Genomic DNA, 229,715 nt, shown 5'->3' on the forward strand with positions numbered 1-229,715 from the left:
CGACGATCCTGCGCGCGCGGTGCGGATGGCGCCGGCGTGCGACCGCGACGCCGCCCGACGATGCCGTCGCCGTGCGGGCGCGGGCGCCGGATGGTGTGGATGATGTGGTCGACGCGGACGATGCGGCGGTCGGCGGCGGCACGCGCCGTTCGGATGTCGTGCGCCGACCGGACGTGCGCGGCGGGATTGAGGCGGGATGCGTGGAGGAGGGGCGCGATGATCCGGTGGAGGCCGTGCGGGCGTGCGGCGCGAAGCTCGGGGGAGCCGCCGGCACCGCATCCGGTGTCATGTCTGATGTCGTGCGCGGCGTCGCGCCGTCCGCGTCGCGTCTGCGGCGCGGCGAGGGCGCGAAGCTCGGCGGTGTCGTCGGATCATCGGTGTTGCTCATCGTTCCTCCACGGGGCGTCTTGCGCCCTCATCGTGCCGCGGCCCGTGGCCGGCGGCGTCCGTCGGTCATTCGTGTTTCGCGGGCACCGAGCAGATCGTCGTGTTGAGGTACTGGTAGGCGATGCCGATGTACTGGTTGGTCTCGGGGTCGCGGATCGATCCGTTCTCGGGGTCGACGACGCCGTTCGTGTTCGGGTCGATGAGCGTGCCGTCCTCCTGTTTGATCAGGCCGGTCTTCGGATCGACGGTCGGTGAGGGCTGCGCCGACGGCGTATCGGCGGGCGTCTCGTCGCCCGTGCCGTAGCCCGTCTCGGTGGGTTCTGGCGTGGCCGTCGCGTTGCCGTTCGCGGAGCCGTCCTTGTTGTTGTCGTTCTTGCCGTCGTCCTTGGCAGCGTCGTCGTTGGTGTCGTCGCCGTACAACGGACGGTCGTCGCGCAGCCGGTCCCAGACCTCGGAGGCGTTGTCGGCCCATACGACGCGGTTGGGGTCAAAGGGGGCGGGCATGACGGGCACAGTCTGCGCGTACACGTGTGAGACGTCGAGGTGGCGCAGGCTGAACGCGAGCGCGACGAGCGCGTTCGTGTCGGCCATGCCTGAGCTGATGTTGAGCGAGCGGATCGCGGCGAGTGCGAGCTGGTAGAGTTCGCTCGTCTGCGTGAACATGTTCTTCGATATAGCCTCGGCGATCACCGATTTGATCAGGTACTGCTGGCGCGTCGTGCGCATGATGTCGCTGCCGTCGGTGCCGGTGCCGTGGCGCATGCGCGCGTAGTTCGTCGCTTGGCGTCCGTCGAGGTGGTGCATGCCCTTCCTGAGGTCCATGTCGGTGTTCGCGTCGACGGTGTCGACCGGGATGCACACGTCGACGCCGCCGATCGCGTCGATCATGTCGGCCAGACCCTTGAAGTCGACGACGATGAAGTTCGTGATGTGCATGCCGGTGAGCGCGTTGACGGCCGTCACCGTGCAGCTCGCCGCCGTCGACAGGTCGCCGCCCTCGCGCCAGGCGGTGGAGAACACCGAGTTGAACATGACGCCGTACTGGGCGGGGATGTCCTTGCCGTCGCTCGTGCGGCAGTTGGGCACGTCGACGATCGAGTCGCGCGGGATCGAGACGATGTTGATGAAGTTGCGGTCGGCGCTGATGTCGACGACCATCGTCGTGTCGGCGTTGTGCAGGCCGTCCTCGCCGTCGTGCAGGCCGCCGGACAGGTCGGCGTTGCCGTCGTCGCGCGTGTCCTGGCCGATGAGGACGAACTTGATCGGCCGTCCCTCGTTGGGGTCGAGCTTCTCCTCGTCGACGAAGACGGTCTTGACGGCGCCCTCCTGGACGGCCTGGTTGAGGTTGAGCCATGTGGAGGCCACGGCCGTGGACGCGAACACGAGCGCGGCGACGACGACGCAGGCGACGGCGACGAGCGCGCGGTGGCGGATGCGCCATGCCACGGCGCTGTGCCGCGGCCTCGCCTTGCGGGAGCTGCCCAGATACGCTTCACGTGTCTTCTTCGCGGTATGAGAGGCCAACGGTCCACCTTTCGTGCGTCGTTCCCCGTCGCGGGGTCCCCATGCGCGTGCGCGGCCCCATGCCGCCGACGTGCAATCATATGCGATTATAGGGCATGACGGTGAGAAAGCCGTGCGTGCCGCCCCTCAAGGCGCTCCAGGGGGCGGCCAAGGGCGGATATACCCTTCTGCGTACACTGGGACGCATGACACTCTCGGGCAACAGTGAGATCCAGCGCATCATCGGCGCCGCCCTTGCATCGCGGCCGTATTCGCACAGCCAGCGGGCCGAGGCGAACGTGACGGCCGTCATCACCGTCGAGGACGACCTGCGCTATCTGCCCCGCACGTTGCGCGCCGTGCTCGCCCAGAGCGTGCTGCCGTCCACGATCGTCGTCGCCGACTGCTCGGGGCGCACCGTGCAGTCCGTGCAGACGAGCTTCGAGATCATCCCCACGAAGGAGGACGTGCTCGAGACGATGCCCGAGCCGCAGCGCATCTCGATCCAGATCGTGCGCGTCGCCCAGGCCCGCTCCTTCGCCGACGCCGTCACCAAGGTGCTGCGCAACGCGCAGGTGGACACGTCGACGAAGACGCTGTGGCTGCTGCACGACGAATCCCGCCCCGCCGACGACCACTGCCTCGAACGGCTCCTCGACGCATGGGCGAACTCGCCGACGGCCGCGTTGCTGGGGGCCAAGCAGCTCGACTGGGAGGGTCGCGCGCTGCACGGCGTCGGCTGCTACGCGGCGCGCGGACGCGTCGTCTCCCTCGTCGTCGACGGCGAACCCGACCAGGAGCAGTACGACGGACGGCGCGACGTCTTCTCCGTCTCGCTCGCCGGCGCCCTCGTGCCCGTCAACACGCTCGCCGCCGTGCACGGCGCCAACCCGTGGTTCGGTACCTTCGACGAATCCGAGGATCTCTGCCGACGCCTGTGCCTGTCCGGGCGCCGCGTCGTCGTCGTGCCCGAGGCGCGCATCGCGCACCGGCGCGCACGCTACGACGGCGTGCGTTCGCGCGACGGCGGCGCGATCGAACCCGACGCCGCCGTCGACTCGTCGATGACGCAGCTCGTCGGCGCCCAGAAATACGCGATGACCGACATGGCCGCCCCCTGGTGGCCGCTGGCGTGGATCCTGGGACTGTTCACCGCACTCGGCGACGCCGTCGCACTGCTGTTCCGCAAACGCCCCTACCGGGCGATGTGCCGCCTCGTCATGCCATGGGCCGCGCTCGCCGCCGTCCCCGGCGCGCTCGCCGCACGCCACCGCATCGCCGCCGCAAGCCACGTGCCGCGCGCCACGCTCGCGCCGCTGATCGCCGACCGCCGTCAGATCCGCCAATGGAAGGCGCGCTCGCGGGCCTTCGACGAACAGCGCGGCAACGTCATCCTCGACCCGCTCGCCGTCGTCCACCTGCGCCGCCGACGCATCCGCCGCTGGGCGTGGGCGCTCGCCGCCGCCGCGCTCGCCTTCGCCGCGACCGCCGCCATGTACTGGCCGATCCTGCGCCACGCGTTCTCCGGAGAATCGATCCTCTCGAACCAGCTGCTGCCCACCGATGCCGGATGGCGCCAGCTCGCCGCCGCGGCCACGACCCCCTGGGTCTACGGCATCGGCACCGGCATCCCCGCGCCGCCCTCGCCATGGCTGCTCGTGCTCATGGCCGCGTCCGTGTTCACCGCCGGCCACGTCGCCGCCGCGCTCGCCCTCATCTTCTTCCTGTCCGCCCCTGCAAGCGTCCTGTCGTTCTGGGCGCTCGCCGGCGTCGTCACCCGCTCCAACCCGATCCGTGTCGCCTCCGCGCTGTGCTGGTACGGCCTGTCGCTCGCCTTCGGCCTGTACTCGACGGCGAACCTGCCGATGCTCACCGTCATGACATTCCTGCCGGCCGCGCTCGCGCTGTCGTTCAAAGCCGTCGGCATGTACCGCACTGAGGATCCCGTCAACCCGCGCTCATCCGTGCAGGCCGCCGCGGCCGCCGCGCTGCTGTTCATCCCGGCCGTCGCCGCCGAACCGCAGCTGCTGCTCGCGCTCATCGTCATCTTCGTCGCGTTCCTCGTCTTCGTGCGCCGCCACCGGCTCATGCTGCTGCTCATCCCGCTGCCGGCCGCGTTCGCGCTCGCGCCGACGCTCGTCAACGCGGTGCGCTACGCCGGCGACGGCATGTGGCGCCAGCTGTTCGGCGACGTCATGATCCCGGGCGCCCCCGTCAACGGCGCGCCGGAGGCGATCGGACTGACGACGATGGTATGGCGCGCCTTCGGCCTCGAACAGGCGCCGACATGGTCGGCGGCGCTCGCCGGCGACGACCTGACGCGCACCGTGCTCGTGCTGTGCTGCATCGTATGCGCCGTCATCGCGCTGCTCACGCTGCTGCGCCCCGGTATGCTGCGCCCATGCCGCATCCTGTGGACGGTGACGCTGTGCGGCCTCATGCTCGCCGTCACCTCCGCCGTCGTCGTCATCGCCGCCACGCCGGACGGCGCCGCCGCCGGATCGGTGCTGCCGGGCGTCGCGCTCGCCGCATGCGGCATGCTTGCCTGCGTGGCGATGGCGGCCGGCCCCGGCGTCACGCCCTTCCACCGTCTCGTCACCGACCGCACGCGCCGATTCGGCGCGACGACGATCGTGCAGGGCGCCGTCACCGTGTTCCTGACGGCGATGACGGCCGTATGCCTGCTGTTCGGCGTTCAGACGGCCGAAGCCGGCGGCGTCGCCATCACCGGCGACGGCCTGCCGATGGTCGCCCAGGACTATCTGGCGCAGGATCCCGACCGGCGCGTGCTCGCGCTCGCGGCCACGAACGCCGACACCGTCGCCTACACGGCGATGCGCACCGGCCGCGGCGACCTGATCGACAGCTCCGCCGCGTGGCGCGTCAGCCGCGCCTTCGACCACGAGGGACACACCGACGACGAGCAGCTCGCCCACATCGCCGCCAGCCTGCTCGCCAACAGCGACAACGACGCGATACGCCAGCTGTCCGACCTCGGCTTCGGCGGCATCTACGTCGTCACCGACGAGGGACGTGACCTGAGCGTGCGCGCCGGCGAACAGCTCCAGGCGAACGTGACCGCTTCGCAAGGCACGCAGGAGGTCGTCGCCAACGCGCAGGGCACGTACTACCGGCTCACGCTCGATGCCACCGCGTCCCAGCGCATCGACACGACGGACCAGCGGCGCATGGAGACGAGCCCGTGGCGCACGGCATGGCTATGGTGCCTCGCCGTGCTCGTCGCGGTCTACATCATCGTCGCGATACCGCGCAGCCGCGGCGTCAGCAAGGAGGAACAGCAATGAGCGATGAACCGAACCGTCTCGACGACTTCGCGCACAGGACGCGCACCGTCGTGACGACGGCCGTGACGGGCGTCGCCGTCATCGCGCTGTTCGCCGCATTGACGATCGTGCCGCCGTGTTCCGGCGCGCACGACGCGCCCGCCGTCGCAGACGCGACGATCTCCGAACAGGCGAGCGCCAAGCAGACGCTGCGCTACTGCCCGGCCGCGATGACGATCGCCGATTCGGCCTCCTACGGCGACGAGGAGTTCCACACATCGACCGGCGACCTCGCCTCGGCGCGCCGCTACGCGGCCTTCGGCTCGGTCTTCCACGCCCAGGCCGATGCGCTCGGCGCCTCCGGATCCGCCGACGGCCTCGTCCTTGAAGGCGCGAACGGCGACGAGGACGCCGACGTCTTCATCGCCGGTCAGGACAAGGACGCCGACGCCACGCTCCTCGACACGCGGCTGCTGTCCGCCGCCGACGGCACCGGATCGACCGGGTCGGTCGCCTCATGGGCGACGACCGGCGACATCCCCGGCATCGCCGCCGCCTCCTGCGTGTCGCCCGCCCTGACCCAACGCTTCCTCGTACCGAGCACAACGACCGGCAACACGCAGCAGCTCGTCGTCGCCAACCCGTCCGACAAGCCCACGAGCGTCGACATCGCGATATGGGGGACGAAACACGGCAAGATCACGCCGGCCACGTCGTCCGTCCTCACCGTCGGCGCGAACGCGAGCGCCGACATGCTGCTCAACGCCGCCGCCCCCGACGAGCAGGGCCTGTACGTGAGCGTGACGAGCCACGACGCGCCGATCGCCGCCGTCGTGCGCTCCGTCGCGATCGACGGCCTGACGCCGCACGGCAACGACTACGTGACGCCGCTGCCCGACGCCTCCACGACGCAGACAATCATGCTGCCCGACGGCGACGCGGCCACGACGCTGAGCGCATACGCGGACAAGGACACCGCGGTCACGCTGTCATGGATGAGCGACCACGGCCTGATCGACATCGGCCGTCTCGACGCGCGCGGCGGCAAGGTCACGCTCAAGGAACTCAAGGACCGGCCCAAGGACGCCCACGCGATCCTCGCACAAAGCGACGCCGCCTGCGCCATCGCCGCCCAAAGCACCGTCGAAGGCGCCGACGGCAGACGCGACTACACCGTCATCGACGCGCACACCGCCTACGCGCAGTCCGCGCTCACGCTGCCCGACGGCGCCGCCGCGACGCTCACGGTCGCCAATGCCGGCGCCGAGGGCGCGACAATCACCTTCGCCGGCTACGACGAGCACGGCGAGGAAACCGGCACCAAGACAGTCAAAGTGGACGCCGACTCGTCGACGACGCTGAACAGCGCCGACCTCGGCAAACGCGTCGCCGCGATCCGCGTCGCCGACGCCGACCTGACGATCGTGTGGGGCGCGTTCGTGACGAACACGACGCTGCGCGACGCGAAGACCGCCGCGCTCGCCTACGTGCCGGCGACGAGCCTCGACGTGCCGCGGCACCTCGTGCACGCCTTCAACGATCCGGACATCGTACGCTGAGCGGCGTCCGTCACAGGCCGAAATCGGGGTCGATCTCGTCGGGGCGGCGCCCATAGAGCTCGGCGATCGACTCGACGATCTCGTCGCGGATCGCCAACTGCAGATCAGTGCGGTTCACCGCATGCGTCTGGATCGGCAGCCGGTAGAGCACAATGCGCGCCGGCGCGCCATGCTCGGCCGGGAACGCCTGCGAGAACAGCCGCGGCTCGCGCTCCCACGGCGCGGGCGACGACGGCGGCACATCCTCCACGGCGAACTGCAACGGCCGCACAAGCTCTGGCCACGCGGCCGACAGACGACGGATCTGCGCGACGACGAGATCGTCGAACAGCCCCGAACGCGTCCGATACCGCGGCAGACGCGTGCCGAACATCGGCGTGCGCATCCCACGGCCATGACGATTGCGATACACTTTGGCATTCCAAGGAAGCTGGGTCATGGCCTCCACTGTAGCCGACCACGCCCGCACCCACATCACGCAGGCACGGTAGGATACAAGGATGTCCAGGAACAAGACGGGGAAGTGGTGAACGATGAACGAACCCAACATCGCCCAAAGCAGCGAAGTGGACGTCGACGCGCTGTGCGCACGCATGCGCGTCGCCGCCTTCGACCTCGACGGCACGCTCGCGCGATCGAAGAAACCCATGCATGCCGACATCGCCGAGGCACTGAGCGAACTGACGACGCTCATCCCCGTCGCCATCGTCTCCGGCGGCGTCATGCCGCTCATCGAAAGCCAGGTCACCGACATGCTCACCGCCGACGCCGACCGCGCCAACCTGCACCTCATGCCCACGACCGGCACACGCTACTACCACTGGGACGGCGCCGCATGGGCCAAGATCTACGAACGCGACCTGTCACAGGCCGACCGCGAAGCCGCCATCGCCTCCCTCGAACGCCACGCACGCGAACAAGGCATCTGGACCGACGACACCTGGGGTCCGATCATCGAGGACCGCGGCAGCCAGATCACCTACTCCGCGCTCGGCCAGCAGGCGCCCGTCGACGCCAAGGAACGCTGGGACCCCGACAACGCCAAGAAGAACCGGCTCGCCGAAGCCGTCCAGCACGACCTGCCCAACCTCAAGGTGCGCTCCGGCGGCTCCACAAGCGTCGACATCTCCGCACGCGACATCGACAAAGCCTACGCCGTACGCGAACTCGCCCGCGCCACCGGCGTCGACGTCGCCTCGATCGCCTTCATCGGCGACCGCATGGACCCCGACGGCAACGACTACCCGGCCGCCGCAGCCGGCACGATCGCCATCCGCGTCACAGGCCCCGAAGACACCCTCCGGCTCATCAACGCCATCAACACGCGCCTGCGCCACTGACAGACGACGCACGCACGACAGGACCACCACGACGACCGCGAGGGAACCGAGATGACCGCGACGGAAGCGATGACGAACGCGCTCGCGGCGGCATGGCGCCAATTGCGCGACGTCCTGCTGCCACGCGCCTGCGCCGGCTGCGCATGCCCCGACGCCGTCCTGTGCACCGAATGTGCGCAGGCCCTGCGCCGACCCGTCGCCTTCACGCTGCCGCGCAGCGCGGCCGGCCACGGCATCGCCTGCGGCACCTACCGCGGCCCCGTCCGTCACGCCATCCTCTCATGGAAGGACCACGGCGACGCCGAGGCCGACGGCCCGTTCGCCGACGCCCTCGCCGACCTCTTCGACACGGCGGGCGCACCGATCATCGCCGCACTCGATCCCATGCCAACCGGCATCGGCATCGTGCCCGCACCCTCGTCGTCGCGCTCCACACGCCGTCGCGGCCGCCGTCATCTGGACCCGCTCGCCGACGCCCTCGCCGCGCACTGCCGTAGCCGCGGACTATCCGACACGCAGGTCCTCCCGATGCTGCGGGTGCACGCCGTGCACGGCAAATCGGTGCAGACCCACGGCGCGCGCGACCGCATGCGCCGCATCCACGGCCGCATCATCGTCGACGACGCTATATGGCCAGCTTCGACGATGCCGCTCGTCCTGCTCGACGACATCGTCACGACCGGTGCGACGATCGGCGCATGCGCGGACGCGCTCGTCGACGCCGGCCACGACGTGCTCACCGCCTTCGCGCTCGCCTACACGCCGCCGAAAGACAAAGGCGACGCCGATGACGGCGCGGGCGACGGCTGCCGATGAGATGCGCGGGCTGACGGATAGGGATAGGGGAATACGGCATACGCAGATGGTGCGGCGCCCCGACGGGGCGCCGCACCATCTGCGTATGGCCGTCACGTGGTTGTGGAGGAGTGGGTTTCACTGGCCGTCGTAGGCGGTCTCGGAGTCCCTTCCCGCCGCCTGCTCCTGAAGCGTTTGCGGATCGGGCGGCGTGACCGGCAGCGTGATCTCGAAGTCGACGCCGCGCGGGTCGTCGACGACCTGGACGGTGCCACCGTGCAGTTTCGCCGCCCATCGCGCGATTGACAGGCCGAGCCCGGTGCCGCCGGATTCGGTGCCGGGGCCGGACGTGCCCTTGACGAAGCGGCGGAAGATGTCGTTGCGCACTTCCTTGGGGATGTCCGAGCCGAAGTTGACGACGTTGATGATCACCGTGTCACCGTGTTCGCCGGCATGCGCCTCGACGAGCACGGCCGTGTCGTCGCGCGAATGCTTGAGCGCGTTCGCGATGATGTTCGTCAGCAGTTGTCGCAGGCGTGCCTCGTCGCCTTCGACGACGAGGTCGTCGGGGACGCGCTGCTCGATCGTGTGCCCGTGGCCGGCGTCGGCGTATTCGAGCGGACCGACGGTTTCGTCGATGAGTTCGGCGACGTTGAGCCGTTCGATCTCAAGGCTCGAGGCGCCCGCCTCGACGCGCGACATGTCGAGCAGGAAGGAGATGAGGTCGGACAGCCGGTGCGTCTGGCTCAGGATGTTCTCCATGTTCACCGGCGTGGGTTCGACGACGCCGTCGGCCATGTTCTCGACCATCGCCTGGAGCGCCGAGACCGGCGTGCGCAGCTCATGGCTCACGTTCGCGATCATGTCGCGGCGCATCTGGTCGGCGTGTTCGAGTTCGTCGGCCATCGTGTCGAACGATTCGGCGAGCTGGCCGATCTCGTCGTTCGAGTCCTTGTTGAGGTGGATGCGCACCGAATAGTCGCCCTGCGCCATCGCCTCGGCGGCGTCGCGCATCTGCCCGAGCGGCCGAGTCAGGCCGCGGGACGTGAAGTAGGTGAACGCGAGCGTGACGACGATCGTCACCGGCATCGACAGCCATCCGTTGATGCCGATGATCGACAGGAGCCACGCGATGACGAACGCGAGGATCGTCGCGACGACGATGAGGAGACTCAGTTCGGCGCGCAGTGATGAGAACATGCCGATGGGGCGCTGTCCCTCGGCATGCTCCCGTCCCGGCGCACCGGGACGGGAGCATTGCTTCGCCATCACTGTTCTGGCGGCTCGAAGGCGTAGCCGACGCCGTGCACGGTGCGGATCGTCGCGGCGCCGAGCTTGTGACGCAGCGCCTTGACGTGCGAGTCGACGGTGCGCGTGCCGGAGGCGTCCACCCAGTCCCAGACCTCCTCGAGCAGCTGCTCGCGCGTGAGCACCGACTTCGGTTTGCGCGCGAGCGTCGTCAGCAGGTCGAACTCGGTCGGCGTCAGGTGCACGGTCTCGCCGTCGAGCGTCACGCGGCGCGTCGCCGGGTCGATGACGAGCGAACCGAAGTCGAGGATCTTCTCATGCTCCGACTTGCTTGCGATGACCTTCGCGCGTTCGACGCGGCGCAGCAGCGCTTTGACGCGGGCGACGAGCTCGCGCATCGAGAACGGCTTGGTCATGTAGTCGTCGGCGCCGGCTCCGAGCCCGATGATGACATCGGACTCGTCGTCGCGCGCCGTGAGCATGAGCACCGGCACGGGGCGCTGCGCGACGATGTGCTTCGTCGCCTCGACGCCGTCCATGCCCGGGAGCATGACGTCCATGACGATCAGATCGGGGCGGAGCTGGGCGGCTGCTTTCACGGCGCTGATGCCGTCCGAGGCGATGCGGGCCTTCCAGCCGTCGGCGGTGAGACGTTGCGCGATGGCTGTGGCGAGCGTCGGCTCGTCCTCCACGACGAGGATCGTGTAGGAGTTCGGCATCTGTACGTGTGCGACCATAATCACCAGTCCTTGGTTGCTTCGGGTCAGTCGTTGTCCGGGACGAGGAACACGGCGCCGAGTGCCGGCACTGTGATGCGCGTCGACCATTCACGCGAATGGTACGCGCCGGCGTTCGCCTCGATGTCCGTGTTGTGGATGTCCGAGCCGCCGTACTTCTTGTCGTCGGTCGTCAGGACCTCCTTCCAGCGGCCGCCGAGCGGCAGCGCGACCTGATAGTCGGCCCATGCGGTGCCCGAGAAGTTGACGACGACGACCATGCGTTCGCCGTGGGCGCCGATGCGTTCGAAGCTCAGCGTGTTGTGGTCGGCGTCGTCGCTTGTCAGCCACTGGAAGCCGTCGGGCGTGAAGTCCTGGCTCCACAGCGCCGGCGATTCCTTGTACAGCTTGTTGAGGTCGGCGACGAGCGCCTGCACGCCGCGGTGGTCCGGCCAGTTGAGGCAGTCCCAGTCGAGCTGGCTGTTGTAGTCCCATTCGCCGTACTGCGCGAGCTCGTTGCCCATGAAGGTCAGGTTCTTGCCCGGATGTGCCCACTGGTAGGCGAACAGCGAACGGACGCCGGCGTAGCGCTGCCAGTCGTCGCCCGGCATCTTGCCGAACAGCGAGCCCTTGCCGTAGACGACCTCGTCGTGGCTGATCGGCAGCACGTAGTGCTCCGAATACGCGTAGACCATCGAGAACGTGATCTCGTTGTGGTGCCACTTGCGGTTGATCGGCTGCTCATGCAGATACTCGAGCGTGTCGTGCATCCAGCCCATGTTCCACTTGAGGCCGTAGCCCAGGCCTCCCTGGTCGGTCGGCGCGGTGACGCCCGGATACGCGGTCGACTCCTCGGCGATCATCATGATGCCCGGGTTGTTCTTGTACGCGGTGGCGTTCGCCTCCTTGATGAAGTCGATTGCCTCGAGGTTCTCGCGGCCGCCGAACTTGTTCGGATGCCACTGGCCGGGCTCGCGGCTGTAGTCGAGGTAGAGCATCGAGGAGACGGCGTCGACGCGCAGGCCGTCCATATGGTATTCGTCGAGCCAGAAGCACGCGTCGGCGACGAGGAAGTTGCGCACCTCGCGACGGCCGAAGTTGAAGATGTAGGTGCCCCAGTCGGGATGCTCGCCGCGCGTCGGATCGGGATCCTCGTACAGCGGCGTGCCGTCGAAGCGGCCCAGCGCGAACGCGTCCTTCGGGAAATGCGCGGGGACCCAGTCCATGATGACGCCGATGCCTGCCTCATGCAGACGCTCGACGAGGTACTTGAAGTCGTCCGGGCCGCCCAGGCGCGAATCCACGCCGTAGTAGCCGGTGACCTGATAGCCCCACGAGCCCGCGAACGGGTACTCCTCGAGCGGCATGAACTCCACATGCGTGAACCCAAGCTTCTGGACGTAGGGGACGAGCTTGTCGGCGAGCTCGCGGTAGTCGTGCACGTCCTTGCGCCAGCTGTTGGCGTGCACCTCGTAGATGCTGACCGGGCCCTGATGCGGATCGGACTCGGCGCGGCGCTTCATCCAGTCGCCGTCCCGCCATTCGTGCGTGGACTCGACGACGATCGAACCGGTGCGCGGTGGCACCTCGTGCGAGCGCTCCATCGGGTCGGCCTTCATCTCCCAGTTGTTGTAGGCGTTGAGGATGTGGAACTTGTAGATCTCGCCGGCCTCGACGCCCGGGACGAAGAGCTCCCAGACGCCCGAGGAGCCGAGCTCGCGCATCGCGTGGCACGTGCCGTCCCAGGCGTTGAAGTCGCCGACGACCTGCACGGCGTGCGCGTTCGGCGCCCAGACGGTGAACGACGTGCCGACGACGCGCTCGCCCTTCGTGCCGTCGTTGCCGCCGAGCGGGTCGTCGTAGCGGCGCACGTGGGCGCCCATGACCTCCCACAGGCGTTCGTGGCGGCCCTCGCCGAACAGGTAGAGGTCCATGTCGCCGATCGTCGGCAGATAGCGGTAGGGGTCGTTCTCGACGACGGTCGTGCCGTCGGCGCGCACGGTGCGGATGCGGTAGTCGGGCACGCCGTAGCCGTCCTTCGTCCTGACGGCCGGCACGAGCGTGACGAAGACGCCATTGTGCTCCGGCTTCATCGGGTATTCGCCGTCGGCGGTGACGATCGTGACGGACTGCACGCCCGGGCGCAGCACGCGGATCGTGCAGGTGTCGGGGAACTCGGCGGGGCCCTGATGGGCTCCAAGGATCTCGTGGGGGTTGTAGAACGCGCCCTTGCTGACCTCGTCCAGTTGATCGTCATTGACGGGGACGATGGCTTTCTCGTTGAATGTGAAGTTTGTCATGTATCCGAGAATACGCATGTTTTCCCGACGGCACGAGCGGATTCACGGTTTTCGCCATCTTTTTTTCCAATCTTCCACCAAGTCCACGCAAAATGGCATGATTGTTGGCGTTTCTGATTTTTCTCACGGAGGATTCATGGGCTACAAGGTCGGCGATATGGTCGTGTACCCGCGCCACGGCGCGGCGAAGATCGAGGCCATTACCGAACGGACTGTTAAAGGCGTGACACGTGAGTATCTCAAGCTTTCGGTGCTTTCCTCCGATGACCTTGAGATCTTCGTGCCCGTCGACAACGTGAAGAAGGTCGGCGTGCGCGACATCGTGGACGGCGACGAGGTGGCGAAGGTGTTCGAGATCCTGCGCACCCCGATCATCGAGAAGGAGATGAACTGGTCGCGCCGGTACAAGCTCAACGTCGAGAAGATATCGACCGGCGATGTCAACAAGATCGCCGAGGTTGTGCGCGACCTGGCGCAGCGTGACGTCGACGAGCACGGCCTGTCCGCCGGCGAGAAGCGCATGCTGACGAAGGCCCGCAGCATCCTGACCTCGGAGATCGCATTGTCGGAGAAGATCGAGGAGGAGGAGGCGCAGCGCCTGCTCGACGTCAACCTCGGCTACAGCGAGCCGCAGCCCGGCGACGACGGCCACCACACGCAGGCCCCCGACGAGCCGGCGTCCGAGACGCTCGCGCGCCTCGAGGCCGAGAACAAGAAGACGAAGAAGAAGTGAGCGCCGCACCGCGCACCGGACTGGGCTTCGACGCGCACCGCTTCGTCGCCGACGGCGTCGACCGTCCGCTGTTCCTTGCGACGCTGCGCTGGGATGGCGCCGGCGTCGACGGCGACTCGGACGGCGACGTGGCGGTGCATGCGCTCATCGACGCGCTGCTCGCCGCGTCCGGACTGGGCGACATCGGCACGTTGTTCGGCGTGGGCCCCGCATCGCGGGGAGCCGGCATGGCCGGCGCCGCGATGCTCGCTGAGACGGTGCGGCACCTGCGCGACAACGACGCCCTCCCTGGCAGCGCATCCATCGCTGTCATCGGCAACCGGCCGAAGATCGGACCGCGCCGTCATGAGGCCGAGCAGGCGATGTCGGCGATCTGCGGATGCCCGGTTGCGCTGACGGCGACGACGACGGACGGCATGGGATTCACCGGCAGGGGCGAGGGCATCGCCGCGATCGCGACGGCGCTCGTGCAGGTCGACGACGCGCACTGAGCGGGGCGCAATCTTGGACGTCCGCGCGCATTGGCGCAACACTCATAACGAACATCACGAAGAAGCGGCCCGTTCCTCCATGCGTGACATGGAGGAACGGGCCGCTTCTTCGTTTGTTTGTGTCCGTGGACTGACGATGCGCGCCGGGATGGGACACGCTCAGCCGTGGCGGCGCAGCGCCTCGACGCCCTTCGCGACACCCCAGAACAGCGTCGACAGCGTCACGATGACGAAGCTCGGGGGAGCGGGGAACATCGCCGCAAGCACGAGGCCGCCCCAGATCGAGACGAGGCACAGCAGCGTCGAGACGACGATCGCGCGCAGCGGCGTCGTCGTCACGGTCGTGGCGGTCGCCGCCGGGGTGACGACGAGCGCGAAGATCAGCAGCGTGCCGACGGCCGGTACGGCGATCGTGATGACGCCGGCGAGGATTGCCATGAACAGCGCGTTCATGGCGACGATCGGCACGCCTTTGGCCTGGGCGACCTGCTCGTCGAGCGAGCTGAACAGCAGCGGACGGTAGACGATCGCCATCGCGACGAGCAGCACGGCGTCGAAGATCGCGAAGCCGACGATCTGGTCGCTGGTGATCGTCAGGATCGAACCGAAGAGGATCGATTGCAGTTGCTGGGACGCCGAACTCGACATGCGCGCGAAGAACAGGCCCAGACCGGTGGCGAAGGCGAGGACGGTGCCGGTGGCGATCTCGCGTTCCGAGGCGCGTTTGCCGAGCGCGGCGATGACGAGCGCGCCGGCGAGCGCGAAGCCGCCGAGACCGACGGCGACCGGCAGGCCGAGCAGCACGGCGCCGGTCGCGCCCGGCAGGCCGATGTGCGCGATCGCGTGCGCGGCGAAGGTCGAATGCCGCGCGATCGTGAAATAGCCGACGACGCCGGCGGCCAGCGCGATGCACAGGCCGGCGAGGAAGGCGTTGACCATGAACGGCGCCGTCAGCGTCGTCATCCATGCGGGGTCGAAGGTGAAGGTCGTCATCGCGTCGCTCCTTGCTGCGTCGGGTCCGTCTGCGCGCGCCCATGGTGGTGGAAGCGCGCCACCTCGGCGGCATCATGCATGTCGCAGCCGCCGGGTTCGGACAGGTTCGGCGTGACGAACATGTCGCCCTGCGGCGTCGTCACGACCTGCACTTTCGTGCCGTACAGATGGGTGAGCAGCCGCGAGTCGAGCACGTCGTTGAGCCGCGCGTAGTGCGGGTGGCCGTCGAGCAGATAGACGGCGCCGGTGAGGATCGGCAGTAGCATGTTGAGGTCGTGGGCGACGATTTGGATCGACATGCCGAGCTCGGTGTTGAGACGGGAGAGGATACGCACCGTCGTGCGCTGGCTCGCCAGATCGAGGTTGGCGAGCGGCTCGTCAAGCATGAGCAGCTCGGGATCGCTCACGAGCGCCTGCGCGATCGCGACGCGCTGGCGCAGGCCTCCCGACAGCTCCGACAGGCGCAGACGCGCCTTGTCGGCGATGCCGATGAACTCCATTGCCTCGCGCGCCTTCGCACGCTGGCGGCGCGTCACCGGATGGAAACCGAAGCGCGTGCCGGTCAGCCCCAGCAGCACCGATTGCTCGGCGGTGAGACTCGAATCGATGTCGTTCGTGTAGCTCTGCGGCACGTAGCCGATGCGCGCGTTGCGTTCGCCCGGCGCCGCACCGAGCACCTTCATCGTGCCGTGGGACAGCGGTATCAGGCCGAGCTCGGCCTTCATCAGCGTCGTCTTGCCGGCGCCGTTGGTGCCGACGATCGCCGTGACGGTGCCGCGCGGGATCGTGAAGGTGCCATGGCTCCAGATTGTGACGCCGCCGCGTTTGACGGCGATGTCACGACATTCGACGCTCGGACCCTCCTTTTCCGTCTCGTCGGGGTGTTGCATTATGGCTCCTTTCCGCTGATGTGACGCGTTGGGACGCGAACAGTATCGCAATCGCTATTGACAATGATTCTCAATAACGATTGCCCGGGCGCCGCATGCCGCCGCTCGCGGACGACATGTCGACGTTCGTGAGCGACGCGCCCGCGGCACTCAGTCGTCCCCTTCGTTGACGGCGCGGTCCTGCTCGGTGTTGCCGCCGTTCGCGGCGTCCCCTGACTCGTCGACAGGGCAGTCCTTCTCGCCGTCCCTGCACGTGGTCATGTCCTGCTCGACGGTGTCGAAGAGCGCTTCGATCCAGCCGGTGAGGTCGGCGTAGTCGGGAGGCATCTGCTCGGTGACGTCGAGCACCGGCGTCTTTGCCTTGCGCGCGACGTCGACGAAGCCCTGCGTGGTCTCGTTCTCCTCCTGCGGGTTGTTGACGAGCAACCGCACGCCGTCGTCGCCGAGCAGCCGCTGGAAGTCGCGCACATCGGCCGCGGACGGCTCCGCCTCGGATGCCATCGCGCGCGCGTAGCCGGCCGGCGTCCTGTCCTCGAAGCCCATGTCGTTCATCAGATAGTAGGCGACCGATTCGGTCGCCGCGTAGGTGAGGTCGTCGTGCTCCTTGCCGAAAGCCTCGATGCGCTTCTCGAGCGTGTCCTCCTTCTTCTTCCACGCCGCGAGATTGGCGTCGAAGGACTTCGCGTCCTTCGCGCGCAGCCTCGCGAAGGTATCCTTGAGCGCGTCCGCCATCGCGTAGCGCGCGTCGCGCGAGAACCACAGATGGGGGTTGTCGCCGTCCATCGCGCCCACGATGTCGGCGGCGGACACGAGCGTCGTCTGCGCCGGCAGGTTCTTGCTCGCCCATGAGTCGTAGCCAGCGCCGTTGACGATGACGACGTCCGCGTCGTGCAGCGTCTTCATGTCCTTGGCGGTGGGCTCGAAGTCATGGGCGTCCGTCGTCGTCGACGACAGGATCGACGTGACCTTCGCGTCGTCGCCGCCGATCTGCGCGGCGAGCGAGCCCCACTGGTTGAGCGAGGAGACGACCGTGAGCGGCCCCGCGGAGGCCGTCTCGGATGCGGAAGGGGAGGCGTCGTCGGCGCCGATGCGCTCGCATCCGGCGAGCGTGGCCGCGAGCGCGAGCGCGACGAGGGACGCGACGGCCGACCGCAGACGATGTGACGAGGTGCGTATGCCCATGAGCAGTGGTTTCCTTTGCGTAAGACTGGCGTCGCGTCACGTGTGGGCTGCTTCCGGCGGCGCGTTGGCGCGCCGGTATCGTACGATACGGCAAGGCACATCGTTCCACGGCAACGAAGGGGGTTTCCTCATGGCAATGATACTCGACGGCAAGGCGGTCGCCGCTCAGGTGAAGGAGGATTTGGCACAGCGCGTACGCGCGCTGCGCGAGCGCGGCGTCGTGCCGGGCTTGGGGACCGTCCTCGTCGGCGACGACCCCGGCTCGCTCAGATACGTCGCCGGCAAGCACCGCGACTGCCAGGAGGTCGGCATCGCGTCGATCCGCCGCGAGCTGCCCGCCGACGCGAGCCAGCGGGAGCTGCTCGACGTCGTCGCCGAGCTCAACGCCGACCCGGCATGCACCGGCTACATCGTGCAGCTGCCGCTTCCCGCGGGCATCGACCAGAACGCCGTCATCGACGCGATCGATCCGGCCAAGGACGCCGATGGCATGCATCCGTACAACCTCGGCGAGCTCGTCCTGCACACGCGAGGCGCATTGACGACGCCGCTGCCGTGCACGCCGAGCGGCGTGCTCGCGCTGCTGGAGCACTACGGCATCGACCTTGACGGCCGTCAGGTGTGCGTACTCGGACGCGGCATCACGATTGGCAGGACGATCGGCCTCATGCTCACGCGCGCCGACGTGAACGCGACGGTCACGCTATGCCACACCGGCACGAAGGACGTCGCCGCGCACATCCGCGAGGCCGACGTCGTCATCGCCGCCGTCGGGCGCGCCGGATTCGTGCGTCCCGAGGACGTCAAGCCCGGCGCCGTGCTCGTCGACGTCGGCGTCTCAAGGCTGCCCGACGCCGACGGCCGCATGCGCGTACACGGCGACGTGGACCACGGCTGCTATGGGGTCGCCGGCGCGTACACTCCCAATCCGGGCGGCGTGGGGCCGATGACGCGCGCGATGCTGCTGCGCAACGTCGTCGAGATGGCCGAACGCGCCGCCGGCGTCGGCACGCCGGCCGCGGAATAACGGGACGCGGGCGGCTGTTGGGGAAGACGGCAAGGCACGACACGCCCGAAATGCTGCGTGCGGTTTTGGGCATGGCTCGCGATAGTCTTGACTAATGGCCGCACGCGCGCGTGATGCGCGCGCCGCAGCAGATAACTGAAGAACGATACTATCCATCCACTATTTTGTAAGAACCACATTAATGGCAGAAAACAATAAGGAAGTCGAAAAGGTCGCCATCAACGATATCGGCACCGTCGATGACTTCATCAAGGCAGTCGATTCCACCATCAAGAACTTCGACGATGGTGATCTGGTTGAGGGCACGGTCGTCAAGGTCGACCACGATGAGGTCCTCCTGGACATCGGCTACAAGACCGAGGGTGTGATCCCCTCCCGTGAGCTTTCCATCAAGAAGGACGTCGATCCGGATGAGGTCGTCAAGGTCGGCGACATCATCGAGGCCCTTGTCGTCACCAAGGAGGACAAGGAAGGACGTCTGATCCTGTCGAAGAAGCGTGCGCAGTACGAGCGTGCGTGGGGCGACATCGAGAAGATCAAGGAAGAGGACGGCGTCGTCGAGGGCACCGTCATCGAAGCCGTCAAGGGCGGCCTCATCGTGGACATCGGTCTGCGTGGCTTCCTGCCGGCGTCGCTCGTCGAGATGCGCCGCGTGCGCGACCTCTCGCCGTACATCGGCCAGAAGATCAAGGCGAAGATCCTCGAGCTCGACAAGAATCGCAACAACGTGGTCCTGTCGCGTCGCCAGTACCTCGAGGAGACCCAGTCCGAAGTGCGCGAGACCTTCCTCTCGCAGCTCAAGAAGGGTCAGATCCGCGAAGGCGTCGTCTCGTCGATCGTCAACTTTGGCGCGTTCGTCGACCTTGGCGGCGTCGACGGCCTCATCCACGTCTCCGAGCTCTCCTGGAAGCACATCGACCACCCGTCCGAGGTCGTCAAGGTCGGCGACAAGGTCACCGTCGAGGTGCTCGACGTCGATCTCGACCGCGAACGTATCTCGCTGTCGCTCAAGGCGACGCAGGAGGATCCGTGGCAGCGCTTCGCCCGCACCCACGTGCCGGGTCAGATCGTGCGCGGCAAGGTCACGAAGATCGTCCAGTTCGGCGTCTTCATCTCCGTCGAGGACGGCATCGAGGGCCTCGTGCACATCTCGGAGCTCGCGAACCGTCACGTCGAGAACCCGGAGACCGTCGTCAAGCCGGGCGAAGAGGTCTTCGTCAAGGTCATCGACGTCGATCTCGACCGTCGTCGCATCTCGCTGTCGCTCAAGCAGGCCAACGACTCCGTCGACCCGGCCTCCGAGGACTTCGATCCGGCGCTCTACGGCATGCCGGCCGAGTACGACGAGGAAGGCAACTACAAGTATCCGGAAGGCTTCGACCCGAACACCAACGAATGGATCGCCGGATACGAGAAGCAGCGCGAGGAATGGGAATCCCAGTACGCCGCCGCCCACGATCTGTGGGAGCAGCACAAGGAGTTCGTCGCCAAGGAACTCGAGAACGCCGAGGCTTCGGCCGCCGAGGACGGCCAGAACGCCCCGAAGGAAGAGAAGGTCGAAGAGATTTCGAACTACTCCTCCGATTCCGAGTCCAACGGCACCCTCGCCGATTCCGATCAGCTCGCCGCCCTGCGTGAGCAGCTGCTGAACGAGAAGAAGTGAGCCGCTGAGCCCTAGGGCTTTCGACTGAGGGGGCGTCGTGCGCATGTGAGCGCGCGACGCCCCTCTTGTTTTTTCCGTCGACGGCGTCCGGCGCCGTGTCGGTTGACACGCCGATGCGGGCGCGCCTACGATGTGGACGTCAATGACCGGACGAGGAAGGACACGCATATGCAGGGGGAGAGCGGACGACGCTTCGTGCGCGTCGGGCTGACCGGCGGCATCGCCGCCGGCAAGAGCACCGTCGCGGCGCGCATGGCCGCCGACGGTGCCGACGTCATCGACTACGACTTCCTCGCGCATATCCTGCAGGAGCCGTGCTCGCCGATCATCGCGCCGCTCGCCGAGGCCTTCGGCGCCGACGTCGTCGACGCCGAAGGCGGCATCGACAGGAAGGTGCTGGCGGAACGCGTGTTCGGCGCCGGAGCCGACGAGCATGCACTCGAGACGCTCAACGGCATCATGCATCCGAACGTCTACGATCTGGCGCGCAACCGCGAGCGCAGCATCCTCGCACGGGGAGGGAGGCATGTCATCGTCCACGACGTGCCGCTGCTCGGCGAGGTCATGGATACGATTCCCTTCACGTTCGACTCGGTCGTCTGCGTCGTCGCGCCGGCCGACGAACGCGTCCGCCGTCTCGTCGCGACGCGCGGCATGACGCCGGAGCAGGCGCGTGTGCGCGTCAGCGGGCAGGGGGACGATGCGTCGCGGCTGCGCTACGCGGACGTCGTCATCGACGCGTCGCAGCCGATAGAACAGATGTTCGAATGTGTTGATAGGCTTGTCGCGGCATGGTTCGCCGACGGACAGCGGGAGTGAGGAACGTCATGGGATTCAGCATCGAACGCACGAACAAGCCGTTCGTCGTCAAATCGCCGTACAAGCCGTCCGGCGACCAGCCGCAGGCGATCGACGAGCTCGCCACGCGCATCGAGAACGGCGAGAACGACGTCGTGCTCATGGGTGCGACCGGCACCGGCAAGACGGCGACGACGGCGTGGCTCATCGAGCGTCTGCAGCGCCCGACGCTCATCATCGAGCCGAACAAGACGCTCGCCGCGCAGCTGTGCGCCGAGTTCCGCGAGCTGATGCCGGACAACGCCGTGAGCTACTTCGTCTCGTACTACGACTACTACCAGCCCGAGGCCTACATCCCGCAGACCGACACCTACATCGAGAAGGACTCGAACATCAACGACGACGTCGAGCGGCTGCGCCACGCGGCGACGGCGAACCTGCTCACGCGCCGCGACTGCGTCGTCATCGCGACCGTCTCGTGCATCTACGGACTGGGCACGCCGGAGGAGTACGCCGGGCGCATGCTGTTCCTCAAGCGCGGCCAGCAGATCGACCGCGACCGGCTGCTGCGGCTGTTCGTGGACATGCAGTACAAGCGCAACGACATCGCGTTCACGCGCGGCACCTTCCGCGTGCGCGGCGACACCGTCGAGATCATCCCGGTCTATGAGGAGCTCGCCGTGCGCATCGAGTTCTTCGGCGATGAGATCGACCGCATCTCGATGCTGCATCCGCTCACCGGCGACGTCATCGGCGAACAGGACGAGGTGCACATCTTCCCGGCCTCGCATTACGTCGCCGGCCCCGAACGCATGGAGAAGGCGATCGGATCGATCCAGCGCGAGCTCGACGAACGCGTCGCCGAGCTGCGCAAACAGGGCAAGGAGCTCGAGGCGCAGCGCCTGTCGATGCGCACGACCTACGATCTGGAGATGCTTTCGCAGGTGGGCGTGTGCTCCGGCGTCGAAAACTACTCGCGTCACTTCGACGGTCGCGCGCCGGGCACGCCGCCGCATACGCTGCTCGATTTCTTCCCCGACGACTTCCTGCTCGTCATCGACGAGTCGCATGTGACGGTGCCGCAGATCGGCGCGATGTACGAGGGCGACGCGAGCCGCAAGCGCACGCTCGTTGAACACGGCTTCCGCCTGCCGTCGGCGATGGACAACCGTCCGCTCAAATGGCCCGAGTTCCTCGAACGCGTCGGGCAGACCGTCTATCTGTCGGCGACGCCCGGCGACTACGAGCTCGGCCTGTCCGACGGCGTCGTCGAACAGATCATCCGCCCGACCGGACTGGTCGACCCGAAGGTCGAGGTGCGTCCCGTCGACGGCCAGATAGACGATCTGCTCGCCGAGATCAAGGACAGGGTCGCCAGAAACGAGCGCGCGCTCGTCACGACGCTGACGAAGAAGATGGCCGAGGACCTCACTGACTATCTGCTCGAACGCGGCATCAAGGTCGAGTATCTGCATTCGGACGTCGACACGCTGCGGCGCGTCGAGCTGCTGCGTGAGCTGCGCGAAGGCAAGATCGACGTCATCGTCGGCATCAACCTGCTGCGCGAGGGCCTCGACCTGCCCGAGGTCTCGCTTGTCGCGATCCTCGACGCGGACAAGGAAGGCTTCCTTCGGTCCTATCGCTCGCTCATCCAGACGATCGGCCGCGCGGCGCGCAACGTCTCAGGCACCGTCATCATGTACGCGGACGACATGACGGCGGCGATGGAACGGGCGATCGGGGAGACCGAGCGTCGCCGCGAGATCCAGATCGCCTACAACAAGGAGCACGGCATCGACCCCAAGCCGCTCATCAAGAAGATCAGCGACGTCAACGACATGCTCGCCAAGGAGGACGTGGACACGCAGACGCTGCTCGAAGGTGGCTACCGCAACGCGGGCAAGGCCGGAAACACGCATCTGGGCGTCCCCACGCTCGATCCCAAGGAAGCCGACAGGCGCCACGAGGAGATCCTCAAGGCGGGACTGCCGGCGCAGGACCTCGCCGACCTGATCCGCCAGCTGTCCGACCAGATGCACACGGCGGCCGAGCAGCTGCAGTTCGAACTCGCCGCGCGCCTGCGTGACGAGATCCGCGACCTGAAGAAGGAGCTGCGCGCGATGACCGAAGCCAAGCGCTGAGCCGATCGGCGGCCTGCGTGCGTCGCCGACGCGGATGGCTCGCGTCGGCGACGCTCCGTAAGCTGGGAGGCTATGGCAGAAACACCCGTCTCCTTCATGGTCGGCACGTACGTCGTGCTCGCCGTCTTCTTCATCGTCGATCTGTTCGTCCTCGGACGCCGCCCGCATGTGCCCTCGACGAAGGAATGCGTGCAGCACATCGCGTTCTTCGTCGCAATGGCGCTCGTCTTCGGCGGCCTCATCTGGTGGGTCGCCGGATCGAAGCCGGCGATCGAGTTCTATTCGGGCTGGCTCACCGAATACTCGCTGAGCATCGACAACCTCTTCGTGTTCGTCATCATCATGTCGAACTTCGCAGTGCCCAAGAAGCTGCAGAAGTTCGTGCTGTCCGTCGGCATCACGATAGCGCTCGTGCTGCGCGGCGTGTTCATCCTCGTCGGCGCCGCGCTCGTGCAGCGCTTCACTTGGGTGTTCTTCATCTTCGGCGCGTTCCTCATCTACACGGCCGTCAAGGTCGCCCGCGGCGAGGACGACGACGAGGAGTTCCACGAGAACGCGCTCATCCGTCTGCTGCGCAGAGTCAGCCACATCACCAACGAGTACGACGGCGAACGGCTGCGCGTCACGAAGGGCGGCGTGCGGTACTGGACGCCGATGCTGTTCGTGTTCCTGACAATCGGCACGACCGACGTCATGTTCGCCTTCGATTCGATTCCGGCGATCTTCGGCCTGACGAAGGACCCGTTCATCGTCTTCACGTCGAACGTCTTCGCGCTGCTGGGCCTGCAGCAGCTGTACTTCCTGCTCGGCGCGCTGCTCGACAGGCTCGTCTACCTGCCGGTCGGCCTGTCGGTCGTCCTCGGTTTCATCGGCGTCAAGCTCATCCTCGAGGCGCTGCACGGCAACACGCTGCCGTTCATCAACCATGGCCGGCCGCTGACGATGGTGCCCGAGGTGCCGACGTGGATGTCGCTCGCCGTCATCGTGCTCGCGATCGGCCTGTCGGCGCTGTTCAGCGTGCTTAAGATGCGCAGCCTCGAGCAGAAGGCGCGGTGAGGTGTTATCGCTCACAAGAAAAATCGTCCCGAAGCGCAACACGCGGCGGCGGGTGTTGTAAGCTTGAACCGGCGTTCGGGTTTCGTCCCGAAAAGTAATCACAAAGAATAGGTAGGCACCATGCGCAAAGCAAAGATCGTAGATACCATCGGTCCGGCCACTGAATCCCTTGAGAACCTCACCGCGCTCGTCGAGGCGGGAATGGACGTCGCACGTCTCAACCGTTCGCACGGCACCCCGGAGGACCACCTGCGCGTCTACAACAACGTGCGCCAGGCCTCGAAGACGACCGGCCGTAACGTCGCGGTCCTCGTCGACCTGCAGGGTCCGAAGATCCGCTGCGGCTGGTTCAAGAAGAACGCCGACGGCGAGGACAAGGTCCTGCTCAAGGAGGGCCAGGAGTTCATCATCACGACCGATGATGTCGAGGGCGACGAGCACATCACGTCCACGACCTTCAAGGGTCTGCCGGGCGACTGCCATCCCGGCGATCCGATCCTCATCGACGACGGCAAGGTCCGTCTCGAGGTGACCAAGGTCGAGGGCAACAACGTCTACACGAAGGTCGTCGTGGCCGGCCCGGTCTCGAGCCACAAGGGCATCAACCTTCCGGGCGTCGCCGTCTCGCTGCCGGCGCTCACCGAGAAGGACGAGAACGACCTGCGTTGGGCGATCCGCACCGGCGCCGACATCATCGCGATGTCCTTCGTCCGCTTCGCCACCGACATCGACCGCGCTCATGAGATCATGGACGAGGAGGGCCGCCGCATCCCGATCGTCGCGAAGATCGAGAAGCCGCAGGCGGTCGAGAACCTCGAGGACATCGTCAAGGTCTTCGATGGCATCATGGTTGCCCGTGGCGACATGGCCGTCGAGATGCCGTTCGAAGAGGTGCCGCTTGTCACGAAGCGCTGCATCGAGCTGTCCCGCCAGTACGCGAAGCCGGTCATCGTCGCCACCGAGGTCCTCGGTTCGATGGTGCATTCCCCGGTTCCGTCGCGCGCCGAGGCCTCCGACTGCGCGAACGCCGTCCTCGACGGCGCGGACGCGACGATGACCTCGAACGAGACGGCCGTCGGCGAGTATCCGACCGAGACCGTCAAGACGATGGCCCGCATCTCCGGCTATGCGACCGAGCATGGCTTCGACCGCATCCCGAAGCTCAAGGATCTCGACATGTCGAGCACCGGCGCCGTCTCCTCGGCCGCCGTCGACCTCGCCGAGAAGCTCAACGCGAAGGCGATCGTCGCCTACACGCAGACCGGTTCGACCGTCCATCGTGTCTCGCGCGAACGTCCGGCCACGCCGATCTACGGTCTGACGACGAATGAGCACACCTACCATTGGCTCGCGCTCAGCTGGGGCACCGAGGGCATCCTGCTCGACGAGGACTATCACGACATGTCCCGCAAGGATCTGATGACCTTCACTGACAAGGCGCTGCGCGCCGCCGGCAAGGTCTCCAACGGCGACAAGATCGTCGTCCTCAGCTCCGCTCAGGGCGATCATCAGCCGGGCCGCACCGACTCGATCTACGTGCACACCGTCGGTGCCTGCGACTGATCCCCTCTCCGGCGATGGGTGTATGTGCGCTCGACGCTTGTGAAGGCCGTTCCCGTTGCGACTGCTGTCGCGGCGGGAACGGCCTTCGCCGTATCCGCGTGTCGCATCGCGTGATTTTATGGTATAGTTGAATTTTGTCGCGCCGCGACGCCCCCGTATCCCAATTGGTAGAGGAGACAGCCTCAAAATCTGTATAGTGTGGGTTCGAGTCCCACCGGGGGCACCAAGCGAATGAAGCCGGTGATCGTTGGAACATCAACGATCACCGGCTTCACGCATGTGTGGCGTCCGCATGTTTGGACACGTTGTGGACGCTTCCTTCGGGAAAACGATGCCGGTTTCCCCGATGGTTGCGCAAGGATCACGACCTGCCGGAATTGACTGTCAAGCATCTCAAGCATCTGCTGGACGGCTCCGGCGAGAAAGCACGAGAGGATAGGATTGGTGCATTGCGAACGTTAACCGTGGATGGATTCGCCACGATTATTGCATTCGGCAAAAAAAGAAGTGCATCGCCAGCATCTATCCATGGAATGAGGATTATCATGCCCAGAGGGACGACACCTGATGACCTGTTGCTGGGGAAGTTCGTGAAGATCCTTGAGGACCACAAACGATACAGGGAGGCCGAACTATTGGACGCCACGGCTATCGCCGGTGGGTTCGCCGCTGGATTCGACTTCGCGATGCAGGCTTGCAAAACGTCTGGCATAGTGCCACCCACGCATTTGGTGCATGAGATGATGAGCTCGCCATGGTTTGAAAAGGGGTCGTACGCCGATGATATTTGCCAAGAACTCTTGAAGAAAGACGGATCCACCATTGCGTCGTGACATGGATCCGATTCAGCACATACTCATCATGGTGGGGGATTCGCCCGCACCGTTGAACGCGACGGTGTTCATGGACGAGACGCATCCGTTCGAGACGGCCGCCTACCATATCAATCTGATCAGGCAGGCCAATCTTACGGACACCTTCATTGCACGGATGAGTGGAAAGTCCATCGCCCGCGCCGAGATCGGCCGTTGGCATGGAAGGCAACGAGTTCCTCGACGCGATCCGCTCCGATACCATCTGGACTCGTGTCAAACAACGCGTCAGTGCCATCTGGAGCATATGCGTTTCATCGACTACGACAATACGTTGAAAAGAATAGCGGAAGCGGTTTCCGAGAGCCAATAACGGGTTCAGGGAAACCGTTGAAACTATTCCACTGCAATCCGCCTTCGCAGACGCAAATGCCGTCGCACGCTTCAAGCACATCAGCTGCGTCACCGAGCCGAACGCGGAATCAGCAGGAGCATCCGACGGCGATGAGCAGTACGAGGGCGAGAGCCACGCTCACACGAGTACACGGTCCGACCGATCATGGAGAGTCGTCGCCAAACGCTGCCTGCAGCATTGCCACGACAGCATCGATACAGCTCAGTTGGCATGCTTGCAGGGACGTCCCCCGCCGGCGCTGCGTCCGGGACGTGCGGCGTTCCATGCGTCAATCGTCTCCGGTTTCCATTCGCGCGTGCGTCCGATCATCACGTCCGGTTCCGGCAGTTTCAGGTTAAGCAGGCCGCCGCTGGTGATGCCGAACCGCTCGGCGACCTGTTTGACACCCAGATAATGCTCAGTCATGTTTCGTGCCTCCTACCAGTGAGCATGCCGCTGCGATGATCGTGCAGCCGAACACGATCAGCGACGATCATGCCACCCACGCGCTCGCGGCGGTGCCATGGCCGAACAGCGCACCCATTACGGAATCAAGCCTCGGTGAGAGGGGCAACGAAGGGGGCGATGACACGTCAGGGTCTCGGCGAGTGGGTACTCTTCCTTCGGCCTTCCGTAGTAGACGCACCATAGCATCCAACGCTGTAGCTCTTTACCGGTGACGTTGATGGAATCGTCCTCTATATTGAAGAAACCGACACCTTGGGACCTGAAATACGCTGTCGACAGGTCACCGACTGAAATATCCTTGGATTCCCTGCAGAATGCTTCGAAATCAGCGCATTTCATCATCCTGCCACCTCCTCCACTGGACATTGTAATCGGCTGTGGGAAGCGATGATTGCCATGTCCGATTGATTATGGACAGACGTCGTCAAGAGCCGTCGGCCGCATGTCGTCGACGCCGCCGTCTGTTGATTCCGATGTGATGTGGAGGGAACGCGTAGGGGGGATACTCTACTTTGCCGCGGCGTCGTCGATTCCAAAATCGTTTTTCGCGCTCGCGGCGATGCCGAGGGCGAACGCCACGCCCACTACCGATCCGTACCCCCATGATGTCTCCCATGTGCGCAGCTGCTCCGGCAGAGGGTTTTCCGGATACTTGGACTATTCGGAAACCCGTGTCTTGCCTGCTTTCTTAGGAATCTTCTTAGGAATAGGGCAGGAATGCTGTATTGACGGTAACGAAGAAGGGCCGCCGGAAAACGATTCGAGGATACTTGACGGTTCGGCACCCGACCCCGGTCGCGACACCAGTCGGCTGGCGTAGGGGAGAGGCGCCGACTCAGGTCTGCGTGCATGGACGGGGCGGCGCTCGCGATGTGGGGAGCTTCGCGGATATAATCAGCGGCGGCGTCAACGGCACCGCACAGGCCGACGTTGCTGATCGTGCGCGGACGGTTCCTCTGTGCGGGAAGTCGCCGACGGCTGCCGTATACAATGGAAGAAGTGTGTTTTCGTACCCGAAAGGAGCATCCATCATGGGCAAGGAGACGTATCGTCGTTTTGATCCGTGGCGTGCGGCGCCGGTAGTTGAGGAGTCGCGCAAGACCGTGTTGGGCGGCCATTACTTCACCGTGGACCAGGTGTCCTATGATTCGCGCGACATCGGCCATTTCGACCGCTACATCCTGCACAAGAACAACGGCGACTCGGTCGGCGTCATCGGCCTGACCGACGACGGCCTGATCCCGCTCATCGAACAGTACCGCGTCGCCGTGCACCGTTGGACATTGGAGATTCCGGCGGGGCACGCGATCAAGCAGGGGGAGCGGCCCACGGACGTCGCGCAGCGCAAGCTCATCGAAGAGGTCGGCTACACGGCGGCGCACCTGACGCAGTTCTGCCGCTTCATCAACACGCCGAGCTACTCGACGCAGTACACGGCGCTGTTCTTCGCATCCGGCCTGACGCCCGCGTCCCCCGAACAGGCACCCGAGGACCTGCGCTCGTCGGTGCGGTACTTCACGCCCGAGGAGGCATACAAGATGGTGCTCAACGGCACGATTCTCGACGCGAAGTCGATCATCGCGATCCAGCGTGTCTACGAGTCGCCGAACCACATGGTCCAGAGCTGACCGGATTTGCCGCGCAGGCGTGCCGTCCTGGACGCGCGATGACCTGCGCTATACTGCATAAGGACAAATGCGCCGTTGGGGCGCCGAGCGAAAGAGACATGGGACGGATGACTGTACAGGACATGGACAAGGAACACGAAGCAGAGGTCCTCACCGAGGAGGAGCTGGACACGCTCGCCGCCGACGGCGATGCGGCAAGCAAGGCCGAACAGGCGCAGGACAAGAAGACGGAAGGCCGCAAGCCGACCGTCGTCGTCGCCGAGGACGAATCGGTCAACCGCATGGACCTCGTCGCGATGCTTGAGGACAACGGCTACGACGTCGTCGGCCAAGCGGCCAACGGCGAAGAGGCGATCGCCCTGACCCGCGAGTTCAAACCCGACGTGGTGTGCATGGATGTCAAGATGCCGCACATGGACGGCATCACGGCTGCGGGCGTCATCTGCGACGAGAACATCGCGCCGGTCGTCATGCTCACCGCCTTCTCGCAGATCGACCTCGTCAAGCAGGCGATCGGCGCGGGTGCAATGGCCTACGTGACCAAGCCGTACGAGGAGTCGAAGTTGCTGCCAGCGCTCGCCGTCGCGATGGGCCGCTTCGCCGAGATCAACGAGCTGCTCGACAGCGTCGAACGCAGCGAGAACGAGCTCAAAGACACGCAGGAGAAGCTCAAGGACACCGAGGAGCAGCTCAAGAAGGCACAGGATACGCTCGAGGAGCGCAAGCTCGTCGACCGGGCCAAGGGTCTGCTCATGGACAAGGCGAACTTCACCGAACAGGGCGCGTTCCGCTGGATTCAGAAGACGTCGATGGACCAGCGCATCCCGAAGAAGCGTCTCGCCCAGGCCATCATCGAAAAGTACGGCGAGGACGATCAGGACAACGACTGAAGCCACGCCACACGCAGGTCGCGGGTGCGCGATCCCGCAGAGGGATCGTACACCCGCGACGTCGTTTCAGGACGACCCGCACCGTTCCACATCCATCCACCCCACATGATCGGACCCTTATGGAATCCTCAGCAACCCCCTCGCGTCCCACACTGCTCGTCGTCGATGGACATTCGCTCGCCTTCCGCGCGTTCTACGCGCTTCCCGTCGACAACTTCAGCACGAAGGACGGCCAGGCCACGAACGCCGTCTACGGCTTCCTCACGATGCTCAGCCAAGTCGTCGAAACCGAGCATCCCGACCGCATCGGCATCGCCTTCGACGTCAAGGGAGGCACCTTCCGCAACGAACTGCTCACCCAATACAAGGGCACGCGCGAAGCGGCGCCCGAAGAACTCCTCAGCCAGCTGCCGCTCATCCAGCAGGCGCTGACCGCGCTTGGCATACGCTGGATCGAAAAACCAGGATACGAAGGCGACGACGTCATCGCCACACTCGCGACAATGGGCGAGCACGACGGCTGCCGCGTCCTCGTCCTGTCCGGCGACCGCGACTCCTTCCAGCTCATCGATGACGATGTGACCGTGCTCTACCCGGGCTACCATTTCAAGGACCTCAAGCACATGGATCCGGCCGCCGTCGAAGCCAAATACCACGTCACGCCGAACCAATACCCCGACCTCGCCGCCCTGCGCGGCGAAACCTCCGACAACATCCCCGGCGTGCCCGGCGTCGGCGACGGCTTCGCGGCGAAATGGATCAACCAGTACGGCGGCCTCGACGCCATCATTGAACACGCCGACGAAATCGGCGGCAAGAAAGGCGAGGCGCTGCGCGAGAACCTCGACCAGGTCCGTCTCAACCGCCGCGTCAATGCCCTCGTGCGCGACCTCGACCTCGGTGTGACGATCGACGACCTCGGCTACGGCCGCGCTGACGCCGACCTCACCGAACGACTCTTTGGGGAGCTGCAGTTCGGTGAACGCACACGCACGAAACTGCTCACGACCTTCAACACCGCGACGGACGCCGCACGGATGCAGCCGTCGGCAATCCCCGCGATCGTCGAACCGCTCGTCGACACGCTCACCGACACCGCGTCGCTGACGATGTGGATCGAGCAGTACTGTCCGCCGGCCGACGCGACCACCGACCAACCCGACTACACCCTCGACGTCACCGCCGAATACGACCGGCAAAGCGACCGATGCGCTGACGCTGTGAGCCGCTCATGGACGCTGTACATCGACGGCGACGCCAAACCCGGCCATGCCGCCGCGCGCGTGGCTGCCATCATGGCCGGCGCCCACGCCGTCGCCTTCGACCCGCACGACCCGCGCTACCACGACACGCTGCGCGCACTGCTCGACACGCACGCGGGCAGCCTGAGCGTCCACGGCTTCAAAGAGCATCTGCACATGCTCGCCGCCGTCGACCTGAGCTGCCCCAACGTGCTGTTTGACACCAACCTCGCCGGCTATCTCATCGATCCCGACTTCCAAGGCGGCACCCTCGAGGAATGCGCGGCCCACTTCCTCGACGTCCACCTCGACGAGCGCGACGACAAGCCCCGTCAAGGCACCCTCGGATTCGAAGACGACACCGACGCCGATGACACCGATGACGCGCAGCGCTGCATCGACCATGCCGTCGTCGTCGCCTCCCTCGCACGCAGGCTGGCACCCGAACTCGAACGACGCGAGCAGTACCCGCTGCTGCGCGACATCGAACTGCCGACATCGCGTGTGCTGTTCCATATGGAGCGCACCGGCGCAAGCGTCGACCGCGCGCGCTTCGACGAGCTGCACACGCAGTTCGCCGACGAATCCGCGCAGATGGAGGCTGTCGCCGAACGTGCCGCCGGACGCAGCATCAACCTGCAGAGCCCCAAGCAGCTCGGCGTCGTCCTGTTCGACGAGATGGGGCTGACGCCGACGAAGAAGACGAAGAAGGGTTCGTACACGACGAACGCCGCCGCGCTGCAGACGCTGTACACGGCGAGCGAGGAGGGCTCGAAGGCGAACGAGTTCCTCGGCGCGCTGCTGCGGCACCGCGAGACGAACAAGCTCAAGCAGATCGTGGAGACGCTCATCGACGCGATCGACCCGAAGGACGGCCGCATCCACACGACCTTCACGCAGACGGTCACTGCGACCGGAAGACTGAGCTCGGTCGACCCGAACCTGCAGAACATCCCGAACCGCAACGCCGACGGCCGTGAGATCCGCTCCGGCTTCGTGCCGGGCGACGGCTTCGTCGACCTGCTCAGCGCTGACTATTCGCAGGTCGAGCTGCGCATCATGGCCGACCTGTCCGGCGATGAGGCGCTCATCGAGGCCTTCAGGTCGGGCGCCGATTTCCACCGCTACGTCGCCAGCCTCGTCTTCGGCATCCCTGTCGACAAGGTCACGCCGGATGAACGCGGCCGCGTCAAGGCGATGAGCTACGGCCTGGCCTACGGACTGAGCACCTACGGCCTGTCCAAGCAGCTCGGCATCTCGACCGGCGAGGCGACGAAGCTGCGCGACCAGTACTTCGAGACCTTCGGCAAGGTACACGACTACCTCGAGTCGCTCGTGGCCGACGCACGGCGCACCGGCTACACCGAGACGATCTTCGGGCGCCGCCGTTACTTCCCGGACCTCAATTCGCCGAACCGGCAGCGCCGCGACGCCGCCGAGCGCGGGGCGCTCAACGCGCCGATCCAGGGTTCTGCCGCCGACATCATGAAGATCGCGATGATCCGTGCCGACCGTGCGCTGCGCGACGCGAAGCTCGCCAGCCGCATCGTCCTGCAGATCCACGACGAACTCGTCGTCGAGCTCGCCGCCGGCGAGGCCGACGAGGTCACGCCGCTCATCAAGGATGCGATGGAGCACGCCGTCGACCTCGCCGTCCCGCTCGACGTCTCCACCGGCGTCGGCACCGACTGGCAGCGCGCCGCCCACTGAGCGCCATCCCTTAATCAGGCTCCTCCGCGGTGTGGAGGAGCCTGATTAAGCTTCAAAATAAGCAGTAACTTACGGAAAGGAAGCTTCATGGCTAACCTCAAGCAGACCATCGATGTGCTCGAGACGCTGTATCCACTGCGATACGCGGAAGCATGGGACCATCCGGGACTCATCGTCGGCGATCTCACCGACCCGGCCGATTCAATCGTGTTCGCAGCCGATCCGACGATGGACGTCGTACATGACGCGGTCGAATCGGGCGCGCAGCTGCTCGTCTGCCATCATCCGCTGTTCTTCCGCGCCGTGCATGAGGTCTCCGGGCGCACGTTCCGCGGCGAGATCGTCTCGCGGCTCTACCGGGGACACTGCGCGCTGTGGGTCGGCCATACGAACGCCGACGCCGCCTGGCGTGGCGTCGGCATGGCCGCGGCCGACGCGTTCGGCCTCATCGACCAGACGCCGATGGTGCCTATCGACGACGCGAGCACGCCGCACGCCGTCGGCCTCGGCAGGGTGGGTCGGCTTCCCGAGCCGATGACGCTGCGCGCCTTCGCCGAGCGCGTCGCCGATGCGCTGCCGGCCACCCGCTACGGCATCCAGGTCGCCGGCGACCTCGACGCGCCGGTGCGCACCGTGGGCGTGCTGCCCGGATCGGGCGATTCGATGTTCAACGAGGTGAACGCGCTCGGCGTCGACGTCTACGTCACGAGCGACCTGCGTCACCATCCGGCGACCGACGAATTGCAGGAAAGTCTGTACGAGGCGGCGATGCGCCGCGACGGCGTGCTGCTCGGACACGGCGATGGCCATATGCGTCCCGCGCTCATCAACACGCCGCACAGCGCCATCGAATCGCTGTGGTTCTCCTATGCGCTCGAGGACGTGCCGAACGCCGTCGAACTCGCCACGGGCTCGCGTCCGCAGGTGCGCTGGAACCGTGCGAACACCGATCCGTGGGACCTGTCGCTGGGCGCGAATTTCACGATGGGGGACGCCGATGGCCGCTAAACAGGGACGCAATGCCGCATATCGGGACAACGGACGGGTCGTGCGGCTCGATGCATTGTTCGACGCCACGTCCGACGGCATCGACATGGACGTGCCGGCGCGCGTCGTGGACAGCGAGACGAAATACCGCGGCGCGATCTTCGCCGTCGAGGACCGCACGGTGGCGTTGACGCGCAACGATGGCAGCGAGACGCTCATCCATCGGCAGGTCGTCGTGCACGCGCCCTGCGTCGTCATGCTCGTGCACGACGTGCGCACGGACCGCTATCTCGTCGAACGCGAATACCGCGCCGGGTCGAACATCACGACGATCGGGCTGCCGGCGGGACTCATCGACGTCGGCGAAGATCCGCGGCATGCGATGCTGCGCGAACTGCGCGAGGAGACCGGCGTCGTCGCCGAAGACGTCGATATCGACGACGCGGGCTCCTACTACTCGTCGGAAGGCATGACCGACGAACTCGCGCACATCGCCGTACTGCACCTGCGCGAATGGAGTCAGGGGGAGTGCCGATTCGACACCGACGAGCACGTCGAATCGGCATGGGTCGACTGGCGGACGCTGCTGACGCTGCCGATCACCGCGTCGAACTCGATCATTGCGATCCAGCACGAGCGGATCCGCCGCCTGAGCGCGTGACCTGTGTCGAGGACGCCATATGCGCGGCCTCGACACTATCCAGTGAACGAAACTCATGAGGATGCTGCGCGGATGTGCCATACTGAAAACATGCAGACAAGACCTGGATCCATGTACCCGCTCGGCGCAAGCTACGATGGGGCGGGAGTCAATTTCGCACTGTTCTCACGCATGGCACAGAAGGTGGAACTGTGTCTGTTCGACGAGCAGGACAACGAGACCCGCGTCGAACTGACCGAACAGAACTCGTTCGTATGGCATATCTACATCCCCGGCATCCAGCCCGGACAGCGCTACGGATACCGCGTGTACGGACCGTACAACCCGCATAACGGCGAATGGTGCAACCCGAACAAGCTGCTGCTCGACCCCTACGCGAAGGCGATCGAAGGCAACATCGACGGCGACGAGAGCCTCTACTCCTACTGGTTCAACGACGCCGACAACCCGGACGACATGAACGACCTCGACTCGTCGGGGCATACGATGAAATCGGTCGTCATCAACCCGTTCTTCGACTGGGACAACGACCAACATCCGAACATTCCGTATTCGGATTCGGTCATCTACGAGGCGCATGTGCGCGGCATGACGAACCTCAACAAGAACGTGCCCCCGGAGATCCGCGGCACCTACGCCGGACTCGCGCACCCCTCCGTCATCGACTACCTCAAGAAGCTCGGCATCACGGCGATCGAGCTGATGCCGATCCACCAGTTCATCAACGACCCGTTCCTGCAGGAGAAGGGGCTGGGCAACTACTGGGGATACAACACGATCGGCTTCTTCGCCCCGCACAACGCGTATTCGAGCCAAGGGCAGCGCGGCGAGCAGGTCAACGAGTTCCGTTCGATGGTCAAGGCGTTCCACGCCGCCGGCATCGAGGTCATCCTCGACGTCGTCTACAACCACACGGCCGAAGGCAACGACAAGGGACCGACGCTGAGCTTCAAGGGCATCGACAACCTGTCCTACTACCGTCTCGTCGACAACGACAAGCTGCACTATTTCGACACGACCGGCACCGGCAACTCGCTGCTCATGCGCTCCCCGCACACGCTGCAGCTGATCACCGACTCGCTGCGCTACTGGGTGCAGGAGATGCACGTCGACGGCTTCCGCTTCGACCTCGCGGCCACGCTCGCGCGGCAGTTCCAGGAGGTCGACAAGCTGTCGGCGTTCTTCGACATCGTCGAACAGGATCCGGTCATCTCCCGAGTCAAGCTCATCGCCGAGCCGTGGGATCTGGGTTCCGGCGGCTATCAGGTCGGCGGCTTCCCGCCGAACTGGTCGGAGTGGAACGGCCGCTACCGCGACTGCGTGCGCGATTTCTGGCGGTCCCAGCCGGCGACGCTGCCCGAGTTCGCCAGCCGCATCATGGGCAGCTCCGACCTCTACCAGCACAACGGTCGCAAGCCGGTGGCGTCGATCAACTTCGTGACGGCGCACGACGGCTTCACAATGAACGATCTTGTCAGCTACAACAACAAGCACAACGAGGCGAACGGCGAGGACAACCGCGACGGCGAAAACAACAACCGCTCGTGGAACTGCGGCGTCGAAGGACCCACGACAATCCGCGACATCAACGAGCTGCGGCACCGCCAGATGCGCAACATGTTCTCGACGCTGCTGTTCAGCCAGGGCATCCCGATGATCTGCGGCGGCGACGAGGTCTGCCGCACGCAGCTGGGCAACAACAACGGCTACTGCCAGGATAATGAGATCTCGTGGACGCATTGGAACCTCAAGGACTACCAGCGCGATATGCTCGGATTCGTCTCGAAGCTCATCCATCTGCGCCTCGAGCATCCGGTGCTGCATCGCCGCCGCTTCTTCACCGGCCGTGAGGCGGACATGCCGGCCGATGCGCTGCCGCAGGTCGAATGGTTCGACCACAACGGCGCGATCATGGATCTCGAGGCGTGGCAGAACGCGCACGCGTTGTCCATCATGGTGTTCCTCAACGGCGGCGACATCCCCGAGACCGACTGGTACGGCAACAAGATCGTCGACAACGATTTCATCCTCATCTTCAACGCGCACTACGAGCCGATCATGTTCACGCTGCCGGATGAACGCTACGGCCGCAAATGGAAGCTCGTCGTCGACACGCACAACCCGGACGGCCCGGAGCTCAACTACGAGGCCGGGTTCGCGATCACCGCGCAGTCGCGCAGCTTCCTGCTGCTCATGAGCGACGACAAGGCGGACGGCGACCTGCTCTTCGACTGAGGCAGCCGCCTGCGACGGGTGTACCTGCGCTCGTGCGGCCATGTATTTCCGCCGCTATGGGAACGCCCCCGACATCCATTTGATGTCGGGGGCGTTCCCATAGCGGGACGCGCGATGCACGGACTAGTTCCGGGCGAGCTGCGAGGCGACCTGCCGACGATGCTGGTCAGTGTCGGCCTGCGCGGCGAGCACGGGCGAATTGGTGTCCGTCAGGACGGTGTTGAAGCCGGCGCTCTCCTCGTCGCTGATCAGATCGTCGAGCTTGGCGGTGTTGACGACCTCGTGCGCAATGAGCTGCTGCTGGATGCGATCCGCCTCAATCGCGGCGATCTGCCGGGAGAAGCCGATGAACCAGCCGAGGAACAACATCGCCGCGAGCGCTTCGACGTTCGTGAGCGTGTTCTCGCCCTGCAGCCAGGAGATGCCGGCGATGACGCAGACGAGGATCGCGATGTCGGAGATGACGAAGAACGCGCGACTCAGCTGCGGCGCGAGCCAGGGGAGTGTAATGAGCAGCGCGAACATGACGCAAGGCATGCCGCGGGCGAACACGTTGTGCAGGATCGGGTGGGGCGTGTAGCGGAAGGTGCCGATGCCGATGAACGCGATGCCGGAGAGCGTCAGCAGGATTGACAGCAGCGTGATGCGCACCTTGAATCGGGGGATGTGGTAGGAGACCTGCGGCGTGCGGATGCCGACCGAGCCGTTGGGGCGCACGACCTGGTAGGTGGCGATGAGTTCGGAGATCGCGAAGTAGGTGATGATGATGATCGACAGGCCGCCGAAGACGAGTGTGATGTTGAACATGCTCGCCGCGAAGGTCGTGCGGTCGCCGAGCTCGGAGAAGTTGTTGCGGAACCAGTGGGGGTCGTTCGTCGTCGAGCAGGCGGTGCCGACGCCGGCGATGACGAAGAACGGCAGCAGCGACGCGAGCGTCTTCGCGTTCATCAGCTCGGCCTGCACGAAGGTGAGGTAGCCGCAGACCCCGGCGAAGGTCGCGGTGAGCGCCGGCAGGTACATTTCGAAGATGACCTTGCCCATCATCGAGTTGAGTACCCAGAACAGCGTGTAGCTGGTCAGGAACAGCGTGACCGCGTAGACGAAGGACAGTGCGAAGATTTCGAAGGAGCGGCGCAGGTGGATCGCCCACATGACGTGTTCGTTGAGCATCCGGATGCGGTGTGTGTAGCCGATGACGAACGAGACGACGCCGCAGGCTCCGACGAGTGTGGCCGCGGCCATGAATCGACGTTGGGACAGCTGCCAGATGGCGGGTGCCCAGCGCAGATAGGCCATGATGGCGAGGCCTCCAACCACCGCGCAGCAGAAGAACGAGATTAAGCCGGCTGATTCGGCCCTCTGATGACGTTTCATGGTTTCCCTTTCCGGTACGACACTCCACATTGTAACGAGGTGGCCGCAAGGCATGGTATTATTTCATCTTGTGCCTGAAGACGGTTGTCTTTGAAGATGGCGGTCTGCGGTCTTCATGGATGGGTGTTCGGGCGCGACGGGCTGTGGCGCAGTTTGGTAGCGCGTCTGCTTTGGGAGCAGAATGTCGCAGGTTCAAATCCTGTCAGCCCGACCGAGACATTCGAGGCCATCCCTTGTGGATGGCCTCATTACAATGGTTCCAAGGGGTGGCGGCCGTTCCGGCCGCCGTGGAGGCTGCCGTGAGTATGAACACCGTCGACCGTCGCGCACTCGAACAGCTCGACGACGAGCCGCTCGATGAGCAGATCTCTTACTACCGCAAGCCGTTCATGGTGCTGTGGGCGGCGGTGCAGGAATCGTCGGCGGAACTCGTCGAGGACTACGGCATGTCGCCCGAGCTCGCGCAGCTGTGGGTGGCGGAGCGGCTGCGACAGGTGGGCGATTCGCTCGTCGACCGTCTCGCCGAACGCGCGGCGGCCCGCGGCGTGAGCAAATCGAACGTGTCGCGCGCGGCGGGGGCGAGCCCGACGAACGCGCTGCGCCGCTTCCCGCGGCTGCGCGACCTCGACGAGGGGCGCACGCCAGGGCGCACGCTCATCGACGACGTGCTCGACTCGCTCGACTGATTGGCGGCCGCGCGACCGTCCATGGCACCGTCCGAAGCGACGATTTTTGTTGTATATGCGACGGCCATCCACATCAATTGGTCGATTTCTGCCGCGACACGCCGTGTTCAGGGCCGTCCGTACACATACCTCCGTCACGGTGGACAGGCAAGCCCGCGGCGTTCGATAGTGGAACGACGACATGTTCCGCAAGTCGAAGGAGGAGTCATATGGGACATCACGATGAGCAGCTGCGTGCACGCCGCGCACGTCGTAGAAGGCGTTTCGAGGCGATGCGCGGCCGCCGCCGGCTCAACGCGCTCGTGGCGACGTCGACGCTGATCGTCGCCGCCGCCACGACGATCGGCGTCGGCATGCACACGACCGATTGCGCCTATGCCGACGGCGGCTGCACGCCGGCGATGGTGCTGCCGGTCAAGGGAGGGGTCATCATGTCGCCGTTCGACGAGCCGGCGCAGGTGTGGCTCGCCGGGCACCGCGGCGTCGACATAGCGGCCGCCGAAGGCGCGACGCTCGTCGCCCCCGCCGACGGCACCATCAGCTTCGCGGGAAAGGTGGGAGGAAAATCGGTCGTCAGCATCGTCCACGGCGCATGGACGCTCACCTTCGAACCGGCGGTCACGACGCTCGCCGTCGGAGCGAAGGTGAGCCGCGGCCGCCCCCTCGGCACAATGTCTGGGTCGAGTGACCACTGCGACGGCACCTGCGTGCACTGGGGCATCCGCATGGCGGCCAGGAAGTACGTCGACCCGGAACGCTGGCTGCGCCCGCAGCGCATCGTGCTCGTCGAATGATGCGCCGTTGATTCCCTGCGGCCGGCCTTCTACAGGTCGGCGTCAGCGAGCGAGATGTATCCGGGGTCGATGAGCGTCGTCTTAAGGTTGCCGGCGCTCACCGCGATGAGCGGCAGCCCCATCGTCGGCACGCCGTCGACGGTGTTGAAATGATCCAACGCCGCTTTGTCGTCGTTGCGGTTGAGCGCCCGGCAGATGGCGGCGATGCCCGAGGCGTTGCCGTTGCGGTCGGCCAGACCGGTCATCCACTGCTTGCCGTCGACGATGTTCGGGATGTTGCTCACATACGAGCCGTATCCGGTGACGATCGGCCAGCGGTTGGATGTCACCGGCGGCGTCTCGCGGTCTGCCGATCCGTCGTCCTTCGCCTCGCCGGCGGAGGACTTGGGCGCCTGCGTCGGCTCCGGCACCTTTCCGCGCTGCACGTCGCGCCGTCCGGCGATGTTGCCCAGGACGTCGCCGATCGTGATCGACGGGTTGATGTCGGCGGCTGTGCCGACGTAGCCCATGGCCGTCAGTCCCTTGATGACGCCGTCGGCGACGAAGTCGTTCATCGAGACGACGCCGTCGATCGGCGTGAAGGCGCCTTTCGCGTTCGTATGCAGGCGCGCCTTGATCTCGGCGACGACATCGTCGGTCTTGCGCGCCTGGAAGGCCACGTCATGCCAGTCGTCCTCGGTCGACGCGGCAGAGAGCCTTAGCGACGGGCTGACGACGACGCCGGAGCGGAAGTAGGTGCCGAGCACGCTCCACGCGCCCTTGAACGCGTCGCGCGCGAAACGCTGCTCATCGCTCGGATGCGAGGCCTCGCCGTCGAAGGGCAGCATGATCTCGATGCGTTTGGGGTTGTCCCTGCTCGTCTTGTCGAGTTCGAGCTTGTTGACGAGCTGCTGCGCCTGCATGCGGCCGATCTGCTCGGCGTCGCAGATCGACACGAAGGCGTCCGGCGTGAAGCCGGGGATGCGCGTCGACAGGACGACGACGTGCCCGCCCGCCGCCTTCACCCGGTTGAGCGCCGCGACGGTGCGCGCGAGCGCCTCGTCGACTTTTGCGTCTTTCTCGTCCTTCGCGTCGTCGCCGTCCTTCGACGATTCGAGCATCTGCGTCGCGTAGTCGCCGTAGTACTTCGTCGATTCGGCGGTGCGTACCGCCGGCGCGACGACGAGTGTGCGTTCCCCGTCGCCGTGTTCGATGTGTTCGCGCACGTAGGTCTCAATGCTGCGGCTCTGCTTGTCGAGGTCGGCGTCGGCGTGCGTCGTGATGTCGTCGTCGTCGAATCCCCGTTCGATGAGCGCGTCCGATGTGGCGCCGACGAGGCGGTTCCATGTGTTGAGCGGCACGTTCTGCGAGATCGTGAAGCTGTCGGTGGGCACGAACATCGCCACTTGTCCGTTCGTCATGGACGGCGACGCGGCCGGGGACGCACCGTCCGTCGACGAGGACGAACAGGCCGCCATGGGGATCGTCATGCCGCAGCACAGCGCCATCGCCATGCAGCGTCGCAGAAGTGGAAGGCCCGTATGGGACATGCCGTACCGCTTTCTTATGGGGGATGGGACGGGAACGATTGTACCCGAGGAAGTCGGCAAAACGGCGCAGGGCCCCGTTCCGGTCCGGGAACGGGGCCCTGCGGGGGTGCGGTGAGACCGTCAGGCGCGCAGCGCCTTGTTCAGGTTCTCGTCGAGCGCATCCATGAAGCCCTCCGTGTCGAGCCACGGATGGTCGGGGCCGATGAGCATCGCGAGGTCCTTTGTCATCTGGCCGCCTTCGACGGTCGAGATGATCGTCTGCTCGAGCTTCTCGGCAAAATCGGCGACCTCGGGCGTGCCGTCGAGCTTTGCGCGGTGCTTGAGGCCGCCGGTCCACGCGTAGATCGACGCGATCGGATTCGTCGACGTCTTCTCGCCCTTCTGCCAGCGACGGTAGTGGCGGGTGACGGTGCCGTGCGCGGCCTCGGCCTCGACGGTCTGGCCGTCGGGGGTCATCAGCACCGAGGTCATCAGGCCGAGCGAGCCGAAGCCCTGCGCGACGGTGTCGGACTGCACGTCGCCATCGTAGTTCTTGCAGGCCCACACGTAGCCGCCGTGCCACTTGAGCGAGCTGGCGACCATGTCGTCGATGAGGCGGTGCTCGTAGGTGAGGCCCTCCTGCTCGTAGCGCGTCTTGTATTCGGTCTCGAACACCTCGGCGAAGATGTCCTTGAACTCGCCGTCGTAGGCCTTGAGGATCGTGTTCTTCGTTGACAGGTAGACCGGATAGCCGCGCAGCAGGCCGTAGTTGAAGCAGGCGCGGGCGAAACCGCGGATCGAGTCGTCGAGGTTGTACTGCACCTGCGCGACGCCGGAACCCGGATAGTCGAAGACGAGATGCTCAATCGGCTCCGAGCCGTCCTGCGGCGTGAACGTCACCGTCAGGCTGCCGGGGCCCGGGACCTTGAAATCGGTCGCCTTGTATTGGTCGCCGAAGGCGTGGCGCGCGACGACGATCGGCTTCGTCCAGCCCGGTACGAGGCGCGGGATGTTCGAGATGACGATCGGCTCACGGAAGATCGTGCCGCCGAGGATGTTGCGGATCGTGCCGTTCGGCGACTTCCACATCTTCTTGAGGCCGAACTCCTCGACGCGGGCCTCGTCAGGTGTGATCGTCGCGCACTTGACGCCGACGTGCTCGCGCTTGATCGTCTCGGCGGCGTCGACGGTCACCTGGTCGTCGGTCGCGTCGCGGTTCTGGATGCTCAGGTCGTAGTAGTCGAGGTTGATATCGAGGTAGGGCAGGATGAGACGGTCCTTGATGTCCTTCCAGATGACGCGCGTCATCTCGTCGCCGTCGAGTTCGACGACCGTGCCTTCGACCTTGATTTTCGCCATGGGGGATTCCTCCAATGAGTGATCGGAACGTTTCCATAGACATGCATAGCGCATGACTGTTTCGTCCACGGACGATTGTCCAAAAACCGCGTCACGTCCGTGTCACAGCTGCGCATTAGCCTAGGAGCCATGTCTCAGGAAATTGAAATCGGCCTCGGCAAGAAGGGCCGCATCGCCTATGGCCTCGACGACATCGCGATCGTCCCGTCCCGCCGCACACGCGATCCGCAGGACGTCTCCACCGTCTGGCAGGTCGACGCCTACCAGTTCGACATCCCGGTCATCGGCGCGCCGATGGATTCGGTGACGAGCCCGAAGACGGCGATCGAGCTCGGCAGGCTCGGCACCGTCGGCGTCCTCGACCTCGAAGGCCTGTGGACGCGCTACGACGACCCCGAACCGATCCTCGAGCGCGTCGCCGCGCTCGGCCCGCAGGAGGCCACCGCCTATCTGCAGCAGGCCTACGCCGAACCGATCAAGCCGGAGCTCATCGTCTCCAGGCTGCATGAGATCCGCGATGCCGGCGTGACCGTCGCCGGCGCGCTGTCCCCGCAGCGCACGCAGCAGTACTATTCGACAGTGCTCGAGGCGGGCGTCGACCTCTTCGTCATCCGCGGAACCGCCGTCTCTGCGGAGCATGTCTCGACCGACCATGAGCCGCTCAACCTCAAGAAGTTCATCTACGACCTCGATGTGCCGGTCATCGTCGGCGGCGCCGCGAACTACACGGCGGCGCTGCACCTGATGCGCGCCGGCGCGGCGGGCGTCCTCGTCGGCTTCGGCGGCGGCGCCGTCTCCGCGGTGCGCAAGACGATCGGCGTGCACGTGCCGCTCGCCACGGCGATCTCCGACGTGGCCGAGGCGCGCCGCGATTACATGGACGAGTCCGGCGGCCGCTACGTGCAGGTCATCGCCGACGGCGGCATGGGCGACTCCGGCAGCTTCGTGACGGCTCTCGCGATGGGCGCCGACGCATGCATGCTCGGTGCACCTCTCGCCCGCGCGAAGGAGGCGCCGGGGCACGGCAAGCATTGGGGGTCCGAGGCGCGCCATGCGACGCTGCCGCGCGGCTTCCGCTCCGACGTCGGCACCGTCGGCACGCTCGAGGAGATCCTCTACGGGCCGAGCCACATGGCCGACGGCAAGACGAACTTCATCGGCGCGCTGCGCCGCGCGATGGCGTCGACCGGCTACGTCGACCTCAAGAACTTCCAGCGTTGCGACGTCGTCGTGACGCCGACCGGACGCTAAGCGGCGTCACGACGACGACAAGCGATGCGGCCCGTGGGGGCTCGCGGCAGCTGCCGTGTCCTCCCGCGGGCCGCATCGTCGTCTCCGGGCGGCGTGCGCGCAAAGGGGTCGTTATCTGTTGGTGTATAAGCTTGTTTTGCGTGGTTTGAATATGTTATACTTAGTTTCATGTTGGTGAAGGAATGGGCGGCCCGTGAGGGATTGCATCCGCAGACGGTGTGGAAGTGGTGCCGTGAGGGCACGATGCCCGTGCCTGTGGAGCATACGCCGACCGGCATGTGGCTCATCCATGACCCCAAATACGAGGCCCGACAGGCGCAAGCCCCTGCCGGCGGCCGCACGGTGTGCTATGCGCGCGTGTCCGGTCCGGACCAGAAGAACGACCTGCGACGTCAGGCGGACAGGCTCAAGGCATTCGCGCTCAACATGGGCGTCGAACGGCCCGAGGTCGTCGCGGAAGTGGGGTCAGGCATGAACGACAAGCGGCGCAAGCTCAACCGTTTGCTGGCCGACCCAGGTGTGGGCATGATTATCGTGGAGCACCGTGATCGCCTTGCCCGTATGAACGCGGGATTGATCGAAAGCGCGTTGAAGGCACAGGGGCGCAGGCTCATCGTCGTGGACGACAAGGAGCTGGACGATGATCTGGTGCGGGACATGACCGAGGTGCTCACGTCGTTGTGCGCGCGCCTGTACGGCAGGCGCGCCGCCGGGGACAAGGCGAGGGCCGCGTTGAAGGCGGCGGAAGATGCTTGAGGCGGTGAAGGTGGTGCTCGATCCCACGCCACGGCAGGAACGCTTGCTGGAGGGTCATGCAGGCGCGGCGCGCTTCGCCTATAATCTCATGCTTTCACATGTGCGGTCACAGTTGGCGCGCGGCGGGAAGGCGGATTGGTCGATGTACGCGATGCGGCGTTGGTGGAACGAGTGGAAGAACGAGATCGCGCCGTGGTGGGCCGAATACAGCAAGGAGGCGTACAACAGCGCGTTCGAATCATTGGCGGCCGCGTTGAAGAACCATTTCGACTCGAAGACCGGCGGGCGCAAGGGAAAGCGCATGGGCTGGCCGAGGTTCAGAAGCAGGCGTCGCACCACGCCACGGTTCGTGTACACGACCGGCTCGTTCGGCCTTGTCGAGGGCGATCCGAAACGGTTGAAACTGCCCCGCGTCGGCCGCGTGCACTGCATGGAGGACATCGGCCGACGGGTCGGGGACGCGAAAGTGGTGCGCATGAGCGTGTCCAAACGGGCGGGACGCTGGTATGCGTCCCTGACCGTCGAACGCGACGCCCCGACCGCACCCGCTGCCCCTAGGGGTGGCGGTGTCGGCGTGGACTTGGGTGTCAGGGCCCTCGCCACGCTCTCCGACGGCACGGTGGTGCCGAATCCTCGTCATATGAGCGGGAGCCTTCTCCGACTCGCTCATGCGCAACGCGTCCTGAGCCGACGCAGGGAGGGGTCGAACCGTTGGCGGAAGGTCAGGACCCGCGTGCAACGCATCCACGCGCGCATCGCCGACCAACGACGAGACGGGCTGCACAAGCTCACCGATATGCTCACACGCACCTACAGGGACATCAGCATAGAAGACTTGAACGTGGAGGGCATGGTCAGCAACCACAGGCTCGCGCGAGCCGTGTCAGACTGCGGGTTCGCCGAACTGCGCCGCCAACTCGCGTACAAAAGCGCGCGCACCGGCGCGGCCATCCATGTCATCGACCGTTGGTATCCATCAAGCAAGACGTGCTCGAACTGCGGAACAGTGAAAGCCAAGCTGTCCCTAAGCGAACGCGTCTACCATTGCGACAAGTGCGGGCTTGACATGGACCGCGACCTGAACGCGGCCATCAACATCATGGTCGCCGGGAGTGCCCCGGAGACCCTAAACGCACGCGGAGGGGACGTAAGACGCGACCGGCGCAAGCCGGCCGCGCGGACCCCGGCGAAACGTGAACCAAGCAGCGGCGCGAGCCGCGTGAGACTTGGAGCTGGCCTCGGCAACGAGACCATGCAAACTACCACAAACTAGTTTGCAACGGCGTGCAGCGGAGGCGAACGCGCGCGGCGAACGCGAACGGCATGGCATCGGCAGGGCGTCAGTTCGTCGGGTGCTGTCATATGCATCTAACGATTACGCACATGGCATAATGTGCACGTGTCGCAAACGTCGTATAGCGTGCGATTCACCCATCGCGTCCCACTATTTGGATTGGTCAAATATGTGTCGAATGTCGTATTTCTTGATCTTCGTGTCTGCCACGATGTGCAAACGTATTCATGAACGACGTCCCAAAAACAGTGGCGGGACACCATGTTAAGGGCTTCATAAAATCGCGGCTCCGCGTTATCCACAATGAATCCGCGCATATGTGGATAAGTGGAAAGTTATCCACAAATGGACATTCAATCGTGCAACCGTTGGCATTTTGTCGCGAAATACGCTAGATTCGTGTTCGACGGGACGACCCGCCGGACCTCTGGCCCGCCCGGGAAGGCGGTCGTCCGTCAACGCATAAAGGAAGTTGTAAATCGGGAATATGGTTCCACGCCTGCGCGGCCACGGCCGTGGATGCGCGGGGGATTCCCCGGGCGGGAGAAGCGGAAGGGGTCAGGCAATGAGTGCCAACGAAGACTACCGGGACGACGAGTTCGACGAAGCCGACAACGCGGAGGTCCTCGACCTCGGGTTGGCGGCGTTCTACGAGGAGATGGACGAACGCAGCTGCAGGGAGTTCGACGAGGCAGTTGAACGCGACCGCCGGCGCGCGGAACGTGCGCGCATCGAGGATCTGCGGGCCGTCGGCCGCATGCAGCGCGACGCGAGGCGCCGGCCGCTGCCGTCCTACGACGGCGACATCCCGCTGGCGGTGCGCGACGAATCCCTGCACTACCACGTGCAGCTATGCTTCGAGCACGAGTACACCGACGCCTACATCCGCAATCTGGTGATGCAGGTCTGCCGCACCGCCTGCGCCGCGATCGAGGTCATGCGCGCACGCCAGAGCGGCAGTTCGCTCGCGAAGTACGTCAAGCCCGAATGCATCAGGCGCATCGAGACGATGCGCTCGGTCCTCGCCGGCAATCCCAACCTGCTGCCCGCGCCCGCGCTCAAGATGCGCTACGCGCCGGTCATGCCTCATCTCGTGCACGCGATGATGCTCAACGAGGAAACACTGGAGATCTCGCTGCACATCTCGCTCGGCGCGACGCCCCACTGCGGCAACATGAGGCTCGTGCGCCAGGGTGCGCGTTGGGTGTGCGACATGATCGACCTCGGCTGAGGCCGCATATGCTCGGCCGTGCGTTATAGTGGGAGGCATGCTCAGGGAATACGGACTCGACAATATCTACGTGACCACGCAGAAGGACACGGTGTACGCACTGCTGTCGGACCGTGCGATCGCCGATCCGGACGACATCATCGCCCAGTGGAAGGACGAGAGGACCCGCCAGTGGAACGACGTGATGGCTGGGGAGATGCTCGCCCAGGTGCGCAGCGTCGCCAAGGGCCTGATGGCCCTTGGCGCCAAGCAAGGCACGATGGTCGTGCTGTATTCGGCCACGTGCTACGAATGGGGCGTCCTCGACTTCGCGTGCGCGGCGATCGGCGCGGTGTCGGTGCCGATCTACGAGACCGATTCGCTCAAGCAGGCGGCGTCGATCATCGAGGAGGTGGAGCCGCTCATCGCCTTCGGCGGCGACGAGGAGCATACGCATACGCTCGACTACATCGCGGCCGACCATCCGGGGCTCAAGCACGTCTTCAACCTGAAGAACGGAGCCCTGGACGCGCTCATCAACTACGGTGAGGCGCTCGACGACGACGCGCTCGACGAAGCGATCGGCCGCGTGCGCGCCGACGACCTGCTGACGATCGTCTTCACGTCGGGCTCGACCGGTAGGCCGAAGGGTGCCATGCTGTCCCACCGCAACTTCACGCACATCGTCAAGAACGGCTACGAGATCCTTCCTGAGATGCTCTACGAGCCGAACCGTCTGCTGCTGTTTCTGCCGCTGGCGCACTGCTTCGCGCGCTACATCCAGTACACGGCCATCGGCGGCCACGGCGTCGTCGGCTACGTGCCCGGCGCCAAGCACCTGCTCGCCGACCTGCGCGGCTTCAGGCCGACCTACCTGCTCGGCGTCCCGCGCGTCTTCGAGAAGGTGTACAACGCCGCGTCGCAGAAGGCGGGTACCGGCATGCGTGGCCGCATCTTCGCGAACGCCTTCAAGCATTTCGTCGCATGGTCGAAGATGGAGGTCGAGCATAAGCGGCCGTCGGCCATCATGCGCATGAAGCACTCCTTCTACATGGGCACCGTCGCCTCGTCGTTCCGTTCGGCACTCGGACCCAACCTGCGCTATCTGGCATGCGGCGGCGCGCCGATCAACACCGACCTCGTGCATTTCTTCAACGGCATGGACGACATCACCTTTATCCAGGGCTACGGCATGACGGAGACGGCCGCGCCGATGGTCGTCAACTGGCAGAAGGCGAACCGTCCGGGCTCGGTCGGCAGGCCCGGCCCGGGCATGGCGATCCGCACCGCCGAGGACGGCGAGATCGAGGTCAAGGGACCGAACGTGTTCCTCGGCTACTACCGCAACCCCGAGATGACCGACGAGGTCCTCGAGCCGAGCGGCTGGCTGCACACCGGCGACCTCGGCACGATCGACGACGAGGGCTTCCTGTACATCACCGGCCGCAAGAAGGACATCATCATCACGGCCGGCGGAAAGAACGTCTCCCCGGCGCCGATGGAGGGCACGATCTGCGAATGCTCGATCGTGGCGCACGCCGTCGTCGTCGGCGACAACCGTCCGTTCGTCGGCGCCCTCGTGACGCTCGACCCGGAGATGACGCCGTCGTGGCTCGCCGAGCAGGGGCTCGACCCGGACATGCCGATGGGGGACGTCGCCAACAGCGACGCCGTCCATTCCTTCATCCAGCAGTACGTGGACCGGGCGAACGCCGACGTCTCGCGTGCCGAATCGGTGCGCAAGTTCATCGTGCTGCCGCACGATTTCAGCCTCGAGGAGGGCACGATGACCGCGAGCATGAAGGTCGTGCGCCCCAAGGTGCTCGCGCAGTACGACGAGGTGATCGAAGGGGAGTTGTACGCCCCGGTGGCGCCCGTGGTGCGCGCGAACGTCGGTATGCAGATCCTCGAGAGCACGACCGAGACGGTCAAGAAGGCCGGGGAAAGCGTGCGCGCCGCCTCCGAGAACGTGACGCCGCGCGTGCGTCAGGCGATCGGCAACGTCCATGAACGGTTCGGCGAATGGCGCGACGAGCACACCGACGCCGCGCAGGACGCCGACGCCGCGAAGGACGATGCTGCCGCGAAGGACGACGCGTCCGCCTCGCGCTGACCGAAACAAGGCGTCGCCGGACGTGATGAATCATCAATCAGGAACCAACAAAGCAACGAAAGAGGAGCATACCAGTGGCAATCCGTGAAATACGAGTCGTCCCCGACCCGGTCCTGCGCACACCGTGCGATCCGATCACCGAGATCACGCCGGCGGTGCGTCGCCTCGTCGAGGATCTGCTCGACACCGTCGACGACCCGGGCCGTGCGGGCCTGTCCGCCAATCAGATCGGCGTGGGGCTGCGCGCCTTCTCCTACAACATCGACGGCACCGTCGGCTACGTGCTTAACCCGGTGCTCGAGGAGACGCGCGGCGAGCAGTACGGCGACGAGGGCTGTCTGTCGCTGCCGAGCCTGTGGTACAAGACGCGCCGCGCCGACTACGCGCGCGTGCGCGGCATCAATCTCGACGGCAACGAGGTCGTCCTTGAGGGCGACGGCATCATGGGACGCATGCTCCAGCACGAGACCGACCATCTCGACGGCCACGTCTACATCGATCGGCTCGAGAAGGACGAGCGTCGCGCCGCGATGCGCCGCATGCGCAGCATGAACTCCTGACCGTCCGAGCCACGGACGGATGCGCCCCTCGCGGAACCATTGATTCTGGGAGGGGCGCATGGTATATTCGTCAACGGTGTGCCAATCGGCGTACCGTGCTGTCGCACGCATGGGTCGCCACCAGACATTTCCTATTGCGGGCGCACCACGACAACGCGTCATGTGGGCGACGGCTTGTGTCGGTCGGTCGGACCCTTCGGGGCGAGATTGCACGCAATGCCGCATGGCCAGGCAATAACCGACAAGAAAGGTAGCGATACCATGGCTCAGATCACGATGAGCGAGATGCTCAAGGCCGGTCTCCAGTTCGGACACCAGACCCGCCGTTGGAACCCGAAGATGAAGCAGTACATCCTCACGGAGCGCAACGGCATCTACATCATCAACCTGTTCAAGACGCTCGACCTGATCGACGTCGCCTACGACTTCATCAAGACGACCGTCGCGCATAACGGCACGGTGCTGTTCGTCGGCACGAAGAAGCAGGCTCAGGAGGCCATCAAGACCCAGGCCACCCGCGTGAACATGCCGTACGTCTCCGAGCGTTGGCTCGGCGGCATGCTGACCAACTTCCAGACCGTCTCCAAGCGCGTCACCCGTCTCAAGGAACTCGAGGAGATGGACTTCTCCGACGTGCACGGCTCCGGCCTGACGAAGAAGGAGCTCCTGCTCCTCGAGCGCGAGAAGGACAAGCTGGAGAAGCAGCTCGGCGGCATCCGCAACATGAACCGCACGCCTTCCGCGATGTTCGTCGTGGACGTCAACAAGGAGGCCCTCGCGGTCGAGGAAGCCCACAAGCTCGGCATCCCGGTCGTCGCGATCGTCGACACCAACGCCGATCCGGAGACCGTCGAGTACCCGATCCCGGCGAACGACGACGCGATCCGCGGCATCGAGCTGCTGACGACGCTCTTCGCTGACGCCGTCGCCGAAGGCCTGCTCGAGCGTTCCGGAAAGAGCGCACAGAGCGAAGGCACCTCCACCGAGCAGCCGATGGCCGCCTGGGAGAAGGAACTGCTCGAGAACACCGACCGTGAGAACGCAGTCGTCACCGAGAGCGCCGTGCTCAAGGACGACGAGGCCGAAGGCGCCTCCTCCGAGGCCGCCCGTTCGGACGCCCACTTCGAGGCGTCGCAGGCCGAGCAGGACACCGAGTCCAAGTGATCCCAAGCGTTCGGCGGCGCATCACGCAGCCGAACGCTTGCCTCCATATACTTTTCCGTTTCAACCAAGGAGACATCAATGGCAGCAATCACCGCAGCATTGATCAAGCAGGTCCGCGAGGAGACCGGCGCCGGCATGATGGACGTCAAGAAGGCGCTCACCGAGGCCGAAGGCGACGTCGCACGCGCGAAGGAAATCATCCGCGCCAAGGGCATCCAGGCCGCCGGCAAGCGTGAAGGCCGCAAGGCCCAGGAAGGCACGATCGCGTCGACCGTCGTCGATTCCGCGAACGGCCAGACCGGCTACGCCGTCGAGCTCAACTCGGAGACCGACTTCGTCGCGAAGACCCCGAAGTTCGTCGACTTCTCGAACACTGTCCTCGCCGACGCCGTCAAGGCCGACGCGAACAGCATCGACGACGTCCTCAACGCGCCGTCCGCCGACGGCGACGTGAAGACCGACATCGAGGAGGCCGCCGCCCTGTTCGGCGAGCACGTCAAGGTCGGCCAGTTCGCGAAGATCACCGGCCCGCGCGTTGAGATCTACGCCCATAAGAAGTCCGCCGAGATGCCGCCGAGCATCGTCGCGATGATTGCGACCGACGAGGCCGGCGCCGCCGTGGCCCATGAGGCCGCGCTGCAGATCTCCGCGATGGGCGCCCGCTGGCTCACCCGCGAGGACGTCCCGGAGGACGTCGTCGAGAGCGAACGCCGCGTCGCCACCGAGAAGTCGCTCGCCGAAGGCAAGCCGGAGAAGATTGTCCCGAAGATCGTCGAAGGCCGCCTCAACGCGTTCTTCAAGGAGAACGTGCTGCTCGAGCAGGCCTACGTCAAGGATCCGTCGAAGACGATCGGTGATCTGTTCAAGGAGGTCGGCGGTCAGGCCCTCGCCTTCGCCCGCCTCGAGGTCGGCAAGGGCCCGGAGGCCGACGTCGACTGACACAATCAGGGTTCCGGCGCATGCGTATGATCGCGCCGGAACCGCCGCACCGGCGATTTGCCGATGCGGCGGATGGGGCCGCACGCCATGACGGCGTGCGGCCCCATCCGCGTTTCCGGCCTGCGCCGCCGGGTGGTGTCAAACGCCACCGATACTCTAAAAGACGGTATTTTGCGATCCATCGACGAGGAAGGCATGATATGGCAGAGGAAACGACGCAAACCGAACCGCGCAGGGTGTTGCTCAAGCTCTCGGGGGAGGCCTTCGGCGGCGGCAGCGTCGGCATCGACACCGGTGTCGTGCGGCGCATCGCCTCCGAGATCGTGCCGGCCGTCGAAGCCGGCGTGCAGGTGGCGATCGTCACCGGTGGGGGCAACTTCTTCCGCGGCGCCGAACTGCAGCAGGCGGGCATCGATCGTTCCCGCGGTGACTATATGGGTATGCTCGGCACCGTCATGAACTGCCTCGCGCTGCAGGACTTCCTCGAGCAGGAAGGTCAGGCGACGCGCGTGCAGACGGCGATCACGATGGGGCAGGTCGCCGAGCCGTACATCCCGCTCAAGGCGATCCGCCACCTCGAGAAAGGCCGCGTCGTCATCTTCGGCGCCGGCGCCGGCATGCCATACTTCTCGACCGACACTGTCTCGATCCAGCGTTCGCTCGAGATTCACTGCGATGAGGTGCTCATGGGTAAGAACGGCGTCGACGGCGTCTACACCTCCGACCCGCGCAAGGACCCGGACGCAAAGCGCTTCGCGCGCCTGAGCTACAAGCGCGCGCTCGTCGACAACCTCGCGGTTATGGACGCCTCGGCGATGGCGATGGCGCGTGACAACGACCAGCACATCCGCGTGTTCGGGCTCGAGGCGCCCGGCGACGTCACCCGCGCGTTGCTCGGCGAGTCGATTGGTACGCTGGTGTCCAACGGGGAGTCGCAGCTGGCATGAACGCCGTGTGACGCCCACGACGCCGACAACAGGTTTCATCAAAGGAGAACAAACATGGCAAATCTTGTGGATCAGGCCAAGGCGCAGATGGCGAAGTCCGTCGAATCGACGAAGGAGAACTTCTCCGGCATCCGCACCGGCCGCGCCAACCCGGCGCTGCTCAACGGCATCGTCGTCGAATACTACGGCGCGCCGACGCCGCTCAAGTCGGTTGCCACGATCGGCGTGCCGGAGCCGCGCACGCTGTCCGTGACGCCCTTCGACCCGTCGCAGGCGAACGCCGTCGAGAAGGCGCTGCGCGACTCCGACCTCGGCGCGAGCCCGCGCCGCAACGGCGCGCAGATCCTGCTGACGATGCCGGAGCTCACTGAGGACCGCCGCAAGGAATACGTCAAGCTCGCCAAGACGAAGGCCGAGGACGGCAAGGTCGCCGTGCGCAACATCCGTCGCAAGACGAAGGAAGCGATCGACAAGGCCGTCAAGGACGGCGAGATGGGCGAGGACGAGGGCGATCGTCTGCTCAAGGATCTCGACAAGGTCACCAAGCAGATCACCGATGAACTCGACGCCCTGCTCGAAGGCAAGCAGAAGGAGATCATGGAGGTCTGATCCTCCCTGAGACGATGCGCCTGCGCGCGACCGCCACGGCTTCAAGCGACCCCCGGCGCGCAGGCGCATCCTTGTTGTGCACCGGGCGGATCCCGCCGGTGCACGTCGTCGCGCATGTTCCCGAAGGAGGGCCATGATGCCGCATATGCAGCAATCCCGTGAGGCCGAAGAGAAGCTTCAGCAGATCAACAAGAGGACCGGCAGGAACATGCCGCAGGCCGTCGCCACGGCCGTTGTTCTCATCGTGATCATCCTCGCGTGCCTGTTCATCAGTCCGATGCTGTTCGCGCTCCTCGTCGTCGTCTTCATGCTCCCCGCGCTGTGGGAGCTGCGCGTGGACTTCGCGACGCGCGGCCTGCGCATCCCTGTGCTCACGCTCTGGATCTGCTCGACGGCGACGCTGCTCTCCGTCTACTTCTGCGACCGCCATGTCGTGGCGATGGCCGTCGGCGTGCTGGCGTCGCTGCTCGTCGTCGCCGTCACGGCGAGCCTGCAGATCACGCTCAACGGGCGCACATCGAAGGTCGTCGCCGGCAAGGCAACGACCGCGACGCCTGCACAGGCGCAGCCGCGCGCCGACGAGCCGCACAGCCGCCTGACGCAGGTGGCCGTCTCGATGTTCACCGTGCTCTACATTCCGCTGCTCGCTTCGTGCATCATCATGCCGCTCACCTTCAACGGGCATCCGGTCGCCCATGCGATCCTCATCGTGTTCATGCCGGCGCTGAGCGACACCGGCGGTCTGTTCGCCGGCGCGTGGTTCGGCCGGCACAAGCTGTGTCCGACGATCTCGCCAAAGAAATCGGTCGAAGGTCTGCTCGGCTCGATCCTGTTCGCGATGGCCGGCTGTTTCGCCGTCTTCGCGTGCACCTACGAGGCGCCGATGTGGGCGTCGCGCTGGTGGGTGCCGATCGTCGCCGGCGTCATGATCGGCGTCGTCGGCACTTTCGGCGACCTGTGCGCGTCGCTGATCAAACGTGATCTGGGCATCAAGGACATGGGTCACCTGCTCAAGGGGCACGGCGGCATCCTCGACCGCGTCGACTCCATCCTGCTGTGCGCGCCGTTCATCTGCGTGCTGCTGTGGATGACCGGTCTGTGACGTCTGAGCGCCGCGCACCGTCCGAACCATCACGATTCCCCGAGGAAAGCCGATTCCATCATGAACTCCAACGACACCTTCCGCCCCGCCGCGCATCCGCATGACGACGCGGACAGCGGCATCACGCCCGGCGGCACCACCGGGGCGTTCCGCGACGTGCTCGCGAAGGACCACGCTCGACGGGGCAAGCCGCCGCTGCATTTCGCCGACATGACCGTCGACGAACGCGAGGAACGCGCGAAGGAGCTCGGCATGCCGAGGTTCCGCGTCAAGCAGCTCGCCAACCACTACTACGGCCGTTTCGACGCCGACGCCGCCGATTTCACCGATCTGCCGGCGGCGCTGCGCGAACCGGTTCAGGAGGCGTTCTTCCCGACACTGATCGACGAGGTGACACGTCAGGTGGCCGACGACGGGCAGACAATCAAGACGCTGTGGAACCTGTTCGACGGCTCGAAGATCGAATCGGTGCTCATGCGGTATCCCAACCGCACGACGCTGTGCATCTCGTCGCAGGTCGGCTGCGGCATGGGCTGCCCGTTCTGTGCGACCGGCCAGCTGGGGCTGACGCGCAACATGTCCACCGGCGAGATCCTCGAACAGGTGCGCATCGCCGCCGGCATGATGGCGCGCGGCGAGGTCGCGGGAGGTCCGGGGCGTCTGAGCAACGTCGTGTTCATGGGCATGGGCGAGCCGATGGGCAACTATCGCGCCATCGTCTCCGCGGTGCGTCAGATCGGCGCGATGCCGCCCGACGGCTTCGGCATCTCGACGCGCAACATCACGGTCTCGACCGTCGGCGTCGTCCCCGGCATCCGCCGCCTCGCGCAGGAGGGGCTGCCGGTGCGCCTCGCCGTGTCGCTGCACGCGCCGAACGACGATCTGCGCGACGAGCTCGTGCCGATGAACAGGCGCTTCAACGTCGATCAGGTCCTCGACGCCGCGCATGACTACTATCTGGCGAGCAAGCGGCGCGTGAGCATCGAATACGCGCTGATGCGCGGCATCAACGACCAGGAGGTGCACGCGCGCCAGCTCGCGAACAAGCTCAACCACTACGGCGACAACTGGGCGCATGTCAACCCGATCCCGCTCAACCCGATCGAGGGGTCGAAATGGACGGCGTCGAAACCCGAGGACGAGGCGAGGTTCCTTGAGATCCTGCATGACGCCGGCATCACCGCGACGCTGCGCGACACGCGCGGCCAAGACATCGACGGCGCCTGCGGACAGCTCGCCGCCAAGACGATCGACATGACGATGCCGCAGCGTTCCTGAGCGCCCGCAGGCCGCGAAGGCCCGCCCATCCACGAACGGATGGGCGGGCCTTCATCGTGTCGGCGGCCGAAATCGGCCCTGCGCAATCGCCGGAACTTGCGCCGAAGAGGGACGCTAAGTAATGTAACAACTGTTACGTAACACCTGTTACATTATGTTCCGCGCGTTGAAGTACGCGCGGGGAGGGAGGCCGCGATGCCGCGCGCACAGCAATACACACGCGAGCAGATTGTCGAATCCGCCTTCGCAATCGTGCGTGAGGACGGGGAGGATGCGCTGTCCGCGCGTTCGCTTGCCGCACGCCTCGGTTGCTCGGTGCGTCCGATCTTCAGCCGCTTCGCCGGCATGGAAGAGGTGCAGCACGCCGTCTGGCGGCGAGCGAACGAGACGTACAACGCCTTCGTCACCGACGCGATGGAGCGCGGCGCCGACCGTCCGTATCTGTCGAGCGGCCTCGCCTACGTCGACTTCGCCAGACGCGAGCCGCAGCTGTTCGCGATGCTGTTCATGCGTCCGCGTACCGACGAGGAGATGAGGCAGGCCGAACGTGACGTCGAGCCGATCGTGGCGATCGTCGCCCGCCAGCTCGGCGTCACCGAGGCACGGGCCCTCGAATTCCACACGCAGCTGTGGGTGTATGTGCACGGCCTCGCCACGATGATCGCCACACGCTACCTCGACTGGGATGCCGACTTTGTCGAACGCTCCACGTCGCAGGTCTACCGGGCGCTCAAGGCGGACCTCGAATCCGGAAAGGAAGCATGAGATGGATGCGATACGCACCGTCGATCTGACGAAACGGTACGGCGACCTCGTCGCCGTCGACCATGAGAACATCACCGTCGCCGAGGGGAGTCTCTTCGCGCTGCTCGGCGTCAACGGCGCCGGCAAGACGACGACGATCTCGATGCTCACCGGGCTGACGCGCCCGACGAGCGGCGACGCCTACCTGCTCGGCAAGTCGATCCTCAAGGACGGCGCATGGATCCGCGAGCGCATCAACGTCGCGCCGCAGGAGACGGCCGTCGCGCAGAACCTTACGGTCCAGGAGAACCTCGAGCTCATCGCCGGCATCTACGGGCAGCCGCATGCGAAGGCCGTCGCGAGCGCGCGCCACGTCATCGACGTGTTCTCGCTCGCCGACGTAGCCTCGCGGCGCGCGTCGGCGCTGTCGGGAGGCATGCGCCGACGTCTGAGCATCGCGATGGGGCTCATCACGTCGCCGAAGATCCTGTTCCTCGACGAGCCGACGGTCGGTCTCGACGTGTTCGCGCGCCGGGAGCTGTGGAAGGTCATCGCGTCGCTCAAGGGCAGCACGACGATGCTGCTGACGACGCATTACCTCGAGGAGGTCGAGACGCTTGCGGACATGGTCGCGATCATGGTCGCCGGCAGTGTCGTCGCAACCGGCACCGTCGAGCAGCTCAAGGAGAAGACGGGCGCGTCCACGTTGGAGGACGCGTTCGTCGCGTTGGCGGGAGGTGCACGATGAGCGCGCGCAGGGTGTGGCTGTTCTCAGTGCGTACGGTCAAGGGGGTGCTGCGCGATTCGGTGAACCTGTTCTTCGGCATGGCCTTCCCGGCGCTGCTGCTGTGGGCGTTGTCGGTCATCTACCGTCAGGTCGGTCAGATGCCCGGCGCGCGTGCCATGTCGATCGGCGATCTGACGGCGTCGATCGCGGCCTATGCGCCGGTGTTCCTGTCGTTGTTCTCGGGGATGCTGCTGGCGAAGGACCGTACGTCGAGCTTTCTGGCGAGGTTGTTCGTCTCGTCGATGACGTCGGCGGATTTCATGTTCGGCTATACGGTGCCGATGCTCGTCGTCTCGCTTGCGCAGTCGCTTGTCACGTTCCTGTGCGCGGGCCTGTTCGGCTGGCATGTCTCTTCGCGTCTGCTGCTGGGCGTCGTGGTCGTGCTGCCGGTCGCGCTCATGTATACGGCGATTGGGCTGCTGTGCGGCTGTGTGATGAGCGATCGCGCGGTCGGCGGCGTGTGCGGGGCGATGCTCACGACGCTGGCCTTCATCCTGTCGGGAGTCACCGTGCCGTTGGCGATCATGGGGGAGACGTTCCGCCGTATCGTGCAGGCGTTGCCGTTCTATCATGCGACGCAGGCGGTCGTCGCGGCGCTCGACGGCGCCGACGGTCAGATCTGGCCGCATCTGTGGATCGTGTGCCTGTATGCGCTCGTGTGCATGGCGGCGGCCGTCGCCGTCTTCGCGTGGCGCAGGCGGGAGCGCTGAAGGCGGCGGAGATGCCCTGTCGGCGGCGTGGTCACAGGGGTCGATGTGAAGATTCGTTGAAGGCGTCTTACAGTGAGACCGTCGACGGCGCCTTCAACGTGCACCCCGCTACAATGCCCATGGACATAATCGGGGTGCGCGGCCGGGCCGCATGCCCCGTGCAGGCATGACGAGAAACGAGCATCGTATGGGTGGAGCGCACGCGAGAAGGTCGCCGGCGGCGGGCGGCCGCGCGCGTCGGCGACGGGGGAGGAAGGCCGGAGCCGGCATGGCGGCGCTCGGCGGCGGCGCGACGCTCGTGCTCGCGCTGGGCTTCCTCGGCGGATGGCAGGCGAAGGCGATGAGTGCGCCTCCCGTACTGCAGGCCGCGCCCGCGGCGACAATCGATGTGCGCGGCGCGGACGGCGACGGGGAGGTCGAGGAGGCCTCGACTCAGACGAGCGCGACGACGAAGCGGCCGACGATCGAATCGGTTACGGCGGTGCACGCGACGGACGACGCGCAGGGCCGCGCGACGGTGCTGCTCACCGTCGAATGGGAGAACACGACGGCGTACACGACAGGGCTGGTGCCGACCTTCACTGTCTCGCAGCACGGCATCGTGCTCGAACAGGCCGCCTACGGCGAAGAGAGGCCGGCTGGTTTCGAGGACGCGTCACGCTTCCGCAAGGTGCTTCCCGGCACGAAAACATCGATCCAGCTCGCCTATGTGCTCCTCGACGCGGCGGCGCCGGTGCTGCTGCAGGTGACGGACGGCACACCGAACACCTTCGGCAGCGAGATCGCGCTCGAGATGCGCTGACGCACGCCATGCCGGCGCGCGCCGTTCAGCGCCGGTCGCGGCGTTCGGCGATCGCGTTCGTGACGATCGACGCGATTGCGCACAGCAGGCCGCCGATGACCCACGACATCCAGAACATGCCTTTGGGGCCGCCGTCGAAGAAGAACAGCATCGAAAGGCCCACAATCGTCGCGACGATCATGATCGTGCCGCAGATTGCGCCGTTGACGCCCTCGACCGTGTCCATGCTGCGGCTGCGCTCCTCGCGGATCGCCGCCTTGTTGTACTCCTCGACGTTCACGCGCGCGTAGTTCATGCCACCGTACGTGCATGCGGCCACGCCGCCGGCGACGATCATCATGAACAGCGCGACCGGCCATCCCTCGTCCATGTGCATGACGCCGTCGGCGTAGACCATGAAGCCGCAGGCGATGAGGATCAGGCCGACGCCGAAGATGAGGCTGACCGCGAGCGTGTGCGCCGCCTGACGGCGGTCCTCGCCGGTGTAGAAGTCCTCGACGAAGGGGTGGCGGCGCATGAACTCGGCGTGGCCCAGACCCGCGGGCACGAAGAACGCGAGCGCGACGAGCACGCCGATCGAGATGCACAGGAACACGAGGAATTCGCCGATCGAGGCCGACACCGGCACGCTGTTGTCGCCGTCGAACAGCAGACCGACGCCGACGCCGAAGATGACGGCGAAGACGCCGGCGCAGATCTTGCGGTCGAAGGAACGCATGTGCTCGTCATAGCCGGTGATGTCCTGCGGCAGCGCGGACGGCTCGGCGAGCATCGTCGCGCCGGCGCCGACGGGCGCTTTTGGGCGTTCGTCCCCGGTGTCGTCGGCCGCTGCGGTCTCGGCGCGTCCGTCGCGCACGTCGCCGATGACGAGATCGTCGAGCGTCACGCCGAACAGGTCGCACATCATCAGCAGCTTGTCCATCTCCGGATAGGCCTTGTCGCCCTCCCATTTGCTGATCGCCTGTCTCGAGACGCCGAGCAGCATCGCGAGCTGCTCCTGCGTCATGTTGCGTTGGGCGCGCAGGTACTGCAGATTGTCCCTGAAGGTCATGTCCGTGTCCTTTCCTGACCGTGGCCGTATCGACGCTACCGTCGTCGGCTCCATGGCACCAACTATGCCCGGTATGCGAAAGCCGCGCTACCACCTTTCGGTTGCATCGGCGGATGCAACCGTCGACTTCCGCGGCAACCTGCGGTTGCATCCGCGCGGTTCCAACGATTTCGCGTCCCGGAACGGCTCGGGGATGCAGGCCCGGCCGTTTCGGCATGCGGTCGCGTGGGCGGCGCGTGCGGCGCGTTGTAACAGGGAATCGGTACGCTGGTGGCGTTCCGTGTTGAGTCAGCAACGATTCGAAAGAGGTGCGACCATGCCGTTGGCGGTCCGTGTTATCCCATGTCTCGACGTCGACGCCGGACGCGTCGTCAAAGGCGTCCACTTCGAGAACCTGCGCGATGCGGGCGACCCGGTCGAGCTCGCCGCCGAATACTACCGTCAGGGCGCCGACGAGCTGACCTTCCTTGATGTGACCGCGTCGAGCTCGCATCGCCAGACGATGATCGACGTCGTCACGCGCACCGCCGAGCAGATTTTCATCCCGCTGACCGTCGGCGGCGGCGTACGCACGCCCGAGGACGTTGATTCGCTGCTGCGCTGCGGTGCCGACAAGGTGGGCGTGAACACGGCTGCGATCAACGATCCGACGCTGATCTCCCGCGTCGCCGAACGATTCGGCAACCAGGTGCTCGTCCTGTCCGTCGACGCGCGCCGCGAGCGCGGCGAACGGCATACGCGTTCGGGATTCGAGGTCACGACGATGGGCGGACGCAAATCGACCGGCATCGACGCGCTGTGGTGGGCGAAGCGCGCCGAGGAGCTCGGCGCCGGCGAGATCCTGCTCAATTCGATGGATGCCGACGGCACGCAGCAGGGCTTTGACCTTGAGATGATCCGTGCGATGCGCGAGGTCGTCTCGATCCCCATCATCGCCTCGGGCGGCGCGGGCAAGGCCTCCGACTTCCCGCCGGCGGTCGCGGCCGGCGCCGACGCCGTGCTCGCCGCGTCGATCTTCCATTACGGCAAGGTCACGATCGGCGAGGTCAAGGACGCACTGCGCGCCGCCGGCTACACGGTGCGCTGAGCGTGCGCGGCATGCGCGCGTATGATGATGTGGTCTGTTGTTCGCGAACGATGATATGGGAGCATGATGGGCAGCGAAGCTGAGAAGACCTACGACAATTTCGTGATGCTCGACCCGCGCATCAAAGCGCGGCTCAAGTACGACGACAAGGGGCTCGTGTGCGCCGTCGTCCAGCAGTACGACACCCGTGAGGTGCTCATGGTCGGCTACATGGACGACGAGGCGCTGCGCCGCACGCTGACAGGCGGCCGTGTGACGTTCTGGTCGAGGTCCCGCCAGGAGTATTGGCGCAAGGGGGACACCTCCGGCCATGTGCAGTACGTGAAGTCGGTGAGCCTCGACTGCGACGGCGACGCGCTGCTCGTCGAAGTCGACCAGGTCGGCGCGGCGTGCCACACCGGCAAGCGCAGCTGCTTCGACGAGGGCGGTCCGCTGCCGGCCGTCGTCGGCATGCGCCCCGAAGGACAGGAGGAGCAGGCATGAGCGTCAACAGCGTGTCCGATCTGGGCTGGGGGGAGACCTGGCCGAGCCGTGAGCGCTTCCATGCACTGGCGGCCGAAGGTTACCGTATCATCCCGATCGTGCGCAGGATCCTCGCGGATTCGCTGACACCGGTCGGCCTGTACGAGCGTCTCGCCGGACGACGTTCCGGCACCTTCATCCTCGAATCGGCCGAGACGAGCGGCACATGGAGCCGCTACAGCTTCATCGGCGTCGATTCGATGGCACAGCTGCGTTCGAACGGCGGGCGCGCCGACTGGCTCGGCACGGTGCCTGCGGGCGTGCCGCGCGACGGCGACGTCATCGACGTGGCGCGCGCGACGCTCGACGTGCTGCATGCGCCGCGGATCGACGGTCTGCCGAACCTAACGGGCGGCCTCGTCGGCAACGTCGGCTGGGACGTGATCCGCCATTGGGAGCCGATGCTGCCGGCGAACGCGCCCGATGAGACCGGGCAGAGCGAACTGACGCTCGCGCTGGCCACCGACATCGCCGTCGTCGACCACAAGAACGGCTCGGTGTGGCTCATCGCGAACGCCGTGAACGTCGACGACCGCCCCACGCGCGCCGACGCCGCCTACGACGAGGCGGTCGCCCGCGTGGAGCTCATGCAGGTGCGGGCGGCCACGCCGACGCAGGACGAGTTCCGCGTCGACGTGCTCGATCCCTCGATTCCGCAGCCCGAACTGCGGTTCCGGACGAGGAAAGAGGACTTCCTCGCGATGGTGGAGCGTTCGCGACGCCACATCATCGACGGCGACGTGTTCCAGGTCGTCGGCTCGCAGCGTCTCGACATCGACTCGCCGGCCGACCCCTTCGACGTCTACCGTGTGCTGCGCACGCTCAACCCGAGCCCCTACATGTACTTCATGACGCTCACCGACGCGCAGGGCCGCGACTTCAACGTCATCGGCTCGTCGCCGGAGACGCTCATCAAGGTCGATGACGGCCTGGCGATGAGCTTCCCGATCGCCGGGTCGCGTCCGCGCGGCGCGACGCCGGAGGAGGACGAGCGGCTGCACGACGAGCTGCTCGCCGATCCCAAGGAGCGCAGCGAGCACATTATGCTCGTCGATCTGGCGCGCAACGACCTGAGCCGCGTGTGCGAACCCGAATCGGTCGAGGTCGTCTCGCTGATGGACGTGCTGCGCTACAGCCACATCATGCACATCTGCTCGACGGTCACCGGACGGGTACGCCCCGACATGACCGTCATGGACGTGTTCACGTCGGCGTTCCCGGCCGGAACGCTCTCCGGAGCGCCCAAGCCGAAGGCGATCGAACTGATCGACCGGATGGAACCGGCCGACCGCGGCATCTACGGCGGCACCGTCGGCTATTTCGACTTCTCCGGCAACATGGACATGGCAATCGCGATCCGCACCGCCTTCATCCGCGACCATCAGGCCTCGGTGCAGGCAGGCGCGGGGCTCGTGCTCGACTCGGTGCCTGAGACCGAATGGATGGAGACGCGCAACAAGGCGGGCGCGAGCGTCGAGGCGATCAAGATCGCCGCGCAGCTGCGCCGCGTGTGACCGAAGGTCGCGCGGGAGATCTTCGATGTCCCGCGGATCAATAGCTCGTCAGGCGAGAGGCCCCGCCGTCCGTAACGCTACGGACGGCGGGGCCTCTCGCCTGACGAGCTGATCGCGGACGCGCTCACTCGCCGAGGATGGCGTGCACGTGCTCGCGCAGCGCGGGTACGACGGTCTCGTCAAACCAGGGATGCTCGGTGCGCCAGATGTCGGTGCGGCCGGAGGGATGCACGATCGGGAAGTACTTCGGCAGATATTCGCGGAAGTTCTTCACCGTGTCCTCGAGGCGCGCCTTCGACCATTGGTCGAGGTAGTACTTCACGGCATAGGAGCCGGCGAGGATCGTCAGCTTCACATCCGGCAGCAGCTTCATGATCTCCGGGTGGAACGTCGGTGCTACCCATTCGCGCGGCGCCTCCATGCCCTTGTCGCCGTACGCATCGCCCAGATAGTAGAAGTCCATCGGCACGAGCGCGAACTTGCCCGAATCGTAGAACGTGGCCTTGTCCACGCCGAGCCATTCGCGCAGTGTGTCGCCGCTGCGGTCGTCCCAGCACAGGCCGCGGGTCTGCGCGTCCAGGCTCGGCGACTGGCCGACAATCGTGATGAGTGCGGTGGACGGCGCCGAGAAGATCGGCTTCTCTCCGCGTTCGGTGAACTGCGCGTCGCGCGGGTCGTCCTCGATTTGCTTGGTGATCGATGCTATCGTTTCCATGACTCTCCTTATGTTCGCCCTACCCACCGGCATAGCACGTCCGCCGCGCCGCCGTCGGCGAATGCGACGCGCTTGCGCCGATAGCGTCATATGTCCCCTCTCCGTTCACACGCCGTTGGCGGTGCGCCAGTCGGCGAGCGCGGCATGCATGCGCATCCAGCGCCGCTCATCGGCGAACGACGCGTCGATCGAATTCCCGGCGAGCGCGGCGAGGCCGTCGAGTGACATGCCCGCGTCGGCGAGCGCCGCATAGTTGGCGGCGACGTAGCCGCCGAAGTAGGCGGGGTCGTCGGAGTTGATCGTGCACACGATGCCGTCGCGCACCATCTGCGGCACCGGATGCTTGCGCATGTCGTGCACCACCTGCAGCCGCAGATTTGACAGCGGGCAGCAAGTGAGCGGTATCCGGTCGCGCACGACGCGCGCCTGCAGCTCGGGGTCGTCGAGGATGTGGATGCCGTGGTCGATGCGTTCGGCGTGCAGCAGGTCGAGCGCTTGGCGGATGTAGTCGGCGGGACCCTCCTCGCCGGCATGCGCGACGGCATGCCAGCCGAAGGAGCGTGCGCGGGCGAACTGGTCGACGAACATGGACGGCGGATACCCCGCCTCCGCGGAGTCCAGACCGATGCCGAGGATCTCGCCGCGGCGCGGCTCGGCCATGTCGAGGATGCGGTCCGCCGACTCCACGCTCATGTCGCGCACGAGGCTCAGCATGAGGCCGCCGGTGACGCCGTAGCGTTTCCGGCCTGCGCGTAGGCCCTCCAGCAGGCCGTCGAGCACTGTGTCGTAGGGCACGCCGTTCGAGAACACGTGCACCTGCGGATCGAAGAAGATCTCGGCGTGCATGACGCCGTCGCGCGCCGCGCGGGCAAGATAGGCGAGCATGAGGTCGTGGAAGTCGTCGGCGGTCCGCAGCGTCTTCGTCAGCGCATAGTAGAGGTCGAGGAAGGATTGGAGGTTCTCGAAGCGGTACTGCGCGCGCAGCTCGTCGATCGTCCTCCACGGCAGCGCCACGTCGTTGCGTCGGGCGAGCTTGAACGCGAGTTCGGGTTCGAGCGTGCCCTCAATGTGCAGATGGAGCTCCGCCTTCGGCATCGTCGCGAGCGCGGCGTGCATGTTGTCTGTGTCGGTCATCGTTGTCCTTTCCTGTGTGTTCCGTGTGCCGGCGCGGGACGGCGCCGGATATGCGAAGGGCGGGCGTGATCGTGCGCGATCACGCCCGCCCTTCATGGACGGATCGGAAAACCCGAATCAGTCGTCGAGGTCGAGCTGGCGGCCGAAGCGGTCGTTGAGTTCAACCTGATCCTCGGTGGCCTTCGCCTCTTCGGCGGCCGCCTTGCCTTCGGCCTTGTCCTTCTTGTCGTCGGCCCTGTCGGTGACCTTCTCGAGCTTGGCCTGCGGATCGTCGGCGGCCTTGACGATCTTCTCGTCCTCCTTGGCGATCACCTTGGCGGCATGCTCCTCGGCGCGCTCGGCGCGCTTCTCGTCGCGGTTCGCCTCATGCTCCTCGTGGCGCTCCTCCATGTGATCCTTGAATTCCTCGAAGTGTTCCTTGATATCTGCCATAATCGGCTCCTTTCGCCATACGGTACGGGCTACGTCCCATTAGACCACCGTCGGTGGTGGCTCCGGATGCTTTTCCACTCTCAAGTGAAACTTTTCCGGCGCGGATGATGTCGTGTTAGGCGTGTCGTGCGGCCGCGACCACCATTCAGACGCCGACATGCGTTCGTCATCCGCCATCCGTTAGAGTGTCCCCTGACGGGAAGGACCCGTCTTCGCCATCGCATCCCCAAGGAGGAGCATGTCGGTTTTGGATGAACTGGTAGCGGGCGCGCTCGAGGATCAGCGCGACCGTGCACGTGTCACGTCGCTGGACGAGCTCAAGGCCATGGCGGCCTCGGCTCCGGCCCCGATGGACGCGAAGCGATGGCTTAGGCGCGGCGACGGCGTACCGGTGATCGCCGAGATCAAGCGCGCATCCCCGTCCAAGGGCTCATTGGCGGATATCGACGACCCGGCCTCGCTCGCCCGCGAATACGAGCGCGGCGGCGCATCCGCGATCTCGGTGCTCACCGAAGGACGCCGCTTCCTCGGATCGCTCGACGATCTGGACGCCGTGCGCGCCACGGTCGACATCCCGGTGCTGTGCAAGGACTTCATCGCGACCGACTACCAGATCTGGGAGGCGCGTGCGCACGGGGCGGACATCGTCCTGCTCATCGTCGCCGCGCTCGACGACGACACGCTCGGCCGTCTGCTCGCCCTGACCCATGAGCTCGGCATGACGGCGCTCGTCGAGACGCACACGCGCGAGGAGATCGAACGGGCGGTCACGGCCGGAGCGCGCGTCATCGGCATCAACGCGCGCAACCTCAAGGATCTGCGCGTCGATGTCGGCAGGTACGCGCAGCTCGCCGACGGCCTGCCCGACGACGTCATCAAGGTGGCGGAATCGGGAGTCTTCGGTGAAACGGAGGCCGAGGACTACGCGCGCGCCGGCGCCGACGCCGTGCTCGTCGGCGAAGGCGTGGCCACGGCCGACGACCATGAACTCGCAGTAGCACGTCTAGTGAAAGCAGGAACCAAGGTGAAGGCCTCGGAAGCACAGCCGCTCAGCACCCATCACGGCCCGTATTATGGCCAGTTCGGCGGACGGTACGTCCCCGAGGCGCTCGTCACCGCGCTCGACGAGCTCGAACGGGTCTACGAGGACGCCAAGCGCGACCCGGAGTTCCACAAGGAGCTCGCTCGCCTTAACAAGCAGTACGTGGGACGTCCCTCGCCGCTCACCGAGGCGCCGCGCTTCGCCGAACGGCTGCGCGAACGCACCGGCCTCGACGCGCGCGTCTTCCTCAAGCGCGAGGACCTCAACCACACCGGCGCACACAAGATCAACAACGCGATCGGCCAGGCGCTGCTCGTCAAGCGCATGGGCAAGACGCGCGTCATCGCCGAGACCGGTGCCGGCCAGCACGGCGTCGCGACGGCCACGGTGTGCGCGATGCTCGGCCTCAAATGCCGCATCTACATGGGGCAGATCGACGCGCGCCGCCAGGCGCTCAACGTCGCGCGCATGCGCATGCTCGGCGCCGAGGTCGTCGAAGTGACGCTGGGCGACCGCATCCTCAAGGACGCGATCAACGAGGCGCTGCGCGACTGGGTGACCAACGTCAAGGACACGCACTACCTGCTCGGCACCGTCGCCGGACCGCACCCGTTCCCCGAGATGGTGCGCGACTTCCAGAAGGTCATCGGCGAGGAGGCGAAGGAGCAGCTGCGCGACTGGTACGGCATCGACCATCCGGACGCGGTCTGCGCATGTGTCGGCGGCGGCTCGAACGCGATCGGCATCATGAACGCCTTCCTCGACGACCCGCGCGTCAACCTCTACGGCTACGAAGCGGGCGGCGACGGCCCTGAATCGGGACGCCACGCGATCCGCTTCGCGCCGGGCACCGGTGAACTCGGCATGTTCCAGGGCGCGAAGAGCTACCTGCTCGAGAACGACGAAGGACAGACGCTCGACACCTATTCGATCTCGGCGGGCCTCGACTACGCGTCCGTCGGCCCCGAGCACGCATGGCTCAAGGAGATCGGCCGCGTCAACTATTCGTGGGCGACCGACGGCGAGGCGATGAGCGCGTTCAAGGACCTGTGCGAGACCGAGGGCATCATCCCGGCGATCGAGTCCTCGCACGCCGTCGCCGGCGCCTACAAGGCGGCCGCCGACCTCAAGGCGAAGGGCTACGAGCATCCCGTCATGATCATCAACATCTCCGGCCGCGGCGACAAGGACATGAACACCGCGGGCAAATGGTTCGGCTATCTGACCGACGAACAGAGCAAGGCACTGGAAGCGAATGGAGCACAGGGTAACAATGCGTAAGACGATCGAAATCATCGAGAACGGCGACGGCTTCGTCGCCGACGTGACCGCGACGGCGACCACCCCGTCGGGACAGCCCCTCGGCATCTCGCACCGACCGAGCCCATGCCGCAGGCTGTTCGACGAGTACAAGGTGCAGAACATGCCGGCGTTCATCGGCTACCTGCCCTTCGGATTCCCGGACCCGGACCTGTCTCTCGAGGCGTTCCGCACGATGGTGGACAACGGCGTCGACATCGTCGAGATCGGCCTGCCGTACTCCGACCCGGTCATGGACGGCCCGGTCATTCAGGCGGCGAGCCAGATCGCGCTGCGCAACGGCGAGCGCATCGCCGACGTGTTCAAAGCCGTCGAGACGGTCGCGAACGCCGGCGGCGTGCCGCTCATCATGAGCTACTGGAACCTCATCTTCCACTACGGCGTCGAACGCTTCGCGACCGACTTCGCGAACGCCGGCGGCGCGGGCCTGATCACCCCAGACCTGATCCCCGACGAGGCGGGGGAGTGGATCGAGGCCTCCGACCGTCACGGGCTCGACCGCATCTTCCTCGTCTCGCCGGATTCGACCGACGAACGCCTGCGCGTTGTCGCCGAGAACGCGCGCGGATTCGTCTACGCTGCCGCCCGCATGGGCGTGACCGGTGAACGCGCGACGCTCAACGACTCCTCGCGCGAACTCGTCGAACGCACGCGTGCCGCCGGCGCCGAGAACGTCTGCGTCGGCATCGGCGTTTCGACGCCCGCGCAGGGCGCTTCCGTCGGCCAGTACGCGGACGGCGTCATCGTCGGCTCGGCGCTCGTGCACACGCTGCTCGACGAGCACGGCGACGTGCGCGACCCCGTCCAGGGACTCGGCGCGCTGGCGAACACGACGGCCGCACTGGCCGACGCGATCCACGGCTGCCGTCGCTGAACCGCCGGGCGACACCCACACGGCGCGCATCCTTCCGGGCATGACGGCCCGAAGGATGCGCGCCGTCGCCGTATCGGCGGCGGACGCACCTGTTGCTACCATCGGGACCATGAACCTTGCCTACATCCCCTCGCCGACGGTCTCCCAATTCCACATCGGCTCGCTGACGATCCACATCTACGCGCTGACGATGCTGCTCGGCATCGTCGCCGCCGTGTGGATCACGAGCGTGCGATGGAAACGCTACGGCGGCACCTTCGACCAAATCCTCGACACGGCGCTCGTGGCGGTGCCGTGCGGCATCGTCGGCGCACGCCTCTACCACGTCGTCACGACGCCGGAACGCTTCTTCGGGCCGAACGGCGACTGGGTGGAGATCTTCCGCATCTGGAACGGCGGTCTCGGCATCTGGGGCGCGATCGTGCTCGGCGCGCTCGGCGCATGGGCCTGGGTGCGCCATAAGCATTATCCGATGGCGCTGCTCGCCGACGCGATCGCGCCCGCGCTGCTCGTCGCCCAGGCCATCGGACGCCTCGGCAACTGGTTCAACCAGGAGCTCTACGGCAAGCCGACGACGATGCCGTGGGGCCTCAAGCTCAACACCGCCGGCTCCGCGATCGGCAACGCCGAGCAGTGCTACGACGGCGCGACCTGCCCGACCGGCACGCTGTTCCATCCGACCTTCCTGTACGAGATGATCTGGAACCTCATCGGCGCGGCGCTCATCATCTGGATCGGCCGCAAGACTGTGCACACGCTCAAGGCCGGATCGCTGTTCGCGCTCTACGTCATCTGGTACACGGCTGGACGCACCTGGATCGAGATGCTGCGCATCGACTTCTCCCACGAATTCCTCGGCCTGCGCGTCAACGTCTGGGTCTCGATCATCGTCTTCATCCTCGGCATCGTCGCCTTCGCCGTCATCCAACGCGTGGGCAAGCCCACGCCGCTGCTCGCCGAGAAGCTGCGCACCGTCACCGAAATCGAGGAACGCGCGCACGCCGACCACGACGCCGCGTCCGCGCACGGCGGCCGCGGCGCGCACGGCACGACGAATGGCGCGACCAACGACGCGAGAGACGACTCAGCCGACGACACCAAGGACGACGGCGGCCGCGACGACTGAGCCGCGGGGCCCGCAGACGGCCGCCGTTCGTCGCTTGCCTTATTTAGAATGGCAGACATGGATATCAAAATCGCACCCAGCATCCTTTCCGCGGACTTCTGCAATCTCGAGCGCGACCTCGATCGCATCGCGAATGCCGACCTCGTCCACGTCGACGTCATGGACCACCACTTCGTCCCGAACCTCACGATCGGCGAACCCGTCGTCAAGCGCATCTGCGAGGTCACGAAGCTGCCGGTCGACGTCCATCTGATGATCGACGACCCGGATCGTTGGGCTCCGGGCTACGCCGAGCGCGGTGCGCATTCCGTCACCTTCCACATGGGCGCGACCCACGCCCCGGTGCGTCTGGCGCGCCAGCTGCACGACATGGGCTGCGAGGCGTGGTTCGCCGTGCGCCCGGCCGAGCCGGTCGAGCCGATCTTCGACATCCTCGAGGAGTTCGACACGATCCTCATCATGACCGTCGAACCCGGATTCGGCGGCCAGAAGTTCCTCGCCAATCAGATGGGCAAGGTGCGCCGTCTGCGCGACGAGATCACGCGCCGCGGTCTGGCGACGAACATCCAGGTCGACGGCGGCGTCGGCGTCAAGACCGCGCCGATCGTCGCCGAAGCCGGAGCGAACATCCTCGTCGCCGGCTCCGCCGTCTACGGCGCCGACGATCCGGCGAAGGCTATCGACGAGATCCGCGACGCCGCACGCGCCGCCTACCGCGACTGACCGCGTCCACCCACATGCCAATCCGGCAATCCCCGGCCGCGACCGTCCATCGGCGCGGCCGAATCCACGACCATGACCATATGCGCGCCCATCGGGGGGCGCGCCAAAGTGAACTGACAGGAACCACCACATGAAGACGTTCGAATCGCTGTTCGAAGAACTGAACGCGAAGGCCGCCGCGAAGACGCCGGGCTCGCTGACCGTGCAGGAGCTCGAGAAGGGCACGCATTTCATCGGCAAGAAGATTGTCGAGGAGGCCGGCGAGACCTGGATCGCCGCCGAATACGAGGGCGCCGAGCGCACCGCCGAGGAGATGAGCCAGCTCATCTACCATCTGCAGGTCATGATGATCGACCGCGGACTGACGCTCGACGACATCTACAAGAACCTGTGACCGGCACCGCGCACGCAGCCGACGGCCCGTGCGCACGACTATCTTTGGAGGAGCCCATGCTACGCATCGCCGTCCCGAACAAGGGAATGCTGTCCGAACCCGCCTGGAACATGCTCGAGGAGGCCGGATACCGTCTGCGGAGCAATCCACGCCAACTCGTCGTCGAGGACCCGGACAACGACGTGGAACTGTTCTATCTTCGTCCGCTCGACATCGCCGTCTACGTCGGTCGCGGCACGATCGACGTCGGCATCACCGGCCACGACCTGCTGCTCAACTCGGGCACCGACGCGCAGGAGGTCATGGACCTCGGCTTCGGCGCGTCCACGTTCCGCTTCGCGGCCCCTCAGGATTCGGAGATCCGCGAGCTGGCCGACATCGACGGCAAGCGCGTCGCGACGTCCTTCGACAAGCTCGTGCACGACTATCTGACCGAGCACGGCATCCAGGCCGAGACGATCCACCTCGACGGCGCCGTCGAATCGTCGGTGCAGCTCGGCGTGGCCGACCTCATCGCCGACGTCGTGTCCACCGGCACGACGCTGCGCAACGCGGGACTGCGCATCTTCGGCGACCCGATCGTGCACTCGGAGGCCGTGCTCATCCGCTCGCCGCGCCTCGAACCGGACGATGCGCGCCTCGAACGCCTCGAACGGCGCCTGCAGGGCGTGCTGACGGCCAAGCGCTACGTGCTGATGGACTTCGACATCCCGGTCGACCGCATCTCGGCCGCCGTCGACATCACCCCCGGATTCGAAAGCCCGACGATCTCGCCGCTGCACGACAAGCAGTGGTCGGCCGTACGCGTCATGGTCCCCAAGGCGAAGGTCAACCGGCTCATGGACGAACTGTACGCGGTGGGCGCGCGCGGCATCATCGTCACGGCAATTCAAGCCACCCGCATGTGACGGTGGGTGCCCATGGCCGCTGAAGGAAAATACAGTCCCGAACCGCGCGACGTGATCCTGACGATCCCGAACCTGATCAGCGCGCTGCGCATCATCTCGATTCCAGTGATCGCCTGGCTCATCGCGAGACACGACATGGTGTGGGCGCTCGTCGTCCTCGCCGTGTCGTCGGCCTCGGACGGACTGGACGGCCTCATCGCGAGGAACTTCAACCAGGTGAGCAAGCTCGGACAGATCCTCGACCCGATCGCCGACCGGCTGCTCATCATCTGCAGCATCCTGGCGCTGGCGGTCTGCGGCGTCGTGCCATGGTGGATGCTCGTGCTCGTCGCGCTGCGCGACATCGTGATGGGCATCCTCACGCTCGTCCTCGCCCAACATGACTACGGCCCGTTGCCGGTGCACTTCGTCGGCAAGACCGGCACCGCCGTGCTGCTCATCTCGATCATCGGGCTGATGGTGGCCGACATCCGCCGCTCGTTCATTCCGCTCGACATCCTGCATTACGGCGCGATCGCATGCGCGATATGGGGCATCGGCCTCTACTGGCTCGCCGGCGTGATTTACCTGCGTCAGGGCGTCACACTCATCCGGGCCGACCGGCTCGCCCGTCGCCGCGCCACCGGCAGGTAGGTGCCCGTTGGCCGATCAATCCTCGATGCCGCCAGTCCAGCCAATCGCACCCGGCCATGAGCCGGTGCGCCGCCGCGCCGTATTCTCGCGCGGCTGGGCGGCGATCGAATCCCATCATGCGGCGTCGCCGGACGAACTGCGCGACCGGCCGCGTCACCGGCGCGGCGGCGACGATTCGCTCCGGCTCATCGACGACCTCATCAACCGTCCGATGGATTCGCTGTACAGCGACTCACGGCTCGTCACGAAACCCGATTCCAAGGTCGTCTACTGGGGCACGCGCATCGTCGTGTTCCTCATCTGCATCATCGTTGGCTTCTTCGGCAGCCAATTCGTCCGCCTGCTCAACACCGATCCAAGGAAACAGGTGCGCGAATCGCTCGCGAATCAGCTTGTGACGAACAACGCGCACGTCGATGCGCTCGACAAGGACATCGCGAACCTGCGCAGGCAGGTGGAGGAACAGTCGAAGTCGGCGACGAAATCGCCGATCGAACAGGTCGTCGAGGAGAACGAGGCGGCCGCCGGCGCCACGCCGGTCGAAGGCGAGGGCATCGTCATGACGATCGCCGACCCGGTCGCCGCGGCCTCGGACTCGTCGAAGGGCGCGCTGCCGCGCGACGGCGCAAGCGACCGGCTGCGCGTCGTCACCGACGCCGACCTGCAGCTGCTCGTCTGCCTGCTGTGGCGCGCCGGCGCCGAGGCAATCGCCATCAACGGCAACCGTCTCGGCGTCGAGACATCGATCCGCACGGCCGGCAATTCGATCCTCGTCGGCACGACGCCGATCGAAAGCCCGTACCGCATCCAGGCGGTGGGGGACCGCAACGCGCTGGCCGACGCGATGGGCGAGAAGACGCTGCCGACGCTGTACAGTGATTTCCATAAGGCCGGCATGTATCCGCAGATCGACAAGGCGGGCAAGATGCGGCTCGAGGCCGCGAGCGTCGGCAAACTGACCTATGCGAGGAGGAGCTGAAGATGGCAGCCGTGCTTGGACTCATCATCGGAGTGGTCGTGGGACTGTTCGTCCGTCCGGACATCCCGGTGTTCTTGCAACCGTACCTGCCGATCATGGTCATCGCCGCGCTCGACGCGCTGCTCGGCGCCGCGCGCGCCTACTTCGAACGCAGTTTCTCGGACCGCGTGTTCGTCATCTCCTTCTTCGCGAACGTCATCACGGCGACGCTGCTCGTGCTGCTGGGCAACCAGCTCGGCGTTGGCTCGCAGCTGACGACCGCCGTCATCGTCGTCCTCGGCATCCGCATCTTCTCGAACGTCTCGGCGATCCGCCGCTACATCTTCCAGGGGTGATCGATGAGCGACGAACAGACGAAACAGAACGTGCCCGACGACGGGAACGACATGCGTCATGACATCAATCACGACGTCGACATCGATGTCGATCACGACGGCGAACGTGGCGCACGGACGGAGACGGCGGGGGAGTGCGAGCCGCTGACGGCGGAACATCCGCGCGTGGCGTCCAGCGACGACGGGCAGCCGGACCTGCTCAAGCGCATCATCTCGCAGCACAGCCGCGACAAGGACAACGACCGCACAAAGACGGGCGCGTTCCCGGTCGTGCGCAAACGCAAGCCGAAGGCATTGTCGTCGAACGCCAGGTCGCTCAAGGCGCGCTTCGGCACCGGACTGCTCATCGCCGTGCTGTGCGCGCTGCTCGCCTACGCCTACGTCATCCAGATCAATAACAAAGACACGGCCTACGAGACGCTCACCGAAGCCGAGCTGACGCGACTGATCAGCGAGACGAGCACGCAGGTGGAACGCCTCGAACAGCGCAAAAGCGAACTGACGAACCAGCTGAAATCGCTCGAGGAGGCAGCAGACAAGGAGGAGCAGGCGCAGCGCATCGCGCAGGAGAATGAGGAGACGAGCGGCATCCTGTCGGGAAGACTGCCTGCGCAGGGCAAAGGCGTCGTCATCCGCATCTCGAGGCCGCAGAAGGCGCCGATCGACGCGGCGACGATGTTCAACCTCATCGAGGAGCTGCGCAATGGCGGCGCCGAGGTCATCCAGATCGACAACGTGCGCGTCGTCACATCCACCTATGTCAGTGAGACGAGCAGCGGACTCGTGTGCGACGGGCAGGCGCTGGCGACGCCGTACGTGATCAAGGCGATCGGTAATCCGGGCAACCTCGCGAACGCCGTGAACATTGCGGGTGGCGTAGGTTCGCGGCTCACCGTCAAATATGGTGCTAATGTGACGGTAGAGACATCCGACGACGTCAGGATCACCGCGACGCAGCCGGTCATGAAATACAAGTACGCAACGATTGTAGAATAGGCAGTTATGACAGAACCGATTCCAGGTGCGGGCGAGACCACGATCATCGGTCTCCCGGCCATCCAGATCCCCATCACGACCTCCGGCGACCGTCCGCTCACGCAGGAGGACCTCGAGACGATCACGCGGCTTTCCGACAACACCGCGCTGCTCATCGCGACGCGCGGCGCGCTGTCGGGGTCACGCTATCTGCTCGATGAGGACGAGGTGACGGTGGGCCGCGACCCGCGCGCCGACATCCTGCTCGACGATTCGACGGTCTCCCGCTCGCATGCCGTGTTCCGCCGCGTCGACGGCAAGTACGAGGTCGTGGACGCCGGCAGCCTCAATGGCACCTACGTCAACCGTCAGCGCGTCGATCGCGCCGTCCTCAAGAACGGCGACGAGATCATGATCGGCAAGTTCCGCCTCGTCTACTTCACGAATTCGGCGATCCGCCAGCACTGACGGACGGCCGTAGCGATCCATGACCCGGCAACGAGGCCGCGGCACGTCCGCGGGACAGGGCAATGCGCCGCGCTACGTGGATGTGCCGCTCATCGACGTGGACGACACGATGGTGCAGGGGGAGCTGTTCCCCGACGAGGGATTCGACGTCACGATCCGCGGCTACCGCGGCACCGTCGCGTCGGATGTGGCCGGCATCACCTATCGTCAGCTTGATTATTGGGCGCGCAAACGCATCGTCGTCCCATCGATCACGCCGTCGAATGGTTCGGGCACGAGAAGGCTGTACTCATTCGACGACGTCGTCGTCCTCGCCGTCTCGAAGAAGCTGCTCGACATCGGCGTGAATCTGCAGAACGCGACGGCGGCGATCGAGTTCCTCATCGCGCAGCCGCCCGAACGGCTGCGGCACCTGACGATTCTGTGTGACGGACAGCACGTCGAGGAATGCTCGGATGGCGAGCAGATCGCGCAGGCGCTCGAGGACGGCGACGCCGTGTTCTGCGTGTCAGTGGGCGCGTTGTGGACGAGGGTTGAGGCGGCGCTCGAGCACGCCGACTACACGGATGTGACCGGCACTGTACAGCGGCGCAACACACGGCCGATCGACGACCTCGCCGCGCAGTCGATGCGCGAACGGCTCGAACGGCGCCGCGTCGAACGCGCGCGCTTCGTCGAACGGTACGCGAATCAGACGATCGAGGACGCGCTGCGTCGCAGGCAGGACGTCGAGGACGGCGAAACGAACATGATGAAGGACGACGAAAGGGGAGCGGCATGAACGCGGTGCCGGCCATCATATGGATCATCGGCGTGGTCAGCGCATTGGCTGTGTGCGCGATCACGATTGCACGCAGCCATTACCACGACGGCGAGAATCTCAAGGTGCGGCCGGTCAGCTGGGCCGTCATCGGTGCGCATTTCGTCACGCTCGTCCTCGTCGCGCTGCCGTATCCGATCTATCTGCAGCACAAGGACACGATCGGCGCCCATGCGCGTGCGCTGTACGAGAAGCTCGGATGGCCGTCGGCTATCATCGCGATCAGCGTCATCATGCTCGAACTGTTCCTGATGTACATGCAGGCGCGTCGCGCGATGCTCGCGCAGGAGGCACGCAACACCGCCGAACAGCAGGTGGAGACTGCGACAAGGCAAGAAGACGCTGTACAGAAGTACAGGACGACACAGAAGGACGACACAGTAACGAAAGACGCAGCCGAGGACGACGACTGGCCTAGCACGCTCGTATGACGCCCGAGGACGGCGGCTAAGGATTCGCCACACCATCTAATCTGACATAACGTACATTATCGGATATATATGGACGGTCCCTTACCGTGGTATGTGCGTGTATCTGCACACTGATTCCGCCGGTCGTCGCGGTCGCCGTTGTTTCGTCATCGTCGACTCTTGCGTCATGCGTTCATATATGCGCGTGCGTGCGGTGTCGACGTGCGCATGTGCGCCGCACGCCGAATGTCGCATGATGTCATCGTCATGCATTGTTCACGTTTCAATCATCGATGCGCCTGTATTATTTCGCGTATGTGCATTGCTCGACTGTTCTGTATGTAATAATCGTTTTCTTTGCGTAATAAACGATGTGCCGTCGTCTTTGTTTGGATAACCATGCAAAGACGACGGCACATTATGCTTCAAACAACGATGTCAGGCGTTGAAATACTCCTCAACAGCGGCGCTCAGTTCGCCGACGGTGTCGATGACGCGGTAGGCGCCGTGCTCGACGAGTTCGCCGGGCTCTGCATAGCCCCAGCCGCAGCCGAGGCAGTCGATGCCGCATTCCTTCGCGCCGTCCACGTCGGTCCACCGGTCCCCGACCATCAGCGCACGGTCGCCGGCCGCCGGATCATAGCCCATGTTCTCGAAGGCGTAGCGGATGACCTGATCCTTGTCGGTGCGCGAATTGTCCATGCTCGCGCCGTAGATGGCATCGACGAGATCGGTCAGATGGAAATGCTCGCAGATCGGCACGGCCTGATATTCCGGCTTCGCCGTCGCAATCGCAAGGAAATAGCCTTGTTCGCGCAACGCCTTGAGTTGCTCGGGAATGCCCGGATAGACGGTGTTGTAGAGCCGGCCGGGCACCTTGTGCCCCGGCTCATTTGGATCGTCGAAGACCGCCTCGTCGCCGTAATAGCGCCGGTAGACGCTCACGGCCTCGTCGAGCTTGTCAGACGGGATGCCGTACTTGGACATCGATTCGAAGATCGCCGGACCGATGAAGCGCTGCAGCTGCGCCGGCGTCGGCTCGGGCACGCCGACGGCCTGATAGGCCAGTTTCACGCAGGAAAGGATGCCCGGATCGGATTTCGTCAGCGTGCCGTCCAGGTCGAGCAGCACGGCCCGCAGCGGATGATGGATGTTCGTCATCGTGGTCTCCCTGTTCACCTTCGGTCGTCGCGTCCGACCGTCGTCACTCGTAGTCCGGAATCCAGCCTTCGCGGTGCATCTCGAGACGCTTCTCGAGCAGCGCCTTGAGCTCGTCCTCGCTACGGCGTTCGAGCAGCATGTCCCAGTGGGTGCGCGTCGGCTTCGTGATCTCGTCGGCTTCGCCGTCCTTGTCGTCCTCGCGGTGCGCGGTCGCGCCGCAGCGGCACTCCCACTCATTCGGGAAATCGGCGCCCTCCGCGAACGGCAGGATCGTACGATGGCCGCGCGGGCAGACGTACGCCACCTCGGTGCGGGCGGCGAAATCGACGTTCGTGTCCGATTCCAACGATTTCGCGCCGATGCTCATGCCACGCAGACTGCGTTCAGCCATGTATGTTCCTCCCAGAAGACGGTTAGTGGTTCCACGCTACAAAACAGCGCGGACGTGGGTTTTATTCCATCAGTCGACGCCCGAGTAGGCGACGATGCCGCGGTTGACGGCGTCGTAGGCCTCGTGCGCGCGTGCCGCGAGCTCGACATGCTCGGTGCCCATGTACGGTTCGGCGACGGCGATCTGCTGGAGCACGTCGGCGAGGCGCTTCGCGTTGCGCACGAAGTCGCCGGCGGTCAGCTCCGTATGCTCGAGCACCTCGGAGAGGCTGTCGCCGCGCGCCCAGTCGTAGACGACGTCGACGATGCCGAAGTCGAGCGGCTGCAGGTAGTTCGTGACGCCGAGGTCCTCGCACAGCATGAGCACCTGGTCGTCGAGCTCGGCAAGTTCGCGTGCGCGCTGCGCGACGATGCCGTGCGGGCCGCCCGGATAGCGGCGGGGCTCTCCCCCTTCGCCGCGGCGCGCCTCATAGAGGATCGACGAGATGAGCGCGGCGAGCTGCGCGGCGTCGAGGCCGTCGAGCGTGCCCGACGTGATCGCCTGGGCGAGCACGAGGTCGCGTTCCGAATACAGGCGGCGCAGCAGCTGGCCATGTTCGGTCAGCCGGTAATCGCGCACGCCGTTCTCGTCGGCGGCTTCCAGATAGCCGAGCTTCTCGAGGATCGTGCAGATGCGGTCGAACTGACGCGCCACCGAGCCGGTGCGCGAATCGTATCGGTCGCGCAGGCGTGTGAGTTCGCGCGTCTCGCGGATCCAGCGGTTGCCCCACTTCATGTGCTGCGCGAAATCGGGGCATGCCTTGCACGGATGATCGTGCTCGCGTTCCTTGAGCTCGGCGATTCGTGCGTCGAGACGGCGGAAGGCGCGTGATTTCTCGGCGTTGTCGCGGAAGATCTCGTGCTTGAGGCGGCGGCGTTCGTTTTTCTGCAGGTCGCTCAGCCGCATGCGGATGCGCAGCAGTTCGGTGAAGTCGCCGTGCTCGCAGGCCATCGCCTCCTCATAGCCGGCGATTGCCTTCTCGAGCGTCTCGATGCGCGCTTCGATCTGCCATGCGGACGCGTTCGCCTCCCACTGCGCGAAGGAATGGTCGAGCGTGTCGCGCGCCGTCTCGTAGTCGCTGCTGTTGAGCAGGTTGACGGCCATGTTGAACGTGGGCTTGAAGCTCGAATGCAGCGGATAGACGCGCTTGCTCGACAGCGCCACCGCCGTCTCGGGCTTGAAGCCGCGGTGGTCGACGACGATCGCATTGCCGATCGTGTCGATGCCGCGGCGGCCGGCGCGGCCGGTGAGCTGCGTGTACTCCCCCGGCGTCAGGCCGACGATGCCGGTGCCGTCGTACTTCTCGAGCTTCTCGATGATGACGCTGCGCGCCGGCATGTTGATGCCCAGCGCGAGCGTCTCCGTCGCGAACACGACCTTGATCAGGCCCTCCTCGAAGAGCCGCTCGACGATCTGCTTGAACAGCGCGATCATGCCCGCGTGGTGCGCGGCGAAGCCCTCCTCGAGCGCATGGCGGAACTGCGCGAACCGCAGCGTCTTGAGATCGTCGTGCGTGAGCTGCCCTTCGATCATCTCGTCGACGATGACGTCGATGCGGCGCGCCTCCTCGTCGGTCGTCAGGCGCAGGCCGGCGTCGAGGCACTGCTCGACGGCCTCGTCGCAGCCGTTGCGCGAGAAGATGAAGTAGATCGCCGGCAGCATGCGCAGGAAGTCGAGCTCGTCGACGACGGCCCAGCGGCGCGGATGGTAGCGTTCGACGTGTGCACGTCCGCCGCGGCCATCCGGACGTCCGTGACGTCCGCCGCCGCGACGCCTGTCGTGGGCATCGGCGCCCTTGCGCCGCAGCTCGCGGCGGTCGAACTCGTCGAGCTTCGCCGTCAGCCGCGCGTTCGGCTTCGTCGTCGCCTTGCCGTCGTCGTCGCGCCGGTACAGGTCGAGCAGCTCCGGCTCGGTGCGCGGGTCGCGCTGCACGAGGACGTACTGGTCGAGCGGCACCGGACGGTGTTCGGAGATGACGAGCTTCGTCTCGCCGCGCACCGAGGCAATCCAGTCGGCGAAGTCCTCGACGTTCGAGACCGTCGCCGACAGGCCGACGATGCGCACCGAGGAGGGCAGGTGGATGATGACCTCCTCCCAGACGGGTCCGCGGAAGCGGTCGGCGAGGTAGTGCACCTCGTCGAGCACGACGTAGCGCAGCGCCTCGAGCGTCGTCGAATGCTCGTAGAGCATGTTGCGCAGCACCTCGGTCGTCATGACGACGATGTCCGCCTCCGAGTTGATCGAGGTGTCGCCGGTGAGCAGACCCACCTTGTCGGGGCCGTAGAGCGCGACGAGGTCATGGTACTTCTGGTTGCTCAGCGCCTTGATCGGCGTCGTGTAGAAGGCCTTCGCGTTCTGCTCCTGAGCGAGGTAGACGGCGAAGTCGGCGACGACGGTCTTGCCTGCGCCGGTCGGTGCCGCGACGAGCACGTTCGACCCCTCCTCGAGCGCCTCGTTCGCCTCCGTCTGGAACCCGTCGAGCTCGAAGGGCAGCGAATCGGCGAAGCGCTGCGCGACCGAACGGCGCCGGCGGCGCGTCTCGGTGAAGCGCGCGTAGCGTTCGGACGGGCTCAGCTCCCGCGTATCGGCGTCCTCGTCGGGACGATGATCGCAGTGCCTGTGATGTCGTGTCATGGAAACCTTCATCCGTTGATGTCGATGGCCGCGGGCGCCCTCGCGTCGGGACGCCCGCGGCCGGGTGTGTGTCGACGCGCCGCGTCGGCAGCCGGAGCCGTCCCGCGCGGCGCGGAATGTTCAGTCGTTGAATTGCGCCCAGCGTTGCCAGATGGCGGCATGGCGTTCGCGCCGGCGTTCCTTGCGTTCGATGACGCCGACATGAGCGTCCGTGTAACGGTCGGCGGCAACGGCGAGCGGCTCGGTGAAGATCACGCGTCGCGGCGCGCTCCCCTCGTCCTGCGGCGCGTTGATCTCCTCGATGCGCGCATTGACGTCGGCCGCGACGGCGCCGATGACCTTCGACGCGCGCACGGCGTGCACCGCCGCGTAGACGACGCCGACGACGAGCATCGCGAGCATGAAGAGCGCGAGGATGAGCCAGATCCACCAGGGCATCGTGATCCTTTCCTACTGTTCCCGTTCGGTCTCGATGACCTGGTCGGAAAGACTGAGTTCGCGTTCGGCGCGGGCGATCATCATCGTGCGTAACGTCTCCGGGGCGACGGCGACGATGTGCCGGGCGTGGGCGATGCAGAAGGCGACGAACCACGAGTCCGACTGCACGAACAGATGCACCTTCTCGCCTTCGCCGCACGGCTCGACGTCCGCGTCGGCGAGCGTCTTGATGAAGTCGAGATGCGGCTGATCGGTGATGAACACGGCCGGCGTGGCCGTGTCGATAATCCACTTGCGCAGGTCGGAGACGGAGACCTTCGGGATGTCGAGCGGCTTCGTCGGGGTGACGATGCTCGCGTCCTCGATGCGCGCGACGCGCAGCACCTGCCAGATGCGCGGCTCGCCGGTCTCCTTGTTGAGCGTCATGTCCTTGCGCACGAGCGGCTTGAGGTCGTCCGGCGCGTAGTGCTCGACGTCCGTCCACATCGCCGCGTAGTAGACGCCCTCGTCGACGTAGATCTTCGACGGGGCGACGAGGCGGCGCATGACGCGGCCCGAGCCGTCGCGGTACTCCATGTTGAGCAGCGCGTGGTCCTTGATCGCGCGCTTGACGGCGTCGAAGCAGCGCGGCTCGAGCTCGTAGCCGGTCAGGCTCAGCCACGGCGTCTCGCCCGGCGCGACGTACTTGACAAGGCGCTCATAGAGGTCGCGCGCCTGCTCGCGCTGGTCCTCGGGCAGCAGCTGCGCATGGGCGAGGTAGTTGACCGAGGCGGTGAGCATGCTCATGTACTGCGGCGAGATGCCCGCGAGGCGTTCGAGGCCGAGGGAGTTCGTCGCCGAGACGATGCCCTCGGAGTCGAGCAGCGACCAGTCGATGTCGAAGAACTGGCTGCCGGCCATCTCGCCGTCGTCGGAGACCGTCGTCAGCGTGTTGATGTCCTTGTGGATTGTGTTGACGTACTTCTTCATCTCGTCGTCGTTCTTCGGCTTGCCGATGAAGCGTTCGGCGAGTTCGGGCAGCGAGTACTCCTCCCCCAGATGCGCGGACAGGAACAGCATCAGGCGTAGGCGGCGGTCGACCTCGCTGCCGGTCTGGAACGCGTTCTTCTTGTGCGCCTTCGTGCTCTGCGGCTCCTCGTCCTCGTCGGGTTCGCCCGATTCGATTGAATGGGCGAGCACCTTCGCGGTCATCGGATTGGCGGAGTCGTCGGCGAGCTGGAACTGCGTGGCCGCGTTGAGGCGGCGGTGGTAGGCCGCGACAGCCTCGGGCGGGCTGACGACCGACGAATTGGGGTGTTCGAGAACGAACATGGCCAGATCATCCGAATCGGTGTAGGCGACGTTGATGTGCTCGCCGTCGACGGCGACGGTCGCGGCGAAGCGGCGCGAATCGACTTCCTTGACGAGGTTCTCCGGGATGTGCTGGGTGCCCAGGCCCGGCGCGATCGAATCGAGGCCGAGTCCCGGGATCGGCGTCTGCGGCACGCGCGGAGCGGTGCGCGAGGCGTGCGCAGGCTGCGTATGGGCCGGCATCGAGGACATCGACATCGAACGCGCCAGATAGTTCGCTGCCGCGAGTACCGGCAGGTCTTCGGGGCGGAAGCGTAGGCGGATGCGAGGCTCGTCGCCGAGCTGCAGACGGTAGGACGCGAAGTCCTGGCCTTCGGACTTCGAGGAGTATTCGGGTTGCCGCGACTCGATCGCGATGCCCATCGCGGCGAGCTTGGCCCGGTCGCGCTGGAACTGCTTGGCGAACGCCGCCTTCGCCGCCTGGTCGGCCAGTTCGCCGTACGAATCGGCGTAGGCCTTCACACGTTGTGCGATCTGCCGCGATGTCAGCCATTGCGGGAAGGCGGATGACAATACTGCCAGAACATCGAGCTCGTGTTTGCCCCACTTGTCGGAGAAGCGGCGCCTACCGTTACTACCCTCAGCCATTAGTCCTCACGTATCGTTAAAGTTTTTCGTAGGTGTGGGCATCGGGGATGCCATACACCCTCTCCTATGATATAGGCTTTTTCGGCCGGGATGGCCGATTTCTCGAAAAAACTCCGATTTTCTTGGTCTGCGAACAAACGCCGGTCACAGCCACTCGTCCGGCTCGACGCCCTGCGGGCCGACGAATTCGCCGTTCGGCACGTAGCTGGGCCGCCCCGAATCTGTGAGCCTCGCATCGCCGAACAGGCTGACGTTGCGCCCGAAGGTCCAGTCGCCCTCGACGCGGAATGACGCGGCGGCGGCGATCGACGGCACGCCGTAGGGGAAGCGTTCCTCGAAGTCCTGGATGTTCTTGTAGTAGCGCTTGTCGAGCTCGACGTTCGGGAAATGGTAGTCGCCATCCTCCATCTCGTAGGAGTCGGTCAGGTGGAAGCGGTCGGAACGCATGATGAACAGGTCGTCGGTCGTCTTGACCGGCAGGAAGCGCATGCGGTCCACCTGCACGCAGATGGCGCCGTTGAACAGGTTCACGGCGGCGCCCATCGCCGTCTCGAGCTGGACGACCTTCGTCGACGCGGGATCGGTGGGGTCGACGGTCTTGTAGTTGCGGATGACCGGCAGCGGCAGCACGCCGCCGTGCTCTTCGAGCATCCGGCGCAGCGCGTCGATGCGCACCCAGATGTTGTTCGTGTTGAAGAACGGGTGCTTGTGGATGTCCATCGCGGCGCCGCGGTCGCGCGGGTCCACCTGCGTCATCTCGCGCAGCATGAGGCGTCCGGTCACGCGATCGCGCACGATGTGACCGCCCTTGCGGTCGGCCTCGGTGCGCCGCGCCACCTCGATCATGATCGGCGCGCCGGTGTTCTCGAAATGCTGCGCAAGCGTGCGCGACGGGCGTGCGCCGAGGTTGTCCGAATTGGAGATGAACAGGTATTTGAAGCCGCGCTCCTCGAGGATGGCGAGCAACCCGGACTCGTAGAGCGTCGAATACAGGTCGCCGTGCCCCGGCGGGCACCATTCGAGGTCGGGGTTCGCCGGCCACTGTACCGGCTCTCCTGTCGACAGGTCGATCTTCGGCTCGACGTGCTGGACGATCTCAACCGGCACGCCCGCCTGCGTGAAGTGGTGGTTCTTCGCGATCGCGTCCATCGTGTCCTTCGACGTGCGGAACGAGTTCATGAAGGTCAGCGGCAGTTCGACGCCCAGACGCGTGCGCGCCGTGTCGACCTGGCCGAGGATGATGTCGAGGAAGCGCATCGGGCGCGCCTTGTGGCGGCGCACCGGCAGCAGCGACTTCGCGTAGTCGAGGCCCATCGACGTGCCGAGGCCGCCGTTGAGCTTGAGGAACGCCGTCTTGGCGAAGGCGTCGACGGCTTTGTCGTGGTTGATCGTCTCGTAGACGTCGTGGAAGTTCGGGATGTCGGTGATCGGCTCGACGTCGGCCTCGTGGATGTAGCTCGTGTCCTCCTCGTTCGCCCAGACGTCGTAGAGGTGTTCGAACTGGGCTATCGCGGTGTCGCTCATGCCCTGTGAACGCATCTTGTGCGCGGAGCGCTCGAAAACGTCGACCATGGTGATGACCAATCCCTTTCTCCGGTTGCGCGCACGGTCGATGCCGGTGCACCCGTGCGCAATGCCGTGTCTCAGTGTAGCGACCTAACCTTCAATCTGTCTAATTGAGCCTTGTGCATCCCACATTATCTTCGCCGCGTTACGGTTTGCGTCATGGTTTCCTCGATGATAATACGATGATTGACGCCCTGGTGGAACGGATGCGGTCATATGGACCTGCGGGACGATTTGGCGTTGTCGGCACGGTTGTGCTACATTGACTCTTCGGTGCAGGACGCACCGTTCGGACCATAGCGCAGTTTGGTAGCGCACTTGACTGGGGGTCAAGGGGTCGCGGGTTCAAATCCCGCTGGTCCGACCATCGGTCCCCGGAACGGCGAACGTTCCGGGGATTTTCGTATTTCCAGCAGACGCGCGGATCCGCATATGCGTCGGGGCCGGTTTTGCCGGCCCCGACGCGTCGCGTCACTTGCGGCGCTTCTTCTCACGGATGTTGACGGAGATCTGGATCGGCGATCCCTCGAATCCGAACTCCTCACGCAACTGGCGTTCGAGGAAGCGGCGGTAGCCGTGCTCGAGGAAGCCAGTGGCGAAGATGACGAAGCGCGGCGGCCGGCTCGAGGCCTGCGTCGCGAACAGGATGCGCGGCTGCTTGCCTCCGCGCAGCGGATGCGGATGCGCGGCCTGCACCTTGCCGAGGAAGGCGTTGAGCTTGCCGGTCGGGATGCGCTTGTCCCAGGACTCGAGCGCCTGCGTCATCGCACGCGACAGGCGGTTCGTGTGCCAGCCGGTCTTCGCCGAGAGATTGACACGCTGCGCCCACGTCACGCGGTCGAACTCGGTCTTCCACAGACGCTCCATGCGTTGGCGGTCGAACTCGTCCATGAGGTCCCACTTGTTGAACACGAGCACGACGGCGCGGCCCGCGTCCACGGCGGAGCTCATGACCTTGAGGTCCTGGTCCGAGATCGGCACTGAAGCGTCGAAGAGCACGAGCGCGAGCTCGGCGCGTTCGATCGCGGCCTGCGTGCGCAGCGACGAATAGTATTCGGCGCCGGAGAGCTTGTGCTGCCTGCGTTTGATGCCGGCCGTGTCGATGAACAGGTAGTCCTCGCCGTCGATCGTGACGATCTCATCGACCGGGTCGCGCGTCGTACCGGCCAAATCGTTGACGACCGAACGTTCCTCGTGCGCGAGCTGGTTGAGCAGCGACGACTTGCCGACGTTCGGCTTGCCGACGAGCGCGACGCGGCGCAGATGGGACGGCGTGAGGAACCCGGAGGTGTGTTCGGCGTTGCGCAGCGCATCGAGGGCCGCGTCGAGCAGGTCGCCCACTCCCCTGCCGTGCATCGCCGAGATCGGGTACGGCTCGCCCAGTCCGAGCTTCCAGAATTCGGCGGCCATGTACTCGCCGGCCTGGTCGTCGACCTTGTTCACGGCGACGACGACCGGTTTGCCCGCCGAGCGCAGCATCCTCACGATGCGTTCGTCGGTCTGCGTCAGGCCCGTCTGGCCGTCGACGACGAAGACGACGGCGTCGGCAAGCTCGACGGCGATCTGCGCCTGCGAAGCGATCGCGGAATCGATGCCCTCGACGTCCGCCTCCCAGCCGCCGGTGTCGACGAGCTTGAAGTCCACGCCTGCCCATTCGGCGTCGTAACTGACACGGTCGCGTGTGACGCCGGGCGTGTCCTCGACGACGGCGGCGCGGCGGCCGAGGATGCGGTTGACGAGCGTCGACTTGCCGACGTTCGGCCGCCCGATGACCGCGAGCACTCCGACCTCCTTGCGCCTGGCTGTCTGTTCGCCGGACGTGAACGCGGAGCCGTCGATGAGTGCCTCGTCGCCCTCGTCGAGCTCGTAGCCCTCGAGGTTGCGCGCGTACTCGGCGTACTCCTGCTCCTCGATGGCGTCGTCGACGAGCCCGACAAGCAGGTCGAGCGTCTGCTCGAAGTTGAGGTCGGAGTTGTCGATCGTCGTGACGCCGTCCTCGGCGACGGTGAAGTTCGTCACCTTGGAGTCGGCGGCGTCGCGCGCGGCGACGTTCTCTGCGCCGGCGTCGCCGTCGGCGGCCTGATGCGCGCGGCGCGCCTGGCGCACGGCCTCGCGGGCCGTGAGCAGCACGCGCACCTCGGCGTGCGGCGCGACGACGTCGGTGATGTCGCGACCTTCCGCGACGATGCCCTGGCCGTGCGAGAAGCCGTTCTCGACGCCTTCGGCGGCGATGTACGCACGCTGGGCGGCGACGAGGATGTGGCGCACCGGGATGATCGACGAGACGCGCGAGACGTGCGCGCTGATCTCGCTCGAACGGATCTGCTCGCTGATGTTGCGCCCGTCGCAGAACACGCGCGCGTCATTCGGCGTGTCGGGGTCGACGCTGATGTCGAAGTGGCCTTCGGTGAACAGCGCGGCGACCGTCTCGGTGACTTCGCGTTCGTCGATGTCGTCGGCGTCGAGGTCGATGCCCTGCTCGAGTGCCCACCATGTGGCGGCGCGGTACATCGCGCCGGTGTCGAGATAGGCGAAGCCGTAGTACTTCGCAAGCGCTTTGGACGTCGAGGACTTGCCGACGCCGGCCGGCCCGTCGATAGCGACGGTGATCACAGGCCCACCTCCTTGGAGAGCGAACGGACCTCGGTGGCCGACAGCACGCGGTAGGAACCGGGCTTGAGGTCACCGAGCTTGATCGGGCCGATTTGCGTGCGCACGAGGCGCTTGACCGGGAAGCCGATCGCGCCGAAGATGCGGCGCACGATGCGGTTCTTGCCCGAATGGAGCGTGACCTTGACGATCGTCTGGTCACGGCTCTGGTCGATGATCGAGCAGTGGTCGAGCTTGATCCAGCCGTCGTCGAGCTGCACGCCGGTGCGCACGAGGCGGCGGCAGACGTTGCCGCTCATGCGTCCCTCGAGCGTGGCGATGTAGGTCTTCTCGACTTCGTACTTCGGATGCATGACGTGCTGGGACAGTTCGCCGTCGTTCGTCATCAGGATGAGGCCCTCGGAATCGTAGTCGAGGCGTCCCATGTGGAAGATGCGCTCGTACTTGTCGCCGACGATGTCGCGCAGCGTGTAGCGGCCCTTCGGGTCCTCCATCGCGCTGAGCACCTTCTTCGGTTTGTTGAGCGCGAGCGTGACGTGCCTCGGGTTGAGGCGGATGCGCGAGCCGTCCACGCGCACCTGCTGCGTCTTGGGGTCGACCCTCGTGCCGAGTTCGGTGACGAGTTCGCCGTCCACCTCGACGCGGCCGTCGACGATCATCTCTTCGCACTTGCGCCGCGAACCGAATCCGGCCTGCGCGAGCAGCTTCTGCAAACGTATTCCGTCGTGTTCTTCGGTGTGTGATTTCCTTGCTTGACTATATGCGTGTGGCATCGTTCTCCCAACGTGGCCGTTCGTATTGATGGCGTCGTCCTGCGCGCGCGAAGGCGACGGCAGGACCACTGTCTAGTATTGTACAGCGTGGCCGCCGAACAGCGACGGCCCAGCCATGGTCTTCACCATGGCTTCAAGTACCGCAAAGGAATATATCTATGACTGCTGTTGATAACGATTCCACGGTCGATGTCCGCGAGGACATGGCCGTGCAGAACGACGGACACAGCATTTGGGCCCGCCTCGGCGCCGAATTCGTCGGCAGCCTGCTCATCTGCTTCGCGATCTACATGGTGAGCTCGTTCGGCGTGGTGAACTTCGGACTCAACCTCGCGTTCCTTGTCGTGGCGACCGGCGTCGTCTACGGCGCGATGACGTCGATCTTCGCGCGCGTCTCCGGAGCGCAGTTCAATCCGGCCGTCACCGTCGCGGCGATGCTCACGTCGAAGACTCGCGTGCGCGACGGCGTGTTCTACATCATCGCGCAGGTGCTCGGCGGCCTCGTCGCCGGCGCGCTCTTCGTCTTCCTCATCCCCAGTTCGGACACGGTCAGCAAGTCGCAGTGGACGATGATGGCGATCAACGGCTACGACGTGAACAGCCTGACCTATGCAAGCCTGAGCCAGTACGGGCTGACCTATGGCGTCTCGATGGCGATCGTCGTCGAGCTGCTCGCCTCGATCATCGTCGTGGCCGCCGCGATGACGACGCTTAAGCGCAGCGGGCGCGCGACGCGTTCCGCCGCCGTCACGATGGGCGTCGCCTACGCGGCCGCGGCCGCGATGGCCGCCCCGATCACCGGCGCGTCGATCAACCCGATGCGCGCCACCGGCGTCGCCGTCTTCGCGCAGCACGAGGAAGGCTCTCACACCGTCAACCCGCTCTCGCAGCTGTGGGTGTTCTGGGTGACGGCGATCCTCGCGGCCGCCATCGTCGCGCTCGTCATGATCGTCGCGCAGCTTGCGCATTCGCGTGCCGCCAACGGTGACGAGATGGACGTCGACGTGGCCGAGGCCGCGATGGCGCAGGGCGACGAGTCCGATCACGCCGAGCAGGACGCCGACATCGCCGCGCCCGACGTCGACGTCCTGGAGGAACAGTCCGAGTCCGCCGAGCTGGATGAGCCCCAGACGCCGGTGGACGACGCCGGGTCAGTGGATGAAGCGGATGGCGAAGTACAGCAGCGCTAGCACGACGCCGAAGCCGATGCCGCACGCGGCGTCGAAGGCGACCGATCTGACCTTCCAGGGACTGCGTTCCCGATAAATCAGCCGCACCGCACCGGAGCCGATGGAAGTCACGGACACGATGGCCGTGGCGACCATCGGCTCTCCCATTGCCGCAAGTGCCGTGGCAACGACGACGAGCCCGGCGACGCACCATTCGAACCACGGCCTGCCCTCGTCATGCTCGGAGACATGGGGATGCTGCGCGTTCATCTGGACTCCTTGAAGATCTTGGGAATGTGATGGTTGATTTCGCTGCTGCGATGAATTCGACGATTCGTCGTTGAAGACACCGCCCATCCTACTACCGAATCCAACTACTACCCACTATACGGCGGGGCCGCGCCTCGGGAAATCCCCGAGGCGCGGCCCCGCCGTGCGATGTCAGCTGACGATCAGTGGAAGAAGTGGCGCGTGCCCGTGACGTACATCGTCACGTTCGCGCTGCGCGCCGCCTCGAACACCTCCTCGTCGCGGATCGAGCCGCCGGGCTGCACGATCGCCTTGACGCCGGCGTCGATGAGGATCTGCGCGCCGTCAGCGAAGGGGAAGAACGCGTCGGAGGCCGCGACGGCGCCCTTCGTGCGGTTGCGGCCGTCGTCGAGCGTATTCGCGCGTTCGACGGCGAGGTTTGCCGAATCGACGCGGTTGACCTGACCCATGCCGATGCCGACCGTCGCCATGTCGTCGGCGATGAGGATCGCGTTCGATTTGACGCAGCGCACGGCGCGCCATGCGAACTCGAGGTCCTTGAGCGTCGCGGCGTCGGCCGGCTCGCCCGCGACGAGCTTCCAGGCGTCCGGCGTGTCTCCCGGAGCGTCGATGAGATCGGTGGACTGCATGAGCAGGCCGCCGTCGATCTGACGGAACTGGCGCTTCGACTTCGGCGGTTCCGCGACCTTGAGGATGCGCAGGTTCTTCTTCTTCGCCTGCAGCAGCGCCAGCGCCTCCGGCTCATAGTCGGGCGCGACGATGACCTCGGTGAAGATCGGGCGCACGCCTTCGGCCATCTCGAGTGTGACCGTCGCATTCGTCGCGATGACGCCGCCGTAGGCGCTCATCGGGTCGCAGCTGTGCGCCTTCCTGTGCGCCTCGGCTACGGTCGCGCCGACGGCCAGGCCGCAGGGGTTGTTGTGCTTGACGACGGCGACGGCGATCTGCGGGGCGAAGTCCCATACGGCGCGCCACGCCGCATCGGCGTCCACATAGTTGTTGTAGCTCATCGGCTTGCCGCCGAGCTGCTCGGCGTCGGCGAATCCGCGCGTGTTGAGCGGGTCGACGTAGAGTGCGGCGTCCTGATGCGGGTTCTCGCCGTAGCGCAGCACATGCGCGCGGTTCCAGGTGCGCGTGAAGGTCTGCGGGAACTTGGCGAGCTTGGCCTGCTCGACCGGGTCGGCGTCGTGGGCCGCGTCTTCGATTGACGCGGGCTTGGGCCAATGGGCCGCCGTCCATTCGCCGATTGTGGCGTCGTAGGCGGCCGTGTGCGCGAAGGCCTTGCCGGCGAGCCAGCGACGCTCCTCGAGCGAGAAGCCGGTACCGTCCTCGATGCGTGCGGCGACGAGCGCGTAGTCGGCCGGATCGGTGACGATCGCGACGGTCGCGCTGTTCTTCGCCGCGCCGCGCACCATCGAGGGGCCGCCGATGTCGATCTTCTCGATGACGTCGGCCTCCCCGGCACCCGAACGCACGGTGTCCGCGAAGGGATAGAGATTGACGATGACCAGATCGAAGGGCTCGATGCCGAACTCCTCAAGCTGGCGAGCGTGGTCCTCGTTCGTCATATCAGCGAGGATGCCGGCGTGGATGTGCGGGTCGAGGGTCTTGACGCGGCCGTCGAGGCATTCCGGGAAACCGGTGACCTGGGACACCTCCGTGACGTCCACGCCGAGTTCAGCGAGCCTGCTCGCGGTGGAACCGGTGGACACCACCTGCGTGCCGGCGTCGATGAACGCCTTGGCGAGGACCTCGATGCCGTCCTTATGGAAGACCGATACCAATGCTCGTCGTAGCGGTCGGTTCGTTGTCGTCACCTTGCTTCTCCTTTGGTTGGTGGTTTGGGTCCGCCACACGCGCGCCGGACCTCTTCTTCTCTGTGGGGTCGTCCCCGTCAGTCTCCTGCTGCGAGGAGACGCTGCGCGCCTTGCGCGGGGCTTCGGAGCCGGACTCCGTGGCGCCCCGGCGCGCGATGAGCGCGCGGACGGCGAGGACGATGGCGGTCAGGAGCAGCATCGTGCCCCAGGCCAGGAACAGACCCAACGCGCACGGTCGCGCCGTGGCGTTGGTGGCATGGCGGACGTCGACGCCGACGGACGCGAGGTGCTTCGTGCCGAGCGCGCCGTCGGACAGCGCGTACAGCAGCGTGCACAGCAGCGAGACAACGACGGACGTGATGCAGAACGCGCCCACCGGATAGGCGTAGGCGAACAGCAGGTCGCGCCGGTCGTCGGCGTCCGCCTGTAGGGGGCGCAGGCCGAAGCCGCGTTTGGCGACGAGCACGAGCAGGCCGAGTACGACGCCGACGACGAGCGGGATGAGCGTCACGCACAGACGGATCGTCGGGTCGGCGACCGGCTGCGGGAACAGGCGGAAGATCGGCAGGGCAGGCAGATGCGCCGCCGATCCTTCGGTGAGCGTGTAGGTCGCGAGGTCACCGATCGAGAATCCGGCGCCGAACAGCCATGAGACGGCCCAAAGCATGAGGTTGGGCAGCCATGCGGCCGCCATGACGCACATGAGGATGCGCGAGCCGGTCTGCACATGCATCGCCTCGAATGCGGCGCCGACGGCATGGTGGTTGAGCACAATCCAGGCAATGACGGTGCCCAATCCGCACAGCAGCACGATGGCGACGATGAGCACGCCGAGCCTCACGCCGACGGCGATGACGTGGCGAATCGGCGCGGACAGATGCGCGCGCAGATAACCGCGCAGCGGCTCGAGATGGCTGCGGTCGTGGACGAAGGCCCATGCGAAGCCGGCGGTGAAGACGAGCGCGCCCTTGCACAGCACGAGGAAGGTCGAATCGTTGAGCGCGACAGACAGGTTGTTCTCGAGCAGCCGGTCGAGCACGAGCCATGTGACCAGCCCGGCGACGTAGCCGCGCGGGTCGGTGCCCATCCGGCGGAAGACGGTGCGTACGAGCGCGACGAGCAGGAAGGTGAGCAGCAGCGGGACGATCGTGACAACGATCGAGGATGTGTGGAAGCCGACGCCCTGGGAGAGCAATACGACGGCCTGCGTCAGCGGCACCGTGAACGACGACATCGTGTCGCCGCCCTCCTCCATCGCGGCGACGAGGAGGACGAGCGCCATCAGGAAGCCGAGCGGCACGGCGTAGACGAGCATCGCCACGCAGGACGCGGCGACGCCTCGCAACCAGGGAATCAGCTTCGTCCTGTTCATCCGAGCGCTGCCAGCGCCTCACGCATGTACTGCGCGGCCTGGGACGGGGTCCTGCCCACGCGGATGCCGACAGCCTCGAGGGCCTCCTGCTTGTCCTGTGCGGTGCCCTTGCCGCCGGAGACGATGGCGCCGGCGTGGCCCATCTGCTTGCCTTCGGGGGCGGTGAAGCCCGCGATGTAGGCGACAACGGGCTTCGTCATGTGCTCGCTCGCCCAGTTCGCGGCGTCCTGTTCGGCGCTGCCTCCGATTTCGCCGATCATCATGACGGCCTTCGTGTCCGGATCGGCCTCGAAGGCCTCGAGCGCTTCCTGCAGCGTCGTGCCGACAATTGGGTCGCCGCCGGCGCCGAGGCATGCGGTGAAGCCGATGTCGGACAGCTCGCCCATGAGCTGGTAGGTGAGCGTGCCCGACTTCGAGACGAGGCCGAGCGGGCCGCGGGCGACGATGCCGTCGGGGATGATGCCGAGGTTGACGCCGTGTGTCTCCTCGCTCGACGGCAGCGTCATCAGGCCCGGGCAGTTCGGGCCCACGATGCGCACGCCGCGCTGCAGCGCAAGTTCGACGAAGTAGGCGCTGTCGGCGACCGGGATGCCCTCGGTGATGACGACGACGACCTCGATGCCGGCCTCGACCGCTTCGACGACGGCGTCCTTCGCGAACCTCGGCGGCACGAAGACGACGCTCGCCTTCGCCCCGGTCGCGGCCTTCGCCTCGGCGCAGTCGGCGAAGACGGGGATATCGACGTCGGCGCCGGTGGCGTTCTCGAAGATGATCGACGTGCCGGCCTTGCGTGGGTTGACGCCGCCGACGATGTTCGTGCCCGCCTTGAGCATGCGCGCGGTGTGCGTCATGCCCTGATGGCCGGTCATGCCCTGAACGATGACGGGGGCGTCATCCTCGATGAAGACGGTCATTTGGTCTCCTCCTTCGCCTGCGCGGCGAGACGGGCCGCTTCGGACGCGGCCGTCTCCATCGTGGCCGCCACATGGATGTTCGCGATGTCCGCGTCGTCGAGGATCGTCAGGCCTTCGGCGGCCGCGTTGCCGTCGAAGCGCACGACCATCGGCTTCGTGACGTTGAGCCGTTCGACGGCCTCGATGATGCCGAGTGCCACCTGCTCGCAGGAGGTGATGCCGCCGTACACGTTGACGAGCACCGATTCGACCTGTGGATCGGACAGCACAATCTCGAGGCTCTGGCACATCGTCTCGGCCGAGGCGCCGCCGCCGATGTCGAGGAAGTTGGCCGGCTGGACGTCGGTCCCCTGCTCCTGACCCGCGAAAGACACGGCGTCAAGCGAGCTCATGACGAGGCCCGCGCCGTTGCCGATGACGCCGACCTGGCCGTCGAGATGCACGTAGTGCAGGCCGTGCTCGGCTGCCTTGCGCTCGTAGGGGTCCGTCGTGGCGGAGTCGGCGAAGCGCTCCCAGCCGTCGTGGCGGAACGCCGCGTTGCCGTCGAGCGAGATCTTCGCGTCGAGCGCGCACAGGCGCTTCGTGGACTCGTCGTCCGGGTCTCCGACCTTGGCGAGCGGGTTGATCTCGACGAGCGTCGCGTCGTTGTCGTGGAAGCACTTCCACATCTTGAGCAGGATGTCGGCGGCCTGATCGACGTCGGCGTGGTAGAAGCCGATGCTTTCCGCCATCGCCGTCGCGGCGCGCCGGTCGAAGTCCTCGAGCGCGCTGATGTGCAGGCGCTTGACCGATTCGGGATGCTCCTTGGCGATCTGCTCGACCTCGGTGCCGCCGTTGGCGGTCGCGAGCACATCGAAGTCACGCGAGGAACGGTCCACGGAGATTGACACATAGTATTCGTGCAGGATGGATTCGGCTTCGGCGATGAGCACGCCGCGCACCTTGTGCCCGTGGATCGTCATCGGCAGGATCTGCTCGGCGGCACGCACGGCCTCGTCGCGGTCGTGCGCGATCTTGACGCCGCCGGCCTGGCCGCGGTGGCCGATCTTGACCTGTGCCTTGACGACGACCGGGTATCCGATCGTCTCGGCCGCCTGCGGGACGTCCTCGACGCGCCGGACGAAGATCGCGCGCGGGGTGTCGATGCCTTGTTCGTCAAGCAGCTGACGTGCTTGGTATTCGTATAGATCCATGGATTCCTCTTGAGATGGGCGGTGGCGTCGGACGATGCTCAGGCGGGCATCGTCAGCAGGGAGCTCGCTGGGTAGTCGCCGAGCGTCTTGACGCCGTTGAGGCCCGAAAGCTCCATGATAAAACTAAATCCGGCGACGACGCCGCCGCACGAGATGACCAAATCGCGGGCAGCGGAGGCGGAGCCGCCGGTGGCGATCAGGTCGTCGACGATGAGAATGCGCTCGCCTTCGCGGATCGCGTTGCGTTCAATCTCGATCGAGGCGTCGCCGTATTCGAGCGCGTAGCTTTCGCGGACCGTGGGCGGCGGCAGCTTGCCGGCCTTGCGCACAGCGATGAAACCCTTGCCGAGGCGTTCGGCGAGCGTGGGCCCGAAGAGGAAGCCGCGTGCCTCGAGTCCTGCGACGGCGTCGAATTCGTCGTTCGCGATCGACAGGTTCGAGACGAGCGCGTCCATCAGGATGGACAGGCCGCGCGCGTCGGCGAAGACCGGCATGATGTCGCGGAACAGGATCCCCTCCTTGGGGAATCCGGGGATTGCGCGCATCAGTGAGATGAGGTAGTCGGCATCCGCCTTGTCCATCGAGGTGGGATCGGTGAGCGTGATGTCCGTGGAAGTCATGGTCGGCAGTTCTCCCCTGTGTCGGTCCTGTATCGGTGGTCGTTCGTCAGTCGGCGTCGTACGGCGACTTCGTGCTCTTCGTCGTCTCCTCGACGTCGATTTCATCGCCGTCGGCATCCGTCGAGTGCTCGCTCACCTGCGTCGTGATTTCCTTGGGACTGTCGGCGTCGTTCTCGTCGTCCTTGACGAGCGGGTTGCCGTTCTCGTCCACGTCGTCGTCGGAGACGTAGGCCGGGCGGATGTACTCGCGGCTGATGGCCTTCGAGGAGAAGCGCAGGATGCTGCCTTCGGAGTCGATGACGATCTCGTCGTACTCTTCGTCGACCTCGACGACTTTACCGATGACGCCGCCGATCGTGATCACCTCGGTGCCGGCGTCCAGGTTCTTCCAGAAGCTCTGGCGCTCCGCCTGCTGCTTCTTCGCCTTCCGCGTCTGGAACACCATCATCAGAATCATGGCGACGAGAAGAACGATGAGGAAGATGTAATCCATGCTCATGACAGGGCTCCTTGGGAAACGAGACGACCGTGGGGATCGATTGGAAACGGTGTGTACGGAAGGCTCAGTCTAGAATAGCTTGCTGACATCGACGGCCGAGCCCTCCGGCGGCTCGAGGCCCAGATGCTCCCAGGCTCGGGCCGTGGCGACGCGTCCCTTCGGCGTGCGCATCATGAACCCCTCGCGCACGAGGTACGGCTCGCACACCGTCTCGACGGTCTCCGCCTCCTCGCCGACCATCGCCGCGAGGTTGTTGAGTCCGACCGGTCCGCCGTTGAAGTTGCGGATGATCGCATTGAGCACGGCGATGTCGAGGCGGTCGAGGCCCTCGGTGTCGATCTGGTAGAGCGCCAGTGCCTCCTTGACGTCGTCGGGTTCGACGATCGGCAGGTCGTGCACAATCGCCCAGTCGCGCACGCGGCGCAGCAGGCGGTTGGCGATGCGCGGCGTGCCGCGCGAACGGCGCGCGAGCTGATGCGCAGCGCCTTCGTCGAGTTCGAGGCCGAGCACCTTCGCCGAACGTTCGATGAGCTTCTCGAGCTCCTCGGTCGGATAGAAGTCGAGATGCGCGGTGAAACCGAAGCGCGCACGCAGCGGCGACGGCAACATGCCCTCGCGCGTCGTCGCGCCGATGACGGTGAAGCGCGGCAGCGTCAACGGGATCGACGAGGCACCCGGACCCTTGCCGACCATGACGTCGACGCGGAAGTCCTCCATCGCGATGTACAGCAGCTCCTCGGCGGCGCGCGGCAGACGGTGGATCTCGTCGATGAACAGCACCTCGCCCGCGTCGAGCGAGCTGAGGATGGACGCGAGGTCGCCGGCATGCTGGATCGCCGGGCCCGACGTGACGCGGATCGGCACGCCGAGCTCGTTCGCGACGATCATCGCCAGCGTTGTCTTGCCCAGTCCCGGAGGGCCTGCGAGCAGGATGTGGTCCGGCGGCACGTCGCGTTTGCGCGCCGCATCGAGGAACAGCTGCAGCTGCGCCTTGAGCCGCGGCTGTCCGATGAAGCCTTCGAGGATGTGCGGACGCAGCTCCTCGTCGCTCACCGGCTCGTTGCCGACGGCGTTCGCGGAGACCATGCGCAGCGACTCCTCGTTCGCGTTGCTGTTGTCCGCGCTGAAGACGTCGAAATCGTCGTTCGCCATGCGTCTCACCTTCCCCTGTCCATCGATGTCAGCGCGAGCCGCAGCACGTCGGCGACGGCCTCGTCGGACAATGGCGTGGCGATGGCGTTGTCCTCGATGACGGCGTCGACGGCCTGCTGCGCCTCCTGCTGCTTCCAACCGAGGGACATGAGCCCCTCGACGACGCGGTCGACGCCGGCGTCCTGCGGCATGAGTCGCTCGGTGCCGCGCTCCCCCTGCGCCGGCGCGGCGGACAGGTCGATCGATCCCTTGAGTTCGAGGATGATCTTCTGCGCGCCCTTGCGGCCGAGTCCCGGAGCCTTCGCAAGGGCGGCCGCGTCCTCGTCGCGGATCGCCTGGACGAGCTGGTCGCTCGGCAGCGTCGACAGCAGCGACAGCGCGACCTTCGGACCGATGCCGCTGACCTTCTGCAGCTGCAGGAACATGCGCCGCTCGGCCGCGGTGAGGAAACCGAAGAGCGTGATCGCGTCCTGCGCCACGCTCATCGCCGTCTGGACGCTCGCCGTCGAGCCGACGTGCAGCGCGCCCAGATCGGCGCTCGGCATCCGCACCTCGAATCCCACGCCGTGGACGTCGATGAGCGCCGTCGTCGCATCGATCTGAACGACGACGCCGTTGAGCAGGCCGATCATGCGTTTGGCCCCTTTCGTTGATGTTCGAACAGATGTTCGGTAGTCTACATGCCTCTGCGGACGCCGCCGCGGCGCGAGGCGTGCTGCGCGGCCTGCGCCCACTGGCGCTGCGCCTTCGTCAGATGCTGCTCGCGTTCGCCGCCTTCGAGCGCCCCCGCCGGGCGCAGCGCATGGCAGATCGCGATCGCGAGGGCGTCGGCGGCATCGGCCGGCGTCGGCGGCGCATTGAGGTTGAGCAGACGGGCGACCATGCGTTCCATCTGGACCTTCTGCGCCTTGCCGTTGCCGGTGATCGCGAGCTTCGACTCGGTCGGCGTGTGCAGTGCGACCGGGATGCCGCGCTGGGCCGCCGCGAGCATCGCGACACCGGCGGCCTGCGCGGTGCCGAGCACGGTGTTGCGGTTCTCCTGCGCGAACACGCGTTCGATCGAAACAGTGTCCGGGATGAACTCGTCGAGCTTGGCGGCGATGCCGTTGTAGATCGTCAGCAGTCGCAGGTCCTGTGACATGTGCGGGTCGGAACGCACGACGTCGACGTGGATAAACGAAAGCCGGCGGGGTGCGCCGGCTTCGATCACGCCGACTCCGCACCGTGTCAGTCCGGGGTCGACTCCAAGGATGATCAACGGGGATTACTCCTCGTCGAGCTGTGCCATGACCTCGTCCGAGGCGGTCCAGTTGCTGTAGATGTTCTGCACGTCGTCGAGGTCATCGAGGTTGTCGATGAGACGGGCGACCTTGCGGGCGTCGTCGAGCGAAAGCTCGACCTCGTTCTTCGGCATCATGACGAGGTCGGCGGAATCGTAGTCGATGCCGGCGTCCTGCAGCGCCTGACGCACGGCGATCAGGTCGGACGGGTCGGTGACGACGGTGTAGGTCTCGCCGTCGTCGGTGACGTCCTCGGCACCCGCCTCGGCCGCCTTCTCGAACAGGTCGTCGAAGTCGACGCCCTCGGACGGGACGACGATCGCGCCCTTGCGCTCGAAGTTGAAGCTCACCGAGCCGGTCGTCGCGAGCGAGCCGCCGCCCTTGCCGAGTGTCGAACGCACCTCGGCGGCCGCGCGGTTGCGGTTGTCGGTGAGGCATTCGATGATCAGGCCCACGCCCGCCGGCGCGTAGCCCTCGTAGACGATGTCCTCGTAGTTGGCGCCGCCGGCTTCCTCGCCGGAGCCGCGCTTGACGGCGCGCTTGATGTTGTCGGCGGGCATCGAGGCCTTCTTGGCCTTGTAGATGGCGTCATAGAGCGCCGGGTTGCCGTCGGGATCGCCACCGCCCTGGCGGGCGGCGATTTCGATGTTCTTGATGAGCTTGGCGAACAGCTTGCCGCGCTTGGCGTCGATGGCGGCCTTCTTGTGCTTGGTGGTGGCCCACTTGGAATGCCCTGACATAATGCTCCTAGACAGGTGATGGATATTACGAAACGTGTTGATTCTAATGCGCTTCTAAGACAAGGCGCCGGGCTGTGCGGACAGGGCGCGACGGTAGACGGCGAGCACTTCGTCGACGATGGTCTCCCAATCGAAGTCCCCCGAGCGCCTCAGTCCGGCCTTCCCCAGACGCGTGCGCAGGGACGGGTCGGCGAGCAGCTCGCATATGCGCTCGGCGCAATCCGCGGCGTCGCGGTTGGCGAACAGCGCCGCGTCGCGCCCCTGCTCGGTCACATCGACGAAGGCCGGCAGGTCGGAGGCCACGATCGGACAGCCCGCCGCCATCGCCTCGGCGAGGACGATGCCGAAGCTCTCGCCGCCGGTCTGCGGCGCCACATAGACGTCCAAAGACTTGTAGAAGCGCGCCTTGGCGTCGTCGTCCACGCGACCAAGGAACTCGAAGCGTTCGAGCAGCGCCGCTCCCCCGTCTCGTTCGGCGATCGCCTTCGCGGCCTCGTCGCCGCCGTCGCCGACGACGAGGAAACGCGCACCCGGATGGCGTTCGAGCACCCGCGAGGCCGCCTCGACGAAGATCGGGAAGCCCTTGCGCTCCTCCTCGAGCCTGCCAAGGAAGCCAATCGTCGGATGCTTCGGCGTGCCCCGCCAGCGTTCGTCGGGATGCGCACGCAGATAGGAGGCGCGGTTGATACCGTTGGGGATGACGTGACGGCTGATCGAGGCGGGCAGATAATGGTCGGCGGTGCGCTGCGCGGACGGCGAGACGAAGATCGCCTCGCTCAGCGGCTCCAGATACGAATGCAGATACCGCTGGAACAGGTGCAGCGCCCGCGGATACGGCTCGATGCTCGCATGGAACGTGGCCACCATCGGGGGCGCGCCGCGCATGACGAGCGGCTTGTGGCTCACCGACGGCGCCTCCGGCTCGTGCAGATGCACGATGTCGAACTGCCCCTGGCGCACCCAGCGCCTCGTCTGCAGCCCGGCGGCGAGGAAATAGCTCAGATGCGCCCACGACCCGTTGTAGGGGATCGCGAACGACGAGCCGTTCGTCTGCACCCACAACGGCATGTCCTTCGTGCGCCGTCCGGGCGCGAAGACCGACACGTGATGCCCGCGGCGCATAAGCGCCTCGGAGAAATCACGGATGTGGTTCTGCACGCCGCCCGGCGTCTCGAACGAATACGGGCAGACGATGCCCACGCGCAACGGACGGCCGTCCGGGCGCACGCCGATGGATGCTGGTTCCTGCGAAGACATACAGAGCATTGTCGCCGACCGAATGGACTTCGCCTCCTCAGCCGTCGGCGCGCGCCTTCGCCAGCAGCGACTCGGGTACGTCCCTGAGCCGCGACAAATCGAGATCCTCGAGGAAGATCGGCTGCAGCATGTGCCAGTCCTCGGGATGCGCGGCGATGCCACGCGCCCAGACGTCGACCCACGCCTGACTGATCGCATGGATCGCCTTCTCACGCTCGAGACCGCGGTACATGTCGATGTCCACAGGCCCACTGACCTCGCACACATAGCCGTACGGGGTGCTCGCGGCGCGGCGGCGCGCGCCGGAAAGCCGCTCGCGGTACGTGTTGGCGACGTACAGCGGCAGCCCCGTGTCGTAGGCGAGCGTCGCCGGCCCCCTCGCGACGCGGATCGTCGAGCCGAAGGCCTCGACGAACTCGCCATGCCGGCTCAGATCGCGGTCGGCGAGCAGCGGCACGAGGACATGCGGCTTCCCGAGCGCCTCCTCGAGCCGCTCGGTCAGATGCGGCGTGCCGGTCAGCAGGATGCGCATGCCGAGGCGCTCGCGGATCGAGACGAAGGCGTCGAGCATCTCCTGATCGGCGAGCCGCTCGGCCACGGTCGTTACCGGCGCCACGTCGAACTGCGCCCAGAAGCCGTCGTAGTCCCAGTTGCCCTGATGGCCCATCGCGATCGGCGCAGAAGAGTTCGCGCCATCCGGCGACGTGAACGCGATGAGCGAATCAAGGCCGTCGCCGGCGCCGCGGATGCGCGCCAACAGGCGCTCGCGGTCGGATGCGCCGACGGTGAGCGCCTCGCTGAAGTAGGTGAAATAGGAGCGCATGCCTTGACGCGAGATGCGTCGCAGCGTCCGGCGTCCGACAGGCGCGGCGGGTGCGTTGCCATCAACGGTGGCGGCGGCGTCGCGGGCCGACCATGTCAGCACATGCCGCAGATTGCGTTCGAGCTGGCGCACGGAGCCGACGCGCAGCAGCCAGGCGATGTCGGCGGCGGCGAGGAACGCCCCGCGCACGACGCGTTCGGGCAGCACGCGCGGATGGTTCGCAACCCATGCCATCACATTGGTCATGTCGGGTCCTCAGCCCTTGTTCGCATCGTCGAGCGTGGCCTCGATCGAGATGCGCGCCTCGTGGATGCGCTGGCCGACGGTGATGGTGCCGAGCAGCGCGAGCACGCACATCGTCGCCATGAGCCACGCGTCCTGATGCGTCAGTCCGCTGATCGCCATACCGACGAGGATGATCGTCAGCCTGTCGGAACGCGTCGCGATGCCGCCCTTCGCCTCGGCGCCCACCGATTCGGCGCGTGCACGGATGTACGAGGTGACGAAGGACGTCATGATCGCGTAGATCGCGGCGCCCATGCCGACGAGCGCGACTACGTCGTAACGGCTTTCGACGAGCAGCGCCGTGCAGTTACGCATGAAGAAGTAGATGATGACGCCGAGCAGCACCGCCCAGTCGGCGACGCGGTCGAGCGTCGAGTCGAGGAACGCGCCGAAATGCGTGCCGCCGTTCGTCAGCTTCGCGACGGAGCCGTCGAGCGAATCGAAGATGACGAGCAGCGTCATCGCGAGGGCGCCCCAGAACAGCCAGCCGGTGATGCCGGTGGCGATGCCCACGATCGTCGTGCCGATGGCGCCGATGACGGTGACGGCGTTGGCGGTCAGGCCGATTTTCACCATGCCCTTCGCGACGGGGTTGATGAGGCGCTTGAACCATGGTCGAAGCTTTTCCAGCATGATGTGTTGTTCCCGGTGTGCTCTGCGGCTCCCCGTTGGAGCCTTCCGTATTGAAGCATAGAAAAGGACGCCGATAACCGGGGTTCTGGGACCGGCGATCGGCGCATGGACGAAGGAAGGCCGGGGCATGCCGATCGGTCATGCCCCGGCCTTCGCTGAGAGGCTTATTCGGCGTCGGCGTCCGAGACGCTGAATTCCACGTCCTCGACCGGCTGACCGGTCGCCTTGCGGAAGTCGTCGGCGCTGTTGACCTGAACGCGCTTGGCGATGACCTCGAGAATCCACGCCTTGGCCTGGTCAACCGGCACGCCGTTGAGCTGGCTGCCGTCACGGAAGCGGAAGCTCACCGCGTCGTTGTTCATATCCTCCTCGCCGGCGATGATGATGAACGGCACCTTCGACTTCGAGGCGTTGCGGATCTTCTTGCCGAAGCGATCGTCGGACAGGTCGGTCTCGACGCGCACCATGTCCTCCTCGAGGGAGTCCATGAACCGCTGCAGATGCGGCGCGAACTCGTCGGCGACCGGCACGCCCAGGGCCTGCACCGGCGCGATCCACACCGGGAAAGCGCCCGCGTAATGCTCGAGCAGGATCGCGAAGAAGCGTTCGATCGAGCCGAAGAGCGCGCGGTGGATCATCACCGGCCGCTGGTGCGTGCCGTCCGGCGCGATGTATTCGAGCTGGAAGCGCTCCGGCAGGTTGAAGTCGAGCTGGATCGTCGAGACCTGCCAGGTGCGGCCGATCGCGTCGCGTGCCTGCACCGAGATCTTCGGGCCGTAGAACGCGGCGCCGCCCGGATCGGCGACGAGCTCGAGTCCCGATTCCTCGGCGACTTCGGCGAGTGTGTTCGTCGCCTCCTCCCAGATCTCGTCCGAGCCGACGAACTTGTGCTCGTCCTTCGTGGACAGTTCGAGGTAGAAGTCGTTGAGGCCGTAGTCCTTGAGCAGGTCAAGGACGAAGGTCAGCAGGCTCTTGAGCTCGTCGCGCATCTGCTCGCGCGTGCAGTAGATGTGCGAATCGTCCTGCGTCAGGCCGCGCACGCGCGTCAGGCCGTGCACGACGCCGGACTTCTCGTAGCGGTAGACGGTGCCGAACTCGAAGAGGCGCAACGGCAGTTCGCGGTAGGAACGCTGACGCGACTTGAAGATGAGGTTGTGCATCGGGCAGTTCATCGGCTTGAGGTAGTAGTCGAAGCCCTGCTTGACGATGTTGCCGTCCTCGTCCTTCTCCTCGTCGAGGTGCATCGGCGGGTACATGCCGTCCTTGTACCACTGCAGATGGCCGGAGGTCTCGTACAGGCCGCCCTTGGTGATGTGCGGTGTCTGCACGAAGCTGTAGTGGTGCTTGCGGTGCATCTCGCGCGAGTAGTCCTCCATCGCGTTGATGACGGCGGCGCCCTTCGGGTGGAAGACGGCCAGCCCCGGTCCGATCTCCTCCGGGAAGCTGAACAGGTCCATCTCCTGGCCGAGCTTGCGGTGGTCGCGCTTGGCGGCCTCCTCCATGCGCGTCTGGTAGGCCTTGAGCTCATCCTTCGTCGGGAACGCTACGCCGTAGATGCGCTGCAGCATCGGGTTCGCTTCGGATCCCTTCCAGTAGGCGGCGGCCGCGCGCTCGAGCTTGAACGCCTTGATGAAGCGCGTGTTCGGCAGGTGCGGTCCGCGGCACAGGTCGGTCCACACGACGTTGCCGTCACGGTCGATGTTGTCGTACATGCTCAGCTCTTTGTCGCTGATCTCGACGGCCGCCTCGGTGTCGAGCGCGTCCTCCTTGTCCTTGATGAGCTCGAGCTTGTACGGCTGGTCGGCCTCCTCCTTCATCGCCTCCTGCTCGGTGACGACGCGGCGGGAGAAGCGCTGCGCGGACTTGATGATGCGCTGCATGTGCTTTTCGATCGTTTTGAGGTCGTCGGGCGTGAACGGTTCGGCCACGTCGAAGTCGTAGTAGAAGCCGTTTTCGATGACCGGGCCGATGCCGAGCTTGGCGTCCGGGCGGATCTCCTGCACCGCCTGCGCCATGACATGCGTCGCCGAATGACGCATGATCGCGACGCCGTCCTCGGAGTCGAGGGTGATCGATTCGACGACGTCGCCGGCCTTGAGCGGCGTGTAGAGGTCGCGCGGTTCGCCGTTGAGGCGCACGGCGATGATGTTCTTGTCGTCGGCGAACAGCTCGACGCCCGTCTGGCTCGCATCCACCTCCTTCGCTTCGCCGTTGACCGTGATGGAGATGGTGTTCTGTGCCATGGTTCGTCCTTGTCTATCTGGGTCCGCGGTACAAGGTGCAGACCTGGACTGTTGATTACAGGTACATAACCTAGGGTTCAGCGCAGACAAAGACGCCCACGTCCGGCCGCCGTGGACGCAGGTATGGACGCGGACGTCTCGTCATGCGTTTTTCAGCGGTAGGTGCCGAGCGAACGCGCGATTGAGGCGTCGGCGACGTGCGCTCCCGCCAGCAGCATGCGGATGTCGCGCGCGCTGGCCGCGCAGCGCGGGCCGATGACGACGCGGCGCAACGTGCGACGCAGGTCGAGCCCGAGGTCGAGCGTCGGCACAAGACGGTCGCCGCGTGCCAGCATCAGGAAGCGTGCATGCGTGACGGCGTCCGGGAAGCGGCGCGGCAGCGCGGCCGCCAACGCGGCCTGCAGTCCCTCGAAGCCGTCGACGTTCGCGTTGGGTCCCCACACGGCGAGCCGCCATTCGCGCTCCTCGTGGAAGAAGCGTTTCTTGCAGAACGCGGTGGAGGCGACGAATTCGAGCGTCGCGTCGAGCAGTCGTGCGCGGATGCGCGCGTCGTCACACTCCCCCGTGATGCGCAGATCGTGCACGTCTTGCGCGATGCGCGATGCGAGGACGTCGAAATACGCGGCGGCGCGGTCGTGTCCGTAGACGATCGGCCGGTACATCGTCATCATGTGCGTCTCGAGCAGACGGTCGCCGCCGTCGCGAACCGTGAACGAGGGGTTCACCTGAGCGAAATCGGACAAGTCGAATCCGAGTGCCACGCCGCGCCCGTCGTCGCCGTAGGCGCGCCACTGGCTGAGCAGATCGGCTTCCTCGGACAGGCACGCTGCGTAGCACAGCCGGTTCGGCGGCAGCATGTGGTCGCTGAGCGCCTCGCGCAGCAATGCACGGTAGTCAGGGCGCAGCAACGCGTCCCAATCGTCGACGAAATGCAGGCCGTCGCCGGATCCGGAGACGAGGCCGGCACGTCGAAGTCCGTCCGTGGCCGCCGCATACCCGTAGGTGATCTCCGCCGAATCGTTGGATTTCGTGACGTCGCACAGCCGCAGCGACCCGTTCTGCACGATCGCGCACGCCGTATCCAGCGAGCAGTAGTGGTAGGTCAGCGGCATCGTCGTCTCCTTCCGTCGTCCTGTCTGCCATCGTATCGTCGTCGTAGCGGCGACGCACCGCCTGTCCTATGCGTCGGCGCCGCACACCTCGTCGAGGAACCACCGCTCATGGCTGACGACGATGAGCGCGCCCCGGTAGCCGTGCAGGAAGCGCGCCAATGCCTGCTTGGAGTGCAGGTCGAGATGGTTCGTCGGCTCGTCGAGCACGATGAGCTGCGGCGCGCCCAGCAGTCCGATGCACAGCGCGAGTTTCTGCGCCTGTCCGGGGCTCGGGTCTTGTCCGCGCATCAGCCGGTCGGGGTCGTCGTTGAGCTGCACGAGCATCGACAGCACGCGCGCCTTGTCGGAGGCGTCGAGCCCATGCAGCCGTGCAAGCAGCCGCGCATGGGCGTCGGTGTCGGGGATTTGGCTGATGGATAACGTCGGCAGCGTATCGTCGACCGACCTGAGCAGCGCCTGCACGAGCGTCGACTTGCCGGTGCCGTTGGCGCCGTCAATGCCGATGTGGTCGCGCGGGCCGACGCTTACGGACGGCACACGGATGCCGCGGTCGCCCGCATTCGTACTATTCGCGGCTACCGTCCGTACATGCCAGCGTCCGCCGTCGGCGATCAGTTCGGACACGGCGATGCCGCCGTCGGCCGCCGTCGCGTCGCCAAAGCGCAGGATGCCGGATTCCACATGCGCGACCTGCCGCCGTGCCGACGGTGCGATGTCGACGAGGATGTCGCCGTCGTAGCGTTTCGCATCCGTTTCAATCGCGTCGGCCTCGCGTCGCGCCGCCTCGAGCCGGCTGCCGAGCGCGCGGTAGGCGGCGGCACTCGCCTTGTCCGCCTGCTTCTCGTTCCATTTGTGCGTGTTGCGCGCGTCGTGGTCGAGCCTGTCGATCAGATGGCCGCTGTGCTTGCGCGCGGCCGCCGCGTCCATCATCGCGCGCCGCGCGTCGCGGGCGCCTTCGAGTGTGCGTTGTTTGCGTTGCGCCGCCTTGAGCTCGTCCTCGGATTCGGTGCGGCGCAGCGCATAGGTGCGCCGCGCCTTCGTGTAGCCGCCGGCGTAGCGTTCGATGACGGTGCGGTTGCGCCCGTCCTTGTGGCGCCGGACGAACATCAGGCATTGCGCGCAGGTCGCGTCGATGAGTTCGACGTCGTGCGAGACGAGCACGCCGATGCCCCGGTAGGCGCGCATCGCCGCGGCGATGGCGTCGCGGGTGTCCGCATCCACATGGTTCGTCGGCTCGTCGAGCACGAGCAGATCCGGCGCGCCGTGCAGTGCGCACGCCACCTGCAGGCGTTTGCGTTCGCCGCCGGAGAGCGTCGCGAAGCGGTAGGGCCAGTCGTCGCCGATGCCGAGCGCGTCGCGTAGCGCGATCGCCTCGGGCGACCAGTCGTCGCGCAGCTCGTCGAGTCCGTCGGGTTCGCTGACGCATTCCTGCGCGCAGTAGGCGGCGACGAACGTGGACGGCGACGGGCTGACCGAGCCGTGCGTCGGCGTCAGTTCGCCGATGATGACGCGTGCGAGCGTCGTCTTGCCGCAGCCGTTGTCGCCGAGCAGTGCCGTCCAGCCTTGCGGCATCGTCGCGTCGATGCCGTCAAACAGCGGCTCGGACGCGCCTTCATAGATATAGGAGAGGTCATGCAGATTGAGTGTCGTGGCCATGTCGGGTTCCTTTGCCGATATGGCGTGCCATCAAAACGAACAAGCAGACAGTGAATGAGACCGCGGTACGCCTGCACGGATCCGGACGGGCGCAGAAAAGAACACGGCGGCACGCGGGACGTGACCGGCCGACTGATTCATTCACCGCACTCAGATCCGCAAGTGTCCGTTGACCTCCCAATGGAACGCTCCCCTGGCATATCGGGGAAGCGTGATATTGATTCGACGAGAGCGGACAACGGGACTCGAACCCGCGGTCTCGACCTTGGCAAGGTCGCGCTTTACCAACTAAGCTATGTCCGCATATGCACGGCGCGACATGCGTCGCGCAGGCACAAGCTGATACTTTACCGGATATCGCCGCCGATGCCAAACCGGCGTGTCACATATATGCATGCGCGCGTTCAGCCATCACCGAACGCGCGTTTCTATACTGGAACGAAACCAAGAGAAAGGAACACGCATATATGCCGATGATCGAAATGTCCCGAAGCGACGACGTGGCCGTGATCAGGAACCTGAGCGTCGAGACGTTCACGCAGACCTTCGCCGCGCTCAACACGCAGGAGGACATGGACAAGTACATCGCGGACAGCCTCTCCCCCGACGAGATCCGCCGGGAGATCGCCGATCCGGATTCGGCGTTCTTCGTCGCCACCGTGGACGGCGTGCCGGCAGGCTACATGAAGGTCAACGTCGGCGATGCGCAGACCGAGAAGATGCCGGACGATGCCATGGAGGTCCAGCGCCTGTACATCCTCAAGGTATTCAAACGCCACGGGCTGGGTGCCGGCCTCATGCGCGCCGCCTTCGACATGGCGCGCGCGCAGGGCAAGACGAGGATATGGCTCGGCGTATGGGAGCACAACGACCCGGCGATCGCGTTCTACAAGCGTTTCGGCTTCACGCAGATCGGCTCCCACGACTTCGTGCTCGGTGACGACAGGCAGACCGACCTGCTGATGGAAGCGGCCGTGCCGGCGCAAGAGTGACGGGGCTGACGGAGCAGGGAGGGTGATCGCCGCCCCTGCCCGCTTTCCCATCGGTGCCGGCCGGAGTCGGTCAGTTGCCCTCCTCCTGCGCGATGCGCCGCAGACGCTCGTCGACGTCATGCTCGGCGCGCTCGCATGCTTCGACGTACGGCTCCTGGCCCTGGATCAGACCCAGGTTCCGCGTGCGCCTGAGAAAACGGAAGCCGTCCTCCCCCAGATCCTCGATGTAGCCTTCCGTCTGCAGATAGGGGTAGGTCAGCGGATCATCCTGGATGCAGCGCGGAGGATTGATACGCCGCCGTTCGTCGGCGATGTTCCAGAACAGCGTGTGGTACTTCTTGTCGGGAAGGTCGCACAGTTCCTCCAGCGGCACGCCGAGCGTAGCGGCCATCTGCGCCTCGATGGCGTCCCATTCGCGTTCATGGCTGAACTTGGCGCGCGCCACATAGTATTCGAGCGGGTCGGGCACCCAGGGAAGCTCGGTGACGTGGGCGTCGAGCGCGTAGGCCTCCATGTCGCTCATCCACCTCCAGCCGTCGTCCCAGCAGGTGAATTCGATGGTGTAGCCGACGTAGGGCTCCTTGTTGTACGCCGCGAAGTCGGTGACCTCCCTGTTGCTGAGCGGACGCACCGACTCGATCTGATCGGTGAGCCAGAACGGGGCGGCGATCACATATTCCGGTGAATCCCACCATTCCTCGGGTTCGTCGACCGGGTTCGCCTCAAGGCTGTACGCTCCCCTGCCGCGGTGCTCTTCCAGCCACTGCGCGGCGTATTCGTTGGGGATGAATCCGCCGTACGGGTCGAAGCCGCCGAAGCCCTTGGTGACGAGCTGGTTGACGAATCGCGCTTCCTGCTGCGCGGCCTCGTTGTCCGGATCGGCCGGATAGTCGCCTTTCGGCCGGTATCCCCGCAGCGCCTCGACGAGCAGGCCGTATTCGAGGATGTCGAGCGCTTCGTCGGCGATCGTGCCCTTGTTCGTGATGGTGTCCATGATGTGGTTGTTCATGACATGTCCTTTCCTGAGTTCGTTCCCGGATTGCGTTTGCCCCCGATCGTTTCCGATGCGGAGTCGTCGTTTCGCTGACGTTGCTTGAAACCGGACAAAACTCCGATCGTCATGCGTTGCCCGGTTTGAGGTCCTGCGCGAAGAGGCTAATGATTCCGGCGGGGATGTTCGCGGGGTCGGCCAGATCCAACGCGCCGATGCGTTCAAGCAGCGCTTCCGGCGGCATCGCCGGCACCCCTCCCGGCCACGTTACGTCCTGCAGGCGTGGTGTGCCCGATTTGCCCGTCGGAACCATGCAGACAAGCCAATCGCTCATGATGCCGTATCGTTCGAGAAGAGGCCGCCAATGCCGGCATTGCGTGATCATGTTCGTGCTCATGCGGACATCCGCACGACCGTCCGACCCGGATACGAACGCGTGTTCGCTGATGCTGATGCGCGCGAGCGTATCGTCCGCGATGTTCACATATGCGGTGTCCGAGCCGCCTTTGTAGTTCTTCGCATCGACGAACCATGCGTATGGCTGCCCGTTGCGTCCGACGCCGACGATGACGGCGTCGATGTCCGCGTCGGTGCGGTTGCCATGTGTGTCTTTCCCGTACAACGACCAGAAGGATACGACGTTCAGACCGCTGCTTGCGATGATCTTGGCGAGCATCTGTTCCCCGAATAGTCCGGAATGTATGTGTATGTCGCCGAAGTCGGAGGATTTGAGACCCACGCCGGGATTGCCGAACAGACGATGTTCGTTGCGCGCTTTCGACAACTGATAGTGCCTTGCCTGCTCATACAGCGGATCAGGCAGGCCTTCCCCATCTGAAGCGACCATGCGGTACCCGCGGAATTCGGGTTCGCCCGGGATCGCCGGGACGATTTGGAATCGCTGGACGGCGCGGCTGAACATGACGGATGGCATATGGTCGTGGATGTACTGCTCCTGCGCGATGCGCTGCGCGCGGATTTGCGGTTGCAGCCGCAACGCCCTGAGGAAGGGGAAGAACCGGACAATGGCCGTGATCGCGGCGATGAGGACAAGCACGTTGAGGCAGACGATTGGTGTGGCCGAGTAGGAACCTCCCGCGCCGAACAGTATCAGCAGCAATGCGATGCCGACGCCATAGGCCCCGGCGGCGCATGCATTGTGCGCGCGATGCTCCTTGCTGACGATAGACCCGAGCAGCGCACATACGCCGCCGACGATGAGGCATGTCAGCAATCCTCCCGCGCTGAACACCATTGCGAAGAAATGGCCTATGTATGCCATGATGAGCTCCTGTCTTTGCTTTCCCGTTTCTTTCGCACCCGGTCGGATGCGTCGCCTGTACGAACCGGATAAAACGCTTGCATTATCGGTCGGGAACTGCGAATGGGCGGATGGACGCGCCCGATATGCGTCGGCCCATCTTCGTCGGTGTTTTGTCCGGTTCCCAGAAATGAAGGCCGCGACGCATACGGCGTTGCGACTTGTGATTATGAACGAAGAAACGTAGAAAGGGCCTATCATGTCGACATTGTTCAATGTTCTCGGCAGCATCTATTTCCTTGCGGGACTCATCGTCGGTCTCGTCAAGATCCGCGCCGCCATCCGCGCATTGCGTCGTTCCCCTCTGCGCGCCGTGCGTGATGGGGCGCTCAGAATCACGTGGTTCATCATCGGGTTCCTCGTCCTTGCCGCCCTCGGGAGCAAGTCGGCGCACGGAAGAGGCCAGACGATCAATATGATATGGATTTTCGCAACAATCGCGGCGTTGATCTATGCCGTCAGCGCCGTGGTGCGCATCCGGCGCGAACACCGCACGCAGGACAGGCAGACCGAGCAAAGGATGCGGGAGCGTCCTGTGCCGGAAGGCATCGTATATGCGAACGCGCCCCGTCCTTCGACTGAGTCCGCCGATGCGCCGGCGCCCGTACAAGCCCTGACACGGCCCTCCGCTGGCGTTGAGGCCGCGCGTGATATGCGGCGATAAGGCGAGCAGGCTCGTGATTGCGGTAGTCGGCATGTTGGTCGACGTGCCGACTACCGCAATCGATACAAGCAAATTCATCGCACGGCTTCACATCGCCCAGATGACGCCAGGACGCAGATGCATGTCGACCACCCGACCGAAATCGCTTCACGGCTAAACGAACAGCGGAAGGTCCGGCCAACTAGTGCGCATGCGTATGATCCGGTGCGGGCTCGGGTGTTGCAGGTTCCCGAGCCCACGCCGGTCATCGGGCACGCTTCATGGTCGGCATGGTCTCCAGACGATGATGTGCCATCGAATACCGCCTTTGCCAGTCTGCTGCGCGGACAAGGTCATCGTCCCCTCTTCGGTCCGCCTGCTGGTCGGGACACGGCCGGCGGTCTCAAGAAGACGTTGCTCATCGAATGTGCATGGCGTATCATATTCCGTCCCGCCATCGGCATGCGCCCGGAACACAAGCCGCGCATCGTTGCCGTCCTCCGCCATGCGCACCAAGGCCGTGTAGCCTCCTTCGGGCAGGAAATCAGCGAATCTTCTCGTCACCGCCTGCCGTGACACCCTGCATACCCGATGCACGCCGCGGCTCTGATCCGATTTGAAGAAATCCGCGACGTTCTTCGCGCTGAAATCGCGCAGCGCCCTGCAATGCCTGCGCATGTAGGCATCCGGAAGCAGCGAGAGCGAAGCGAACCTGTTGCAGGCGCCCTCCTCGAAGCGTTTGTTGTAGTTCGTCGAACTGATCGACATCAGCGTCTCGGCGAGATCGTCGTCGGTCTGCTGAAGATAATGGCCCAGCTCATGCAGTATCGTGAAGTATCTGCGCATCGGATACCGGACCCGATCGTTGCTGATCCGTTTGCGCTCCTCGCGACGCTCCTTCTTGCCGTATTGGACCTGGATCCTATGGACATGGCGCCTGTCAAAGGCGGGGCTGAACAATCCGAGCAGGTCATTGAGCGACGAATGGTCCTCGCCGTCGTTCTCATAGAACACGTAGGCGTCATCACGCAGCCGGCTGTCGACGAGCGCATCGACGAAGCGGATACGGACGTCATCATGCCAATGCTTGGCAAGCATATCCGGATTCGTGACGCAGTCCTGTTCGAATTCGGGATGCAGCGTGCGGGCGAGCTCAACCATACGCCTAGCTTGCGCATCCACTGCGCGATGGAATGCGGAGTTGGAATCCGTCATCGCATCACTGTCCACGCTGTCCACGTTGGCCGTTCTGCCCACTCTTCATGGATTCGACGGCCTTGAGCAGCGCGCCGTTGACGGCGGCATCGTCATGGCCCGACGTGCGGGCGGCGAGGTCAAACGCGGCCTTGCGGGCGAGCTCCAGACGAACGTCATCGCCATCGATATCCATATCGTCGAGCACCTGACGCCAGCGCGGCTGTTCGGCCGCGATCAGATACGCATCGGGAATGGCCTCCTGCGCCTGCGGCGGCTCGGCCGCGAATCCGGCCTGCCCCATTTTCTTGGCCTGCGTTTTCGTCAGCGGCATGCCATGGTTCATGATCGCGTTGCGCTGGGTGGCACTCAGGCCGAGCACCGTCTTCAACGCCTCCGCATACGCCCTGCGTTCCTCCGAGATGCCGAAGACGATGGCCTCCTCCTGATGCAGCGGCGGCAGATGTCTGCCGATGTTCCACCACTGCTGGAAGACGCGCGCCCGTGCCGAGACGAGCGCATACGCCGCAAGGAAGTCCTCCGAGTCCTGTGCCCTGTGCACGTGGGGGTCCAGATCGGGGTCGTCGCCTGCCACGGCCTGTGCGATACGCGCGTCGAAATCGCCCAGTGGTACATCCAATACGCGGATCGGGATAGGAATCGCCAGGGCGGGCCATGCGATCATCGGCAATCCGATGGGCGTCCTGCCGACGACGAGCCCGTCCGCCGTCTGCTCACCGGGGTCATTGGACATCGGAATGACGTGTACGATGCGCGGATCGCGCTCGTCGACGTCGACGATCATCAGGAACTCCGTGTCGTCGTGGTCCTCGGCGATCCACAATTGGTTCGCGTGCGGCCCCTCGTCGAGCGCCCGACGCCGGTATGCGGGATCGGTCACGTCGAGCATCCGCTGAGGTATGCGTACCGGTGCGTTCTTCTCCATCACCTATCCTCCTTCGTCGATCCGCGCAGTTCGGCGTCGTGCAGCTCGGATTCGAGCCGTTCCTCAATCTCGTCCCTGCTCGTCGTCCGCATGCGCAGGCAGCGTGCGGTGAGCGCGAGCTCCATCAGCGTACGCGTAGGAGTCGAGTGCAGATCCAGCTGTTTCAGTTGCTCGCCGGTAAGCTCCTCGCGGATGATTGCAATCAACGCGCGCCTGCGTTGCGCAGCCTGCTTGCCGTCGCGACGCTCGTAGAAGTCCAATGAGTCGGCGGGATCGGCGATGGTGGAAACGTCTGTGGCGATATATCGTCCGTATGTGCTCATTTCGGCGTCGGGACGCATCGTGCCATCCTCAAGCTCCAATGATTCCATGTGCATGTCGACCTGATGGTCGGGCGCCAGATAAGGATGGTCGATGAGCATCACCTCGACGATCTCGGAAAGCGTCATCGACCCCTCGGCTGCGGTGAGCACGGCCAGAAGCCACTCATCCAGCTGCGACATCCTCCCTTTCGCTCCATTTCTCCCGATTGTATACTTGGGGCCCCGTTGATGATAGAGCCTGCCGGTATCGGGATCGTATTCGAGGGCAAGCGCGGCGCGTTTCCTGTCCACTTCCTTCACCGCTTCCTCGGACGGCCACACCACCTTGACCTTGGCTCCGGCTTCGGCCAACTCGCCCTTCGTCTTCGTCGTCCGTGCGATGGAAGCGCCCGCTACGTGCCACGCGTTCACGGCCTCCTTGCGCCCCGAAGCGTCGCATGCGGCCATGACGTTCTCGAAAACCGGTTCTCCGGATTCCACGGACCTGCACCGCTGCAACCTAGCCTCGATGCGTGCGCGCAGCCGGCCGAAATCGGTGTTCTGGGCGAATTCCTTGCCGAAGAACTCACGAATCGGCTTATGTGAGCGGATACGGAACTGCCGGTCGCTGTGGGAGCTGAGATAAAGCTTGATGAACGCGGGCCGCAATCCGACCGCCTTGCGTTTGCCGTCGCAGACCATATGCATCGTGCAGAACTCGTTCGCCCAGAATTCCCCCTCCTGCCCGTCGGCGCTCCGGTCGGCACCGTCAGGCCATGTATAGAGGGCGCGCAGATCCGGGTAGAGCGCGATCTTGCCGCTGCACGTCCGTCCCAGAACGCCGATGGGTTCTGGGGCCGGGCCCCTTCAGCTCGCGAATCTCCTCGCCGATCCGGTAACTGCCGTCATCGGGCGCCTCGGGCGCTTCGAACCATTCCGCGCGCCATCCTCGCGGATGCTGCGCGGGATCCCATATCGCTTTCTTCTGTTGAGGCGACATCGCTCCCCCTTCGCTCTCCTCCTGCGGCATATACGATTCTAGCGGGTCGACGCCGGAGAGGACAACCTTCTTCGTCACCAATCGGACATATCTCCATTCCGTCGCCGGCCACGGCGGCCGCACCCTCGTTCCCTCGTTCCATCGTTGTGTCGTTTTGTCCGGTTGGTAGCCGTGTACGGCATGACGGTCATAGAAAAGGAAAGGATCGGTGAATCATGAACGATGCATACGACGACCCCGACGATCACGACGAAGGTTTCATCTGGGTTGGGGACACAAGCCGGCCTGATGCGATCGAACAGGTGCAGCGCTCATTCGACGAGCAGCTGCACCATGCGTCCGAGGAGTTCCGCATCACCGGCTTCAAGGATTTCGCGACGCTTGCATGCAACCGCTATGGCTGGCCTTGCGCATTCGTGCTCCTGTGCCGGGATTGGCAGGGCTCATACATGCGCAGGCAACAAGGCACCATCCGGGAGATCGCGTTCAACATGGCCGCGCTTCGCGCCCTGACTCCGATCAACTCGGTCAGCACGGGTGATTTCGTGGTGCGTTTTCTCGATGAGGGCGGTCTGGATGAGCATCGCATACTGACGAACGTCCAACGGACCTCCATGCTGCATCGCCATGGACTGCTCACCTGCGAACACGACAAGCGGGAGCACGACGCGCTCGCCCTGAACTGCGTGCGAACCGGACTCACATTGGCATTGCCAAACGAAAGCGTGGTGGTCTGGAAAACCGATGATGACGGATCGACCATCGACATCGGCATCCATGACGCGGTGTCGCTGCGTATGCAGATGAACGCCTACCCGCAACTGTTCGATAAGGACTCAATCCTTTCGGATGATGACGTGGAGCGTGATATCGCCGATTGTCTCAATGTCCTCAACCTGATTCGCGACACACCCCTCAATCCTCTGGAAGTGCCTCAAGAGCAGTTGATATTCGCGCCGCCGCAAGCGCTCAACAAGCAATACCACCCGATACATTAACAACACTTCAAGCAAGGAACGATCATGGCAGTATTACAGCTGACCCGCAGCGACACATGTACGTCCGTCGCCGCATCCGACGATTCATGCGCGGGCAATGACGGGGATTTCATCGACGTCATCGCTTCGATATTCGACGATGACGACGGATCCGGCGACGAATCATGCAATTACCTCTACGGGATGTGCGAGAACACCGCCAAGTTCTCCCTCACCGCCAACGACGCTGACGGCACGACGTACACCCGGCGCTACTGTCCCAAACATTTCCTCCTGCAGTTGCACTTCATCATCGACGCGACGACGAGCGACAACTGGTTTCGTCAATTCGAGACGGAGGCGGAGCGAAACTCGGCGTTCCTCACCTACTACACCAATGCACAACGCATCCGCGATTAGAAGCCGATTCGTGTCGATTCGGTCCGGATTCGTCCGCCAGGGTTCGAACGATGCCCCGGACGATATACTTGGTGCGGAAAACGATACGCCCGAGGACAACCGACGAAAGGACGTGCAGATGACCACACGATCAACGAAGGCAGCGGCGCTCGCCGCGGCGGCGCTCATGGCTCCCGCGCTCGCCGGATGCGGTTCGTCCTCCTCATGGGACGCCAAGCAGGCTGACGCCGTCTGGAACGAGCACGTCGCCGATGCGGGCACGGCGTTGACGGCCGACGAGTTCGAGACGACGACGTGGCGCGCCTCCAACGGCGACATGGTCATGTTCCATGACACGTCCGAGGCGTGGCCGCATATGCCGATGCCGACGACGCGCGGCAAGGACGACCATCATACGACGCTCATCCCCGAAAGCGTCAAAGATCAGAGCGAGCTGCTGCAGTTCGAGTTCCTGCAGTACGCCGACGTCAAACTCGACGGCGCCTACTACGCCGTCTCCACGTCCTTCCCCGCGGACCCGGCGGACCTGTCCGGACAATGGAACGAGGGCAAGGACGGAGACCTCTTCGTGCTCGCCGTCAACGAGGACGCCCACGAAGGCTACCGCGTACGCGCCACGGCAAACGGCCTCGACGCGCAGTGCATGACCGACGGCGTCAAGGACGCCGGCTGCTATCAGGTGCTGTTCGCAGGTCTTTCCGACGACGCGAAGGCGAATGGTGGCGTGCTCACGCTCGAATATGTGGACATGGGCACCGGCGACGCCGACACGTCGACGTCGCAGGAATAGACGCCGCGTGCATCTATATGTATAGACGTGCAGGAGCATCGCGGATCGGGCGGCCGCCTACAGCTGCGCCGCGCGCAGCGCATGCCGCGACACGATGACGGACACGGCGAGCACCGCCGCGACCAGCGCGGTGCCGATGCCGTACAGCGTCCATGACGGCATGGAGACGATGGCCGCGAGCAATCCGTCGGTGCCGATGTCAAGCGACACGGCGAGCACGACGAGCGTGAAGACGACCGCGAGGATGCACACGCGGGCGATCTGCGCGCGGTCGCGGAAGATGATGTTCACCGGGATCTCAATCGAAACAGTCAGCACGGTGAGCAGCGTCGCACATGCGACAACCATCGCCGACTGTGCGACGGACTGCCGATGGATTACGGCGCTGAGCGCCTGCAGCACGAACGCGAGCAGACAGGACGGGACGATCGAGACGAGGTACTTCTCCGCCACGTACTGCTCTCTGCTGAACGGCATCGAGAACAACATGCGCCGTATCGGGGCGCTCAAATCGTTGCGAATCATGTTCCCGCACACCGTGGCGAGCAGCATCGGCATCAGCAGCACGCCCGTGACGTACATGTCCGAGACGGTGTAGAACACGCACAGCGCCAACGCCACGAGCAGGAACGCCCGGTTCTTGCCCATCGCAATCACATCCCTTGCCAGCAGTCCTCTCATGAGCGGCTCCTTTCCCTGATCGTCTCGTCGGTCTCCTGATCCATCGGCGCGTGTTCCGACTCCCCGGCCATCGTCATGACGGTGATGAGCCCGTCGATGTCGCCTCGCGCGATCTGGACGCCGGGCATGTTCTCCTCGTAGTAGCGGCGTTCGTCGGTGAGCGCATGGACAGCGCCGTGCATGCGCGCGCTTGCGAGGATGTGCGAGCGGTCCATCGTCGCCGCCTGCCCGTCGGTGAGGATGAGCGTCGCGTAGTCGTCACGCAGACGGTCGATCGTCTCGTGCAGGCAGATATGTCCGCGGTCGATGAGGTAGAAGTCGTCGCACAGTGATTCGATGTCCTTCGCGTTGTGCGAGCTGACGAGGATCGCGCGTCCCGGCGTCTCCATGTATGCGCGCAGCAGGTCGAGCAGCTCGCCGCGCGCGACGACGTCGAGTCCGGCCGTCGGCTCGTCGAGGATGAGGACCTCGGGGCGATGCGACATCGCGATGATCGTTCTGAACTTCGCGGCCATGCCGGTGGAGAAGTCGCCCATCGTCTTGTTCGTCGGCAGCCCGAAACGTTCGAGCAGCACTCGGCACAGTGTCGCGTCGAAGTCGGGATAGAAGGCCGCTTGCTGTTTGATGACGTCCTCGCCGGTGAACACGGCGTCGAAGGACGCCTCGGCGAGCACGGCGCCGACGCGTCGCTTGACGGCGTTCGGCAGTCTTGTGACGTCGGCGCCGAGGAGCGTGCCCGATCCGCCGTCCGGCGCGACAAGCCCGAGGATGATCCGGAACGCCGTCGTCTTACCCGATCCGTTGACGCCCACAAGCGCGGTGATGGCGTCCTTCGGCACCCGCATCGTCACATCGAGCGTGAAATCGCCGTAGCGTTTGCGTACATTGTCGAGCGCGATCGCGTCGTCGTTCATCGCCCTTCCCCTTTCGTATCTGCAGTCTCGTCGTCCGTCTCTTCGAGCAGCATCGTGACGAGTTCCATGATTTCCCCGTCGGACAGCCGCAGCCTGCGCGCTTTGGCTATCGCCTGCGCGAATTCCTCCTCCACCTGACGGTTGAGCTCCTCGGCCACGATGTTCGGCGAGACCTCGGCGACGAAGGTGCCCTTGCCCTGCACGGTGACGACGAGACCCTCCTGTTCGAGCACGTCGTACGCCTTCTTCGCGGTAAGCGCCGAGATAGCGCATTGCCGCGCGAGGGCGCGCACCGAGGGCAGCGCGTCGCCTGCCTTGAGGTCGCCTGTTTTGATGAGCGCGCGGATGCGGTCCACGATCTGCTCGTAGATCGGCGTCATCGAGGCGGCGTTGATGACGATGTCCATCATGTCTTCGTCCTCCCGTCGTCATCGGTCGTGGCGTATGCCATAACCAAGTGTATAACACCATATAACAGTACAATACACTATATGTCGGTCTGGCGTCGGATGCCATAGCGGCGTGTCGCCATGCGGAACCTCATGCAAGGCGGCGTACGGCGGCATGCCCATGCCGGGTGCGCTACTGCACGACGCCGCTTCGCGCGCCGCGCAGATACCAGATTGGCCCATGCACACGGCATGGGTCAATCTGAAAGATCCCGGATGCCCAACGGGACGGCGACGATGTCCTGCACCCACTGATAAACACAATCGGCATCTATGTTCGTTCTGATGCTTCATTCTGAACATAGATGCCGTCAATGTTCAGAATTGCCCCTCATTCTGGACATTGGGCCTGTTGGTGTTCGGGTTGATGGCAGCAAAAACCCAACGGCTTCCGTACCGCACGGGATCAGCAAGACTCGTGCAGTGTTTCCAACAAAGGCAATAAACTATTTGCAAAATTCGGTAGCGCGCTCCTGCTGAGCATATTCGCATAATCTACAGGAGTTTGCGGATATAAACGGTTGCTCAGCAGTGCCGCATAACATGCCCGGCTGACCCTTCCGGGATCCAGATCGAGCGCATCCTGCAAGAAGTCATCAGGATGCTTCAGTTCAACACCGACAGCTTGAACCGACTGCAACGGGAAATCCTTGAGATTGAAGGTCACCAATGTTTCCGCAGGTGAATAGGCGGTTGCAGCCAACACATGTCGGTCTTTAGCGTCACAGGTCATATCTTCAATCAAAGAGTCATAACCGGTCACCGTCGCATCGGGGAAGGCAGAGCACATGGCATCTATGCGCTTCTTGGCTCTCCCCTCCCCGATACGCAGAGCGAGATTTCGCTCCAGCTCTTCCAGTACACCACTGGACCAATATGGCACGAACAATAGTTCCTCGGCCAACCGTAGAATCACATCGTTCACTATTTCGCCATATAAGGTGCAGGTGTCGAAAAAGACGGGAAATCCCATGCTTCGCCGTCTCCTCTCAATGTCGGATCAACGGATTGTCAAGGGTGAGCGATGGGTCTTCATCAGCGGCCAGCTCATCGAACATGGCGATATGCTCTTGATGCCTCTGCGCCGCATACTTCTGCAGATCATCCAGCATGACACGACGATGACGGCCAACCTTGGTGAAAGGAATATGGTCATCTTCAAGCAACTTCACCAACGTGGGACGAGAGACACCCAATAGATCGGCAGCCTCCTGAGTTGTGAGCTGGGTGTCATACTCGACCATATAAACGGCCTTTCCTCCCGACAGCAGCTCAGCGACACGCAACAAAATCCGTGCAAGTTCGGGCGTCAGGGGACGGTCTTCCTCGCCGGGGATCTTGAGCAGCGGGACAGGAAAATCAGGATGGGCGGCGATATCCTCAAAATCACGATTCGTAGAATCACCCAATGAACGCGATTGGGAAAGAGCCTCGCCGACATCGCGTGTCCTGCGCCGCGCCTCGGGTTCGGTCGGAGGCATGTAAGCCACACCACCTTGCGACATACTACGTTTGGCCATTATTGAACTCCTTCCCGTGACGCTGCAGCGAATGCATCTACTTGAGCTTCTAACATCTAGCCCTATCAGTCTAGCAGGATATTCGCAATATTCGAAAAACGCCGGCGTGGCCATCTCATAACCAACACAACAGCCGATTCTTCCCTTCTGCCGTACCCCACGCTGAGGCAGGGCAATTTCTTGAAAGATGGCGAGTATCAGCTTTAGCGCGCATCGGAATCATGCAACTTTCGCTGCCGCTACTTGGCCATACGAGAGAGAACACCCCCTCAGGCAGATACGGCGGAAGACACTCACGTCGTTCCGGACGTGCGCAGTCCGAGTTGCCGCTGTTACCCGAACCGTTACCGACGAAGATCCGCCGGAACATCGAAAATCCGTGGTTGCCGATCACGATCACCTTCGCGTTGTTGCCGCCCGTACCGTGCTCTGTGGCCGACCGTTTCAGTCGTTCGTGTACGCCCCCGTTCTCCTCCGGTCGGACGGTTCTGTCATGATCGTCGCCGCCGCACGGGCCTTCATCTGCTTTTGTAGGTTCCGCTGCGCCGTCCGCATCGACTCCTCGCGAAGTTCCTCCAACCGGGGTGAATTGTCCAGTCCGGGAATTGTCATCATTCTCATCATATGTTTCATTCAAGCGGTTCGACAGGCAGCGTTGTGATCGGATCTGCTTTCCGTCTGCAACAAGTCTCCGTGTCTGCCGCTGTGCGAGGTTGCGCGTGCGGGAACACCATGAGGGGACGGATTAGCGTTCATATGTATCAGTTGTGCTAGTGCATAGTGAGCCGCATCCGTGTCCGCCGCTGATGGGTCCGCCGCCGGTATTGGGCTTGGACGGCTGTGCCGGAGCGGCCGGCTGTGCGGGTTGTGCGGGCGCCGTATACGTCTGCTGCGGGGCGTACGTCTGCTGGGGCGCCGTGTAGGTCGGCGTGTACGACTGCTGCGGAACGACGTACTGCTGCTGCGTCTGCGCCTGCGCCGCCGCCTGCGCTTCGGCTTCCTTGCGTGCCTTCTCCTCGGCCGCCTTCCTGTCCGCATCGGTCTTGGCTTTGACGGACGCGTCCACCTTGCCCATGAGCGTCTTGAGCTGTTTGGCCTGTTCGTTCATCGCCTCCGTGTCCTTGCCGTCCTTGGTTTTGGCGGCTTTGTCGATCAGGGTTTTGAGTTCCTTGCGGGTCTTGTCGTCCTTGACCTTGCCGTCCGTCGCCTTGTGCTTCTCCTGCGCGGCAGTGAGCTGCTTGGACAGGGCGTCCTTGGCGTCCTTCAACGTCTTGGCGTCATGCGACTCGTTGACCGCGTTCACGGCCTTCGACAGGTCGGCGGTGTGCGCCTCATACCATGCGGCGTTCTTGTCGATGCGCGCCGTCGCCTCGCGCAGCGCGTCCACACCCTCAACGTTGCATGCGGCCAGATCGGGGGCCTCCTCCTTGTAGGTTTTGGCGAGCGTGGTGACGACTGCGGCGTCCTCGACCTGCTTGTCGGTGATCTTCACGGCCTCGGCCGCATCCTTGTCGTGCAGCGTATCGTACTTGTTGCGCGCCACCCGCAATGTTTCGCTCGACTGGGCGCACGCCTCCTTCACCTCCGCCAACTGCACGGACGCGGAATGCTGGTAGATGGCGACCGCACCGCCCGTAGCCAGGGCGGCGACCAGCAGCGCCGAGACTCCGATGATGATCCGCCTTCTCTTCTTCGGATCGGTGGTGGTTTTCGTGTCGTCGTTCATGATACTTCCCCTCAGCCGTTGGTGTTCATTGTCTCACGGCTCATGCCTTCCGGCATGGCGCGTGTCCGATCGGCCGTGTCGGCGGCCCACATGTGGCAGGTGAGCGCGTCTTTTTTTCAGTTCCGTCGTCTCCGGCATGTGCAGGCGGCGCAGGTCGAAGCCATGCTCGCAGATCACATGCCATTCCTCACCGCGACACGCCGAAACACAGGGAGGCGCGTCCAACCCGGAACGATCCCGGGTGCCTTGGTACCCGAAATCACGTATCCGGTTTCCGAAACCACGCACGCACCACCTCTGGACGCACACCCGGGCGACACGCCTGACACGTCGACCCATCCCAACGGACACGCCGAAACAGAAAAGCCTCCGACATGCCGTCGGAGGCTCATATGAGTGGGTGATGTAGGAATCGAACCTACGACCCCTTCCGTGTGAAGGAAGTGCGCTAGCCGCTGCGCCAATCACCCGCTGTTCAGTTATGGCCGATTGTTCGGCTCGTGGGCGATACAAGATTCGAACTTGTGACCCCTTCCGTGTCAGGGAAGTGCGCTACCACTGCGCCAACCGCCCGGTCGGCCTGAATGATCGCTCATCCATGCGAGGTGGGTACGAGAGTCGAACTCGTCTATACGGCTTTGCAGGCCGCTGCCTAACCGCTTGGCTAACCCACCGACAAGGTCGTCAGACTCATCGGACCTTAGAGCGGACAACGGGACTCGAACCCGCGGTCTCGACCTTGGCAAGGTCGCGCTTTACCAACTAAGCTATGTCCGCGTGTGTTTCCGGCGGCGTTTGCGCTGCCTGAGCACGATTGACTACCTTAAACGACGCCGTCGTGATTCGCAACATCACGGCGTGTCGCCTGCCATGAAGCCCTTTTCGGCGGTGCGGGACGATCCTCGCGGATCACAGTGCGGGACGCCGGCCGCATCCGCCGCCGTCGCGGACCTACAATGTGCCTCCAACGCTCGGGTACGCCGTGCGCCGAAGTGTCAGCCCGAGGCTAATTTTCACGATTCCCAAACAAACCGAGGTCTAAAGTAAAAATCATGTACGGACAGAGACCCAGAGTGAAATACATCATGGTCGCGGCATTCGACGGTTGGAACGATGTCGGTCAGAGCGCGACGAACGTCGTGCGCCATCTGGTCTCCAAATTCCACGCACTCGAAGTCGGCCACATCAGCCGCGACGGCTACTACGACTATCAGACGGCCCGCCCGATACAATGCGTCATCCAGGGCACGCGCTGCATCCTGTGGCCGCAGACCGCGTTCTACGACATCACAATCGACGATTCGCTGCACATCCTCGCCCAGCTCGGCCCCGAACCGAACTACCACTGGATGGAATACTGCAAGGAAAGCCTGCACTTCGCGCAGCAGTACGACGTGCACAGCATCATCACGCTCGGATCGATGCTCGCCGAATGCCCGCATACGCGTCCGCTGCCGATGGACGTGAGTGTCGACGGCGAGCAGACCGATCCGGACAACGAATACAACGGCCCGATCGGCATCCCCCATCTGCTCGACGCGCTCGCAATCGAGGAAGGCTACGAGACGACGGCCATCTGGGTGTCGCTGCCGCAGTACCTCGGCTCCGACTCGTGTCCGCAGGCCACGCTGCAGCTGCTCGACGAGCTCTCGAAGGTCATCGGCTTCAAGCTCGACGCGAAGGACCTCGAGAACAAGGCCGCGCAGTGGCGTTCGCACTGCGACATCGTGGTGCGCAACAACGCCGATCTCGCGCAGTACGTCGACCAGCTCGAGCATGACGCCGACATGCGCCAGCATGCGAAGGACATCACGACGGCCGGCGCGCCCGCCGTCGAGCAACTCGTGCATGAGGCCGAGGCCTATCTGCGCGACCAACAGCTGTAGCCATCGCAGACGTCTCCGATACGGACGGTGACGAATTCACCTGATGTTCATCGACGCCTTCTGACGGCGGTTGATTCGACATCGATATGCTTCGGCCCCGCGCAGGGATCCCTGCGCGGGGCCGAAGCATATCGCGACTCAGTGTCGCCGTCAGGCGTTGCCGCCGAGCGGCGCGCCCTCGAGCGGCTGCAGCACACCGGTGAGCAGCAGGATGGCGACGACGACGGCGAGCACGATGCGGTAAATCGCGAACGCCTTGTAGGAGAACGTCGACACGAACTTGAGGAAGCCGATGATGACGATGTAGCCGACGACGAAGGCGACGATGGTCGCCGCGATCGTCGCACCCCAGCCCGGGAACATCGGATCGGCGGCCGCTCCCCCGTTGATCGCCTTGGCGGCCTCGAGGATGCCGGCGCCGAACACGGCCGGGATCGCCATCAGGAACGCGCAGCGCACCGCGGCCTCGCGCGTGTAGCCCATCGCACGGCCGAACGTGATTGTGCCGCCCGAACGCGAAACGCCCGGGATGAGCGCGAGCATCTGTCCGATGCCGTAGAGGATCGAATCCTTCGTCGTCATGTCGTCGATCGTCTTGACCTGCGGGGCGCGGTCGTCGACGATCCACAGGATGATGCCGAAGATCAGCAGCATCGCGGCCGTGATCCACAGGTTGCGCAGCGTGCTTTCGATCGCGTCCTGGAACAGCAGGCCGGCGACGACGATCGGAATCGTCGCGATGATGATGTACCAGCCGAGACGCGCGTCCTTGTTGCCCGCGCCCATGCGATGCCGCCAGTCGGAGCCGTGCTTGCCGGCGAGGCACAGGCACCAGTTCTTGAGGATGTTCCAGATGTCATGGCGGAAATACAGCAGCACGGCGAGCTCGGTGCCGATCTGGATGATCGCCGTGAACGCGGCACCCGGATCCTGCCCGAGCATGAGGTCGCCGATGATGCGAATGTGCGCGCTCGACGAGACCGGAAGGTATTCGGTCAGCGCCTGCACGAGTCCCAGGAATATTGCTTGGAAGAAGTTCATGGACCCTCGTTGAGATAGATGGATGAGTGGATTGACTTCGTGTTCACTGTACCGCTACCCGTCCCGACGCCTACACGCACGATACCGCGCAGGCCCTAGGATGGGCACCGGGGACGCGGGGCACCCATCGCCCGCCCCGACAACGCGCAACGGCGAACAGCGAAAGGAGCCGACGATGGCTTTGGAATACAGGAAGAGCAGGGCGCACGCACCGAAGGGCTTCTTCGAATGCGAAGGCAGAGGACTCGAATGGCTCGGCGAGGCGACGGCGCAGGGAGGTCCACGCGTCGTCAAGGTGTACGGCTGGGGCGACGACCACCTCGACATCGAACGCGTGGACGCCTGCCCCTCCACACCGCAGGCCGCCTACCGCTTCGGCGCGGCCCTCGCCCACATGCACGACGCCGGCGCCCCCTACTTCGGATCCGCCCCCGACGGCTACGACGGCACCTGCTACTTCGGACCGCTGCAGGATCCGGTGCCGATGGACACCGGCACATGGACCGACCCGGCCACCTACCTCGCCGAAGGGCGTCTGCGCCCGATGGTGCAGCTCGGCATCGAACGCGGCACGCTGCGCGAGACGGACATGGACCTGACGAACGAGGTCATCGACGCGCTGCCCGAACTGCTCGGCCGCGCCGCCTCCGACCGGCCCGCACGCGTGCACGGCGACCTGTGGAGCGGCAACGTCATGTGGACCGCCGACCGAGGCGACGTCGAAGCCGTCCTCATCGACCCGGCCGCGCACGGCGGACACCGCGAGGAGGACCTCGCGATGCTCCACCTGTTCGGCATGTCCTACCTGAGCGAGATCACCGCCGGCTACCAGTCCGTACACCCGCTCAAAGCCGGATACGAGGAACGCACGACGCTCTGGCAGCTCTACCCGATCGCCGGCCACTGCGTATTCTTCGGCGGAGGCTATGTGAGCGAATACCGCCAGATGTGCCGTTCGCTGCTCAGCTGAACGCGTCCTTGATCTTGCTGAAGAACCCCTTCTTCTGGGCGGCGACCGGCTTCGAACCGTGCGCGTCGACGGAACGGTCGTCGTCCTTGCGCAACTGGCCGAACTCGTCGATGAGCTTGCGCTCGCGGTCGTTGAGCTTCGTCGGGATCTGCACCTCGATGTGGGCAACGAGGTCGCCGCGCTCGCCGTCGCCGCCCAGATGCGTGACGCCGAGCCCCTTGAGCTCGATCTGCTGCCCCGGCTGGCATCCGGCGGGGATCTCGAGCGGCTGTTCGCCGTCGAAGGTGTCGAGCGTGGTCTGGTGTCCAAGCACGGCCCACGTCATCGGCACGCTGATCCAGCAGTGCAGGTCGTCGCCGTCGCGCGTGTACTGGCGGTCGCGGCGCACGCGGAAGTCGATGTAGAGGTCGCCCGCGGGACCACCGCATTCGCCGACCTCGCCCTGGCCGTCCATACGCACGCGCATGCCGTCGTCGACGCCCGCCGGCACCGGCACTTCGACCGTGCGGCGCGTGGGGACGCGTCCGTGGCCGTGGCAGACCGTGCACGGATGCTCGATGATCGTGCCGTGGCCTTCGCAGCGTTCGCACGGCGCCGAGGTCATCATCTGGCCGAGCAGCGTGCGCACGACCTTCTGGACGTGGCCGGTGCCGTGGCACTGCGGACAGGTGACCGGCGGCTTGCGGTCCTCGGAGCCAGTGCCCTCGCAATGCTCGCAGACGCCCATTGTGCGGTATTCGAGCTGCTGCGTGCCGCCGAACACGGCGGTCTTGAGCGTAACCGTCAGCGATTCGATCGTGTTGCGGCCCGGCTGCGTGCGCGGGATCGGCCCTTCGCCGCCTGCGCCGAAGGCGCCGGTGAAGAACTGGCTGAAGATGTCGCCCATGTCGAAGGGGCCCGACGCGCCGTAGCCACCGGCGTTCGGGTCGTTCGGGTCGACGCCCGCGTCGTACATGCGCCGCTTGTCCGGGTCGGAGAGCACCTCGTAGGCGCTGTTGACCTCCTTGAACTTGTCCTCGTATTCGGCGCCGGCGATGTCCGGATGGTATTTGCGGCTCATCTTGCGGTACGCCCGCTTGATCTCCTCTTCGGTAGCCGTGCGTTCCACGCCAAGCGTTTCGTAGTAGTCAGCCAATGCCGGGGTTCCTTTTCTTCCGATGGTTCAACTGGTTCAACAGGTTCAACGTGTCTGCCGTCAGGTCCGTGGGTCACGAGGCCATGCTGGTCTCGGTCGTGCCGGTGCGCCCCAGGAACGTCGTCAGGTACCGCGCCACGGCGCGCACCGACGCCATCGTGACGGCGTAGTTCATATGGGTGGGTCCGATCGATCCGACGAAGGCGATCGGCGCGACCGCCGCGCCTTCCTCGTCCTTTTCGGCGTCCATGTCATCCGTGTCTTCCCCGTCCGCCTCGCTCGCACCGTAGCCGCTCGTGACGACGGCCGCGTGGATGAGTCCGGGCGTGTTCGTCTCGGAGCCGATGGCCACACCGACGCCGCGCGCGTCCGTCGTCTCGCTGAGTGCGGTCATCAGATGCATGAGCACGGCGCGCTCCTCGAGCGCATCGAACAGCGGAGCGAGGTCCTGCGCGGTCGCATGCTGGTGCGCGAGCGTCGAGACGCCGGACATGAACAGCTCGTGCGTGCGCTCCTCGTCGGCCATCGATTCGAAGGCGTGCGCGACGAGCCCGGGCAGTGCGCGCACGTCGTCCATGTCATCGCCGAGACGCAGCGCGCGGATGCGTGAGGCGGCCGTGCGCAGCGTCAGCGCGCTGCAGCGTTCGTTGACGACGACGGCGAGCCGCTGCAGATGTTCGCGCGACGGCAGCTCCTGCACCGACAGCACGTGCTGTGCGACACGGCCGGTGTCGGTGACGACGACGGCCAGGATCGACACGGCTGAGACCGGCACAAGCTCGAGGTGCCACAGACGTGACTTGCCCAGCGACGGCGATGCGACGACGGCCACCTGGCCGGTGAGTTCGGACAGCAGGTGCGCGGCGCGCTGCAGCGTGTCCTGCAGGTTCACCGAATCGTCCAGGAAGGTGCGCATGGCGCGTCGCTGCGACTCGCTCAGCGGCACGACGGTGGCGAGCGTGTCCACGAAATAGCGGTAGCCGCGCTCAGTGGGCACGCGGCCAGCCGAGGTGTGCGGCTGCACGAGGTATCCCTCCTCCTCGAGCGCGGCCATGTCCTTGCGGATCGTGGCCGAGCTCACCTGAAGATGGTGGCGTGCGATGAGCGCGGCGGAGCCCACCGGCTCCTGCGTGCGGATGTAGTCCTCGACGACAGCGTGCAGCACCTGCATGCGACGTGTCTGGGTCATGGTCGCTCAAGCCTCCTGAACTGTTCGAAGCGGACGGGCGCGCGTGACGACGCGCGCGACCGATCGGGATCCATTGTATGAGCACTCTTGGTCATCGAGTGCTAGTTTGCCGCTGCCGGCGAACGCCCCGCGGGCCCCGCGTGGTCGCCCCGGGACCGCCCCGTAGGCGACCGCGCACGAACGAACACGCCAAACTCCGCCGTTTAAGTCGGTTACGGCGGCTACTATGTAAGGGCAATGTGAAGGACGTGCGAAGAACGGCACAATGCCGGCCCCCCGTGCGTCCGAAGTATTGGAAGGAAAGTAGATCACCTATGACCGATAACATCTGGTCTGAACTGGACGAGCGCGCCATCAAGATGGCGAAGGCCCTCTCCGCCGATGCGGTGCAGAAGGCGGGTCACGGCCATCCCGGCTCCCCGATTTCGCTGGCCCCGATTGCCTACACGCTCTATCAGCGTTTCATCAAGCAGGACCCGAACGACCCGAACTGGGCCGGTCGCGACCGCTTCATCCTCTCGGGCGGCCACGCGTCGCTCACCCAGTACGTTCAGCTGTACTTCTCCGGCTACGGCCTGACGCTGGATGACCTCAAGTACTTCCGCGGCGGCGCGGACACGCGCACTCCGGGCCATCCCGAGTACGGCCTGACCCCGGGCATCGAGATGACGACCGGCCCGCTCGGCCAGGGCGTCGCATCCGCCGTCGGCTTCGCATACGGCCAGCGCTACGAGCGCGGCCTGCTCGACCCGGACGCCCCGGAGGGCACCTCGCCGTTCGACCACAAGGTGTGGGTCATCTGCGGCGAAGGCGACATCGAGGAAGGCGTCTCCGGCGAGGCCTCCTCGCTCGCGGGCAACGAGAAGCTCGGCAACCTCTTCGTGATCTTCGACGCGAACCACATCCAGATCGAGGGCGAGACGAAGATCGCGCTCGACGAGGACGTCATCGGCCGTTACAAGGCCTATGGCTGGTACACCGACGAGATCAGCTTCATCCAGCCCGACGGCTCCTACAAGGAGGACATCGAAGGCCTGACCAAGGTCCTCGAGAAGGCCGAGCAGGTCACCGACCGCCCGCACTTCATCAAGGTCGACACGCTCATCGCATGGCCGACCCCGGGCAAGACGAACGATCCGTCGTCGCACGGCTCCGCCCTCGGCGACGAGGCCGTCGCCGGCCTCAAGAAGGCACTGGGCCTCGACCCGGAGAAGACCTTCGAGGTCGATGAGGAGGCGCTTGCCCACGCCCGCAAGGTCGCCGAGCGCGGCCTCGAGGCGCACAAGGAATGGGACGAGGCCTTCGATAAGTGGGCCGCCGCCAACCCGGATAAGGCAGCGCTGTATGAGCGCATCAAGAACGGCGAACTGCCGGCCGAGTTCGACAAGGCCATCGACGATCTCGAGGCCGGCTTCGAGGCCGGTTCCAAGGTTGCCACCCGCAAGGCCTCCGGCGCCGTGATCAACGCGATCGCACCGATCATGCCGGAACTGTGGGGCGGCTCCGCCGATCTGGGCGGCTCCAACAACACGAACATCAAGGGTGCCGCTTCCTTCGCTCCGGCCGAGGACGCCACGACCCAGTGGCCGAACTGCTCGCCGTACGGCCGCCAGCTGCACTTCGGCGTGCGTGAGTTCGCGATGGGCTGCATTACCAACGGCATCCTGCTCGGCTCGGACACCCGTCCGTTCTCCGGCACCTTCTTCCAGTTCGCCGACTACATGCGCGCCGCGGTCCGCCTGTCCGCGCTCATGGAGATCCCGAACCTGTACATCTGGAGCCATGACTCCGTCGCCCTCGGCGAGGATGGCCCGACCCACCAGCCGATCGAGCACCTGAGCTCCTTCCGCGACATCCCGCAGCTCGAGGTCGTCCGTCCGGCCGACGAGTGGGAGACCGCCGAGGCCTACCGCTACTTCTTCGAGAAGAAGAACACGCTGCCGACCGCGATGGTCCTGACCCGTCAGGGTGTCCCGACGCTCGTCGAGACCGCCGAGAAGGCCAAGGAAGGCGTGCGCAAGGGCGCCTACGTGCTCTACGGCGAGGAAGGCCAGCCGGACGTTATCATCATGGCTTCCGGTTCCGAGGTCCAGTGGGCGCTCGAGGGCGCCAAGCAGCTGGCCGCCGAAGGCATCAAGGCCCGCGTCATCTCGATGGTTTCGATGGAATGGTTCGAGGAGCAGGACGACGAGTACAAGGAGGAGATCCTCCCGAAGAGCGTCAAGGCCCGTGTCTCCGTCGAGGCCGGCTCCGCGATGTCCTGGTATAAGTACCTGGGCAGCTACGGCAAGGCCATCGCCATCGACCAGTTCGGCCTGCAGGGTGACGGTGCCCAGAACATGATCGATCTGGGCATCACAGCCGAGCACGTCGTCGAGGCCGCGAAGGCTTCGATCGAAGAGGCTCGCTGATTCATCCATGAGGGGATGTCGCACGGCATCCCCTCCCCTTGCGCCTATACTGCAATAGGCGGAAAAATTTTTCCCCAACAACAAACAGGAGAAGCAACATGACTGCATCCACTCAGGCAATTTCCGATGCCGGCGTTTCGATCTGGCTGGACGATCTGTCCCGCACCCGCATCGAGTCGGGCAACCTCGAAGAGCTCATCAAGAACGACAACGTGGTCGGCGTCACGACCAACCCGTCGATCTTCCAGAAGGCCCTGAGCCAGGTCGGACCGTACGACGCCCAGCTCAAGGAGCTCGGCAAGGTCGACGTCGAGACCGCGATCCGCGAGCTCACCACCACCGACGTGCGCAACGCCTGCGACATCTTCAAGCCGGTCGCCGAGGCCTCCGACTACGTCAACGGCCGCGTCTCGATCGAGGTCGACCCGCGTCTGGCGCATGAGACCGCCGAGACCGAGAAGCAGGCTGAGGAGCTGTGGGCCAAGGTCGATCGTCCGAACGCGATGATCAAGATCCCGGCGACCCTCGAGGGCCTTCCGGCGATTACCGCCACGCTCGCCAAGGGCATCTCCGTCAACGTCACGCTGATCTTCTCGCTCGAGCGCTACGAGCAGGTCATCGACGCCTTCATCGAGGGCATGGTCCAGGCCGACGCGAACGGCAAGGACCTCTCCAAGATGGCTTCGGTCGCTTCCTTCTTCGTCTCCCGCGTGGACACCGCGGTCGACAAGCGTCTTGAGGAGATCGGCTCGCTCGAGGCCAAGGGCCTGATGGGCAAGGCCGCTGTGGCCAACGCCCGCCTCGCCTATGAGCTCTTCGAGAACAAGTTCGCCGAGGATCCGCGCTGGGCTGCCCTCGAAGCCAAGGGCGCTAAGAAGCAGCGTCCGCTGTGGGCCTCCACCGGCACCAAGAACCCGGCTTACTCCGACGTCAAGTACGTCGACGAGCTCGTCGCCAAGGACGTCGTCAACACGATGCCGGAGAAGACGCTGCTCGCGGTCGCCGATCACGGTCAGGCCACGCTGGGCATCATCCCGGGCAACTACGACGAAGCCCACGACATCATGAACGACCTCGCTGAAGTCGGCATCAACTTCAAGGATGTCACCGACAAGCTCGAGGCCGACGGTGTCGCCGCCTTCATCAAGTCCTGGGATTCGGTCCTCACCGACGTCCAGGCGGGCATCGACCGCGTCAACGGCTGAGCTCCGTCCCTCGGACATGATCCGTTGCTGACCTGAAGGTCAACACATCGGGCCCCGGCATTTGCCGGGGCCCTTTTCGTATCCGTATGCGTGTCGTATCCGCATGCATGTGATTGTCGTCTGCGACGACGTCGTCGCGTCTGGACGGCACGAACGATCGTGCGCGCGGTTCAGCTGGTGCGGATGCCGATGCTGCGCGCGAACACCGCGGCGAGGTCGGCGATCTGTTCGAGCGTCATCGTCGTGCCTGCGAGCGAATCGACGCCGCGGATCTCGCGCAGCCGCGCGCCGCGCAGATCGACATCGGCGCATGCGGCGTGCTGCAGCGAGAGAATGTCCACGCGCGTATCGACGAACGCGATACGGGAAAGCCGGGCGTCGTTGCCGTCGAACTCCCCTATCGCGCAGTCGCGGAACACGAGATCGCGGCACACGGCGCTGCGGCAGTTGAGATAGTCGATGCGGCATCCGCGTATCTCGACGCCGACGATTCGCGTCGCATGCGCCTGCACGGCGCCGAACGCGCAATCCTCGACGAGGCTCGCCTCGATGCCGGCCGCGTGGACGTCGCAGGACGCGGTACGGCAGTCGCGCGCCACCGTGTGTCTGACATGGGCGCGCGTGGCGACCAACTCGCCGACGGCCAATCGTTCGAAGGCGCAGTCGAGCATGGCGGTAGCGGTCAGGTCGACGGCGTCGACGCGCTGATCGGCGACGCGCACACCGTCCAGATCCTCCTCGGGACGTATGACGGCGATGCGGGCGTCAGTGTACACGGCATCGTCATTGGGAAGACGCGGCAGACGTGGCGGCGTCGTGGCATGGATGTTCGGCATAGGACCAGCATAGGGCGATCCGTCGCTCACATGTCGCGCAGCGATGCGAGGAACGTCTCGATCCGCGAGCACGCCTCCTTGATCTGCTCCATGCCCGTCGCATAGGAGATGCGCACGAATCCCTCGCCGGAGTCGCCGAACGCGGTTCCGGGGACGACGGCGACCCGCTGCTCCTCGAGCAGCCGCACGCAGAACTCGTCGGAGCTCAGCCCCGACGACGTGATGTTCGCGAAGACGTAGAACGTGCCCTTCGGCACATTCGTCGTCAGGCCCATGCGGTTGAGCCGCGCGCAGATGAGGTTGCGTCGCGCCTCGTACTGCCGGCGCATCGCAACGATGTCCGGCACGCCGTGCTCGAGCGCCTCGATTGCCGCGTACTGCGCGGCCGTCGGCGCCGACATGATGACGAACTGGTGCACCTTCGTCAGCTGCGCACTCAGCTCGGGGCTGCTCAGCAGGTAGCCGAGACGCCAGCCGGTCATCGCGAAAGCCTTCGAGAAGCCGTTGATCACGAGCACCTGATCGCGGATCTCACCGAAGTTCGCCGGTGAACAGAATTCCCCGTCGAACACCAGCTCGGAGTAAATCTCGTCGGAGATGACGTAGATGCCCGAATCCCTGATGATCGGCACGATGCGCGCATAGTCGTCGCGGCTCATGACGCCGCCGGTGGGATTCGACGGGAAGTTGAGGATGATCGCCTTCGTCCGCTCACTGATCGCCGCCTCGAGATCCTCGGGCAGCAGCTTGAAGTCGTGCTCCTGCGTCAGTTCGATACGCACCGGCACGCCGCCGGCCATCACGATCGCCGGTTCGTAGGCCACGTAGTTCGGGTCGAGCACGATGACCTCGTCGCCCGGGTTGATCAGCGTGCGGCAGCACAGGTCGACGGCCTCAGAACCGCCGACTGTCACGAGGATCTGCGATTCGGGGTCGTAGCCGATGCCGTAACGGCTGCGGTAGTAGTCGGCGATGCGCCGCCGCAGCGCGATGAGTCCCCGGTTCGCCGTGTAGTGGGTGTGGCCGTCCTCGAAGGATTCGACGGCCTTCGCGCTGATATGCCAGGGCGTGTCGAAGTCCGGCTCGCCCACGCCGAGCGAAATGACGCCCTTCATCGCGTTCGCCAGATCGAAGTACTTGCGGATGCCGCTGGGCTTGAGCGCCTCGACGACGGCATTGATCGGCTTCATCAGTAGCTCACCACCAATCGTCCCTCGTCACCCGTCGCGCGGGCGGCGCCGGTGAGCACGCCTGACTGCTTGTACTGCTTGAGCACGAACAGCGTCTTCGTGCCGCGCACGTGCTCCATGACGGCGATGCGGTCGGCGACGAAGCGGCACACCTCGAACATCGTCCTGCCCTGCACGAGGCAGATGAAGTCGTTGTCCCCGGTGATCAGATACAGCGAATCGATCTCGGGGTACTTCGCGAGCAGCGCAGCCGTGTGGTCGTAGCCTTCGTCCTTCATCGGGCTGACGTCCACCTCGATGAACGCCATGATGCGTTCGTCGCGCAACACCTTGTTGTAGTTGATCACCGTGTGGTAGCCGCAGATGATCCGCTCGTCCTCCATGCGCCGCACACTCGAGGCGACGCGTTCCTCGTCCTCGCCGAGGATGTCCGCCAGGTCGCGCGCGTCGAGCCGCGCGTCGTTCTCGAGCAGTTCGAGAATCGACAGATCGTTCGCGTCGACGTCCGCGTCCTGCGCGCGGCCGTCCCTATCCATGTCGCCCATGTGGCGCCCTCCTTCCGTGTGTCTGTCCGCTGCGTGCGTCGTAATCATTGGCGATAGTAGGAGAAGAATCGCGTCATCTTGTCGACGGCGCCCTTGAGCACCTCGACGCGCGGAAGATAGACGACGCGGAAGTGGTCGGGGTCCTTCCAGTTGAAGCCGGTGCCCTGCACGATGAGCAGCTTCTCGTCGTGCAGCAGGTCGAGTGCGAACTGCTCGTCGTTGTGGACGTTGAATTTCCTCACGTCGATCTTCGGGAAGATGTAGAACGCGGCCTTCGGTTTGACGGCGGTGATGCCGTCGATCGAGTTGAGCGCGTTGTAGATGTATTCGCGCTGTTCGTAGATGCGGCCGCCGGGCACGATGTAGTCGTTGACGCTCTGATGGCCTCCGAGCGCGGTCTGTACGATCGACTGCGCCGGCACGTTCGAGCAGATGCGCATGTTCGTGAGCATGTCGAGGCCCTCGATGTAGTCCTTCGCGATCGCCTTGTTGCCTGACAGGATCATCCAGCCGATGCGGTAGCCGGCGATCATATGCGACTTCGACAGGCCGCTGTAGGTGACGCAGAACAGATCCGGCGCGAGCGAGGCGATCGACGTGTGCTCGAGGCCGTCCATGACGAGCCGGTCGTAGATCTCGTCGGAGAAGATCATCAGCTGGTGCTCGCGCGCCAGTTCGACGATCTGCTCGAGCACCTCCTTCGGGTAGAGCGCGCCGGTCGGGTTGTTCGGGTTGATGATGACGATCGCCTTCGTGCGGTCGGTGATCTTGGAGCGCATGTCGTCGATGTCCGGATACCATTCCGACTGCTCGTCGCACACGTAGTGCACCGGCTTGCCACCGGCCAGCGTGACGCACGCCGTCCACAGCGGATAGTCGGGCATCGGCAGCAGCACCTCATCGCCGTTGTCGAGCAGCGCGCTCATGCTCAGGTTGATCAGTTCGCTGACACCGTTGCCGGTGTAGATGTCTTCGACGCCGACGTTCGGCAAGTTCTTGAGCTGGGCGTACTGCATGATCGCCTTGCGTGCCGAGAACAGGCCCTTGGATGCCGAATAGCCTTCGGTGTCGGTGAGCTGCTGCGCCATGTCGTAAACGACCTCGTCGGGCGTGCGGAAGCCGAAGGGCGCCGGGTTGCCGATGTTGAGCTTCATGACATGCATGCCGGCGGCCTCCATGCGCGCGGCCTCGTCGACGACCGGTCCGCGCACGTCGTAGAGGACGTTGTCGAGCTTGTGCGACTTCGTGAAGGTGCGCCTGCCGCGCGTCTTGGGTTCCTCGGACGTCACGCTCGACGGCACGTCGGTGAACGAGGGATCCTGTACATCGTCGTCGAATTGCGGTTCCATGCTGTGCTCCTGTCCGGGTTGTGCTGCGATGTGCTGGTTGTTCAAAGTTGATGATGAGAAGTGTTCACCGTTGTTATGTTCAATGGAGGCATGATGTTCAACGTGAGCAGCCTGTTCAATCTTTGTATATTCAATATTGCTTGACTGTTCAATGATTTCCGATTGTTCAACGTTGGACCGTTGTTCAACGCTGTCATAAGATTGAACATCTGTGCCGTGTTCAACGTCGTCAACATGTTCAATGTTGATGTTCCGTTCGACGTACTCACTATGTTCAACTGGGTGCGTGTGCTCAACGGAATCGTCATGTTCAACGGCATCGTGATGTGCGACGTTATCATGCGCGCCGCTCCCCTCGATCACATCGTCGAAGGTCGCCGGATGCGCGTCGAAGGCGACGGCCTCGCCTGCGAGCCAACGCGCGTCGACACCGAGCACGGCCGCGAGGAATCGTTCGATCTCAGGGCGCGGACGCGTCTTGCCGTTGACGTACTGGCTGACGTGGCTGCGGCCGAGCTTGACGCCGTGCTCCTCGGCGGCCTTCACGAAATCGCTCTGCCGTATGTTGCGCAGTTCCATCGCCTGATTGAGACGATGGGCGAAGCGATCCTCCATCTGAAGCTCCTTCCAACGGGTGTTCAACGCAAAACTGAGCGACAGTCTAGCACACGTTGAACATGACACGCTGAACATTGAACAAAATATGGACATCGTTGAACGCAGCCAACCGGGCATATCTGCGCATGCCTTTTCAGACATGTGTTCAACATTGTCATATTGATGTTCAACGCTACCGATTATTTGTTCAATGTCTGTGTTCAGGTGTTCAACTACAGCAGATTCTGTTCAATCCACTGTGCGACGCCGTCGTCGTTGTTCGACGCACATACGTCGTCGCTGATGGCGAGGACCTGCGGGTTCGCGTTCGCGACGGCGACGCCGGTGCCGGACTGCTGCATCATCGCGATGTCGACGATGTCGTCACCGAAGGACACAGCCGACGTCGGGTCGATCCCCCAGCGTTCATACAGCGTGCGCATCGCCTGCTCTTTGTTCGCGTCCGGTGCCATCAGCATCCACAGCCTCCCCTCCGAGATGTGCACGTCAAAGTCGTCCGGGACAAGCGTGGCGAGCAGTTCGGTCTGGTCGGCACGCGGGAAGATGATGATCTTGTCGGCAACGCCTTCGGGCACATCACGGAAATCGGTGTAGGTCCACGTCTGCGTCGTCCAGTACTGCGTCACGTCGAAGTTCGTGTAGCGCACGTCGTCCATGACGATGCCGATCTGCAGATCTGGCATGACGCTCAGGATCGCACGGCACACCTCGCATGCGCGGCGCGACGGGAACCCGACCTTGAGGATGCCGTCCGCCGCAACGGGGCGTCGCCCGGTGAGCGAGTCCATGTCGGAATGGGCGGGGTCGAAGTCGATGAGCGCGCCGTTGAGATAGATGCACGCGTCGGCGTGCAGACGCTGGACAATGCCGAGGCCGGTGCTCACCGGGCGCGCCGTGGCGACGGCGAACGGGACACCGGCGGCGTGCAGACGGTCGACGGCGCGCTGCGTGCGCGCGCTGAAGTCGCGGTCCTCGAAACGCAGCGCGTCGTGCAGCAACGTGCCGTCGAGATCGACGATGACGGATGGTGTGTCGGGCATGGTCTCCCCTCCCCTATCAGGTTGTCGTGGCAATGGTCGGATACGCGGTGGTCGGATACAAAGAATCCCATGGCCGTCATGGCCATGGGATCGAAGCTGATGAGCGTCGTCCGGATGCTCAGGCTGCGGGGACGAACTTCGCGATGAGTCCGAGCGCGACGATGATCGCGACCCAGATGAGCGCGATGATGACCGTCCAGCGATTCAGGTTCTTCTCCGCGACGCCCGAGGAACCGGCGTTCTGCGTCAGGCCGCCGCCGAACATGTCGGACAGGCCGCCACCCTTGCCCTTGTGCATAAGGATGAGCAGGGTGAGCAGCAGGCTGAGCACGACGAGCACAATCTGCAGAATCAGCTTGACAACTGCGATACCGGACACTGGTGAACCTCCAAAACTATCAATTGCTGGTACCACCTTAGCGCAAGGCCGAGAACAAAACGATGCATAATCTCAAAGACCTTGTGAAGATGTGGTCTGCAGCGTGAGCATGCAGATCCTCGTCAGCTCGTCGACGTGCAGAGCGGCGCCGCCGATGAGGAATCCGTCCACGTCGGGTTCGCTGATGAGTTCGACGGCGTTCTTCGACGTGACCGATCCCCCGTACAGCACGCGCACCGTCTGTGCGACGTGGTCGTTGAAGGTGCGCGCCAGATGCGCGCGGAACGCCTCGGCTGCGTCCTGCGCGGACTGCGGCGTGGCGACCATGCCGGTGCCGATCGCCCACACCGGCTCGTAGGCGATGATGAGCCGTTCGGCCTCCTCGTCGGACAGGTCGCGCGTCACGTCGTGCACCTGGCCGACGGCGAAGTCGAGCTCGATGCCCTTGCGACGCTCCTCGAGGCTTTCGCCGACGCACAGGATCGGCTGCATGCCGGCGGCGAGGACGGCGCGCACCTGGTCGACGATGTTCGCGTCGTCCTCGGGATGGTATTTGCGGCGTTCGGAATGCCCGACGATGACGTAGCTGCAGCCGAGCCGGGCGAGCATGTCCGCGGAGACGTCGCCGGTGAAGGCGCCCTGGGATGTGACGGAGACGGTCTGCGCCCCGTAGCGGATCCTGAGGTTGTCGGCGTCGACGAGCACCTGGACGCTGCGCAGCGCCGTGAAGGCCGGGAACAGCGCCACCTCGCATTTCGAGAAGTCGAAACGGCGGGATTTGAGGTTTCTCGCGAATTGCTGGACGAAGGCGGTCGCCTCAAGATGATCGAAGTTCATCTTCCAGTTACCGGCCACCATCGGAATGCGTGCTGATGCCATATGGATTCCCTAGGACTTGGGTCTGCGGATGGAACGCGCGGCGCGCACCGCCGTGTACCGGACGGTGCGCGCCTTGGTGTATCGGGTCGCTCGCGGCGGAATGTGTCAGTCGAGGACCTTGAGGCCCGGGAGCTCCTTGCCCTCGAGGAATTCGAGAGAGGCGCCGCCGCCGGTCGAGATGTGCGAGAAGCCGTCCTCCGGGAAGCCGAGGTTGCGCACCGCGGCCGCGGAGTCGCCGCCGCCGACGATCGTGAACGCGCCGTTAGCCGTCGCGTCGACGAGCGCCTGGGCGACCGCGCGGGTGCCGTTGGCGAACTGCGGGATCTCGAACACGCCCATCGGGCCGTTCCACACGACCGTCTTGGAATCGACGATCTTGTCATGGAAGAGCTTGCAGGACTCCGGGCCGATGTCGAGGCCCATCATGTCGGACGGGATCTGGTCGGCCGGGACGACCTCCGGGTCGATCGGGGTGTCGCCCGCCGGGAAGCCCTTGTTGACGACGATGTCGATCGGAAGGACGAGCTCGACGCCGTTCTTCTCGGCCGTCTCGATGTAGCCCTTGACCTTCTCGATCTGATCCTCCTCGAGCAGCGAGGTGCCGACCTCGTAGCCCTTGGCCTTGAGGAACGTGAACACCATGCCGCCGCCGATGACGAGACGATCGGCCTTGTCGAGGAGGTTCTCAATGACGCCGAGCTTGTCGGAGACCTTCGAACCACCGAGCACGACGGTGAATGGACGCTCCGGGTCCTCGGTCGCCTTGGACAGCGCCTTGACCTCCTTCTCCACGAGCAGGCCAGCGGCGGCCGGCAGATCGGCCGCGACGTCGTAGTTGGAGCCCTGCGCGCGGTGCACGACGCCGAAGCCGTCGGAGACGAAGACGTCGCCGAGGGCGGCGATCTTCTTCGCGTACGCGGAACGCTCGGCCTCGTCCTTGCTCGTCTCCTCCGGGTTGAAGCGGACGTTCTCGAGCAGCACGACGTCGCCGTCCTTCATCGCGGCGACCTTCTCCTGCGCGTCCGGGCCGTAGGTGTCCTTCGCGAGGACGACCGGCACGCCGAGCAGCTCGCTCAGGCGCGCGGCGACCGGCGCGAGGGAGAGCTCCGGGACGACCTTGCCCTTCGGGCGGCCCAGATGAGCCATGAGGATGACCTTCGCGCCGTCCTTGCGCAGCTGCTCGATCGTGGGCAGCGCGGCCTTGATGCGACCGTCGTCGGTGATGGTCGTGCCATCGAGCGGCACATTGAAATCAGCGCGGACGAGGACGCGCTTGCCCTTGAGATCTCCAAGATCCTTGAGTGTCTTCATATGGATTTTCCTTTCTCGCCGCCGGGGTTGACGGGGAACGGCTGCATGATCCGCCAGTTACGCATCATACAGCCAAAAACGAACAGGCGATGCCTTCGCCGAGAGCGTCGCCGCGCCTGTCCACAGATCTGCGGGGCCCTGCCGGCCCCGGGGACCGAGGCCTCAGGCCTCGGCGTCGTTCTCCTGGGACGCCTTGGCGACCTTGTCCGCAAGCTGCAGCAGGCGACGGATGCGTCCGGCAACCGCGTCCTTCGTGATCGGCGGCTCGGCGAGGCGTCCGAGCTCCTCGAGGCTCGCGTCGTCGTGGTCGAGGCGCAGCTGGCCGGCGGCGCGCAGGTTCTCCGGCACGTCGTCACCGAGGATCTCGAAGGCGCGGCGCACCTTCTCGCACGCCTCGGCCGCGGCCTTCGCGCTGCGGCGCATGTTCGCGTCGTCGAAGTTGGCCAGACGGTTCGCCTTGCCTCGGGCCTCGCCGTCGGAGCGCTTGCCTGTCCATTCGCGCGCCGAGCGCGGCGCGCCCATCAGGTTGAGCATGCGTTCGATCGCGTCGGGGTCCTTGAGCGTGACGCGGCGCGAGCTGCGCAGCTGGCGCGGCTTGGCGCTGATGCCGAGGCGGCGTGCGGCGCTCGTGAGCGCCAGCGCGGTCTCATCGGTCGGGCAGATGATCTCGAGATAGCTGGCCTTGCCCGGATCGGACAGGCCGCCGTGCGCGAGGAACGCGCCGCGCCAGATCGCCTTGATCTGCGCGATGTTGCCGGCCGTGAGCTCCTGCGGCAGGCCTGCGACGGCCTGATGCTTGCGCCGGTCGAGCAGGCCGGTCTGCAGTGCGAGGGCGACGCCGCCGCGTTCGACGATGACCATGTAGCGCCGCACCGGGCCGGTCGGCGTCTGGCGTTCGACGGCCGTCAGCATTGCGTCGTGGCCGTAGAGGTTCTTAATCGCCCGCTGGAGCCACTGGGCCGCGTCGAGCGAGTCGAACTGCGCCTGAACGATGATGTTTCGATCGCTTTTGCGAAGGCCGCCTCCGAAACGGAGCATCGAGGTCACCTGCGCCTTCTGCGCGAGGACCATCTCCCCGTCGATTTCGGACAGCTCACGTTTGACTTCATCGAGAAGAGCCAAAGGATCCTCCTGTTGTGTTTATCGTGATCGATACGGCGTGTCGCAAGTGACCACCGAGATTCCGTGATACCGAAGGTCTTGGACAACGACGAATGTGGAATCGCATTTGACAAACCGTTGGAATTGTGCTTGTTTCTCCGCGTGTCGCGCGGGCGCCGCAACGGGTCAGGACTGGTGGCGGTCGAGCTCGCGCGCGGACACGCTCACGTTGAGCCCGTGCGCGCGCAGACGCTCCGCCAGCGCCTCGCTCATCGCGACGGAGCGGTGCTGGCCTCCGGTGCAGCCGATAGCGATCGTCACGTAGTGCTTGTCCTCCTGCGCGTAGCCCTCCACGGCGATCTCGATCGCCTTCTCGTACGCGTCGAGGAAATCGGTCGCCCCCTTGCTGCGCAGCACGTAGTCGCTCACCGGCTCGTCGCGGCCGTTGAGTCCGCGCAGCTCGGGCACCCAGTACGGGTTCGGCAGGAAACGCACGTCGGCCACGAAGTCGGCGTCGATCGGGATGCCGTATTTGAAGCCGAAGCTGAAGATATGCACCGAGACGGTCGTCGGCCCCGAGCCCATGAGCGCGTTGTACAGCTTCGTCGACAGCTGGTGGATGCTCAGATGGGAGGTGTCGATGACGATGTCCGCGCGCTCCTCGAGGTTCTCGAGCATCTCACGCTCCTCGCGGATGCCGTCGATGAGCCGGCCGTTGCGCTGCAGCGGATGCGGGCGGCGCACCGCCTCGAAGCGCTTGATGAGCACCTCGTCGTCGGCGTCGAGGAACAGGATGCGCGTCTTGACGCCGAGGTCGTCGAGATGACTGAGCATCGCGGACAGGTCGGTGAAGTAGTCGCGGGAACGCACGTCGATGACGGCGGCGAGCTTGTGCACGCCGCTTTTGGACGCGGTCATCATGTCGACCATCGGCACCATGAGCTGCGGCGGCATGTTGTCGACGACATACCAGCCCATGTCCTCGATGCTGTGCGCGGCGTGCGACCTGCCCGCCCCGGACATGCCGGTGATGAGCATGACCTCGAATCCCTCGGCGGGGCCTGCGATGTGCCCCTGCTGTCCGTCCCCGTGCGTCGCCGTCTCGTTGCCTTGACTCACAGTGCCTCCTCCAATGCCTCTCTCATGGCCTTCTCGAGCGTGTCATGCACCGGCTGCGCACCGACGGCGTCGAAGTCCCCGTCCGCGGCGAGTCCGGTCATGAGCAGCACCTGGGCCACCGCTTGATACAGTAGCATCTCCTCGCCGCCGAGCGCGACGCCGCCCAGACGTCCCCACATGCGCATCAGTTCGGTGGGCCGCGGATCGTAAACCACGTCGAGCAGCATCCCATGCACGCTTTCGCCGGCCTCGGACAGGCGGTTCGCGACGGTGTCCGCGCCGTGCGCGGGGATCGTGTTGACGACGAGGTCGGCGCCGGCGAGCAGCCGCGGCAGCCGTGCGTCGTCGAGCGCGACCGTCGTCACGTCGATGCCGTGGCGTGCGCCGATCTCGGCGAGGGCGGCGTTGCGTTCCGGATGGCGCGCGGCGACGGTCACGCCGGCCACGTCGCCCATCATCGCACACGCCGCGAGGGCGGACGTGGCCGTATTGCCGTTGCCGAGGACGACCGCCGAGCGGTTCGCCGACGGCGTGACGCCTTCCTTGTTGGCCGCATGCGCGAAGGCGCGGGCGATGCCGTAGACGTCGGTGTTGTACAGGCGCGTCGAGCCGCCGGCGAAGACCGCCGTGTTCGCGACGCCGAGTTCGCGCGCCCACAGGTTCGACGGCGTGCCGTAGGGCTGGATCGTGCGTTTGAGCGGCATCGTCAGGCTCAGCCCGGCCCAGCCGGCGTCGAGCGAGCCGAGGAAACCGGCGAGCCCCTCCTCGTCCATCTCGATGCGCCCGTAGCTCCAGCCGTCCAGTCCGAGCGCGCGGTAGGCCGCCTCGTGGAGCACCGGCGAGAGCGAATGGGCGATGGGCTTGCCGAGGACGGCGCACCGCCGTGGTCCGTTGTTCATGCAACCTCCTGACATGGTCGCCGGCATGGCTCCGGCTTGGTCTGCCACCAGCGTACCGCACGACCGGCGCGATGCACGACCGTGATGAGGTACCGTCGGGCGGCGCTCATGCATCGTCCGACGCGCCGTCGTCGCCGACGCCGGGCTCGGCATTGGCATGCAGCGCCTGCCAGATGCGCTGTGCCTTCGCGGAGCCGATGCCTTTGACCTCCTCGAGCGCTTCGACGCTCGCCTCGCGCATCGCGCGCACTGATCCGAAATGCGCGAGCAGCCGCTTCTGGAACGCCGGTCCCACGCCGGGGATGCCGTCGAGCGCCGAACGCAGCGCGCCCTTGCGGCGCGAACGTCGATGGTAGTCGATCGCGAAACGGTGCGATTCGTCGCGCACGCGCTGCAGCAGGTACATGCCCTCCGAGGCGCGCCGCAGGATGATCGGATAGTCGTCGTCGGGCACCCACACCTCCTCGAGGCGTTTCGCAAGTCCGCACACGGCCACGTCGTCGACGCCGCAGTCGGCGAGGGCCTGCGCGGCGGCCATGACCTGCGGCCTGCCGCCGTCGACGACGACGAGGTTCGGCTTGTAGGCGAAGCGGCGCCGGTCGGTGTTCTGCTGCACGATCAGCTCCGCGCCCGCATTGTCTGCCTCGACCGCGTCATCCGCGACGCCCGTGTCATCCGTCGCATGCGCCACGCCGTCGCGCATCGCACGGGCCGCGCGGCGCTCGTCGTCGATGCTGTCGCCGCTGTCGCCGCTGTCGCCGGCGATGTTGCCGTGCCGGAAGCGGCGCGTGAGCGTCTCGCGCAGCGCCGAGAGGTCGTCGAGCGCGCCGGAGCCGTCCTCGCCGCGGATCGCGAAGCGCCGGTATTCGGACTTCTTCGCGACGCCGTCCTCGAACACGACCATCGACGCGACCTGATAGGAGCCGCCGACCGTGTTCGAGATGTCGTAGCATTCGATGCGCAGCGGCGCCTGGTCGAGCCCGAGCGCCTCGGCGACCTCGTTCATCGCCTCGGTGCGCGCGCCGATGTCGCTGATGCGGCTCATCTTGCTGCGCTGGAGCGCCTGCTGCGCGTTCTGGTCCGCGCGTTCGAGCAGCTGGCGTTTCGCGCCGCGCTGCGGCACGTCGATCGAGACGGCTCCCCCGCGCAGCCGCGACAGCCACGTCTCGAGCTCCTCGCGGCGCGACGGTTCGACCGGCACGAGGATCTGCCTGGGCACGGGCGCGATCGGCGCGAGCAGGTCGGCGCGTCCGGTCTGTTCGAGCCGTTCGTTGCGTTCGCGCGTCGCCTGCGCGCGCGCCGTCGGATCGGTCGCGCGGAAACGCTGCGAGGCGGCGACGGCGTTGCGCTCCTCGTTGACGACGACCTTCGCGCCCTGCCCGCTTTCGCCTGTGCCGTCGCCGACGAGGTCGGCGTAGACGCGCACGAGCAGGTCGGCGATGATCTCGTCGTCCCCGACGTCCTCGCAACGTTCGACGCTCCAGTTGCGTTCGCCGCGAATCGTGCCGGTGCGCACGAAGAAGGCGTGCACCGACGCCTCGAGCTCGTCGGTGGCGAAACCGAAGACGTCGGCGTCCACGTCCTGGTCGAGGACGACGGAGTTCTGCTCGACGACGCTCGACAGCATGTGGATGTCGTCGCGCAGCCGCGCGGCGCGTTCGAAGTCGAGCTCGGCGCTCGCCTCCTTCATCTGCGCGGTGAGCTGGGCGATGTACGAGCGTCCGATGCGTCCGGTGAGCACGCCGACGAGCTGCTCGCACATGCGCCGGTGCTCCTGCGGCGCGATCCTGCCGACGCATGGCGCCGAGCATTTGCCGATCGACGCGAGCAGGCAGGGCCGTCCGGTCAGCTGCGCCTTGCGGAACACGGACGGCGTGCAGGTGCGCACCGGGAACGCGCGCAGCAGCCGATCGAGGCTCTTGCGCAGGTCCCACACCTTCGCGTAGGGGCCGAAGTAGCGGGTGTCGCGGCGCTTGCGGCTGCGCGTGATCCACACGCGCGGGTATTCCTCCCCGGCCGAGATCGCCAGATATGGGTAGGTCTTGTCGTCGCGGAACACGACGTTGAAGCGCGGGTCGAACTCCTTGATCCACGTGTATTCGAGCGTGAGCGCCTCGATCTCGGTGCCGACGACGGTCCATTCGAGCGAGCGTGCCGTGAGCACCATCGTCTGCGTGCGCGGGTGGAGCTGCGCCAGCGGCTGGAAATAGTTGGTCAGCCGGTTGCGCAGGTTCTTCGCCTTGCCCACGTAGATGACGCGCCCCTCGCCGTCGCGCCATTTGTAGACGCCCGGCTGCGCGGGGATGTCCGAGGTCTTCGGGCGGAACAGGTCACGGCTGTCGCCGAGCAGCGGCGCGCCGTTCGCGTTGACGCCCGGGCCCGCAGCCGCCGCGGCCGCCGCGTCCGTTGCGCCGGACGCGGCCAGGTCGCGCGCGATCGCATGCCAGGTGCCCGGCGCATGCCGTTCGAATACGCTCATCTCCCCTGCCTTTCCACGATGACGTTCACGGGATGACCTTCACGATGACCTTCGATTAGCGTCCATGCTTTCGGTGGACGTCCATGATGACGCCGCTGCTCGGCTAGCTGACGCCGGCAAACGGCGTCAGCTAGCCGAGCAGCGGTTCGAGGAACTTGCCGGTCCACGATTCGTCGCACTCGACGATGTGCTCCGGTGTGCCCTCGGCGACGATCGTGCCGCCGCCTTCGCCGCCCTCGGGGCCGAGGTCGATGATCCAGTCGCTCGACTTGACGACGTCGAGGTTGTGTTCGATGACGATGACGGTGTTGCCCTTGTCGACGAGCCCCTGCAGCACAACGAGGAGCTTGTTGACGTCCTCGAAGTGCAGGCCGGTCGTCGGCTCGTCGAGGATGTAGACGGTCTTGCCAGTGCTCCGGCGCTGCAGCTCGGTGGCGAGCTTGACGCGCTGCGACTCGCCGCCCGACAGCGTCGTGGCGGGCTGGCCGAGGCGGATGTAGCCCAGTCCGACCTGCACGAGCGTGTCAAGGTAGCGCGAGATCGCCGGGTAGGCCTTGAAGAACTCGGCGGCCTCGCTGATCGGCATGTCGAGCACGTCGGCGACCGACTTGCCGTTGTACTTGACCTCGAGCGTCTCGCGGTTGTAGCGCTTGCCGTGGCATTCCTCGCAGTCGACGTAGACGTCCGGCAGGAAGTTCATCTCGATCTTGAGCGTGCCGTCGCCGTGGCACGCCTCGCAGCGGCCGCCCTTGACGTTGAACGAGAAGCGTCCCGGTCCGTAGCCGCGCACCTGTGCCTCGGGCGTCTTCGCGAACAGCGCGCGGATCTTGTCCCACACGCCGGTGTAGGTGGCCGGGTTGGAGCGCGGCGTGCGCCCGATCGGGTTCTGGTCGACGTGGATGACCTTGTCGCACTGGTCGACGCCTTCGACGCGCGTGTGCTTGCCGGGCACGATCCTCGCGCCGTTGAGCCGGTCGGCGAGCACCGGATACAGGATCTGGTTGACGAGCGTCGACTTGCCCGATCCGGACACGCCGGTCACACAGGTCATGACGCCGAGCGGGAAGTCGACGGTGATGTCCTTGAGGTTGTTCTCGCGGGCGTCGACGACGCGCAGCCTGCGCGACTTCTTCGGCTTGCGCCGCTTGGCGGGCACCTCGATCCTGCGCCGCCCGGCGATATAGTCGCCGGTGATCGAGCGCTTCGCGTCGACGAGATGGTCGGCGGGTCCCGAGTAGACGACCTCGCCGCCGTGTTCGCCGGCGCCCGGGCCGATGTCGACGAGCCAGTCGGCCGAACGGATCGTGTCCTCGTCGTGTTCGACGACGATGAGCGTGTTGCCCAGGTCGCGCAGATGGTGCAGCGTGTCGATCAGGCGGGCGTTGTCACGCTGGTGCAGGCCGATCGACGGCTCGTCGAGCACGTACATGACGCCGACGAGGCCCGAGCCGATCTGCGTGGCGAGGCGGATGCGCTGCGCCTCGCCGCCCGACAGCGTCTTCGCGGCGCGCGAGAGCGTCAGGTAGTTGAGGCCGACGTCATTGAGGAAGCCGAGGCGCGCGCGGATCTCCTTGACGACCTCGCCGGCGATGTGCGCAGCGGGGCCCGTCAGGTCGAGCTCGTTGATCCATGCGAGGCTGCGTTCGGCCGGCATGTCGCACACGTCGGCGATCGAGCGGCCGTCGACGGTCACGGCGAGGACCTCGGGCTTGAGGCGCTTGCCGTGGCAGGCGGCGCACGGCACCTCGCGCATGTACGACTCGTAGTACTGTTTGCGCTGCTCGGAGTCGGTCTCCTCGTGGCGGCGCATCAGCGAACGCACGACGCCTTCGAAGCCGGTCGAGTATTCGCGCATGCGCCCCCAGCGGTTGCGGTACGAGACGGTGACCTTGAAGTCTTTGCCGTACATGATCGCCTGGCGCGTCTCCTCGGGCAGGTCCTTCCACGGCGTGTCCAGGTCGAAGCCGAGTTCGGAGCCGAGACCTTCGAGCACATGGCGATAGTAGTCGCCGGTGGACTTCGTCATCATCCACGGCTCGATCGCGCCCTCGTTGAGCGTCTTGTCCGGGTCGGGCACGACGAGTTCGGGGTCGATCGCGAGGCTGAAGCCCAGGCCCGTGCATTCGGGGCAGGCGCCGTAGGGCGCGTTGAAGGAGAAGGTGCGCGGCTCGATCTCGTCGAGTTCGAGCGTGTGGCCGTTGGGGCAGGCCATGTGCTCGGAGAAGGGGACGCGCCGGTCGGAGGCGTCGGCGTCGCGGTCGACGAAGTCGGCGACCATGATCCCCTTCGCCAGGCGCAGCGCCGTCTCGACGGAGTCGGTGAGGCGCTGGCGGATGCCGTCGCGCACGACGAGACGGTCGACGACGACCTCGATCGTGTGCTTCTTCTGCTTGGCTAGGCTGATCTCATCGGACAGCTGGCGCATCTGCCCGTCGACGAGCGCGCGGGCGTAGCCGTCGCCGCGCAGCAGTTCGAGCAGGTCCTCGAACTCGCCCTTGCGGCCGCGCACGACCGGCGCGAGGATCTGGAAGCGCGTGCCCTCGGGGTTGGCGAGCAGACGGTCGACCATCTGCTGCGGCGTCTGCGCGCTCACCTCGGCCCCGCACACCGGGCAGTGCGGGACGCCGGTGCGCGCGAAGAGCAGACGCAGGTAGTCGTAGATCTCGGTGATCGTGCCGACCGTCGAACGCGGGTTGCGGTTCGTCGTCTTCTGGTCGATCGAGACGGCCGGGCTCAGGCCCTCGATGAAGTCGACGTCGGGCTTGTCCATCTGGCCGAGGAACTGGCGCGCGTAGGCGGACAGCGATTCGACGTAGCGGCGCTGTCCCTCGGCAAACAGCGTGTCGAAGGCCATCGACGACTTGCCCGATCCGGACAGGCCGGTGAAGACGACCATGCGGTTGCGCGGGAATTCGAGGTCCGCATTCTTGAGGTTGTGCTCACGCGCGCCCTGGATGACGATCTTGAGGTCGTTCGGCAGATGGCCGATGTCCGCGATGAGCGAACCGTGCTCCTCGCGCAGCGGCGCCTTCGCCAACTCGCGGCTCAGGAAGGTGTCGCTCGACATGACGCGTTCGAGGACCGCGCGCGACGCGTGTGCTTCATGTTCTGCTGCCAATGGATACCGCCTTTCGATTCCGTGTGGCCGTCCGTGCGCCCCGTCCCGCGGACGCGCGGGCAACATGGGCGGCACAGGCAACACAAGGATAGCGCATCGCGGCGGAAAAATCGAACACCTGTTCGAAATCTCCGCATCGGGGTCCGACGGCGCGCCGCACGCGGCGCATATTCGCCCGCACGGCGAAAATCGGCGCCGCGACGCACGGCGGCGCACTCACTTCGCCTACGCTGGTAGTCATCGATCATCGATCATCCAGGCATCCGCGCAGGCGGCCGCGCGCCACCGCGCCGACCGCGGCGCGATGCGCAGGGAACGAAACGTAAGGAGAGCGAACATGGCAGACAACGGCAATACGCACGACGGCGCGCCGCACGCGGTGGACAAGGCCGCACCTCCGCGCAAGGCGGGGCGCGGCAAGGACGCGCAGGCCGGCACGAGGGCGCGCGAACGCGACGTCGAAATGATCGTCGCATGGGCCTCCTTCGCCGCGCTCATTGTCGTCATGGCGCTCGCGCAGGGCGGCGTCCTTGTGCACGTGGACATGAACGACGCTCGCCAGCGCGTGCACTCGTGGTTCTCGGCGCCGCGCTACGTGCAGCTCATCTGGATCCCCGTCTACCTGCTGCTCGCCGTGTGGCTCGTGCGTGTCGGCAACGGACGCCGGCACGCAAAACGGCTCGGCCGCGCGCGCTTCACGATGCTCGGCGCGCTGTTCACGGCCGCCTGCCTCGTCGGCGTCGGCTGGGTGTTCGCGTGGGCCTTCAAGAACTACCCCGCCTCGGTCACGCTCATCGTCGTGCAGACGGCGCTCGTATGGGTGCTGTGGTTCCTCTCCCGGCGCGACGACGCGAGCGTGTGGGGATGGGCGCCGTTCTCGCTGTGGGGGTCGTGGCTCGTCGTCGAGACGCTCGTCGACATTGCGCGCGCCGTCACCTACTACGTCTCGAAGGACGGCGCGATGAGCGGCACGGCCCAGTCCGTCGCCACGATCGTGCTCGCGCTCGCGCTGCTCGCCGCCGCTTGCCTCGCGCGCTTCCGCTTCGACGACTGGGTCTTCGGCCTCGTTTCGCTGTGGTCGGTCGTCGGCATCGCGATCCATCTGATGGACGTCTCGAAGTTTACGGCCGTCGTCATCATCGCGCTCGCCGCCGTGACGGCCGTGTTCATGTACGTGCCGTGGAAGCGCGTCTCCGGCAGGCTCGGCACGATCGAGCCGCGCAGGCAGGAGCCGACGAAGGCGCAGCGCGAGGCGATGCGTTCGCTGGACGCGCCGCACGTCGAGGACCTGCGCGCCGACGACGATGCCGACACCGTGGACGCGCATGCCGACGATGCCGCACACACCGCCGCGAACAAGGACGACGGACGGTGAGCGCGAAGGGCGCCGACGGCCGCTGGACGCGCGTCGAACACGGCTTCCCGCCGCTGTTCGACGCGCGTTCGCGCATCCTCTTCCTCGGCACGATGGCCAGTCCGAAGTCGCGTGAGGCCGGGTTCTTCTACATGCATCCGCGCAACCGTTTCTGGCCGATCATGGACGCGTTGTTCGCCGACCCGTCCGATCCGTCGGACAGGGTGGGCACGAGCGTGGAGTCGCGCCGCGCGTTCGCGCTCAGGCACCGTTTCGCGCTGTGGGACACCGTCGAATCGTGCGAGATCCTCGGGGCGTCCGACGCGTCAATCCGCGACGTCGTGCCGAGCGACCTGACACCGATCGTGCGCGGATCGCAGATCCGGCACATCTACCCGTGCGGTGCGAAGGCCGCGGGCCTGTACGAACGCTACTGCCGGCCGATGCTGCTCGCCGACGGCATCGACCTGCCGGCCACGGCACTGCCGAGCACGTCGCCGGCCTACGCGGCGAAGACGCTCGACGACCTGATCGCCGTCTACCGCGAACGCGTGGACATGTCCGACTTCGACTAAACGCCGGACCGGACGGCGCGCGGCGCGTTCATGGCCGCGTTTATGATGGTGCGCGCGGTTCATGATGGTGCGCGCGGTTCATGATGGTGCGCGCGGTTCATGTGCATGCGGCGCGCCGACGGACATCGGACGAACAATCAGACGAACACGAACATCTAGGGACTTCTACGGTCGGGAGACGGTGAATCAATGGCAATCGAAGTACAGGGACTGGAGATTCAGATCGGCGCGCGCACGCTGCTGCATCCGACGAGCTTCCACGTCGCCAAGGGCGACAAAATCGGCCTCGTGGGACGCAACGGCGCCGGCAAGACGACGCTGACGCGCACGATCACCGGCGAACTGCTGCCAACGGCCGGCACCGTGCGCGTGTCCGGCAAGCTCGGCTATCTGCCGCAGGACACGCACGCCGACGACCCGGAGCAGTCGGCGCTCGACCGCATGATGAGCGCGCGCGACATCGCGACGATCATCCGGCGCATCCGCAAGGCCGAGAAGGAGATGACCGACCCGGACCCGGACGTGATGACGAAGGCGATGAACCGCTACGACAAGGCGATGCAGGACTTCGAGAAGGCCGGCGGCTACGCAGCGCAATCCGAGGCGCAGGCGATGGCGGCGAGTCTGGGGCTGCCGCAGGACGTCATGGAACGTCCTCTCGGCACGCTCTCGGGCGGCCAGCGCCGCCGCATCGAGCTGGCGCGCATCCTGTTCTCCGACGCGGACACGCTCATCCTCGACGAGCCGACGAACCATCTGGACGCCGATTCGATCGAATGGCTGCGCGGCTTCCTCAAGAAGTACGAGGGCGGCTTCCTCGTCATCTCCCACTCGGTCGAACTGCTCGACGAGGTCGTCAACAAGGTGTGGCATCTCGACGCACAGCTCGCGCAGATCGACATGTATTCGCTCGGATACAAGGCGTACCTGCACCAACGCGCCGTCGACGAGGAACGCCGCCGCCGCGAACGCGAGGTCGCCGAGAAGAAGGCGGAGCGGCTCATGCAGCAGGGCATCCGCCTGCACGCCAAGGCGACGAAGGCCGTGGCCGCGCAGAACATGATGCGCCGCGCCGAACGCCTGCTCAGCGAGACGAGCGGCGAGCAGAAGAAGGAGAAGGTCGCCGACATCCGCTTCCCCGATCCGGCGCCGTGCGGACGCACGCCGATCATGGCGAAGGACATCTCGAAGTCCTTCGGCGACAACATCGTGTTCGCCGGCGTCGACCTCGCGATCGACAAGGGCTCGCGCGTCGTCATCCTCGGCTACAACGGCGCCGGCAAGACGACGACGCTGCGTCTGCTTGCCCATCTCGACGAGCCGGACACCGGCGTCGTCGAATACGGCCACGGCGCGAAGATTGGCTATTTCGCCCAGGAGCACGACACGCTCGAACTGGACATGACGGTCCTCGAAAACCTGCAGCATGTGGCCCCGGAGCTCACCGACACGCAGGCGCGTTCGATTCTCGGCTCGTTCCTGTTCTCCGGCGACGACGCGTTCAAGCCGGCGCGCGTGCTCTCCGGCGGCGAGAAGACGAGGCTCGCGCTCGCCACGCTCGTCACGTCGCGCGCGAACGTGCTGCTGCTCGACGAGCCGACGAACAACCTCGACCCCGCCTCGCGCGCCGAGATCCTCAAGGCGATCTCCAAGTACGAGGGCGCGATCGTGCTCGTCACCCACGACGAGGGCGCCGTCGAGGCGCTGCGTCCCGAACGCGTGCTGCTCATGCCCGACGGCGACGAGGACCTGTGGAACGACTCCTACCTCGAGCTCGTCGCCGAGGAGTGACGCTGCGCTCCGCGCCTCTCTCCTCGCAGAGCCCAACCAATTCCCTCGCATAATCACATAATCAAAGGGCCGCGCCTTGTGGAACATCCGGGATCGGGATTCCCGATCCGTGTTCCGCAAGACGCGGCCCTTTGTGTCGTGTCGGTTGTTGCAGTCAGTCGATGTCGACCGGCTCGTCAGGCGTGCCGGCCTGCGAGGCGCGCATGATGTCCGGTTCGACGTAGATCTCCCAGTTGTACCACGGCATCGACTCGCGCACCGACCGTTCGATCTTGTTGACGGTGTCCACGTCGTAGTCGCGGTCGAGTTTGGAGGTCTGCACCTTGAGGCACAGCAGGATGTTGTCCTCGGACATGTGCACGGACTGCATGTTGATGAGATCCTCGACGCCTTCGGTGCCTTCGACGGCCTTGATGATGCGTTCCTGCGTCAGCGGGCTGACCGATTCGCCGATGAGCAGCGAGCCCGCCTTGTAGGCGAGCAGCAGCGAGCCGACGATGAGGACGACGCCGACGCACATGCCGCCGAGCGCGTCATAGAGCTCGTCGCCGGTGGCGATCGCCAGGCCAATGCCGAGGAACGCGAAGGCGAGGCCGATGAGCGCGAGCGTGTCCTCCATGATGACCGAGGCAAGGTCAGCGGATTTCGTCACGCGCCAGAATCTGTAGATGCCCATGTGCGGCATGCCGGTATGTCGCATGCGTTCGTTCGATTCCTTGATCGACTGGTGCAGGCCGTAGCCTTCGAGACATGCGGAGATGATGACGACGACGAGCGCGACGACGAGTTCGCCGCGGTTGGCGGCGCGGATGGCGGGGTCCTCGAGCACGGCGCCGACCTTCTTGAGCGCCTCGCTCGTCGAGAAGAAGCCACCCACGAAGAACAGCAGCGTGGCGACGACGAAGGACGCGAGGTATTTGACGCGGTACCAGCCGAAGGGGTGTTGCGCGTTCTTGCGCCGTCTTCTGGCGACGCGGTCGCCGGCCATCAGCACGATCTCGTTCGAACAGTCGGCGATCGAATGCACCGATTCCGACAGCATCGACGACGAGCGTGTGAAGAGGAACGCGCCGAGCTTGGCGATGGCGACGCCGATGTTCGCGGCGAGGGCGGCCTTGACGGCCGCGCCCTCGTGCTTGCGTTCCTGCTGCGCGCTGACGCCCACGCCCGTCGCCGGCGTGGCGGTGTGCTTATCGGCGTCGTCCTTCACGGCGATGTCCTTCTCCTCGTTGTCCTTCATGTCCTCGTCCTTTTCTCGTTCTCGTCGTTGCTGACGTCGTCGTTGGCGTTGGCGTGCGTCACGCCTCGCCGTTGCCCGCGGTCATGTCTGCGTAGAGGCCGGTCTCGCGTTCGCCGAGCGCGGCGCGGATGCAGGCGATCGCGTTGAGCGCGCGCGGGTAGCCGATGTACGGCAGGCACTGCGAGACGACGGCGATGAGGAAATGCTCGTCGTTGCCCAGCCGCAGGTTGGCCTGGATGTGCGCGCGTTCCTGCGCCTCGCAGCCTCCCTGGCCGATGAGCAGGCAGAACGTGACCATTTCGCGTTGCGCCAACGTCAGGCCGCCGCGCGTGTAGTAGCCGCCGAAGCAGTCCTTGGTGAGCCATGCGTTGATGTGACGCGTGTCCTCGGGTCCTTTGCGCGGGAAGTCCTTCATCATGTCCCCGAACAGCCGCATCTCGATTTGCTCGCCTGCGTCCATGCGTCCGTCGGCGGCGACGGTGTTCTGCGCGGGCAGCGGCATCGCGACGTTCTCGGCGTTGAGGAAGTCGTTGACCTTCCTCAGGTAGGGCAGCGCATGGGCGAATCCGGCGTAGGGCGTCGCCTGGTAGATGACCTCCTTGAGCTGCAGAGACGTGACGCCGGTGCGATAGGCGACCGGCAGCATCATCTCGAAGGCGTCCATGCCCTGCGCGCCGATGATCGCGGCGATGACCGCGAGGCACCGGTCGGCCTCCCCCAGTTTCGGGTCGTTCGCCTCGCGCTCGTGCACAACCTCGTCGTAGGCGAATCGGGAGAACATCTCGATGTACTCCGGGTCGGTCTGGGCCAGGGTACGGTCGTCGTTCCAGAAATGGTTCATTTTCTTGTGCAGTTCCTCGAACACTGCATGCCTCCTGTCCGGCTGTCGGGGCGGATCCCGCCTCCATGGCCGCGCGACGTGCGGGCGCATGGACGAAACGGGCTTACGACGTCCGTATAATACGACAGACCATCGCATCATGCCCATGTCGAAACGCGCATGTCATGCGGTTTTCGCCATGGGCATGATGATGGTACATGGCGGGGCCGTCGGGCCCCGCGTCGGTTCACTTGGTCTGCAGCTTGTTGCTCGTCGCGTCGAAGTCGCTCACCGGCGTCGCCACAATTGTCGGGTCGTCGTAGGTGGCCATGTAGTAGGTCTTCGTCTTCGCCGAATAGCCGCTCGTGAACATCGTCTTCTCGAACTGGCCGTCGGCCATCGCGCTCATGCCTTCGATCATCGCGGCGCTCGACAGCGTCTTGAACAGGCGCGTGACGTTGTCCTTCTCGCCCTGCTTGTCCGGATAGTGCGCGTTCGCGTAGGCGATGCGCACGAAGCGGGACATCGAGTTCGGGTCGCCCGGCAGGCCATGTGCGCTCAGTCCCGCGCCCCACGGCTTGAGTTCGGCGCCTGCCCACTTGACGGGCTTGACCATCGTCGGCGTGCAGTTGATGTAGTTGATGAGGTTGGCGCGGTGCACCGGGAACTCTGGCTGGTTCGTCATGACGTCGATGTCGTTGTCATAGACGTGCATGCCGCTGGCGGTGTATTCGACGACGATGCTGCGCGTCGCGTCGCCGATGATCCAGTGCAGCATCGCGACCGGGTACTGGTCGTTGATCTGCTTGGCGACGATCGTCACGTTCTTGAGCGCCTCGGCGACCTCGTCGACGCTCGTGAAGCTGCGCGCCACCCACAGCGGGAACTCGTAGGCGGCGACGTTCGTCGTGAAGTTGACGCTGTCCTCGGCGTACTGCGCGTAGCCGGGGAAGTTGAGTCCGGCGACGGCCAGGCCGGCGTCGTTCGCGCAGTCGAAGTAGAGCGGCGTGTCGTCGACGACGATGCCGACGCCGATGACGGCGTGGTTGCGGTCCTCGGCGTTGAACGCCGGCTGGTAGGCGTAGTCGGCCGGCGTGTACACGATCTTCTCGCCGTAGCCGCACTCCCAATCGAGGTTGCGGCCGAAGTAGAGGTTGCCTTCGGCGTCGACGAAGCGAACTGCACTGCACATGATGATGTTCCTTTCCATATCGCGGTCGGTCACGCCGCCCGTGTTCGGTCGCGCACGCCGCCCGGCGGGCGGGGCGTGCGCCGTTGCCGCCATTGTAGGGAGCGTGACGGCGCCGGCGCGCTGGTTATCGTTGTCAGAGGAAGCGGTGCCACGGCGCGTTCCGGCGTTCGGCCGGCGGCGCACACGGCGCGCGGTACTAGAGTGGATGGCGTATGTGTTGTCCCTTCCCGGCCATGCGCTCGCACGTCGCGGGAAGGCGGGGAAAGGACCGATGATGAACGATCACGGCACGAGCGGCGCCGGCATGGCAAGCGCACAGGACATCGAACCCGAGGATGGGCCACGCACCGACGTGCTGCGCTCATGCGCCTACGACGTGGCGACGGTGCGCTCACTCGAACGCCCGTTGCTCGACGACGGCGTGTCGCTCATGCGCATGGCCGCCGCGGCCGCGGCGCACCGCGTGCTCGACGTCATCGACGAACAAGGATGGGAGGCGGACACGCTGCGCGTATGCGTGCTCGCCGGCGCCGGGGACAACGGCGGCGACGGCCTGTACTGCGGCGCGATGCTCGCCGACGAGGGACTCAACGTGACGGCGATCGCCGTAGGCCGATCGCTGCACGACGAGGCGTACGCCGCATTCCGCAAAGCCGGCGGCCACGTCTTCACGCTCGACCCGAACGCGAGCATCCCCGGAGCCCCCGTCGGATTCTCCTCCGGCGAGGCCGGCGCACGCCTCGAACAGGCCGTGCGCTTCACCTCGCGTGCGCACATCATCATCGACGCGATGACCGGCATCGGCGTCAACGGCGCGCTGCACGGCATTCCCGCGGCCATCGCCGAGGTCGTCGGCACGCACGGCGCGCCCCCGCGCCCCGCACTACCCGACGACGAGCTCGACATCGAATTCCCCTTTGTGCTTGCCATCGACACGCCATCCGGCGTCGGCGTCGGGGACGGCACACTGCCCGGCGCGTACATTCCCGCCGACGTGACGATGATGTTCGGCGCGCTCAAGCCATGTGCGATGCTGCCGCCCGCCTGCTACGCGTGCGGCCGCGTCACGCTCGTCGACTTCGGCTTTGACGTCGACGCCGCCGACCCGGACGTCGAGATTGTCGACCGCGCCTTCGCGCAGTCCGCGATCCGCATCCCGCGCCTTGATGACGCCAAATACGAACGCGGCGTGGCCGGACTGATCACCGGCTCCGACGCCTATCCGGGCGCCGCCGTCCTGTCCGCATGCGCCGCCGCGCGTTCGAATATCGGCATGGTGCGCTATCTGGGGCCTGACCGCGCACAGGACCTCGTGCTGCATGCGCTTCCCGAAGCCGTCATCGGCAAAGGCCATGTGCAGTCCTGGGTCGTCGGCTGCGGCATCCCCGACGGCGTGCACGGCGACGACAAGGACCTGCAGCGGACCCGCGCGAAAGCCCTTCTCGCCCACTACTCGCTCGACGGCGACGAGGACGGGCGCCGCGCCGCGCTTGCGATGCCGCCGATCGTCGTCGACGCCGGCGCGCTCGACCTGCTGCCCGCGCATGTGCCCGCGCATGTCGTCGTCACGCCGCACGCCGGCGAGATGGCGGCGCTGCTCACGCGCCTCGGCGAGGCGCGTGACCCCGCCGACGTGTCCGCCCGACCGCTGGCCGCCGCGCGCCGCGCCTGCGAACTGACCGGTGCGACCGTGCTGCTCAAGGGCGCGATGACCGTCATCGTCGGCGCCGACGATGACGGCGCGACACGTACGCTCGTATGCGGACGTGCCCCCGCGTTCCTCTCCACCGCCGGCGCTGGAGACGTACTCGCCGGCATCACCGGCGCGATGCTCGCCCAGCAGGCCGACGAGGTCGTCGCGGATCCCTCGCTCGCCGCCGAGATCGTCGCCGGCGCCGCCTACGTGCACGGACTCGCCGCCGCGCTCGCCTCGCACAGCGACCAGCGCGCTTGGGACGAACCTGCGTTGTTCTCCGATGGCGACGAGGACACGCACGCCTCGCAATCGGTCGGCCATCCAATCGTCGCGATGGACGTCGTCAACGCGCTGCCCGCCGCCTTCGACATGCTCAACGCGACCGCGCGCTACGAGTGAGCGAATAATCAGCTGCGGAATGAAAACGCATGCGCACGTGTACGGTGGGATATGCGTCCAGCCAACGAGCGTCCGCCATGAATGCGCGACGCCGTACAGAAAGGAACCATCATGACACTGCTGCAGCACGACGTCATCGACTTCACCCTCCAGGCCTACCAGAACGACGCCATCCGACAAGTGGGCAAATCCGACCTGCTCGGCCACTGGTCGCTGCTCTTCTTCTACCCCGCCGATTTCTCCTTCGTCTGTCCGACCGAACTCGAGGACCTCGCCGACCACTACGACGCGTTCAAGCAGGCCGGCTGCGAGATCTACTCCGTCTCGTGCGACACCCAATGGACGCACAAGGCATGGCATGATGCGAACGAGAAGATCGGCAAGATTGCCTTCCCGATGCTCGCCGACCCGACCGGCGCGCTCGCACGCGACCTCGACACCTACAACGAGCACACCGGGCTGGCCGAACGCGGCGACTTCATCATCGACCCCGAAGGACGCGTCGTCGCCTATGAGGTGATCTCGTCGAACGTCGGCCGCGACGCCGCTGAGATCCTGCGCCGCGTCAAGGCCTCCCAATTCGTCTACGAGCACACCGATCAGGTGTGCCCGGCCACATGGGAACCCGGCGACAAGACGATCAAGCCGAGCCTCGACCTCGTCGGGGAGCTGTGATGAGCACCCCCGAACAGGACTTCTACGACGCCGTCGTCATCGGAGGCGGCCCGGCCGGGCTCACGGCGGCGATGTACCTCGCACGAGCGCGCTACCGCACGATCGTCATCGAAAAGGACGACTTCGGCGGCCAGATCACGATCACCGACGAAGTCGTCAACTACCCTGGCGTCCTGACGACCAACGGCCGCGCGCTCGCGACGACGATGCGCCGGCAGGCGCAGGACTTCGGCGCCGAACTGCGCACGGCCGACGTGACCGGCATCGACGTGCTCGACGACGGCGTCAAACTCGTGCACACGACGCGCGGCGACGTGCGCGCGTTCGCCGTCGTGCTCGCGATGGGCGCCGCCCCCAGACGCATCGGTTTCGCCGGCGAACGCGAATACGCCGGACGTGGCGTCGCCACCTGCGCGACCTGCGACGGCGAGTTCTTCACCGGCCGCGACGTCCTCGTCGTCGGCGGTGGCTTCGCGGCGGCCGAGGAATCGGTGTTCCTGACCCGCTACGCGCGCAAGGTCACCGTGCTCGTGCGCGAGGACGACTTCACCTGCGACGCGCAGGTCGCCGACCGCGCGAAGCACGATCCGAAGATCGACGTCCTCTACCACACCGAACTCGAAGGCGTCGAAGCCGGCGAACACGGCCTCGTCGAAGCCACGCTGCGCGATGCGCACACCGGTGACAGGCGCCACTGGCAGCCCGAAGACGACGGCACCTTCGGCGTCTTCGTCTTCGCCGGCTATGTGCCGCAAACCTCGATCGTCGACGGCTTCGTACGCCTCGACGACGACGGCTACGTGATCTGCAATCCGATGACGCTCGAAACGTCGGTGCCCGGCGTCTACGCCGCCGGCGACCTGCGCGCCAAGGATCTGCGGCAGGTCGTCACGGCGACGGCCGACGGCGCGATCGCCGCCGTGCACGCCGAACAGTACGCGGCGGACGCATCCAGGCGCACCGGCGTCGTGCCCGAACGCCCATCTGTCTCCGTCCACGAACGCAGGGAACGCGAGGCGGGTGCAAACATCCCGGAGCAGACGACGATCGCGCCCGCCTCGAACGCCGTCGACGACACGCCCGCCCCGCAGGTCGGCTCGTTCTTCGACGACGACGTGCGCACGCAGCTGCGCGTCATCTTCGCACGCATGCAACGGAACGTCACACTGCAGCTGCAACTTGACGACACGCCGCTGAGCGTCGAACTCAAAGCCTTCATCGAGGAACTTGTGCACCTTAGCGGCGGCAAGCTCGCCATGCTGTCCGACCACGTCGAACGTGTCGACGAACACGGCCGTGGCATCTTCAACGCGACGCTGCCGCTGCCCTTCGCCGCACCCGTCGTAAGCCTGCTCGTGCGCAACGACACCGGCGAACTCGTACCCACCGGCATCGCATTCCACGGCGTGCCCGGCGGCCATGAATTCAACGCCTTTGCGCTCGCGTTGTACAACGCGGCCGGCCCCGGCCAGCCGCTGCCCGACGACGAACGGGAACGCATCGAGGCGATCCACGATCCGGTCGACGTGATGCTGCTCGTCTCGCTGACGTGCACGATGTGTCCGGAGACGGTGCGCGCCGCGCAACGCATCGCATCGCTCAACCCGAACGTACGCGCCGAGGCCTACGACATCGCGCACTACCCCGAACTCAAGGAACGCTACGGCGTCATGAGCGTGCCGTGCATCGTCGTCACGCGCGGCGACCGGACGCGCACGGATTTCGGCAGGAAGGGCGTCACGCAGATGCTCGACCTCATCGACCATGTGTGACGAGCGCGACTGATTCAATACAGCAGCATGCGAAAGGAGGGTCCCGGCGACAGGGCCCTCCTTTCGCATATGCGCACGCTGTTCCGCCATATGTACGGGCGCACGACGACTTCGACGCCCGTGCAGTACACTGACGATGTCGTAAGTCCCCCTATCAGTCTTCACCAAGCGAGGTTCCCGATGGCCGATGCCCGTCCGATCACCGATGTCGTCTTCGATTTCTGCGGCGTGCTCGTCGACTGGCAGTGCCATTGCGCGCTCGACGGCCATGTGGACGCCGCGCTCGTCGAACGCATCTGCGCCGACGACGACCCCTACGGCTTCTTCCACTACGAGGACCTGATGGACGGCGGCATGCGGCTCGACGACGTGCTGCCGATCGTCGAAAGGGAGCACGGCGCGGACATCGCCGCGATCTACCGCTACTACATCGAGCATTACGGCGACGCGCTGCCGGACACGGTCGCCGGCATGGAGCGGCTGCTGCGCGACCTCAAGGCCGCAGGCGTGCACGTGTGGGGCCTGACGAACTGGGCCGAGGAGACCTTCCACTTCGCGTTCGAACGCTTCCCGCAGCTCGGGGAGCTGCTCGAGGGCACTGTCGTCTCCGGCGTCGAAAAGCTGCGTAAACCCGAGGCGCCGATCTACCGGCTCGCCGAGGAACGCTTCTCGCTCGACCCGTCGACGACCGTGTTCATCGACGACACGGCGAAGAACGTCGCCGGCGCCGAGGCGCTCGGCTGGCACGGCGTCCGCTTCACCGACGCGGACGGCACGCGCGACGCGCTGCGCGGGCTCGGCGCGGCCATCTGAACATCAGGACACTAGGACACAGGCAGGATAAGGAAAGGCGGCTCATGGCCACGTTGCTGCAGCTCAAGTACATCGTCAAAATCGTCGAATGCGGCTCGATGAACGAAGCCTCGCACATGCTGTACATCTCGCAGCCGGCGCTGAGCTCGTCGGTCAAGGAACTCGAGAACGAGCTCGGCATCGAAATCTTCACCCGCTCGTCGCAGGGCATCGCATTGACCGTCGACGGCGCCGAGTTCCTCACCTACGCGCGTCAGGTGCTCGACCAGGTCTCGCTCATGGAGGAACGCTACAAGAACGCGAAACCGCGCAAGCAGCTGTGCTCGGTGTCGACGCAGCACTACATGTTCGCCGTCGAGGCCTTTGTCAAGATGATCGAATCGATCCGCTCGGACGAGTACGAGTTCACGATCCGTGAGACGCGCACGCGCGACATCATCAACCAGGTCGCGAACATGCGCTCGGACATCGGCATCCTGTACCTGTCCGACTTCAACAAGCAGGTCATCGGCAAGCTGCTGCGCGAGAAGCACCTCGAATTCCATCCGCTGTTCCGCGCGCCGCTGCACGTGTTCATCGCGCGCACGAATCCGCTCGCGATGAAGAAGAAGGTCACGATGGAGGATCTCAAGCCTTTCCCGTTCATCCAGTACGAGCAGGGCGAGGAAGGCAGCTTCTACTTCGCCGAGGAAGCGGTGTGGCCGGAGTACTCCCCCAAGCAGATCAACGTGACCGACCGCGCCACGATCCTCAACTTCATCATCGGACTCAACGGGTACACGGTGTGCACCGGCATCGACAACGGCGACCTCAACAACGAGAAGATCGTCACCGTGCCGCTCGACACCGACGTGACGATGCTCGTCGGCTGGATCTCGCATGAACGCGCAAAGATCACGAAACCGGCGCAGGTGTATCTGGAGAAGCTCAAGGCCGTGCTCGCCGGGCATGGCTACGACGTCATCGAGCAGTAGGGAGATGGCCGTATCTGCGATTTTGGGGTGGAACAGGTGCGATATCCCCCGGCGTGTCACCGTTCAGCAGCCCGACACGCCGGCGGTTATGCCCGTCTTCCCCACCCCGAAATCGCAGATACACTCCGCGGGCCCATCAAGCATGTGCGGGACGCGAATCCAGACATATTGCCCCTCCTCCACGTCTTCTTTCGCTCGCTCTTCGCTCTTCTTTTTCCTTTTCCTCCCTTTCCCCTCTTCTTCCACTCGCTCTCTTTTCCCTCTTTCCTTCATTCTTCCTCTTTCCTTTCCTCTCCCTCCGCTTGCGTGGCTCTTCTCTTGGCACACATAACTCAGGATTTTGGCCGCACAATTGGGTTATGCGCGGTCTGTGCGCTGACTGCGCTCGACCACCGGCGCATTCCGAACATAAGCGCACGTGTCACGTTCGAATCCATGACGCAACAGCGCAGCAATTGACAATTGCCCATAGCTGCACCATTCGCGTGCTGATTTCGTCGAAGAGCCCTGCGCATAACTCAAGATTCCAGCAGGAATATCGAGCTATGCATGGCGGCTGCGGTGCTGACAGCCATTGAGAGGACCCTCTTCCCTAAGTGCTTTTGTTACCGTCGGATTGGCGCTTGGGTCGATGGTATGGGAAGAGATGCTTACTAACCGTAAGTACCTGTATATTCGTATGATATAATGAGAACATGCAGGACATCGACATCTTCTCCAAGGACTGCCCCACGCGCTTCAACCTGTCGGTCATCAGCGGCAAATGGGGACTACTCATCATCCTGGCGCTGGCGGACCGTTCGCTGCGCTTCAGCGAACTGGTGCGTACGATCGGCGGCATCAGCGAACGCATGGCGTCGCAGACGCTCAAGTATCTCGAGCGTTGCGGCGTCGTGCGCCGTCGCGTCGTGCAGCATGCGAAGCCGCCGCAGGTGTATTACGAGCTCACGTCGTTGGGCAGGCAGTTCGTCGCTCCCCTCTCCCAGCTCGTCGAGATCGCCAACCGCAACGTGGACGCGCTGATCTACCACCACGACTGATTGCAAGGTGGGCACCCACCGCTGCGAGCGCCATCAGCGACACAATCACCTTGTAGAGGGTCGCATAGGCGAATCCTTATGAATATCGTCGGCACGGTTCCCCGTCTCCGTACAATCCTTCTGCCCATGATAGGTGAAGGTCTCGCGGTGCCACATGGGCTTTTCCATAACGTGCATGGCATCGCTGATGATTCGGCTGATCGTGCCTCATGGCGGTCGGTGGTCTCATGCATCGGAAATCCGGCGCGTCCGCAGGCGGTCCCGGTTAGACTCCCGCATCAAGCCATCGAGAAGGAGAGCCGCATGGACGCACCGGACCGTTTATCTGAATCCTCTAAGCCGGGACGCATCAGTGAGCTGATGTCCGCGTTCGAGGATGAGCCGCTTGCCGACGTCATCGACCGTTTGATCTGGAATGGCCGCCGCTTGGACGCCACTGCGTTCGAGCGGTATGCGGCGCGCGAGATGGAGGCGGCTGATGCCCCGCGGCTGCGCCGCATCAGCGCGCAGTATCCTCTTCGCGGTATGCGTCTGGACAACGGATCCGCATGGATCGCCGTGCCTGATGGGATGCCTGCCGAGGACCGCATGGTCGTGCATGCCGTGGAGGCCGCGCTCACGCGTCTGTTCGCCGCGGATGCCGTGGCGTGCTCGCTGGATGATGGGCAGGGTCTCCTCACCACGCTCACCGATGCCGATCTCGGTGAGATGGACCCACTGATCCTCGGCGGTTGGCGCGAGCGTATGCGGTTCGCGCGCCGTCAGGCGGATCTCGACGTCAACCGCTATGGGCAGTGCGGGGACGATGGCGACTGGGGTGCGATGCTCAGGTGCTGTGCGATCAGCGAGTCGACCGTGCTTCCGCTGCACTATGAGTATCGCTGCGACTTCGACCGTGCGTCCGGTACGATGGGCATCGTGTTCCAGGCGCCCGAGGCTGGCCAGTTCAGTCGGTATGTCTACGACGGGTGTGGCGGATGGAGTCTGCTTTCCGATGAGCGGCGCGCGGCATGGGCGTCCGCGTACACGCTGCTGCTTGCGGGCGTTGTGGCGCAGATCGGTTTCAGCGCGCATGCCGCTACGCGTACGGTGTGGGTCACCGCATACGCGGATTCGGTGCAGCGGATGGATCGGCCCGTCGTGAGCTTTACCGTGGACCGTGCGAGTTTCGACGCGCGCATTGCGCCGCAGTATGCGGCCGGGCTGGATGATGCGGTTGTGGATGGCGACGCGGCGGCGGCCTTGCGTGTCCTGCTTGCCGCGGGTGCATGCAGCGTGCGACTTGATGCGCTCACCGGCGAGCTGGACGTGATACAGCCGCTGCCGCTGCCGCAGCCGCTGCTCGACGGACGCATCCCGCTGTGGAGGGACAACCGTGCGCTGCCGACGAATCTGCAACGTCGGCTGCATGCGCTCAACGTACGCTCATTGGACACCGAACATGATGACGGGGTCGTCACCTATGGGCAGATTGCACGGATTGAACAGGAGAACCGGGACCGCCCGCTCATCATGGAGGCCGAGCTTGAATCGGCGATCGCACGGATCGAATCGACGATGCCCGACGATGGCAAACAGCCGCTGTTCTGTGAGCATGCGCACGAACGTGCGGCGGTCGGCATGCTGTTCGCCCCGCCGTCCACGATCTACAGGCGCGTGCCGAAGTCGCTGTATTACGCGCATCTGGCGCTCGCGAACCTCTACATGAAGGAGGGAAGCGTACAAGCGGCGCTCAGGCATGCGCACGCGCTTGTGGAACTGGCTCCGCTCACCGCGGCGTCGTATTCCACGCTGGCGCTCGTGGTCTGGAGGACGACCCACGACGCCGATGCGGCGATTCATGCGTTCCGCACGGGGCTCGCGCATGCCGTCACCTTGCGCGACCGCAGTCTGCTGTATCTGCATCTGGGCTATCTGCTCGCCGATGTCGGCAGGAGCGCACTCGCGCTCGCCTGCGTGCAATGCGCGCTCGACGGCGACCTGCCCTATGACGAGATCGACGACGCCATCGAGGTGTTCCTGCGACTGCGTGCGCGGCTCGGGCGCGAGCAGCCGTTCGACGACGACGAGAGGGCGCAGCTGCTCGGCGCGCAGGAGCTGGACATCGACGAAACGTCCAAAGCCTGGATGTTCGCCCGAGGTGCCGCCGAGGAGCTCGCCGACTGTGGTTTCAAGTATGCGGCCGGCGTGTCCATGATCGCGGACAACGATCTGATGCGCGCATTGAGCGCCAGCCTCCGGTACGGCATGCTCAAACCTGCGACGGTGGATCAGGCCGCACGCGGTCGGCGAGCGCAATCCTGAAGACGGGCGCGGACGCCCTTCGGCATGGGCCGGCCGCGGCGCACATCACGGCCGGCCCATGCTCATTGGTTTCTGCCCGCAGGCATGCCTTGGGCTCCCTGATACGCGTTGCGCAGCCGGATAAGGTCGCCGCTGTCGAACACTGTCACGTCGGATGCGTCCATGGTGGACGCATCGTCGGTATGCGCGTCCGCATCGTCCGGCCACGCGCGCCCAGAGCGGAATTCCTTGAGCATATGCCCGTCGGCGCCGGCGAAGACGAACCCTTCGATATGCTCGCCGCGGTAGGTGTAGTCGTCGCGGATGATGTCGACGACGAAGGCACGCGCCGCATCCTCGTCCCCGAATACCGTCACGCGCTCTTTGACCGGCACGCCAAGGCTTTCTGCGAGCGTCGCGAGTTCGTCGTAGTCGCATAGTTCCCGGAATTCGAAGTTGTTGCGTACCGCGTCGAGCAGGTAGGCGGTCGTCTTGGGGTATTCGATGATGTGCTCGTCGTGTGTTTTGTCGCATACTTCGAACAGCGGTGTGGCGTTGTGTTCGCGGCAGTATGCCTTGAGTTTGCCCTGTGTGGTGACGATGATGCCGTCGTCGCGCGCGCCGACGACGTCCGGCGGCCCATATGCGCCGCGCATGCGGACCATCGGCGCATCCGTGTCCGCGTCGTACGCGCGATGCGGCTACACTACTGAAGCAACGTCGGGCGAGGACGCCCGGTCCGTATCCGACCAAAGGAGGGCATCATGTTCGGAGCGATCATCGGCGACATCGTCGGCTCGAAATACGAGTGGAACCCGATCAAAACGAAGGATTTCCCGCTGTTCTCCGACGGCTGCCGTTTCACCGACGACACGGTGATGACCTGCGCCGTGGCCGAGGGCATCATGAACGGCGGGGGCGCCGACGATTTCATCGACGCGATGAAAAAGTACGGCCGCATGTACCCGCATGCCGGCTACGGCGGCCGCTTCCGCCGCTGGCTCGCCTCGGACAGCTGCGAGCCGATCGGCAGCTTCGGCAACGGCGCGGCGATGCGCGTCTCCCCTTGCGGCTGGATGATGGACTGCGGATTCACGGCGCGCACCGGCTTCATGCCGATCGTCGGCCGTCAGCTGGCCGAACGGTCGATCGCCGTGACGCACGACCATCCCGAAGGCGTCAAAGGCGGCATGGCCGTCGCCGACGCGGTCTTCCTCGCCCGCTACTGGTTCGGCGGCTGCCACGGCGAGTTCGAACAAAGCATCGCCGACGACCCGGCCGAATGCAGGCAGCGCATCCGCGACTACATCAACCACGAGTACGGCTACAACATGAGCCTGTCCGTCGACCGCATCCGTCCCGGCTACCGTTTCGACGTGACCTGCCAGGGTTCGGTGCCCGAGGCGATCTGCTGCTTCCTCGACTCCGACGGCTTCGAGGACGCGATCCGCAACGCCGTGTCGCTCGGCGGCGACAGCGACACGCAGGCCGCGATGGCCGCGAGCATCGCACAGGCCGCCTACGGCATCCCCGACGACATCGCCGAGCAGGCGCTCTCCTACCTGCCCGGCCCGCTGCGCGACGTGCTCGAACGCTGGGACGACTTCTACCGCGAGCGCGACGTCCCTCCCCTCTTCTTCGAGCATCGTCCGTTCGCCGCGTAGCATACGCGTCGTCCGCGCCACCGATTGGGCGCGGACGACGTACCGTGTGATTGTTCGAGTGGTTATTCCTGCTCGGCCTGCGGTTTCTTGTCGTCTTCGACCCAGATCGGGTGGGGGCCGCCGTGGCAGGCTCGTCCGAGGGCGGCGCCGGCCCTTGCGGCGGCCGTCTTGTTCACGGTGTCGTGTTTCGTGGCCTCCTGCACGTATTCCTGCTGTTCCTTGATTTCTTCATCGGTGAGTTCCTTCATGCGGTTGCGCATGTCGTCTCCTTTGCTTGGCTCCATGACCGCTGTTGCGACTGTCGCCGTGACGTCCGCCGTGCTGCGGCGCCCGTCCGTCGTCGTGATACCCAGCGTATGCGCGCGCCGATCCACCCTGCAATATATTGCACATGCGATTTTCACGTGTCGATGCGCGTGATCTCGCACAGCGCCTTGTTGCGGTAGGTCAGGTCGCCGCGCATGTCGAAGCCGAGACGCTGCCAGAACATGTTGGCCGACTCGTTTCGGGCGAAGACGACGAGGGCGACCTTGACGATGCCTTCGTTCGCGAGCGCGTGCAGCGTCGCGTTGACGAGTCGGGTGCCGATGCCCCGGTGTTGGCGTTCGGGGCTGACGGCGGTGTGGTAGATGTAGCCGCGGCGCCCGTCATGGCCGGCGAGGATGGCGCCGTCGATATGCCCGTCGGCGTCCTCGTGCACGAAGCTCGTGGTGGGGTTGCGTGCAAGGTATCGGCTGATGCCTTGGCGTGAGTCGTCGATCGTGTTGAGTCCCATGCCGGCGTTCGACGTCCAGCATGCGACGACGGCGTCGTAGTCGTCGGGGGTCATGATGCGGATCATGCGGGTTCCTTTGTGGGCTCTATTTCCTCTTCAGTTTAAGGACCAGCTTTACAATGCCGATTACTGCTGCCGACAGCAATGGTAATCCGACTTTCACACCGGCTTCCGCCCGACCTACCGCTTGATCGATGCATGCGTCGCAGCGGTCCTGCTTGTTCTTGCTTGGGATTGGCTCTCCGCATTCCGCACAGTTTCTTTGCTCATGAGTGGTCATGATTCCTCCTTGTCGGTTTGTTCTTGGTCTGCTGCGGTCGTCTTGTCCCTCACATGGAGGCTCGGCGGATCGTCACCGTCTGTCGTGTCATCTTGGCCTCCTCCGATGTCTCGTCGTTCCGCGTCGGACGATAGGGTTCAAGCAGATTCCTCGGTATGTCTTCGCCTGCCGTCAGCGCACTGAACTGCAGGATGCGTTGGGCGGCGTCATCAATCTCATCGACGACGTCGGGGCGTTTCTGTGCTCTTGGCAGCCGTGAGTCGATCCTGAGGATCGTGTCACGGTCGTCGAGCCGCTCCGTCTCGATGAAGTCCGCGCATTCCTTCAGCGCACATCGTGCGGCGTCCATGTCGCCGAGCGCCACATGGCCTGCGGTTTCCACACGGACGCAGTTGAGGATGCCCGCCAGGTCGTCGTATGCCATGAGCGACTCGGTGATTCTTTGCTCTTCCTTCCACTTCCTATTTCTGAAGATGCGACCATCTTTGAGATCCTGAACGAGCACCTGCCATAGGCTTCGGTCAGCGCTGTCTTCGATGAGTCGCAGACGATCATGGAGGTGGCGCATGAGGGCGTGCTTGGCCTCGATGCCCGCTCCGATCGCCAGCATGATCTCTTGTTCGCGCCTGCGTCCGTCCGCGATCTTCAATGCCTGGTTGAGCCGATCCCATGCGGCATCCGCCTTGGCGAGCCGGTCCTGCTGCATTTCGCCGCGAATCTGTACAATCTGTTCGTGGATGTCCTCCATCTGTCCTTCGATCATCGCGAGCGCGGCCTGCGTTTCCAGATGCTGCAAGTTCATGAGCAATTGGGGTTCTGTCGTGACCTCCTTAAGCCGTATTTGGTGACGGATACGTCCTCTTTCGCCTTTCAATTGCGCCATGGGCTGGCCCGTCTTGCTGTCTATCATGAAGGTGAGCTGCCCGTTGTCGATCAGCTTCTTGAGGGAGTCTGGGATGTCCGCGACCATTTGCGTATCATGGTGAGTCATATCACACACGGCTTCGGCGAATGCCGGCATCGTGGTCCGCACCCGCTCCCAGCTGAACGATTTCCAGATCCTCCTGTTGGTTTTGGGATCGACGTCCACGCGTGCCATGCCCATCTTCTTGCCGACCGGATCCCAGCGTTCGATTTCGATCTGCAGCTGCGGCACAGGTTCGTAGGTTTCCTGCTCCCCGATGGGACGTGTCGGATCGTCCGCGACATGTCCGCATTCGGGGCATGTGCGCGCCGTGGCGGCGATGTGCGTGCCGCATTCGGGGCATTGGATCATGGGCATGGCGCGTTCCTTCCCTGACGTCGTCGTCGACTGGTTTCCCTCATGACCGTCCGCGAGCGCATGCGTTTTGCCTCGACGGTCCGTCGATGCTGGGAACAGTATACCGATGATCGACGGCTGCCTTCCCGAAGAAGCCGCGTTGTGGATTGAAACAAAGTCGCCCGCATCTCATTTCACCTGATAGACTTACGCTCGTGTCAAGCGTATGACGCGAGGAGGGTTTCATGCTTAAAGAGTTGGACTTTGAATCGGAGATGATTCATTATCTGGAGACCATCGGCAATACGAAGCAGTGGGAGTATCGTCCCGACATCAAGACCACGGAGCAGATGTGGCGAAATTTCCGTGAGATCCTGGAGCGTAACAATCAGGAGGCGTTGCAGGGGCGTCCGCTTACCGACGGCGAGTTCGCCCAGGTGCAACGCGAGATCTGCGATCTGAAGACCCCTTACGATGCCGGTCGCTTCCTGTATGGATTCAATGGTCGTTCCACCGTGACGGTGATGCGTGACGAGGCTCAGGATTCCGAATCGCAGCCGATGATTCTGACGGTCTTCAAGCAGGATGAGGTGGGTGCGGGAGACACGACCTATCAGATCGTCAACCAGATTCATCGTGAGCATGTGCAGGCCAACATGCAGGACCGTCGTTTTGATACGACGCTGCTGATCAACGGTCTGCCGATCATCCACATCGAGGAGAAGGCGGACAGGCATGACGCCTATGAGGGGCTGAACCAGATCCGCCAGTACATCGGTGAAGGTCTGTTCGGAGACATCTACTCGACCACGCAGATCCTGATCGGCATGACGCCGCATGATTCAAGGTACATGGCGAACACCGACGCGAAGAGCTTTAACACTGATTTTGCGTTCCATTGGCAGAAGGAGGACGACAATCAGACAGTGTGGGAGTGGCGCGACTTCTGCGACAGGATGCTTTCCATTCCGATGGCGCATTACATGGCGACGCAGTACGTGATTCTCGACGGCGCACGGAACCACAAGCATCTGATGGTCATGCGCCCATATCAGGTCTATGCCACCCGCCGTGTCATCGAACGGCTGCGCTCGCATGTATTCGGCGTCGACCCACTCGAGGTGGGCTACGTGTGGCATACCACTGGTTCAGGCAAGACCGTGAGCAGTTTCAAGACCGCATGGCTCGCCTCACGCCTTCCCAACGTGAACAAGGTGGTGTTCCTGGTGGACCGTCGCGCGTTGACCTCGCAGACCTACGACAACTACGCCGCGTACGATCCCGACACCGACGAGGACAACAACGGCGGCGTCATCTCGGATACGCGCAACACCGGCGATCTGAGAAGACGCCTGAAAAGCTCGCGCACCGAGAACAACATCATCGTCACCTCCATCCAAAAGATGGGACGTCTGGCCAAGTCGATGCCTGACGTCGTCGACAACCAGAACGTGGTGTTCATCGTCGACGAGGCGCACCGCTCCACAAACGGGGAACTGCTGCCACTGATCAAACAGAAGTTCCCGCGTTCGGCATGGGTGGGATACACCGGAACCCCCGCATTCGACAAGGACCTGACCCATAAGGCCTTCGGCGACCTCATCCACGCCTACACGATCCGCGAAGCGATCGCCGACAGGAACGTGCTCGGATTCCAAGTGGACTTCGAACACACGTTGAACGAGGATGAGATCAAGGAGAAGCTGCTCCCCGACCTGTTGCGCCTCAAGAACCCGTCGCTCACCGATCCGGAAATCGAGATGCGCATCGCCAGCATGACCGGCGAGGAAGTGGATTCGCTGGTGGACAGCGGTATCTACGACTGCAACGAACAGCATGTACGAGCAGTGGTGGCAGACGTCGTATCGCATTGGAACAGCCGATCGGTGAACGGCAAATACAGCGCCATCTTCACCACTCACGTCGGAGCGGGCAAGCCTTCGGCCCCGATGGCGCTCATGTATTTCGCCGAGTTCCAGCGCGCCAACGAGCAGCTGATGCAACAAGGACGGGAACCGCTCAACGTCGCGTTGACGTTCTCGCTGGACACCAGCAACTCCGACATGCAATTCGACAAGAACTCCGGACTGAAGGAAGCGATCCGCATCTACAACGCGGCCTTCGGCACACAGTTCGGCACCGACACCGTCGAGGAGTACTTCAACGACGTGGCCGACAGGCTTTCCGGAAAGGCCGAAGGCCCCAAACTGGACGTGGGCATCGTCATCGACCAGCTGTTGACCGGATTCGACTCGAAGATTGTCAACACGCTGTACGTGGATCGAGTGCTTTCCGGAGCGAGCCTGATCCAGGCGTATTCGCGCACCAACCGCGTATACGACATGCAGACCAAACCCTTCGGACACATCGTCAACTACCGTTGGCCGCTCATGTCGAAACGTCTCATGGACGCGGCCCTCAAAGTGTATGCGAATCCGGATTCCGCACTCGTCCAAGGCTCGCTCGGCGAAGACGAAAAGGAAGGGGGACTGGAAGGCGTCCTTGCCACACCATTCAAGAAACGAGTGGAGCAGACCTGCAAAATCGTCGACGCGTTGCGCGATCTCACCGACGACTTCACACAGATCCCACCCAGCGAGGCGCAGCAAAAGCAAGCTGCGGAACTGCTGCACGACTACAACAACGAAGTCGCGGCGCTGAAGCAGTACACGGACTACGATCCGTCCCACCCGGAGCAGTTGCTCAGCCAGCTGCACCTCAACGACGACAATCACGAATGGCTGCTCACCTCGCTACGCTACGGGCTGCAGCGAATCATAGTGGATTACGTGGATTCTCCCATAGACACCTCCAATCTGAACTTCGAAGCCGAGCACGTGACCGACGTCAAAGTTAACTACGACTACATCGAGGAACTGCTGGCCAAGCTCCTCAATCAGGTGCACGACCGGGAACCGGAGGCCGACAAGACCTTGGAGAACCTGCAGCATGCGATCGATCGACTGCCGGACAGGCATCAGGCCGAACAGATCCGGCGAACGGCGCAGGACGCCATGGAAGGCCGACTGGACGAGTACCCTTACCCCGTCGAACCATCCGACATCACAGGCATCGTGCGCACCCATATGGAGAACTCGCGGCGGCATGCGGTATTGCGTTTCCGTGAGGACTGGGGACTGGTCGACATCGTCACCGCCACGCAGCTCATCAACACGATGCTCGACCGGCACGTCATCGGCAAGAACGATCTCGACACGGACGAATCACTGTCCACGTTGCTTACCGCCGCCGTCAAGGACAGGTTCTACCAGACCGACGCCAAGAAATCGGATGTGCGAGCACTCTCCCCCATCCACTACAAGCGTGAGCTGCGCAAGGCCCTGCAGGAATTCGCGGATCAGGTCATCGCCGACTACAGCTGACCCATACCAATCCATCGATCGCAACAACATCAGGAGGAAACAACCCATGACATCGACGTCCACGCAGAACGATGCACACGAACTGACATCCCAGCTCTGGGCGATGGCGAATGACCTTCGCGGGAAAATGGACGCAAGCGAATACCGCGACTACATCCTCGGCTTCATCTTCTACCGGTATCTGTCCAAACGTCAGGAACGGAATCTGGCGGACTCCGGCCTGCTTGACTTCACCGACACCGAGACCAGTTCGAATCCGCAGGACGTCAACAACGCGTATGCGCGCCAAGTGGCACGGGACGGCATCGAGGACTGGCGCGCGGATCTCGCTTCGGATCAGGGATACGCCATCGACCCCGAATACACGTGGACGACGATCGTCAACAAAGTCCGCAAGCAGGAGATTCGCCCCGAGGACTATCCGAACATGTTCGCCCAATTCAAAGCCAACGCGCTGCTGAACACGAACGCGACGGAGGATTTCCAGGACGTGTTTGACGACATCAACCTCGCCAACTCCAGTCTGGGCAGCTCCACCTCGGCACGCACCAAAGCGTTGTCCCAACTGGTCGAACGCATCGACGACATCGACTTCCACGACGAATCCGGACATGACATCCTCGGCGATGTGTACGAGTACCTCATCGCTGAATTCGCCGGCAACAGCGGCAAGAAGGCCGGCGAATTCTATACTCCGCACGAAGTGTCCCGCGTTCTGGCGAAACTCGTCACCTACGCCTCCCCCGACTCCAGCAAGGAAGCGAGGGAAGTCATCGAGTATGCAAGCCGCCCATTCATGGTCTACGATCCGACGATGGGCTCCGGTTCCCTGCTACTCACCGTCCAACATGAGCTCAAGTCGGAACCCAATGAACCCGAATCCGCCCGCGTGCGTTTCTTCGGCCAGGAGATCAACCGTACGACCTACAACCTCGCGCGTATGAACCTGATGATGCATGACGTGAAGTACCAGTACATGGATCTGCGTTGCGCCGACACGTTGGAATCAGACTGGCCCAACGGCATGGACGAAAACGGCATCGATCATCCTGAATTCTTCGACGCCGTCGTGGCCAACCCGCCCTATTCACTCAAATGGGACAACGCCGAATCCAAGCTGAAGGATCCCCGCTTCAAGGACTACGGCAAGCTCGCGCCGAAATCGAAAGCCGACTACGCGTTCGTCGAACACGGCATCTACCACCTCAAACCGAGCGGCCGCATGGCGATCGTGCTACCCCACGGCGTGCTGTTCCGCGGAGCGGCCGAAGGAGTGATCCGCAAGGCCCTCATCGAGAAGAACTACCTCGACGCCGTCATCGGCTTGCCGTCGAACCTCTTCTACTCCACCGGCATCCCCACCGTCATCCTCGTCTTCCGTAAGGATCGCAAGACCAACGATGTCCTCTTCATCGATGCGTCCCAGCATTTCGAAAAAGACAAGAAGCAGAATCGTCTGCGTGAGGAAGACATCGATCTCATCTTCGAGACCTACAAGAACCGTCAGGACGTCGACAAGCTCGCCCACGTCGCCACCCTTGACGAGATCAAGGACAACGACTACAACCTCAACATTCCCCGATACGTCGACACATTCGAGGAAGAAGAGCCGATCGATCTGGACGACGTCAACCGTCAGCTCGCGGAAGTGGGCGAAGAAATCGCCCGACTGGAACATGAACTCGCAGCCATGCTCGACGAGCTCGTCCCAACGGATCAGACCGATGACGACAACCAGTGATTACACCACGGAGAGCAAAAGGACAGAACATCATGACCAAAAAACTACAGCCCAAACTTCGTTTCCGAGGATTCACTGACGCTTGGGAGCAGCGCAAGTTCTCGTCCATCTTTGGTTTTTTGAAGACAAATAGTTATTCACGGGCGAGTCTTCAGCCGTGCAGTACAGGCATTGTCGATATTCATTATGGTGATATTTTAGTAAATTATGATTGTTGTTTTTCAATTGACACTCACACATTGCCGACTTTGAAAGATCCATCGCTCGCAGATGTGTACAGAAATGATCTACTTATGGACGGCGATATAGTGATTGCGGACACTGCCGAAGACCAAACGGCAGGTAAATGTGTGGAACTATTTGACGTCGGGAATCGCAAGGTCCTCGCAGGTCTTCATACCATTGCTGTCCGCGGCAGAATTAAGTTTGGGACAGGATATCTAGGATACTATCTCAGTTCTCCCGCTTATCGCAAACAACTGCTCCCGCAAATGCAAGGCACTAAAGTCATATCCATTTCTAAAACAGCTTTGACGAACACCGTTATTGCGTCACCTTGTCTTGCTGAGCAAACAGCAATCGGCGCTCTCTTGAGGAAGCTTGATGTACTTATCGCTGCCGAGAAGCGTAAGCTGAACCTCTTGAGAACAAAGAAATCAGGACTCATGCAAGAAATATTTAGTCAAAAAGTACGTTTTAAGGGCTATCAAAAAGAATGGAAGAGATATAGGATGAAAGATATCTCTTACATTGAAAGAGGTGCATCCCCTAGGCCTATTAGTAAGTACACTACCACTGATAAAAGTGGCTTAAATTGGGTAAAGATTGGCGACGCGCCCTCATTGGGAAATGTTATCACGAGTACTTCTGAAAGAATCAAACCTAAAGGCTTGCCTAAAACAAGGAGTGTGCATCCGGGAGATTTAATACTTTCCAACTCAATGTCATTTGGTCGCCCATACATTATGGGTATTGATGGATGTATACATGACGGTTGGTTATTGATAAGAACGAACCGCTCTAAGGTCAATCCGTCATTCTTGTGTCAAGCCTTGGGTTCGCAATTTATGATTTCACAGTATCGGCGACTTGCTGCTGGAAGTGCTGTAAATAATCTCAATAAAAGTATTGTCGGTAACGCTGTTATCATGATTCCCTCACTCAAGGAACAAAATGCTATAGAAAAGTTACTAAGTTGTTATGATAAGCTCATCGCTGCCGAAAATCAGAAAGTTAACATATTAGTAGATCAGAAGAAAGCACTTCTTGAGCGAATGCTTGCATAGTGACCCGGCGAGGGGCTCTCTACGTAGCAGAAAGCCCCCCACAGCGGCTACAGTGTGCTCAGGAACTGCATGATCTTGTCGGTGTCCTTGGCCTCCAGCTCTTTGATGACATGCAGGTATGTCGTTTGCGTCGTCACCATGTTGGAGTGCCCAAGTCGTTTGGCGACCGAAGCCACGGAGACTCCTGCATAGAGCAGCAATGACGCGTGCGTATGGCGCAAGCCGTGAACGGTGATAACAGGAATGCCGCATTCCTTGCAGACAGCCTTCAGCCTGTCATTCACGGTGGCGTTGAACACGCGCTTGCCCTCGATAACGAATATCGGCTTATCCGAATCACGGCCGGCACATAGCTGCTTGAGATGCATACTGAGTGACCAATCCATGCGGACTTTCCTCCGAGAGGAGCGATTCTTAGTCGGCGCAAAGCCGCCTTCCGGATTCTTGTAGTTCCAGGTCTTCCCTACATTGATCTGTTGTGTTTGGAAATCAATGTCGTCAGGAGTCAGTCCAAGCGCTTCTCCGAACCGCAAGCCGGTCTTGGCGACCAGAAGAAGTAGGTAATCAGTAAGATGATCGTCATCAAGCTGCAGGGCCGCAAGCATCGCGCGGAGCTCAGACTGATTGAGATACTTCGGACGCTTCGCGCGGGGCTGTTTGCCTTTGACAACCGCCTTACGCGTTGGATCCCTACGCAGCACTCCCTCATCCACGGCATCCACAATGGCGGCCTTGACCTGATGGTGGAAATCCATGACTGTCTGCCGCTCATGCGTCTTAGCGAAGTCGTTGAGAATGCGTTGGTATTCCAGACGACTCAGTTCACCCAAAGTCACTTCCGGGGCGAGCACCTCAAGATGGCGCAACGTCATGAGGTACTTGTTCAAGGTGATGGGCGTCACGGCATCTCGCTTGTACGTATCGACCCATTCGGCAAAGTAACGAGTCAGAAGTTGTTTCCGGTACATATGTTCCTTTCTGCCATGCAACCACTGCATGGCAGAAAGGAACATATGCATTCAGATGAACATCTGCTGCAGAAGAGCTTTCTTCTTGAGCTCCAGCAGATCGACCTTTTGACTCTCGGCATCGATGAGGTTGTCCAATTGGTTAAAAAGCTTGCTGATTTTTATCTGCTCATCTCTGTCTCCGGGGAGGCCAATGCTCCATTCGGTAAATATTGGTTTTCTGAGAGATGGCACGGTCCCTTGTGAGTTCATGGCTAAGGCATGTTTACGAAAACACGCCTCCATGAGATACAAGATGAATCGTGTATCCACTGATGAATTCACTTTGATGCGGTACACCCGTTGATGCAGCGCATATTTCCCGTTCATGTAATGGTAAATCTGACCTATACGTCCATCACCGGGAATCAAAATTGCTTCCTCGTCATAGTCGTAATAATCAAGGAAAAGTTTCTGATCCGATCTAATGAAGAAAGGAAAGCGACCATCAAGATGGCCATCTTGAGTATTGTGACTTCCGGTTCCTATCTCAGCGATCTCACCGAGCTTGCACTGCTCCCAAGGATCAGTATAGCCTTTGAATCTCATCTTCCGGTCGAAGATCTGGCTCAGGAGCGCCGACTTCTTGTCTCTCAGGAGGATCAGCTTACGCTTCTCGGCAGCGATAAGCGTATCGATGACTTGAAAGAGTTTTCCTATGCGACGTTGTTCAGACAGAGAAGGAACTTGAACCGGTATCTTGGCGAGTTGCTTTCCGGATACTTCCAAAAAAGTTGAACCTGCCGCATTTCGTATAGCCTGCCTCTTAATTCGATCACATAAGCTATAAAGGAAAAGTACGTCCGTTTGATCAGAGGCCACAAGCGATTGGAAGCCTTGGTTAGTACAAGCATCGGTTGTCAGGATCGCCACAAGTCCTATGCTGGCTCGGCTTGTGAACAGTATGGTTCGATATGCTGGGAGAAGATTTGCGGAAGAATGCTGCAGCCCTTCCTCCGTTATTTTTCTTTTGCTGTCAGTCGCATATGTGCTTGAACCAATTTCAGCGGGCGTAAACCAGTTGATACTTCCATTCCAATATGCCGGATTGTTTGTATCAGGCGTTCCACCGCCAACTACCTCTGCGATCTCACCGAGCTTGCGCTGCTCCCAAGCGTAACAGATGAATCAGGAGTATGTCATCAGTTCCTTCGACCGTTTGGCGAGCCGTCCGCGAGCGCGTGCGCCCGCTACTCCAGTTTCCGCCTTCATCAGCGCGAGTTGAGCACGATGTCGAAGAACAGCAGCAGCCGGGCGCTGCCATGAGCGCATGCATGAAGATGAAACCGTGGAAAGCGTGACATCACTCATGCGCTGGACTGTTCAACGACATCTTGTTCGCCAAGCGCCCAGACGACCGCGCCTTTAGTATCCGTCGTCACTTTTGCAGGCGACATCCAGCAGCCTTCTCCCCTGTTTCCTGCCCGACCGAACGTTCACGTTCGGTTACAATCCTCCGCAGCATTCTGACTGTCGATCCGGGCCATGAGAACACACCCGGCGCGGCTATCAACCACGCGAGCAGCGCATCATGCCATAGCAGGTAGCACGTAATCGCCACTATGGGCAGGATGATGGATACAAACGCAGTGGTCCAACCCCACAGATGAGCACGTTTCGATGTCAGGCGAAGCATTGGCTTTTCACGCTTCCGATGCCGGTGAGCTCGGCAGCGAGAGCTGCGGCCGCGCCACCAAGCGCTTTGAGCTTCTCATAATTGAAGGAGGCTCCAGCCATGATCTTGATGGCGGAGCGTACACCGCCAAGCGCCTTGATGAGCTTCTTGATTTTCAGGATCTTTGCCGCTGGGAATGCTGTGGTCGCGATTACGCCCGCCACTGCGGCAGCACAGCCCCAAAAACCGGCCCGCCCTTCCTGAGGATGGGCTTCCTTCCAAGCCTGCAAGGCTACATCGCCTTGTTCCAGTACTATATCTGGGATGCTCTCGTAATGATCAAGCAGTCTCCGTAACGCTTCCGTGTTCAACGCTTGCGGATAAGCCATTCCTTCAACTTGCCCATGGGAAGGCATGTCCGTCTGAATATCAGACGCGAGCGCCACGTCACTCATTCCGCATGACATCATGACAGCGGCCAGAACACCGGCCATGCCTTTGAATACGACTCCTCTGCGCTTTTCGGCACCATGCATCGCAAAGCTCCTCTCAACCGACGAGATTGTCATTCACCATGATGACGGCCTCAAGGCATCCTCCGTCGTCATCAGCATGATTGGTCACGCCAAGCGCATGGTGAGGCGTCCTTTGCGACCGTTGACATGTCAGGATGCCAAACGTAGGTCTGGCGCAGATCACCGCCTTCTGCGTCCGGCCGCGCATTTAGATGATGCGGCGCGTCAAGTCCTGCACGTTCATCTACCGCAAGGATGATGGCATGCTGACCGAGCAGATGACGCAGGAGCACGACTGACGCCGCAGCCTCTCGCCTTGCGAAAACGCCGTCATGGTGTGCATCGTAAGACGAAAGGCAGCCGTGTTCACCACATCGGATGCGCGTACCGCAGCGCGGGCAGTCAGCTTCTTACTTCGAAATTTCCCTCACAAAACCAGGAAGGAACCACAGGTTCGAACCACGATGCAGCGATAGCAGCGAGCCGGTTTTCATCACATCATCCCAAGAGTTCTTCCAGCTCACCTCGGCGGTACCGGCCTCATTACGGTGCAATGCATAGAGGCGGGTGAGGACGTCCTTGAATCTGTCCGGCTCCTGCACGAACGTGGCCGCCAGTCTGGCGGCGGTCTGGTTCTTGCGACCGGTGCTCACCGTGCCGCTCAGGTCGGCGAAGGCATGTTCGAGGTTTCTGGAAACATAGAACAGCCGATATGGAACATTCACGATCTCGGTCACGCCACGCAAGGCGTTCACGTTTCTGCGCTTGAGCGCGCACAACTGCAGACGCTGTGATCTGTCATGAACGGTGATGTCATGCTCACCGTAAACGATGCGCTCGCAGTTCCGATCTTCTATGATGCGACCGGACGGGATGAAGGCGCCATCCAGATCAATGAGCTGCACGACGCAAGCCACATCGGCCTTCGTGTAGTCGGCCCTCGCGATGCGCTCCTGCACCGTCTTACGCACCATTGTCGGCGCGTTGTCCCGCGGATTGAGCCCATTGACCCATGCATCGTCCGGGTACAACGACACCGTGGTCACATCACAGCGCAACGGTTCACCCTGCGTCCGATGAGGCATATCCAATGTCGGAAACAGCGCATTGAAGGAAGGAGTGAGCAACGTGGCGTCGCTCTCCCCCTCCACCAGCAGCAGCACGATTCTGCGGCGGCTCATAGCATCCTCTCCAGATCATTGGTCGGAACGTGCTCCAATGACCGCAGCCCGTGCTCCACGTCCTGCTCGGTGCGTTCGTCCACGCCGCCGGCCAACGTGAATCCGACGCCGAGCATCTGCGGTGACGTGCACTTGTAGAGATCGGCGACCTTGCCGCCGCTCTGGAGCGCCTGAATGTACTGGCGACGCGGATTGTTCGTGCGACCCACCGTCATGTACGGAATGAAACGGTGATTCGGATCGAGCGTGGACAGCACGATGGTCTTCTGGGGAAAATCCATACGTTCCATCGGCCGTAGATTGTGCGCGGTGAAGATCAGCTGTCCCTGCGCGTTGCGGGAGAACTCATGCAGCATCTCGCCGAGCAGGTATTCGAACACACCTCCGTCAAGCTCATCTATCGTCACGAGCACGTCGGGATCGTTATAGGCGCGAATCAGATAGGCCAGCATGCCCACGATGCGCGTCACGCCTTCCGATTCGTGCATGAGCGGCACCTCGACCCCATCGCGGACGCTCATCAGCACCACCTCGTTGGCGGACGAACCATCAGGAAGAATGGTGGTTCCCATATTCCTGACCTTGAGCGTCATGCCGTGGACCAGATAGGGCATGATCTGGTTGAAGTCGTCAAGGCTATGATTCAGGTCCGCCAGCTCGGCATCGGTCAGATTATTGACGCCGTCCATGGAAAACACCAGTTCACGCGGACGCCCCGTCTCGCTCGGGACGGAAATCGGCAGGAGACTGTAGCTGACGATCGAGTTGTGCTGGGTCGACAGCAGGAACATGCGTGTACGCGCCCAGAATCGCAGCTCCTTCATGACGGCGAATGCCGACGGATAGTGCGCGAGCCAACGCTGAACGTCCTTCGCCAGCGGCTTCATGCCGCCTTCCGCGGCCGTTCGCAGGTAATCAAGGAACGTATCCGAAAACAGGAACGAACGGCGCTCGAGCGACGCACGCTGTTCCCCAAGCGCCACCGCCACCTTGTCATCGACCGCAGCGACGATACTCTGCCATCTGGTGATCGGTGACAAATCGAGACGATTGCGCTCATCAACGGTATACCGCACAAACGGACGCCCGAGTCGACGTTCGGAATCGCCGATGCACACCGATTCCTGCGCAATACGAAGAACGCCGTCAGTCCACTGGTAGACGACCGTGTACTTGAGATATCGCGCGCCGCCATCAACGGACACGCGGAACATCGCGGACAGTTCGGCCTCACTCTCGCCTATGGACACGAGTTCGGCCGCATCCTCGGGCAGCGGTTCGCCGCTGATGGTCGGGCGAAGCAGACGGATGGCGTCAAGCACGGACGTCTTGCCGCTGCCGTTGGCACCATAGATGCCGGTGATGCTGCCGCCGGATGGCAACGTTTCGAACGTGATCTCACCGTTGCCGATGTTCCTGATGTTGCGCAATGTAAGAGCCAGCAATCGAGCCATGAACGCTGTCCTCATTTCTTAGTTTCTTTGCGAATCACGATAAAAAAACGCGATTCATCAGTTACTGTATCCCAAATGAGCTATCTACGCAACATCGTGGTGTCGCCGTCCGCGAGCGCATGCGGATTCGATGCCAGTGGACTCGGTGGCGAGAGAGACAGCTACGCCGGTACGCATCCCTGGGGCACAACGCATGATGCCCCTCCGAGGAGGGGCATCAGCGAAAAATCGTCAATACATCACCGCATATTGACTACATCATCAGTATAGCGGCAGGGTCCGCCGGATTCATTTCCGGACGGGGAGCCGCGGTTTTGGCACCGTTGAGCACTTTCACGCCCCGTACCGCGTCAGGTACTCCTCGGCGGCTTTCGCGATCTCGTCGGAAACGTACGGAGCACCTTCGTCGTCGGGCAGTTCGCGGCCGGCGGCGAAGATCTCCTTGACGTTCGCGATCGCGAACACCGGGAAGCCGAACTCCCTCTGCACGTCCTGCACGGCGGACAGATCGCTGTCCTTCGTCTTCTCCATGCGGTCGACGGAGAGCACGAGTCCGACGATGTTGACGTCGGCCTGCTCCTTGAGTTTGGGGACGACCTCGCGCACGGCGGTGCCGGCGGTCATCACGTCGTCGACGAGCAGCACGTTCATGCCGTCGTCGAGCGGCTTGCCGACCATCGTGCCGCCGTCGCCGTGGTCCTTCCTCTCCTTGCGGTCGAAGGTGTAGCCGACGGTGACGCCGTAGTTGAGCTCGAGCGCGATCGAGGTGGCGACGGCGAGCGGGATTCCCTTGTACGCCGGGCCGAAGATCGTGTCGATGCGGGCGGGCAGCTGCTCGTCGTCGATCTCGGTCTGGATCTTCTCGGCGTAGAACGCGCCGAGCGTCGCGATCTTCCTGCCGTCGTCGAAGGCGCCGGCGTTGATGAAGTACGGCGAGCGCCGTCCGGACTTCAACGTGAAGTCGCCGAATTTCAGGGCGTTCGATTCGAGCAGGAACTTGGTGAATCGGTGGTCGAGGGAGTCGAACATCGTGTCTCCTTCCGGAATTGGTGGTCTGTGGTGTCGTCGGGAGGCGTCTTCAGCGCCAGGTGTCGCCCTTGGCGAGCTTTTCGGTCAGTTCGGGCCTGGAGTCGAGGAGCTCCTCGAGCTCGAGGGCGACGCGGATCGGCGCGGTCGGGTCGTACAGCGCGGCGCCGCCGACCTCGACGGCGTTGGCGCCGGCGTAGAGGTATTCGAGGGCCTTCTCGCCCGAGTCGATGCCGCCGATGCCGATGATCGGGATGTCGGGCAGCGCGGCGCGCACGCGCCACACGCAGGCCAGGCCCACCGGGAAGACGGCGGGTCCGGACACGCCGCCGGTGCGGTTGGCGATGATCGGCTCGCCGGTCCTGATGTCGATGCGCATGCCGACGAGCGTGTTGATCATGCTCAGGCAGTCGGCGCCGCCCTCGACGGCGGCGCGCGCGATCGCGGCGATGTCGGTGACGTTCGGCGTGAGCTTGACGATCATCGGCTTGTCGGTCATCGGGCGCAGCCGGTCCATGAGCTTGGCCAAAGCGACCGGGTCGGTGCCGACGGACATGCCGCCGTGCGTCACGTTCGGGCAGCTGACGTTGATCTCGAGCATGTCTGCGTCCGAGTCGGCGAGCTTTTCGACGACCTGCGCGTAGTCGTCGTCGCAGTGGCCGGCGACGTTCGCGATGACGGTGGCGCCGAGGTCCTTGAGATACGGCAGGTCGTGCGCGAGGTAATGGTCGACGCCGGGGTTCTGCAGGCCGACGGCGTTGACGGTGGCGGCCGGGCTTTCGGCGGTGCGCACGCCCGGGTTGCCGAGCCATTCGACCGGCGAGACGCCCTTCGTGGTGACCGAGCCCATCTGGGACACGTCGTAGAACCGTCCGCACGCGTACGCGTTGAAGGTGCCGGAGGCGGTGCCGACCGGGTTCTTCCACGGCACGCCGGCGACGACGGTGCCGTGGCGCCATTCGTGCGGCGCGTAGACGCTCGTCGGGGTTTCGTTGAGTTCCTGTTCGATGTTCACGTTGTCCTCGCTCACTTGTTGTCCCATCCCAGCTGGTGCGCGGTGAAGACCGGGCCGGCCTCGCACACCTTCTCGCGGCCGTCGCGCGTGTCGATCGTGCAGGCGACGCAGGTGCCGTAGCCGCAGCCCATGCGCTGCTCCATGCTCAGCTGCGCGTCGACGCCGCGCTTGGACGCCCATTCGGCGACCGCCTTCATCATCGGCGTCGGACCGCACGACAGGATGATCAGCTCACGGCCGCTCTCCTGCAGACCCGGCCACAGGCGTTCGAGCAGCGTGAGCACGTTGCCTTCCGACTCGTCGATGCTGTGCACCTCGTCGGCGTATTTGGCCGCGTACACGTCGGCGAAATGCGCGTCGCGGTAGCCGAGCACGGCGATCGCGCGGCAGTCGTCGCGTCCGGCGAGCGCCTGCGCAGCCTCGAGCAGCGGCGGGATGCCCAGTCCCCCGCCGACGAGCAGGTAGTCGGCGTTCGCGCGGATGTCGAACGGCTTGCCCAGCGGCCCGAGCACATCCACCCGGTCGCCGCCCTTGAGATGGGCGAACTCGTCGGTGCCGTAGCCGACGACGGCGAAGATCAGGCTCACGTCGTCGCCATCGACCTCGCTGACGCCGAAGGGTCGCGGCATCAGATGCTGCGGGTTGGCCGAATACAGGTTGACGAACTGCGCGGGCTTGACGTTCTCGGCGATGAACTCGTCGCGGAACGTCAGCCGAATGACGCCGGGCGTCAGTTCACGCACGTCGACGACGTCGACGGTGCGTCTCGTCGGCATGCGGCCGTTCGATACGGCATCCTCCACCGTGTGGGAAAACGCTGTGGTTGGCATGGGTTCCTGTCCCTCTTTCTTGTCTGCTGGTCTCTTCTCTGGATCGTTCTCTTGATTGCTCTTCCTGCGGGGCACGGGACGCGCCGGGCGCGTTCAGGCGAGCGCGACGCGCAACTGGTCGCGCATGTCCTCGGCGGCGCGCCGCGCGTTGGCGGCGACGAGTTCGAGCGCGGTCTCGGGTTCGAGGCCCGCGTCGTAGCGCGCGTCGTCGCGCCATGCGCCGATGATGCCGCGCGACGAGTTGACGATCGCGCCGGAGCCGTCATGGTCGAACATGCCGGCGACCGAGGCCGCGGTGCCGCCCTGGGCGCCGTAGCCGGGCACGAGGAAGAAGGTGTGCGGCATGCGTTCGCGCAGCGCGGCGCCCTCCTCGGGGTGCGTGGCGCCGACGACGGCACCGGTGCGCGAATAGCCGAAGCGGCCGATCGTGCCGGCGCCCCATTGCTCGACGAGGTCGGCGACGTGTTCGTAGACGCGGCCGCCGCCGGCCAGTTGGAGCTCCTGGATCTGCGCGGAGGACGGGTTCGACGTGCGCACGAGGACGAACAGGTCGCGGTCGGACTCCCCGGCGGCCTCGACGAACGGTTCGATGCCGTCGGAGCCGAGGTAGGGGTTGACGGTGAGCGCGTCCTCGTGCCACACGTCGGCGCCGTCGAAGCCGGTCAGGTGCTTCGCGTAGGCGGCGGCCGTCGAGCCGATGTCGCCGCGTTTGACGTCGCCGATCACGTACAGGCCCTGCTGGCGCGCGTACTGGCAGGTCATCGTGTAGCAGTCGATGCCGGCCGGGCCGAGCGCCTCGTACATCGCGATCTGCGGTTTGACGGCGGGCACGATGTCGGCGACCGCGTCGATGATCGCGCGGTTGAACTCGAAGTACGCGGCCGCGGCGCCGGTTGCGGCGAGGTTGTCGTCGTCCTCCTCGACGTATTCGTCGGCTTCGATGCGGTAGGCGTCCATGACCTGGGCGGGCACGAGCGCCGGCGTGGGGTCGAGGCCGACGACGCTCGGGTTCTGTTTGTCTTCGATGGCTTCGATGAGGCGGTCCATCATGCTCCTTGGGGTTGTGGGTGTGGGGGGCGTTTTCTGCTTCGCGCGGCGGTGCGCCCGCGCGGACCGGACGAGCGGGCGGGGTCGCGCATGCCCGGCGTCGCGTTTGCGCGTCAGGCGAGCGCGTCGAGGCTGCCGGAGGCCAGGCGCGAGCCGATGATCGTCGCGTACGGCCTGCCGGTGACCTCCCAGCCGTCGAACGGCGTGTTGCGCGCCTTCGACCGGAACTCGTCGGCCCGGATCGTCCATGCGTCGTCGAGGCCGAGGATGACGAGGTCGTTGCGCTCGGGGTGTTCGCTCGCGTCCAGGTCGAGCGTGCGTTTCACCGCGCATTTCGCGCCCGTGTTGAGCAGCGCGGCGATGTCGGTCGAATGCCTGCCCATAAGCGAGGCCGGGTTCACGGCCATGAGTTCGATGAGGCGTTCGTCGCTGATCCAGCCGCCGTCGACGAGGACCGTGTGGCATACGGCGAACGCGCATTCGAGGCCGATGATGCCGTTGGGCGCCTCGAGGAAGCCGAGCGCCTTCTCGTCGGCGGTGTGCGGGGCGTGGTCGGTGGCGATCATGTCGACGGTGCCGTCGGCGATCGCGGCGATCGTGGCCTGCCGGTCCTTCTCGCTGCGAAGCGGCGGGTTCATCTTCGCGCGCGTGCCGTACTTGAGCAGCGCCTCATCGCTCAAGGCCAGATAGTGCGGCGCCGTCTCGCAGGTGATTGGCAGCCCTTCGGCCTTGGCGCGCCGGATCGCCTCGAAGCTGATCGCCGTGCTCACATGCTGGAAGTGCACGTGCACGCCGGTGGAACGCACCAGATCGATGTCGCGCTGCACGATCGCCAGCTCGGTGTCCTCGGGGATGCCGGGCACACCGAGCTTCTCGGAGACCGGCCCCTCGTTGACGGCGCCGACGTCGTGGTGCTCGCAGTGCTCGATCAGGTACAGCCCCGTCTCCTTGACGTTGGCGAACACGTCGCGCAGCACCGGCGTCGGCACGGCCGAGCCGTCGTCGCTCATCGCCGTGACCGGATGCGCGATCTGCGCCGCGTCCTTCTCGTCGTCGTTGCCGGGCATGTACCACGCCCAGTCCTTCGGCTCGGTCGGCTCCTTGCCCTCGCGGCCCTTCGTCGCGCACACGCACAGCTCGTAGCGCACCGGCAGCGTCACGTCGTGGATGCGCTCGTAGTGCTGCAGGTAGTCGATGACGTTGTCGCAGCCGGCCTTGAGGATCTCGTCGGCGCCCGGCTCCCCCGCCGTGACGATCTGGCCGTCCATCGCCGGCACCGTGTTCGGCATGATGAGCACGTTCGTGTAGCCGCCCGCGGCCGCCGCTGCGCAGCCGGTGACCATCGTCTCCTTGTGCGTCTGGCCCGGATCGCGGAAGTGCACGTGCGGGTCCTCGAGGCCCGGCGCCACCGTCAGCCGGGAGGCGTCGACGGCCACGTCGCGTCCTTCGTCAGGCACGATCAGGTCGATGCGTTCGCCGGTGTCCCACACGCGGATGTCCCTGAAGGTGATCGCCATCAGAACTCGGCCTCCTCGTCGCAGTAGCGGCAGCGGTACACGTCGCCGTCGGCGCGGTCGAGGTAGAAGACCTGGTCGACGCCCGGCTCGGTCGTCGTCACGCAGCGCGGGTTGACGCAGGTGATGACGTTGACGACGCGTTCGGGCAGCGTCGGCGTCTTCTTGTCGACGATGCGGCCGCCGCGGATGATGTCGACGGTCGCCGAACGCGCCACGAGGCCGAGCACGTCGAGGTCGATCGCCGTGTCCGCGTCCTCGATCTTGATGATGTCCTTCGTGCCGTAGCGGCGCGAATCGGTGTTCATGATGAGCGCGAGCTTCGTCGCGGACGGGTTGATGCGCAGGTATTCGAGCACCTTGAGCGCCGTGCCGGCCGGCACGTGGTCGATGATGATGCCGTCCTGGATGCTGGTGACCTCCATCAGGCCATGACCTCCTTGTTCTCGTACGCGTCGAAGCCGGGCAGTTCGTCGCCGAGCACCGAGCTTTCCAACGCCATGCGCATGAGCATGCCGTTCCTGACCTGTTCGAAGTAGGCGGCGCGCGGGTCGTCGTCCACCTCCTTGGCGATCTCGTTGACGCGCGGCAGCGGATGCAGCACCGCCATGTCCGGCTTCGCCTTCGCGAGCTTCGCCTCGTCGAGGATGTACGTGTCGCGCAGGCGCAGGTAGTCGTCCTCGTTGAAGAAGCGTTCCTTCTGCACGCGCGTCATGTACAGCGCGTCGAGGTCGCCGATGACCTCGCTCAGGTCGCTGACCTCGACGTACGAGCAGCTGTCGGTCGCGTTGATGCGGTTGAGCACGTACTGCGGGGTGCGCAGCTCCTTCGGGGAGATGAGCACGAAGCGCACGTCGCCGAAGCGGCACAGCGTCTCGATGAGCGAATGCACGGTGCGTCCGAAGGTCAGGTCGCCGCACAGGCCGATCGTCAGATGGTTGACGCGGCCGAACCGCGAGCGCAGCGTCGCGAGGTCGGCGAGCGTCTGCGTGGGGTGCATGTGGCCGCCGTCGCCGGCGTTGATGACGGGCACACAGGCGGCGTCGGCGGCGACGAGCGCGGCGCCTTCCTTGGGGTGGCGGATCGCGACGACGTCGACGTAGTTGGAGACGGTCTTGAGCGTGTCGGCGATCGATTCGCCCTTGGTGACGGAGGCGAGCTGGGCGCCGGCGAAGCCGATGACTTTGCCGCCCAGACGCAGCATCGCCGTTTCGAAGCTCAGGCGCGTGCGTGTACTCGGCTCATAAAACAAAGTGGCCAGCACCCTGCCGTCGCAGGTGTGCGCCACTTGGGTGCGGTGCGCGTCGATGTAGCGCGCCTTGTCGAGCAGTTCGCGGATCTGGGCGATGGACAGATCGTCCAATGTGATGACGCTTCTCCCGACCATCGAAGTGGCGGGTGCGGTGTGTGCTTCGCTAGCCAATGACTCACCTTTCTGACCGAATGTGAAGGTGGTCACCGAAGTGACCTATCCAACTATAACCGCACCCGCCTATTGGCGCGACGCGCGTCGGTCGCGAGCGCGCCGCCCGACGTCTCCTGCGTCACTGTTCGACGCCGTAGAACAGCCGTTCGCACACCTCGCGGCTGCGGCGCATCTGGGCGAGGATGTCGTTTTCGAAGCGCTGGCCGTGGTTGGCGTCGTAGCCGAGGTAGACGGCGATGCCGCCGAGCGAGTACATGTCGGCCGGCAGGACGTCGGCCTGCGCGGCGCGTCCGCTCCACAGGTAGTTGCCGTTGCGCGCGTCGGTGCACATCTGCCACGCCTCGCCGAGGATGCGCGCGTCCTCCTCGTTGAGGTGGCCGTCGGCGACGAGCGCGTCGAGCGCCTCGGTCGTCGAGTTGACGCGCAGCGCCTTGTCGTCGTGCGCGTGCCGCAGCTGCAGCAGCTGCACGGTCCATTCGACGTCGCTCAGGCCTCCCTTGCCGAGTTTGAGGTGGCGTTCACGGCGCACGCCGCGCGGCAGGCGTTCGGCCTCCATGCGCGCCTTGAGGCGGCGGATCTCGCCGATCTCCTCGTCGGTGAGGTCGCGGTCCGGATAGCGCAGCGGGTCGGCGATGTTCGTCAGGAAATCGTCGGCGAGCGTCATGTCGCCGGCGGCGGCGCGGGCGCGCAGCAGCGCCTGGCGTTCCCATGTGCTCGACCAGGAGCGGTAGTACTCCTCGCATGAGGCGTAGGAGCGCACGAGCGGGCCGTTCTTGCCTTCGGGGCGCAGGTCCATGTCGAGTTCGATCTTCGGTTCGAGGCTGACGGGGCCCTGCATGAGCATGCGCAGCCGCTCCTGCACCTTGCGCGCGAAGCGGTTAGCGGTCGCGTCGTCGGCGCCGGCGGCGGGACGGTAGATGACGATGACGTCGGCGTCGGAGCTGAAGTTGACCTCGCGGCCGCCGTAGCGGCCCATCGCGATGATCGCGATCGCGGCGGGCGCCTGCGCGGCGCCGTCCTCGCGCATCTGGGCGGCGACGGACCAGCGCAGCGCGGCGTCGAGGATCGCGTCGTACACGTCGGTCATGCCCGTGAGCATCTCGGGCGCCTCGATGACGCCGCTCATCCATCCCAGGCCGATGCGCTCGATCTCGTGGCGGCGCAGCGCGCGCAGCGCCGTGGCCGCCTCGCGTTCCGAATGCGAATGGCGGTCGATGATCGCCGCGCACTGCGTGTCGAGGCTCGCGCGCGGACGCGCGTGCAGCTTCGCGTCGTCGCCGAGCCACGTGATCGATTCGAGTGACTTGTTGAGCGCGTCACCCAGATAGCGGGAGTTGGACAGCACGTGGCACAGGCGCCTCGCCGCGGACGGCGAGTCGCGCAGGAAGCCGAGGTATTCGTGTTCGCCGCCGAAGCGTTCCTCGAGGGTGCGCCAGTACAGCAGGCCCATGTCCGGGTTCTGCCCCTCGCCCAGCCAGCGCAGCACGGCGGGCAGCAGGATGCGGTTGATCTTCGCGGCGCGCGTGACGCCATCGGTCAGCGCGCGCACATGGCGCAGCGCGGCGGCCGGGTCGGCGAATCCGATCGCCTCGTAGCGTTCGAGCGTCGCCTGCTCGCTCAGTTCGACCGTCTCGTCGGGGCTCGTCGCCGAGATTGGCAGCATCGGCCGGTAGTAGATGTCGTTGTGCAGGCGGCGCACCTCGCGGCGCGTCTCGTCGTACTGGTCGACGAGCTGTTCGGGCAGCATGTGGAAGACGCGCGCCAGACGGTGCATCTCGGGGCTTTGGTTGAGTTCGTCGGGGTCGATCGCGCGTTTGCGTTCGAGGCCGCCGACGTTGCCGGGCCCGAGGTCGGGAAACAGGTGGGTGCGTTTGAGCATCCACATCTGCTGGCGGTGTTCAAGGACGCGTTCGAAACGGTAGTCCCAGCGCAGCGCCTTCGCCTGCGGGCGTGAGACGTAGCCGCCGTCGGAAAGCGCCTGAAGCGTGTCGAGCGTGGGACGCACGCGCAGCGACGGGTCGGTGCGGCCGTGCACGAGCTGCAGCATCTGCACGGTGAACTCGACGTCGCGCAGGCCGCCGCGGCCGAGCTTGATCTCGCGGTCCTTGAGCGGCGCGGCGATGAGATCCTCGACGCGTTCGCGCATGCGCTGGCAGTCGTTGACGAAGTTGTCGCGTCGGGCGGCCGACCAGACGAACCCCGCTGCCATCGCCTCGTAGTCGGCGCCGAGCACGGCGTCGCCGGCGACGGCGCGCGCCTTGAGCAGCGCCTGGAACTCCCAGTTCTGCGCCCACTGCTCGTAGTAGGCGCGATGCGCCTCGAGACGGCGCACGAGCGGGCCGTCCTTGCCTTCAGGACGCAGCGCCCCGTCGATCTGCCACAGCGGCTGTTCGGCCACGCCGGCCACGACGGACTGGCACACGCGCTGCAGCGTCGTCGCGATCTTCGTGCCGATGCGCGTGAGCGTCGTGTTGTCGGTCGCCTCGTCGGCAGGTTCGACGACGTAGATGAGGTCGACGTCGGAGACGTAGTTGAGTTCGCGAGCGCCGAGCTTGCCCATGCCGATGACGGCGAAGCGCACATGCTCGGAGCCGGCCACCTCGCGTCTGGCGATCGCGAGCGCCCCCTCGAGCGCCGCGTCGGCCAGGTCGGACAGTTCGGCGCTGATCTTCGGCTGGATCTCGATCGGGTCGCCGGCGGTCACGTCCTGCGCCATGATCGCGGCGAGCTGTTCGCGGTAGTCGGCGCGCAATGCGCCTGCCGCCTCGGCGAGCTCCTTGCCTGCAGTCGGGGTCGTGCCCTCAGGGTCGGCGCCGACGGCGTCGAGGATGCGCGCGCGGCGGGACTCGCGCGTGACGATCGCCGTGTCGCGCGGCGGCGTGACGGCGGCGCGCACGAGGTCGGGGCGGAAGCGCATGAGCGTGCCCATTGCGTTCGAGGCGCCGAGCACGCCGATCAGCCGCGTCATCTGCGCCTCGTCGGCGACGATCGACGACAGCGGTTCGCCGCGCTCGTCGAGCGCGCGGCGGATGTCGACGAGGTTCGCGAGCGCCGTGTCCGGGTCGTCGCATTCGGCGAGCTGGCCGAGCAGCACGGCGACGGCGCGCCCGTCGTCGGGGCCGGCCAGGTCGCTAAGCAGCTGCTTCGCCCGGCTGATGTGCTGCAGTCCGGCGTGGATGACGTCGCGTGTGGGGATGTTCGTCGGTGTGCCTTGTTCCATGGGTCCAATCTACCCGCGCTGGATGACGCTTCGGGCGCGCGAGGGTTCAGGCGAAGAACGCCTTCGTGTTCGCCCAGATGCGCCGGGCGGCGCACGGCCGGTTCATCGTATACAGGTGGATGCCGTCGACGCCGCGGGCGACGAGGTCGCGGATCTGCTCGGACGCGTAGACGACGCCCGCCTCCTTGAGGGATGCGGGGTCCTGTCCCCACATCTCGAGCATGACGGCGAGCCGTTCGGGGATCCTCGAGGCGCACAGGTCGGCCATGTGGCGCACCGAGCCCGCGTTGACGACGGGCATGATGCCCGCTTCGATTGGCACGTCGATGCCGGCGGCGCGCGCCTTGTCGCGGAAGCGCAGGAAGTCCTCGTCGTCGTAGAACAGCTGGGAGATCAGGTGGGTGACGCCGGCGTCGACCTTGCGTTTGAGGTTGTCGATGTCCTCGTCGAGGCTCGCCGCCTGCGGATGCTTCTCCGGATAGCAGGCGCCGTAGATTGGCAGGTCGGGGCGGCGCTCGCGGATGAACGCGGCAAGGTCGGATGCGTGGTGGAACACGTTGGCGGGTTCGCGTTCGGGGTTGCGGTCACCGCGCAGTGCGAGGACGCCGGCGACCTTCGCCTGGTCGAACAGGTCGAGCGCCTCCTCGGCGCCGGCCTCGTCGAGATACTGGGCGGTCAGGTGGGCGACGGCGGGGATGCCGTATTCGGCGCGCACGGTGTTCGCGATGCGCGCGGTGGCGGTGCGGTCGACCGATTTGCCGGTGCCGTAGGTCACCGAGATGAAGGCGGGTTCGAGGCCCTGCAGGCCGTCGAGCGTGTCGTAGATCGTGCCGACCGGCGCGGTGCGTTTGGGAGGGAAGATCTCCAGCGAGAAGATGGGCATGATGGGTCGTCCTCGGTACGGGAGGGAAAAAGGGAAACAGGCAAAAAAGAAGAAAAAGAAGGATGTGGCGGGACGGGGAGGATGCGGCGCCCGCGCGTGGCGGACGCCGCATGCCGTCGCCGACGGCTCCCCTGTGCCGCTACGGTGTCACCGCGATGTCACCGGCGGCCATGTGATGTCACAGGCGCGAGCGCACGGCGCGGGCGGCCGCGACCATGTGCTCGAGGCTCGGCCACGTCTCGGCCTCGCCGCGGGTCTTGAGGCCGCAGTCGGGGTTGATCCACACCTTGTCGACGTCCATCTTCGCGAGGATCTCGCCGATGCGTTCCTCGATCTCGGCCTCGCTGGGCACACGCGGCGAATGGATGTCGTAGACGCCGGGGCCGGCCTCGGTCTCGAAGTCGGCCTCCGCGATCGCGTCGAGGACGACGAGGTCGCCGCGCGACGCCTCGAAGGAGATGACGTCGGCGTCCATCGCGTCGATGTCGCGGATGATGTCGTTGAACTCCGAGTAGCACATGTGCGTGTGGATCTGCGTGGTCGGCTTGACGCCCGAATGCACGAGGCGGAACGCGGGGATCGCCCAGTCGAGGTACTTCGCATGCCAGTCGGAGCGGCGCAGCGGCAGCTTCTCGCGCAGCGCGGCCTCGTCGATCTGGATGATGCGGATGCCGGCGGCCTCGAGGTCGAGGACCTCGTCGCGGATCGCGAGCGCGAGCTGGCGCGTCTGCTCCTCGGCGGAGATGTCCTCGCGCGGCCATGACCAGTTGAGGATCGTGACCGGTCCGGTGAGCATGCCCTTCATCGGCTTGTCGGTCCTCGACTGCGCGTAGCGGCTCCATTCGACGGTGATCGGTTCGGCGCGCGAGACGTCGGACCATACGATCGGCGGCTTGACGCAGCGCGTGCCGTAGGACTGCACCCACGCGTTCTTCGTGAACAGGAAGCCGTTGAGACGCTGGCCGAAGTATTCGACCATGTCGTTGCGTTCGAATTCGCCGTGCACGAGCACGTCGAGGCCGATCTGCTCCTGCCTGCGGATCGCGTCGTCGATGTGCGCGCGGATGAACGCGTCGTATTCGTCGCGGCTGATCTCGCCCTTACGCAGCTTCGCGCGTTCGGCGCGGATCTCCTTGGTCTGCGGGAACGAGCCGATCGTCGTCGTCGGCAGCGCGGGCAGGCCGAGCGCCTCGCGCTGCAGGCGCTGGCGTTCGGCGCGCGCCGGGCTGCGCGTGAAATCGTCGTCGGCGAGCGCGGCGAGGCGGGCCGCGACGGTCTCATCGCGCGCCACGCGGCTGCCGTCGAACAGCAGCTGGTTGGCGGCGAGCACATCGGACGACTGCTTCGCGTCATCGTCGAGGTCGACGAGGTCGGCGATCTCGCGCACCTCGTTGAGCTTCTCGACGGCGAACGCGAAATACCTGAGGACGTCGCCGCCGAGAGCCTCCTCACCCTTCGTGCTGAACGGCACATGCAGCAGCGAGCAGGCGGACGACACGGCGACGCGGTCGGTGACCTGACGCAGCGCGTCGACCAGGCCGATGCTCGTCGCATAGTCGTTGCGCCAGATGTTGCGTCCGGAGACGACGCCGGCGAACAGCGTCGTGCGTTCGCCCACGCCGTGCGCGCCGACGGCGGCGAGGTTCGCGTCGCGGCCCTCGACCAGATCGAGGCCGACGCCGTCGAACTCGAAGAGCTTGACGGTCTCGTAGATGTCGGCGATGTCGCCGAAGTAGGTGTTGAGCAGCACCTTGACGCGCTCGCCGCGGGCGGGGAGGATGCGCGAGTAGAGCGACTTGAACAGACGCACGTCCGCGTCGTCCTTATCGAGGACGAGACACGGCTCGTCGAGCTGCACCCATGCGGCGCCGAGGTCGGCGAAACGGCGCACGATCTGCGCGTAGACGCCGGCGACGGCATCGATGAGGCCCTCGTCGACCTTCAGTTCGCGCGCCTGGGAGTCGCGCGAGAGCTTGAGGAACGTGTACGGGCCGATAAGCACCGGCTTCGTCTGGTAGCCCAGCGCCTTCGCCTCAAGGTACTCGTCGAAGGGCTTCGTGCCGTTGAGCCCGACCTCGGTCGCCTCGTCGAACTCGGGCACGAGGTAATGGTAGTTCGTCGTGAACCACTTCTTCATCGGCAGCGCGGTCACGTCGCCACGCTCGCCCTGATAGCCGCGCGCCATCGCGAACAGCGTCTGCTCGGGGTCGGCGAAAGACAGGCGGCGGTAGCGCGCCGGGATCACGTTGAGCAGGATCGCCGTATCGAGCATCTGGTCGTAGAGGCTGAAATCGTTGCTCGGGATCAGATCGATGCCGGCGGCGGCCTCGAGCCGCCAATGCTCGGCGCGCAGCTCGCGGCCGACATGGCGCACGTCGTCGAGCGACGCGGCGCCCTTCCAGTACGCTTCGATGATCTTCTTGAGTTCGCGGTTCCGGCCGATGCGCGGGAAACCGGAGATGGACGTGGGAACGCTCATGGCTGCCTCCAAAAAATCGGGCTTGCTTGCTGCAACGTGCATCACGCTAGCAGACCCGGACGGGCGGCCACGCCCCCGTCTTGCGAAAATCCAGCGAAACGGCATACCGGTTATTGAGACGACGTCATAACCGCAGCTTATATCCCCGCCGCGGCAGCCCGGTCAGTCGAAATCCTTCGGCGCGAGCACGCAGATCAGATCGGCCTCGTGCGTGCCCCACTTGCGAAACGGCTCATCGGAGCCGAACACGGCCACGCAGGCCGTAGACATGCCCAAGGTGAGCAGGTCGGCGGCGTCCGGGTCGGAACCGGGGCCGGCAAGCCACTGGCAGGCCATCGACACGGTCGGCTCATGGCCGAGGACGAGCAGCGTGCGCCGCTTGTCCTTGCACGAGGCGAGCGCGTCGAATACCGACTGCATGCCGTCCTCATACAGCGACTTCGTATAGTCGACCTTCGGGCCGTCGCCGAACACCTTGAGCATGCGCGCGCAGGTCTGGCGGGCGCGCACCGCGCTCGAGCAGTCGATCTGGTCGGGCGTCAGGCCCATCGACTTGAGGCCCTTGGCCATGCGCTTGGCCTGCTTGAGCCCCTTGTCGAGCAGTTCGCGCTCGAAGTCGCCCTGCGCGTTCGACGGTTCGGTCTTCGCATGCCGCATGACGAGCAGCACGTGTTCGTAGTCCTTCGCCTTCTTCGCGGCCTTCCTGACGTTCATGCACGCTCTTTCATCCATCGGTGCCCCCGCGGGGGCTTGGGTCTATTGGCAGTATATCCCGCGCCCGGCGCGCCGCACGGCCATTCGCCTTCGGCGTCGCCGCCGTTGCTGCGCCTTCCGTTTGCTATTCGCGCTGTTCGCGCCCTTCGCGCTGTTCGGCGTCGCCGGTCTCGCCGATGACGCGCAGCTGCGCGTCGAGGTCGCGCAGCACCTTGCGCAGCTTGCGGTCGGAGATGTCGCGCAGCTCGAGCTCCTCGAAGGCCGCCTCGCGCTGCTCGGGAGTGAGCGAATCAATGTCGGTCGTCGTGTCCTTCGCGGCGCGCTCGCGGCGGCGCAGCGCCTCGAAGCCGTCGGCCATCGCGCGCGAGACGACGAGGAAACCGGTGTGTCCGATCATCTGGTGGTCGGGGCGCACGGCCAGGCCCTGCGCCTTCCAGTTGCGTTCGAGCGTCTCCTGGATCTGCGGCTCGCTCCAGCGTCCCGACTGGCGCAGCGCCTCGGCGAGGCGGCCCATCTGCGTCGTCGTCGTCACATAGCAGGTGAGCACGCCGCCGGGCGCGATGACGCGCTCGGCCTGCTCGAGCCGGTTCCACGGGTCGAGCATGTCGAGCATGACGCGGTCGAACCATCCGGCCGGCAGCGTGGCGGCGACCGAGTCGAAGTCGCCGGTCAGCAGCGTCCAGTTGTCCGGATGCTCCCCGTAGTACAGGTCGACGTTCGCCCGTGCGACGCGCGCGAACTCGGGACGCAGCTCGATCGTCGTCAGTTCACCCTCGGCACCGCACGCCTCGAGCAGATGCAGGCTCATCGCGCCCGAACCGGCGCCCGACTCGAGCACACGGTGGCCGCGGCGGATGTCGCCCAGTTCGATGACCTGCGCCGTGTCCTTCGGATACATGATCTGCGCGCCGCGCGGCATCGAGAGCACATAGTCGGCGAGGCGCGGACGCATGACGGCGTACTGCCAGCCGCCGATCGCGCGCGTGCCCTTCCACGGCTTGTTCGCGTCGCGTTCGGGATGCTCGGCGTTGACCTGCGCCTCGCGTTTGGCGGTCACGCTCGTCACGACGACGCCCTCGCTGCGCCCGATGACGTCGTCGTGCAGGATCAGGCCGTGCGCCGTCTGCGTCGAACCTCCCGCGACGAGCTGATCGGTGATCTTGTTCGACTTCCTGTCGGTGAACTGGACCTTCTCCCCCGCTACAAAGGGACCACGGCGCATACGGCGACTCCTTCACTCATATTCATCGGCGCGGCGATCTATGTTCGACCGCCGCACCGTCCCGCACGTTTCCAATGCCTTAGCGTACACGAGGACAGCGTACACGAGGACGTGGCGCAGCGATCTTGGCGCATGCGGGGCGCCTCAGGATATGCCGCCGCGCATCATCATTTGCTCATCATCCGCGCAGACGCGCGCTCCAGCGTCCCCCGTCGCGGCGCACCGCCAGATCGAGGCCGAACACGGCCGAGAGCCGTTCATCAGTCAGCCCCTCGGCGATGGGGCCGGCGTAGACGATTGTGCCGGGTGCCGGACCATCCCCGTCGGTGCCGCCCATGCGTCCCATGACGGCCACATGGTCGAATCCCGTAGGGATCTCCTCGAGCCGGTGCGTGACGAGGACGACGGCGCGCGGGTCGTCACGACCGATCGCGCCGAGCGCGCGCAGCGTGATCTCGCGGCCGCCCAGATCGAGTCCGGTCGTCGGCTCGTCGAGGATGAGCAGTTCGGAGCGCGCCATCAGCGAACGGCAGACCATGACGCGCGTGCGTTCGCCCTCGGACAGCTTCGCCATCGAGCCGCCGACGAGGTATTCAATGCCGAAGTCGCGCATCAGCGAGCGCGCCCGCGCGATCTCGTCAGGCGTGTAGGTGTCGCGCCAACGGCCGGTGACGGCCCTGAGCGCGGTGACGACGGCGTCGAGTGGGTCCTCGAGATCGGGCAGCGCGCGCAGCAGCTCCGCCGAGCTCAGTCCGATCAGATGGCGGTAGGAGAACACGTCGACCTTGCCGAGGCGGCGGCCGAGGATGTCGACGGTGCCGCACGTGGGGTGCGCGCGCGTCGCCATCATCCGCACGAGCGTCGACTTGCCGATGCCGTTGGGGCCGAATAGCACCCATTTCTCGCCGCGGCCGACCGTCAGGTCGACGTCGGAGAGGATCGTGCGCCCCGAACGGCGGAACCCGACGCCGCGCAACGCGACGGCGGCCGCGTCCCCGTAGCGCCCTTCGTCCGATCCGTCCCGCCTCGTCTCGCCCCGCGTGTCCATGTCCGCCTCCCTTGCGTGTGTCTGATTGTATGTATATGCGTGCCCTGTGCATGACTTGTGCATGCCCTGAAGCATGCACGTGGCTCGATATGCCACGGGACTGCGACGTGCGCGACGTCGCTCCTGCCTGCTCCACGCTAGCGCATCACAGGCGGCCGGCGCACGGCGTTTCCGGCATCCGGGAACGCGAGGCCGGGCAGCATACCACCCGTGCGCCGTCGCGCGCGCCCGGTTCTCCGTCGACGGCGCAAACTTCCCCTCAACGCGTATTTCGCGCCCGCGCGTCCGTTTTGCACTACCGTTGGTGGCATGAGCGAAACAAACATGGTACGCCTGACCAAAGGCGATGTGGCACCGAACTTCGAACTTGAATCCGACGAGTACAAGCATTACGCGCTCGCCGACTTCAAGCACCAGAACGTCGTGCTGTACTTCTACCCCAAGGCCGGATCCTCGGTGTGCACGCGCGAGGCGAAGGACTTCCAGGACAACCTCGAGCGCTTCGCGAAGGAGGGATACACCGTCATCGGCGTCTCCCCCGACGACGTGAAGGTGCTCCAGGAGTTCCGCGAGCACAACGATCTGGGCTTCGTGCTGCTGTCCGACCCCGAGTACACCGTGCACAGGCTGTACGGCGCCGCGAAGGAGCACTTCAAGGACGGCGAGAAGACCTACGAGACGATCCGTTCGACCTTCGTGCTCGACGGTGAGGACCGCATCGTCTTCGCCGGCTACGACGTGGACGTCAACGGTCAGGTCGACGAGCTGCTCGAGCAGATCGAGAAGATCAAGTAACATCTCCCCGAAACATCGGAAGGCGGGCGGATCGCGCGAGGCGGTCCGTCCGCCTTCCGGCGTTTCAGGACACTGAAATCAGACGGCGGTACCGTTCTGATCGAGGTTCGGGTTGTTCTTCGGGTCGCCGGCCGTGAAGAACAGGCTCAGCACGCCCGCGGCGAAGCAGGCGGAGACGGTGATGATCGACCACAACGGATGCTGCGGCAGCCACATGACGACGAAGAACATGATCGCCGAGACGACGATGACGACCCAGCTGACCACACGGAACCACTGGCGCACCGAATGCGGCGCGCGGATGACCTGCGGCGGATCGAAGTCGTTGGGGTCGGTGGCCATCGCGACCTCCTCGGCATGTTCGAGCTCGCTGCTCGTCGGCTTCCACGGGCCGGTCTTGCCTTCCTTGAGACGGCGGGACTTCTCCTGCAGCTGGTACTCGTCGATCATGCCCGAACGTGCGCGGCCCTTCGTCGCGTCGTACTGCTCCGGCACGCCACGCTTCTTCTGCGCGCGGCGCTCCGCACGGTTTGCCATGGTTGCTCCTTTCGCCAAGCGTTTCGCGCACGCCGTTGGCGGCGCGCGCACCGTCCTCTACTGTACTGCAATCCACAGCATCGGGCCGACGTCGTTGCGCCCAGCGTCGCAACGACGCCCACGCGCGCCCGCGCACGGTGTACAAGGCGGCGCATATGAACGCCGCAGGGGACGGGCTGCGTCATATGAACGACGCAGCCCGTCCCCTGCGATGCGTGGTGTTCGCTACCTTATCGGCGCCATCGACGATGGATCAGACGCGCGGCAGCGACATCGGACGCTGCGAGGCGACGATCGGCGCCGGCAGTTCGGTCGGCTCGCCGGTGAGGTAGGCGTCGACGGCGGCCGCGCACGAGCGACCCTCGGCGATCGCCCAGACGACGAGGCTCTGGCCGCGTCCGGCGTCGCCGCACGAGAACACGCCCTCCTGCGAGGTGTGGAAGGCGTCATCGCGCGCCACGTTGCCGCGCGCGTCGAGGTCGCACGGCAGCTGCTCGCTCAGCGTCGACGTGTCCGGATGCAGGAAGCCGACCGAGATGAGCACGAGGTCGGCCGGGATGACGCGTTCGGTGCCCGGCTGGCGGGTGAACGGACCGTCCTCACCCGGCGCGACGGTCACGACCTTCAGTCCGGTGACGTGGCCCTGCTCGTCGGCGACGAAGCCCTCGGTGCGCGCCGCATGCTCGTAGGTGATCTTCGTGCCGTCCTCCTCGCCGACGAAGCCGACCGAGTCCGTGTTGTACACGTACTCGCCGCCCTCCTCCATCGACGACGTCTTCTGGTAGAGGCGCGCGAAGGTCGGCCACGGTTGGTTGTCGGGACGCGACGACGGCTCCTGCGGCATGATCTGCAGCACCGTGACGTCCTTCGCGCCCTGACGGATCGACGTGCCCAGGCAGTCGGAGCCGGTGTCTCCGCCGCCGATGATGACGACGTGCTTGTCCTTGGCCGTGATGCCGTGCACCGGCTCCTTGCCGTAGACGCGGCGCGTCGCGTCCGGCAGGAAGTCCATCGCGAAGTGGATGCCGTCCATCTCGCGACCCGGGATGTTCATGTCGCGCGGCACCGTCGAGCCGATCGCGACGACGACCGCGTCGTAGCGCGAACGCAGGTCGTCCCACGTGATGTCGCGGCCAATCTCGGTGTTCGTGCGGAAGCGCGTGCCCTCGGCCTTCATCTGCTCGACGCGGCGGTCGAGGATGCGCTTGTCGAGCTTGAAGTTCGGGATGCCGTAGCGCATCAGGCCGCCGACCTCGTCGTCGCGTTCGTAGACGACGACGGTGTGGCCGGCGCGCGTCAACTGCTGCGCGCAGGCGAGGCCCGCCGGCCCCGAGCCGACGACGGCGACAGTCTGCGAGCTCAGTCGCGCCGGCGGCAGAGGCTTGACGTACTCGAGCTCCCAGGCCTGGTCGATGATCGTCACCTCGTCGTTCTTGATCATCGTCGGCGGCTGGTGGATGCCGAGCACGCACGCCGATTCACACAGCGCCGGGCAGATGCGGCCGGTGACCTCCGGGAAGTTGTTCGTCATCGACAGGCGGTTGTAGGCCTCCTCCCACTTGCCCTGACGCACGAGGTCGTTCCATTCGGGGATGAGGTTGCCCAGCGGGCATCCGGACATGCAGAACGGCGTGCCGCAGTCCATGCAGCGGGCCGCCTGTTCACGCGTCCAGTCCTGCAGGCCGTCCTCGGCGTGCACGTCGAACCAGTCCTTGATGCGCTCCTCGACGGGGCGTTCGGCCAGCTCCCTGCGGGTGCGGACCTTGAGGAATCCACGTGGGTCTGCCATGTCAGCGCGCTCCTTCCATAACCTGCTCGTACGTCTGCTCCCAGACGCCGGGCTCATTGAAATCGATGTCCTCGGCCTTGGCCCGCTCCATTGCGCGGGTCATCGCGACGAACTGCTTGGGCACCATGTGCGTGAAGCGTGTGCGCGCCTGGTCCCAGTCGTCGAGCAGGCCCTGCGCGAAGCGCGAGCCGGTGCGTTCGACGTGCCGTGCGACGAGGTCGTGCACATGCGCGGCGGTCTCGTCGTCGAGCGGTTCGAACAGCAGCGCGCCGGACGCCGAGGCCGGGTTGACCTTGTCCATGTCCAGGTCAAGGACGTAGACATGGCCGCCGGAGAAGCCGGCGCCGAGGTTGCGGCCGGTGGGGCCGAGGATGACGACCTCGCCGCCGGTCATGTACTCGCAGCCGTGGTCGCCGACGCCTTCGACGACGAAGCTTGCGCCGCCGTTGCGCACGCCGAAGCGTTCGCCCGCGCGGCCGGCGACGAACATCGTGCCGGAGGTCGCGCCGAAGCCCAGGACGTTGCCGGCGATGACGTTGTCGTGCGGGTCGTAGGTGACGTCCTTCGGTGCCGAGATCGCGATGCTGCCGCCCGACAGGCCCTTGCCGGCGTAGTCGTTGACCTCGCCGACGATGCGCAGCGTCTCGCCGCGCGGGATGAACGCGCCGATCGACTGGCCGCCGGTGCCTTCGAGCTCGAGTTCGATCGTGTCGTCCGGCAGACCCTCCTCGCCGTATCGGCGCGTGATCTCGTAGCCCAGCATCGTGCCGAGCGTGCGGTTGACGTTGCGGATGTCCTTGCGGATGCTCACGTGCTCGCCGCGCTCGAGCGCCGGCTCGGCCAGCGCGATGAGCTCGTTGTCGAGCGCCTTGTCGAGCTCGTGGTTCTGCTCGATCGTCTTGTGCAGGATCGTGCCGGGGACCGGGCCGGGCTGCATGAGCACATTGCCCAGGTCGATGCCCTCGGACTTCCAGCGCCTGATCGCCTCGTCCTGATCGAGGCACTCGACGTGGCCGACGGCCTCCTCGAGCGTGCGGAAGCCGAGCTCGGCGAGCAGCTCGCGCACCTCCTCGGCGATGAACATCATGAAGTTGATGACGTGCTCGGGCTTGCCGGTGTAGCGTGCGCGCAGCTCCGGGTCCTGGGTCGCGATGCCCTGCGGGCACGTGTTCTTCTGGCAGGCGCGCATCATGACGCAGCCCTCGACCATGAGCGCGGTCGTCGCGAAGCCGAACTCCTCGGCGCCCAGCAGCGCGGCCACGACGACGTCGCGTCCGGTCTTGAGCTCGCCGTCGCACTGGACGGTGATGCGCGAGCGCAGGCCGTTGAGCACGAGCGTCTGCTGCGTTTCGGACAGGCCGATCTCCCACGGCGTGCCGGCGTGGCGAATCGCGTTGAGCGGGGCCGCGCCGGTGCCGCCGTCGTAGCCGGAGATGAGCACGACGTCGGCGTGGCACTTGGCGACGCCGGCCGCGATCGTGCCGACGCCAAACTCGGAGACGAGCTTGACGTGGATGCGCGCCTTCGGGTTGGACATCTTCGCGTCGTTGATCAGCTGCTTGAGATCCTCGATCGAGTAGATGTCGTGGTGCGGCGGCGGCGAGATGAGCTCGACGCCCGGCGTCGCGTGGCGCACCTTGGCGATCCACGGCGGCACCTTGGCGCCCGGCAGGTGTCCGCCCTCGCCCGGCTTGGCGCCCTGGGCGAGCTTGATCTGCAGATCGGTGGCGTGCACGAGGTAGTCGCTCGTCACGCCGAAGCGCGCCGAGGCGATCTGCTTGATCTTGCTGCACAGCAGCGGGTCGTTGAGGCGTTCGACCGCCTCGCCGCCCTCGCCGGAGTTCGAACGCGCGCCGATCGAGTTCATCGCGATCGCGAGCGTCTCATGTGCCTCCTTCGAGATTGAGCCGTAGCTCATCGCGCCGGTCGAGAAGCGCTTGACGATCTCGCTCGCCGGTTCCACCTCGTCGAGCGGCACCGGCTTGCGCGCATGGTTGAACTTCATCAGGCCGCGCAGCGTCATGATGCGGTTCGACGTGTCGTTGATGTGCGCCGAGTAGCGTTTGAACATCGCGTAGTCGCCGCGCTGCGTCGACTGCTGCAGCAGGAAGATGGCCTCGGGGTCGTTGAGGTGCTCCTCGCCGGTGCGGCGCCACTTGTATTCGCCGCCGGTGCGCAGCGTGCGGTGCGGCGTGGCCGTCCACTGATTCGGGTAGGCGACGCGGTGGCGGATCGCCACCTCCTCGGCGAGGTCGTCGAGGCCGCAGCCGCCGATGCGCGAGACGGTGCCGGTGAAGTAGGCGTCGATGACCTCCTGGTTGAGGCCGACCGCCTCGAACAGCTGGGCGCCGCGGTAGCTCATGATCGTCGAGACGCCCATCTTGCTCATGATCTTGAGCACGCCGGTCGACAGCGCGTTCCTCAGGTTCGTCACGGCCGTGGCGGCGTCGACCTCGAGGAAGCCGGTGCGCGCGAGCTCCTCGACCGATTCGAAGGCGAGGTACGGGTTGACGCAGGCGGCGCCGTAGGCGATGAGCAGCGCGACATGGTGGATCTCGCGCACGTCGCCGGCCTCGACGACCATCGAGATCTGCGTGCGCGTCTTGCGGCGCAGCAGATGGTGCTGCACGGCCGAGGTGAGCAGCAGCGACGGGATCGGGGCCATCATGTGGTTCGAGTCGCGGTCGGACAGGATCAGGAAGTTGCTGCCGTCCTCGATCGCCTGGTCGACCTCGTCGAAGATCTCGTCGAGGCGGTTCCTGAGTGCCTCGCCGCCGCCGGTGACCTGGTACAGGCCCTTGATGACGACCGGCTTGTAGTAGTCGTCGAGCTGGCGGGCGCGGTCGACGTTCTTGAGCTGCGCCATCTCGTCGGAGTCGATGACGGGCTGCTCGATGAGGATCTTCTTCGCGTGCGTCGCGCAGTCCTCGAGCAGGTTCGGCTCCGGGCCGATCGCCGATTCGATCGACGTGACGATCTTCTCGCGCTCCCAGTCGAGCGGCGGGTTCGTGACCTGGGCGAACTTCTGCGTGAAGTAGTCGAAAAGCATGCGGCTGCGTCCCGACAGCACCGACAGCGGGATGTCGTTGCCCATCGAGCCGAGCGGCTCCTTGCCGGTGTCCGCCATCGGCTTGAGCACCATCTTGAGCTCCTCCTGCGTGTAGCCGAAGGCGCGCTGGCGGCGGTGCACCGACTGGTCGGAGTAGTTCACATGCTCGCGTTGCGGCAGCTGGGCCATGTTCACGGTGTTGCCCTCGACCCATGCGCGGTATGGATGCTGGGCGGCGAGCTCGTGCTTGATCTCGTCGTCCTCGACAATGCGGCCGGCGGCCGTGTCGACGAGGAACATCCTGCCCGGTTCGAGGCGGCCTTTGCGCACGATGCGCGCGTCGTCGACCTGCGGCAGCACGCCCGCCTCGGAGGCGAGCACGACGTAGCCGTCGTCGGTGACCTGCCAGCGGCCGGGGCGGAAGCCGTTGCGGTCGAGCAGCGCGCCGACCTGGACGCCGTCGGTGAACACGAGGTCGGCCGGACCGTCCCACGGCTCGATGAGCGCATTGTTGTACTCGTAGAAGGCGCGCACGTCGGGGTCGAGCTCCTTGTTCTTCTCCCACGCCGGCGGCACCATCATCAGGATCGCGTGCGGCAGCGAGCGGCCCGCGAGGTTGAGCAGCTCGAGGACCTCGTCGAAGGTGCCCGAATCCGAGTATCCGGGGGTCAGGATCGGCAGCAGATCCTCCATGTCGCCCAGCAGCGGGGACTTGAGGCGTCCCTGACGCGCCGAGAACCAGTTGCGGTTGCCCTGGATCGTGTTGATCTCGCCGTTGTGGGCGATCAGGCGGAAGGGCTGCGCGAGCGGCCACGACGGGAACGTGTTCGTCGAGAAGCGCGAATGGACGATCGCGATCGTCGTCTTCATGCGCTCGTCGGACAGGTCCGGGAAGAACGGCTTGAGCTGCATCGTCGTGAGCATGCCCTTGTAGGTGAGCGTGCGCGCCGACAGTGACGCGAAGTAGATGCCGACCTCATGTTCGGCGCGCTTGCGCACATGGTAGACGCGCCGGTCGAGCTCGATGCCGGCGAGCTTGCGCTCCGGATCGGCGAGCACGAGCGTCTTGAACGACGGCATGCTCGCGAGCGCCTGCAGTCCCAGTCCGTTGGGGTCGGTCGGCACGACGCGCCAGGCGAGGACCTCGAGGCCCTCCTCGGCGGCGATCTTCGCGATCGCCTGCTCCTGACGGCCGCAGGTGGCGATGTCGCGGTCGAGGAACGCGATGCCGGCCGCGTAGTGTCCGGCCTCGGGCAGTTCGGCGTCGATCGTCGCGCGCATGAACTCGTCGGGCATCGCCATGAGGATGCCGGCGCCGTCGCCGGTGTTCTCCTCGGCGCCGACGGCGCCGCGGTGGTTGAGGTTGACGAGCACTTCGATGGCGTCGTCGACGATCTTGCGTTCGGGCCTGCCGTTGAGGGTGGTGACCATGCCGACGCCGCAGGCGTCATGTTCGCTGCCGGGGTCGTACATGCCTTCCGGACGACGGATCGTCAAATCAAGCGGGGTTCCAAACGTCACCGCAATCACCTCTCTAGTCACAGGGGACGCCCATCCCCTATCGCACAGTTGTCAGCCCAGATTACCGTCGACCACGGGCGGGACGTCGCGCGCGACCGCATCGCGGAGCGTGCGCGCCCATCCATCGGGACCGTGCGCGCCGGGGCATGGCGGCACGGCCGGGCAATCGGCCTTTTGCATTCTATTGGGCGCAATATTTCGGAAGTATGACGAGCGCGGCGGGCGCGGCGGAAAAAGTCACATAGTGAGACGGCGTGGCTACAGCAGCGCGTCGAAGAGCCGTTCGATGACGGCGTCGTTGAGCAGGCGTCCGCGCCGCGTCGCCACGATGCGCCCGTCGTCCGCGGCCCTCACGAGTCCTTCGTGCAGCAGCTCGTCGACGACGGCGGCGGCGTCGCGTCCGCTGATGCGTTCGATTTCGGACAGGTCGAGCCCCTCGCGCAGGCGCATGCCGAGCATGACGCGCTCCTCGACGTCCTCGGCGGCGTCGATCCGCTCGCTGCCGCTCCACGGCAGCTCGCCCGCGCGGATGCGCTGCGCCCATGCGAGCGGATGGAGCACGTCCCATGCGCGCAGCGAGCGCGCGGCGTCCTCGCCGTCGCCATCGACGCTGTCGGCGGCCAGCGTGTAGTGGCTGTGCGCGCCGGGGCCGACGCCGGCCCAGTCGACGTTCCTCCAATAGCCGAGGTTGTGGCGGCTCTCGTGACCGGGACGGGCCCAGTTGGAGATCTCGTACCATTCGAGGCCCGCGGCCGTGCACATGTCGTCGATGATCTCGTATTTGGCGGCCTCGTCGTCATCGTCCGGCGCGGGCAGTTCGCCGGCGGCGATGCGCCGGCCCATCTTTGTGCGCGGCTCGACGGTGAGCGCGTAGGCGGACAGGTGGTCGACACCGAGCGCGAGCGCGGTCTCGACGCTCATGCGCCAGTCGTCGAGGCTTTCGCCGGGCGCGCCGTAGATGAGGTCGACGCTCGCCTCGAGCCCGGCCTCGCGCGCCGCGCGCACGCCGTCGACGACGTTGCGCGGCGTGTGCGTGCGGTCGAGCGTGCGCAGCACGTGCGGCACCGCCGACTGCATGCCGAAGGAGATGCGCGTGAAGCCGCCGGCGGCGAGCGCGCCGATCGCGGCGGCGCCGACGGTGTCCGGGTTCGCCTCGGTCGTGATCTCGGCGCCGTCCTCGATCCCCCACAGCCCGGCGATCGCGTCGAGGACGGCGATCAGGTCGCGCGGTGGCAGGACGGTCGGCGTGCCACCGCCGAAGAAGACGCTCGAGGCGGCCGGCTCGTCGATGCCGTGCTCGAGCTGCCAGCGGCGCAGCAGGCGCAGCTCGGCGATCACCGTCGACGCGTAGTCGCCGCGCGAGGCGCCCAGCCCCATGTCGGGTGCCGTGTAGGTGTTGAAATCGCAGTAGCCGCAGCGACGCAGACAAAACGGCACATGCACGTAGATCTCGTAGGTCATGCGCCCGTCTAGCCTTCGGTCTTCTGGGCGGCGCGGATCTTGTCCTTCGTGTCGCGGTCGTTGCCGGTCTCGCCGGTCGCCAGCGCGGCGACGAAGGCCTCCTGCGGCACCTCGACGTGGCCGAGCATCTTCATGCGCTTCTTGCCGGCCTTCTGCTTCTCGAGCAGCTTGCGCTTGCGGGTGATGTCGCCGCCGTAGCACTTGGCGAGCACGTCCTTGCGCAGCGCGCGGATCGTCTCGCGCGCGATGATGCGCGAGCCGATCGCGGCCTGGATCGGGATCTCGAACTGCTGGCGCGGGATGAGCTCGCGCAGCTTCTTCGTCATCATCACGCCATAGCTGTACGCCTTGTCGCGGTGCACGATCGCTGAGAACGCGTCCACCTTCTCACCCTGGATGAGGATGTCGACCTTGACGAGGTCGGCCGCCTGCTCGCCGTCTTCGTGGTAGTCGAGCGACGCGTAGCCCTTCGTGCGGCTTTTGAGCTGGTCGAAGAAGTCGAAGACGATCTCGGCGAGCGGGATGCGGTAGTGCATCTCGACGCGGTCGGCGGAGATGTACTCCATCGTGCCCATGACACCGCGGTGGTCCTGGCACAGCTCCATGACGGCGCCGATGAACTCCTTGGGCGTGATGATGTCGGCGGCCACGACCGGCTCGACGATCTTCTTGATCTTGCCTTCGGGGAACTCGCTCGGATTGGTGACGCGGTGCACGGTGCCGTCCTCGCTCGTCACCTCGTACGGCACGTTCGGCGCCGTCGAGATCAGGTCGAGGCCGAATTCGCGGCTGAGGCGCTCGGAGACGATCTCCATGTGCAGCAGGCCGAGGAACCCGCAGCGGAAGCCGAAGCCGAGCGCGACCGAGGTCTCCGGCTCGTAGACGAGCGCGGCGTCGTTGAGCTTGAGCTTGTCGAGCGCCTCGCGCAGCTCCGGGAACTGCGCGTTGTCGATCGGGAACAGGCCCGCGTACACCATCGGCTGCGGGTCGCGGTAGCCGGGCAGCGCCTCGGCCGCCGGATGCGCGGCCGACGTGATCGTGTCGCCGACCTTCGACTGGCTCACGTCCTTCGCGCCGGTGATGACGTAGCCGACCTCGCCGGCGCCGAGCGCGCGCGTCGGCATCATGTCCGGGCTGATGACGCCGATCTCGATCGGGTCGTAGGTCGTGCCCACCCCCATCATGTGCAGCTTCTCGCGCGAGCGCAGCTCACCGTCGACCATGCGGATGTAGGTGACGATGCCTCGGTAGGAGTCGTAGACGGAGTCGAAGATGAGCGCGCGGGCGTCGCCGTCCGGGTTCCCCGAGGGTGCCGGCACGTCGACGACGATGCGGTCGAGCAGTTCGGCGACGCCTTCGCCGGTCTTGCCGGACACGCGTAGCACGTCGGACGGGTCGCAGCCGATGAGGCCGGCGATCTCCTCGGCGTGCTTGTCCGGTTCGGCGCTCGGCAGGTCGATCTTGTTGAGCACCGGGATGATCGTCAGGTCGTGGTCGATCGCCATGTACAGGTTGGACAGCGTCTGCGCCTCGATGCCCTGCGTGGCGTCGACGAGCAGCACGGCGCCCTCGCATGCGGCGAGCGCGCGGGAGACCTCGTAGGTGAAGTCGACGTGGCCCGGGGTGTCGATCATGCCGAGCGTGTACTCCTGGCCGTCGTAGATCCACGGCACGCGCACGGCCTGCGACTTGATCGTGATGCCGCGTTCCTGCTCAATGTCCATGCGGTCGAGGAACCGGTCGCGCATCTCGCGCTCGGGGACGATGCCGCTGAGCTGAAGGATGCGGTCGGCGACCGTCGACTTGCCGTGGTCGATGTGCGCGATGATGCAGAAATTGCGGATCGCCGACTGATCGGTGAAACCGGGCTGATTGTGATGCTGGCTCAAGCCGCCCTCCTGTTGTACGATATTCGCGACCATTCTAGCGGCAACGCACGGCAAACGCCCCCACGCGCCGCCCGCGACTTTATCCGCGGTGCATGGTATGCTTCATATCCGTATGTCCTTATAGAAACCGTTGTTTGGAGAATACACAGTGGCAAACATCAAGTCGCAGAAGAAGCGCGTCCTCACCAACGAGAAGGCGCACAAGCGCAACGTCGCGGTCAAGTCCGCGATCAAGACCGCGATCCGTCACACGCGCGAGGCCATCGCCTCCGGTGACAAGGCCGCCGCCGAGGCCGCCTTCCAGATCGCCGGCCGCAAGCTCGATCAGGCGGCCAGCAAGGGCGTCATCCACAAGAACCAGGCCGCGAACCGCAAGTCCGGTCTGGCGCTGCGGATCAACGCGATGTGATCCGATTCACGCTTGACGAAGGGGCCCGGATGGGGTGATCCATCCGGGCCCCTTCGTCAAGTTCACAAGGTTGTTCCGGTTCCCAAGGTCGTTCCAATGTCGCGGACGTATGCCGTGCCGTCAGGCCCCATGTGACGCGTTGTGCGACGCGTCATGCGACGGCACGTCCGTTTCCGCCGAGGCCGTTTGCGCCGCATCAGCTCCCGTCGAGCCGGCGCCGCCCTCCCCGGCAGGTCGTGTGCCGTGCGTGTCCGGGGATTCCACCGATGCGGTGCGATGGTGGATGCGCCGTTCGAGCAGCACGCGCGGCAGATGCGCCTTCGCGCGCGGCACGGCCGTCGGCAGCTGCCAGTTGAAGCGCACCGATCCCAGACGCAGCAGCACGACGATGACGACGATCGCCACGTCGAGCGCCATCGCGACGCGTTCGCAGATCATGCCGCGCGCCCGCCAGCGCCACACCGGCACCGTCAGCGCGCTGCCGATGAGGGCGGGCACGATGTACCAGTGGCGGTCGCGGATGACCATCGGCACCTCGTTGAGCAGGATGTCGCGGATCATGCCGCCGCCCATCGCCGTGAACGTGCCGAGGAACACGGCAGTCATGCCGCTCGTGTTGTACAGCAGGCCCTTGCTCGCGCCGTTGACGGCGAACAGGCCGAGCGCGAGCGCGTCGATCGTCAGCATCGACCATTTGAGCCGGTCGACCTCCGGATGGATGATCGCGACCGTGCATCCGGCGAGCAGCGCCGTGAGCACCGAGACGCGGTCGGAGATGCCCACGGGAGGCACGGCGCCGAGCAGCACGTCGCGGATGATGCCGCCGCCGAGCGCCGTGAGCCATGCGGTGATGATGATCGCGAGGACGTCGTAGCCCTTGCGGATCGCGGCGAGGCCTCCGGCCATGCCGCAGCAGAAGATGGCGAGGTATTCGACGCCGCGGAAGAACGGCGTGCTCTGCAGCACGACCTCCATCGCCTCCCCTTTCCGTACACGTCGGCCGCGTCGAGCCGCGGCCTTCCCCATTGTACGGCCGCGTGCCTCCCCTCATCCGCGTGTGCGCGGACGGCTACGCGTTCGGCGCAGCGGCGCATATCGAGCATGTATGCGAAACGGGGCGCCCATCGCGATGATGGCCGCCCCGTCACTACGATTCAACGGGGGCGCTCAGCACACCTTCCACATCCAGTTGTGCGGATCGGCGATCTCGCCGAGCTGGATGCCGAGCAGTTGGTTGCGGATCGCCATCGTCAGTTCGCCCGGCTGGCCGTCGCCGACGGTGACGTCGAACTTCTCGGACTTGAAGCGGCCGATCGGCGTGACGATCGCGGCGGTGCCGCAGGCGAAGACCTCGGTGACCTCGCCGGAGCGAATCTCGTCGAGCAGCTGGTCGAGCACGATCATCGTCTCGACGACGTCATGGCCGTCGTCCTCGAGCAGCTGGATGATCGAGCGGCGCGTGACGCCCGGCAGGATGTTGCCGGTCAGGCTCGGCGTCTCGACGTGGCCGTCCTTGTGGACGACCATCATGTTCATGCCACCGAGCTCCTCGAGATAGGTCTTCGTGGCCGCGTCGACGAAGCACACCTGCTCGCAGCCTTCGGCGATGCCACGGTATTCGCCGAGCAGCGAGGCAGCGTAGTTGCCGCCGCACTTGGCGAAGCCGGTGCCGCCGGGGCCGGTGCGGAACCACTTGTCCTCGACCCAGATGCTCACCGGCTTGACGCCACCGGCGAAGTACGGGCCGGACGGCGAGGCGATGACGCAGTACTCGACCTCTTCCGGGGCGCGCACGCCGAGGAAGGCCTCGGAGGCGAAGATGAACGGGCGCAGGTAAAGCGTGTACTCACGGCGCGCCGGGACCCACTTGGCGTCCTTCTCGACGAGCGCGGCGCACGAGCCGAGGAAGTCCTCGATCGAGACCTCCGGCAGGTACAGGCGCTTGGCCGAGTTCTGCAGACGCTCGGCGTTCGCGTCCGGACGGAACAGCCAAGTGGAGCCGTCGGCGTGGCGGTACGCCTTGAGGCCTTCGAAGACCTCCTGCGCGTAATGCAGCACCGAGGCGCCCGGGTCGAGCTTGAGCGGCGCATACGGCTCGATGCGGCGGTCGGACCAGCCTTCGCCCTTCGTCCACGTCATGTGGGCCATGCTGTCCGAGAAGACCTGTCCGAAGGCCGGCTTGTCGATGAGCTCCTCGCGCTTGGCGTCCGAGGCCGGATCGGGGTTCGGCAGGACGGTGAACCGTTCGGCGAGGGAATCGATGTACGCGGGATCGTGATGGGATTCATTGGTCATGTTGATGCTTCTTTGGGGGGTGTCGTTGAAAATCGAAATCGTAGTGGTTGTCCTTGAGCGCTTTTGGCGCCGACATGCTTCACTTTTGCACAACCCCATGTCCAATGCGTTTCGCGCGTTCACATTCTGGCCTTCCACGCGCCGGATACGGCGATGCCCGCCCCGGGCTTGCGGGACGGGCATCGCGACGGTTTCCACGGCGACGACGCGCCGGGAGGGAGGGATCAGGCGGCCGGGTTCGACTCGTCGATGGCCGGGACGTTCTCCTCCTGCTCCTCGGTGACCTCGGTCAGCGGGGCATCCTGCGGCACCTCGACGGTGACGACGGACTCGTCGAGGTCCTCCATGTCGAGCTCGACGCCCTCGGGCAGCGCGAGATCCTTGAGGAAGACCTTGTCGCCGTCGGCAAGGCCGTCGACGGTCACGATGATGCGCTCCGGCAGGTTGCTGACGTCGGCGCGAACCTTGAGCTCCTGGATGTCGACGAACGCGACGGCGGCGCCCTTCGGCGTGCCCTCGACGAAGACCGGCACCTCGACATCGATCTTCTCGCCGGCCTTGACCTCGTAGAAGTCGATGTGCTCGACGATGCGCTTGACCGGGTTGCGCTGGACGTCCTTGACGACCGCAAGCTTGCTGTCCTCGCCGTACTTGACGGTGATCAGGGCGTTCGTGTGGCGCAGCGCGAGCGTCGTCTCCTTCATCGGGAGCTTGACGTAGACCGGCTGGTCGCCGCCGGCGTAGATCGTCGCCGGGATCTGGTGCGCGGCGCGCATGCGGCGCGACGGGCCCTTGCCGAACTCGGTGCGCAGTTCGCCTTCGAGGACGATGGTGGTGTTTGCCATGATGATTCTCCTTTATGCTCCGTCTTCGGCGCATCAACGAGCCGAAGACGCACGCGCAGGAGTGTCTCCGTGCCGAGTCGATAACGGAAGGCGCGCACGCCTTCCCTCGCCAAAGCAACGTTTCAAGGTTAGGAGCGGCCGTGGACAACGCGTGCCGTGTTCCCCTTGCGCGTGGCCCGTGCACGCGCCGGTCCGGGCCGTACGCCGGCATGTACAATGTGCAGCAGCCGATCGGACACGTCGCATATCGTCCGAGGAATCGAGGAACCGCCGGTCATGTCATCGTCATCGCCGTCATTGTCACCATCATCGTCGCAGCCGCATCCGTCTTCGCAGCCGTCGTCATTGTCATCGTCGACGCCGTCGCGCACCGCCCGCATCGCCGCCGGCGTCGCGGCGGGCGGGGCGCTCGTCGCCGCCACGGCCGTGGCCGGCGCCGGCGTCGCACTGCTGCGCGTCGCGCTCGACGCCGACTGCCCGCATTCGATCTTCGTGCGACGCAGCGGCAACCATTTCGACGACCACGGCGCGACGAACATCCCCGTTCCCGAACAGACGCAACGCTGGTTCGAGATGACGCGCCAGAGCGTCGTCATCCGCAGCTACGACCGGCTGCGGCTGCACAGCTGGCGCTTCGACCCGGACACGGCGCGACCGCTGCCCCACTGCTACGCGGTCTGCGTGCACGGCTACACCGGCGGTCCCGAGGAGATGGCGCCGTGGGCGCAGCACTACGCGGCGATGGGATTCACCGTCCTCACGCCTGCCCTGCGCGCGCACGAACGCAGCGAGGGACGCTATGTGACGATGGGCGCGCTCGAACGCAGGGACCTCAAGCAGTGGGTCAACCTCATCATCTCGCGTGACCCGCAGGCGCGCATTCTGTTGCACGGCAACTCGATGGGCGGCGCAAGCGTGCTGCTTGCCGGCGCCGACCCGTGCCACGCGCCGAACGTCAAGGCCATCGTCGCCGACAGCGCCTTCGTCTGCGCCTCGACGCAGCTGACGGGCAGCATGGCTGACGCGCTGCATGTGCCGCGCGCGCTCGCGCGCCTGTCGGTCGGCGTCGCGAACCTGCTGCTCGGTCGCGTGGCCGACGCCTCGCTCGCCGACGCGGATGTGCTCGACGCCGTGCGGCGTCTGACGCTGCCGACGCTGTTCATTCAGGGCGGCGCCGACACGATCGTTGACCCGTCGAGCGCGCGCCGGCTCTATGAGGCGTGCGCGAGCAACGACTGCGAGCTGCTCGTCGTGCCCGACGCCGGCCACGTCGCCTCGCTCGCGGCCGACCCCGCGCTCTACTGGTCGACGGTCGACGCGTTCCTGCGGCGCATCCCCGCCTTCGCCGACGCCGCCGACGGCACCACCAAAACCACCGTCAAGACCGCCGTCAACACCAACACCGCCGCCTGACGCCGCGGACGGCATCGTCGCACACAGCGGCATCATCCTGCACATAACGACACATAACAAGGAGGCCGGCCCCCGTGGGGGCCGGCCTCCTTCGCCATACGTACCGATGTCGTTCGGTCTATCAGGCGAGCAGCTCCTTGACGGCTGCGATGACGGCCTGCAGGCTCGCCTTCGCGTCGCCGAAGAGCATCTGCGTGTTGTCCTCGAAGTACAGCTCGTTCTCGATGCCGGCGTAGCCCTTGCCGCGGCCGCGCTTCATGACGACGACGTTCTGCGACTTGTCAACGTCGAGGATCGGCATGCCGGAGACCGGCGTGCCCGGCTTGCGGGCGGCCGGGTTCGTCACGTCGTTCGCGCCGACGACGAGCGAGACGTTCGCGCTCGGGAACTGCGGGTTGATGTCGTCGAGGTCGACGAGCTCCTCGTAGGGCACGTTGGCCTCGGCGAGCAGCACGTTCATGTGGCCGGGCATACGGCCCGCGACCGGGTGGATCGCGTACTCGACCTCGACGCCGTGCTCCTTGAGCAGCTCGCCGAGGTCGGCGAGCTCGCGCTGCGCCTGCGCCTGCGCCAGACCGAAGCCGGGCACGAAGATGACCTTGTCCGCGTAGACGAGCTGGACGGCCAGATCGTCGGCGGAGGTCTCCTTCATCGTGCCCTCCGGACCCTCGGCGGCGCCGCCCGCGGCGTTCGCGCCGCCGAAGCCGCCGGCGAGGACGGACATGAGCGGACGGTTCATCGCCTTGGACATGAGCACCGACAGCGTCACACCCGCCGCGCCGACGAGCGCGCCGGCCACGATGAGCGCGACGTTGTCGATCGCCAGACCGGACATCGCGACGGCGGTGCCGGTGCAGGCGTTGAGCACGGAGATGACGACCGGCATGTCGGCGCCGCCGATCGGGATGACGAATACGAGGCCGTAGCACAGCGCGAACACCGTCGTCAGGATCGACCACAGCACGCGGTGCTCGGGCTGCACGCACAGCATGACGAAGGCGGCGACGGTGAGCACGATGAACAGGATGTTCCACGCGCTCTTGCCGGGCAGGCTCAGCTTCTTGACCCACTTGATGCCCTGCAGCTTGCCGGCGGCGACGAGCGAGCCGGTGAAGGTGACCGAGCCGATCATGACGCCGAGGCCGGCGGTGATGAGCACGACGAGGCTCGGGCTGCCCTCGCCGGCGAGGATGTCATTGAGCGCGACGAGCGCGGCCGCGCCGCCGCCGACGGTGTTGAACACCGAGACGAGCTGCGGCATGTCGGTCATCTTGACCTTCTTCGCCGAGATGACGCCGGCGACGGCGCCGATGACGATGCCTGCGACGAGCAGGATGAGCGCGATCTTCGAGAAGCCACCGTCGATGAACAGCTTGACGAAGGCCATCACGACGGCGATGACCATGCCGACCGCGGACACGAAGTTGCCCTTGCGCGCCGTTTTCGGCGAGTTCATGTAGTGCAGGCCCATCACGAAGAGCACGGCGGCGAGCACGTAGACGCACCAGGCGACGATGTCGACGGTGGATGCGGGAATCCAGTTGTCGTAGATCACTTGTTGTCCCCCTTCTTCGCGTCGGACTTGTCGGACTTGAACATCTCGAGCATACGGTCGGTGACCACGTAGCCGCCGACGACGTTCATCGTGCCGAGCACGGCCGCCAGGAAGATGAAGACGTAGGACAGCGTGCTCGTGGCGTGCGCAGCGACGATGACGACGCCGACGATGACGATGCCGTGGATCGAGTTGGCGCCGGACATCAGCGGCGTGTGCAGCGTCGCCGGCACCTTGCCGATGACCTCGATGCCGATGAGCAGCGCGAGGACGAACAGCGTGAGCGCGATCACAAGATTAGGCATGATGACCTGCATGTCATTCTCCCTTCGTTTCGGTCGACGGCTTGTTGCCGGCGACGACCATGGCCTGGTCGATCTCGTCGGACGGGTCGACGACGAGCGCGCCGCCCTTGATGAAGTGCACGAGGATGTCGGCGACGTTGCGGCTCAGCAGGTTCGACGCGGTCGTGCTGACCTCGCTCGCCAGATACGGCGCGCCGATGATCGTCACACCGCCGTCGGTGGTGTGCGTGCCGACCGTAGAGCCCTCGACGTTACCGCCGAGTTCGCTCGCTGCGCAGTCGACGACGACGGCGCCGCGGTGCAGGCCGTCGACGCCGCGCGCGGTCAGCAGGACCGGAGGCTTGCGTCCCGGGACCTTCGCGGTCGTGATGATGATGTCGAAGCCGGCGGCCTTCTCGTCGACGGCGGCCTGCTGCTGCGCCTGTTCCTCGGCGGTCAGCGCGCGCGCATAGCCGCCCTCGCCCTGGCCCTTCGAGAAGTCGAGGCCGAGCTCGAGGAACTTCGCGCCGAGCGATTCGACCTCGCCACGCGAGGCGGGACGCACGTCGTAGGCGGTGACGACGGCGCCGAGGCGCTTGGCGGTGCCGATCGCCTGCAGGCCGGCGATGCCGGCGCCGAGGATGAGGACCTTCGCCGGGCGGATCGTGCCGGCCGCCGTCGTCATCATTGGCAGGAAGGAGCCATAGGCGTTCGCCGCGACGAGGGCGGCCTTGTAACCCATGACGGAGTTCTGCGAGGTCATCTCGTCCATCGACTGCGCGGCGCTCAGCTGGCGCGGCAGTCGTTCGATCGCGACGGCGGTGACGCCGCGCCTGTCGAGCGCCTCGATGTAGTCGGCGTCGGTGAACGATCCGAGCATGCCGATGACCCACGTGCCCGGCTTGATGCGGGCGATCATCCGGTCATCGGGACGCTCGACGAAGCCGAGGGCGTCCGCGTTCTCGAGGATCTCGGCGGCGTCGACGACCTGCGCGCCGGCCTTCGTGTAGTCCTCGTCCGTGTAGTCGGAAGCCTCGCCGGCCCCTGATTCGATCAGGCATGCGACGCCTGACTTGCGCAACCGCGTGACGATGTCCGGCGTCAGCGCGACGCGGGACTCGTGCTCCGATGTCTCGTTGAAGACACCGAAGGTCACGGTTCCTTCTGGTTGTTCGGCCATGTGAACCCTTTCTATGCATCCCGCCCGTCGCGGGATGGTGAACATACAGCGTTACAGTGTAGCCAATCCCCGTGCCCCTGTTCCCATCCGTCCATCTTTCGGCCGGTCATGGCTTTTTCGCCCTGCGCGCACTCGGTCGCGTCGGCGTCGCCCACGCGTATGCGCAGCCGGTCGCGCGTGCCCGCGTGGCTACGCAAGCGTAGGGTGACGTGTCCCCCCGAAACGGCTACACTGCAAGGGAATAGTGTATTTTGCGGGTAAGGAGCAAATCCATGTCCATCTTCAAGTCCGTCAAGGACCGCGCGTCCGATCTCACGCAGCGGGCGCTGCACCTGGGAGGCGACTTCTCGCACCCGATCAGCGACGACGGCGACACGCCCGACTACGTCGACCCGGAAAGCCAGCCGCAGCACCACGACTACGAGAATCTCCCGCACGTCGACTTCTGGGGTCCCGACCGCCCGACGACGACCTTCATCGACGCCGACTCCGGCTTCATCACGGCGAGCACCGAGGGCAACGGCCCGCTGCCGGACAACTTCAACGTCTACCGCATCTACGAGGACCGCGCCGCACGCATGGGCGACGAGCCGCTCTACACCTTCAAGCGCGACGGCGAATGGATGTCGAAGACGGCGAACGAGACGCTCGCCGACATCCGCGCGGTCGCCAAGGGCCTGATCCACATGGGCTTCAAGAAGGGCAACGGCTGCGCGTTCATGTGCCACACGTCCTACGAGTGGGACGTCTTTGACGCCGCCGTGCTCGCCGTCGGCGGCGTGCTCGCGACCGTCTACGACACCGACTCCGCCGAGCAGATCCGCAACATCGTCGACAACTCCGACGCCACGCTCCTCGTCGTCGAGACGAAGGACATGCTCAAGAAGACGGAACTCGCCAAGCGCGACTGCCCGACGCTCAAGAACGTCATGTGCCTCGAGAACGGTGCAATCGACGAGCTCAAGGCCTACGGCAAGCAGGTGAGCGACCGTCAGCTCGACGAGCGCATCGCCACGGTCGGGCTGCACGACCTGTGCTCGATCGTCTACACCTCCGGCTCCACGTCGGCGCCCAAGGGCGTCGAGATGACGCATGCGCACTACTGCGCGACGGCCACGAACCTGCCCGACTACATGCCCGAGCTGCTGCACAACAAGAAGCACCGCGTGCTGCTGTTCCTGCCGCAGGCGCATTCCTTCGCGCGCGCGATCAACTACATCTGCGTGGCGAGCAACATCCACATCTACATCGCCAACGGCATCAAGACGCTCACCGGCGACCTCAAGGTCGCCCGCCCGCACATCATGATTGTCGTGCCGCGCGTGCTCGAGAAGGTCTACAACGCGGCCTCGCAGAAGGCGGGCAACGGCCCCAAGGGCCGCGTCTTCGCCGCCTCGGTCGTCGCCGCGCAGAAGTACATGCAGGAGCTGAGCGAACGCGGCCGGGCGAGCCGTTTCGCCACGATGCGCCGCAACGCCTTCGACCCGCTCGTCTACGCGCAGATCCGCGACGTGCTCGGCGGCTGCGCGAAGTGGATCGTCACCGGCGGCGCGCCGCTCGACCCCGAGCTCATGGCCTTCTTCCGCGGCGCCGGCGTGCCCGTCTACGAGGGTTATGGCCTGACCGAGACGACGGCGCCGTGCGCGTTCAACCCGATCGGCGTGCCCTACCATCAGGGCTCGGTCGGCATCCCGTTCCCCGGCTTCGAGTTGCGCATCGGCGACGGCAGCGAGATCCAGGTCAAGGGCACCGCCGTCTTCCCGCGCTACCACAAGAACGAGGAGCAGACCGAGGTCTCCTTCACCGACGACGGCTGGTATGCGACCGGCGACCTTGGCCGCCTCGACGACGACGGCTTCCTGTACATCATCGGCCGCAAGAAGGACCTCATCATCACGGCTGGCGGCAAGAACGTCTCCCCCGGCCCGATGGAGGAGGTCATCCAGCGCTGCCCGATCGTCTCGCAGGTGCTCGTGCTCGGAGACAAGCGCCCGTTCATCTCGGCGCTTGTCACGCTCGACCCCGAGTCGCTGCGCGCGTGGCTGTCGTCGAAGGGCCTCGACGCGGACATGACGATGCAGGACGCGGCCGCCAACCCGGCCGTGCGTGCCGAGGTGCAGAAGTGGGTCGACCAGGCCAACGAGGGCGTCTCGCGCGCCGAGTCGGTGCGCAAGTTCATCATCCTGCCAGAGGAGTTCTCACAGGAGAACGGTCTGATGACCGCATCGATGAAGGTCATCCGTCCCAAGGTCATCAAGCGCTACACCGATCTACTCAACACGCAGATGTACACGAAGCGCAACCCCGCCGAGAAGATGCAGTGACGCCGCACTGACGACGAACGACGAAAAGGACCCCCGGGAATCACTTCCCGGGGGTCCTTTTCGTCGTTCGTCTCCTTGCGTCCTTCGTCTTCGCCGGCGGCACCGCGCGGCCGGCGTGTGCGGCCGGCATGTTCGGATATCCGGATTCAGAATCCGAGGCGGTCGAGCTTCTTGGGATCCGACTGCCAGTTCTTCGCGACCTTGACGTGCATGTCGAGGACCGCCTTGCCGCCGACGATCCTGTTGACGGCGGTGCGCAACCGCTTCTTGACGCGCACGAGATGCTCGGCCTTGTGACCGATGATGATCGGCTTCTGCGAATCGCGTTCGACGTAGATCGAGACGAGCACGCGCGTCTTGCCGGCATAGCCTTCGCCGGTCTCGTTGTCCTGCGGCGGCTCGATCGCGTCGACGACGACGGCGAGCGAATGCGGCAGCTCGTCGTGCAGCTCCTCGAGGAACGCGCCGCGGATGAGCTCGGCGATCTCGTCCTGCGGGCTCTCCTCGGTGATCTGCTCGGCCGGATACATTTGCGGGCCTTCGGGCAGATGCTCAACGAGCACCTTCGTGACCTCGGCGAGGTTGTCGTCCTTGAGGGCGCTGACCGGCACGATGTCACTGAAGTCGGCGAAGCCGTCGATCTCGATGAGCTTATCGATGAGCTGCGCGCGGTCGAGCTCGTCGATCTTCGTGACGATCGCGATCAGCGGCACCTTCCAGACGAATTTGCCGGTGTCCGACTTCGTCGCGAACTGCGAGCGCAGACGGCTGAGGATGCGCCGGTCGCCGGGGCCGATCTCCTGGTCCGCCGGCAGCAGGAACGCGATCTCGTCGCTGTCGGCGAGCGATTCGTCGACGACGTCGTTGAGCCGCTGGCCGAGCAATGTGCGCGGACGGTGGATGCCCGGCGTGTCGACGAGCACCATCTGCGCGCCGTCGAGTGTGAGCACGCCGCGGATCGCCTTGCGCGTCGTCTCGGGCCGGGACGAGGCGATCGCGATGCGGGTGCCGATGAGCGCGTTGATCAGCGTCGATTTGCCGACGTTCGGCCGTCCGACGACGGCCACGAATCCGGAGCGGTACGGCTTGTCCTGCGCCGTGTCGTCGTGCGTTGCGTGCTGCTGCTCAGTCATCGTCGTGCCCCTGTTCCTTGCCATCCTGCGATGCGTCATCGCCTTGTTGCTGAGTCGTATTGCCAGTGTCGTCGCCGCCCTCGACGGAAGCCGGTTCGACGACGATCGTCGAGACCTTCTTGCGTCGGCCGGCCGAGTCGACGGCCGTCAGGCGCAGCCCGTGCGTCGTCGCGCTCGCGCCGACGATCGGCACGCGCCCGAGCAGTTTGGTGAGCAGGCCGTAGACGGTGTCGACATCGTCCTCGTCGAGGTCGATCTCGAAGATCTCCTCGAGTTCGGTGATCGGCGTGCGCGCCGGCATGCTCCACGTGCGATCGCCGATCTTCTTGGGTTCGGCGTGCTGCGTGCGATCGTGCTCGTCGTCGAGTTCGCCGACGATCTGCTCGATCGCGTCCTCGATCGTGACCATGCCGGCGATGCCGCCGTATTCGTCGACGACGACGGCCACATGGTTGCGCGTGCGCTGCATCTCGTGGAAGAGGTCGTCGACCGGCTTCGACTCGGGCACGTACATCGGCTTGCGCATGATCGATTCGACGTCGCGTGCTCCCGCCGCCGGATTGAAGGCCGTCGCACGCACGGCGTCCTTGAGGTAGGCCATGCCGAGCAGGTCGTCGATGTCGGCGCCGATGACCGGCACGCGCGAGAAGCCGGAACGCGAGCACAGGCACAAGAAGTCCTGCAGCGTGCCGTCGCGCTCGATTGTGATCATGTCGGTGCGCGGCACCATGATCTCGCGCGTGAGCGTGTCGGAGAGCATGAGCACGTTGCGCAGCATGTCGGAGACCTCGGGGTCGAAGCGGTTGCTTTCGATGAGGCGGTCAAGCGCGGCCTTGCCCTGCTCGTGGTGGATCTTCTCGAGCTCCTCGTCGTCGTAGATCGCGTCGGAGCTGCGTTCGCCCTGCGCGTCACCGCGGCGGCTGCGGATGAACGGCGTGAGCCTGACGCAGGCGGCGGCGAGCGGCGAGTGCGCGATGAGGACGGACAGCGGCTTCGAGCTGCCGACGGTGCGCGGCCGCATGAGTACGGTGACGCAGGCGATGACGAGCGCGACGACGAGGCCTGCGACGAGCTGCACCCACATCGCATAGCCGAGCGTCGCGGCGATGCATGCGACGAGCACGCCGGTGAGCACGTTGCCGCAGATGCGGAAGAACGCGCACGAGTTCGAAGCGGCGTAGCGGTACATGACGATGCGCTGCGCCGCCTGCAGGCGCTTGATCTTCTTGTGGCGTATGAAGTCGGACAGTTCGCCGTCCGACTGCACCTCGATCATCAGGTTGTTGAGATTGGCGCGCGTGACGCGCGAGATCGCGCTTTCGAGCGCGGCGAGCATCATCGAGAGCCATGCGAGCAGCGCGGCCGCCACGCACAGCGCGACGATGAGCACGATCGTGAGTTCTTCGGACATCGGTCGATCCTTCTGAAAATGCCGCGGTCTCAGTGGCCGAGCTGGCGGTCGGTGCCGTGGCGGCGCTCGTAGATCGCGAGCGCGTCCGGCGCGTCGTCCGGCACGAGCGCGATCCACGACGTGTCCGGCCTGAGCGCGAAGAACGTGAGCAGCAGCTGGCGCTGCAGCCCGAACATCTGGCGTTCCTGCTCGGGCGTGGCGTGGTCGTAGCCAAGCAGGTGCAGGATGCCGTGGATCGTCAGCAGCAGCATCTCCTCCATCGTGCTGTGTCCGGCTGAGGCGGCCTGCTGGGCGGCGACCCATGGGCAGATGACGATGTCACCGAGGCAGCCTTCGCTCGGAGCGCCGTCGTCGCCGGGGCGCAGCTCGTCCATCGGGAAGCTCATGACGTCGGTCGGCCCCTGCAGGTTCATCCAGCGTTCGTGCAGTTCGGCGATCGGCTCGGGATCGACGAACAGAATCGCCAGATCCGACTGCGTGCTCACACGCATCTGGTCCATGACCCATACGCCGAGGTCGGCGAAGACCTTCGGGTCGATGATCCAGTCGGTTTCGTTGTTCACTTCAACGCTCATCGCGCGTCCTTCCTTGTGCCGTCGCGGTCCGTTCCCTTCGCCGCATGCGCCTCGTCGTAGCGTTCGTAGGCGGCGACGATCCTGCCGACGAGCTCGTGACGCACGACGTCGCCGGCGCCCAGATGCGCGAATGCGATGCCGTTGATGCCCTTGAGGACGCGTTCGATCGAGACGAGCCCCGAGCGCGGAGCCGCCAGGTCGACTTGGGTGATGTCGCCGGTGACGACCATCGTCGTGTTGAAGCCGAGCCTCGTGAGGAACATCTTCATCTGCTGCGCCGTCGTGTTCTGCGCCTCGTCGAGAATGACGAAGGCGTCGTTGAGCGTGCGGCCGCGCATGTAGGCGAGCGGCGCGACCTCGATCGCGCCCTCCTCGATGAGCCGGTGCATGCGTTCGGGGCCGAGCATGTCGGACAATGCGTCGTAGAGCGGACGCAGATAGGGGTCGACCTTCTCGTTGAGCGTGCCGGGAAGGAAACCGAGGTTCTCGCCGGCCTCGACGGCCGGGCGCGTCAGGATGATGCGGCGCACGCGGCCGTCCTCGAAGGCGCTCACGGCCTTCGCGACGGCGAGGTAGGTCTTGCCGGTGCCCGCCGGGCCGATGCCGAAGGTGATCGTGTTCGCCTCGATGTCGTTGACGTAGGCGACCTGTCCGGCCGTCTTCGGACGCACCGGCACGCCGTTGGCCCAGGCGATCGTCCCGGGCATGCTGGGCTTGCGGTATTCGGCGCGCGTCTCACGCGCCGCGGCGCGCCTGTTTGCGCGGATCCGGCGGATCTCGTCGGTCTGCGCGCCGTGTCCGGGCGCCTCGTCGCGCACGTCGTTGGACAGCACGCGCTGGTCGAGCATGCGCCGCAGCGTCGGCGCGTCCATCGGATGCCCGTAGGCGGCGTCGATAATCAGGTGGAGCAGGTCCTCGGCCTCGGCGGCCTGGGATTCCCCCGCCTTCGACGTCGAGCGGATCGTCACCCGGTCGCCCCGGATGTGGATCGTGATCTCGTCGAAGGCGCGCTCGAGTTCACGGATGACCTCGTCGCAGGGTCCGAAGACGCGCACCGGGTCGAGCTGTTCCGGCACGATCACCGTTCGTGTTGTAGTCGCCACCACACCTCTCTCTGACGGCGCTTCCTGCGCGCCGGTCGTTCAAAAACAAACATTTCCGACGGCGCGCGGCATGCGCGTCCGTCGTCAACAACACTGATTCCGCTCCCTGACGCGGCAGCCGCATGCATGCAACGCGCGGAGCGCCGGCGGCCTACTCGTCGAGCGGCTCGCCGGTGAGCACGTGCGCGTGCACATGGAAGACGGTCTGCCCGGCGCTTTCGCCGGTGTTGAAGATCAGACGGTACGAGCCGTCGTACTCCTGATCGGCGATGCGCTGCGCCACCTCGACGATGTGCGCGAGCAGCTGCGCATCGGCGCGCGCAAGCTCGTCGACGTTGCGGTAGTGTTCGCGCGGCACAACGAGCACGTGCACCTTCGCCTTGGGATTGATGTCGCGGAACGCGTAGACGCTCGCGTCCTCGTACACCTTCTCGCTGGGGATGTCGCAGTTCACGATCTTGCAGAACAGGCAGTCCGGGTCGGTCATCGTCTTCCTCTCGTCGATACGGGATACACGTCCGCCGTTGGCGGCGGGCGCATCCCATCGTATTGCTGCACCGGGATAAACAGCGCGGCCGCGCCTCCTATTCCGCGCCGCCGTCAGCTGAAGCGTCCCAGCTCGCGCGACAGCAGGCTGAGCGCGACCGGACCCGCCGTCGAGGCGCGCAGGATGTTGCGCCCGAGCACGCAGACCTCGGCGCCGGCGTCCTTGAGCGCGTCGACCTCGGCGCCGGAGATGCCGCCCTCGGGACCCACGACGACGTAGATGCTGCGCGCCGCGCCGTCGCCGAGGCTGCGCTCCAGCACGCCGCGCACGCGCGCCTCCACCTCGTCCCATCCCAGCGTGGCGTCCTGATGGAGCACGACGACGAGGCTGCCGCGCACGCATGCACGCCTGCACAACGCGATGAGCTGCTTGCCGCTCAGGCAGTCGTGCAGGTCGGGCATCATGGCGCGGCGCGACTGCTCGGTGGCCGCGGCGAGCGTGGCGCGCCATTTGCGGTCGGTGCGCCCGTCCTTCCATCGTGCGATCGCGCGTTCCGACTGCCACGGGTAGACGTCGTCGACGCCGATCTGCGTGCTCACGTCGATGGCCTGCTCGTCGTGCCCGTTCTTGGCGAGGGCCTGAACGAGCGCGAGCCGGACGAGCGGCGGCTCCTCCTTGACGAATGACTCCACGCATACGTCACCGGAGCGCTCGTCGACGACGGTCGCGTTGATGCGCAGCCCATGGCCGTCGGAGATCTGCAGTTCATCGCCCGCGGCAAGGCGCATCGAACCGAACGCATGCCTGCGCACGCCCTCCGGGAGCGTCATGATCCAGCCGATGCGGCCGGACTCGATCTGCTCGGACGCCATCGGGGCGTCGTCGTGGCCGGAATCTACGAGAAACAAAGGGATTGTCATAGCCCCTAGGCTACTCGAACGATGCGCGACACGCCGAAGTTGCGCACGTCGCGCATCTACCCTATAGTATTCAACTGTTGCCGCTGAGAACACAGCACAGTGATCAGCACAGCGACCCGGGTCCGGGTGGCGGAATGGTAGACGCGCTAGCTTGAGGTGCTAGTGCCTATTTATACAGGCGTGCGGGTTCAAGTCCCGCTCCGGACACGACCAAGACCGGTGGTTCTCTTCGAGAATCGCCGGTCTTTTCGTTTATCCATACATCCATCATCGGCCCCGCTCCCCCGCGGACGCGGCGGCCAGCCGGGAGGTCCAGCTTGCGGTTCATCCATCTTGACTCCGTCGACGATCCACGCGTCGATGCGTACACGAATCTGACGGAGCTGCAGCTACGCAACCGTCTCGAACCTGCCAAAGGCGTCTTCATCGCCGAATCGCCAAAGGTCATCACGCGGGCGCTCGCCGCCGGCCGCGAACCGCTGTCGCTGCTCGTCGAGGAGCCGTGGATCGACGGCATGGCGGACACCTTCGCGACGATCGACGCGCGGTGGGGCGAGGATGTGCCCGTCTACGTCGCCTCCCCCGAACAGCTCAGGAGGCTCACCGGCTACCGGCTGCACCGCGGCGCGCTCGCGGCGATGCGCCGCTGGCCTCTGCCGAGTGTCGAGGATGTATGCGCCGGCGCGACGCGCGTCGCCGTCCTCGAGAACATCGTCGACCACACAAACGTCGGCGCAATCATGCGTTCGGCCGCGGCGCTCGATGTCGACGCCGTCCTCGTGACGCCGTCGTGTGCCGACCCGCTGTACCGGCGCGCCGTGCGCGTCTCGATGGGCACCGTCTTCCAGGTGCCGTGGACGCGCATCGGCGGCGGCGATGTGCACTTCTGGCCGTGGAAGGGCCTCGCGCAGCTGCATGATCTGGGCTTCACGACGGCGGCGATGGCGCTGAGCGACGATTCGATCTCGCTCGACGACCTCGTCGAACGCCTGCGGCCCGACGCCGCCGCCGACACGCGCATCGACCGCCTCGCGCTGATCTTCGGCACCGAAGGCGACGGCCTATCGAAGCATACGATCGCCAACGCCGACCTCACCGTCAAGATCCCGATGAGCCATGACGTCGATTCGCTCAACGTGGCCGCATCGAGCGCCGTCGCCTTCTACGCGACGCGCGATGCGCGCCGTGCATAGCGTGAGATGGGTGGGACGGCGTCGCTGAGGAGCGTCCGTCCGCCCCCAATGCGGCGGCGTCAGTACCGCGGCATCGCGTCGAGGTTGAAGCCGAGCGCGGCGAGCTGTTCGCGGCCCTCGGGCGTGATCTTGTCGACGGTCCAGCGCGGCGTCCACGTCCAGTCGATGCGGAACTCCTCGACGAGGCCGGCGAGCGTGCTCGCGCATTCGTCCTCGATGAGGTCGGTCAGCGGGCACGCCGGCGTCGTCAGCGTCATCGTGATGATCGCGCGGCCGAGTTCGTCGATCTCGATGCCGTAGACGAGGCCGAGGTCGATGACGTCGATGCCGAGCTCCGGGTCGATGACCTGATGGAGCGCCTCCATGACGTCCTGCGCCGTTGCGCGTCCGATCTCGTCGACGCCCTTGAGCGTGATGCCGTCGTCGGTACCGCAACGGCAGCCTGCGCCGTCATGGCCGCCGCAGCAGCCGCCCTCCCCGTGCGCCGCGTCCGTGCGTGTCTCGTCGGCGTTCCGATTCACGTCCTTCGCCAGCGACGGGTTGGCGATGATCGCCTGCGCCTGCGCCTCGTCTCCGACGACGCCGCTGACCGCGTCGAGGATCGTCGCCTGCGGTCCGGGCACCAGATTGTCGCTCATCATCTTGTCCTTCCTAACAAACACCTACAAAGTCAAGCATCTGCAAACGGTTGCAAAACCGTCCATGTCGTCCCGTGCGACCGCCCGCTCAGGACGCCTTGCGCTGCGCGGCGAGCGCCTTGGCAACCGAGTCCTTGAGGCCTTCCCAGCCGAGCAGCGCGCATTTGATGCGCATCGGATACTTCGAGACGCCCTGGAACACGGTCGCGTCGCCGAGCTCGTCCATCGCCTCCTCGTCGTCGAGCCCCGCGCCGCGCGAGGACATCAGCGCATGGAACTCGTCAAACAGGTGCATCGCCTCGTCGACGGTGCGTCCGCGCACGAGGTCGACCATGATCGACAGGCTCGCCTGCGAGATCGAACATCCCTGCCCGTCCCAGACGATGTCCTCGATGCGGTGCGGCTCGTCGCGACCCACCTCCACGTGGACGGTGACCTCGTCGCCGCACGTCGGGTTGAACTGGTGCGAACGCGCCGTCGAGCACGCCTCGTGCCTCGCCGTGACCGTCGCCTCGCCGTCGGTCGCCGCCGCGTCCGTCTGCGGAAGCGCGCCCTTGCCGTGCGGGTGACGAGAGGCATCGAGGATGACCTCCTGATACATCTGTTCGAGTTCGTCGGTGCCGTTGTCGGCCATCGTGCCTTCCTTTCCGTGCGGCCCGTCAATCCGTCCGCCCTATCGGGCCAACAGTTCGCGGGCCGCATTATTCCTTTTCCGGCCTTCCTACCGCTGCGTTCAGCGCAGGAAGAACGGCCTGACGCCCTTGACCGCCTCGATGAGCGCGCGTGCCTCGTCGGGGGTGTTGTAGACACCCGCCGACGCGCGGTTCGACGCGAAGACGCCGAAATGCCGGTGGATCGGTTGCGCGCAGTGGTGGCCGACGCGGATCGCGATGCCGGAGGCGTCGAGGTACTGCCCCACGTCGTGCGGGTGCACGCCGTCGACCTCGAAGGCGACGGTGCCGATGCGATCCTTGTTCGTCTCGGGTCCCAGGATGCGCACGCCGTCGACCTGCCCGAGCTTGAGCAGTTCGTCGGTGATCAGCCGTTCGTGCGCGGCGATGTTCTCCATGCCGACGTCCATCATCCATTGGGCGGCCACTCCGGCGGCGACGACCTGCGCGACCGGCTGCGTGCCGGCCTCGAAGCGCGCCGGGGGCGCCATATACAGCGCCGGACGGTCCATGTAGGCGAGCTCGACCATCGAGCCGCCGAAGCGCGCCGGCGGCAGCGCCTCGAGCAGTTCGCGCCTGCCGTACAGGAAGCCGACGCCGGTCGGCCCGTACATCTTGTGCGCACTGAACGCGGCGAAGTCGACGTCGAGCGCGTGGAAGTCGACGGGGATGTGCGGCACCGACTGGCAGGCGTCGAGGACGAAGAGCGCGCCGACCTCGTGCGCGCGGCGCACGATCGGCGCGATGTCGGTGATCGCGCCGGTGACGTTGCCGATGTGCGTGACCGCGACGATGCGTGTGCGTTCGCCGATCGTCTCGGGCGCGAGGTCGGCCATGACACGGCCGTCCTCGTCGACCTCGAGCCATTTGAGCGTCGCGCCGGTGCGCGCGGCGAGCTCCTGGAACGGCAGCAGCACCGAATGGTGCTCGGCGCGCGAGACGACGATCTCGTCACCGGGCTTGAGGACGAAGCGTTCCGCCTCGGTGCCACCGCGGCCGAGCGAGGCGTTGCCGATCGCCGTGGCGAGCATGTTGAGCGCGTCGGTCGCGCCCATCGTCACGACGAGCTCCTCGCCTCCCTCTTCGCTCGAGGCGCCGACAAGACGCGCGACCTGAACGCGCGCCTGCTCGAAGGCGACGGTCGAGCGTGCCGCGAGCGTGTGCGCGCCGCGATGCACGCCGGCGTTGATCGTCTCGTAGAACCGCGATTCGGCGTCGATGACGCTCTGCGGCTTCTGCGCCGTCGCGCCGCTGTCGAGGTAGACGAGCGGATGCCCGTTGATCCGCTGGTTGAGGATCGGGAACTGCGCGCGTATCGTCTCGATGTCCTTCATCCGCGTTCCGCTCCCCCGCTCAGGCGAGCGCCGACTCGGAGTCGGAGCCTTCGGGCAGGTACTCGTCGTAGCCGCGCTCCTCGAGTTCGTCGGCGAGCTCGGGGCCGCCGGTCTTGACGAAGTGGCCGTCGGCGAAGACGTGGACGATGTCAGGCTTGATGTACTTGAGGATGCGCGTGTAGTGCGTCACCATCAGGATGCCGAAGTCGTCGGCCGCCTTGGCGCGGTTGACTCCTTCGGAGACGATACGCAGCGCGTCGACGTCGAGGCCCGAGTCGGTCTCGTCGAGGATCGCGAACTTCGGCTTGAGCAGTTCGAGCTGGAGCACCTCGGCGCGCTTCTTCTCACCGCCGGAGAAGCCTTCGTTGACCGAACGCGTCGCGAACTTCGGATCCATCTTCAGGCGCTTCATCGCCTCGGTGAGCTCCTTCGTCCACGTGCGGATCGCCGGCGCCTTGCCGTCGATCTCGGTCTTCGCGGTGCGCAGGAAGTTCGTCATCGACACGCCCGGCACCTCGACCGGGTACTGCATCGCAAGGAACAGGCCGGCCTTGGCTCGCTCGTCGGGGGTCATCGTCAGGATGTCCTCGCCGTCGAGCAGCACCTGCCCGGAGTCGACCTCGTACTTGGGGTGGCCGGCGAGCGTGTACGCGAGCGTCGACTTGCCCGAGCCGTTGGGTCCCATGATCGCGTGCGTCTCGCCGGAGTTGACGGTCAGGTTGACGCCGCGCAGGATCTGCTTGCGGCCCTCCTTCGTCTCGACCGATGCGTACAGGTCCTTGATTTCGAGCGTGGACATTACTTCTCCTCCAATGCGTGTTGCGTGTCTTCGTCTTCACCGCGCGCCAGACGGCGGTCGATCGCGTCCATCAGATGGGCCGCGAGTTCGTCGATGCCGATCTCCTCGACGAGTTCGCCGAAGAAGCCGCGCACGACAAGCTTGCGCGCCTGACGTTCCGGGATGCCGCGCGAGCGCAGGTAGAACAGCTCCTCGTCATCGAAGCGGCCCACGGAGCTCGCGTGGCCGGCGCCGATGATGTTGCCGTTCTCGATCTCGAGGTTCGGCTCGGAGTCGGCGATCGCGCCCGGCGTGAGCACGAGGTTGCGGTTGAGCTCGTAGGAGTCGGTACCCGGCGCCGTCGGTTCGATGAGCGCGTTGCCGACCCATGTCGAATGCGCGCCCTTGCCGCTGAGCGCGCCCTTGTAGACGACGCGCGAACGGCATTCGGGATGGTTGTGCACGACCATCGTGCGATGCTCGATGTGTTCGCCGGGGTCGACGAAGTAGATGCCGAGCATGTTGAGGTCACCGTGTTCGCCGCCGAACTCCTGGTCCATGCGGATGCGCACGAAGGCGCCGCCGAGCGTGACGACCGAGTGGCGCAGCGACGATTCGGCG

201 protein-coding genes, 9 tRNA genes and 2 pseudogenes (2 of these 212 cut by a window edge) are annotated in these 229,715 nt (G+C 65.2%); 88 read left to right on the forward strand and 124 right to left on the reverse strand.

The annotated features are described in order from the left end of the window. Both CGZ88_RS01415 and CGZ88_RS01420 read right to left on the reverse strand, forming a co-directional pair. Positions 1–388: the 5' portion of an LCP family protein gene (locus CGZ88_RS01415; RefSeq protein WP_243390029.1), read on the reverse strand. 923 nt of this gene lie to the left of the window's left edge; 388 of the gene's 1,311 nt are visible here — the first part of the coding sequence; the start codon lies at positions 386–388; the stop codon falls past the left edge of the window. Positions 389–453: 65 nt separating this feature from the next. Beyond that, positions 454–1,911 carry an LCP family protein gene (locus tag CGZ88_RS01420; RefSeq protein ID WP_423734394.1) on the reverse strand — a complete coding sequence of 486 codons (1,458 nt, stop codon included), beginning with the start codon at positions 1,909–1,911 and terminating at the stop codon, positions 454–456. A 185-nt stretch (positions 1,912–2,096) separates the two neighbouring features. Between CGZ88_RS01420 and CGZ88_RS01425 the strand changes: the two genes are divergently transcribed. Together CGZ88_RS01425 and CGZ88_RS01430 are read left to right on the forward strand one after the other, a co-directional pair. Next, positions 2,097–5,195, forward strand: a complete 3,099-nt coding sequence (locus CGZ88_RS01425; RefSeq protein ID WP_101670912.1) for a glycosyltransferase family 2 protein — start codon at positions 2,097–2,099, stop codon at positions 5,193–5,195. After that, positions 5,192–6,733 carry a DUF5719 family protein gene (locus tag CGZ88_RS01430; RefSeq protein ID WP_101670913.1) on the forward strand — a complete coding sequence of 514 codons (1,542 nt, stop codon included), beginning with the start codon at positions 5,192–5,194 and terminating at the stop codon, positions 6,731–6,733. Before CGZ88_RS01425 ends, CGZ88_RS01430 begins: the two co-directional genes overlap by 4 nt. A 10-nt stretch (positions 6,734–6,743) precedes the next feature. Here the strand turns inward: CGZ88_RS01430 and CGZ88_RS01435 are convergent, their stop codons facing one another. Further along, on the reverse strand, positions 6,744–7,172 hold the full coding sequence (locus tag CGZ88_RS01435; protein ID WP_026645006.1) for a metallopeptidase family protein: 429 nt from the start codon (positions 7,170–7,172) through the stop codon (positions 6,744–6,746). A gap of 94 nt (positions 7,173–7,266) precedes the next feature. On the opposite strand from CGZ88_RS01435, the gene CGZ88_RS01440 reads away from it, so the two are divergent. Both CGZ88_RS01440 and CGZ88_RS01445 read left to right on the forward strand, forming a co-directional pair. Further along, positions 7,267–8,073, forward strand: coding sequence for an HAD-IIB family hydrolase (locus CGZ88_RS01440; protein ID WP_243390030.1), 807 nt, complete (start codon positions 7,267–7,269; stop codon positions 8,071–8,073). 51 nt (positions 8,074–8,124) lie between these two features. Further along, the gene (locus tag CGZ88_RS01445) at positions 8,125–8,889 is read left to right on the forward strand and encodes a ComF family protein (RefSeq protein WP_101670914.1); all 765 of its coding nucleotides are present in this window, start codon (positions 8,125–8,127) and stop codon (positions 8,887–8,889) included. 117 nt (positions 8,890–9,006) lie between these two features. Here CGZ88_RS01445 and CGZ88_RS01450 read toward each other — a convergent pair whose 3' ends face one another. The 3 genes from CGZ88_RS01450 to glgB all read right to left on the reverse strand — a co-directional run bounded on the left by CGZ88_RS01450 (position 9,007) and on the right by glgB (position 13,132). Then, positions 9,007–10,068 carry a sensor histidine kinase gene (locus CGZ88_RS01450; protein WP_341476306.1) on the reverse strand — a complete coding sequence of 354 codons (1,062 nt, stop codon included), beginning with the start codon at positions 10,066–10,068 and terminating at the stop codon, positions 9,007–9,009. Positions 10,069–10,136: 68 nt separating this feature from the next. Continuing rightward, entirely contained in the window at positions 10,137–10,853 is a 717-nt protein-coding gene (locus CGZ88_RS01455; RefSeq protein WP_026645003.1) for a response regulator transcription factor, read from the reverse strand. 26 nt (positions 10,854–10,879) lie between these two features. Next, a complete protein-coding gene (gene glgB, locus CGZ88_RS01460; protein ID WP_101671113.1) occupies positions 10,880–13,132 on the reverse strand; it encodes a 1,4-alpha-glucan branching protein GlgB in 2,253 nt (750 codons plus the stop codon). A gap of 136 nt (positions 13,133–13,268) precedes the next feature. Between glgB and CGZ88_RS01465 the strand changes: the two genes are divergently transcribed. Together CGZ88_RS01465 and CGZ88_RS01470 are read left to right on the forward strand one after the other, a co-directional pair. Continuing rightward, on the forward strand, positions 13,269–13,865 hold the full coding sequence (locus tag CGZ88_RS01465; RefSeq protein ID WP_026645001.1) for a CarD family transcriptional regulator: 597 nt from the start codon (positions 13,269–13,271) through the stop codon (positions 13,863–13,865). Continuing rightward, positions 13,862–14,356 (forward strand): 2-C-methyl-D-erythritol 2,4-cyclodiphosphate synthase, encoded by a 495-nt coding sequence (locus CGZ88_RS01470; protein ID WP_026645000.1) that lies wholly within the window; start codon positions 13,862–13,864, stop codon positions 14,354–14,356. The genes CGZ88_RS01465 and CGZ88_RS01470 overlap by 4 nt, the downstream gene beginning before the upstream one ends. A 159-nt stretch (positions 14,357–14,515) precedes the next feature. Here CGZ88_RS01470 and CGZ88_RS01475 read toward each other — a convergent pair whose 3' ends face one another. From CGZ88_RS01475 to CGZ88_RS01485, 3 genes and pseudogenes are all read right to left on the reverse strand, one after another. Continuing rightward, the gene (locus CGZ88_RS01475) at positions 14,516–15,349 is read right to left on the reverse strand and encodes a metal ABC transporter permease (RefSeq protein WP_101670916.1); all 834 of its coding nucleotides are present in this window, start codon (positions 15,347–15,349) and stop codon (positions 14,516–14,518) included. 356 nt (positions 15,350–15,705) lie between these two features. Beyond that, a pseudogene (locus CGZ88_RS09220) lies at positions 15,706–16,239 on the reverse strand (ATP-binding cassette domain-containing protein); the annotation flags it as partial. A gap of 150 nt (positions 16,240–16,389) precedes the next feature. Then, the gene (locus CGZ88_RS01485) at positions 16,390–17,421 is read right to left on the reverse strand and encodes a metal ABC transporter solute-binding protein, Zn/Mn family (RefSeq protein WP_101670918.1); all 1,032 of its coding nucleotides are present in this window, start codon (positions 17,419–17,421) and stop codon (positions 16,390–16,392) included. A 130-nt stretch (positions 17,422–17,551) separates the two neighbouring features. Here CGZ88_RS01485 and CGZ88_RS01490 point away from each other — a divergent pair, with 130 nt between their 5' ends. The 9 genes from CGZ88_RS01490 (at position 17,552) to CGZ88_RS01530 (ending at position 26,854) form a co-directional block, all read left to right on the forward strand. Beyond that, complete coding sequence (locus CGZ88_RS01490) at positions 17,552–18,448, forward strand: bifunctional methylenetetrahydrofolate dehydrogenase/methenyltetrahydrofolate cyclohydrolase (protein WP_026644998.1); 897 nt, start codon at positions 17,552–17,554, stop codon at positions 18,446–18,448. A gap of 181 nt (positions 18,449–18,629) precedes the next feature. Next, on the forward strand, positions 18,630–20,111 hold the full coding sequence (gene rpsA / locus CGZ88_RS01495; RefSeq protein ID WP_101670919.1) for a 30S ribosomal protein S1: 1,482 nt from the start codon (positions 18,630–18,632) through the stop codon (positions 20,109–20,111). A 168-nt stretch (positions 20,112–20,279) separates the two neighbouring features. Continuing rightward, the gene (coaE, locus tag CGZ88_RS01500; RefSeq protein WP_026644996.1) at positions 20,280–20,930 is read left to right on the forward strand and encodes a dephospho-CoA kinase; all 651 of its coding nucleotides are present in this window, start codon (positions 20,280–20,282) and stop codon (positions 20,928–20,930) included. Positions 20,931–20,938: 8 nt separating this feature from the next. Next, complete coding sequence (gene uvrB, locus CGZ88_RS01505) at positions 20,939–23,050, forward strand: excinuclease ABC subunit UvrB (protein ID WP_101670920.1); 2,112 nt, start codon at positions 20,939–20,941, stop codon at positions 23,048–23,050. A gap of 72 nt (positions 23,051–23,122) precedes the next feature. After that, positions 23,123–24,106 carry a TerC family protein gene (locus tag CGZ88_RS01510; RefSeq protein ID WP_026644994.1) on the forward strand — a complete coding sequence of 328 codons (984 nt, stop codon included), beginning with the start codon at positions 23,123–23,125 and terminating at the stop codon, positions 24,104–24,106. Positions 24,107–24,226: 120 nt separating this feature from the next. Beyond that, the gene (gene pyk, locus CGZ88_RS01515) at positions 24,227–25,669 is read left to right on the forward strand and encodes a pyruvate kinase (protein WP_026644993.1); all 1,443 of its coding nucleotides are present in this window, start codon (positions 24,227–24,229) and stop codon (positions 25,667–25,669) included. Between the two features lie 149 nt (positions 25,670–25,818). Next, a tRNA-Leu gene (locus CGZ88_RS01520) sits at positions 25,819–25,895 on the forward strand. Between the two features lie 70 nt (positions 25,896–25,965). Beyond that, positions 25,966–26,502 carry a hypothetical protein gene (locus tag CGZ88_RS08810; RefSeq protein ID WP_133120866.1) on the forward strand — a complete coding sequence of 179 codons (537 nt, stop codon included), beginning with the start codon at positions 25,966–25,968 and terminating at the stop codon, positions 26,500–26,502. Position 26,503: 1 nt separating this feature from the next. Continuing rightward, entirely contained in the window at positions 26,504–26,854 is a 351-nt protein-coding gene (locus CGZ88_RS01530) for a hypothetical protein (protein ID WP_026644990.1), read from the forward strand. 243 nt (positions 26,855–27,097) lie between these two features. Here CGZ88_RS01530 and CGZ88_RS01535 read toward each other — a convergent pair whose 3' ends face one another. Continuing rightward, positions 27,098–27,301, reverse strand: a complete 204-nt coding sequence (locus CGZ88_RS01535; RefSeq protein ID WP_101670922.1) for a hypothetical protein — start codon at positions 27,299–27,301, stop codon at positions 27,098–27,100. 1,073 nt (positions 27,302–28,374) lie between these two features. Between CGZ88_RS01535 and CGZ88_RS01545 the strand changes: the two genes are divergently transcribed. From CGZ88_RS01545 to glgX, 6 genes are all read left to right on the forward strand, one after another. Then, positions 28,375–28,971 (forward strand): NUDIX domain-containing protein, encoded by a 597-nt coding sequence (locus CGZ88_RS01545; RefSeq protein WP_026644988.1) that lies wholly within the window; start codon positions 28,375–28,377, stop codon positions 28,969–28,971. A gap of 122 nt (positions 28,972–29,093) precedes the next feature. Then, positions 29,094–29,861, forward strand: coding sequence for an ANTAR domain-containing response regulator (locus tag CGZ88_RS01550; protein ID WP_026644987.1), 768 nt, complete (start codon positions 29,094–29,096; stop codon positions 29,859–29,861). A gap of 119 nt (positions 29,862–29,980) precedes the next feature. Next, complete coding sequence (gene polA, locus CGZ88_RS01555) at positions 29,981–32,812, forward strand: DNA polymerase I (RefSeq protein WP_101670924.1); 2,832 nt, start codon at positions 29,981–29,983, stop codon at positions 32,810–32,812. Positions 32,813–32,899: 87 nt separating this feature from the next. Beyond that, positions 32,900–33,820 (forward strand): Nif3-like dinuclear metal center hexameric protein, encoded by a 921-nt coding sequence (locus CGZ88_RS01560; protein WP_026644985.1) that lies wholly within the window; start codon positions 32,900–32,902, stop codon positions 33,818–33,820. After that, entirely contained in the window at positions 33,810–34,460 is a 651-nt protein-coding gene (locus CGZ88_RS01565) for an NUDIX hydrolase (protein WP_051198568.1), read from the forward strand. Before CGZ88_RS01560 ends, CGZ88_RS01565 begins: the two co-directional genes overlap by 11 nt. A 90-nt stretch (positions 34,461–34,550) precedes the next feature. Beyond that, positions 34,551–36,695, forward strand: coding sequence for a glycogen debranching protein GlgX (gene glgX, locus CGZ88_RS01570; protein ID WP_231371418.1), 2,145 nt, complete (start codon positions 34,551–34,553; stop codon positions 36,693–36,695). Between the two features lie 123 nt (positions 36,696–36,818). On the opposite strand, the gene CGZ88_RS01575 is transcribed toward glgX, so the two are convergent. Next, a complete protein-coding gene (locus tag CGZ88_RS01575) occupies positions 36,819–38,069 on the reverse strand; it encodes an ABC transporter permease (RefSeq protein ID WP_133120867.1) in 1,251 nt (416 codons plus the stop codon). Positions 38,070–38,206: 137 nt separating this feature from the next. Between CGZ88_RS01575 and CGZ88_RS01580 the strand changes: the two genes are divergently transcribed. The 3 genes from CGZ88_RS01580 to CGZ88_RS01590 all read left to right on the forward strand — a co-directional run bounded on the left by CGZ88_RS01580 (position 38,207) and on the right by CGZ88_RS01590 (position 39,549). Then, positions 38,207–38,280: transfer RNA gene (locus tag CGZ88_RS01580), tRNA-Pro, on the forward strand. An 88-nt stretch (positions 38,281–38,368) separates the two neighbouring features. Beyond that, a complete protein-coding gene (locus tag CGZ88_RS01585) occupies positions 38,369–38,755 on the forward strand; it encodes a transcriptional regulator (RefSeq protein WP_133120868.1) in 387 nt (128 codons plus the stop codon). A gap of 209 nt (positions 38,756–38,964) precedes the next feature. Beyond that, positions 38,965–39,549 (forward strand): murein hydrolase activator EnvC family protein, encoded by a 585-nt coding sequence (locus CGZ88_RS01590; RefSeq protein WP_101670927.1) that lies wholly within the window; start codon positions 38,965–38,967, stop codon positions 39,547–39,549. 29 nt (positions 39,550–39,578) lie between these two features. Here CGZ88_RS01590 and CGZ88_RS01595 read toward each other — a convergent pair whose 3' ends face one another. Both CGZ88_RS01595 and CGZ88_RS01600 read right to left on the reverse strand, forming a co-directional pair. Further along, positions 39,579–40,949, reverse strand: a complete 1,371-nt coding sequence (locus CGZ88_RS01595; protein ID WP_133120869.1) for a substrate-binding domain-containing protein — start codon at positions 40,947–40,949, stop codon at positions 39,579–39,581. 249 nt (positions 40,950–41,198) lie between these two features. Then, complete coding sequence (locus tag CGZ88_RS01600; RefSeq protein WP_026644337.1) at positions 41,199–42,416, reverse strand: NADP-dependent isocitrate dehydrogenase; 1,218 nt, start codon at positions 42,414–42,416, stop codon at positions 41,199–41,201. A gap of 129 nt (positions 42,417–42,545) precedes the next feature. Between CGZ88_RS01600 and CGZ88_RS01605 the strand changes: the two genes are divergently transcribed. The 16 genes from CGZ88_RS01605 to CGZ88_RS01680 all read left to right on the forward strand — a co-directional run bounded on the left by CGZ88_RS01605 (position 42,546) and on the right by CGZ88_RS01680 (position 58,682). Further along, a complete protein-coding gene (locus CGZ88_RS01605; RefSeq protein WP_026644336.1) occupies positions 42,546–43,667 on the forward strand; it encodes a GuaB3 family IMP dehydrogenase-related protein in 1,122 nt (373 codons plus the stop codon). Between the two features lie 168 nt (positions 43,668–43,835). Further along, positions 43,836–44,423: an IS607 family transposase gene (locus CGZ88_RS01610; protein ID WP_101670929.1), complete on the forward strand. Its 588-nt coding sequence runs from the start codon at positions 43,836–43,838 to the stop codon at positions 44,421–44,423. Then, the gene (tnpB, locus tag CGZ88_RS01615) at positions 44,416–45,696 is read left to right on the forward strand and encodes an IS607 family element RNA-guided endonuclease TnpB (protein ID WP_101670930.1); all 1,281 of its coding nucleotides are present in this window, start codon (positions 44,416–44,418) and stop codon (positions 45,694–45,696) included. The genes CGZ88_RS01610 and tnpB overlap by 8 nt, the downstream gene beginning before the upstream one ends. A 586-nt stretch (positions 45,697–46,282) precedes the next feature. Beyond that, positions 46,283–46,948 carry an Rv3235 family protein gene (locus tag CGZ88_RS01620; RefSeq protein WP_026645254.1) on the forward strand — a complete coding sequence of 222 codons (666 nt, stop codon included), beginning with the start codon at positions 46,283–46,285 and terminating at the stop codon, positions 46,946–46,948. Positions 46,949–46,985: 37 nt separating this feature from the next. Next, entirely contained in the window at positions 46,986–49,040 is a 2,055-nt protein-coding gene (locus CGZ88_RS01625; protein WP_026645255.1) for an AMP-dependent synthetase/ligase, read from the forward strand. Between the two features lie 74 nt (positions 49,041–49,114). Further along, positions 49,115–49,600 carry a peptide deformylase gene (locus CGZ88_RS01630; RefSeq protein WP_026645256.1) on the forward strand — a complete coding sequence of 162 codons (486 nt, stop codon included), beginning with the start codon at positions 49,115–49,117 and terminating at the stop codon, positions 49,598–49,600. 261 nt (positions 49,601–49,861) lie between these two features. Beyond that, on the forward strand, positions 49,862–50,764 hold the full coding sequence (rpsB, locus tag CGZ88_RS01635) for a 30S ribosomal protein S2 (RefSeq protein ID WP_026645257.1): 903 nt from the start codon (positions 49,862–49,864) through the stop codon (positions 50,762–50,764). A 78-nt stretch (positions 50,765–50,842) separates the two neighbouring features. After that, positions 50,843–51,703 (forward strand): translation elongation factor Ts, encoded by an 861-nt coding sequence (gene tsf / locus CGZ88_RS01640; RefSeq protein WP_026645258.1) that lies wholly within the window; start codon positions 50,843–50,845, stop codon positions 51,701–51,703. Positions 51,704–51,903: 200 nt separating this feature from the next. Then, positions 51,904–52,650: a UMP kinase gene (gene pyrH / locus CGZ88_RS01645; protein WP_026645259.1), complete on the forward strand. Its 747-nt coding sequence runs from the start codon at positions 51,904–51,906 to the stop codon at positions 52,648–52,650. Positions 52,651–52,704: 54 nt separating this feature from the next. Continuing rightward, positions 52,705–53,259, forward strand: coding sequence for a ribosome recycling factor (frr, locus tag CGZ88_RS01650; protein ID WP_024541293.1), 555 nt, complete (start codon positions 52,705–52,707; stop codon positions 53,257–53,259). A 133-nt stretch (positions 53,260–53,392) separates the two neighbouring features. Continuing rightward, positions 53,393–54,361 (forward strand): phosphatidate cytidylyltransferase, encoded by a 969-nt coding sequence (locus tag CGZ88_RS01655; RefSeq protein ID WP_024541294.1) that lies wholly within the window; start codon positions 53,393–53,395, stop codon positions 54,359–54,361. 60 nt (positions 54,362–54,421) lie between these two features. Continuing rightward, entirely contained in the window at positions 54,422–55,639 is a 1,218-nt protein-coding gene (gene rlmN / locus CGZ88_RS01660) for a dual-specificity RNA methyltransferase RlmN (RefSeq protein ID WP_024541295.1), read from the forward strand. A gap of 195 nt (positions 55,640–55,834) precedes the next feature. Further along, a complete protein-coding gene (locus tag CGZ88_RS01665; protein WP_026645262.1) occupies positions 55,835–56,404 on the forward strand; it encodes a TetR/AcrR family transcriptional regulator in 570 nt (189 codons plus the stop codon). A 1-nt stretch (position 56,405) separates the two neighbouring features. Next, entirely contained in the window at positions 56,406–57,131 is a 726-nt protein-coding gene (locus CGZ88_RS01670) for an ABC transporter ATP-binding protein (protein WP_026645263.1), read from the forward strand. Continuing rightward, positions 57,128–57,880, forward strand: coding sequence for an ABC transporter permease (locus tag CGZ88_RS01675; protein WP_101670931.1), 753 nt, complete (start codon positions 57,128–57,130; stop codon positions 57,878–57,880). The genes CGZ88_RS01670 and CGZ88_RS01675 overlap by 4 nt, the downstream gene beginning before the upstream one ends. 187 nt (positions 57,881–58,067) lie before the next feature. Next, entirely contained in the window at positions 58,068–58,682 is a 615-nt protein-coding gene (locus CGZ88_RS01680) for a DUF5067 domain-containing protein (RefSeq protein WP_165778681.1), read from the forward strand. Between the two features lie 25 nt (positions 58,683–58,707). Here CGZ88_RS01680 and CGZ88_RS01685 read toward each other — a convergent pair whose 3' ends face one another. Continuing rightward, complete coding sequence (locus CGZ88_RS01685) at positions 58,708–59,733, reverse strand: helix-turn-helix transcriptional regulator (RefSeq protein ID WP_024541300.1); 1,026 nt, start codon at positions 59,731–59,733, stop codon at positions 58,708–58,710. Positions 59,734–60,049: 316 nt separating this feature from the next. Between CGZ88_RS01685 and hisF the strand changes: the two genes are divergently transcribed. The 3 genes from hisF to CGZ88_RS01700 all read left to right on the forward strand — a co-directional run bounded on the left by hisF (position 60,050) and on the right by CGZ88_RS01700 (position 62,856). Continuing rightward, complete coding sequence (gene hisF, locus CGZ88_RS01690; protein ID WP_026645266.1) at positions 60,050–60,820, forward strand: imidazole glycerol phosphate synthase subunit HisF; 771 nt, start codon at positions 60,050–60,052, stop codon at positions 60,818–60,820. A 66-nt stretch (positions 60,821–60,886) separates the two neighbouring features. Then, positions 60,887–61,303, forward strand: coding sequence for a phosphoribosyl-AMP cyclohydrolase (gene hisI, locus CGZ88_RS01695; protein WP_026645267.1), 417 nt, complete (start codon positions 60,887–60,889; stop codon positions 61,301–61,303). Beyond that, positions 61,300–62,856: a chorismate-binding protein gene (locus tag CGZ88_RS01700; RefSeq protein ID WP_026645268.1), complete on the forward strand. Its 1,557-nt coding sequence runs from the start codon at positions 61,300–61,302 to the stop codon at positions 62,854–62,856. Before hisI ends, CGZ88_RS01700 begins: the two co-directional genes overlap by 4 nt. Before the next feature lie 124 nt (positions 62,857–62,980). On the opposite strand, the gene CGZ88_RS01705 is transcribed toward CGZ88_RS01700, so the two are convergent. From CGZ88_RS01705 to CGZ88_RS01715, 3 genes are all read right to left on the reverse strand, one after another. After that, a complete protein-coding gene (locus tag CGZ88_RS01705; RefSeq protein WP_026645269.1) occupies positions 62,981–63,571 on the reverse strand; it encodes a uracil-DNA glycosylase family protein in 591 nt (196 codons plus the stop codon). A gap of 105 nt (positions 63,572–63,676) precedes the next feature. Then, positions 63,677–64,705, reverse strand: a complete 1,029-nt coding sequence (locus CGZ88_RS01710; protein ID WP_243390031.1) for an adenosine deaminase — start codon at positions 64,703–64,705, stop codon at positions 63,677–63,679. A 117-nt stretch (positions 64,706–64,822) separates the two neighbouring features. Beyond that, entirely contained in the window at positions 64,823–65,137 is a 315-nt protein-coding gene (locus tag CGZ88_RS01715) for a hypothetical protein (RefSeq protein WP_026645271.1), read from the reverse strand. 238 nt (positions 65,138–65,375) lie between these two features. Between CGZ88_RS01715 and CGZ88_RS01720 the strand changes: the two genes are divergently transcribed. The 13 genes from CGZ88_RS01720 to CGZ88_RS01780 all read left to right on the forward strand — a co-directional run bounded on the left by CGZ88_RS01720 (position 65,376) and on the right by CGZ88_RS01780 (position 76,165). After that, entirely contained in the window at positions 65,376–67,460 is a 2,085-nt protein-coding gene (locus tag CGZ88_RS01720) for a bifunctional indole-3-glycerol phosphate synthase/tryptophan synthase subunit beta (protein ID WP_026645272.1), read from the forward strand. 43 nt (positions 67,461–67,503) lie between these two features. Then, positions 67,504–68,373, forward strand: coding sequence for a tryptophan synthase subunit alpha (trpA, locus tag CGZ88_RS01725; RefSeq protein ID WP_026645273.1), 870 nt, complete (start codon positions 67,504–67,506; stop codon positions 68,371–68,373). 109 nt (positions 68,374–68,482) lie between these two features. After that, entirely contained in the window at positions 68,483–69,499 is a 1,017-nt protein-coding gene (gene lgt, locus CGZ88_RS01730; protein WP_081664098.1) for a prolipoprotein diacylglyceryl transferase, read from the forward strand. Between the two features lie 57 nt (positions 69,500–69,556). Beyond that, complete coding sequence (gene rpe / locus CGZ88_RS01735) at positions 69,557–70,222, forward strand: ribulose-phosphate 3-epimerase (RefSeq protein ID WP_026645274.1); 666 nt, start codon at positions 69,557–69,559, stop codon at positions 70,220–70,222. Between the two features lie 130 nt (positions 70,223–70,352). Further along, positions 70,353–70,616 carry a phosphoribosyl-ATP diphosphatase gene (locus tag CGZ88_RS01740; protein WP_026645275.1) on the forward strand — a complete coding sequence of 88 codons (264 nt, stop codon included), beginning with the start codon at positions 70,353–70,355 and terminating at the stop codon, positions 70,614–70,616. A gap of 56 nt (positions 70,617–70,672) precedes the next feature. Further along, on the forward strand, positions 70,673–71,524 hold the full coding sequence (hisG, locus tag CGZ88_RS01745; protein WP_026645276.1) for an ATP phosphoribosyltransferase: 852 nt from the start codon (positions 70,673–70,675) through the stop codon (positions 71,522–71,524). Between the two features lie 12 nt (positions 71,525–71,536). Continuing rightward, on the forward strand, positions 71,537–72,157 hold the full coding sequence (locus tag CGZ88_RS01750; RefSeq protein WP_034523876.1) for a CDP-alcohol phosphatidyltransferase family protein: 621 nt from the start codon (positions 71,537–71,539) through the stop codon (positions 72,155–72,157). A gap of 7 nt (positions 72,158–72,164) precedes the next feature. Further along, positions 72,165–73,136 (forward strand): DUF881 domain-containing protein, encoded by a 972-nt coding sequence (locus CGZ88_RS01755; protein ID WP_026645278.1) that lies wholly within the window; start codon positions 72,165–72,167, stop codon positions 73,134–73,136. A gap of 2 nt (positions 73,137–73,138) precedes the next feature. Then, positions 73,139–73,471, forward strand: a complete 333-nt coding sequence (locus CGZ88_RS01760) for a small basic family protein (RefSeq protein WP_026645279.1) — start codon at positions 73,139–73,141, stop codon at positions 73,469–73,471. A 165-nt stretch (positions 73,472–73,636) separates the two neighbouring features. Then, entirely contained in the window at positions 73,637–74,467 is an 831-nt protein-coding gene (locus CGZ88_RS01765) for a DUF881 domain-containing protein (RefSeq protein ID WP_034523909.1), read from the forward strand. A 6-nt stretch (positions 74,468–74,473) separates the two neighbouring features. Then, positions 74,474–74,914 (forward strand): FHA domain-containing protein, encoded by a 441-nt coding sequence (locus tag CGZ88_RS01770; RefSeq protein WP_026645281.1) that lies wholly within the window; start codon positions 74,474–74,476, stop codon positions 74,912–74,914. A 109-nt stretch (positions 74,915–75,023) separates the two neighbouring features. After that, the gene (locus CGZ88_RS01775; protein WP_101671115.1) at positions 75,024–75,695 is read left to right on the forward strand and encodes a MerR family transcriptional regulator; all 672 of its coding nucleotides are present in this window, start codon (positions 75,024–75,026) and stop codon (positions 75,693–75,695) included. After that, complete coding sequence (locus tag CGZ88_RS01780; RefSeq protein ID WP_051198651.1) at positions 75,692–76,165, forward strand: hypothetical protein; 474 nt, start codon at positions 75,692–75,694, stop codon at positions 76,163–76,165. The genes CGZ88_RS01775 and CGZ88_RS01780 overlap by 4 nt, the downstream gene beginning before the upstream one ends. A 417-nt stretch (positions 76,166–76,582) precedes the next feature. On the opposite strand, the gene CGZ88_RS01785 is transcribed toward CGZ88_RS01780, so the two are convergent. From CGZ88_RS01785 to CGZ88_RS01810, 6 genes are all read right to left on the reverse strand, one after another. Next, positions 76,583–77,305 carry an HAD hydrolase-like protein gene (locus CGZ88_RS01785; RefSeq protein WP_101670933.1) on the reverse strand — a complete coding sequence of 241 codons (723 nt, stop codon included), beginning with the start codon at positions 77,303–77,305 and terminating at the stop codon, positions 76,583–76,585. Positions 77,306–77,348: 43 nt separating this feature from the next. Next, positions 77,349–77,696, reverse strand: a complete 348-nt coding sequence (locus CGZ88_RS01790) for an RNA polymerase-binding protein RbpA (protein WP_026645283.1) — start codon at positions 77,694–77,696, stop codon at positions 77,349–77,351. A 69-nt stretch (positions 77,697–77,765) separates the two neighbouring features. After that, positions 77,766–80,369, reverse strand: a complete 2,604-nt coding sequence (locus CGZ88_RS01795; protein WP_101670934.1) for a DEAD/DEAH box helicase — start codon at positions 80,367–80,369, stop codon at positions 77,766–77,768. Positions 80,370–80,489: 120 nt separating this feature from the next. Further along, entirely contained in the window at positions 80,490–80,807 is a 318-nt protein-coding gene (locus CGZ88_RS01800; protein ID WP_101670935.1) for a hypothetical protein, read from the reverse strand. 12 nt (positions 80,808–80,819) lie between these two features. After that, the gene (locus CGZ88_RS01805) at positions 80,820–82,745 is read right to left on the reverse strand and encodes a helix-turn-helix transcriptional regulator (protein WP_026645286.1); all 1,926 of its coding nucleotides are present in this window, start codon (positions 82,743–82,745) and stop codon (positions 80,820–80,822) included. A 144-nt stretch (positions 82,746–82,889) separates the two neighbouring features. Then, positions 82,890–84,317, reverse strand: a complete 1,428-nt coding sequence (locus CGZ88_RS01810; protein ID WP_026645287.1) for a UTP--glucose-1-phosphate uridylyltransferase — start codon at positions 84,315–84,317, stop codon at positions 82,890–82,892. A 284-nt stretch (positions 84,318–84,601) separates the two neighbouring features. Between CGZ88_RS01810 and CGZ88_RS01815 the strand changes: the two genes are divergently transcribed. Next, positions 84,602–84,678: transfer RNA gene (locus CGZ88_RS01815), tRNA-Pro, on the forward strand. 104 nt (positions 84,679–84,782) lie between these two features. Here CGZ88_RS01815 and der read toward each other — a convergent pair. Then, a complete protein-coding gene (gene der / locus CGZ88_RS01820; RefSeq protein WP_101670936.1) occupies positions 84,783–86,924 on the reverse strand; it encodes a bifunctional cytidylate kinase/GTPase Der in 2,142 nt (713 codons plus the stop codon). Further along, on the reverse strand, positions 86,921–87,694 hold the full coding sequence (locus CGZ88_RS01825) for a pseudouridine synthase (protein ID WP_026645289.1): 774 nt from the start codon (positions 87,692–87,694) through the stop codon (positions 86,921–86,923). Before CGZ88_RS01825 ends, der begins: the two co-directional genes overlap by 4 nt. Before the next feature lie 158 nt (positions 87,695–87,852). Here CGZ88_RS01825 and CGZ88_RS01830 point away from each other — a divergent pair, with 158 nt between their 5' ends. After that, positions 87,853–88,884 (forward strand): MIP/aquaporin family protein, encoded by a 1,032-nt coding sequence (locus tag CGZ88_RS01830; RefSeq protein ID WP_231371445.1) that lies wholly within the window; start codon positions 87,853–87,855, stop codon positions 88,882–88,884. Here the strand turns inward: CGZ88_RS01830 and CGZ88_RS01835 are convergent. The 18 genes from CGZ88_RS01835 to CGZ88_RS01920 form a co-directional block, all read right to left on the reverse strand. After that, positions 88,846–89,133 carry a DUF3017 domain-containing protein gene (locus tag CGZ88_RS01835; protein WP_101670937.1) on the reverse strand — a complete coding sequence of 96 codons (288 nt, stop codon included), beginning with the start codon at positions 89,131–89,133 and terminating at the stop codon, positions 88,846–88,848. The two genes, CGZ88_RS01830 and CGZ88_RS01835, sit on opposite strands and share 39 nt — an antisense overlap. Before the next feature lie 182 nt (positions 89,134–89,315). Then, positions 89,316–90,950, reverse strand: a complete 1,635-nt coding sequence (gene purH, locus CGZ88_RS01840; RefSeq protein ID WP_101670938.1) for a bifunctional phosphoribosylaminoimidazolecarboxamide formyltransferase/IMP cyclohydrolase — start codon at positions 90,948–90,950, stop codon at positions 89,316–89,318. Next, the gene (locus CGZ88_RS01845) at positions 90,898–92,322 is read right to left on the reverse strand and encodes a cell division protein PerM (protein WP_101670939.1); all 1,425 of its coding nucleotides are present in this window, start codon (positions 92,320–92,322) and stop codon (positions 90,898–90,900) included. The genes purH and CGZ88_RS01845 overlap by 53 nt, the downstream gene beginning before the upstream one ends. After that, positions 92,319–93,236 (reverse strand): succinate--CoA ligase subunit alpha, encoded by a 918-nt coding sequence (sucD, locus tag CGZ88_RS01850; protein ID WP_101670940.1) that lies wholly within the window; start codon positions 93,234–93,236, stop codon positions 92,319–92,321. Before sucD ends, CGZ88_RS01845 begins: the two co-directional genes overlap by 4 nt. Beyond that, on the reverse strand, positions 93,233–94,429 hold the full coding sequence (gene sucC / locus CGZ88_RS01855) for an ADP-forming succinate--CoA ligase subunit beta (protein ID WP_026645295.1): 1,197 nt from the start codon (positions 94,427–94,429) through the stop codon (positions 93,233–93,235). Before sucC ends, sucD begins: the two co-directional genes overlap by 4 nt. A 38-nt stretch (positions 94,430–94,467) precedes the next feature. Further along, on the reverse strand, positions 94,468–95,049 hold the full coding sequence (locus tag CGZ88_RS01860) for an adenine phosphoribosyltransferase (RefSeq protein WP_026645296.1): 582 nt from the start codon (positions 95,047–95,049) through the stop codon (positions 94,468–94,470). A gap of 46 nt (positions 95,050–95,095) precedes the next feature. Further along, positions 95,096–95,542, reverse strand: coding sequence for a preprotein translocase subunit YajC (gene yajC, locus CGZ88_RS01865; RefSeq protein WP_026645297.1), 447 nt, complete (start codon positions 95,540–95,542; stop codon positions 95,096–95,098). Between the two features lie 75 nt (positions 95,543–95,617). Then, positions 95,618–96,700 carry a Holliday junction branch migration DNA helicase RuvB gene (ruvB, locus tag CGZ88_RS01870; protein ID WP_026645298.1) on the reverse strand — a complete coding sequence of 361 codons (1,083 nt, stop codon included), beginning with the start codon at positions 96,698–96,700 and terminating at the stop codon, positions 95,618–95,620. Between the two features lie 5 nt (positions 96,701–96,705). Continuing rightward, a complete protein-coding gene (gene ruvA / locus CGZ88_RS01875) occupies positions 96,706–97,332 on the reverse strand; it encodes a Holliday junction branch migration protein RuvA (RefSeq protein ID WP_026645299.1) in 627 nt (208 codons plus the stop codon). Positions 97,333–97,376: 44 nt separating this feature from the next. Beyond that, positions 97,377–97,958, reverse strand: coding sequence for a crossover junction endodeoxyribonuclease RuvC (gene ruvC, locus CGZ88_RS01880; RefSeq protein ID WP_024540393.1), 582 nt, complete (start codon positions 97,956–97,958; stop codon positions 97,377–97,379). 6 nt (positions 97,959–97,964) lie between these two features. Further along, positions 97,965–98,720, reverse strand: coding sequence for a YebC/PmpR family DNA-binding transcriptional regulator (locus tag CGZ88_RS01885; RefSeq protein WP_026645300.1), 756 nt, complete (start codon positions 98,718–98,720; stop codon positions 97,965–97,967). 54 nt (positions 98,721–98,774) lie between these two features. Then, entirely contained in the window at positions 98,775–99,977 is a 1,203-nt protein-coding gene (locus tag CGZ88_RS01890) for a glycosyltransferase family 4 protein (protein WP_243390032.1), read from the reverse strand. A 37-nt stretch (positions 99,978–100,014) separates the two neighbouring features. After that, positions 100,015–101,046 carry a phosphatidylinositol mannoside acyltransferase gene (locus CGZ88_RS01895; protein ID WP_101670942.1) on the reverse strand — a complete coding sequence of 344 codons (1,032 nt, stop codon included), beginning with the start codon at positions 101,044–101,046 and terminating at the stop codon, positions 100,015–100,017. 9 nt (positions 101,047–101,055) lie between these two features. Then, on the reverse strand, positions 101,056–101,718 hold the full coding sequence (gene pgsA / locus CGZ88_RS01900) for a phosphatidylinositol phosphate synthase (RefSeq protein ID WP_026645303.1): 663 nt from the start codon (positions 101,716–101,718) through the stop codon (positions 101,056–101,058). Between the two features lie 164 nt (positions 101,719–101,882). Then, positions 101,883–103,961, reverse strand: a complete 2,079-nt coding sequence (thrS, locus tag CGZ88_RS01905) for a threonine--tRNA ligase (RefSeq protein WP_026645304.1) — start codon at positions 103,959–103,961, stop codon at positions 101,883–101,885. A 152-nt stretch (positions 103,962–104,113) separates the two neighbouring features. Beyond that, positions 104,114–105,073, reverse strand: a complete 960-nt coding sequence (locus tag CGZ88_RS01910) for a DUF2971 domain-containing protein (RefSeq protein ID WP_026645305.1) — start codon at positions 105,071–105,073, stop codon at positions 104,114–104,116. A gap of 66 nt (positions 105,074–105,139) precedes the next feature. Next, positions 105,140–106,729: an ATP-binding cassette domain-containing protein gene (locus CGZ88_RS01915; RefSeq protein ID WP_101670943.1), complete on the reverse strand. Its 1,590-nt coding sequence runs from the start codon at positions 106,727–106,729 to the stop codon at positions 105,140–105,142. A gap of 230 nt (positions 106,730–106,959) precedes the next feature. Next, positions 106,960–107,032 (reverse strand) — tRNA-Gly (locus CGZ88_RS01920). A gap of 164 nt (positions 107,033–107,196) precedes the next feature. On the opposite strand from CGZ88_RS01920, the gene CGZ88_RS01925 reads away from it, so the two are divergent. Next, positions 107,197–107,721, forward strand: a complete 525-nt coding sequence (locus tag CGZ88_RS01925; RefSeq protein ID WP_026645307.1) for a GNAT family N-acetyltransferase — start codon at positions 107,197–107,199, stop codon at positions 107,719–107,721. Positions 107,722–107,791: 70 nt separating this feature from the next. Here CGZ88_RS01925 and CGZ88_RS01930 read toward each other — a convergent pair whose 3' ends face one another. Next, complete coding sequence (locus CGZ88_RS01930) at positions 107,792–108,730, reverse strand: hypothetical protein (RefSeq protein WP_101670944.1); 939 nt, start codon at positions 108,728–108,730, stop codon at positions 107,792–107,794. 109 nt (positions 108,731–108,839) lie between these two features. After that, positions 108,840–109,994 carry a hypothetical protein gene (locus CGZ88_RS01935; protein ID WP_051198652.1) on the reverse strand — a complete coding sequence of 385 codons (1,155 nt, stop codon included), beginning with the start codon at positions 109,992–109,994 and terminating at the stop codon, positions 108,840–108,842. A 238-nt stretch (positions 109,995–110,232) separates the two neighbouring features. Between CGZ88_RS01935 and CGZ88_RS01940 the strand changes: the two genes are divergently transcribed. Then, on the forward strand, positions 110,233–110,697 hold the full coding sequence (locus CGZ88_RS01940) for a hypothetical protein (protein WP_026645310.1): 465 nt from the start codon (positions 110,233–110,235) through the stop codon (positions 110,695–110,697). Between the two features lie 258 nt (positions 110,698–110,955). On the opposite strand, the gene CGZ88_RS01945 is transcribed toward CGZ88_RS01940, so the two are convergent. The 3 genes from CGZ88_RS01945 to CGZ88_RS01955 are packed head-to-tail and all read right to left on the reverse strand — an operon-like array spanning position 110,956 to position 113,826. Next, positions 110,956–111,837, reverse strand: coding sequence for an ImmA/IrrE family metallo-endopeptidase (locus CGZ88_RS01945; RefSeq protein ID WP_026645311.1), 882 nt, complete (start codon positions 111,835–111,837; stop codon positions 110,956–110,958). Between the two features lie 58 nt (positions 111,838–111,895). Continuing rightward, the gene (locus CGZ88_RS01950; protein WP_133120871.1) at positions 111,896–112,816 is read right to left on the reverse strand and encodes a hypothetical protein; all 921 of its coding nucleotides are present in this window, start codon (positions 112,814–112,816) and stop codon (positions 111,896–111,898) included. Further along, complete coding sequence (locus tag CGZ88_RS01955) at positions 112,816–113,826, reverse strand: hypothetical protein (protein WP_101670946.1); 1,011 nt, start codon at positions 113,824–113,826, stop codon at positions 112,816–112,818. The genes CGZ88_RS01950 and CGZ88_RS01955 overlap by 1 nt, the downstream gene beginning before the upstream one ends. 507 nt (positions 113,827–114,333) lie before the next feature. On the opposite strand from CGZ88_RS01955, the gene CGZ88_RS01965 reads away from it, so the two are divergent. The 3 genes from CGZ88_RS01965 to CGZ88_RS01975 all read left to right on the forward strand — a co-directional run bounded on the left by CGZ88_RS01965 (position 114,334) and on the right by CGZ88_RS01975 (position 116,305). After that, a complete protein-coding gene (locus CGZ88_RS01965; protein ID WP_101670948.1) occupies positions 114,334–115,116 on the forward strand; it encodes a hypothetical protein in 783 nt (260 codons plus the stop codon). 24 nt (positions 115,117–115,140) lie between these two features. Continuing rightward, positions 115,141–115,515, forward strand: a complete 375-nt coding sequence (locus tag CGZ88_RS01970; protein WP_101670949.1) for a hypothetical protein — start codon at positions 115,141–115,143, stop codon at positions 115,513–115,515. A 118-nt stretch (positions 115,516–115,633) separates the two neighbouring features. Beyond that, complete coding sequence (locus CGZ88_RS01975) at positions 115,634–116,305, forward strand: hypothetical protein (protein ID WP_101670950.1); 672 nt, start codon at positions 115,634–115,636, stop codon at positions 116,303–116,305. A 57-nt stretch (positions 116,306–116,362) separates the two neighbouring features. On the opposite strand, the gene CGZ88_RS01980 is transcribed toward CGZ88_RS01975, so the two are convergent. The 10 genes from CGZ88_RS01980 to CGZ88_RS02030 form a co-directional block, all read right to left on the reverse strand. Further along, complete coding sequence (locus CGZ88_RS01980) at positions 116,363–116,986, reverse strand: ABC-2 transporter permease (protein WP_101670951.1); 624 nt, start codon at positions 116,984–116,986, stop codon at positions 116,363–116,365. Beyond that, positions 116,983–117,900, reverse strand: a complete 918-nt coding sequence (locus CGZ88_RS01985) for an ABC transporter ATP-binding protein (RefSeq protein ID WP_101670952.1) — start codon at positions 117,898–117,900, stop codon at positions 116,983–116,985. Before CGZ88_RS01985 ends, CGZ88_RS01980 begins: the two co-directional genes overlap by 4 nt. Further along, positions 117,897–118,310 (reverse strand): GntR family transcriptional regulator, encoded by a 414-nt coding sequence (locus tag CGZ88_RS01990; RefSeq protein ID WP_243390033.1) that lies wholly within the window; start codon positions 118,308–118,310, stop codon positions 117,897–117,899. Before CGZ88_RS01990 ends, CGZ88_RS01985 begins: the two co-directional genes overlap by 4 nt. 445 nt (positions 118,311–118,755) lie before the next feature. Then, positions 118,756–119,322, reverse strand: coding sequence for a PIN domain-containing protein (locus CGZ88_RS01995; RefSeq protein ID WP_101670954.1), 567 nt, complete (start codon positions 119,320–119,322; stop codon positions 118,756–118,758). Between the two features lie 16 nt (positions 119,323–119,338). Further along, entirely contained in the window at positions 119,339–119,869 is a 531-nt protein-coding gene (locus CGZ88_RS02000; RefSeq protein WP_101670955.1) for a helix-turn-helix domain-containing protein, read from the reverse strand. A gap of 745 nt (positions 119,870–120,614) precedes the next feature. Then, a complete protein-coding gene (locus CGZ88_RS02010) occupies positions 120,615–121,595 on the reverse strand; it encodes a hypothetical protein (RefSeq protein ID WP_101670957.1) in 981 nt (326 codons plus the stop codon). Between the two features lie 397 nt (positions 121,596–121,992). Further along, positions 121,993–122,065 (reverse strand) — tRNA-Val (locus CGZ88_RS02015). A gap of 31 nt (positions 122,066–122,096) precedes the next feature. Further along, positions 122,097–122,168 (reverse strand) — tRNA-Val (locus CGZ88_RS02020). Positions 122,169–122,198: 30 nt separating this feature from the next. Continuing rightward, positions 122,199–122,269, reverse strand: a tRNA-Cys gene (locus CGZ88_RS02025). A 30-nt stretch (positions 122,270–122,299) separates the two neighbouring features. Continuing rightward, a tRNA-Gly gene (locus tag CGZ88_RS02030) sits at positions 122,300–122,372 on the reverse strand. 308 nt (positions 122,373–122,680) lie between these two features. On the opposite strand from CGZ88_RS02030, the gene CGZ88_RS02035 reads away from it, so the two are divergent. Then, positions 122,681–123,481, forward strand: coding sequence for a PAC2 family protein (locus tag CGZ88_RS02035; RefSeq protein ID WP_026645321.1), 801 nt, complete (start codon positions 122,681–122,683; stop codon positions 123,479–123,481). Between the two features lie 150 nt (positions 123,482–123,631). Here CGZ88_RS02035 and CGZ88_RS02040 read toward each other — a convergent pair whose 3' ends face one another. Then, on the reverse strand, positions 123,632–124,522 hold the full coding sequence (locus tag CGZ88_RS02040; protein WP_026645322.1) for an undecaprenyl-diphosphate phosphatase: 891 nt from the start codon (positions 124,520–124,522) through the stop codon (positions 123,632–123,634). Positions 124,523–124,697: 175 nt separating this feature from the next. Between CGZ88_RS02040 and CGZ88_RS02045 the strand changes: the two genes are divergently transcribed. Next, positions 124,698–125,492: a fructosamine kinase family protein gene (locus CGZ88_RS02045; protein WP_026645323.1), complete on the forward strand. Its 795-nt coding sequence runs from the start codon at positions 124,698–124,700 to the stop codon at positions 125,490–125,492. Here the strand turns inward: CGZ88_RS02045 and dnaJ are convergent. Together dnaJ and hrcA are read right to left on the reverse strand one after the other, a co-directional pair. Next, positions 125,485–126,627, reverse strand: a complete 1,143-nt coding sequence (gene dnaJ / locus CGZ88_RS02050; RefSeq protein WP_026645324.1) for a molecular chaperone DnaJ — start codon at positions 126,625–126,627, stop codon at positions 125,485–125,487. The genes CGZ88_RS02045 and dnaJ overlap by 8 nt on opposite strands. 73 nt (positions 126,628–126,700) lie before the next feature. Further along, positions 126,701–127,816 (reverse strand): heat-inducible transcriptional repressor HrcA, encoded by a 1,116-nt coding sequence (gene hrcA / locus CGZ88_RS02055; RefSeq protein ID WP_026645325.1) that lies wholly within the window; start codon positions 127,814–127,816, stop codon positions 126,701–126,703. 314 nt (positions 127,817–128,130) lie between these two features. On the opposite strand from hrcA, the gene tkt reads away from it, so the two are divergent. After that, positions 128,131–130,227: a transketolase gene (gene tkt / locus CGZ88_RS02060; protein ID WP_026645326.1), complete on the forward strand. Its 2,097-nt coding sequence runs from the start codon at positions 128,131–128,133 to the stop codon at positions 130,225–130,227. A gap of 98 nt (positions 130,228–130,325) precedes the next feature. Then, complete coding sequence (gene tal / locus CGZ88_RS02065) at positions 130,326–131,432, forward strand: transaldolase (protein WP_026645327.1); 1,107 nt, start codon at positions 130,326–130,328, stop codon at positions 131,430–131,432. Positions 131,433–131,602: 170 nt separating this feature from the next. Here tal and CGZ88_RS02070 read toward each other — a convergent pair whose 3' ends face one another. The 4 genes from CGZ88_RS02070 to CGZ88_RS02085 are packed head-to-tail and all read right to left on the reverse strand — an operon-like array spanning position 131,603 to position 135,508. Then, positions 131,603–132,268: a hypothetical protein gene (locus CGZ88_RS02070; RefSeq protein WP_026645328.1), complete on the reverse strand. Its 666-nt coding sequence runs from the start codon at positions 132,266–132,268 to the stop codon at positions 131,603–131,605. A 26-nt stretch (positions 132,269–132,294) separates the two neighbouring features. Next, a complete protein-coding gene (locus CGZ88_RS02075; RefSeq protein ID WP_026645329.1) occupies positions 132,295–133,458 on the reverse strand; it encodes a pyridoxal phosphate-dependent aminotransferase in 1,164 nt (387 codons plus the stop codon). Continuing rightward, the gene (locus tag CGZ88_RS02080) at positions 133,458–134,003 is read right to left on the reverse strand and encodes an Lrp/AsnC family transcriptional regulator (RefSeq protein ID WP_081664102.1); all 546 of its coding nucleotides are present in this window, start codon (positions 134,001–134,003) and stop codon (positions 133,458–133,460) included. The genes CGZ88_RS02075 and CGZ88_RS02080 overlap by 1 nt, the downstream gene beginning before the upstream one ends. A gap of 44 nt (positions 134,004–134,047) precedes the next feature. Further along, a complete protein-coding gene (locus CGZ88_RS02085; RefSeq protein ID WP_231371449.1) occupies positions 134,048–135,508 on the reverse strand; it encodes an aminotransferase class I/II-fold pyridoxal phosphate-dependent enzyme in 1,461 nt (486 codons plus the stop codon). Positions 135,509–135,514: 6 nt separating this feature from the next. Here CGZ88_RS02085 and CGZ88_RS08815 point away from each other — a divergent pair, with 6 nt between their 5' ends. Beyond that, a complete protein-coding gene (locus tag CGZ88_RS08815) occupies positions 135,515–136,027 on the forward strand; it encodes a hypothetical protein (RefSeq protein ID WP_133120872.1) in 513 nt (170 codons plus the stop codon). Positions 136,028–136,182: 155 nt separating this feature from the next. Here CGZ88_RS08815 and CGZ88_RS02090 read toward each other — a convergent pair whose 3' ends face one another. The 9 genes from CGZ88_RS02090 to uvrA form a co-directional block, all read right to left on the reverse strand. Next, positions 136,183–137,010 (reverse strand): HAD hydrolase family protein, encoded by an 828-nt coding sequence (locus tag CGZ88_RS02090; RefSeq protein WP_026645332.1) that lies wholly within the window; start codon positions 137,008–137,010, stop codon positions 136,183–136,185. A 118-nt stretch (positions 137,011–137,128) separates the two neighbouring features. After that, positions 137,129–137,380 (reverse strand): preprotein translocase subunit SecG, encoded by a 252-nt coding sequence (gene secG / locus CGZ88_RS02095; RefSeq protein ID WP_024541321.1) that lies wholly within the window; start codon positions 137,378–137,380, stop codon positions 137,129–137,131. An 81-nt stretch (positions 137,381–137,461) separates the two neighbouring features. After that, complete coding sequence (tpiA, locus tag CGZ88_RS02100; RefSeq protein WP_026645333.1) at positions 137,462–138,268, reverse strand: triose-phosphate isomerase; 807 nt, start codon at positions 138,266–138,268, stop codon at positions 137,462–137,464. 105 nt (positions 138,269–138,373) lie between these two features. Then, positions 138,374–139,579 carry a phosphoglycerate kinase gene (locus CGZ88_RS02105; protein ID WP_026645334.1) on the reverse strand — a complete coding sequence of 402 codons (1,206 nt, stop codon included), beginning with the start codon at positions 139,577–139,579 and terminating at the stop codon, positions 138,374–138,376. 162 nt (positions 139,580–139,741) lie between these two features. Beyond that, a complete protein-coding gene (gene whiA / locus CGZ88_RS02110) occupies positions 139,742–140,701 on the reverse strand; it encodes a DNA-binding protein WhiA (RefSeq protein ID WP_101670958.1) in 960 nt (319 codons plus the stop codon). A 165-nt stretch (positions 140,702–140,866) separates the two neighbouring features. Then, on the reverse strand, positions 140,867–141,799 hold the full coding sequence (gene rapZ / locus CGZ88_RS02115; RefSeq protein WP_026645336.1) for an RNase adapter RapZ: 933 nt from the start codon (positions 141,797–141,799) through the stop codon (positions 140,867–140,869). Next, positions 141,796–142,698, reverse strand: a complete 903-nt coding sequence (locus CGZ88_RS02120; protein WP_026645337.1) for a shikimate dehydrogenase — start codon at positions 142,696–142,698, stop codon at positions 141,796–141,798. The genes rapZ and CGZ88_RS02120 overlap by 4 nt, the downstream gene beginning before the upstream one ends. A 106-nt stretch (positions 142,699–142,804) precedes the next feature. Then, positions 142,805–145,177: an excinuclease ABC subunit UvrC gene (gene uvrC / locus CGZ88_RS02125; RefSeq protein ID WP_101670959.1), complete on the reverse strand. Its 2,373-nt coding sequence runs from the start codon at positions 145,175–145,177 to the stop codon at positions 142,805–142,807. Between the two features lie 130 nt (positions 145,178–145,307). Further along, positions 145,308–148,244, reverse strand: a complete 2,937-nt coding sequence (gene uvrA / locus CGZ88_RS02130; RefSeq protein ID WP_026645339.1) for an excinuclease ABC subunit UvrA — start codon at positions 148,242–148,244, stop codon at positions 145,308–145,310. A gap of 388 nt (positions 148,245–148,632) precedes the next feature. Between uvrA and CGZ88_RS02135 the strand changes: the two genes are divergently transcribed. The 3 genes from CGZ88_RS02135 to CGZ88_RS02145 all read left to right on the forward strand — a co-directional run bounded on the left by CGZ88_RS02135 (position 148,633) and on the right by CGZ88_RS02145 (position 152,015). Next, the gene (locus tag CGZ88_RS02135; protein WP_101670960.1) at positions 148,633–149,670 is read left to right on the forward strand and encodes a hypothetical protein; all 1,038 of its coding nucleotides are present in this window, start codon (positions 148,633–148,635) and stop codon (positions 149,668–149,670) included. Between the two features lie 92 nt (positions 149,671–149,762). Next, complete coding sequence (locus CGZ88_RS02140; RefSeq protein ID WP_231371451.1) at positions 149,763–150,224, forward strand: uracil-DNA glycosylase family protein; 462 nt, start codon at positions 149,763–149,765, stop codon at positions 150,222–150,224. Positions 150,225–150,413: 189 nt separating this feature from the next. Continuing rightward, positions 150,414–152,015, forward strand: a complete 1,602-nt coding sequence (locus CGZ88_RS02145; RefSeq protein WP_026645341.1) for an ABC-F family ATP-binding cassette domain-containing protein — start codon at positions 150,414–150,416, stop codon at positions 152,013–152,015. A 154-nt stretch (positions 152,016–152,169) separates the two neighbouring features. Here the strand turns inward: CGZ88_RS02145 and CGZ88_RS02150 are convergent, their stop codons facing one another. The 3 genes from CGZ88_RS02150 to bsh all read right to left on the reverse strand — a co-directional run bounded on the left by CGZ88_RS02150 (position 152,170) and on the right by bsh (position 155,267). Beyond that, positions 152,170–153,255, reverse strand: a complete 1,086-nt coding sequence (locus CGZ88_RS02150; RefSeq protein WP_081664103.1) for a cation diffusion facilitator family transporter — start codon at positions 153,253–153,255, stop codon at positions 152,170–152,172. A gap of 58 nt (positions 153,256–153,313) precedes the next feature. Next, positions 153,314–154,120, reverse strand: coding sequence for a carboxymuconolactone decarboxylase family protein (locus CGZ88_RS02155; protein WP_051198663.1), 807 nt, complete (start codon positions 154,118–154,120; stop codon positions 153,314–153,316). A gap of 202 nt (positions 154,121–154,322) precedes the next feature. After that, positions 154,323–155,267: a choloylglycine hydrolase gene (gene bsh / locus CGZ88_RS02160; RefSeq protein WP_026645342.1), complete on the reverse strand. Its 945-nt coding sequence runs from the start codon at positions 155,265–155,267 to the stop codon at positions 154,323–154,325. A gap of 274 nt (positions 155,268–155,541) precedes the next feature. Here bsh and CGZ88_RS02165 point away from each other — a divergent pair, with 274 nt between their 5' ends. From CGZ88_RS02165 to CGZ88_RS02185, 5 genes are all read left to right on the forward strand, one after another. After that, positions 155,542–157,362: a bifunctional ADP-dependent NAD(P)H-hydrate dehydratase/NAD(P)H-hydrate epimerase gene (locus tag CGZ88_RS02165; protein ID WP_423734404.1), complete on the forward strand. Its 1,821-nt coding sequence runs from the start codon at positions 155,542–155,544 to the stop codon at positions 157,360–157,362. Between the two features lie 111 nt (positions 157,363–157,473). Then, on the forward strand, positions 157,474–158,037 hold the full coding sequence (locus CGZ88_RS02170) for a redoxin domain-containing protein (RefSeq protein WP_026645344.1): 564 nt from the start codon (positions 157,474–157,476) through the stop codon (positions 158,035–158,037). Next, a complete protein-coding gene (locus CGZ88_RS02175) occupies positions 158,037–159,809 on the forward strand; it encodes an FAD-dependent oxidoreductase (protein ID WP_034523885.1) in 1,773 nt (590 codons plus the stop codon). Before CGZ88_RS02170 ends, CGZ88_RS02175 begins: the two co-directional genes overlap by 1 nt. A gap of 180 nt (positions 159,810–159,989) precedes the next feature. Further along, the gene (locus CGZ88_RS02180) at positions 159,990–160,622 is read left to right on the forward strand and encodes an HAD family hydrolase (RefSeq protein ID WP_026645346.1); all 633 of its coding nucleotides are present in this window, start codon (positions 159,990–159,992) and stop codon (positions 160,620–160,622) included. Between the two features lie 44 nt (positions 160,623–160,666). Further along, the gene (locus CGZ88_RS02185) at positions 160,667–161,596 is read left to right on the forward strand and encodes a LysR family transcriptional regulator (protein WP_026645347.1); all 930 of its coding nucleotides are present in this window, start codon (positions 160,667–160,669) and stop codon (positions 161,594–161,596) included. Positions 161,597–161,659: 63 nt separating this feature from the next. Here CGZ88_RS02185 and CGZ88_RS02190 read toward each other — a convergent pair whose 3' ends face one another. After that, a complete protein-coding gene (locus CGZ88_RS02190) occupies positions 161,660–161,869 on the reverse strand; it encodes a hypothetical protein (protein ID WP_101670961.1) in 210 nt (69 codons plus the stop codon). A gap of 422 nt (positions 161,870–162,291) precedes the next feature. Here CGZ88_RS02190 and CGZ88_RS02195 point away from each other — a divergent pair, with 422 nt between their 5' ends. Together CGZ88_RS02195 and CGZ88_RS02200 are read left to right on the forward strand one after the other, a co-directional pair. Then, positions 162,292–162,636 carry a winged helix-turn-helix transcriptional regulator gene (locus CGZ88_RS02195; protein WP_026645349.1) on the forward strand — a complete coding sequence of 115 codons (345 nt, stop codon included), beginning with the start codon at positions 162,292–162,294 and terminating at the stop codon, positions 162,634–162,636. Positions 162,637–162,939: 303 nt separating this feature from the next. Next, the gene (locus CGZ88_RS02200) at positions 162,940–164,940 is read left to right on the forward strand and encodes a hypothetical protein (protein ID WP_101670962.1); all 2,001 of its coding nucleotides are present in this window, start codon (positions 162,940–162,942) and stop codon (positions 164,938–164,940) included. A 62-nt stretch (positions 164,941–165,002) separates the two neighbouring features. Here the strand turns inward: CGZ88_RS02200 and CGZ88_RS02205 are convergent, their stop codons facing one another. Next, on the reverse strand, positions 165,003–165,575 hold the full coding sequence (locus CGZ88_RS02205; protein ID WP_165778683.1) for a T4 RnlA family RNA ligase: 573 nt from the start codon (positions 165,573–165,575) through the stop codon (positions 165,003–165,005). A 108-nt stretch (positions 165,576–165,683) separates the two neighbouring features. Here CGZ88_RS02205 and CGZ88_RS02210 point away from each other — a divergent pair, with 108 nt between their 5' ends. Then, positions 165,684–166,583: an ADP-ribosylglycohydrolase family protein gene (locus CGZ88_RS02210; protein ID WP_101670963.1), complete on the forward strand. Its 900-nt coding sequence runs from the start codon at positions 165,684–165,686 to the stop codon at positions 166,581–166,583. A gap of 62 nt (positions 166,584–166,645) precedes the next feature. Here the strand turns inward: CGZ88_RS02210 and CGZ88_RS02215 are convergent, their stop codons facing one another. The 5 genes and pseudogenes from CGZ88_RS02215 to CGZ88_RS09225 form a co-directional block, all read right to left on the reverse strand. Beyond that, entirely contained in the window at positions 166,646–166,843 is a 198-nt protein-coding gene (locus CGZ88_RS02215; protein ID WP_101670964.1) for a hypothetical protein, read from the reverse strand. Between the two features lie 140 nt (positions 166,844–166,983). Continuing rightward, complete coding sequence (locus CGZ88_RS02220) at positions 166,984–167,424, reverse strand: GNAT family N-acetyltransferase (protein ID WP_243390034.1); 441 nt, start codon at positions 167,422–167,424, stop codon at positions 166,984–166,986. Positions 167,425–167,443: 19 nt separating this feature from the next. Then, entirely contained in the window at positions 167,444–167,638 is a 195-nt protein-coding gene (locus CGZ88_RS08820; RefSeq protein ID WP_133120873.1) for a hypothetical protein, read from the reverse strand. A gap of 49 nt (positions 167,639–167,687) precedes the next feature. Beyond that, entirely contained in the window at positions 167,688–168,794 is a 1,107-nt protein-coding gene (locus CGZ88_RS02225) for a hypothetical protein (protein WP_243390035.1), read from the reverse strand. 54 nt (positions 168,795–168,848) lie between these two features. Beyond that, positions 168,849–168,920: pseudogene (locus tag CGZ88_RS09225) on the reverse strand (zinc ribbon domain-containing protein); the annotation flags it as partial. 224 nt (positions 168,921–169,144) lie between these two features. Between CGZ88_RS09225 and CGZ88_RS02230 the strand changes: the two are divergent. From CGZ88_RS02230 to CGZ88_RS02240, 3 genes are read left to right on the forward strand one after another with little or no spacing between them, the layout of a single operon-like run. After that, the gene (locus tag CGZ88_RS02230; protein ID WP_101670966.1) at positions 169,145–172,282 is read left to right on the forward strand and encodes a type I restriction endonuclease subunit R; all 3,138 of its coding nucleotides are present in this window, start codon (positions 169,145–169,147) and stop codon (positions 172,280–172,282) included. 46 nt (positions 172,283–172,328) lie between these two features. Beyond that, a complete protein-coding gene (locus tag CGZ88_RS02235) occupies positions 172,329–174,023 on the forward strand; it encodes a type I restriction-modification system subunit M (protein WP_101670967.1) in 1,695 nt (564 codons plus the stop codon). 32 nt (positions 174,024–174,055) lie between these two features. Further along, positions 174,056–175,309, forward strand: coding sequence for a restriction endonuclease subunit S (locus CGZ88_RS02240; protein WP_101670968.1), 1,254 nt, complete (start codon positions 174,056–174,058; stop codon positions 175,307–175,309). A gap of 47 nt (positions 175,310–175,356) precedes the next feature. Here CGZ88_RS02240 and CGZ88_RS02245 read toward each other — a convergent pair whose 3' ends face one another. The 18 genes from CGZ88_RS02245 to CGZ88_RS02330 form a co-directional block, all read right to left on the reverse strand. Continuing rightward, positions 175,357–176,277 carry a site-specific integrase gene (locus CGZ88_RS02245; protein WP_101671118.1) on the reverse strand — a complete coding sequence of 307 codons (921 nt, stop codon included), beginning with the start codon at positions 176,275–176,277 and terminating at the stop codon, positions 175,357–175,359. A 51-nt stretch (positions 176,278–176,328) separates the two neighbouring features. Further along, a complete protein-coding gene (locus CGZ88_RS09015) occupies positions 176,329–177,441 on the reverse strand; it encodes a restriction endonuclease subunit S (protein ID WP_279324752.1) in 1,113 nt (370 codons plus the stop codon). 498 nt (positions 177,442–177,939) lie between these two features. Beyond that, positions 177,940–178,467, reverse strand: coding sequence for a hypothetical protein (locus tag CGZ88_RS02255; protein ID WP_133120874.1), 528 nt, complete (start codon positions 178,465–178,467; stop codon positions 177,940–177,942). Between the two features lie 389 nt (positions 178,468–178,856). Next, positions 178,857–179,627 carry a hypothetical protein gene (locus CGZ88_RS02260; protein ID WP_101670971.1) on the reverse strand — a complete coding sequence of 257 codons (771 nt, stop codon included), beginning with the start codon at positions 179,625–179,627 and terminating at the stop codon, positions 178,857–178,859. Then, positions 179,624–181,081 (reverse strand): AAA family ATPase, encoded by a 1,458-nt coding sequence (locus tag CGZ88_RS02265; RefSeq protein WP_165778684.1) that lies wholly within the window; start codon positions 181,079–181,081, stop codon positions 179,624–179,626. Before CGZ88_RS02265 ends, CGZ88_RS02260 begins: the two co-directional genes overlap by 4 nt. A 333-nt stretch (positions 181,082–181,414) precedes the next feature. Then, a complete protein-coding gene (gene pyrE, locus CGZ88_RS02270; RefSeq protein WP_101670973.1) occupies positions 181,415–182,110 on the reverse strand; it encodes an orotate phosphoribosyltransferase in 696 nt (231 codons plus the stop codon). A 49-nt stretch (positions 182,111–182,159) separates the two neighbouring features. Continuing rightward, positions 182,160–183,137 carry a dihydroorotate dehydrogenase gene (locus CGZ88_RS02275; RefSeq protein ID WP_243390036.1) on the reverse strand — a complete coding sequence of 326 codons (978 nt, stop codon included), beginning with the start codon at positions 183,135–183,137 and terminating at the stop codon, positions 182,160–182,162. Then, positions 183,134–183,952, reverse strand: coding sequence for a dihydroorotate dehydrogenase electron transfer subunit (locus CGZ88_RS02280; RefSeq protein WP_101670975.1), 819 nt, complete (start codon positions 183,950–183,952; stop codon positions 183,134–183,136). Before CGZ88_RS02280 ends, CGZ88_RS02275 begins: the two co-directional genes overlap by 4 nt. Positions 183,953–184,045: 93 nt before the next feature. After that, the gene (gene pyrF, locus CGZ88_RS02285; protein WP_101670976.1) at positions 184,046–184,999 is read right to left on the reverse strand and encodes an orotidine-5'-phosphate decarboxylase; all 954 of its coding nucleotides are present in this window, start codon (positions 184,997–184,999) and stop codon (positions 184,046–184,048) included. A gap of 113 nt (positions 185,000–185,112) precedes the next feature. Continuing rightward, complete coding sequence (locus tag CGZ88_RS02290) at positions 185,113–186,516, reverse strand: dihydroorotase (protein WP_101670977.1); 1,404 nt, start codon at positions 186,514–186,516, stop codon at positions 185,113–185,115. Then, positions 186,516–186,938: an aspartate carbamoyltransferase regulatory subunit gene (locus CGZ88_RS02295; protein ID WP_026645368.1), complete on the reverse strand. Its 423-nt coding sequence runs from the start codon at positions 186,936–186,938 to the stop codon at positions 186,516–186,518. The genes CGZ88_RS02290 and CGZ88_RS02295 overlap by 1 nt, the downstream gene beginning before the upstream one ends. Continuing rightward, positions 186,938–187,900, reverse strand: coding sequence for an aspartate carbamoyltransferase (pyrB, locus tag CGZ88_RS02300; protein ID WP_101670978.1), 963 nt, complete (start codon positions 187,898–187,900; stop codon positions 186,938–186,940). The genes CGZ88_RS02295 and pyrB overlap by 1 nt, the downstream gene beginning before the upstream one ends. Before the next feature lie 157 nt (positions 187,901–188,057). Next, on the reverse strand, positions 188,058–191,159 hold the full coding sequence (locus tag CGZ88_RS02305; protein WP_101670979.1) for a bifunctional [glutamine synthetase] adenylyltransferase/[glutamine synthetase]-adenylyl-L-tyrosine phosphorylase: 3,102 nt from the start codon (positions 191,157–191,159) through the stop codon (positions 188,058–188,060). 46 nt (positions 191,160–191,205) lie between these two features. Then, positions 191,206–192,042 carry a methylenetetrahydrofolate reductase [NAD(P)H] gene (gene metF, locus CGZ88_RS02310; RefSeq protein WP_034523894.1) on the reverse strand — a complete coding sequence of 279 codons (837 nt, stop codon included), beginning with the start codon at positions 192,040–192,042 and terminating at the stop codon, positions 191,206–191,208. A 178-nt stretch (positions 192,043–192,220) separates the two neighbouring features. Further along, a complete protein-coding gene (metE, locus tag CGZ88_RS02315; protein ID WP_101670980.1) occupies positions 192,221–194,521 on the reverse strand; it encodes a 5-methyltetrahydropteroyltriglutamate--homocysteine S-methyltransferase in 2,301 nt (766 codons plus the stop codon). 162 nt (positions 194,522–194,683) lie between these two features. Continuing rightward, positions 194,684–195,235, reverse strand: coding sequence for a SixA phosphatase family protein (locus CGZ88_RS02320; protein ID WP_026645373.1), 552 nt, complete (start codon positions 195,233–195,235; stop codon positions 194,684–194,686). Between the two features lie 124 nt (positions 195,236–195,359). After that, the gene (locus tag CGZ88_RS02325) at positions 195,360–196,457 is read right to left on the reverse strand and encodes a tRNA (adenine-N1)-methyltransferase (RefSeq protein WP_026645374.1); all 1,098 of its coding nucleotides are present in this window, start codon (positions 196,455–196,457) and stop codon (positions 195,360–195,362) included. Positions 196,458–196,635: 178 nt separating this feature from the next. Beyond that, positions 196,636–197,505 carry an ABC transporter ATP-binding protein gene (locus CGZ88_RS02330; protein ID WP_081664105.1) on the reverse strand — a complete coding sequence of 290 codons (870 nt, stop codon included), beginning with the start codon at positions 197,503–197,505 and terminating at the stop codon, positions 196,636–196,638. A gap of 309 nt (positions 197,506–197,814) precedes the next feature. Between CGZ88_RS02330 and CGZ88_RS02335 the strand changes: the two genes are divergently transcribed. Further along, positions 197,815–198,300 (forward strand): peroxiredoxin, encoded by a 486-nt coding sequence (locus CGZ88_RS02335; protein WP_101670981.1) that lies wholly within the window; start codon positions 197,815–197,817, stop codon positions 198,298–198,300. Positions 198,301–198,378: 78 nt separating this feature from the next. Here CGZ88_RS02335 and CGZ88_RS02340 read toward each other — a convergent pair whose 3' ends face one another. From CGZ88_RS02340 to lepA, 5 genes are all read right to left on the reverse strand, one after another. Beyond that, the gene (locus CGZ88_RS02340) at positions 198,379–198,837 is read right to left on the reverse strand and encodes a hypothetical protein (protein WP_101670982.1); all 459 of its coding nucleotides are present in this window, start codon (positions 198,835–198,837) and stop codon (positions 198,379–198,381) included. A gap of 253 nt (positions 198,838–199,090) precedes the next feature. Continuing rightward, positions 199,091–200,626: a glutamate synthase subunit beta gene (locus tag CGZ88_RS02345; RefSeq protein ID WP_026645378.1), complete on the reverse strand. Its 1,536-nt coding sequence runs from the start codon at positions 200,624–200,626 to the stop codon at positions 199,091–199,093. Between the two features lies 1 nt (position 200,627). Further along, positions 200,628–205,196, reverse strand: a complete 4,569-nt coding sequence (gltB, locus tag CGZ88_RS02350; RefSeq protein ID WP_101670983.1) for a glutamate synthase large subunit — start codon at positions 205,194–205,196, stop codon at positions 200,628–200,630. A 258-nt stretch (positions 205,197–205,454) separates the two neighbouring features. After that, the gene (gene hemW / locus CGZ88_RS02355; protein WP_026645380.1) at positions 205,455–206,657 is read right to left on the reverse strand and encodes a radical SAM family heme chaperone HemW; all 1,203 of its coding nucleotides are present in this window, start codon (positions 206,655–206,657) and stop codon (positions 205,455–205,457) included. 8 nt (positions 206,658–206,665) lie between these two features. Further along, positions 206,666–208,579, reverse strand: a complete 1,914-nt coding sequence (gene lepA / locus CGZ88_RS02360; protein ID WP_423734395.1) for a translation elongation factor 4 — start codon at positions 208,577–208,579, stop codon at positions 206,666–206,668. A 115-nt stretch (positions 208,580–208,694) separates the two neighbouring features. On the opposite strand from lepA, the gene rpsT reads away from it, so the two are divergent. Next, positions 208,695–208,955: a 30S ribosomal protein S20 gene (gene rpsT / locus CGZ88_RS02365; RefSeq protein ID WP_026645382.1), complete on the forward strand. Its 261-nt coding sequence runs from the start codon at positions 208,695–208,697 to the stop codon at positions 208,953–208,955. Positions 208,956–209,075: 120 nt separating this feature from the next. On the opposite strand, the gene CGZ88_RS02370 is transcribed toward rpsT, so the two are convergent. The 3 genes from CGZ88_RS02370 to CGZ88_RS02380 all read right to left on the reverse strand — a co-directional run bounded on the left by CGZ88_RS02370 (position 209,076) and on the right by CGZ88_RS02380 (position 212,095). Continuing rightward, positions 209,076–209,930 (reverse strand): trimeric intracellular cation channel family protein, encoded by an 855-nt coding sequence (locus CGZ88_RS02370; RefSeq protein ID WP_101670985.1) that lies wholly within the window; start codon positions 209,928–209,930, stop codon positions 209,076–209,078. A 192-nt stretch (positions 209,931–210,122) separates the two neighbouring features. After that, positions 210,123–211,250 (reverse strand): branched-chain amino acid aminotransferase, encoded by a 1,128-nt coding sequence (locus CGZ88_RS02375; RefSeq protein WP_026645383.1) that lies wholly within the window; start codon positions 211,248–211,250, stop codon positions 210,123–210,125. A gap of 224 nt (positions 211,251–211,474) precedes the next feature. Beyond that, positions 211,475–212,095, reverse strand: a complete 621-nt coding sequence (locus tag CGZ88_RS02380; protein ID WP_026645384.1) for a 50S ribosomal protein L25/general stress protein Ctc — start codon at positions 212,093–212,095, stop codon at positions 211,475–211,477. 276 nt (positions 212,096–212,371) lie between these two features. On the opposite strand from CGZ88_RS02380, the gene CGZ88_RS02385 reads away from it, so the two are divergent. Beyond that, a complete protein-coding gene (locus tag CGZ88_RS02385; protein ID WP_051198668.1) occupies positions 212,372–213,508 on the forward strand; it encodes an alpha/beta hydrolase in 1,137 nt (378 codons plus the stop codon). A 121-nt stretch (positions 213,509–213,629) separates the two neighbouring features. Here the strand turns inward: CGZ88_RS02385 and CGZ88_RS02390 are convergent, their stop codons facing one another. From CGZ88_RS02390 to CGZ88_RS02400, 3 genes are read right to left on the reverse strand one after another with little or no spacing between them, the layout of a single operon-like run. After that, positions 213,630–215,060, reverse strand: a complete 1,431-nt coding sequence (locus CGZ88_RS02390) for an NAD(P)(+) transhydrogenase (Re/Si-specific) subunit beta (RefSeq protein WP_423734405.1) — start codon at positions 215,058–215,060, stop codon at positions 213,630–213,632. Then, positions 215,060–215,368, reverse strand: coding sequence for an NAD(P) transhydrogenase subunit alpha part 2 (locus CGZ88_RS02395; RefSeq protein WP_026645386.1), 309 nt, complete (start codon positions 215,366–215,368; stop codon positions 215,060–215,062). The genes CGZ88_RS02390 and CGZ88_RS02395 overlap by 1 nt, the downstream gene beginning before the upstream one ends. Before the next feature lie 13 nt (positions 215,369–215,381). After that, a complete protein-coding gene (locus tag CGZ88_RS02400; RefSeq protein WP_026645387.1) occupies positions 215,382–216,527 on the reverse strand; it encodes an NAD(P) transhydrogenase subunit alpha in 1,146 nt (381 codons plus the stop codon). A 272-nt stretch (positions 216,528–216,799) separates the two neighbouring features. Between CGZ88_RS02400 and CGZ88_RS02405 the strand changes: the two genes are divergently transcribed. Continuing rightward, the gene (locus CGZ88_RS02405; protein WP_101670986.1) at positions 216,800–218,851 is read left to right on the forward strand and encodes an AMP-dependent synthetase/ligase; all 2,052 of its coding nucleotides are present in this window, start codon (positions 216,800–216,802) and stop codon (positions 218,849–218,851) included. A gap of 146 nt (positions 218,852–218,997) precedes the next feature. Here CGZ88_RS02405 and era read toward each other — a convergent pair whose 3' ends face one another. From era to CGZ88_RS02435, 6 genes are all read right to left on the reverse strand, one after another. Continuing rightward, entirely contained in the window at positions 218,998–219,984 is a 987-nt protein-coding gene (gene era, locus CGZ88_RS02410) for a GTPase Era (RefSeq protein ID WP_165778685.1), read from the reverse strand. After that, on the reverse strand, positions 219,977–221,395 hold the full coding sequence (locus CGZ88_RS02415) for a hemolysin family protein (RefSeq protein WP_101670988.1): 1,419 nt from the start codon (positions 221,393–221,395) through the stop codon (positions 219,977–219,979). Before CGZ88_RS02415 ends, era begins: the two co-directional genes overlap by 8 nt. A gap of 29 nt (positions 221,396–221,424) precedes the next feature. Beyond that, positions 221,425–221,970: an rRNA maturation RNase YbeY gene (gene ybeY / locus CGZ88_RS02420; protein WP_101670989.1), complete on the reverse strand. Its 546-nt coding sequence runs from the start codon at positions 221,968–221,970 to the stop codon at positions 221,425–221,427. Continuing rightward, entirely contained in the window at positions 221,967–223,073 is a 1,107-nt protein-coding gene (locus tag CGZ88_RS02425; RefSeq protein WP_101670990.1) for a PhoH family protein, read from the reverse strand. Before CGZ88_RS02425 ends, ybeY begins: the two co-directional genes overlap by 4 nt. 151 nt (positions 223,074–223,224) lie before the next feature. Continuing rightward, on the reverse strand, positions 223,225–223,560 hold the full coding sequence (locus CGZ88_RS02430; protein WP_026645393.1) for a histidine triad nucleotide-binding protein: 336 nt from the start codon (positions 223,558–223,560) through the stop codon (positions 223,225–223,227). Positions 223,561–223,673: 113 nt separating this feature from the next. Next, positions 223,674–224,480 (reverse strand): 16S rRNA (uracil(1498)-N(3))-methyltransferase, encoded by an 807-nt coding sequence (locus CGZ88_RS02435; RefSeq protein ID WP_026645394.1) that lies wholly within the window; start codon positions 224,478–224,480, stop codon positions 223,674–223,676. 120 nt (positions 224,481–224,600) lie between these two features. Here CGZ88_RS02435 and CGZ88_RS02440 point away from each other — a divergent pair. Then, positions 224,601–224,687 (forward strand) — tRNA-Leu (locus CGZ88_RS02440). A gap of 110 nt (positions 224,688–224,797) precedes the next feature. Further along, positions 224,798–225,673 (forward strand): TrmH family RNA methyltransferase, encoded by an 876-nt coding sequence (locus CGZ88_RS02445; RefSeq protein WP_026645395.1) that lies wholly within the window; start codon positions 224,798–224,800, stop codon positions 225,671–225,673. Positions 225,674–225,732: 59 nt separating this feature from the next. Here the strand turns inward: CGZ88_RS02445 and CGZ88_RS02450 are convergent, their stop codons facing one another. From CGZ88_RS02450 to sufD, 5 genes are all read right to left on the reverse strand, one after another. Next, the gene (locus tag CGZ88_RS02450) at positions 225,733–226,314 is read right to left on the reverse strand and encodes a metal-sulfur cluster assembly factor (protein WP_423734396.1); all 582 of its coding nucleotides are present in this window, start codon (positions 226,312–226,314) and stop codon (positions 225,733–225,735) included. Positions 226,315–226,399: 85 nt separating this feature from the next. Then, positions 226,400–226,945 carry a Fe-S cluster assembly sulfur transfer protein SufU gene (gene sufU / locus CGZ88_RS02455; RefSeq protein WP_026645397.1) on the reverse strand — a complete coding sequence of 182 codons (546 nt, stop codon included), beginning with the start codon at positions 226,943–226,945 and terminating at the stop codon, positions 226,400–226,402. Positions 226,946–227,044: 99 nt separating this feature from the next. Continuing rightward, positions 227,045–228,316, reverse strand: a complete 1,272-nt coding sequence (locus tag CGZ88_RS02460; RefSeq protein WP_026645398.1) for a SufS family cysteine desulfurase — start codon at positions 228,314–228,316, stop codon at positions 227,045–227,047. Between the two features lie 19 nt (positions 228,317–228,335). Beyond that, a complete protein-coding gene (gene sufC / locus CGZ88_RS02465) occupies positions 228,336–229,115 on the reverse strand; it encodes a Fe-S cluster assembly ATPase SufC (RefSeq protein WP_024541386.1) in 780 nt (259 codons plus the stop codon). After that, positions 229,115–229,715, reverse strand: the 3' end of a protein-coding gene (gene sufD, locus CGZ88_RS02470; protein WP_026645399.1) for a Fe-S cluster assembly protein SufD. The gene runs 626 nt beyond the window's last position; 601 of the gene's 1,227 nt are visible here — the last part of the coding sequence; its start codon lies off the right edge, out of view; it ends in the stop codon at positions 229,115–229,117. The genes sufC and sufD overlap by 1 nt, the downstream gene beginning before the upstream one ends.

Source organism: Bifidobacterium anseris (genome assembly GCF_002860345.1).
Taxonomy (GTDB): domain Bacteria; phylum Actinomycetota; class Actinomycetes; order Actinomycetales; family Bifidobacteriaceae; genus Bifidobacterium; species Bifidobacterium anseris.

Excerpts from the sequence above, each read along its gene's own strand:
- sucD (WP_101670940.1), bottom strand. The coding sequence starts at position 93,236 with ATGACCGTCTTCATCGAGGATGACGCCCCCGTCATCGTTCAGGGCATG.
- CGZ88_RS02380 (WP_026645384.1), bottom strand. The coding sequence starts at position 212,095 with ATGGCAAACACCACCATCGTCCTCGAAGGCGAACTGCGCACCGAGTTC.
- CGZ88_RS01655 (WP_024541294.1), top strand. The coding sequence starts at position 53,393 with ATGATGCCGCATATGCAGCAATCCCGTGAGGCCGAAGAGAAGCTTCAG.
- hisG (WP_026645276.1), top strand. The coding sequence starts at position 70,673 with ATGCTACGCATCGCCGTCCCGAACAAGGGAATGCTGTCCGAACCCGCC.
- CGZ88_RS01780 (WP_051198651.1), top strand. The coding sequence starts at position 75,692 with ATGAACGCGGTGCCGGCCATCATATGGATCATCGGCGTGGTCAGCGCA.
- CGZ88_RS02290 (WP_101670977.1), bottom strand. The coding sequence starts at position 186,516 with ATGGCGATCACCTTCAGGGACATCCGCGTGTGGGACACCGGCGAACGC.
- CGZ88_RS01560 (WP_026644985.1), top strand. The coding sequence starts at position 32,900 with ATGGCTAACCTCAAGCAGACCATCGATGTGCTCGAGACGCTGTATCCA.
- CGZ88_RS01625 (WP_026645255.1), top strand. The coding sequence starts at position 46,986 with ATGCTCAGGGAATACGGACTCGACAATATCTACGTGACCACGCAGAAG.
- CGZ88_RS01440 (WP_243390030.1), top strand. The coding sequence starts at position 7,267 with ATGAACGAACCCAACATCGCCCAAAGCAGCGAAGTGGACGTCGACGCG.
- CGZ88_RS02345 (WP_026645378.1), bottom strand. The coding sequence starts at position 200,626 with ATGGCAGACCCACGTGGATTCCTCAAGGTCCGCACCCGCAGGGAGCTG.
- CGZ88_RS02170 (WP_026645344.1), top strand. The coding sequence starts at position 157,474 with ATGACACTGCTGCAGCACGACGTCATCGACTTCACCCTCCAGGCCTAC.
- CGZ88_RS02280 (WP_101670975.1), bottom strand. The coding sequence starts at position 183,952 with ATGCCAACCACAGCGTTTTCCCACACGGTGGAGGATGCCGTATCGAAC.
- CGZ88_RS01955 (WP_101670946.1), bottom strand. The coding sequence starts at position 113,826 with ATGCATATGGTCTGCGACGGCAAACGCAAGGCGGTCGGATTGCGGCCC.
- CGZ88_RS02150 (WP_081664103.1), bottom strand. The coding sequence starts at position 153,255 with ATGAAGGACAACGAGGAGAAGGACATCGCCGTGAAGGACGACGCCGAT.
- CGZ88_RS01475 (WP_101670916.1), bottom strand. The coding sequence starts at position 15,349 with ATGACGACCTTCACCTTCGACCCCGCATGGATGACGACGCTGACGGCG.
- CGZ88_RS01760 (WP_026645279.1), top strand. The coding sequence starts at position 73,139 with ATGGCAGCCGTGCTTGGACTCATCATCGGAGTGGTCGTGGGACTGTTC.
- hisI (WP_026645267.1), top strand. The coding sequence starts at position 60,887 with ATGGGCAGCGAAGCTGAGAAGACCTACGACAATTTCGTGATGCTCGAC.
- rpe (WP_026645274.1), top strand. The coding sequence starts at position 69,557 with ATGGATATCAAAATCGCACCCAGCATCCTTTCCGCGGACTTCTGCAAT.
- CGZ88_RS01620 (WP_026645254.1), top strand. The coding sequence starts at position 46,283 with ATGAGTGCCAACGAAGACTACCGGGACGACGAGTTCGACGAAGCCGAC.
- CGZ88_RS01670 (WP_026645263.1), top strand. The coding sequence starts at position 56,406 with ATGGATGCGATACGCACCGTCGATCTGACGAAACGGTACGGCGACCTC.
- thrS (WP_026645304.1), bottom strand. The coding sequence starts at position 103,961 with ATGGCACAGAACACCATCTCCATCACGGTCAACGGCGAAGCGAAGGAG.
- CGZ88_RS02435 (WP_026645394.1), bottom strand. The coding sequence starts at position 224,480 with ATGACAATCCCTTTGTTTCTCGTAGATTCCGGCCACGACGACGCCCCG.
- CGZ88_RS01530 (WP_026644990.1), top strand. The coding sequence starts at position 26,504 with ATGGATCCGATTCAGCACATACTCATCATGGTGGGGGATTCGCCCGCA.
- CGZ88_RS01710 (WP_243390031.1), bottom strand. The coding sequence starts at position 64,705 with ATGACCGACACAGACAACATGCACGCCGCGCTCGCGACGATGCCGAAG.
- CGZ88_RS01945 (WP_026645311.1), bottom strand. The coding sequence starts at position 111,837 with ATGGTTGAGCTCGCCCGCACGCTGCATCCCGAATTCGAACAGGACTGC.
- CGZ88_RS01550 (WP_026644987.1), top strand. The coding sequence starts at position 29,094 with ATGGACAAGGAACACGAAGCAGAGGTCCTCACCGAGGAGGAGCTGGAC.
- CGZ88_RS08820 (WP_133120873.1), bottom strand. The coding sequence starts at position 167,638 with ATGACCACTCATGAGCAAAGAAACTGTGCGGAATGCGGAGAGCCAATC.
- CGZ88_RS02460 (WP_026645398.1), bottom strand. The coding sequence starts at position 228,316 with ATGAAGGACATCGAGACGATACGCGCGCAGTTCCCGATCCTCAACCAG.
- CGZ88_RS02220 (WP_243390034.1), bottom strand. The coding sequence starts at position 167,424 with ATGATCCGCATCATGACCCCCGACGACTACGACGCCGTCGTCGCATGC.
- tpiA (WP_026645333.1), bottom strand. The coding sequence starts at position 138,268 with ATGGCATCAGCACGCATTCCGATGGTGGCCGGTAACTGGAAGATGAAC.
- CGZ88_RS01430 (WP_101670913.1), top strand. The coding sequence starts at position 5,192 with ATGAGCGATGAACCGAACCGTCTCGACGACTTCGCGCACAGGACGCGC.
- CGZ88_RS01800 (WP_101670935.1), bottom strand. The coding sequence starts at position 80,807 with ATGCCCTGGTGGATCTGGCTCATCCTCGCGCTCTTCATGCTCGCGATG.
- ruvB (WP_026645298.1), bottom strand. The coding sequence starts at position 96,700 with ATGGCGAACGACGATTTCGACGTCTTCAGCGCGGACAACAGCAACGCG.
- pyrF (WP_101670976.1), bottom strand. The coding sequence starts at position 184,999 with ATGGACCGCCTCATCGAAGCCATCGAAGACAAACAGAACCCGAGCGTC.
- hrcA (WP_026645325.1), bottom strand. The coding sequence starts at position 127,816 with ATGACCCAGACACGTCGCATGCAGGTGCTGCACGCTGTCGTCGAGGAC.
- CGZ88_RS02260 (WP_101670971.1), bottom strand. The coding sequence starts at position 179,627 with ATGAGCCGCCGCAGAATCGTGCTGCTGCTGGTGGAGGGGGAGAGCGAC.
- CGZ88_RS02010 (WP_101670957.1), bottom strand. The coding sequence starts at position 121,595 with ATGAACGACGACACGAAAACCACCACCGATCCGAAGAAGAGAAGGCGG.
- CGZ88_RS01950 (WP_133120871.1), bottom strand. The coding sequence starts at position 112,816 with ATGGAGAAGAACGCACCGGTACGCATACCTCAGCGGATGCTCGACGTG.
- CGZ88_RS01600 (WP_026644337.1), bottom strand. The coding sequence starts at position 42,416 with ATGGCGAAAATCAAGGTCGAAGGCACGGTCGTCGAACTCGACGGCGAC.
- tsf (WP_026645258.1), top strand. The coding sequence starts at position 50,843 with ATGGCAGCAATCACCGCAGCATTGATCAAGCAGGTCCGCGAGGAGACC.
- CGZ88_RS01465 (WP_026645001.1), top strand. The coding sequence starts at position 13,269 with ATGGGCTACAAGGTCGGCGATATGGTCGTGTACCCGCGCCACGGCGCG.
- CGZ88_RS02430 (WP_026645393.1), bottom strand. The coding sequence starts at position 223,560 with ATGACCGACCCGGACTGCCTGTTCTGCAAGATCGTGAACTGCGACATC.
- hemW (WP_026645380.1), bottom strand. The coding sequence starts at position 206,657 with ATGACCTACGAGATCTACGTGCATGTGCCGTTTTGTCTGCGTCGCTGC.
- ybeY (WP_101670989.1), bottom strand. The coding sequence starts at position 221,970 with ATGAGCGTTGAAGTGAACAACGAAACCGACTGGATCATCGACCCGAAG.
- CGZ88_RS01890 (WP_243390032.1), bottom strand. The coding sequence starts at position 99,977 with ATGTCTTCGCAGGAACCAGCATCCATCGGCGTGCGCCCGGACGGCCGT.
- ruvA (WP_026645299.1), bottom strand. The coding sequence starts at position 97,332 with ATGATCGGCCTGCTCAACGGCGTCGTCGTTCAGATCGATGCGACGACG.
- polA (WP_101670924.1), top strand. The coding sequence starts at position 29,981 with ATGGAATCCTCAGCAACCCCCTCGCGTCCCACACTGCTCGTCGTCGAT.
- metF (WP_034523894.1), bottom strand. The coding sequence starts at position 192,042 with ATGCCCATCTTCTCGCTGGAGATCTTCCCTCCCAAACGCACCGCGCCG.
- uvrA (WP_026645339.1), bottom strand. The coding sequence starts at position 148,244 with ATGTCGAGCGACACCTTCCTGAGCCGCGAGTTGGCGAAGGCGCCGCTG.
- coaE (WP_026644996.1), top strand. The coding sequence starts at position 20,280 with ATGCAGGGGGAGAGCGGACGACGCTTCGTGCGCGTCGGGCTGACCGGC.
- CGZ88_RS01455 (WP_026645003.1), bottom strand. The coding sequence starts at position 10,853 with ATGGTCGCACACGTACAGATGCCGAACTCCTACACGATCCTCGTCGTG.
- CGZ88_RS01825 (WP_026645289.1), bottom strand. The coding sequence starts at position 87,694 with ATGCCACACGCATATAGTCAAGCAAGGAAATCACACACCGAAGAACAC.
- tal (WP_026645327.1), top strand. The coding sequence starts at position 130,326 with ATGACTGCATCCACTCAGGCAATTTCCGATGCCGGCGTTTCGATCTGG.
- CGZ88_RS02320 (WP_026645373.1), bottom strand. The coding sequence starts at position 195,235 with ATGAACGTCAGGAAGGCCGCGAAGAAGGCGAAGGACTACGAACACGTG.
- CGZ88_RS01435 (WP_026645006.1), bottom strand. The coding sequence starts at position 7,172 with ATGACCCAGCTTCCTTGGAATGCCAAAGTGTATCGCAATCGTCATGGC.
- CGZ88_RS02405 (WP_101670986.1), top strand. The coding sequence starts at position 216,800 with ATGTCCATCTTCAAGTCCGTCAAGGACCGCGCGTCCGATCTCACGCAG.
- CGZ88_RS02045 (WP_026645323.1), top strand. The coding sequence starts at position 124,698 with ATGGCTTTGGAATACAGGAAGAGCAGGGCGCACGCACCGAAGGGCTTC.
- pyrH (WP_026645259.1), top strand. The coding sequence starts at position 51,904 with ATGGCAGAGGAAACGACGCAAACCGAACCGCGCAGGGTGTTGCTCAAG.
- CGZ88_RS02400 (WP_026645387.1), bottom strand. The coding sequence starts at position 216,527 with ATGGCCGAACAACCAGAAGGAACCGTGACCTTCGGTGTCTTCAACGAG.
- CGZ88_RS01860 (WP_026645296.1), bottom strand. The coding sequence starts at position 95,049 with ATGACTTCCACGGACATCACGCTCACCGATCCCACCTCGATGGACAAG.
- pgsA (WP_026645303.1), bottom strand. The coding sequence starts at position 101,718 with ATGCTGGAAAAGCTTCGACCATGGTTCAAGCGCCTCATCAACCCCGTC.
- CGZ88_RS02190 (WP_101670961.1), bottom strand. The coding sequence starts at position 161,869 with ATGAAGGAAAGAGGGAAAAGAGAGCGAGTGGAAGAAGAGGGGAAAGGG.
- CGZ88_RS01720 (WP_026645272.1), top strand. The coding sequence starts at position 65,376 with ATGTCGGTTTTGGATGAACTGGTAGCGGGCGCGCTCGAGGATCAGCGC.
- lgt (WP_081664098.1), top strand. The coding sequence starts at position 68,483 with ATGAACCTTGCCTACATCCCCTCGCCGACGGTCTCCCAATTCCACATC.
- CGZ88_RS02040 (WP_026645322.1), bottom strand. The coding sequence starts at position 124,522 with ATGAACTTCTTCCAAGCAATATTCCTGGGACTCGTGCAGGCGCTGACC.
- era (WP_165778685.1), bottom strand. The coding sequence starts at position 219,984 with ATGACTGAGCAGCAGCACGCAACGCACGACGACACGGCGCAGGACAAG.
- CGZ88_RS02305 (WP_101670979.1), bottom strand. The coding sequence starts at position 191,159 with ATGGAACAAGGCACACCGACGAACATCCCCACACGCGACGTCATCCAC.
- CGZ88_RS01680 (WP_165778681.1), top strand. The coding sequence starts at position 58,068 with ATGGGTGGAGCGCACGCGAGAAGGTCGCCGGCGGCGGGCGGCCGCGCG.
- CGZ88_RS02385 (WP_051198668.1), top strand. The coding sequence starts at position 212,372 with ATGTCATCGTCATCGCCGTCATTGTCACCATCATCGTCGCAGCCGCAT.
- CGZ88_RS01425 (WP_101670912.1), top strand. The coding sequence starts at position 2,097 with ATGACACTCTCGGGCAACAGTGAGATCCAGCGCATCATCGGCGCCGCC.
- yajC (WP_026645297.1), bottom strand. The coding sequence starts at position 95,542 with ATGGATTACATCTTCCTCATCGTTCTTCTCGTCGCCATGATTCTGATG.
- frr (WP_024541293.1), top strand. The coding sequence starts at position 52,705 with ATGGCAAATCTTGTGGATCAGGCCAAGGCGCAGATGGCGAAGTCCGTC.
- CGZ88_RS01545 (WP_026644988.1), top strand. The coding sequence starts at position 28,375 with ATGGGCAAGGAGACGTATCGTCGTTTTGATCCGTGGCGTGCGGCGCCG.
- CGZ88_RS02295 (WP_026645368.1), bottom strand. The coding sequence starts at position 186,938 with ATGGAGGTCACCAGCATCCAGGACGGCATCATCATCGACCACGTGCCG.
- CGZ88_RS02240 (WP_101670968.1), top strand. The coding sequence starts at position 174,056 with ATGACCAAAAAACTACAGCCCAAACTTCGTTTCCGAGGATTCACTGAC.
- CGZ88_RS02165 (WP_423734404.1), top strand. The coding sequence starts at position 155,542 with ATGAACGATCACGGCACGAGCGGCGCCGGCATGGCAAGCGCACAGGAC.
- CGZ88_RS02080 (WP_081664102.1), bottom strand. The coding sequence starts at position 134,003 with ATGGGCGACATGGATAGGGACGGCCGCGCGCAGGACGCGGACGTCGAC.
- CGZ88_RS02000 (WP_101670955.1), bottom strand. The coding sequence starts at position 119,869 with ATGGCCAAACGTAGTATGTCGCAAGGTGGTGTGGCTTACATGCCTCCG.
- CGZ88_RS01510 (WP_026644994.1), top strand. The coding sequence starts at position 23,123 with ATGGCAGAAACACCCGTCTCCTTCATGGTCGGCACGTACGTCGTGCTC.
- CGZ88_RS01775 (WP_101671115.1), top strand. The coding sequence starts at position 75,024 with ATGGTGCAGGGGGAGCTGTTCCCCGACGAGGGATTCGACGTCACGATC.
- CGZ88_RS01885 (WP_026645300.1), bottom strand. The coding sequence starts at position 98,720 with ATGTCAGGGCATTCCAAGTGGGCCACCACCAAGCACAAGAAGGCCGCC.
- uvrC (WP_101670959.1), bottom strand. The coding sequence starts at position 145,177 with ATGAGCGTATTCGAACGGCATGCGCCGGGCACCTGGCATGCGATCGCG.
- CGZ88_RS01685 (WP_024541300.1), bottom strand. The coding sequence starts at position 59,733 with ATGACCTTCAGGGACAATCTGCAGTACCTGCGCGCCCAACGCAACATG.
- pyk (WP_026644993.1), top strand. The coding sequence starts at position 24,227 with ATGCGCAAAGCAAAGATCGTAGATACCATCGGTCCGGCCACTGAATCC.
- CGZ88_RS01445 (WP_101670914.1), top strand. The coding sequence starts at position 8,125 with ATGACCGCGACGGAAGCGATGACGAACGCGCTCGCGGCGGCATGGCGC.
- CGZ88_RS01565 (WP_051198568.1), top strand. The coding sequence starts at position 33,810 with ATGGCCGCTAAACAGGGACGCAATGCCGCATATCGGGACAACGGACGG.
- CGZ88_RS02185 (WP_026645347.1), top strand. The coding sequence starts at position 160,667 with ATGGCCACGTTGCTGCAGCTCAAGTACATCGTCAAAATCGTCGAATGC.
- CGZ88_RS01940 (WP_026645310.1), top strand. The coding sequence starts at position 110,233 with ATGTCGACATTGTTCAATGTTCTCGGCAGCATCTATTTCCTTGCGGGA.
- rlmN (WP_024541295.1), top strand. The coding sequence starts at position 54,422 with ATGAACTCCAACGACACCTTCCGCCCCGCCGCGCATCCGCATGACGAC.
- CGZ88_RS01610 (WP_101670929.1), top strand. The coding sequence starts at position 43,836 with ATGTTGGTGAAGGAATGGGCGGCCCGTGAGGGATTGCATCCGCAGACG.
- CGZ88_RS02235 (WP_101670967.1), top strand. The coding sequence starts at position 172,329 with ATGACATCGACGTCCACGCAGAACGATGCACACGAACTGACATCCCAG.
- CGZ88_RS01975 (WP_101670950.1), top strand. The coding sequence starts at position 115,634 with ATGACCACACGATCAACGAAGGCAGCGGCGCTCGCCGCGGCGGCGCTC.
- CGZ88_RS01535 (WP_101670922.1), bottom strand. The coding sequence starts at position 27,301 with ATGACTGAGCATTATCTGGGTGTCAAACAGGTCGCCGAGCGGTTCGGC.
- CGZ88_RS02265 (WP_165778684.1), bottom strand. The coding sequence starts at position 181,081 with ATGGCTCGATTGCTGGCTCTTACATTGCGCAACATCAGGAACATCGGC.
- pyrB (WP_101670978.1), bottom strand. The coding sequence starts at position 187,900 with ATGGTCGGGAGAAGCGTCATCACATTGGACGATCTGTCCATCGCCCAG.
- CGZ88_RS01595 (WP_133120869.1), bottom strand. The coding sequence starts at position 40,949 with ATGACGAACGGACAAGTGGCGATGTTCGTGCCCACCGACAGCTTCACG.
- CGZ88_RS01675 (WP_101670931.1), top strand. The coding sequence starts at position 57,128 with ATGAGCGCGCGCAGGGTGTGGCTGTTCTCAGTGCGTACGGTCAAGGGG.
- pyrE (WP_101670973.1), bottom strand. The coding sequence starts at position 182,110 with ATGTTCGACTCCCTCGACCACCGATTCACCAAGTTCCTGCTCGAATCG.
- CGZ88_RS02230 (WP_101670966.1), top strand. The coding sequence starts at position 169,145 with ATGCTTAAAGAGTTGGACTTTGAATCGGAGATGATTCATTATCTGGAG.
- CGZ88_RS02145 (WP_026645341.1), top strand. The coding sequence starts at position 150,414 with ATGGCAATCGAAGTACAGGGACTGGAGATTCAGATCGGCGCGCGCACG.
- lepA (WP_423734395.1), bottom strand. The coding sequence starts at position 208,579 with ATGGTCGCGAATATCGTACAACAGGAGGGCGGCTTGAGCCAGCATCAC.
- CGZ88_RS02340 (WP_101670982.1), bottom strand. The coding sequence starts at position 198,837 with ATGGCAAACCGTGCGGAGCGCCGCGCGCAGAAGAAGCGTGGCGTGCCG.
- CGZ88_RS02105 (WP_026645334.1), bottom strand. The coding sequence starts at position 139,579 with ATGAAGACACTCAAGGATCTTGGAGATCTCAAGGGCAAGCGCGTCCTC.
- sufU (WP_026645397.1), bottom strand. The coding sequence starts at position 226,945 with ATGGCCGACAACGGCACCGACGAACTCGAACAGATGTATCAGGAGGTC.
- uvrB (WP_101670920.1), top strand. The coding sequence starts at position 20,939 with ATGGGATTCAGCATCGAACGCACGAACAAGCCGTTCGTCGTCAAATCG.
- glgX (WP_231371418.1), top strand. The coding sequence starts at position 34,551 with ATGCAGACAAGACCTGGATCCATGTACCCGCTCGGCGCAAGCTACGAT.
- CGZ88_RS01845 (WP_101670939.1), bottom strand. The coding sequence starts at position 92,322 with ATGAACAGGACGAAGCTGATTCCCTGGTTGCGAGGCGTCGCCGCGTCC.
- CGZ88_RS01740 (WP_026645275.1), top strand. The coding sequence starts at position 70,353 with ATGAAGACGTTCGAATCGCTGTTCGAAGAACTGAACGCGAAGGCCGCC.
- CGZ88_RS01605 (WP_026644336.1), top strand. The coding sequence starts at position 42,546 with ATGTCTCAGGAAATTGAAATCGGCCTCGGCAAGAAGGGCCGCATCGCC.
- CGZ88_RS02415 (WP_101670988.1), bottom strand. The coding sequence starts at position 221,395 with ATGTCCGAAGAACTCACGATCGTGCTCATCGTCGCGCTGTGCGTGGCG.
- CGZ88_RS02370 (WP_101670985.1), bottom strand. The coding sequence starts at position 209,930 with ATGGAGGTCGTGCTGCAGAGCACGCCGTTCTTCCGCGGCGTCGAATAC.
- CGZ88_RS01835 (WP_101670937.1), bottom strand. The coding sequence starts at position 89,133 with ATGAACGCGCAGCATCCCCATGTCTCCGAGCATGACGAGGGCAGGCCG.
- CGZ88_RS01665 (WP_026645262.1), top strand. The coding sequence starts at position 55,835 with ATGCCGCGCGCACAGCAATACACACGCGAGCAGATTGTCGAATCCGCC.
- rpsA (WP_101670919.1), top strand. The coding sequence starts at position 18,630 with ATGGCAGAAAACAATAAGGAAGTCGAAAAGGTCGCCATCAACGATATC.
- CGZ88_RS02210 (WP_101670963.1), top strand. The coding sequence starts at position 165,684 with ATGTTCGGAGCGATCATCGGCGACATCGTCGGCTCGAAATACGAGTGG.
- rpsB (WP_026645257.1), top strand. The coding sequence starts at position 49,862 with ATGGCTCAGATCACGATGAGCGAGATGCTCAAGGCCGGTCTCCAGTTC.
- CGZ88_RS01830 (WP_231371445.1), top strand. The coding sequence starts at position 87,853 with ATGACTGCTGTTGATAACGATTCCACGGTCGATGTCCGCGAGGACATG.
- CGZ88_RS02120 (WP_026645337.1), bottom strand. The coding sequence starts at position 142,698 with ATGAACAACGGACCACGGCGGTGCGCCGTCCTCGGCAAGCCCATCGCC.
- CGZ88_RS01790 (WP_026645283.1), bottom strand. The coding sequence starts at position 77,696 with ATGGCTGAACGCAGTCTGCGTGGCATGAGCATCGGCGCGAAATCGTTG.
- CGZ88_RS02035 (WP_026645321.1), top strand. The coding sequence starts at position 122,681 with ATGGTCGCGGCATTCGACGGTTGGAACGATGTCGGTCAGAGCGCGACG.
- CGZ88_RS02245 (WP_101671118.1), bottom strand. The coding sequence starts at position 176,277 with ATGTACCGGAAACAACTTCTGACTCGTTACTTTGCCGAATGGGTCGAT.
- CGZ88_RS01590 (WP_101670927.1), top strand. The coding sequence starts at position 38,965 with ATGGGACATCACGATGAGCAGCTGCGTGCACGCCGCGCACGTCGTAGA.
- glgB (WP_101671113.1), bottom strand. The coding sequence starts at position 13,132 with ATGACAAACTTCACATTCAACGAGAAAGCCATCGTCCCCGTCAATGAC.
- CGZ88_RS01575 (WP_133120867.1), bottom strand. The coding sequence starts at position 38,069 with ATGAAACGTCATCAGAGGGCCGAATCAGCCGGCTTAATCTCGTTCTTC.
- CGZ88_RS02135 (WP_101670960.1), top strand. The coding sequence starts at position 148,633 with ATGGCAGACAACGGCAATACGCACGACGGCGCGCCGCACGCGGTGGAC.
- CGZ88_RS01910 (WP_026645305.1), bottom strand. The coding sequence starts at position 105,073 with ATGCCGCTGACCTACCACTACTGCTCGCTGGATACGGCGTGCGCGATC.
- CGZ88_RS01450 (WP_341476306.1), bottom strand. The coding sequence starts at position 10,068 with ATGTTCTCATCACTGCGCGCCGAACTGAGTCTCCTCATCGTCGTCGCG.
- CGZ88_RS02195 (WP_026645349.1), top strand. The coding sequence starts at position 162,292 with ATGCAGGACATCGACATCTTCTCCAAGGACTGCCCCACGCGCTTCAAC.
- CGZ88_RS01795 (WP_101670934.1), bottom strand. The coding sequence starts at position 80,369 with ATGACACGACATCACAGGCACTGCGATCATCGTCCCGACGAGGACGCC.
- CGZ88_RS01485 (WP_101670918.1), bottom strand. The coding sequence starts at position 17,421 with ATGGGCATACGCACCTCGTCACATCGTCTGCGGTCGGCCGTCGCGTCC.
- CGZ88_RS02090 (WP_026645332.1), bottom strand. The coding sequence starts at position 137,010 with ATGCCCGACACACCATCCGTCATCGTCGATCTCGACGGCACGTTGCTG.
- CGZ88_RS01990 (WP_243390033.1), bottom strand. The coding sequence starts at position 118,310 with ATGATGGACATCGTCATCAACGCCGCCTCGATGACGCCGATCTACGAG.
- CGZ88_RS01715 (WP_026645271.1), bottom strand. The coding sequence starts at position 65,137 with ATGGCAGATATCAAGGAACACTTCGAGGAATTCAAGGATCACATGGAG.
- CGZ88_RS01980 (WP_101670951.1), bottom strand. The coding sequence starts at position 116,986 with ATGAGAGGACTGCTGGCAAGGGATGTGATTGCGATGGGCAAGAACCGG.
- metE (WP_101670980.1), bottom strand. The coding sequence starts at position 194,521 with ATGAGCGTTCCCACGTCCATCTCCGGTTTCCCGCGCATCGGCCGGAAC.
- CGZ88_RS01995 (WP_101670954.1), bottom strand. The coding sequence starts at position 119,322 with ATGGGATTTCCCGTCTTTTTCGACACCTGCACCTTATATGGCGAAATA.
- tnpB (WP_101670930.1), top strand. The coding sequence starts at position 44,416 with ATGCTTGAGGCGGTGAAGGTGGTGCTCGATCCCACGCCACGGCAGGAA.
- CGZ88_RS02330 (WP_081664105.1), bottom strand. The coding sequence starts at position 197,505 with ATGGACACGCGGGGCGAGACGAGGCGGGACGGATCGGACGAAGGGCGC.
- CGZ88_RS02140 (WP_231371451.1), top strand. The coding sequence starts at position 149,763 with ATGGCCAGTCCGAAGTCGCGTGAGGCCGGGTTCTTCTACATGCATCCG.
- bsh (WP_026645342.1), bottom strand. The coding sequence starts at position 155,267 with ATGTGCAGTGCAGTTCGCTTCGTCGACGCCGAAGGCAACCTCTACTTC.
- CGZ88_RS01965 (WP_101670948.1), top strand. The coding sequence starts at position 114,334 with ATGAACGATGCATACGACGACCCCGACGATCACGACGAAGGTTTCATC.
- CGZ88_RS01805 (WP_026645286.1), bottom strand. The coding sequence starts at position 82,745 with ATGGCTGAGGGTAGTAACGGTAGGCGCCGCTTCTCCGACAAGTGGGGC.
- CGZ88_RS01930 (WP_101670944.1), bottom strand. The coding sequence starts at position 108,730 with ATGAACAACCACATCATGGACACCATCACGAACAAGGGCACGATCGCC.
- CGZ88_RS02070 (WP_026645328.1), bottom strand. The coding sequence starts at position 132,268 with ATGCCGAACATCCATGCCACGACGCCGCCACGTCTGCCGCGTCTTCCC.
- CGZ88_RS01770 (WP_026645281.1), top strand. The coding sequence starts at position 74,474 with ATGACAGAACCGATTCCAGGTGCGGGCGAGACCACGATCATCGGTCTC.
- CGZ88_RS01785 (WP_101670933.1), bottom strand. The coding sequence starts at position 77,305 with ATGACGAACATCCATCATCCGCTGCGGGCCGTGCTGCTCGACCTGGAC.
- CGZ88_RS02450 (WP_423734396.1), bottom strand. The coding sequence starts at position 226,314 with ATGATGAGCGACAATCTGGTGCCCGGACCGCAGGCGACGATCCTCGAC.
- CGZ88_RS01915 (WP_101670943.1), bottom strand. The coding sequence starts at position 106,729 with ATGGCCACGACACTCAATCTGCATGACCTCTCCTATATCTATGAAGGC.
- CGZ88_RS02395 (WP_026645386.1), bottom strand. The coding sequence starts at position 215,368 with ATGCCTAATCTTGTGATCGCGCTCACGCTGTTCGTCCTCGCGCTGCTC.
- CGZ88_RS02175 (WP_034523885.1), top strand. The coding sequence starts at position 158,037 with ATGAGCACCCCCGAACAGGACTTCTACGACGCCGTCGTCATCGGAGGC.
- CGZ88_RS02205 (WP_165778683.1), bottom strand. The coding sequence starts at position 165,575 with ATGCGCGGCGCATATGGGCCGCCGGACGTCGTCGGCGCGCGCGACGAC.
- CGZ88_RS01705 (WP_026645269.1), bottom strand. The coding sequence starts at position 63,571 with ATGGAAACGATAGCATCGATCACCAAGCAAATCGAGGACGACCCGCGC.
- CGZ88_RS01970 (WP_101670949.1), top strand. The coding sequence starts at position 115,141 with ATGGCAGTATTACAGCTGACCCGCAGCGACACATGTACGTCCGTCGCC.
- CGZ88_RS01985 (WP_101670952.1), bottom strand. The coding sequence starts at position 117,900 with ATGAACGACGACGCGATCGCGCTCGACAATGTACGCAAACGCTACGGC.
- hisF (WP_026645266.1), top strand. The coding sequence starts at position 60,050 with ATGCCGTTGGCGGTCCGTGTTATCCCATGTCTCGACGTCGACGCCGGA.
- CGZ88_RS01895 (WP_101670942.1), bottom strand. The coding sequence starts at position 101,046 with ATGACCAATGTGATGGCATGGGTTGCGAACCATCCGCGCGTGCTGCCC.
- CGZ88_RS01750 (WP_034523876.1), top strand. The coding sequence starts at position 71,537 with ATGGCCGCTGAAGGAAAATACAGTCCCGAACCGCGCGACGTGATCCTG.
- CGZ88_RS01810 (WP_026645287.1), bottom strand. The coding sequence starts at position 84,317 with ATGGTCGACGTTTTCGAGCGCTCCGCGCACAAGATGCGTTCACAGGGC.
- CGZ88_RS02375 (WP_026645383.1), bottom strand. The coding sequence starts at position 211,250 with ATGACCAATGAATCCCATCACGATCCCGCGTACATCGATTCCCTCGCC.
- sufC (WP_024541386.1), bottom strand. The coding sequence starts at position 229,115 with ATGTCCACGCTCGAAATCAAGGACCTGTACGCATCGGTCGAGACGAAG.
- CGZ88_RS01935 (WP_051198652.1), bottom strand. The coding sequence starts at position 109,994 with ATGGCATACATAGGCCATTTCTTCGCAATGGTGTTCAGCGCGGGAGGA.
- CGZ88_RS01490 (WP_026644998.1), top strand. The coding sequence starts at position 17,552 with ATGGCAATGATACTCGACGGCAAGGCGGTCGCCGCTCAGGTGAAGGAG.
- CGZ88_RS02255 (WP_133120874.1), bottom strand. The coding sequence starts at position 178,467 with ATGCATGGTGCCGAAAAGCGCAGAGGAGTCGTATTCAAAGGCATGGCC.
- sucC (WP_026645295.1), bottom strand. The coding sequence starts at position 94,429 with ATGGATCTATACGAATACCAAGCACGTCAGCTGCTTGACGAACAAGGC.
- CGZ88_RS01925 (WP_026645307.1), top strand. The coding sequence starts at position 107,197 with ATGCCGATGATCGAAATGTCCCGAAGCGACGACGTGGCCGTGATCAGG.
- CGZ88_RS02200 (WP_101670962.1), top strand. The coding sequence starts at position 162,940 with ATGGACGCACCGGACCGTTTATCTGAATCCTCTAAGCCGGGACGCATC.
- CGZ88_RS02180 (WP_026645346.1), top strand. The coding sequence starts at position 159,990 with ATGGCCGATGCCCGTCCGATCACCGATGTCGTCTTCGATTTCTGCGGC.
- CGZ88_RS01700 (WP_026645268.1), top strand. The coding sequence starts at position 61,300 with ATGAGCGTCAACAGCGTGTCCGATCTGGGCTGGGGGGAGACCTGGCCG.
- CGZ88_RS02335 (WP_101670981.1), top strand. The coding sequence starts at position 197,815 with ATGAGCGAAACAAACATGGTACGCCTGACCAAAGGCGATGTGGCACCG.
- CGZ88_RS02325 (WP_026645374.1), bottom strand. The coding sequence starts at position 196,457 with ATGCGCCGTGGTCCCTTTGTAGCGGGGGAGAAGGTCCAGTTCACCGAC.
- CGZ88_RS02075 (WP_026645329.1), bottom strand. The coding sequence starts at position 133,458 with ATGAAGCCGATCAATGCCGTCGTCGAGGCGCTCAAGCCCAGCGGCATC.
- tkt (WP_026645326.1), top strand. The coding sequence starts at position 128,131 with ATGACCGATAACATCTGGTCTGAACTGGACGAGCGCGCCATCAAGATG.
- CGZ88_RS02215 (WP_101670964.1), bottom strand. The coding sequence starts at position 166,843 with ATGCGCAACCGCATGAAGGAACTCACCGATGAAGAAATCAAGGAACAG.